Annotated in this window: 194 protein-coding genes, 3 tRNA genes, 2 pseudogenes and 2 riboswitches (2 of these 201 running past the window's edge); of the genes and pseudogenes, 110 read left to right on the top strand and 89 right to left on the bottom strand. The window is 62.4% G+C overall.

Features of this window, described 5'->3' with window-relative positions; genetic code table 11:
- The 7 genes from ACRCYW_RS11615 to queF all read right to left on the bottom strand — a co-directional run.
- Positions 1 to 5: the 5' portion of a hypothetical protein gene (locus tag ACRCYW_RS11615; protein ID WP_438550251.1), read on the bottom strand. Its footprint begins 439 nt before the window's first position; the window shows 5 of its 444 coding nt (coding positions 1-5); it begins with the start codon at positions 3 to 5; its stop codon lies beyond the left edge, outside the window.
- A gap of 118 nt (positions 6 to 123) precedes the next feature.
- On the bottom strand, positions 124 to 1,131 hold the full coding sequence (locus ACRCYW_RS11610) for an isocitrate dehydrogenase (RefSeq protein WP_438550250.1): 1,008 nt from the start codon (positions 1,129 to 1,131) through the stop codon (positions 124 to 126).
- Between the two features lie 150 nt (positions 1,132 to 1,281).
- Positions 1,282 to 2,097: a flap endonuclease Xni gene (gene xni, locus ACRCYW_RS11605; RefSeq protein ID WP_438550249.1), complete on the bottom strand. Its 816-nt coding sequence runs from the start codon at positions 2,095 to 2,097 to the stop codon at positions 1,282 to 1,284.
- A 135-nt stretch (positions 2,098 to 2,232) separates the two neighbouring features.
- Positions 2,233 to 3,588, bottom strand: coding sequence for a nucleotide 5'-monophosphate nucleosidase PpnN (ppnN, locus tag ACRCYW_RS11600; RefSeq protein ID WP_438550248.1), 1,356 nt, complete (start codon positions 3,586 to 3,588; stop codon positions 2,233 to 2,235).
- Between the two features lie 157 nt (positions 3,589 to 3,745).
- On the bottom strand, positions 3,746 to 5,347 hold the full coding sequence (locus ACRCYW_RS11595) for a diguanylate cyclase (RefSeq protein ID WP_438550247.1): 1,602 nt from the start codon (positions 5,345 to 5,347) through the stop codon (positions 3,746 to 3,748).
- A gap of 83 nt (positions 5,348 to 5,430) precedes the next feature.
- Positions 5,431 to 7,701, bottom strand: coding sequence for a hypothetical protein (locus tag ACRCYW_RS11590; protein WP_438550246.1), 2,271 nt, complete (start codon positions 7,699 to 7,701; stop codon positions 5,431 to 5,433).
- A gap of 115 nt (positions 7,702 to 7,816) precedes the next feature.
- Positions 7,817 to 8,668 carry an NADPH-dependent 7-cyano-7-deazaguanine reductase QueF gene (gene queF, locus ACRCYW_RS11585; protein ID WP_438550245.1) on the bottom strand — a complete coding sequence of 284 codons (852 nt, stop codon included), beginning with the start codon at positions 8,666 to 8,668 and terminating at the stop codon, positions 7,817 to 7,819.
- Positions 8,669 to 8,758: 90 nt separating this feature from the next.
- Here queF and syd point away from each other — a divergent pair, with 90 nt between their 5' ends.
- The gene (gene syd / locus ACRCYW_RS11580) at positions 8,759 to 9,307 is read left to right on the top strand and encodes a SecY-interacting protein (RefSeq protein ID WP_438550244.1); all 549 of its coding nucleotides are present in this window, start codon (positions 8,759 to 8,761) and stop codon (positions 9,305 to 9,307) included.
- 91 nt (positions 9,308 to 9,398) lie between these two features.
- Here syd and ACRCYW_RS11575 read toward each other — a convergent pair whose 3' ends face one another.
- The 5 genes from ACRCYW_RS11575 to ACRCYW_RS11555 form a co-directional block, all read right to left on the bottom strand.
- Positions 9,399 to 10,184 (bottom strand): Zn-ribbon-containing protein, encoded by a 786-nt coding sequence (locus tag ACRCYW_RS11575; protein WP_438550243.1) that lies wholly within the window; start codon positions 10,182 to 10,184, stop codon positions 9,399 to 9,401.
- Between the two features lie 5 nt (positions 10,185 to 10,189).
- Positions 10,190 to 10,480: a hypothetical protein gene (locus ACRCYW_RS11570; RefSeq protein WP_438550242.1), complete on the bottom strand. Its 291-nt coding sequence runs from the start codon at positions 10,478 to 10,480 to the stop codon at positions 10,190 to 10,192.
- 111 nt (positions 10,481 to 10,591) lie between these two features.
- Entirely contained in the window at positions 10,592 to 10,828 is a 237-nt protein-coding gene (locus tag ACRCYW_RS11565; protein WP_438550241.1) for a DUF2789 domain-containing protein, read from the bottom strand.
- A 69-nt stretch (positions 10,829 to 10,897) separates the two neighbouring features.
- Complete coding sequence (locus ACRCYW_RS11560; RefSeq protein ID WP_438550240.1) at positions 10,898 to 11,194, bottom strand: DUF3301 domain-containing protein; 297 nt, start codon at positions 11,192 to 11,194, stop codon at positions 10,898 to 10,900.
- Between the two features lie 112 nt (positions 11,195 to 11,306).
- Complete coding sequence (locus ACRCYW_RS11555; protein ID WP_438550239.1) at positions 11,307 to 12,344, bottom strand: DUF3549 family protein; 1,038 nt, start codon at positions 12,342 to 12,344, stop codon at positions 11,307 to 11,309.
- 201 nt (positions 12,345 to 12,545) lie between these two features.
- Between ACRCYW_RS11555 and ACRCYW_RS11550 the strand changes: the two genes are divergently transcribed.
- From ACRCYW_RS11550 to ptsG, 6 genes are all read left to right on the top strand, one after another.
- Positions 12,546 to 12,881: a YqcC family protein gene (locus ACRCYW_RS11550; RefSeq protein WP_438550238.1), complete on the top strand. Its 336-nt coding sequence runs from the start codon at positions 12,546 to 12,548 to the stop codon at positions 12,879 to 12,881.
- Positions 12,882 to 13,020: 139 nt separating this feature from the next.
- Positions 13,021 to 13,767 (top strand): tRNA pseudouridine(65) synthase TruC, encoded by a 747-nt coding sequence (gene truC / locus ACRCYW_RS11545; protein ID WP_438550237.1) that lies wholly within the window; start codon positions 13,021 to 13,023, stop codon positions 13,765 to 13,767.
- A gap of 184 nt (positions 13,768 to 13,951) precedes the next feature.
- Positions 13,952 to 14,392 (top strand): flavodoxin, encoded by a 441-nt coding sequence (locus tag ACRCYW_RS11540; RefSeq protein WP_438550236.1) that lies wholly within the window; start codon positions 13,952 to 13,954, stop codon positions 14,390 to 14,392.
- Between the two features lie 523 nt (positions 14,393 to 14,915).
- Positions 14,916 to 16,244, top strand: coding sequence for a maltoporin (locus ACRCYW_RS11535; protein WP_438550235.1), 1,329 nt, complete (start codon positions 14,916 to 14,918; stop codon positions 16,242 to 16,244).
- A 90-nt stretch (positions 16,245 to 16,334) separates the two neighbouring features.
- Complete coding sequence (locus ACRCYW_RS11530) at positions 16,335 to 17,312, top strand: MalM family protein (RefSeq protein ID WP_438550234.1); 978 nt, start codon at positions 16,335 to 16,337, stop codon at positions 17,310 to 17,312.
- Between the two features lie 427 nt (positions 17,313 to 17,739).
- Positions 17,740 to 19,173, top strand: a complete 1,434-nt coding sequence (gene ptsG / locus ACRCYW_RS11525) for a PTS glucose transporter subunit IIBC (protein ID WP_438550233.1) — start codon at positions 17,740 to 17,742, stop codon at positions 19,171 to 19,173.
- 251 nt (positions 19,174 to 19,424) lie between these two features.
- On the opposite strand, the gene ACRCYW_RS11520 is transcribed toward ptsG, so the two are convergent.
- The 4 genes from ACRCYW_RS11520 to map all read right to left on the bottom strand — a co-directional run bounded on the left by ACRCYW_RS11520 (position 19,425) and on the right by map (position 24,419).
- A complete protein-coding gene (locus ACRCYW_RS11520) occupies positions 19,425 to 19,808 on the bottom strand; it encodes a DUF3461 family protein (protein WP_438550232.1) in 384 nt (127 codons plus the stop codon).
- A 132-nt stretch (positions 19,809 to 19,940) separates the two neighbouring features.
- On the bottom strand, positions 19,941 to 20,768 hold the full coding sequence (dapD, locus tag ACRCYW_RS11515; RefSeq protein WP_438550231.1) for a 2,3,4,5-tetrahydropyridine-2,6-dicarboxylate N-succinyltransferase: 828 nt from the start codon (positions 20,766 to 20,768) through the stop codon (positions 19,941 to 19,943).
- Between the two features lie 135 nt (positions 20,769 to 20,903).
- Positions 20,904 to 23,579, bottom strand: a complete 2,676-nt coding sequence (gene glnD, locus ACRCYW_RS11510) for a bifunctional uridylyltransferase/uridylyl-removing protein GlnD (RefSeq protein WP_438550230.1) — start codon at positions 23,577 to 23,579, stop codon at positions 20,904 to 20,906.
- A gap of 51 nt (positions 23,580 to 23,630) precedes the next feature.
- Entirely contained in the window at positions 23,631 to 24,419 is a 789-nt protein-coding gene (gene map / locus ACRCYW_RS11505; RefSeq protein WP_438550229.1) for a type I methionyl aminopeptidase, read from the bottom strand.
- A gap of 358 nt (positions 24,420 to 24,777) precedes the next feature.
- Between map and rpsB the strand changes: the two genes are divergently transcribed.
- From rpsB to pdxY, 21 genes are all read left to right on the top strand, one after another.
- The gene (gene rpsB, locus ACRCYW_RS11500) at positions 24,778 to 25,506 is read left to right on the top strand and encodes a 30S ribosomal protein S2 (protein ID WP_005303470.1); all 729 of its coding nucleotides are present in this window, start codon (positions 24,778 to 24,780) and stop codon (positions 25,504 to 25,506) included.
- Between the two features lie 104 nt (positions 25,507 to 25,610).
- Positions 25,611 to 26,492, top strand: a complete 882-nt coding sequence (tsf, locus tag ACRCYW_RS11495; protein ID WP_438550228.1) for a translation elongation factor Ts — start codon at positions 25,611 to 25,613, stop codon at positions 26,490 to 26,492.
- A 71-nt stretch (positions 26,493 to 26,563) separates the two neighbouring features.
- Complete coding sequence (gene pyrH / locus ACRCYW_RS11490; protein ID WP_349921360.1) at positions 26,564 to 27,298, top strand: UMP kinase; 735 nt, start codon at positions 26,564 to 26,566, stop codon at positions 27,296 to 27,298.
- A gap of 187 nt (positions 27,299 to 27,485) precedes the next feature.
- Entirely contained in the window at positions 27,486 to 28,043 is a 558-nt protein-coding gene (gene frr / locus ACRCYW_RS11485; RefSeq protein WP_438550227.1) for a ribosome recycling factor, read from the top strand.
- A gap of 72 nt (positions 28,044 to 28,115) precedes the next feature.
- Complete coding sequence (gene uppS / locus ACRCYW_RS11480; RefSeq protein WP_438550226.1) at positions 28,116 to 28,892, top strand: polyprenyl diphosphate synthase; 777 nt, start codon at positions 28,116 to 28,118, stop codon at positions 28,890 to 28,892.
- A gap of 26 nt (positions 28,893 to 28,918) precedes the next feature.
- Positions 28,919 to 29,776 (top strand): phosphatidate cytidylyltransferase, encoded by an 858-nt coding sequence (locus ACRCYW_RS11475; RefSeq protein ID WP_438550225.1) that lies wholly within the window; start codon positions 28,919 to 28,921, stop codon positions 29,774 to 29,776.
- On the top strand, positions 29,776 to 30,972 hold the full coding sequence (ispC, locus tag ACRCYW_RS11470; RefSeq protein ID WP_438550224.1) for a 1-deoxy-D-xylulose-5-phosphate reductoisomerase: 1,197 nt from the start codon (positions 29,776 to 29,778) through the stop codon (positions 30,970 to 30,972). The genes ACRCYW_RS11475 and ispC overlap by 1 nt, the downstream gene beginning before the upstream one ends.
- 58 nt (positions 30,973 to 31,030) lie before the next feature.
- Positions 31,031 to 32,383: a sigma E protease regulator RseP gene (gene rseP / locus ACRCYW_RS11465; protein ID WP_438550223.1), complete on the top strand. Its 1,353-nt coding sequence runs from the start codon at positions 31,031 to 31,033 to the stop codon at positions 32,381 to 32,383.
- A gap of 34 nt (positions 32,384 to 32,417) precedes the next feature.
- Positions 32,418 to 34,841, top strand: a complete 2,424-nt coding sequence (bamA, locus tag ACRCYW_RS11460; protein ID WP_438550222.1) for an outer membrane protein assembly factor BamA — start codon at positions 32,418 to 32,420, stop codon at positions 34,839 to 34,841.
- A 150-nt stretch (positions 34,842 to 34,991) separates the two neighbouring features.
- Positions 34,992 to 35,504, top strand: coding sequence for an OmpH family outer membrane protein (locus ACRCYW_RS11455; protein WP_438550221.1), 513 nt, complete (start codon positions 34,992 to 34,994; stop codon positions 35,502 to 35,504).
- Between the two features lie 3 nt (positions 35,505 to 35,507).
- Positions 35,508 to 36,527 carry a UDP-3-O-(3-hydroxymyristoyl)glucosamine N-acyltransferase gene (gene lpxD / locus ACRCYW_RS11450; RefSeq protein ID WP_438550220.1) on the top strand — a complete coding sequence of 340 codons (1,020 nt, stop codon included), beginning with the start codon at positions 35,508 to 35,510 and terminating at the stop codon, positions 36,525 to 36,527.
- Positions 36,528 to 36,551: 24 nt separating this feature from the next.
- Positions 36,552 to 37,013 (top strand): 3-hydroxyacyl-ACP dehydratase FabZ, encoded by a 462-nt coding sequence (gene fabZ, locus ACRCYW_RS11445; protein WP_010673414.1) that lies wholly within the window; start codon positions 36,552 to 36,554, stop codon positions 37,011 to 37,013.
- 5 nt (positions 37,014 to 37,018) lie between these two features.
- Positions 37,019 to 37,810: an acyl-ACP--UDP-N-acetylglucosamine O-acyltransferase gene (gene lpxA, locus ACRCYW_RS11440; protein ID WP_438550219.1), complete on the top strand. Its 792-nt coding sequence runs from the start codon at positions 37,019 to 37,021 to the stop codon at positions 37,808 to 37,810.
- Positions 37,803 to 38,942, top strand: a complete 1,140-nt coding sequence (lpxB, locus tag ACRCYW_RS11435) for a lipid-A-disaccharide synthase (protein WP_438550218.1) — start codon at positions 37,803 to 37,805, stop codon at positions 38,940 to 38,942. Before lpxA ends, lpxB begins: the two co-directional genes overlap by 8 nt.
- Positions 38,943 to 39,017: 75 nt before the next feature.
- Positions 39,018 to 39,608 (top strand): ribonuclease HII, encoded by a 591-nt coding sequence (gene rnhB / locus ACRCYW_RS11430; protein WP_438550217.1) that lies wholly within the window; start codon positions 39,018 to 39,020, stop codon positions 39,606 to 39,608.
- A complete protein-coding gene (gene dnaE, locus ACRCYW_RS11425) occupies positions 39,609 to 43,088 on the top strand; it encodes a DNA polymerase III subunit alpha (protein WP_438550216.1) in 3,480 nt (1,159 codons plus the stop codon). It abuts the gene before it with no gap.
- A 16-nt stretch (positions 43,089 to 43,104) separates the two neighbouring features.
- A complete protein-coding gene (gene accA / locus ACRCYW_RS11420) occupies positions 43,105 to 44,055 on the top strand; it encodes an acetyl-CoA carboxylase carboxyl transferase subunit alpha (protein WP_438550215.1) in 951 nt (316 codons plus the stop codon).
- 369 nt (positions 44,056 to 44,424) lie between these two features.
- Positions 44,425 to 45,948 (top strand): lysine decarboxylation/transport transcriptional activator CadC, encoded by a 1,524-nt coding sequence (cadC, locus tag ACRCYW_RS11415; RefSeq protein WP_438550214.1) that lies wholly within the window; start codon positions 44,425 to 44,427, stop codon positions 45,946 to 45,948.
- An 836-nt stretch (positions 45,949 to 46,784) separates the two neighbouring features.
- Positions 46,785 to 48,119, top strand: a complete 1,335-nt coding sequence (gene cadB, locus ACRCYW_RS11410; protein WP_438550213.1) for a cadaverine/lysine antiporter — start codon at positions 46,785 to 46,787, stop codon at positions 48,117 to 48,119.
- Between the two features lie 76 nt (positions 48,120 to 48,195).
- Positions 48,196 to 50,328, top strand: coding sequence for a lysine decarboxylase CadA (locus tag ACRCYW_RS11405; protein ID WP_438550212.1), 2,133 nt, complete (start codon positions 48,196 to 48,198; stop codon positions 50,326 to 50,328).
- Positions 50,329 to 50,402: 74 nt separating this feature from the next.
- Positions 50,403 to 51,263 carry a pyridoxal kinase PdxY gene (pdxY, locus tag ACRCYW_RS11400; protein ID WP_438550211.1) on the top strand — a complete coding sequence of 287 codons (861 nt, stop codon included), beginning with the start codon at positions 50,403 to 50,405 and terminating at the stop codon, positions 51,261 to 51,263.
- A 21-nt stretch (positions 51,264 to 51,284) separates the two neighbouring features.
- On the opposite strand, the gene ACRCYW_RS11395 is transcribed toward pdxY, so the two are convergent.
- Positions 51,285 to 52,697 carry an MATE family efflux transporter gene (locus ACRCYW_RS11395; protein ID WP_438550210.1) on the bottom strand — a complete coding sequence of 471 codons (1,413 nt, stop codon included), beginning with the start codon at positions 52,695 to 52,697 and terminating at the stop codon, positions 51,285 to 51,287.
- A gap of 106 nt (positions 52,698 to 52,803) precedes the next feature.
- Positions 52,804 to 53,709: a LysR substrate-binding domain-containing protein gene (locus ACRCYW_RS11390; RefSeq protein ID WP_438550209.1), complete on the bottom strand. Its 906-nt coding sequence runs from the start codon at positions 53,707 to 53,709 to the stop codon at positions 52,804 to 52,806.
- 499 nt (positions 53,710 to 54,208) lie between these two features.
- Here ACRCYW_RS11390 and ACRCYW_RS11385 point away from each other — a divergent pair, with 499 nt between their 5' ends.
- Entirely contained in the window at positions 54,209 to 55,504 is a 1,296-nt protein-coding gene (locus tag ACRCYW_RS11385) for an HAAAP family serine/threonine permease (protein ID WP_438550208.1), read from the top strand.
- A gap of 128 nt (positions 55,505 to 55,632) precedes the next feature.
- Positions 55,633 to 56,910, top strand: coding sequence for an L-methionine/branched-chain amino acid transporter (yjeH, locus tag ACRCYW_RS11380; RefSeq protein WP_438550207.1), 1,278 nt, complete (start codon positions 55,633 to 55,635; stop codon positions 56,908 to 56,910).
- 46 nt (positions 56,911 to 56,956) lie between these two features.
- On the opposite strand, the gene ACRCYW_RS11375 is transcribed toward yjeH, so the two are convergent.
- From ACRCYW_RS11375 to ACRCYW_RS11360, 4 genes are all read right to left on the bottom strand, one after another.
- Positions 56,957 to 57,499, bottom strand: a complete 543-nt coding sequence (locus tag ACRCYW_RS11375; protein ID WP_438550206.1) for a GNAT family N-acetyltransferase — start codon at positions 57,497 to 57,499, stop codon at positions 56,957 to 56,959.
- A 58-nt stretch (positions 57,500 to 57,557) separates the two neighbouring features.
- Positions 57,558 to 59,288 carry an ABC-F family ATP-binding cassette domain-containing protein gene (locus ACRCYW_RS11370; RefSeq protein WP_438550205.1) on the bottom strand — a complete coding sequence of 577 codons (1,731 nt, stop codon included), beginning with the start codon at positions 59,286 to 59,288 and terminating at the stop codon, positions 57,558 to 57,560.
- A 374-nt stretch (positions 59,289 to 59,662) separates the two neighbouring features.
- The gene (locus ACRCYW_RS11365) at positions 59,663 to 60,100 is read right to left on the bottom strand and encodes a PliI family lysozyme inhibitor of I-type lysozyme (protein ID WP_438550204.1); all 438 of its coding nucleotides are present in this window, start codon (positions 60,098 to 60,100) and stop codon (positions 59,663 to 59,665) included.
- A 117-nt stretch (positions 60,101 to 60,217) separates the two neighbouring features.
- The gene (locus tag ACRCYW_RS11360) at positions 60,218 to 62,248 is read right to left on the bottom strand and encodes a M13 family metallopeptidase (RefSeq protein ID WP_438550203.1); all 2,031 of its coding nucleotides are present in this window, start codon (positions 62,246 to 62,248) and stop codon (positions 60,218 to 60,220) included.
- Positions 62,249 to 62,375: 127 nt separating this feature from the next.
- Between ACRCYW_RS11360 and tilS the strand changes: the two genes are divergently transcribed.
- Positions 62,376 to 63,725: a tRNA lysidine(34) synthetase TilS gene (gene tilS / locus ACRCYW_RS11355; protein ID WP_438550202.1), complete on the top strand. Its 1,350-nt coding sequence runs from the start codon at positions 62,376 to 62,378 to the stop codon at positions 63,723 to 63,725.
- Between the two features lie 338 nt (positions 63,726 to 64,063).
- Here the strand turns inward: tilS and ACRCYW_RS11350 are convergent, their stop codons facing one another.
- The gene (locus ACRCYW_RS11350; RefSeq protein ID WP_438550201.1) at positions 64,064 to 64,975 is read right to left on the bottom strand and encodes a GGDEF domain-containing protein; all 912 of its coding nucleotides are present in this window, start codon (positions 64,973 to 64,975) and stop codon (positions 64,064 to 64,066) included.
- A gap of 246 nt (positions 64,976 to 65,221) precedes the next feature.
- On the opposite strand from ACRCYW_RS11350, the gene ACRCYW_RS11345 reads away from it, so the two are divergent.
- Positions 65,222 to 67,153 (top strand): cation:proton antiporter domain-containing protein, encoded by a 1,932-nt coding sequence (locus ACRCYW_RS11345; RefSeq protein ID WP_438550200.1) that lies wholly within the window; start codon positions 65,222 to 65,224, stop codon positions 67,151 to 67,153.
- A 24-nt stretch (positions 67,154 to 67,177) separates the two neighbouring features.
- Here the strand turns inward: ACRCYW_RS11345 and ACRCYW_RS11340 are convergent, their stop codons facing one another.
- The 4 genes from ACRCYW_RS11340 to ACRCYW_RS11325 all read right to left on the bottom strand — a co-directional run bounded on the left by ACRCYW_RS11340 (position 67,178) and on the right by ACRCYW_RS11325 (position 70,691).
- Complete coding sequence (locus ACRCYW_RS11340) at positions 67,178 to 68,323, bottom strand: patatin-like phospholipase family protein (RefSeq protein ID WP_438550199.1); 1,146 nt, start codon at positions 68,321 to 68,323, stop codon at positions 67,178 to 67,180.
- Positions 68,324 to 68,443: 120 nt separating this feature from the next.
- Positions 68,444 to 69,301: an alpha/beta hydrolase gene (locus ACRCYW_RS11335; RefSeq protein WP_438550198.1), complete on the bottom strand. Its 858-nt coding sequence runs from the start codon at positions 69,299 to 69,301 to the stop codon at positions 68,444 to 68,446.
- Positions 69,302 to 69,358: 57 nt separating this feature from the next.
- Positions 69,359 to 69,940, bottom strand: a complete 582-nt coding sequence (locus ACRCYW_RS11330) for a TetR/AcrR family transcriptional regulator (protein ID WP_438550197.1) — start codon at positions 69,938 to 69,940, stop codon at positions 69,359 to 69,361.
- A 106-nt stretch (positions 69,941 to 70,046) separates the two neighbouring features.
- Positions 70,047 to 70,691, bottom strand: a complete 645-nt coding sequence (locus ACRCYW_RS11325) for a response regulator (protein WP_438550196.1) — start codon at positions 70,689 to 70,691, stop codon at positions 70,047 to 70,049.
- Positions 70,692 to 70,846: 155 nt separating this feature from the next.
- On the opposite strand from ACRCYW_RS11325, the gene ACRCYW_RS11320 reads away from it, so the two are divergent.
- Complete coding sequence (locus ACRCYW_RS11320; RefSeq protein WP_438550195.1) at positions 70,847 to 71,473, top strand: glutathione S-transferase; 627 nt, start codon at positions 70,847 to 70,849, stop codon at positions 71,471 to 71,473.
- A 59-nt stretch (positions 71,474 to 71,532) separates the two neighbouring features.
- Here the strand turns inward: ACRCYW_RS11320 and ACRCYW_RS11315 are convergent, their stop codons facing one another.
- From ACRCYW_RS11315 to ACRCYW_RS11295, 5 genes are all read right to left on the bottom strand, one after another.
- Positions 71,533 to 73,644 (bottom strand): alpha-amylase, encoded by a 2,112-nt coding sequence (locus ACRCYW_RS11315; protein WP_438550194.1) that lies wholly within the window; start codon positions 73,642 to 73,644, stop codon positions 71,533 to 71,535.
- A gap of 211 nt (positions 73,645 to 73,855) precedes the next feature.
- Positions 73,856 to 75,016, bottom strand: coding sequence for a hypothetical protein (locus ACRCYW_RS11310; protein WP_438550193.1), 1,161 nt, complete (start codon positions 75,014 to 75,016; stop codon positions 73,856 to 73,858).
- Complete coding sequence (locus ACRCYW_RS11305) at positions 75,016 to 75,387, bottom strand: GtrA family protein (RefSeq protein WP_438550192.1); 372 nt, start codon at positions 75,385 to 75,387, stop codon at positions 75,016 to 75,018. The genes ACRCYW_RS11310 and ACRCYW_RS11305 overlap by 1 nt, the downstream gene beginning before the upstream one ends.
- On the bottom strand, positions 75,384 to 76,409 hold the full coding sequence (locus tag ACRCYW_RS11300; protein ID WP_438550191.1) for a glycosyltransferase family 2 protein: 1,026 nt from the start codon (positions 76,407 to 76,409) through the stop codon (positions 75,384 to 75,386). The genes ACRCYW_RS11305 and ACRCYW_RS11300 overlap by 4 nt, the downstream gene beginning before the upstream one ends.
- Positions 76,410 to 76,464: 55 nt before the next feature.
- Positions 76,465 to 77,010 (bottom strand): hypothetical protein, encoded by a 546-nt coding sequence (locus ACRCYW_RS11295; protein ID WP_438550190.1) that lies wholly within the window; start codon positions 77,008 to 77,010, stop codon positions 76,465 to 76,467.
- A gap of 307 nt (positions 77,011 to 77,317) precedes the next feature.
- Here ACRCYW_RS11295 and ACRCYW_RS11290 point away from each other — a divergent pair, with 307 nt between their 5' ends.
- From ACRCYW_RS11290 to ACRCYW_RS11275, 4 genes are all read left to right on the top strand, one after another.
- The gene (locus tag ACRCYW_RS11290) at positions 77,318 to 78,088 is read left to right on the top strand and encodes a substrate-binding periplasmic protein (protein ID WP_438550189.1); all 771 of its coding nucleotides are present in this window, start codon (positions 77,318 to 77,320) and stop codon (positions 78,086 to 78,088) included.
- 100 nt (positions 78,089 to 78,188) lie between these two features.
- The gene (locus ACRCYW_RS11285; RefSeq protein WP_438550188.1) at positions 78,189 to 79,670 is read left to right on the top strand and encodes a L,D-transpeptidase family protein; all 1,482 of its coding nucleotides are present in this window, start codon (positions 78,189 to 78,191) and stop codon (positions 79,668 to 79,670) included.
- Positions 79,671 to 79,819: 149 nt separating this feature from the next.
- Positions 79,820 to 80,365 carry a DUF882 domain-containing protein gene (locus tag ACRCYW_RS11280; RefSeq protein ID WP_438550187.1) on the top strand — a complete coding sequence of 182 codons (546 nt, stop codon included), beginning with the start codon at positions 79,820 to 79,822 and terminating at the stop codon, positions 80,363 to 80,365.
- Positions 80,366 to 80,492: 127 nt separating this feature from the next.
- Positions 80,493 to 80,744: a DUF3862 domain-containing protein gene (locus tag ACRCYW_RS11275; RefSeq protein WP_438550186.1), complete on the top strand. Its 252-nt coding sequence runs from the start codon at positions 80,493 to 80,495 to the stop codon at positions 80,742 to 80,744.
- Between the two features lie 92 nt (positions 80,745 to 80,836).
- On the opposite strand, the gene ACRCYW_RS11270 is transcribed toward ACRCYW_RS11275, so the two are convergent.
- Both ACRCYW_RS11270 and cysZ read right to left on the bottom strand, forming a co-directional pair.
- Entirely contained in the window at positions 80,837 to 81,451 is a 615-nt protein-coding gene (locus ACRCYW_RS11270; RefSeq protein WP_042639652.1) for a trimeric intracellular cation channel family protein, read from the bottom strand.
- Positions 81,452 to 81,585: 134 nt separating this feature from the next.
- Positions 81,586 to 82,350: a sulfate transporter CysZ gene (gene cysZ, locus ACRCYW_RS11265; protein WP_349921404.1), complete on the bottom strand. Its 765-nt coding sequence runs from the start codon at positions 82,348 to 82,350 to the stop codon at positions 81,586 to 81,588.
- A gap of 109 nt (positions 82,351 to 82,459) precedes the next feature.
- Between cysZ and ACRCYW_RS11260 the strand changes: the two genes are divergently transcribed.
- The 3 genes from ACRCYW_RS11260 (at position 82,460) to ligA (ending at position 89,082) form a co-directional block, all read left to right on the top strand.
- On the top strand, positions 82,460 to 85,834 hold the full coding sequence (locus tag ACRCYW_RS11260; protein ID WP_438550185.1) for an AAA family ATPase: 3,375 nt from the start codon (positions 82,460 to 82,462) through the stop codon (positions 85,832 to 85,834).
- Positions 85,835 to 85,849: 15 nt separating this feature from the next.
- Positions 85,850 to 86,974, top strand: coding sequence for a cell division protein ZipA (gene zipA / locus ACRCYW_RS11255; RefSeq protein WP_438550184.1), 1,125 nt, complete (start codon positions 85,850 to 85,852; stop codon positions 86,972 to 86,974).
- A 101-nt stretch (positions 86,975 to 87,075) separates the two neighbouring features.
- Positions 87,076 to 89,082 (top strand): NAD-dependent DNA ligase LigA, encoded by a 2,007-nt coding sequence (gene ligA / locus ACRCYW_RS11250; protein ID WP_438550183.1) that lies wholly within the window; start codon positions 87,076 to 87,078, stop codon positions 89,080 to 89,082.
- A 75-nt stretch (positions 89,083 to 89,157) separates the two neighbouring features.
- On the opposite strand, the gene ACRCYW_RS11245 is transcribed toward ligA, so the two are convergent.
- Complete coding sequence (locus ACRCYW_RS11245; protein ID WP_438550182.1) at positions 89,158 to 90,162, bottom strand: ABC transporter substrate-binding protein; 1,005 nt, start codon at positions 90,160 to 90,162, stop codon at positions 89,158 to 89,160.
- Positions 90,163 to 90,565: 403 nt separating this feature from the next.
- On the opposite strand from ACRCYW_RS11245, the gene nrdD reads away from it, so the two are divergent.
- The 4 genes from nrdD to ACRCYW_RS11225 all read left to right on the top strand — a co-directional run bounded on the left by nrdD (position 90,566) and on the right by ACRCYW_RS11225 (position 94,076).
- Complete coding sequence (gene nrdD, locus ACRCYW_RS11240) at positions 90,566 to 92,683, top strand: anaerobic ribonucleoside-triphosphate reductase (RefSeq protein WP_438550181.1); 2,118 nt, start codon at positions 90,566 to 90,568, stop codon at positions 92,681 to 92,683.
- 90 nt (positions 92,684 to 92,773) lie between these two features.
- Positions 92,774 to 93,283, top strand: coding sequence for an anaerobic ribonucleoside-triphosphate reductase-activating protein (nrdG, locus tag ACRCYW_RS11235; RefSeq protein ID WP_438550180.1), 510 nt, complete (start codon positions 92,774 to 92,776; stop codon positions 93,281 to 93,283).
- A 56-nt stretch (positions 93,284 to 93,339) separates the two neighbouring features.
- Entirely contained in the window at positions 93,340 to 93,510 is a 171-nt protein-coding gene (locus tag ACRCYW_RS11230) for a YqaE/Pmp3 family membrane protein (RefSeq protein WP_041993510.1), read from the top strand.
- Between the two features lie 155 nt (positions 93,511 to 93,665).
- Positions 93,666 to 94,076 (top strand): energy transducer TonB, encoded by a 411-nt coding sequence (locus tag ACRCYW_RS11225; protein ID WP_438550179.1) that lies wholly within the window; start codon positions 93,666 to 93,668, stop codon positions 94,074 to 94,076.
- Between the two features lie 68 nt (positions 94,077 to 94,144).
- Here ACRCYW_RS11225 and ACRCYW_RS11220 read toward each other — a convergent pair whose 3' ends face one another.
- The 4 genes from ACRCYW_RS11220 to slyA all read right to left on the bottom strand — a co-directional run bounded on the left by ACRCYW_RS11220 (position 94,145) and on the right by slyA (position 97,252).
- Positions 94,145 to 94,504: an MliC family protein gene (locus ACRCYW_RS11220; protein WP_438550178.1), complete on the bottom strand. Its 360-nt coding sequence runs from the start codon at positions 94,502 to 94,504 to the stop codon at positions 94,145 to 94,147.
- A gap of 178 nt (positions 94,505 to 94,682) precedes the next feature.
- Positions 94,683 to 95,720: a DUF2955 domain-containing protein gene (locus ACRCYW_RS11215; RefSeq protein WP_438550177.1), complete on the bottom strand. Its 1,038-nt coding sequence runs from the start codon at positions 95,718 to 95,720 to the stop codon at positions 94,683 to 94,685.
- Position 95,721: 1 nt separating this feature from the next.
- A complete protein-coding gene (locus ACRCYW_RS11210; RefSeq protein ID WP_438550176.1) occupies positions 95,722 to 96,777 on the bottom strand; it encodes an HlyD family secretion protein in 1,056 nt (351 codons plus the stop codon).
- A 1-nt stretch (position 96,778) separates the two neighbouring features.
- On the bottom strand, positions 96,779 to 97,252 hold the full coding sequence (gene slyA / locus ACRCYW_RS11205; RefSeq protein ID WP_438550175.1) for a transcriptional regulator SlyA: 474 nt from the start codon (positions 97,250 to 97,252) through the stop codon (positions 96,779 to 96,781).
- A gap of 269 nt (positions 97,253 to 97,521) precedes the next feature.
- Between slyA and ACRCYW_RS11200 the strand changes: the two genes are divergently transcribed.
- The 4 genes from ACRCYW_RS11200 to ACRCYW_RS11185 are packed head-to-tail and all read left to right on the top strand — an operon-like array spanning position 97,522 to position 102,668.
- On the top strand, positions 97,522 to 98,832 hold the full coding sequence (locus ACRCYW_RS11200) for a 2-hydroxycarboxylate transporter family protein (protein ID WP_438550174.1): 1,311 nt from the start codon (positions 97,522 to 97,524) through the stop codon (positions 98,830 to 98,832).
- 10 nt (positions 98,833 to 98,842) lie between these two features.
- Positions 98,843 to 100,393, top strand: a complete 1,551-nt coding sequence (locus ACRCYW_RS11195; RefSeq protein WP_438550173.1) for an NAD-dependent malic enzyme — start codon at positions 98,843 to 98,845, stop codon at positions 100,391 to 100,393.
- Positions 100,394 to 100,409: 16 nt separating this feature from the next.
- A complete protein-coding gene (locus ACRCYW_RS11190) occupies positions 100,410 to 101,975 on the top strand; it encodes an ATP-binding protein (protein WP_438550172.1) in 1,566 nt (521 codons plus the stop codon).
- Positions 101,976 to 101,978: 3 nt separating this feature from the next.
- Positions 101,979 to 102,668: a response regulator gene (locus ACRCYW_RS11185; protein ID WP_438550171.1), complete on the top strand. Its 690-nt coding sequence runs from the start codon at positions 101,979 to 101,981 to the stop codon at positions 102,666 to 102,668.
- A gap of 207 nt (positions 102,669 to 102,875) precedes the next feature.
- On the opposite strand, the gene ACRCYW_RS11180 is transcribed toward ACRCYW_RS11185, so the two are convergent.
- Positions 102,876 to 103,775: a DMT family transporter gene (locus ACRCYW_RS11180; RefSeq protein ID WP_438550170.1), complete on the bottom strand. Its 900-nt coding sequence runs from the start codon at positions 103,773 to 103,775 to the stop codon at positions 102,876 to 102,878.
- 95 nt (positions 103,776 to 103,870) lie between these two features.
- Between ACRCYW_RS11180 and ACRCYW_RS11175 the strand changes: the two genes are divergently transcribed.
- Positions 103,871 to 104,662 carry an AraC family transcriptional regulator gene (locus tag ACRCYW_RS11175; protein ID WP_438550169.1) on the top strand — a complete coding sequence of 264 codons (792 nt, stop codon included), beginning with the start codon at positions 103,871 to 103,873 and terminating at the stop codon, positions 104,660 to 104,662.
- Between the two features lie 72 nt (positions 104,663 to 104,734).
- Here ACRCYW_RS11175 and exaC read toward each other — a convergent pair whose 3' ends face one another.
- Complete coding sequence (gene exaC, locus ACRCYW_RS11170; protein ID WP_438550168.1) at positions 104,735 to 106,252, bottom strand: acetaldehyde dehydrogenase ExaC; 1,518 nt, start codon at positions 106,250 to 106,252, stop codon at positions 104,735 to 104,737.
- Positions 106,253 to 106,481: 229 nt separating this feature from the next.
- On the opposite strand from exaC, the gene ACRCYW_RS11165 reads away from it, so the two are divergent.
- The 18 genes from ACRCYW_RS11165 (at position 106,482) to ACRCYW_RS11080 (ending at position 124,775) form a co-directional block, all read left to right on the top strand.
- Positions 106,482 to 108,122: a sigma-54-dependent Fis family transcriptional regulator gene (locus ACRCYW_RS11165; RefSeq protein ID WP_438550167.1), complete on the top strand. Its 1,641-nt coding sequence runs from the start codon at positions 106,482 to 106,484 to the stop codon at positions 108,120 to 108,122.
- 220 nt (positions 108,123 to 108,342) lie between these two features.
- Positions 108,343 to 109,623, top strand: coding sequence for a GGDEF domain-containing protein (locus ACRCYW_RS11160; protein ID WP_438550166.1), 1,281 nt, complete (start codon positions 108,343 to 108,345; stop codon positions 109,621 to 109,623).
- A gap of 90 nt (positions 109,624 to 109,713) precedes the next feature.
- On the top strand, positions 109,714 to 110,124 hold the full coding sequence (locus ACRCYW_RS11155) for a VOC family protein (RefSeq protein ID WP_438550165.1): 411 nt from the start codon (positions 109,714 to 109,716) through the stop codon (positions 110,122 to 110,124).
- 102 nt (positions 110,125 to 110,226) lie between these two features.
- Entirely contained in the window at positions 110,227 to 110,916 is a 690-nt protein-coding gene (gene phoB, locus ACRCYW_RS11150) for a phosphate regulon transcriptional regulator PhoB (RefSeq protein WP_041206225.1), read from the top strand.
- A 111-nt stretch (positions 110,917 to 111,027) separates the two neighbouring features.
- Positions 111,028 to 112,323 carry a phosphate regulon sensor histidine kinase PhoR gene (gene phoR, locus ACRCYW_RS11145; RefSeq protein WP_438550164.1) on the top strand — a complete coding sequence of 432 codons (1,296 nt, stop codon included), beginning with the start codon at positions 111,028 to 111,030 and terminating at the stop codon, positions 112,321 to 112,323.
- A gap of 288 nt (positions 112,324 to 112,611) precedes the next feature.
- Positions 112,612 to 113,586, top strand: coding sequence for a PstS family phosphate ABC transporter substrate-binding protein (locus tag ACRCYW_RS11140; RefSeq protein ID WP_438550163.1), 975 nt, complete (start codon positions 112,612 to 112,614; stop codon positions 113,584 to 113,586).
- Between the two features lie 158 nt (positions 113,587 to 113,744).
- Positions 113,745 to 114,554 (top strand): M48 family metallopeptidase, encoded by an 810-nt coding sequence (locus ACRCYW_RS11135; RefSeq protein WP_438550162.1) that lies wholly within the window; start codon positions 113,745 to 113,747, stop codon positions 114,552 to 114,554.
- Entirely contained in the window at positions 114,542 to 115,045 is a 504-nt protein-coding gene (locus tag ACRCYW_RS11130) for a GNAT family N-acetyltransferase (RefSeq protein WP_438550161.1), read from the top strand. The genes ACRCYW_RS11135 and ACRCYW_RS11130 overlap by 13 nt, the downstream gene beginning before the upstream one ends.
- 106 nt (positions 115,046 to 115,151) lie before the next feature.
- A complete protein-coding gene (locus tag ACRCYW_RS11125) occupies positions 115,152 to 116,054 on the top strand; it encodes an ROK family protein (protein ID WP_438550160.1) in 903 nt (300 codons plus the stop codon).
- 41 nt (positions 116,055 to 116,095) lie between these two features.
- On the top strand, positions 116,096 to 116,821 hold the full coding sequence (locus ACRCYW_RS11120; protein WP_438550159.1) for a copper homeostasis protein CutC: 726 nt from the start codon (positions 116,096 to 116,098) through the stop codon (positions 116,819 to 116,821).
- A gap of 220 nt (positions 116,822 to 117,041) precedes the next feature.
- Entirely contained in the window at positions 117,042 to 117,653 is a 612-nt protein-coding gene (locus ACRCYW_RS11115) for an FKBP-type peptidyl-prolyl cis-trans isomerase (protein WP_438550158.1), read from the top strand.
- Between the two features lie 138 nt (positions 117,654 to 117,791).
- Complete coding sequence (locus tag ACRCYW_RS11110; protein ID WP_438550157.1) at positions 117,792 to 118,673, top strand: ABC transporter ATP-binding protein; 882 nt, start codon at positions 117,792 to 117,794, stop codon at positions 118,671 to 118,673.
- The gene (locus ACRCYW_RS11105) at positions 118,670 to 119,683 is read left to right on the top strand and encodes an ABC transporter permease (protein ID WP_438550156.1); all 1,014 of its coding nucleotides are present in this window, start codon (positions 118,670 to 118,672) and stop codon (positions 119,681 to 119,683) included. Before ACRCYW_RS11110 ends, ACRCYW_RS11105 begins: the two co-directional genes overlap by 4 nt.
- Entirely contained in the window at positions 119,668 to 119,979 is a 312-nt protein-coding gene (locus tag ACRCYW_RS11100; protein ID WP_438550155.1) for a DUF2845 domain-containing protein, read from the top strand. The genes ACRCYW_RS11105 and ACRCYW_RS11100 overlap by 16 nt, the downstream gene beginning before the upstream one ends.
- Positions 119,980 to 120,485: 506 nt before the next feature.
- Entirely contained in the window at positions 120,486 to 121,505 is a 1,020-nt protein-coding gene (locus ACRCYW_RS11095; protein ID WP_438550154.1) for an amino acid ABC transporter substrate-binding protein, read from the top strand.
- A 68-nt stretch (positions 121,506 to 121,573) separates the two neighbouring features.
- A complete protein-coding gene (locus ACRCYW_RS11090; RefSeq protein ID WP_438550153.1) occupies positions 121,574 to 122,761 on the top strand; it encodes an amino acid ABC transporter permease in 1,188 nt (395 codons plus the stop codon).
- An 82-nt stretch (positions 122,762 to 122,843) separates the two neighbouring features.
- Positions 122,844 to 123,938: an amino acid ABC transporter permease gene (locus tag ACRCYW_RS11085; RefSeq protein WP_438550152.1), complete on the top strand. Its 1,095-nt coding sequence runs from the start codon at positions 122,844 to 122,846 to the stop codon at positions 123,936 to 123,938.
- A 93-nt stretch (positions 123,939 to 124,031) separates the two neighbouring features.
- On the top strand, positions 124,032 to 124,775 hold the full coding sequence (locus ACRCYW_RS11080; protein ID WP_438550151.1) for an amino acid ABC transporter ATP-binding protein: 744 nt from the start codon (positions 124,032 to 124,034) through the stop codon (positions 124,773 to 124,775).
- 86 nt (positions 124,776 to 124,861) lie between these two features.
- Here the strand turns inward: ACRCYW_RS11080 and ACRCYW_RS11075 are convergent, their stop codons facing one another.
- Positions 124,862 to 125,077: a DUF1107 family protein gene (locus ACRCYW_RS11075; RefSeq protein WP_438550150.1), complete on the bottom strand. Its 216-nt coding sequence runs from the start codon at positions 125,075 to 125,077 to the stop codon at positions 124,862 to 124,864.
- A 208-nt stretch (positions 125,078 to 125,285) separates the two neighbouring features.
- Between ACRCYW_RS11075 and yfcD the strand changes: the two genes are divergently transcribed.
- From yfcD to ACRCYW_RS11060, 3 genes are all read left to right on the top strand, one after another.
- Complete coding sequence (gene yfcD, locus ACRCYW_RS11070; protein ID WP_438550149.1) at positions 125,286 to 125,774, top strand: NUDIX hydrolase YfcD; 489 nt, start codon at positions 125,286 to 125,288, stop codon at positions 125,772 to 125,774.
- A 208-nt stretch (positions 125,775 to 125,982) separates the two neighbouring features.
- Complete coding sequence (locus ACRCYW_RS11065; protein ID WP_438550148.1) at positions 125,983 to 126,456, top strand: peroxiredoxin; 474 nt, start codon at positions 125,983 to 125,985, stop codon at positions 126,454 to 126,456.
- Positions 126,457 to 126,580: 124 nt separating this feature from the next.
- A complete protein-coding gene (locus ACRCYW_RS11060) occupies positions 126,581 to 127,549 on the top strand; it encodes a calcium/sodium antiporter (protein ID WP_438550147.1) in 969 nt (322 codons plus the stop codon).
- A gap of 66 nt (positions 127,550 to 127,615) precedes the next feature.
- On the opposite strand, the gene ACRCYW_RS11055 is transcribed toward ACRCYW_RS11060, so the two are convergent.
- Positions 127,616 to 128,764 (bottom strand): type III PLP-dependent enzyme, encoded by a 1,149-nt coding sequence (locus tag ACRCYW_RS11055; RefSeq protein ID WP_438550146.1) that lies wholly within the window; start codon positions 128,762 to 128,764, stop codon positions 127,616 to 127,618.
- A 508-nt stretch (positions 128,765 to 129,272) separates the two neighbouring features.
- A riboswitch (glycine riboswitch) is annotated at positions 129,273 to 129,383 on the top strand.
- Positions 129,384 to 129,490: 107 nt separating this feature from the next.
- Here ACRCYW_RS11055 and ACRCYW_RS11050 point away from each other — a divergent pair.
- The gene (locus ACRCYW_RS11050; RefSeq protein WP_438550145.1) at positions 129,491 to 130,873 is read left to right on the top strand and encodes an alanine/glycine:cation symporter family protein; all 1,383 of its coding nucleotides are present in this window, start codon (positions 129,491 to 129,493) and stop codon (positions 130,871 to 130,873) included.
- A gap of 90 nt (positions 130,874 to 130,963) precedes the next feature.
- Here ACRCYW_RS11050 and ACRCYW_RS11045 read toward each other — a convergent pair whose 3' ends face one another.
- Together ACRCYW_RS11045 and ACRCYW_RS11040 are read right to left on the bottom strand one after the other, a co-directional pair.
- Positions 130,964 to 131,692 (bottom strand): lipoyl protein ligase domain-containing protein, encoded by a 729-nt coding sequence (locus ACRCYW_RS11045; RefSeq protein ID WP_438550144.1) that lies wholly within the window; start codon positions 131,690 to 131,692, stop codon positions 130,964 to 130,966.
- 90 nt (positions 131,693 to 131,782) lie between these two features.
- The gene (locus ACRCYW_RS11040; protein ID WP_438550143.1) at positions 131,783 to 133,183 is read right to left on the bottom strand and encodes a nucleobase:cation symporter-2 family protein; all 1,401 of its coding nucleotides are present in this window, start codon (positions 133,181 to 133,183) and stop codon (positions 131,783 to 131,785) included.
- Positions 133,184 to 133,428: 245 nt separating this feature from the next.
- On the opposite strand from ACRCYW_RS11040, the gene ACRCYW_RS11035 reads away from it, so the two are divergent.
- Complete coding sequence (locus ACRCYW_RS11035) at positions 133,429 to 134,559, top strand: GGDEF domain-containing protein (protein ID WP_438550142.1); 1,131 nt, start codon at positions 133,429 to 133,431, stop codon at positions 134,557 to 134,559.
- A 225-nt stretch (positions 134,560 to 134,784) separates the two neighbouring features.
- Entirely contained in the window at positions 134,785 to 136,284 is a 1,500-nt protein-coding gene (locus tag ACRCYW_RS11030) for a methyl-accepting chemotaxis protein (RefSeq protein WP_438550141.1), read from the top strand.
- A gap of 80 nt (positions 136,285 to 136,364) precedes the next feature.
- Here the strand turns inward: ACRCYW_RS11030 and ACRCYW_RS11025 are convergent, their stop codons facing one another.
- Both ACRCYW_RS11025 and ACRCYW_RS11020 read right to left on the bottom strand, forming a co-directional pair.
- Positions 136,365 to 136,613, bottom strand: coding sequence for a DUF2498 family protein (locus ACRCYW_RS11025; RefSeq protein WP_438550140.1), 249 nt, complete (start codon positions 136,611 to 136,613; stop codon positions 136,365 to 136,367).
- A gap of 122 nt (positions 136,614 to 136,735) precedes the next feature.
- Positions 136,736 to 138,115, bottom strand: coding sequence for an MATE family efflux transporter (locus ACRCYW_RS11020; RefSeq protein WP_438550139.1), 1,380 nt, complete (start codon positions 138,113 to 138,115; stop codon positions 136,736 to 136,738).
- Between the two features lie 120 nt (positions 138,116 to 138,235).
- On the opposite strand from ACRCYW_RS11020, the gene ACRCYW_RS11015 reads away from it, so the two are divergent.
- Both ACRCYW_RS11015 and ACRCYW_RS11010 read left to right on the top strand, forming a co-directional pair.
- On the top strand, positions 138,236 to 139,093 hold the full coding sequence (locus ACRCYW_RS11015; protein WP_438550138.1) for a helix-turn-helix transcriptional regulator: 858 nt from the start codon (positions 138,236 to 138,238) through the stop codon (positions 139,091 to 139,093).
- Positions 139,094 to 139,148: 55 nt separating this feature from the next.
- Positions 139,149 to 140,843: an NAD-dependent malic enzyme gene (locus ACRCYW_RS11010; protein WP_438550137.1), complete on the top strand. Its 1,695-nt coding sequence runs from the start codon at positions 139,149 to 139,151 to the stop codon at positions 140,841 to 140,843.
- A gap of 83 nt (positions 140,844 to 140,926) precedes the next feature.
- Here ACRCYW_RS11010 and ACRCYW_RS11005 read toward each other — a convergent pair whose 3' ends face one another.
- From ACRCYW_RS11005 to ACRCYW_RS10990, 4 genes are all read right to left on the bottom strand, one after another.
- The gene (locus ACRCYW_RS11005; RefSeq protein WP_438550136.1) at positions 140,927 to 142,003 is read right to left on the bottom strand and encodes an OmpA family protein; all 1,077 of its coding nucleotides are present in this window, start codon (positions 142,001 to 142,003) and stop codon (positions 140,927 to 140,929) included.
- A 228-nt stretch (positions 142,004 to 142,231) separates the two neighbouring features.
- Entirely contained in the window at positions 142,232 to 143,233 is a 1,002-nt protein-coding gene (ompA, locus tag ACRCYW_RS11000; RefSeq protein WP_438550494.1) for a porin OmpA, read from the bottom strand.
- 444 nt (positions 143,234 to 143,677) lie between these two features.
- Positions 143,678 to 144,697: a porin OmpA gene (ompA, locus tag ACRCYW_RS10995; protein WP_438550135.1), complete on the bottom strand. Its 1,020-nt coding sequence runs from the start codon at positions 144,695 to 144,697 to the stop codon at positions 143,678 to 143,680.
- Positions 144,698 to 145,000: 303 nt separating this feature from the next.
- Complete coding sequence (locus ACRCYW_RS10990) at positions 145,001 to 145,594, bottom strand: hypothetical protein (RefSeq protein ID WP_438550134.1); 594 nt, start codon at positions 145,592 to 145,594, stop codon at positions 145,001 to 145,003.
- A 258-nt stretch (positions 145,595 to 145,852) separates the two neighbouring features.
- Here ACRCYW_RS10990 and ACRCYW_RS10985 point away from each other — a divergent pair, with 258 nt between their 5' ends.
- Together ACRCYW_RS10985 and ACRCYW_RS10980 are read left to right on the top strand one after the other, a co-directional pair.
- Positions 145,853 to 146,119 (top strand): helix-turn-helix domain-containing protein, encoded by a 267-nt coding sequence (locus tag ACRCYW_RS10985; RefSeq protein WP_026456659.1) that lies wholly within the window; start codon positions 145,853 to 145,855, stop codon positions 146,117 to 146,119.
- Positions 146,120 to 146,318: 199 nt separating this feature from the next.
- A complete protein-coding gene (locus ACRCYW_RS10980) occupies positions 146,319 to 147,680 on the top strand; it encodes a sodium-dependent transporter (protein WP_438550133.1) in 1,362 nt (453 codons plus the stop codon).
- 54 nt (positions 147,681 to 147,734) lie between these two features.
- On the opposite strand, the gene rssA is transcribed toward ACRCYW_RS10980, so the two are convergent.
- Both rssA and ACRCYW_RS10970 read right to left on the bottom strand, forming a co-directional pair.
- Positions 147,735 to 148,604, bottom strand: coding sequence for a patatin-like phospholipase RssA (gene rssA / locus ACRCYW_RS10975; RefSeq protein ID WP_438550132.1), 870 nt, complete (start codon positions 148,602 to 148,604; stop codon positions 147,735 to 147,737).
- Between the two features lie 33 nt (positions 148,605 to 148,637).
- The gene (locus ACRCYW_RS10970; RefSeq protein WP_438550131.1) at positions 148,638 to 150,194 is read right to left on the bottom strand and encodes a sensor domain-containing diguanylate cyclase; all 1,557 of its coding nucleotides are present in this window, start codon (positions 150,192 to 150,194) and stop codon (positions 148,638 to 148,640) included.
- 203 nt (positions 150,195 to 150,397) lie between these two features.
- On the opposite strand from ACRCYW_RS10970, the gene ACRCYW_RS10965 reads away from it, so the two are divergent.
- The 4 genes from ACRCYW_RS10965 to ACRCYW_RS10950 all read left to right on the top strand — a co-directional run bounded on the left by ACRCYW_RS10965 (position 150,398) and on the right by ACRCYW_RS10950 (position 157,699).
- Positions 150,398 to 151,450 (top strand): efflux RND transporter periplasmic adaptor subunit, encoded by a 1,053-nt coding sequence (locus ACRCYW_RS10965; RefSeq protein WP_438550130.1) that lies wholly within the window; start codon positions 150,398 to 150,400, stop codon positions 151,448 to 151,450.
- Positions 151,450 to 154,632 (top strand): efflux RND transporter permease subunit, encoded by a 3,183-nt coding sequence (locus tag ACRCYW_RS10960; RefSeq protein ID WP_438550129.1) that lies wholly within the window; start codon positions 151,450 to 151,452, stop codon positions 154,630 to 154,632. The genes ACRCYW_RS10965 and ACRCYW_RS10960 overlap by 1 nt, the downstream gene beginning before the upstream one ends.
- Positions 154,633 to 154,728: 96 nt before the next feature.
- Positions 154,729 to 155,094 (top strand): hypothetical protein, encoded by a 366-nt coding sequence (locus ACRCYW_RS10955; protein WP_438550128.1) that lies wholly within the window; start codon positions 154,729 to 154,731, stop codon positions 155,092 to 155,094.
- A gap of 151 nt (positions 155,095 to 155,245) precedes the next feature.
- Complete coding sequence (locus tag ACRCYW_RS10950; RefSeq protein ID WP_438550127.1) at positions 155,246 to 157,699, top strand: YgiQ family radical SAM protein; 2,454 nt, start codon at positions 155,246 to 155,248, stop codon at positions 157,697 to 157,699.
- Positions 157,700 to 157,811: 112 nt separating this feature from the next.
- On the opposite strand, the gene ACRCYW_RS10945 is transcribed toward ACRCYW_RS10950, so the two are convergent.
- The gene (locus ACRCYW_RS10945) at positions 157,812 to 158,510 is read right to left on the bottom strand and encodes a hypothetical protein (protein WP_438550126.1); all 699 of its coding nucleotides are present in this window, start codon (positions 158,508 to 158,510) and stop codon (positions 157,812 to 157,814) included.
- A gap of 252 nt (positions 158,511 to 158,762) precedes the next feature.
- Between ACRCYW_RS10945 and ACRCYW_RS10940 the strand changes: the two are divergent.
- Positions 158,763 to 159,272, top strand: a pseudogene (locus ACRCYW_RS10940) (DUF3362 domain-containing protein); the annotation flags it as partial.
- A 346-nt stretch (positions 159,273 to 159,618) separates the two neighbouring features.
- On the opposite strand, the gene ACRCYW_RS10935 reads toward ACRCYW_RS10940, so the two are convergent.
- Complete coding sequence (locus tag ACRCYW_RS10935) at positions 159,619 to 160,932, bottom strand: SIR2 family NAD-dependent protein deacylase (RefSeq protein ID WP_438550125.1); 1,314 nt, start codon at positions 160,930 to 160,932, stop codon at positions 159,619 to 159,621.
- Positions 160,933 to 161,338: 406 nt separating this feature from the next.
- Between ACRCYW_RS10935 and ACRCYW_RS10930 the strand changes: the two genes are divergently transcribed.
- On the top strand, positions 161,339 to 161,554 hold the full coding sequence (locus ACRCYW_RS10930) for a hypothetical protein (RefSeq protein ID WP_438550124.1): 216 nt from the start codon (positions 161,339 to 161,341) through the stop codon (positions 161,552 to 161,554).
- Positions 161,555 to 161,629: 75 nt separating this feature from the next.
- Here the strand turns inward: ACRCYW_RS10930 and ACRCYW_RS10925 are convergent, their stop codons facing one another.
- A complete protein-coding gene (locus tag ACRCYW_RS10925) occupies positions 161,630 to 162,064 on the bottom strand; it encodes a hypothetical protein (protein ID WP_438550123.1) in 435 nt (144 codons plus the stop codon).
- Positions 162,061 to 162,594, bottom strand: coding sequence for a DinB family protein (locus tag ACRCYW_RS10920; RefSeq protein ID WP_438550122.1), 534 nt, complete (start codon positions 162,592 to 162,594; stop codon positions 162,061 to 162,063). The genes ACRCYW_RS10925 and ACRCYW_RS10920 overlap by 4 nt, the downstream gene beginning before the upstream one ends.
- Positions 162,595 to 162,765: 171 nt before the next feature.
- Between ACRCYW_RS10920 and ACRCYW_RS10915 the strand changes: the two genes are divergently transcribed.
- From ACRCYW_RS10915 to aqpZ, 3 genes are all read left to right on the top strand, one after another.
- Positions 162,766 to 163,674 (top strand): Gfo/Idh/MocA family protein, encoded by a 909-nt coding sequence (locus ACRCYW_RS10915; RefSeq protein ID WP_438550121.1) that lies wholly within the window; start codon positions 162,766 to 162,768, stop codon positions 163,672 to 163,674.
- A 272-nt stretch (positions 163,675 to 163,946) separates the two neighbouring features.
- Positions 163,947 to 164,468, top strand: coding sequence for a crossover junction endodeoxyribonuclease RuvC (gene ruvC / locus ACRCYW_RS10910; protein WP_438550120.1), 522 nt, complete (start codon positions 163,947 to 163,949; stop codon positions 164,466 to 164,468).
- Positions 164,469 to 164,753: 285 nt separating this feature from the next.
- Positions 164,754 to 165,440, top strand: a complete 687-nt coding sequence (gene aqpZ, locus ACRCYW_RS10905) for an aquaporin Z (protein ID WP_438550119.1) — start codon at positions 164,754 to 164,756, stop codon at positions 165,438 to 165,440.
- A gap of 197 nt (positions 165,441 to 165,637) precedes the next feature.
- On the opposite strand, the gene ACRCYW_RS10900 is transcribed toward aqpZ, so the two are convergent.
- The 3 genes from ACRCYW_RS10900 to ACRCYW_RS10890 all read right to left on the bottom strand — a co-directional run bounded on the left by ACRCYW_RS10900 (position 165,638) and on the right by ACRCYW_RS10890 (position 169,290).
- The gene (locus tag ACRCYW_RS10900) at positions 165,638 to 166,399 is read right to left on the bottom strand and encodes a lytic transglycosylase domain-containing protein (protein ID WP_438550493.1); all 762 of its coding nucleotides are present in this window, start codon (positions 166,397 to 166,399) and stop codon (positions 165,638 to 165,640) included.
- A gap of 150 nt (positions 166,400 to 166,549) precedes the next feature.
- On the bottom strand, positions 166,550 to 167,947 hold the full coding sequence (locus tag ACRCYW_RS10895) for an alpha-amylase family protein (protein ID WP_438550118.1): 1,398 nt from the start codon (positions 167,945 to 167,947) through the stop codon (positions 166,550 to 166,552).
- A gap of 182 nt (positions 167,948 to 168,129) precedes the next feature.
- Positions 168,130 to 169,290: a M23 family metallopeptidase gene (locus tag ACRCYW_RS10890; RefSeq protein WP_438550117.1), complete on the bottom strand. Its 1,161-nt coding sequence runs from the start codon at positions 169,288 to 169,290 to the stop codon at positions 168,130 to 168,132.
- A 448-nt stretch (positions 169,291 to 169,738) separates the two neighbouring features.
- Here ACRCYW_RS10890 and ACRCYW_RS10885 point away from each other — a divergent pair, with 448 nt between their 5' ends.
- Entirely contained in the window at positions 169,739 to 170,179 is a 441-nt protein-coding gene (locus tag ACRCYW_RS10885; protein ID WP_438550492.1) for a GNAT family N-acetyltransferase, read from the top strand.
- Positions 170,180 to 170,182: 3 nt separating this feature from the next.
- On the opposite strand, the gene ACRCYW_RS10880 is transcribed toward ACRCYW_RS10885, so the two are convergent.
- Positions 170,183 to 170,725 (bottom strand): DUF1439 domain-containing protein, encoded by a 543-nt coding sequence (locus ACRCYW_RS10880; protein ID WP_438550116.1) that lies wholly within the window; start codon positions 170,723 to 170,725, stop codon positions 170,183 to 170,185.
- Positions 170,726 to 170,821: 96 nt separating this feature from the next.
- On the opposite strand from ACRCYW_RS10880, the gene cls reads away from it, so the two are divergent.
- Positions 170,822 to 172,303, top strand: a complete 1,482-nt coding sequence (gene cls, locus ACRCYW_RS10875; protein ID WP_438550115.1) for a cardiolipin synthase — start codon at positions 170,822 to 170,824, stop codon at positions 172,301 to 172,303.
- A 102-nt stretch (positions 172,304 to 172,405) separates the two neighbouring features.
- The gene (locus tag ACRCYW_RS10870; protein ID WP_438550114.1) at positions 172,406 to 173,674 is read left to right on the top strand and encodes a DUF945 family protein; all 1,269 of its coding nucleotides are present in this window, start codon (positions 172,406 to 172,408) and stop codon (positions 173,672 to 173,674) included.
- A 57-nt stretch (positions 173,675 to 173,731) separates the two neighbouring features.
- Here ACRCYW_RS10870 and purU read toward each other — a convergent pair whose 3' ends face one another.
- Entirely contained in the window at positions 173,732 to 174,571 is an 840-nt protein-coding gene (purU, locus tag ACRCYW_RS10865; RefSeq protein ID WP_438550113.1) for a formyltetrahydrofolate deformylase, read from the bottom strand.
- A 223-nt stretch (positions 174,572 to 174,794) separates the two neighbouring features.
- Positions 174,795 to 174,954, top strand: a riboswitch (FMN riboswitch).
- Between the two features lie 103 nt (positions 174,955 to 175,057).
- Between purU and ribB the strand changes: the two genes are divergently transcribed.
- Together ribB and ACRCYW_RS10855 are read left to right on the top strand one after the other, a co-directional pair.
- Positions 175,058 to 175,711 carry a 3,4-dihydroxy-2-butanone-4-phosphate synthase gene (gene ribB / locus ACRCYW_RS10860; protein ID WP_349921474.1) on the top strand — a complete coding sequence of 218 codons (654 nt, stop codon included), beginning with the start codon at positions 175,058 to 175,060 and terminating at the stop codon, positions 175,709 to 175,711.
- A 223-nt stretch (positions 175,712 to 175,934) separates the two neighbouring features.
- Complete coding sequence (locus tag ACRCYW_RS10855; RefSeq protein WP_010634682.1) at positions 175,935 to 176,177, top strand: Lpp/OprI family alanine-zipper lipoprotein; 243 nt, start codon at positions 175,935 to 175,937, stop codon at positions 176,175 to 176,177.
- 159 nt (positions 176,178 to 176,336) lie between these two features.
- Here the strand turns inward: ACRCYW_RS10855 and ACRCYW_RS10850 are convergent, their stop codons facing one another.
- Positions 176,337 to 177,185, bottom strand: coding sequence for a tetratricopeptide repeat protein (locus tag ACRCYW_RS10850; protein ID WP_438550112.1), 849 nt, complete (start codon positions 177,183 to 177,185; stop codon positions 176,337 to 176,339).
- The gene (locus ACRCYW_RS10845; protein WP_438550111.1) at positions 177,182 to 177,904 is read right to left on the bottom strand and encodes a 4'-phosphopantetheinyl transferase family protein; all 723 of its coding nucleotides are present in this window, start codon (positions 177,902 to 177,904) and stop codon (positions 177,182 to 177,184) included. The genes ACRCYW_RS10850 and ACRCYW_RS10845 overlap by 4 nt, the downstream gene beginning before the upstream one ends.
- Positions 177,905 to 178,181: 277 nt before the next feature.
- On the opposite strand from ACRCYW_RS10845, the gene ACRCYW_RS10840 reads away from it, so the two are divergent.
- The 3 genes from ACRCYW_RS10840 to ACRCYW_RS10830 all read left to right on the top strand — a co-directional run bounded on the left by ACRCYW_RS10840 (position 178,182) and on the right by ACRCYW_RS10830 (position 180,732).
- On the top strand, positions 178,182 to 178,670 hold the full coding sequence (locus ACRCYW_RS10840) for a C40 family peptidase (RefSeq protein ID WP_438550110.1): 489 nt from the start codon (positions 178,182 to 178,184) through the stop codon (positions 178,668 to 178,670).
- A 149-nt stretch (positions 178,671 to 178,819) separates the two neighbouring features.
- Positions 178,820 to 179,761 carry a 23S rRNA (adenine(1618)-N(6))-methyltransferase RlmF gene (gene rlmF / locus ACRCYW_RS10835; RefSeq protein ID WP_438550109.1) on the top strand — a complete coding sequence of 314 codons (942 nt, stop codon included), beginning with the start codon at positions 178,820 to 178,822 and terminating at the stop codon, positions 179,759 to 179,761.
- 251 nt (positions 179,762 to 180,012) lie between these two features.
- Positions 180,013 to 180,732, top strand: coding sequence for a MaoC family dehydratase (locus ACRCYW_RS10830; protein WP_438550108.1), 720 nt, complete (start codon positions 180,013 to 180,015; stop codon positions 180,730 to 180,732).
- Between the two features lie 82 nt (positions 180,733 to 180,814).
- Here the strand turns inward: ACRCYW_RS10830 and ACRCYW_RS10825 are convergent, their stop codons facing one another.
- Both ACRCYW_RS10825 and ACRCYW_RS10820 read right to left on the bottom strand, forming a co-directional pair.
- Positions 180,815 to 181,807: a DUF481 domain-containing protein gene (locus tag ACRCYW_RS10825; RefSeq protein ID WP_438550107.1), complete on the bottom strand. Its 993-nt coding sequence runs from the start codon at positions 181,805 to 181,807 to the stop codon at positions 180,815 to 180,817.
- A complete protein-coding gene (locus ACRCYW_RS10820; protein WP_438550106.1) occupies positions 181,804 to 182,739 on the bottom strand; it encodes a L,D-transpeptidase family protein in 936 nt (311 codons plus the stop codon). The genes ACRCYW_RS10825 and ACRCYW_RS10820 overlap by 4 nt, the downstream gene beginning before the upstream one ends.
- A 369-nt stretch (positions 182,740 to 183,108) precedes the next feature.
- Here ACRCYW_RS10820 and ACRCYW_RS10815 point away from each other — a divergent pair.
- Positions 183,109 to 183,198: transfer RNA gene (locus ACRCYW_RS10815), tRNA-Ser, on the top strand.
- A gap of 325 nt (positions 183,199 to 183,523) precedes the next feature.
- Here ACRCYW_RS10815 and ACRCYW_RS10810 read toward each other — a convergent pair.
- Genes ACRCYW_RS10810 through ACRCYW_RS10800 form a run of 3 tightly spaced genes read right to left on the bottom strand, consistent with a single transcriptional unit; the run spans position 183,524 to position 185,762 of the window.
- Entirely contained in the window at positions 183,524 to 183,808 is a 285-nt protein-coding gene (locus ACRCYW_RS10810; protein WP_438550105.1) for a hypothetical protein, read from the bottom strand.
- A gap of 57 nt (positions 183,809 to 183,865) precedes the next feature.
- On the bottom strand, positions 183,866 to 184,795 hold the full coding sequence (locus tag ACRCYW_RS10805) for an alpha/beta hydrolase (RefSeq protein WP_438550104.1): 930 nt from the start codon (positions 184,793 to 184,795) through the stop codon (positions 183,866 to 183,868).
- A gap of 49 nt (positions 184,796 to 184,844) precedes the next feature.
- On the bottom strand, positions 184,845 to 185,762 hold the full coding sequence (locus tag ACRCYW_RS10800; protein WP_438550103.1) for an alpha/beta hydrolase: 918 nt from the start codon (positions 185,760 to 185,762) through the stop codon (positions 184,845 to 184,847).
- A 123-nt stretch (positions 185,763 to 185,885) separates the two neighbouring features.
- Here ACRCYW_RS10800 and ACRCYW_RS10795 point away from each other — a divergent pair, with 123 nt between their 5' ends.
- The gene (locus tag ACRCYW_RS10795; RefSeq protein WP_438550102.1) at positions 185,886 to 186,809 is read left to right on the top strand and encodes a LysR family transcriptional regulator; all 924 of its coding nucleotides are present in this window, start codon (positions 185,886 to 185,888) and stop codon (positions 186,807 to 186,809) included.
- A 280-nt stretch (positions 186,810 to 187,089) separates the two neighbouring features.
- On the opposite strand, the gene ACRCYW_RS10790 is transcribed toward ACRCYW_RS10795, so the two are convergent.
- Entirely contained in the window at positions 187,090 to 188,034 is a 945-nt protein-coding gene (locus ACRCYW_RS10790) for a helix-turn-helix transcriptional regulator (protein ID WP_438550101.1), read from the bottom strand.
- A 178-nt stretch (positions 188,035 to 188,212) separates the two neighbouring features.
- On the opposite strand from ACRCYW_RS10790, the gene ACRCYW_RS10785 reads away from it, so the two are divergent.
- Entirely contained in the window at positions 188,213 to 190,336 is a 2,124-nt protein-coding gene (locus ACRCYW_RS10785; RefSeq protein ID WP_438550100.1) for a TonB-dependent siderophore receptor, read from the top strand.
- 101 nt (positions 190,337 to 190,437) lie between these two features.
- Positions 190,438 to 191,490, top strand: a complete 1,053-nt coding sequence (locus tag ACRCYW_RS10780; protein WP_438550099.1) for an alpha/beta hydrolase — start codon at positions 190,438 to 190,440, stop codon at positions 191,488 to 191,490.
- Between the two features lie 81 nt (positions 191,491 to 191,571).
- On the opposite strand, the gene ACRCYW_RS10775 is transcribed toward ACRCYW_RS10780, so the two are convergent.
- The gene (locus tag ACRCYW_RS10775; protein ID WP_438550098.1) at positions 191,572 to 195,009 is read right to left on the bottom strand and encodes an ATP-binding protein; all 3,438 of its coding nucleotides are present in this window, start codon (positions 195,007 to 195,009) and stop codon (positions 191,572 to 191,574) included.
- A gap of 248 nt (positions 195,010 to 195,257) precedes the next feature.
- On the opposite strand from ACRCYW_RS10775, the gene ACRCYW_RS10770 reads away from it, so the two are divergent.
- Both ACRCYW_RS10770 and ACRCYW_RS10765 read left to right on the top strand, forming a co-directional pair.
- A tRNA-Gly gene (locus tag ACRCYW_RS10770) sits at positions 195,258 to 195,333 on the top strand.
- A 56-nt stretch (positions 195,334 to 195,389) separates the two neighbouring features.
- A tRNA-Cys gene (locus tag ACRCYW_RS10765) sits at positions 195,390 to 195,463 on the top strand.
- A gap of 58 nt (positions 195,464 to 195,521) precedes the next feature.
- Here the strand turns inward: ACRCYW_RS10765 and ACRCYW_RS10760 are convergent.
- Positions 195,522 to 195,809 (bottom strand): hypothetical protein, encoded by a 288-nt coding sequence (locus ACRCYW_RS10760; RefSeq protein WP_438550097.1) that lies wholly within the window; start codon positions 195,807 to 195,809, stop codon positions 195,522 to 195,524.
- Positions 195,810 to 196,023: 214 nt separating this feature from the next.
- Between ACRCYW_RS10760 and ACRCYW_RS10755 the strand changes: the two genes are divergently transcribed.
- On the top strand, positions 196,024 to 196,224 hold the full coding sequence (locus tag ACRCYW_RS10755; RefSeq protein ID WP_438550096.1) for a YbfA family protein: 201 nt from the start codon (positions 196,024 to 196,026) through the stop codon (positions 196,222 to 196,224).
- Positions 196,225 to 196,298: 74 nt separating this feature from the next.
- Here the strand turns inward: ACRCYW_RS10755 and ACRCYW_RS10750 are convergent, their stop codons facing one another.
- The 4 genes from ACRCYW_RS10750 to ACRCYW_RS10735 form a co-directional block, all read right to left on the bottom strand.
- On the bottom strand, positions 196,299 to 199,511 hold the full coding sequence (locus ACRCYW_RS10750) for a response regulator (protein WP_438550095.1): 3,213 nt from the start codon (positions 199,509 to 199,511) through the stop codon (positions 196,299 to 196,301).
- A 180-nt stretch (positions 199,512 to 199,691) separates the two neighbouring features.
- Positions 199,692 to 200,459, bottom strand: a complete 768-nt coding sequence (locus ACRCYW_RS10745; protein ID WP_438550094.1) for a DODA-type extradiol aromatic ring-opening family dioxygenase — start codon at positions 200,457 to 200,459, stop codon at positions 199,692 to 199,694.
- Between the two features lie 331 nt (positions 200,460 to 200,790).
- Positions 200,791 to 201,261, bottom strand: coding sequence for an FKBP-type peptidyl-prolyl cis-trans isomerase (locus ACRCYW_RS10740; RefSeq protein WP_438550093.1), 471 nt, complete (start codon positions 201,259 to 201,261; stop codon positions 200,791 to 200,793).
- A 121-nt stretch (positions 201,262 to 201,382) separates the two neighbouring features.
- Positions 201,383 to 202,531, bottom strand: coding sequence for a Na/Pi symporter (locus tag ACRCYW_RS10735; protein ID WP_438550092.1), 1,149 nt, complete (start codon positions 202,529 to 202,531; stop codon positions 201,383 to 201,385).
- Positions 202,532 to 202,835: 304 nt separating this feature from the next.
- Between ACRCYW_RS10735 and ACRCYW_RS10730 the strand changes: the two genes are divergently transcribed.
- Positions 202,836 to 203,285, top strand: coding sequence for a hypothetical protein (locus ACRCYW_RS10730; RefSeq protein ID WP_438550091.1), 450 nt, complete (start codon positions 202,836 to 202,838; stop codon positions 203,283 to 203,285).
- Between the two features lie 101 nt (positions 203,286 to 203,386).
- Here the strand turns inward: ACRCYW_RS10730 and ACRCYW_RS10725 are convergent, their stop codons facing one another.
- The 5 genes from ACRCYW_RS10725 to ACRCYW_RS10705 form a co-directional block, all read right to left on the bottom strand.
- Positions 203,387 to 204,730, bottom strand: coding sequence for an APC family permease (locus tag ACRCYW_RS10725; RefSeq protein WP_438550090.1), 1,344 nt, complete (start codon positions 204,728 to 204,730; stop codon positions 203,387 to 203,389).
- A 505-nt stretch (positions 204,731 to 205,235) separates the two neighbouring features.
- Positions 205,236 to 206,579, bottom strand: a complete 1,344-nt coding sequence (locus ACRCYW_RS10720; protein ID WP_438550491.1) for an APC family permease — start codon at positions 206,577 to 206,579, stop codon at positions 205,236 to 205,238.
- Positions 206,579 to 206,716: a hypothetical protein gene (locus tag ACRCYW_RS10715; protein WP_438550089.1), complete on the bottom strand. Its 138-nt coding sequence runs from the start codon at positions 206,714 to 206,716 to the stop codon at positions 206,579 to 206,581. The genes ACRCYW_RS10720 and ACRCYW_RS10715 overlap by 1 nt, the downstream gene beginning before the upstream one ends.
- Positions 206,717 to 206,950: 234 nt before the next feature.
- Positions 206,951 to 208,228, bottom strand: coding sequence for a 4-aminobutyrate--2-oxoglutarate transaminase (gene gabT / locus ACRCYW_RS10710; RefSeq protein ID WP_438550088.1), 1,278 nt, complete (start codon positions 208,226 to 208,228; stop codon positions 206,951 to 206,953).
- Between the two features lie 147 nt (positions 208,229 to 208,375).
- A complete protein-coding gene (locus ACRCYW_RS10705; protein WP_438550087.1) occupies positions 208,376 to 209,839 on the bottom strand; it encodes an NAD-dependent succinate-semialdehyde dehydrogenase in 1,464 nt (487 codons plus the stop codon).
- Between the two features lie 303 nt (positions 209,840 to 210,142).
- On the opposite strand from ACRCYW_RS10705, the gene puuR reads away from it, so the two are divergent.
- Positions 210,143 to 210,790, top strand: coding sequence for an HTH-type transcriptional regulator PuuR (puuR, locus tag ACRCYW_RS10700; protein ID WP_438550086.1), 648 nt, complete (start codon positions 210,143 to 210,145; stop codon positions 210,788 to 210,790).
- A gap of 49 nt (positions 210,791 to 210,839) precedes the next feature.
- Positions 210,840 to 212,117: an NAD(P)/FAD-dependent oxidoreductase gene (locus ACRCYW_RS10695; protein ID WP_438550085.1), complete on the top strand. Its 1,278-nt coding sequence runs from the start codon at positions 210,840 to 210,842 to the stop codon at positions 212,115 to 212,117.
- 323 nt (positions 212,118 to 212,440) lie between these two features.
- Here the strand turns inward: ACRCYW_RS10695 and ACRCYW_RS10690 are convergent, their stop codons facing one another.
- From ACRCYW_RS10690 to ACRCYW_RS10670, 5 genes are all read right to left on the bottom strand, one after another.
- A complete protein-coding gene (locus ACRCYW_RS10690; protein ID WP_438550084.1) occupies positions 212,441 to 213,655 on the bottom strand; it encodes a transporter in 1,215 nt (404 codons plus the stop codon).
- A gap of 59 nt (positions 213,656 to 213,714) precedes the next feature.
- Positions 213,715 to 214,374, bottom strand: a complete 660-nt coding sequence (locus tag ACRCYW_RS10685) for a hypothetical protein (protein WP_438550083.1) — start codon at positions 214,372 to 214,374, stop codon at positions 213,715 to 213,717.
- Between the two features lie 7 nt (positions 214,375 to 214,381).
- Complete coding sequence (locus ACRCYW_RS10680; protein WP_438550082.1) at positions 214,382 to 215,059, bottom strand: C39 family peptidase; 678 nt, start codon at positions 215,057 to 215,059, stop codon at positions 214,382 to 214,384.
- Between the two features lie 55 nt (positions 215,060 to 215,114).
- Complete coding sequence (locus ACRCYW_RS10675; RefSeq protein ID WP_438550081.1) at positions 215,115 to 216,098, bottom strand: hypothetical protein; 984 nt, start codon at positions 216,096 to 216,098, stop codon at positions 215,115 to 215,117.
- 192 nt (positions 216,099 to 216,290) lie between these two features.
- Entirely contained in the window at positions 216,291 to 216,872 is a 582-nt protein-coding gene (locus ACRCYW_RS10670) for a hypothetical protein (protein ID WP_438550080.1), read from the bottom strand.
- A 369-nt stretch (positions 216,873 to 217,241) separates the two neighbouring features.
- Between ACRCYW_RS10670 and ACRCYW_RS10665 the strand changes: the two genes are divergently transcribed.
- Positions 217,242 to 218,543, top strand: coding sequence for a sigma-54-dependent transcriptional regulator (locus tag ACRCYW_RS10665; protein WP_438550079.1), 1,302 nt, complete (start codon positions 217,242 to 217,244; stop codon positions 218,541 to 218,543).
- A 106-nt stretch (positions 218,544 to 218,649) separates the two neighbouring features.
- Here ACRCYW_RS10665 and ybaL read toward each other — a convergent pair whose 3' ends face one another.
- Entirely contained in the window at positions 218,650 to 220,275 is a 1,626-nt protein-coding gene (gene ybaL / locus ACRCYW_RS10660; protein ID WP_438550078.1) for a YbaL family putative K(+) efflux transporter, read from the bottom strand.
- A 360-nt stretch (positions 220,276 to 220,635) separates the two neighbouring features.
- On the bottom strand, positions 220,636 to 222,435 hold the full coding sequence (locus ACRCYW_RS10655; protein ID WP_438550077.1) for a gamma-glutamyltransferase family protein: 1,800 nt from the start codon (positions 222,433 to 222,435) through the stop codon (positions 220,636 to 220,638).
- Positions 222,436 to 222,567: 132 nt separating this feature from the next.
- On the opposite strand from ACRCYW_RS10655, the gene ACRCYW_RS10650 reads away from it, so the two are divergent.
- The gene (locus ACRCYW_RS10650; RefSeq protein WP_438550076.1) at positions 222,568 to 223,164 is read left to right on the top strand and encodes a GDSL-type esterase/lipase family protein; all 597 of its coding nucleotides are present in this window, start codon (positions 222,568 to 222,570) and stop codon (positions 223,162 to 223,164) included.
- A gap of 76 nt (positions 223,165 to 223,240) precedes the next feature.
- Here ACRCYW_RS10650 and rdgC read toward each other — a convergent pair whose 3' ends face one another.
- Entirely contained in the window at positions 223,241 to 224,152 is a 912-nt protein-coding gene (gene rdgC, locus ACRCYW_RS10645; RefSeq protein WP_438550075.1) for a recombination-associated protein RdgC, read from the bottom strand.
- Between the two features lie 180 nt (positions 224,153 to 224,332).
- Here rdgC and ACRCYW_RS10640 point away from each other — a divergent pair, with 180 nt between their 5' ends.
- From ACRCYW_RS10640 to ACRCYW_RS10625, 4 genes and pseudogenes are all read left to right on the top strand, one after another.
- Positions 224,333 to 224,773, top strand: a complete 441-nt coding sequence (locus tag ACRCYW_RS10640) for a GNAT family N-acetyltransferase (protein WP_438550074.1) — start codon at positions 224,333 to 224,335, stop codon at positions 224,771 to 224,773.
- Positions 224,774 to 224,879: 106 nt separating this feature from the next.
- The gene (locus ACRCYW_RS10635; RefSeq protein ID WP_438550073.1) at positions 224,880 to 226,106 is read left to right on the top strand and encodes an exonuclease SbcCD subunit D C-terminal domain-containing protein; all 1,227 of its coding nucleotides are present in this window, start codon (positions 224,880 to 224,882) and stop codon (positions 226,104 to 226,106) included.
- Positions 226,103 to 226,240, top strand: a pseudogene (locus ACRCYW_RS10630) (AAA family ATPase); the annotation flags it as partial. The gene ACRCYW_RS10635 and the pseudogene ACRCYW_RS10630, both read left to right, overlap by 4 nt.
- Positions 226,241 to 226,275: 35 nt before the next feature.
- A protein-coding gene (locus ACRCYW_RS10625; protein ID WP_438550072.1) for an AAA family ATPase crosses the window boundary here: on the top strand, positions 226,276 to 227,494 show its beginning. The gene runs 2,534 nt beyond the window's last position; the window shows 1,219 of its 3,753 coding nt (coding positions 1-1,219); its start codon is at positions 226,276 to 226,278; its stop codon lies beyond the right edge, outside the window.

Genomic DNA, 227,494 nt, shown 5'->3' with positions numbered 1-227,494 from the left:
CGCATAGTGGATCTCCTTATCCTCCCTTTGAACATAGTATCCATCTGGTGAGGGGGGTAGGGGGATCCGGGATAAAACAAAGGGAGCCGAGGCTCCCTTTTTAAATCAATAAGTTGTGTTCGATTACAGGCGGTCGATGATGGCCTGGGTGAACTCGCTGGTAGAGGCTGTGCCGCCCAGATCCCGGGTGACGCGATCACCGGATTCGATAGTGGCTCGTACCGCCTCGCGGATACGCTCGGCCTTATCCTGCATGCCCAGGTACTCCAGCATCTGGATGGCGGCGAGGATCACCGAGGTGGGGTTCGCGATGTTCTTGCCCGCGATATCCGGCGCCGAGCCGTGTACCGCCTCGAAGATGGCCGCTCCTTCACCGATGTTGGCGCCGGGGGCCATGCCGAGGCCCCCCACCAAGCCGGCGCAGAGATCCGAGAGGATGTCGCCGAACAGGTTGGTGGTGACCATGACATCGAAGCGCTCCGGGTACATGACCAGATTCATGCAGGCGGCGTCGACTATCATCTCCTCGCTCTGGATGTCCGGGTAACGGGCGGCAATCTCACGGGCCACTTCCAGGAACAGGCCGGAGGTGGACTTGAGGATGTTGGCCTTGTGGATAATGGTGACCTTCTTACGCCCTTCCTGGCGCGCCAGCTCGAAGGCGAAGGTGACGATGCGCTCGGCCCCGTCACGGGTGATGATGCTCATCGCCTCGGCGCTCTGGTTGTCGCTGCTGCGCTTCTGCCCGGCGCCCGAGTACATGCCCTCGGTGTTTTCACGCACCGTGATGATGTCGATGTTGTCGTAACGGCTCTTGGTGCCCTTGAAGGAGATGACGGGGCGCACGTTGGCGTAGAGGTTGAACTTCTTGCGCAGGGAGACGTTGATGGAGGTGAAGCCACCGCCGACCGGGGTGGTGAGCGGGCCCTTCAGGCTGACCTTGTTCTTCTCGATCAGATCCAGCGTGGCCTGGGGCAGCAGCTCGCCGTGCTTCTCCAGGGCGACCAGGCCGGCGTCCGCGTAATCATAGTCAAAATCACAACCGGCGTGGTTGAGGATCTGGATGGCGGATTCGATGATGCTGGGGCCAATGCCGTCGCCCGGAATGACGGTAATTTTTCTTTTTGACATGAGGCGTATCCACTTCTAGGGGACAGAGGGGGAGGATTCGGCGGTTTTATACCATTTTTGCACCACTTTCTCCATGTTTCTTTACATATCTCCCACTTATATCAACAGTCCATCGGGCGTGGCTTGGGCGTTATGCTGTCCGGCCCCCACTCAGGATTCAGCGTCGATCTGCGGCGGGTAACGGATATCTTTCAGGTTGAAGCCAAGGGGGATGTCCCGTTTCAGCCGCACCAGGCGCTGGGCCAGCAGGGCCTCGTCTCTGTGCTGGCGCAGTTTGAGCAGCGCCTTGCCGGCAGCCTCCTGCTCGCAGGCGATGAGCAGGCTGGCGAGATCCCCGTGCGTTTGCAGCAATTGGGTGGCGGTCTTGGGGCCTATGCCGGGCACCCCCTTGATGTTGGAGCCAGCGATCCCGGTCAGGGCCCAGAAGTCCACCAACTGCTCGGGGGTCACCCCATATTGTTGCTGGACGAAGGCCGCATCCAGCCAGCGCTTGTTGAAATAGTCCCGCACCCGGATCTGCGGGCAGATGAGCTGGCAGAACCCCTTGTCGGTGGAGATGATGGTGGCCCTCGCCCCGTGCTGGGCGACGCCACTGGCCAGGGTGGCGACAAGATCGTCCGCCTCGTCGGTCTCGGAGAGCAGCGCATCGACGCCGCACTCCCAGAAGGCATCCTGCAGCTCGGCCAGCCCCTCCTTCAACTCGGCCGGCATGGAGGTTCGCCCCTCCTTGTAAGCCGGGTAGATCCCCTTGCGCCAGCTCTGCAGATCGCTCTCTCCATCGAAGACCGCGATGACGTGGGTCGGCTCGCTGCTGGCCAGCAGTTTCTTGCAGGTGTTGATGAGATTGGCTCGGGTGGCGAGCAGCGCCTGGGCCGGGGTGAGCCCCTGCTGGGCCTGCACCGCATGCAGGCGGCGGATGAGGTTGAGGGCATCGATGATGAGCAGGTGTGGCCTGGGCTGTGACATGGGGCTCTCTCGAAGGTCTGGGGTCCCATTGTAACAACTGAGGGGCATGATGCTAACCCTCTCTTGGCGCAAGGTCTTGATAATGAAAGAGGAGCCTTTGGGCTCCTCTTTGGACGGTCGCGTATTCCCGTTTGCCTATTTCACGATCTCGTAGCAGGGGATGTACTGGCTGCCTGGCAGCTTCATCCTCTGTTGCCTGACGAAGCTCTCCAGCAGCCTGTCCATCAGGTGCATCAGCTCCTTGTCCCCGTGGATCTTGAAGGGGCCCTTCTTTTCGATGGCGCGGATGCCCCCTTCCTTCACGTTGCCGGCGACTATGCCCGAGAAGGCGCGGCGCAGGTTCGCCGCCAGCAGCTGGGGCGGCTGGTTGCGGTGCAGATCCAGGCTCGCCATGTTGGCGTGATCCGGTTCGAACGGGAGCTGGAACTCGGGTTCGATCCGCAGGGACCAGTTGAAGGAGTAGGCATCCCCAACCGACTTGCGGTACTCGCGGATCTTGGGCATGGCCTCCTTCATCACTCTGGCGACCTCGGGGGCATCGCCGATGATGATGCGATAGAGGCTGGTGGCCGTCTCCCCCAGGGTAGCCTTGACGAAGTCGTCGATGGCGCGGAAGTAGTCGGCGCTCTCCTTGGGACCGGTCAGCACTATGGGGATGGGTTGGCGCTCGTTGGCCGGGTGCATCATGATGCCGAGCAGGTAGAGCAGCTCCTCGGCGGTGCCGACGCCCCCCGGGAAGATGATGATGCCGTGCCCCAGGCGCACGAAGGCCTCCAGCCGTTTCTCGATGTCCGGCAGGATCACCAGCTCGTTGACGATGGGGTTGGGGGGTTCGGCGGCGATGATGGAGGGCTCGGTCAGACCTATGTAGCGGCCGTTGCGGACCCGCTGCTTGGCGTGGCCGACGGCGGCCCCCTTCATGGGACCCTCCATGGCGCCAGGACCGCAGCCGGTGCAGATGTTGAGTTCCCGCAGCCCCAGTTCATTGCCCACCGCACGGGTGTACTGGTATTCCACCTCGTTGATGGAGTGGCCGCCCCAGCACACCACCATGTTGGGATCGGCGCCGGGCAGGATCGCCTTGGCGTTGCGCAGTATGGCGAATACCACGTTGGAGATATGGGTGGAGCTGGTCATGTTGACCTGGCGGTTGGATTCCAGCTGGGTGGTGACATAGAGGATGTCCCGCAGCACGGAGAAGAGGTGTTCCTGAATGCCGCGGATGATCTCGCCATCGACGAAGGCATGCTCGGGGGCATTGAACAGCTCGAGTTTGACCCCGCGCTCGCGCCGGATCACGTGGATATCGAAAGACTTGAAACGCTCCAGTATCTCCTTGGAGCTGTCGGTGTGGCTGCCCGAGTTGAGCACCGCCAGCGAACAGTTGCGAAACAGTTGATAGATATCGCTGGAGGCGGTCTGCTTGAGGCGATCCACCTCGAGTTGGGACAGCAAGTCCATGCTGCCGACTGGATTGATGTGGGTGATCATAATTTCCCCTTCACTCGCTTGTTATCGTTGTGTTTTCCCTGGGGAGAGAACGGGATGCAACAGCATCCCTCGTCTTCGATAGTAGAGGCAAGGAGTGGGGGAGGGGAATAGGGGACGAGTGCGTTTGTGCGCTTTTTGACCGCTGGTCAGGCCGGGTTCAGTCCAGATTGACCTGATCCCGTCCCGAGTGCTTGGAGCTGTAGAGCGCCTTGTCGGCCCGCTCGAAGGCGTCCGTGGCGTGATCCCCCGGGCGGAACAGGGTGGCACCGATGGAGATGGTGATCTCGACCCGGGTGTCCCTGAACCGGAACGGGATGTTCTTGACGGTCTGGCGCAGGTTCTCGAGGGGCTTGAAGTATTTGTCCGGGTTGATGTTGGGCAGCAGCACCACGAACTCCTCCCCCCCGAAACGGGCGATGAAGTCAGTGTCCCGCAGGGCCTTCTGCAGCGCCTTGGCGACCACTTTCAACGCCTTGTCACCGGCCATGTGGCCGTAGTTGTCATTGATGTTCTTGAAGTGATCGATGTCGATGATGGCCAGGCACAATGGGGTGCCGTAGCGCAGCCAGCGCTTGTATTCGAGCTCGATCCGCTCATCCAGCGCCGCCCTGTTGTGCACCTGGGTCAGGCTGTCCAGGAACAGCTTGTGCTTCTGGATGGTGAGCCGCTTCTTGTACTCGGCGGTCTCCTCCTTCATCAGCCGCAGCTTGGCTTCCATGTTGGAGAGGTGGGTGAGCAGGTGGCGCTCGCGCCCGGCCATGGCCTCCCTCTCCTGCTGCAGGCGGCGGATGGTATCCAGATGCTCGCCGATGGCGCCCTTGAGGGCCGCTGGCGAGTCATGGATGGTCAGGGTCTGATCGATGGCCGTCAGCTCCCGCTCCAGGGCCTGTCCGCTCAAGTGGGTCGCGTTTTGCAGCGCCCGCCCCTCGTCCAGGGTTTCGGTGAAGCCGAAGTGGACCGAGGAGAGGCTCTCGTTCAGGGTGCTGAGGAAGGTCTGGGAGGCCTTGCGCTCCTCCCGGGTGCCCTCGATGATGAGCTCGATGATCTGCAGGCAGATCTCGGCCAGCAGCTGCGGGGTGACGCCGTTTAGCAACTGGCGGCGAATGTCCGCCAGGCTCTCGCCGATGGCCCCGGCGAAGTCGAGTTCGGTGATGAGTCGCTGCAGCTCGTCGGCAATCTGGGCGTGAGCCTTCACATCGAAGGGATCGGACGCCTCGGGGGAGGAGAGTTCGGTGGCCATCTCCTGGGTGGGAGCGAGCAGCGGCTGGCGGGGCAGCAGCTGGATCTTGATGGCCTGCTGGTAGAACTCCAGCAAGCGGATCACCTTCCTCTGATGATCGCCGATGCCATACCCCTTGGGACTCGCCAAAAACTCCTTGAGGGAGCGGCGGCTCTCTTCCGGAAATCCCTTGAGTTGCTTGAGCTGCTTGCTGCCGAGCTCTATGGCGGACAGGGTCAGGCCGATGGACTCTTCCAGCGCGTTGCTGTGTTGTTGCAGCAGTTTCTCGATGAGCGCCAGGTCCCCATCGAGAGAGGATAGGGGGGGATTGCCGTCCAGTTTCTGTCTGAGCTTGGCGAGCCGATTGTCCAGCTCACGATCGTGACCGTGGCAGGCCTGCATCAGTTTGCCGATAAACTGGATGCTGCGGGTTCGTTCGGCATCGGAGAACGAGGCCATGCCATCGAGCTCCTGCTGTTTCTGCTGGAGGGATTCCCTGAGTCTTGCCAGTTGTCCTGTTACGGCAGCGATGTCATTCATTGTTCAGGTCGCCCTGTTGTCATTATCGTTTTTGTGTCGTCCAGCAACAGTAAGCCAATGAAAGACCCCGTTGAGTACCTTTTTTACGGGTTATCCAGCACTTTCGTCCGTGCGAGTGCTTGCCAATTAACCCATTGCTTTTCATGAGAAGAATTTACTTTTACCAGTCCCTTGTCAATCGCCATCAAGCAGCATTGCCACACATCGCCATTAAAGAATGCGGCCTGCTGGCAATCGATGGCGGCCAGCTCCAGCCAGACGCTCTGACGGTGTTTTTCGCTGAGTTGCATGGCCCCGGACAGCGCCAGATAGCAGAGGTCGAACAGGCCGTGATGATCGAGTGCGGTCGCCGCTTTGGGCAGGAAGGGGTGGCTGACGATGCCCAGGCTGATGTGCCTGTCGAGCTCATAGTCGCAGGGGAAGGCGGCGAGCTTTTCCAGCAGCTCCTGTGCCAGCTGGTGCAGCTGGGCCACATGGCGCTGCGGCACCACATAGAGCAGGTGACCCTCGCGCAGATCGTAGATGCGTCCGTCCCTGGGGGTCAGCTTGTTGACGTAGTCGCCGAAGGCCTGCTCTATCTCCCGGCTGACCTGGTAGCCGTGCAGTTCCTGGCTGCTGATCAGGAAGGGGACCCGGAACAGCAGGTAATGCAGCTTGTCGTCAAATTCGCTGCTGGCGCGATCGCTCAAGTACCAGCGTTCGGACTTCTGCTGGCGCTTGGCCATCTCCCGCGGCCAGCGGCTCATCAGCCGCTGCCAGTTGGCCAGACCGCTGCGCGGCTCGACCAGGAGGGCCTCCCCCAGCTGCTTGGCGTTGAGACGGGCGACCCTCAGCTTGAGCCAGAGAGTGAAGAACAGGTAGATGAAGAGCGCCAGCAAGAGGCCTGTGCTGACACTGGACCAGAGGTAGCGCTCCTGCTGATGCTCGCTGGCATCGAGCTTGTTTTCCAGCTCCTTGACCTGCTGCGCCCGCTCCACCTGGGCGTAGTTGTCGCGCACCGCTTCCTGCTCCAGATCCAGCTGCTGCTGGCGTACCAGCTCGCTGCGCTGGTGGAACTGCTTGTAGCTGTTCAGCGCCTGCTTGAGGTAGCCCTTCTGTTCATAGGCGATGGCCAGCAGGCGGAAGATCTCCAGCTGGCGCCGGATATCGCCGGTGCGGTTGGCGAGGCCAAGGGCATTCTCCAGCTGCAGGATGGCGATGCCCGCCTCCTGCTGTTTGAGATGCAGCTCACCGAGCAGCAGCAGGGTGTCGATGAGGGATGACTTGTCGTCCCCCATCTCGTGGGACTGGCGGGCGGCGTTGAGATAGTTGCGGGCCAGGGTCAGGTTGCCGGTCTGCAGATAGGTCTTGCCTATCTCGAACTTGAGGTGGGCGATGCGGGTGCGATCGTTGCCCTCGTCCAGCAGATCCAGCGCATTGAAGAAGTAGACCAGGGCCATGTTCATCTCACCCTGATCCCGGTTGAGGCTGGCCAGCACGATCAGGGCATCGCTCAGCAGGGAGGGGTTGCCGAGGGCATGGAAGTAGTTGGCGGCTTCATTGGCATATTGCAGTGCCTTCTGGGGTTCCTGCTCCTCCTGATAGAGCTGGACCATCTGGTTCGACAGCAGGCCGAAGAAGAGCGGATCCTGCAGTCCCCTGGCCTGCTGCTGGGCATCGATGTATTCACCGAGGGCGAGCTGGGGCTGCTTGAGGGCATGATAGAGGTCACCACCGACGGCACTGACCCAGGCCTGGGAGAGCGGATTCTTGGCCTCTCTGGCCCAGCGCCTGGCGTCGGCCAGCTGCTGCTTGGCGATGTCGAACCGCTGTCCCTCTATGCTGGCGTTGATGTGCAGCAGGCGGCTGTAGATCTGAAGCTGGCTCTCTTTGAGGCTTGGATTGGTCAGCAGCTTGTCCAGCTCATCGAGCAGGATGGCGCTGGCGTTGTGGGACCTCTGCTGCATGTTCTGGCTGCGGATCTTGAGGTAGAGGCCGTGGGCCTCCAGCTCGAACTGCTGCTCCTTCCTCGCGAGGGCGATGCCCCGGTCGAGGGACTCTTGTGCCTCTCTGGACTCGCCCAGCTGATCGAGACACTCCCCTTTCAGCAGGTGGGCACCGGTCGCCTGGGTGGCGGTGCCGTAATTCAGCATGGGCTCGCGGTAGCCGTACTCCTGGCGATTGCTGATGACCTGTTTGGGGTTATTGGCGGTGCGTTCGAGGAAGGAGGAGGCCAACTGGACGCATCTGGCGGGATCGGTCAGCACCAGGGTCTGGGCCTGCTGCAGATCGATCGATAACTGCTCCTTGGTCAGATCCAGATCCGGAGCCGACAGGGAGGTCATCATCATTGCCAGAAAAAACAGTTGATTCATTGGATTAAGAACGGCACAGGGGTGCAGGCATGTTATCCAAGCCGACCCCTGTGCGTCCACAATTTACTGAGGGATGGGAGGTATCAACCATCCCTTCCCATGTACGCAACCCGGCTCACTGACGGATGAGGCGCAGGTTCGCGGGAACCGGCTCCCAGTCGCTGCGGAAGGGGTTGATGTCCAGCCCGCCGCGGCGGGTGTAGCGGGCATAGACGGTCAACTGCTCAGGGCCGCAGAACTGCTTGAGATCCATGAAGATGCGCTCGATGCACTGCTCGTGGAACTCGTTGTGCTGGCGAAACGAGATGAGATAGTGCAGCAGCTTCTCCCGGTCCAGGCGCGGGCCGCGATAGCGGATCACCACAGAACCCCAGTCCGGCTGGCTGGTGACCAGACAGTTGGACTTGAGCAGGTGGCTGTGCAGGGTCTCCTCGACCTGCTCACTGCCCGCCGCCCCCTGCAACAGGGTCTGGTCGAACTCGTAATGGTCGACCTCGATGTCCTGCTCATCGATGCACTCACCGGGCAGGGTGGCGATCTTGTGGGGAGCCTGGTCCAGCGCAAACAGGGTGACCTGCACGGGGGCACCGGCGCAGGCGCTCAGGTCCCGGGTCAGCATAGCCTGCACCGCGTCCATGGAGTCGCAACGGGTCTGGTTGAAGGAGTTGAGGTAGAGCTTGAACGATTTGGACTCGATGAGGTTGGGGCTCCGGGCCGGCACGTATACCTCGCCGAGGGCCACCACGGGCTTGCCCCTGGCATTGAGCCAGGAGAGCTCGTACAGGGTCCAGACGTCGCAGCCCTCGAAGGGCAGGTTCGCATCCCCAAGGCCGAGATCGTCGCGGTTCAGGCTGCGGGGCACGGGTTGCAGCAGGCTAGGGGTGTACTGGCTGATGTAGGCCGCCTGCTGGCCCAGGCTCAGGCCCTGCAGCGCGCTGGCGCCCGCGTATCTCTCTTGTTTGCTCATGCTTGTCTGCCCAGGTGTTTGATGGTGCAATAGCCGGATTTTTCGGTCATTCAGAGCGGCTATTTGGGGTCGTTATTGTGGGGGATTTCGATGTCGGATCAAGTCTTGTCTGCCCTTGAGCAGTTTTTTTTACGCTGGCAGCACGATGGGGAGGCGAGGCGAGGGCTGCCTTTGTGCGAATGGGAGCCAAAGTGGCGCTCCCCCTGCGAGCTGGATGAGCCCAAGGAGGGCAAGGTGGCCTGGCGCCCGCATCAACGGCGCGAGCCGGCGGACTTCAGTGCCATGAACGGGGCCCTCGAGCTGACCCTGCATCCCGCCGCCACCGCCCTGTTCGGCCACTGGTTCAGCCGCCCCATCCCCTGCCTCTACAAGGGGCTGCGCATCGAGCTCATCCTGCCCTGGAACGAGGCGGACCTGGACTTGCTGAAGGAGAACCTCATCGGCCACCTGCTGATGCTGCGCAAACTCAAGCGCTCGCCGTCGCTTTTTATCGCCACCACCCGCAACGAGATGACCCTGGTGTCCCTTGACAACGAAACCGGCCAGGTGTGGCTGGAGTGGCTGGATTCCGGTCGCCGCCTGACCCTGGCCCCCTCGCTGCCGGCCTTCTTGGAACGGCTGGAAACCCTGCCCCAGTGAGCGGTCACTAATGACAAGGCCCTTGCCGTCTGGCAAGGGCCTTCTGCTTTGGGGCTTCGTCTTGGGAACCCATGGCGTCAGGGAGCGCCGACTAATCCTTGAAGTCCCAGGAGAGGTTGGACACCAGGCGGCAGGGATCGCACTTGAAGTCGAAGATCTCGTGCAGGGGGGCGCTGAGCGCCCAGTCGCCGCCGCAGCCCGGACAGGGGCGACGACGCTCCTCCTCGGCGCTGAGGCCACCGACCCGGTAGAGGTAGTAATAGGTCGGGATGCCGCTGAGGGCCTCCAGCCGCCTGACCAGGTCGCTGCCACGGCGATGCAGCCGGCTGCCCACCTCACCGATCTCGTGCAGGGCGGCGTGTTCGGCGATGGAGCCGTTCATCTGCAGCTGATCGCAGGCCTCCCAATCCTCCTGCCACTTGATGATCTGCTTGTGATCGCCGTTGGCGATGGGGGGCAGGCGGTAGAGCGGGATGGGGGCGAAGTGGTCGCCACAGCGCAGGGGAGAGCAACTGTGCAGGAAGCTGGTGTAGAGCAGCATCCAGCCGGGCCGCTCGCCACCGTGGCCACAAGGGTCCGTGCTGTCGGAGAGCAAGTCCATGCCCTGCAACTGCACCTTGGGGGCCAGCAGCCCGGCCTGGTGCAGACCCTGCTCGGCCAGGGCGACCTGCTCGCTCTGGTTGTCCGGATGCAGGCTGTCCTGCTCCGGGCAGACCACCCGGCTGATGAAGCAGCCCTCCTGCATGCTGGTGGGAAACTCCCGCCCCAGGATCTGGCCCTGATAGCGCAGCATGTCGAGGTAGTTGACGATGGCGCCCTCGGCCTCGCCGAGGGAGGTGTCGCGGTAGCACTCGAAGTGCAGCTCGAGTATGTACATGAGCCTTATTCCGCGCGCTGCAACAGCAGGGCGGTCAGGCGATCGACCTTCTGTTCGAGGCGGTTGAGCTGATCGCTCAGATCCTGCAGGTTGATCCCATCGGGTTGGGGCCGGTCCACCATGGGTTCGGCGGCAGGCTCGGTGGCGTGTGGCTGCTGCTTCCACTGGCTCAACACCTTGAGCAGCTCGGCCATGGGCACGGGCTGGCTGAGGCGCGCCTTGACCATGGCGGTGGAGGGGGTGATCCCCTTGGCACTCAGCTCGTTGGCAATTCGGATGATCTCTTGGGCTGACATCTGGGTTTCTCACTGCGACCGGCTGGGGTCGTCTTGCTGCTGGCGAAATAAGGAAGGGAGAGAGCTTAATCAAAGCCTGCCCGTCAGGAAAGCAGGCTCGATATCGCGGGGCTAATTGGGTTGGCGCAGCATCACATCCAGCTGGTCGATGGCTTCCGACCAGTCCGAGTCATGCCAGAGGGCATCGCGCAGGAAACCGGCCTGGGCCGGGCTCCAGAAACTGGCCTCCGGCAGCAGGGTCTGGTTGTCCAGGCTGTGCTCGCGGATGAAACGGTGCAGGCTCATCTCGTCATTGGCAAGGCCGAGCTGGGCGAAGAGGGCGGCCATGTCGTGGGTCAGCAGTTCCATTTCGTCTCTCCTTGGCGGGATTTTCGAAATTATAGCCCCGTGTGCCGGTACCGCCCTGCATGGGGAGGCTCAGGACGGCATGCGATGGGGTGGCAACTCGACCCCGGCCACATGCAGCCCCTGCATGCAGAGCTGGCCCTGATAGTGGCTCTCCCCGTCGCTGGAAAATTCGAACTGGTAATAGGTGAGCAGGCGCAGCGGCTTGTGTCCCAGCGCCCTGTGGGTGCGGGCCAGGGAGAGCAGCTGCAGATCATGATGCTGGCAGTAGCGTCTCATGTATTGCCAGGCGATCTCCGCCTGGCGGCGCTGCTGCCAGAAGGCGCCACCTGCGAGTAGCAGGATCAGGATTCCGAGCATTTCTCCCATCAGCGGGTTCCTTGTGCTGAATATCATCTGTGATGGCCTGTCGCCGGCTGGCCCGTTGGGGAGCCGCCAGGCGACAGGCCGCTAAATACCCTGCGTGCCAGGGCGAGGTGCACTAGGCCGAGGCGAACAGGCGGCCTATGGCCTGACCCAGGGCATCGCTGCGCTCGGGGTCACGCAGTCTGGCCAGCATATCACCCCGCAGGGCCGGCAGGGTCACCAGCTCGGCAAAGACCTGATTGAAGAACTGGGCAGGTTGCAGCGCGAGCTGCTCCAGGAACAGGCTGAGCAGCGCCGGGGTCGCCAGATCGGGCCAGAGCCGGCCGGCGATGGCGAGCAACAGGGCCGGGCTGGGCTGGGTCTGCAGCAGGGTCAGCAGCTTGTTGGTGCGCAGGCTGTTGCCATTGCAGGAGGCGAACGCCCGGCACAGGTAGGCCAGGGTCTCGGCATTGGGGGCCGCGCACTCCTGCTCCTTGCCGATCCGCTCGAGCAGCGCCCCTTGCAGCGCGGGGGGCAGGGGAGCGTTTTCCAGGCTCTGGCACAGGGCGTAGAGCGGGGCATCGGGCAGCCTGGGCAGCGCCTTACACACCAGCGCCAGGTTGCGCTCATCCTGCAGACGCTCCGCCAGATCGGCAAAGCCTTGCAGCCCCAGGGCCTGCCAGCCGTCCTGCCCCGGTGCCGCCAGATAGTGGCACAGGGCATCCAGGTAGGCGGACGGGGCCTGCTCCAACTGACGGGCCAGCTTGGCGTGCAGGCTGGCCATCTTGGCCTCGGCGGGGCGGAAGGTATAGGGGTTGTCCGCCAGGCGTTCGGCCTTCTCCTCGTCCAGCTCGCCAGTCAGCTTGTAGCCCAGGGTCTCGACCACCTGATCCATGAAGTGCTTGGGGCCTGCTGCGATGAGCAGGCCGCGCTCATCGAGGGCAAACTTGAGGAACCAGAGGTAGTGTCTGGCTTCATCCGGCTGGAAGAAGTGCACGGCGAGCCAGGCGTGCTGCTGCAAGGGCCAGGGGTAGGGCTCCTGCTGCTGCTCGATACGCGAGAAGTGATCGCTCGCCAGCGGCCGCACCTGGCGGCCCATGTCGAACAACTGGAACTGGGTATTGGCCTGGGTCAGGAATTCGGTCAGCGTGTTGATGCTGGGAGTGGCAGACATGAGGGGATCCGGCAGAGAGTGATGTCGGCGATTATAAGGAGGCGGCGCCAGATAGCCAATGGGGCGGCCCCTCGAGGCGAAAGTGACGGGGCCGTGGCAGCCGGGGGAGGGGCGGTGTATAGTAGCGCCCCTTTTTGATGGGCATGTTTGATGAGTGAGGCCCCAGCCCATGCTGGGTGGGCCCGCGATGAGGAGGTCGAGATGAGTCAATATCTGCTGGTAGCCGGTCTGTTGGGGGAACTCACCGCCGAGTTGCAGCGCCTGGAGCGCTGGCAAGCCGAACATCCGGGGGAGGAAGCCCTGGCCAGCGAGCTGCCGTTTTGCGTCGATACCCTGAGCTTCGATCAGTGGCTGCAGTTCGTGCTTATCCCGCGCATGGAGCAGCTGGTGATGCTGCAGGCACCGCTGCCGACCAGCATCTCCCTCTATCCCATGGCGAGCGAAGTCTATAAGGAAGAGCTGGCCGAGGTGGAAGGGCTGCTGCGCCTCATCGGGCGCTTCGATCTGCTGCTCTCCGGCAAGATAGTGGAGCAATGAGGTCGGCTGAGGGCTGAGGGCTGAGGGCTGAGGGCTGAGGGCGTAGCGGACATAACGCGCCGAGTATGGGCGACGAGATCCGCCCCCTGCGCTCCTGACAAACTAACGTACTAAGTCGTTGCCATTTGGTGGTGTTTTTATGAAGTTAACCCTGCTCTATCAGGATGACTGGCTGGTGGCGGTCAACAAGCCGTCCGGTCTGCTGGTGCATCGCAGCTGGCTCGACAAGGCCGAGACCCGGTTCGCCATGCAGATGACCCGGGATCTTATCGGCGGGCGCCATGTCTACCCGGTACACAGGCTGGACAGGCCCACCTCAGGGGTGCTGCTGTTTGCGCTGGATCCCGCGGTGGCGCGCACCCTGACCGAGTCCTTCGCCGAGCGCCGGGTGCAGAAGGAGTATCTAGCGCTGGTGCGCGGCTGGGCGCCGGAGCAGGGGCTCATCGACTACCCCCTCAAGGAGCAGTTGGACAAGATAGCCGACGCCATGAGCGATCCGGATCGTCCGGCTCAGGAGGCGGTGACGACGTTTCGCCGCCTGCACCAGGTGGAGCTGCCCTTCGCGGTTTCCAAGAAGCATGCCACCAGTCGCTACAGCCTGGTGCGGCTCTTCCCCAAGACGGGACGCAAGCATCAGCTGCGCCGCCACCTGGATCACCTGTTCCACCCCATCGTCGGGGACACCACCCACGGCGATGGCCGCCACAATCGCTTTTTCCGCGAGCACTATGGCTGCGATCGCCTGCTGCTGGTGGCTCACCGCTTGAGCTTCGAGCACCCCGTGCTCAAGGTACCGATGCGGATCCAGGCTCCGCTCGGGCCTGAAGTGCTGGGGCTGTTTGCCAAGCTGGGCTGGCCCGCCAGCGAGAGCGACTACGCCCTCTGACCCCTTTATCATCTGTTGCCTCTGGCCGGGCTGTGGCATGCTGTAAGCCACGTCAGTCAGAGGAACAGGTGATGATTCAACGAGATACCCCGCAAGTCGCCCCATGCCCCCGGCCTGTTTCTAAGGCCTGCCTTCCCAGTGCGCTCGCCCACCTGAGCCACCCTTCCCGCGGGGAGGTGTGCTGATGGCCGAGATAGATATCCTGGTCGGCACCGTTTATGGGTCGGCCATGCTGGTGGCCGAGACCCTGTGCGACCATCTGCAGGCCAATGGCCATGTCTGCCATATCCATGATGAGGCGGAGCTGACCGACATCGATGCCTCCCGCTTCTTCCTGGTGATCAGCGCCACCACGGGGCAGGGGGACATTCCCCCCAACCTGCAACCTTTTGCCAGCGCCCTGAGCGACAGCGCTCCCTATATGAAAGGGTGGCGCTATGCCCTGATCGCCATGGGGGACAGCAGCTACGAGCACTTCTGCGGGGCGGGTCGCAGGCTTGATGAACTGCTGCAGGAGCTGGCGGCCGAGGCCCTGGTTCCCAGGCTGGAGATCGATGCCACGGTAGAAGATGAACCCGAGGTCGCGGCCCTCGCCTGGCTGAAAACCTGGGAAAATAAGCTCTAATTTTTCCATCCCGATATTCGTAAATTATCCCCCGTGGGCCAGCCTCGGGGGTGCCTTATTTTGGGACTCACTCAACCTTCTTTTTAAATATATCCCTCAGTTTGTCTGGTTATTTTTCCTCTGCAAAACATCCAGCCTTATCCTCGTTATTAAGCGAAGCGGCGACAAAGCTAAAAATTAAAAGTTCCCCATTGAAAGCGATTTCAGTCATGTTTTTGCAATGGAATTGGCATTTGCTGACTTAATTGTCATCGAGAATTATTATTTGAAATCGCTTTCAGTGGTTGTGATGTGCTCTATATGGCTACTTTGTGGTGATTTATTGCTTATCTTGGTGATCTTTGAGGTTGTTTTTGCTGGTCGCTGGGTGCGCGTGCGATTTGTCATCGTTTTGTGAATCAGCTCATGTTTGTGGCGAAATTGGCTACTTATAATCGACCCCGGTTATCACCAAAACGTTTTTACGGTGATAAGAACTTGAATATTCAGGATCACACTCCCAGCGGGAATAAGGAAAATGAAAATGAAAGCAAAGTGGCTCCCGATTGCAGCAGCAGTGACCGCTGCCCTGGCTTCCCAAGCCGCCTTCGCCGTTGATTTCCACGGCTACTTCCGTTCAGGTGTCGGTGTTTCTACCGATGGCAGTATGCAGACTGGTTTATCTGCGAATGCTAAACAGAAAGTCGGCCGTTTGGGTAATGAGGCTGATACCTACGGTGAAATTCAATTAGGGTCTGAAGTCTTTAACAAAGATGGTAAGACCTTCTATGTTGACTCAATGGTTGCAATGACATCCAATGGCTCCAATGACTGGGAGTCTACAGAGTCTCGATTCCAGTGCACTGGTGCTAATGGCACTATCAGCGACTGTGAGAATAAAGAAGACGCAACCTTTGCCTTGCGTCAGTTCAACGTCCAGGCCAAGGGCCTGCTGGGTTTTGCACCGGAAGCCACCCTCTGGGCCGGTAAGCGTTACTACCAACGTCACGATATCCACATCTCCGACTTCTACTACTGGAACATCTCCGGTGCCGGCGCCGGTATCGAAGGTATCCAGGCCGGTCCTGGCAAACTATCTTTCGCCTGGGTTCGTAACGACCGTAGTGGCACCGATGATGGCTGGAGCTTCAATGATGAACTGAACGTCAACACTCTGGACCTGCGCTATGCAGGAATCCCATTGTGGCAAGATGGCTCATTGGAAGTTGGTGTGGATTACGCCATTGCTAATCCATCCGATGCTCAAAAAGATTCGTCCAATGCGCTGTATAAGAATGCCAAAGATGGCGTCATGCTGACTGCCGAGCTGACCCAAGGCATCTTCGGTGGCTTCAACAAGACCGTGCTGCAGTACGGTACCGAAGGCTACTCCAAGACCTTTGCTTTCTGGGGCGATGGGTCCTGGTACGGCGCTGAAGCCAAAGATGGTGCCGATGGCTTCCGTATCATCAACCATGGTGTGATCCCGATGGGTAATGCCTGGGAGATGGGCCACCAGTTGGTCTACGGGGTAGGTAACGACATGTGGGATGGTAACGACAAATGGGAAACCATGTCTGTTGTTGCTCGCCCGATGTACAAGTGGGATGACTTCAACAAGACCGTCTTCGAAGGCGGCTATTTCAAGGACAAGAACAAGTCTACCAATGGTTCTTCCCTTGAAGATTCTGGTTACAAGCTGACCTTGGCTCAAGCTTGGTCTGCTGGTTCCAGCTTCTGGGCCCGTCCGGAAATCCGTGTGTTTGCCTCCTACCTGGCCCAAGACAAGCAAGACATGAAGGGTAACGCATTCAACAACGGAACTGCTGACGACACTTGGAACTTTGGTGTACAAGCGGAAGCTTGGTGGTAAGCAGTATCTTCAGTTAAGTTAGTCACTGCCCCCTTATGGGGGCAGTTTTGTTTCGCCGGATTTGGCCATCGGGTTATGGAGATAAGAAGAATGAAACTGGTAAAGATGTCTATCGCGGCCGTGGTTACCGCGCTGTTGGCCGGTTGTTCCGGTAGCATGGTGGTGCCCGTTCAGGAGCACGCCTCCATCCTGAGTAATGCCGATGAGGCCAAGCAGGTGCTCGCCCAGGCGACCAGCTGCTGCAAGGGATTCAACGAATTCAACTATGTCGCCCTGCCAGAGGGAGACACGCTGCTGGCCATCGATGGCAAGCAGCCCAGTTATCAGTTTGACGAGGGCATGAGCTATTTCGCCGCCTATCGTCTGCCGACCAACACCGGCAACCTGGCCATCACGCTGGCCTCCCAGGTGAGCAAGACGGTGCTGATCCCCAAGGTGGTCATGCTGGATTCCCAGTTCAAGGTGACCCGCGTGCTGGGTGAGTCAGTCTTCACCTACCAGCCGGCCCACCTGCTCGACAACGACAGAATCGAAGGCAAGGTGTTCGTCGATCGCAGCATGCCGGGCAACCCGGCAGCCGAGACCTACATGGTGGTCTATGCCCCGGCCGATGAGCTTGCCGGCAGCACCACCATACTGCACCCGGCCAAGGCCTTCGCCCGCGCCAATCATACCGTCGAGCCGGATATCGCCGACCCCGTCATCCCGCACTCTCCCTGGGGCCTGGTGCAGATCAAAACCGTCGACATGGCCAAGGGCCAGGGCATCGAAGCCGTCTTCAAACCCGAGTATTCAGACAAGGTGGCGATGAGCCAGGCCAAGCCGGCAACCACCGCCGTGGCAGCGACGGCGGCAACCGCCACCACGGCCGCCGTGGTCGCCCCCAGCAAGCCGGCTCCAGCCATGCTGAGCGAGACCGAGGCCTTCTACAACAGCCAGATCGAGAAGGCGGTCAAGGCTGGCGATATCGACAAGGCGATGCAGCTGGTGAGCGAGGCCGAACGGGCCGGTTCGACCAAGGCGAAGTCGGTCTTTATCGATGCGGTGAAGCGTTCACAGAAGAACTAAATAACCGTGTTTTGTCAGACTAATATTTATTTGAGGCCTCCTTGTTGGAGGCCTTTTTAATCGGTAGACTAGATCATAGAAAATAGCAATGCGTTACACTTCGTTACGTTGAGTTTCTTTTTGTATTAATGAGATTCCCTAAAATACAATAGGAAACAGCACTCCATATTTATCCGTAATACTATAAAGATGCGGAATAATATTCTGAAAATCCGACAATACCCCTCCTCTGAATATCTTGTGATCTCTCCTCCAAATTCATTATTCCCTTCGGCCCGATGGAAGAAATTCCGATATTGCTGGGTTATATTCAGCTGGTCAAAATAAGCAAACCCGGTCGAATTCAGTACAAGGTCAGATGACGAAGGCTGCCATCTATAAATTGACTGGATCGTGTACGGAAAAAAATCCATTCAGGAGCGCACACATGTTAAAAAATGCTTTCTCTAATCTGCAAAAGGTCGGTAAGGCGCTGATGCTGCCCGTATCCGTCCTGCCTGTTGCAGGTATTCTGCTGGGGGTGGGTGCTGCCCACTTCAGCTGGTTGCCGGAAATTGTTTCCCAGTTGATGGAGCAAGCCGGTGGTTCCGTATTCGGTCAGATGGCCCTGCTGTTCGCCGTGGGTGTGGCCCTTGGCTTCACCAATAACGACGGTGTATCCGGTCTGTCCGCCATCGTGGGTTACGGCATCATGGTCGCCACCCTGAAGGTGATGGCGCCTGTCATGGGTGTCGAGAGCATCGATACCGGTGTACTGGGTGGTATCCTCGCCGGTGGCGTCGCCGCCTGGGCGTTCAACCGCTTCTACAAGATCCAGCTGCCCGAGTACCTGGGCTTCTTCGCCGGCAAGCGCGCCGTGCCCATCATCACCGGTTTTGTCTCCATCGGTCTGGGCGTGATCCTGTCCGTCATCTGGCCGCCGGTAGGTGGGGCCATCGGTGCCTTCTCCGACTGGGCCGCCAACCAGAACCCGGTACTGGCCTTCGGTATCTACGGCGTGGTTGAGCGCTCCCTGATCCCGTTCGGTCTGCACCACATCTGGAACGTACCCTTCTTCTATCAGGCGGGTACCTGTGTCAACGCGGCCGGTGAAACCGTTCACGGTATCATGACCTGCTTCCTGACCGCTGACGACGCCTCCCGCGCCGCCGGTAACGGCTTCGGTCAGCTGGCCGGTGGCTACCTGTTCAAGATGTTCGGTCTGCCTGCCGCCGCCTTTGCCATCGCGCACTGTGCCAAGCCGGAAAACCGCGCCAAGATCGTAGGTATCATGGCCTCTGCCGCCCTGACCTCCTTCCTGACCGGTATCACCGAGCCCATCGAATTCTCCTTCCTGTTCGTGGCGCCGGTACTGTACGCAATCCACGCTCTGCTGGCGGGTCTGGCCTATGTGCTGACCAACTCCCTCGGGATCGTACACGGTCACACCTTCTCCAACGGCTTCATCGACTTCGTGGTGCAATCGCCCCGTGCCGATCACATGCTGCTGCTGGTGGGTCTGGGCCTGGTCTACGCCGTCATCTACTACGTAGTCTTCACCGTGGTCATCCGTGCCATGAACCTGAAGACTCCGGGCCGTGAAGACGAAACCGCTCAGGAAGCCACCGCTGCCCAGAGCAAGGACGAGATGTCTGCCGCCCTGGTGACTGCCTTTGGTGGTAAAGAGAACATCGCCTCCCTGGACGCCTGCATCACCCGTCTGCGTGTCGGTGTGAAGGACGTGGCCAAGGTTGACCAGGCTGGTCTGAAGAAGCTGGGTGCCGCCGGTGTGGTGGTCGCAGGTTCCGGTGTTCAGGCCATCTTCGGTACCAAGTCCGATAACCTGAAAACCGAGATGGATATCTGGATGAAGAGCAACTAATCGTTGCCTGACATCGAGAGTTCCGAAGAGGGAGGCGCAAGCCTCCCTTTTTGTTGGGCGCTATCCGTGCCCGGAAAAGGGGGGAGGGGGAGATCCCGACATAACTACTCGGAGGCGCTGGGCCCGACGGGACATAAAGGCTCTAAGGTGGCAGAAAAAGCAGACTGCTGATGTTGAATGCGGTGGACGATTTCACTGCTTTTGACGCGAAAAAGACGCCCGATGGCGCCTTTTTTACGATGGGTGGGCGTTTACAGCTTCTCCAGATCCCGCTCTATCTCGCTGATCTTGTTCTGCACCACCTTCTCGAGGTGGCGAAGGTCCCGCAATATCTTCTGCTTGATGTCCTGATCGATCTCGACGTGCAACCCCTGGGTCAGGTTGTCCAGTTCATCCACCACGTACTTGAGGTTGGCGTTGATCTCGGTGACATCCTTGTACTCGTGGGTGCCCGAGTCGATCAGTATGGTCTTGCGCTGGCGCGGATACTTGAACTTGACACTCTTGGCGAAGAACTCGCCCTTCTGCTTCTTGAAGTAGATCTTGAGGATATCGTGGTTGGCCTCCTGGCGCAGGGTGTAGCTGTCCACGGAGGCGGGATCCTGGATCCCCAGGCTCTTCAGGTTCTCGTACATCGGGCTTCCTCGGTTTGAAACGTTCCTGACTCATCTATCTTAACCGAGTCGTCATGGCTTGCCTGTGACAGGGGCGCCAAAACAAAAAAGGCGCCATTGGGCGCCCTTCTTGCTTCAGCATTCAACCGCTGATTATTCGTCGATGGAACGCAGCAGGGCGTTGATACCGACCTTGGCACGGGTTTTGGCATCCACCTTCTTGACGATGACGGCGGCGTACAGGCTGTACTTGCCGCACTTGGAGGGCAGGGAGCCGGAAACGACCACGGAACCCGCCGGTACGCGGCCGTAGTGGATCTCGCCGGTCTCGCGATCATAGATGCGGGTGGACTGGCCGATGAAGACGCCCATGGAGATGACGGAGCCTTCCTCGACGATCACCCCTTCCACGACTTCGGAGCGAGCACCGATAAAGCAGTTGTCCTCGATGATGGTCGGGTTGGCCTGCAGCGGCTCCAGCACGCCGCCGATGCCGACGCCGCCGGAGAGGTGGACGTTCTTGCCGATCTGGGCGCAGGAGCCGACGGTGGCCCAGGTGTCGACCATGGTGCCCTCATCGACGAAGGCGCCGATGTTGACGTAGGAGGGCATCAGCACGGTATTGGGGGCGATGAAGGAGCCTTTGCGGGCAGTCGCCGGCGGCACCACACGCACGCCGGCAGCCTTGAACTGCTCGGCGCTGTAGTCGGAGAATTTGAGGGGAACCTTGTCGTAGTACTGGGCGTCGTCACCCTTGATGATGCCGTTGTCATTGATGCGGAAGTAGAGCAGTACCGCCTTCTTCAACCACTGGTGAACCACCCACTCGCCGGCGATCTTCTCGGCGACCCGGGCACGGCCTGCGTCCAGCAGCTCGATGGCCTCCAGGATGGCACTCTTGGTGGCGGCATCGACGGAGCCGGGAGTGATGGTGTCGCGGCGCTCGAAGGCCGCTTCTATGGTCTGTTGCAACTCGGTCATGACAGGTTTCCTTTAAAAAATTCCGTTTGTTGTATCACATTTTTCCAATTGTTTTTAAGGGCCCCGGCCGATTTCTTCGAAAGAGCGGCGTTTTATTGTCCGTTGTTCGTTCAAGGGCTTGTTCCGATTGATAAATCAGAACTCAATATGGCGCCTGCCGAGACCCTCATCCATCCCCTCATCCCCGTTCTCGGAAGGGTTGAGCTGATTGACCAGCCGCTCCTCCAGGGCCTGCTGCTCGGACTGGGTCAGGGGTTCCCCGGCCAGCGTGGTGAGGCTGAAGAAGTCCTCCACTCGCTCGCCTATGGTGGTGATCTTGGCCGCATGCAGGGACAGGCCACACTGCTGGAACACGGCGCCGATGCGGGCCAGCAGGCCCGGGGTATCGAGCGCCGTCAGCTCCAGCAAGGTGTGGCGGTTTTCCCCTTTGTGGGGCAGGAACACCACCCGGGTCGGCACGCTGAACTGGCGATGGCGCCGGGAGAGGGGCTTGCTGCGCAGCACCAGCTTGCCCGGCTCCTGTAGCGCCTTCTCCAGCGCCTTCTTGATGGTGGCGGTGCGGTTCGGGCTGATGGGATCCCCGGTCGGCTCCAGCACGATGAAGGTATCCAGCACGTAGTCGTTGTGGGAGCTCATGATCTGGGCGTCGTGGATGTTGAGATTCTTCTGATCCAGCGCCGAGGCCACGGTGGCGAACAGGTTCGGGGTGTCGCGGCAATAGATGAACACCTCGCTGCCCCCGCGGGTGGGCTGCTTGCCGATGGTGACAAGGGGGGCCGGGTTGTCGCCGTGCTCGATGATCTTGCGGCTGTGCCAGGCGATCTGCTCCGGGCTGTGGCGCAGGAAGTAGTCGGCCTTGAAGTCGCTCCAGAGGGCGTTGACGCTCTCCTCCGGTACCTCCCGCTGGGCCAGGAGCTGCCTGGCCTGGCGCTGGTTCTCGCGGATCTTGAGGCGCATGTCCGGCGGATTCTCGAGCCCCTGGCGCAGCGCCTTCTGGGTGGCGAAGTAGAGCTCCCGCAGCAGGGTACCCTTCCAGTCGTTCCAGAGGCTGTCGTTGGTGGCGCAGATGTCGGCCACGGTGAGGCAGTAGAGCAGGTCGAGGTGCAATTCGTCCCGCACCTTCTGGGCAAAATCGCTCACCACCTCGGGGTCGTAGATGTCCCGGCGCTGGGCGGTGACCGACATCAGCAGGTGGTGGCGCACCAGCCAGGCCACCAGGCGGCTCTCGTAGCGATCCAGCCCGTGCAGCTGGCAGAACTCCAGGGCATCGACGGCGCCGAGTTCGGAGTGATCCCCGCGCCGCCCCTTGGCGATGTCGTGGAACAGGGCGGCGATGCTGAGCAGCTCCGGCTTGCGCAATTGGGTGAACACCTCGTGGCAGAGCGGGTGGGTCTGGCGGCTGGCCGGGTTCGCGAAGCGGTGGATGTTCTGGAGCAGGCGATGGGTGTGCTCGTCCACCGTGTAGGCATGGAACATGTCGAACTGCATCTGGCCGACGATGAGGTTCCACTGGGGCAGATAGGCCGCGAGGATCCCGTACTTATGCATCAGGGTGAGCGGCTGGCCGATGCCGTTGGGGTGGCGCAGCAGCGCCATGAAGAGGCGTCGGCACTCCGGCAGATCCTGCAGCCAGCAGCTGAGGGTACGCCTGGCTTCCCGCAACTGGCGCAGGGTGGCGGAGTGGATGCCGGCGATGTCGGGGTGCTGGGCTATCTGGTAGAAGAGCCGCAGTATGGCGGCGGGATCCCGGCCGAACAGCTCGGAGTCCACGGCGTCGATGAGCCGGCCCCGCAGCTGGAACTCGTCGCTGATGCGGCGTACGTCCATGGCGGTGTTGCCGAGGATGGCCTCGTCAAACAGCTGCAGCAGCATCTCGTTGAGTTCCGCCACCCGCCGCACCGTCTGGTAGAAGCGCTTCATCATCTGCTCGACCGGGCCGTTGCCTTCCCCCTCGAAGCCCAGCATTTGGGCCACGGTGCGCTGGCGATCGAACAGCAGGCGGTTATCCCCCTTGTTGATGGCCATGTGCAGGGCGAAACGCACCTTCCACAGGAAGTTCTGGCAGTCCAGCAGCTCCCTGTATTCCGCCCGGTTGAGGAAACCGTGGCTGGTCATCTCGAACAAGGTGGTGGCGCCGAAGTGGCGGCGGGCGACCCAGGCCAGGGTCTGGATGTCGCGCAATCCCCCCGGGTTGCTCTTGAGGTCCGGCTCTAGCTTGTAGGCGGTGCCGAGGAACTGGCGGTGGCGCAGGGTCTGCTCCTCGCGCTTGGCGCGAAAGAACTCCTCGCTCGGCCAGAAGTGCTGAGGCTGGGTGGCGGCTTGCAGTTGCTCGAAGCCTGCCAGGCGCCCCGTGATGTAGCGCGCCTCGATGAGGTTGGTGGCGACCGTGATGTCGGCGCGACCCTGTTCGATACACTCGCTCACGTTGCGCACCGACTGCCCCACCTCCAGCTTGAGATCCCACAAGAGGGTGATGAACTCGCCGATGCGCAGCCCCAGCACCTCGTCGAGATCCGCCCCCTCGTAGAGAATGAGCAGGTCGATGTCGGAATGGGGGTGCAGTTCCCCACGGCCATAGCCCCCCACCGCGATCAGGGTGAGGGAGGTCTTGTCGAAGCCGAACTTGTGCCACAGTCGGGTCAGCAGCGCATCCATGTATTCGGAGCGGGTCGCCACCAGTTCGATGATGTTGTCACCGGCGTCGAAGCGCGCGTGCAGCCAGGCGAGGAAACGGCTCAGGTACTCCTTGCAGTTCTCACGGCTGAGCTGATCGTCGGGCAACAGGTGGGGGGAAAGCAGGCTGGCGTCCATGGCATCTCGTCGTCTTGAAAACACAAACCCCGGCATGGCCGGGGTTTGATGTTAACTGTGTTTGATGACGCGGTCGATAGTGTCATCGGGGCGCAGGGTCATCACCTCGCAGCCATCCTCGGTCACCAGCAGGGTGTGCTCCCACTGGGCGGAGTCGCCGCCATCCTTGGTGGTCACTGTCCAGCCATCCTTAGGGTTGATGCGGCAGTGATACTTCTTGCTGTTGACCATGGGCTCGATGGTGAAGCACATGCCGGCCTTCAGCTCCAGCTTGCCGCCGTTGCGGTAGTGCAGGATCTGCGGCTCCTCGTGGAACTCGGCACCGATGCCGTGGCCACAGTAGTCGCGTACCACGGAGAAACCGGCCTGCTCGACGATGGGCTGGATCACGGCGCCGATCTCGGTGATGCACATGCCGGGACGCACCCGCTTGATGGCGGCGTAGAGGCTCTCCTGCGCCACCTTGCACAGCTGACGGCGCAGCGGGGTGGTCTGGCCGACGATGAACATGGCGGAGGTGTCGCCGTGGTAGCCATCCTTGATGACGGTGATGTCGATGTTGAGGATATCCCCTTCCCGCAGTTTCTTGTGATTGGGGATGCCGTGACAGATCACATCGTTCACCGAGGTGCAGATGGACTTGGGGAAACCGTGGTAGTTCAGCGGAGCCGGGACGGCCTGTTGCACGTCGACGATGAAGTCGTGGCACAGGGTGTTCAGCTCGTCCGTGGTCACGCCGGCCTTTACATGGGGGGCGATCATGACCAGCACATCGGCTGCCAGCTGGCAGGCAACGCGCATTTTTTCGATCTCTTCGGGAGTCTTGATGGTGATGGACATGGATTCTCTCTTGCGGCCTGGCCTCTCATCGGAGGATGACCAACCAGGTAATGAAAAATAGATGCGTTTGCAATCAGGACAAAATTTTATCCCCAACCCCCGCTCACTTCCAGTGTGATCGTCATCTCAGCGTCAGCCAGCGGTCGCACCCCGGCTCGGGAGGGGGGATTTTTAGGCAGCCGGCCGGTGGTATCCGGGACAAACTTATGGTATAAAGCGCGCCGGAATGGGGAACTTGTTCCTCGCTCCATCACCCTTACTTAAACAACACACACACATCGACACCTGTACCGGGGTGCCCCTCTGGGGTCGGTTACATGGGATGTGTGGAGGCCTAACCCCAATACAGAGGTATAAAATGGCTAAAGTTTCTATGCGCGACATGCTGCAAGCCGGCGTCCACTTCGGTCACCAGACTCGTTACTGGAACCCGAAAATGAAGTCCTACATCTTCGGCGCCCGCAGCAAGGTTCACATCATCAACCTGGAAAAAACCGTTCCGATGTTTGACGATGCCATGAACTTCATCAGCTCCGTAGCTGCCAAGAAAGGCAAGGTACTGTTCGTAGGTACCAAGCGTGCCGCGTCTGAAGCCGTTAAAGAAGCCGCTGAGCGTTGCGACCAGTTCTATGTTAACCACCGCTGGCTGGGCGGCATGCTGACCAACTGGAAAACCGTTCGTCAGTCCATCAAGCGCCTGAAAGATCTGGAAACCCAGAGCCAAGACGGTACCTTCGACAAGCTGACCAAGAAAGAGGCGCTGATGCGTACTCGCGAAATGGAAAAGCTGGAGAAGAGCCTGGGTGGTATCAAGAACATGGGCGGTCTGCCTGACGTTCTGTTCGTTGTCGATGCCGACCACGAGCACATCGCTATCAAAGAAGCCAACAACCTGGGTATCCCGGTAGTTTCCATCGTTGATACCAACTCCAACCCGGACGGCGTTGATTACGTCATCCCGGGTAACGACGATGCTATCCGTGCCGTACAGCTGTACCTGAATGCTGCCGCTGACACCGTACTGGAAGCTCGCGCTCAGGACATCGTTGTTCAAGCCGAACAAGATGGCTTCGTTGAAGCTGAGTAATTGATAAGGACTGAAAAGCCCTTATTAACCAAGCTGATGTAATTGGTTAGCAGGGGCCCTTGTGGCCCCTGTTTCTTGTCAATTCAAGACCGAGGATACTGGACATGGCAAACATTACCGCCGCCCTGGTAAAAGAACTGCGCGAGCGTACCGCCGCTGGCATGATGGACTGCAAAAAAGCGCTGGAAGAGGCCGCTGGTGATATCGAGCTGGCCATCGAGAACATGCGTAAATCCGGTCAGGCCAAGGCCGCCAAGAAAGCTGGCCGTATCGCCGCTGAAGGCGTGATCTTCGCCCGTACCGAAGGCAACGTTGCCGTCATGATCGAGCTGAACTGCGAGACCGACTTCGTTTCCAAGGATGCCGGTTTCCTGGCCATGGGTCAGAAGATCGTCGAGATCGCTGCTACCCAGAAGATTGCCGACATCGACGCCCTGAAGGCTGCCGACTTCGGTAACGGTGAGTCCGTCGAACTGACCATCACCAACCTGATCGCCAAGATCGGTGAGAACATGAACCTGCGTCGCGTGATGCTGGTTGAAGGCGACAACCTGGGTACTTATGTACACGGTTCCCGCATCGGTGTTATCACCAAGCTGGCCGGTGGTTCCGACGAGCTGGCCAAAGATCTGGCCATGCACGTTGCTGCCAACAGCCCGCAATTCGTCAAGCCGGAAGACGTGTCTGCCGAAGTCGTTGCCAAAGAGCGCGAAATCCAGATCGACATCGCCATCAACTCCGGCAAGCCGAAAGACATCGCCGAGAAGATGGTTGAAGGCCGCATGAAGAAGTTCACCGGTGAGGTTTCCCTGACTGGTCAGCCGTTCGTGAAAGATCCTTCCATGACCGTTGCCGAGCTGCTGAAGAAAGAAGGCGCCGACGTTGTTTCCTTCACCCGTTTCGAAGTGGGCGAAGGCATCGAGAAGCAAGAGACCGACTTCGCTGCTGAAGTGGCAGCCCAGATCGCGGCCGCTCAGAAGGCCTAATCGAACCGGTTTTTCCGTTTCCCCAGACCGCGACTTATGTCGCGGTCTTTATATGACCAGGAATCAGTGACATGAGTACCAATCCCAAGCCTGCATACAGACGTGTTCTTCTGAAGTTGAGTGGTGAAGCCCTGCAAGGATCCGAGGGTTTCGGCATTGATCCGGCGGTGCTGGAGCGGATGGCCCAAGAGATCAAAGAGCTGGTTGAGCTGGGTGTTCAGGTTGGTCTGGTCATCGGTGGCGGCAACCTGTTCCGTGGCGCCGGTCTTGCCAAGGCGGGCATGAACCGCGTGGTGGGTGACCACATGGGCATGCTGGCGACCGTCATGAACGGCCTGGCCATGCGTGATGCCCTGCATCGTGCTTATGTGAATGCCCGCCTGATGTCGGCCATCTCCCTGCAAGGGGTCTGCGACTCCTACAGCTGGGCCGAGGCGATCAGCCAACTGCGTGCCGGCAAGGTGGTGATCTTCTCCGCCGGTACCGGCAACCCCTTCTTCACCACCGACTCTGCAGCCTGCCTGCGCGGCATCGAGATCGAAGCCGACGTGGTGCTCAAGGCTACCAAGGTCGATGGCGTGTTTACCGACGATCCGGTCAAGAATCCGGATGCCGTGCTGTATCACGAACTGAGTTATGATGAAGTTCTTGAAAAAGAACTCAAGGTAATGGATCTTGCTGCCTTTACCCTGGCCCGTGACCACGATCTGCCGATCCGGGTGTTCAACATGAACAAGCCGGGCGCCCTGCGCCGTGTCATCATGGGAGAGCCGGAAGGCACCCTGATCCATCAGGCAAGCAAATAAGATAGCGTCAGTCATCGGACATTCTTATCCCTGGCTGGCCAATCGGGTTAGAGTGGGCAACCATATGCACTGGCTCATGACGCCAGCTGACAAGATAACCTGGGTCATTAGGCGTGCTTATCCATTACGCCAGTCAATAAGATAGACACGAGCCGCGTGCCGGCTCGTTCGCCAAAAGGAAAACACTGTGATCAACGAGATTAAAAACGACGCCAAGGACCGTATGGCCAAGAGCGTGGAATCGCTCAAAACCCAGATGTCCAAGATCCGTACCGGCCGCGCTCATCCGAGCCTGCTCGACGGCATCCAGGTAGAGTATTACGGTGCCGCCACTCCTCTGAAACAGTTGGCCAACGTCGTGGCGGAAGATGCCCGCACGCTCTCCATCTCCATCTTCGATCGTTCCATGATCCAGGCGGTGGAAAAAGCCATCCTGACCTCCGATCTGGGCCTGAACCCCTCCAGCAACGGTCAGACCCTGCGCGTGCCCCTGCCGCCGCTGACCGAAGAGCGTCGCCGCGATCTGACCAAGATCGTCCGCGCCGAAGCGGAAGGTGCCCGGGTTGCGGTGCGCAACATCCGTCGTGATGCCAACGCCGACTTCAAGTCCCTGCTCAAGGACAAAGAGATCTCCGAAGACGACGACCGTCGTGCCCAAGAAGAGATCCAGAAGCTGACCGATTCCTTCATCAAGCTGGTAGACGAAGCGCTGGCTGCGAAGGAAAAGGAGCTAATGGAAATCTAAGCCTCCGACAGGTATATTACGAGCGCCGTGTAGTGCCCCTGCACGGCGCTTTTGTCTTTGTGGGAGAAATGAATGTCGCTTTTGGCAGCGCTGGGCGATAGCGCCAGCTCGTCCTTGCCTCGTCACGTTGCCATCATCATGGATGGTAACGGCCGCTGGGCTCAGAACCGTGGCAAGATGCGGGTATCGGGTCACAAGGCCGGCGTGAAGTCCGTCCGTGAAGCCGTGACCTTCGCCGCCCGCGCTCAGATGGAGGCGTTGACGCTGTTTGCGTTCTCCAGCGAGAACTGGCGCCGTCCGGAAGGGGAAGTGAATGCCCTGATGGAGCTGTTCATGACGGTGCTGGGCCGCGAGGTGAACAAGTTGCACAGCAACGGCATCCGGCTCAAGGTGATCGGTGATACTGCTCGATTCAGCGAACGGCTGCAGGCCAAGATCGCCAAGGCGGAGGCGTTGACCGCCGCCAATCAGGGGCTGACCCTGAACATCGCCGCCAACTACGGTGGCCAGTGGGACATCGCCCAGGCCGCTCGCAAGCTGGCCCGTGCCGTGGCGGCCGGCGAGCTGGACGCCGAGGCGATCGACGAGTGTGCGCTGGGCGGACAGGTTTGCATGGCCGATCTGCCGCCGGTGGATCTGCTCATTCGTACCGGTGGCGACCATCGCATCAGCAACTTTGTGCTGTGGCAGCTCGCCTATGCCGAGCTCTATTTTACCCCGGTATTGTGGCCCGATTTCAACGAGGCCGAGTTCAGTGAGGCGGTTGCCTCCTTCGTGGCCCGCGAGCGTCGCTTCGGGTGCACGGGTGAACAGATACGGGCATTGATCGCCGAGCACCAGACCGGCTAAATCCCGCTCCCAAGAGAGAGGTTCTTTTGCTAAAACAACGAATTATTACCGCATTGCTGCTAGTACCCCTGGTGTTGGGGGCACTGTTTTTTCTGCCATTGAAATTCTTCGCCCTGCTGGCCGCCCTGGTCTTCGTGCTGGCCAGCCGTGAATGGAGCGCCTTCGTCTCTGCCCAGCCGCAACAGTGGTTGCCGCTGGTATTCTGCCTGCTGCTGGGCGCCAGCCTGTACTGGGTGCCGGTGGAGCAACTCTGGATCCCGCACCTGCATCCCCTGCTGATGGGGGTACTCTGGACCGCGGTCAGCTGGTGGGTCCTGGGGCTGCTGCTGGTCCTGCGCTATCCCCAGAGCGCCAAGCTGTGGCAAAAGTCCATCTGGCTCAAATCCCTGTTCGGCCTGGTCACCCTGGTGCCCTTCTTCTGGTCCCTGGTGGCCATCCGTGGCTACAACTTCTATCACGACCCCATGATGGGGGCCTGGATCCTGCTGTTCGTCATGGGGCTGGTCTGGGCGGCAGATTCTGGCGCGTATTTTTTCGGCAAGGCATTCGGCAAACACAAGCTGGCGCCGGCGGTGAGCCCGGGTAAAACCATAGAGGGCATGCTGGGCGGCCTGTTTACCGCGAGCCTCTTGGCGGTCGGCGTGACCTGGTTCATGGGCTTCGTGCCCGCCAAGATGGGGGTGGTACTGCTCTGCTCCCTGCTGGCGGTGCTGGCCTCCGTGCTCGGTGATCTCACCGAGAGCATGTTCAAGCGCGAAGCCGGCATCAAGGATTCCGGCACCCTGCTGCCGGGCCACGGCGGCATCCTCGATCGTATCGACAGCCTGACGGCGGCGCTGCCGGTCTTCTTGCTCAGCTATCTGCTACTCAGTCAGGAGTTCTAATGTCCAACCTGGTGATCCTGGGAGCCTCCGGCTCCATCGGTCAGAGCACCCTCAAGGTACTGCGACAGAACCCGGGGCGCTGGCAGGTGCTGGCGCTGACGGCGGCTCGCAGCGTGGATGCCATGCTGCGGGACTGTCTCGAATTCTCCCCCCGTTTCGCCGTCATGGTGGATGAGGCCGCGGCGCACGAGCTGGCCGAACGGCTCAAGACCCACGGCAGCGCCACCCGGGTGCTGTCCGGTCAGGCTGCCCTGTGCGAGGTGGCTGCCCACCCCGAGGCTCACAGCGTCATGGCCGCCATCGTCGGCGCCGCCGGGCTGGCCCCCACCATGGCCGCCGTGCGGGCGGGCAAGCGTATCCTGCTGGCCAACAAGGAGGCACTGGTGATGTCCGGGGCCTTCTTCATGGAGGCGGTGCGCGACTTTGGTGCCACCCTGCTGCCCATCGACAGCGAACACAACGCCATCTTCCAGTGCCTGCCCGAGGCCATCCAGCGTCAGCCCGGCTTCTGCGATCTGGCGGGGACCGGCATCAGCAAGATACTGCTGACCGGCTCCGGCGGCCCCTTCCGCTATACCGACATCGCCGATCTGGAGCGGGTCACCCCGGCCCAGGCGGTGGCCCATCCGAACTGGTCCATGGGGGCCAAGATCTCGGTGGACTCCGCCACCATGATCAACAAGGGGCTCGAATACATAGAGGCGCGCTGGCTGTTCAACGCCGCCCCCGAGCAGATCCAGGTGGTGATCCACCCCCAGTCTGTCATCCACTCCATGGTGCAGTACAAGGATGGGTCCGTGCTGGCCCAGCTCGGCAACCCCGACATGTGCACCCCCATCGCCCATGCCCTGGCTTATCCGGCCAGGATTGAGTCCGGCGTGGAACCTTTGGACTTCTTCAGTGTCGGAGAGTTCAGCTTTATCCGTCCCGACTACGAGCGCTATCCCTGCCTGGCGTTGGCCATGGCCGCCTGTCAGCAGGGGCAGGGGGCGACGACCTCCCTCAACGCCGCCAATGAGGAGAGCGTCGCGGCTTTTCTTGCAGAGCGGATCGGATTTATGGATATTGCCAGAGTCAACGAGTCCGTCATGGGGGCGCTGGGTGACAGCACCGCCGCCTCCCTGGACGATCTGATTGCGCTGGACGCCGTGGCCCGTGTCCGTGCCCGGCAACTGATTAAGGAGCTTGCTCGATGAAAGGAGTGCAACAGCCGTTCGCGTCCCGTGGCGCCCATGATGTCGGGGTGCCGCACTGATGGGCGGGGTTCTCTGGAATATCGGGGCCTTTATCGTCGCCCTCGGGCTCTTGGTCGCCGTCCATGAATTCGGCCACTTCTGGGTGGCCCGTCGCTGCGGCGTCAAGGTCGAGCGCTTCTCCATCGGCTTTGGCAAGGCGATCTGGCGCCGTATCGGCAAGGATGGCACCGAGTATGTGCTGGCCCTGATCCCGCTTGGCGGCTATGTGAAGATGCTGGACGGCCGGGTCGATGAGCTCAAGCCCGGTGAAGAGCAGCAAGCCTTCAACCACAAGAGTGTCTGGGCGCGGATGGCCATAGTCGCGGCCGGCCCCATGGCGAACTTCGTGTTCGCCCTGTTCGCCTTCTGGCTGATGTTCATGATAGGGGTGCCGAGCGTCAAGCCTGTGGTCGGCGAGGTGCGCCCGGCGTCCATCGTGGCTGAGGCGGGCGTCCTGCCCGGCATGGAGATCGTCGGCGTGGGTGACGAGACGACCGGTGACTGGGAGTCGGTGACCTACGCCCTCATCAGCCATCTTGGCGACAAGTCCGTGCAGCTCAAGGTGAAGGCGGATGGCGCCAGCTACGCCGTCGACAAGACGCTGATGCTGGAGAGCTGGAGCTTCGATCCGGACAAGGAATCCCCCATCGGCAGCCTCGGCATAGTGCCCCTGGGCGGCAAGGTACTGCCCGTGGTCGAGGCCATAGTCCCCGACAGCGCCAGCGAGAAGGCGGGCCTGCAGATCGGGGATCGCATCAAGCGGGTCGGGGATGAAGAGATCACCGAATGGGCCCAGTTCGTCCAGCGGGTGCAGCACTCCCCCGAGCAGGCCTTGCAGGTGACGGTGGAGCGGGCGGGCAGCGATCTGACCCTGGCCCTGACCCCGGATGCGAAGAAGGTGAGAGGCGAGCTGGTCGGTTTCGTCGGCCTGTCGCCGCAACTGGTTCCATTACCGGATGAGTATCGAGTTCTGTTACAGTATGGGCCTTTGCAAGCCCTGTGGCATGGCCTCCAGAAGACCTGGAGCCTGATCACGCTGACCTTTGACATGATTGGCAAGCTGATCGGTGGCATTGTCTCGCTGGATAACCTGAGCGGCCCCATCTCCATTGCCAAGGGCGCCGGCAGCAGCGCCGATTACGGACTGGTCTATTTCCTCGGTTTCCTGGCGCTCATCAGCGTCAACCTGGGGATCATCAATCTGTTCCCCCTGCCGGTGCTGGATGGGGGCCATTTGGTCTACTTCCTCATCGAGGCAGTCACCGGCAAGCCGGTACCAGAAAAAATTCAGGAAGTTGGGTTCAGGATAGGCGCCGCCATTCTGATGTTACTGATGGGCATTGCGCTGTTTAATGATTTCGCTCGCCTCTGAGGCTAGAGCATCAACAAGGACACATAAGAACAAAATGGCTGTTAAAAAAGCATTGGTGTTGAGTTGCCTGCTGGGAGCCAGCTTCCTGGCTCAGGCGGCCCCTGCCTCTTTTGTGGTGCAAGACATTCAGGTGGAGGGTCTGCAGCGGGTGACCCTGGGCGCCGCCCTGTTGAATCTGCCGGTCCGGGTCGGTGACTCCGTCGATTCCGTGGCCCTGGCCAACGCCATCAAGCGGCTCTATGCCTCGGGCAACTTCGAGGACGTCAAGGTCTACCGTGACGGTCAGGTGCTGCAAGTCGTGGTGAAGGAACGCCCGACCATCTCCAGCATCGAATTCTCCGGCAACAAGGACATCAAGGAAGAGCAGCTGACCCAGAGCCTGGAGTCCTCCGGCATCCGGGTCGGGGATCCCCTGGATCGCACAGTGCTGAGCTCCCTCGAGAAGGGGCTTGAAGACTTCTACTATGGCGTGGGCAAGTACTCCGCCAGGGTCAAGGCCATCGTCACCCCGCTGCCCCGCAACCGGGTCGATCTGAAGTTCACCTTCGTGGAAGGGGAAGCAGCCAAGATCCAGCAGATCAACATCGTTGGCAACCAGGTGTTCCCGGAAGAGAAGCTGCTGGCCCAGCTCTCCCTCAAGGATGACGTGCCCTGGTGGAACTTCACCGGCGACCAGCGCTACCAGAAACAGAAGCTGGCGGGCGACATCGAGGTGCTGCGCTCCTACTACATGGACCGCGGCTATATCCGCTTCCAGCAGGAGTCCACCCAGGTCTCCATGACCCCGGACAAGAAGGGGGTCTACGTCACCCTGAACATCAAGGAAGGGGACCAGTACAAGGTCTCCGGGGTGCAGATCAAGGGCGATCTCATCGATCGCGGCGGCGAGATGAAGGGGCTGATCCCGATCGAGGCCGGCAGCGTCTACTCCGCGAGCCAGGTGACCCACACCGAAGAGGTGCTCTCCAAGTTCCTCGGTCGTTACGGCTACGCCTATCCCAAGGTGACCACCTTCCCCCAGGTCAATGACGCCACCAAAGAGGTCGAGCTCATCGTCAACGTGGAGCCGGGTCCCCGTGTCTACGTGCGCAACATCAACTTCACCGGCAACGTCACCACCAAGGACGAAGTGCTGCGCCGCGAGATGCGCCAGATGGAAGGCACCTGGCTCTCCTCCGACAACGTCGAGCAGTCCAAGACCCGTCTCAATCGTCTCGGCTTCTTCGAGAGTGCCGAAGTGGACACCAAGCGGGTGCCGGGCAGCGATGACCAGGTCGATCTGGACTTCAAGGTCAAGGAGCAACCGGCCGGTTCCATCAACGCCGGTATCGGCTACGGCACCGAATCGGGCCTGAGCCTGCAGGCGGGCCTGCAGCAGGACAACTTCATGGGTACCGGCAAGAAGATCGGTATCAACGCCAGCACCAACGACTACTCGAAGAACATCGATCTCAGCTATAACGATCCCTACTTCACCGTCGACGGTGTCAGCCTGGGCGGCCGCCTCTACTACAACAAGTTCAGCGCGGCCGACGCCAACATAGTCGACTACGAGAACACCACCATCGGCTTCCGTCTCTCCAGTGGTTTCCCGGTTAACGAGAACAACCGCCTCGACTTCAGCCTGGGCTACGAGAACAACAAGCTGTCCCAACCCAACCCCTATGTGCAGGTGGATGAGTTCTGGAAGGTGTACCAGTCCAACCTGGACGGCGACAACCGCATGGTGTTCAACACTGTCGACGTCACCGCCGGCTGGACCCGCTCCACCCTCAACAAGGGCCAGTTCCCGACCGCGGGTGATCGTCAGCGGGTCAACGCCAAGGTGACCGTACCGGGCATGGATCTGCAGTACTTCAAGCTCAACGCCGAAGACGCACACTATTTCCCGTTTGATGCGGATCACCAGTGGGTCATGCTGGCCAAGGCGCGTGCCTCCTATGGTAACGGCTATGGCAGCAACGGCGACTACGATCACGTGCTGCCGTTCTTCGAGAACTACTATGCCGGTGGCTTCGATACCCTGCGCGGCTTCAAGAGCAACACCGTCGGTCCGAAGGCGCTCTACTACTACAACCTGGGTGGTAACGACGTGATCCAGGGCACCGACAGCTCGGTGGGGGGCAACGCCCTGGCGGTCGCCTCCCTCGAGATGATAGTGCCGACGCCGTTCGCGTCCGAGAGCTATCAGCCCCAGCTGCGGACCAGCTTCTTCATCGATGCCGGTACCGTGTGGGACACCACCTTCGACTACAGCGATTACCAGAACCGCTGCTTCAGTGGCTGTAACTATCTGATGGACTATTCTGACCCCAGCAATATCCGGATGTCCGCCGGTCTGTCCCTGCAGTGGCTCTCTCCCATGGGCCCGCTGGTGTTCGTGCTGGCACAACCGCTCAAGAAGTACGAGGGGGACGATACCGAAGTCTTCTCCTTCAACATCGGTCGCACCTTCTAACAAGCTGCGCGGATGCTCCCCCACCCAGGTGGGGGTATTCAATGATGGGGCGTGCAACGGGCGTGCCTCACCAGGCAACAGGCGGTCTTGGGACTGCTTGCACAATCAGGTAAATCAGGTAGCCCTCTACCGAGGGACCAAGGAGTAAGTGTGAAGAAAGCGTTGAAAGTAGCTGGTTTGAGTCTTGCACTGATGGCTGCCGGTATGGGCTCCGCCTGGGCTGATACCAAGATCGCCGTGGTCGACATGAGCGAAGTCTTCCAGAAGCTGCCCCAGCGTGACGCCGTGGCCAAGAAGCTGAAGAGCGAGTTCGAGCCGCGCATGCGCGAGCTGCAGAAGCTCGAGTCTGACGGCCAGAAGCTGGTCGAGAAGTTCAAGAAGGATGAAGCCTTCATGAGCAACGATCAGAAGAAGCAGAACCAGGAGAAGCTGGCCAAGCTGCAGATGGAATTCAACCAGAAGCGCCAGGCCTTCGAGCAAGACAACGGCCGTCGTCAGGCGGAAGAGCGTAACAAGATCCTGACCAAGGTTCAGGCTGCCATCGATTCCATCGCCAAGAGCAATGGTTATGATCTGGTGCTGGAGCGCAATGCCGCCCCCTATGCCGCCAGCAAGATGGACATCTCTGCCCAGGTCATTTCTCAGGTAAGCAAGAGCAACTAATTGATGGCATTCACTCTCGCACAGCTGGCCCAGCAACTGGGGGCCCAGGTCCATGGGGATGGGACCCAGGAAATCCGCAAGGTAGCGACACTGGAAAAGGCCGGGGAGGGTGACATCACCTTCCTGTCCAACAAGAAGTACCGCCACTATCTGGAGCAGAGCAAGGCCACGGCCGTGCTCATCACAGAGGCGGACTTGCCCTTCTGTCCCACCAATGCCCTGGTGCTCAAGGACCCCTATGTGGGCTTTGCCCGGGTAGCCCAACTGCTGGACACCACACCGCAGCCGGCCACGGATATCCATCCGAGCGCCGTCATCGCGGCGGACGTGCAACTGGGCGAGAGAGTGGCCATCGGCGCCAATGCGGTCATCGAGTCCGGCGTCGTGCTGGGGGATGATGTGCGCATCGGCCCGGGTTGTTTCGTTGGCAAGAATACCCGACTGGGAGCACGCTCCCGGTTGTGGGCCAACGTTACCCTCTATCACAACGTGACCCTGGGCACGGACTGTCTGGTGCAAGCCGGCACCGTGATCGGGGCCGACGGTTTCGGTTATGCCAACGAGCGTGGCGAGTGGATCAAGATCCCCCAGCTCGGTGGCGTGACCATCGGCAATCGGGTCGAAATCGGGGCCTGTACCACCATTGACCGGGGGGCGCTGGAAGATACCCGCATCGCGGATAACGTCATCATCGACAACCAGTGCCAGATAGCTCACAACGTCGAGATCGGCTACGGCACCGCCGTGGCGGGCTCCACCGTGATGGCCGGTAGTCTCAAGGTCGGCAAATACTGTATCATTGGCGGCGCTTCCGTCTTTAACGGGCACATGGAGATCTGCGACCAGGCCACCGTCACCGGTATGGCCATGGTGATGCGACCCATTACCGAGCCCGGTGTCTACTCTTCCGGCATCCCCCTGCAGACCAATAAAGAGTGGCGCAAGACCGCCGCCCGGGTGATGCGTATCGAAGAGATGCACAAGCGGTTGAGCCGACTTGAGAAAAAGCTGGATCAAGAATAATCACGATTGGTATAGGGTACTGTTTTGACTACTGAAAAGAAGAGCCTGGGTATCCAGGAAATCATGGACTTGCTGCCCCACCGTTATCCCTTCCTGATGGTGGACAAGGTCGAGAACTACGAGATCAGCGATGAGCGCAAGACCCTGCGTGCCATCAAGAACGTCTCCTTCAACGAGCCGATCTTTCAAGGCCATTTCCCGGCCAAGCCGGTGTTCCCCGGTGTGCTGATCCTGGAAGCCATGGCGCAAGCCACCGGCATCCTGGCCTTTACCATGGTGGGCAAACCGTCCCCCAACGAACTCTATTACTTTGCCTCCATCGACAACGCTCGTTTCAAGCGCCCGGTCGGCCCCGGTGATCAGCTGGTGCTGGACGTGGAGTTCCTGAAAGAGCGTCGCGGCATTGCCAAGTTCACCGGTGTTGCTACCGTTGATGGTGAAGTTGTCTGCACCGCCGAGCTGATGTGCGCCAAACGCGAGGTTTAACGAACGTGATCGACCAGACTGCCATCATTCACGATACCGCCATCGTCCATGAGTCTGCAGTGATCGGCAAAGGGGTTGAAATCGGCCCCTTCTCCGTCATTGGTGCCGAGGTGGAAATCGGCGACAACACCTGGGTGGGTTCCCATGTGCTGATCAAGGGCCCGACCAAGATCGGTCGCGGCAACAAGGTCTTCCAGCACAGCTCCATCGGTGAGGATTGCCAGGACAAGAAGTACGCCGGCGAGCGTACCTTCCTCGAGATCGGCGACAACAACGTCTTTCGCGAAAACTGCACCGTGCACCGCGGTACCACCCAGGATCAATCCCTGACCAAGGTGGGCAGCGGCAACCTGTTCATGGTCAACGTGCACGTGGCCCACGACTGCATCATCGGTGACAACTGCATCTTCGCCAACAACGCGACCCTGGCGGGTCACGTGGTGATCGGCGACTTCGTCATCTTCGGTGGCCTCTCCGCCATCCATCAGTTCGGCCGTGTCGGTTCCCACGCCTTCGTCGGTGGCTGCGCCGCCCTCAACAAGGATGTGCCGCCCTACGTGATGGCCGCTGGCAACTATGCCAAGCCGTTCGGGGTCAATTCCGAAGGCCTGCGTCGTCGCGGTTACAGCCCGGAAGCGATTTCCGCGGTCAAACGCGCCTACAAGGAGATCTTCCGCTCCGGCAAGACCATCGAAGAGGTGCTGCCGGTACTGACGGAGATGGCGGCCAGCGAACCTGCCGTTCAGCTCTATGTGGATTTCCTCAAAGACAACGAGCGCGGGATCATCCGTGCCTGATCCCGTCCGCATCGGCATCGTCGCCGGAGAAACCTCCGGCGATATCCTGGCAGCCGGCCTGGTGCGCGAGCTCAAGGCCCGCTATCCCGATGCCAGCTTCGAGGGGATCGCCGGGCCGCGCATGCAGGCCCTCGGCGTCAAGGCCCTGTTCGAGATGGAGGAGCTCTCCGTCATGGGCATCAGCGAGGTGCTGGGGCGTCTTCCCCGCATCCTGCAGGTGCGCCGCGAACTGCTGCGCCACTTCATCGCCAATCCGCCCGATATCTTCATCGGCGTGGACGCACCGGATTTCAATATCGGGGTGGAGCTCAAGCTGCGCCGCGCCGGTATCAAGACGGTTCACTATGTCAGTCCCTCCGTCTGGGCCTGGCGTCAGAGCCGCATTCACAAGATCAAGGCCGCCACCGACATGGTGCTCGCCTTCCTGCCGTTCGAGAAGGCCTTCTACGACAAGTTCGATGCCCCCTGTCGCTTCGTCGGGCACACCATGGCCGATGCCATTCCGCTGGAGCCGGATCAGGCCGCGGTGCGCAAGGAGCTGGGCATAGACCCCTCCCGCCGCTGGCTGGCGGTGCTGCCGGGCAGTCGCAGCGCCGAGGTGGGCTTCATGGCCCCCGTCTTCCTCGAGGCGTGCAAGCAGCTGACCGTACATTGCCCGGATCTCGGTTTCATCGTGCCCTTGGTCAACGCAAGGCGACGCGAGCAGTTCCTCGCCATCAAGGCGGAGGTGGCGCCGGATCTCAACATGGTGTTCCTCGACGAGCAGGGCCGCGAGGCCATGATCGCCGCTGACGTGGTGATGCTGGCCTCGGGCACCGCGGCGCTGGAAGCCATGCTGGTGAAAAAACCCATGGTGGTGGGCTACAAGCTCAAGCCCTTCAGCTACTGGCTGGCCCAGTGGCTGGTGAAGACGGATTATGTCTCCCTGCCGAACCTCTTGGCGGACAAGATGCTGGTGCCCGAACTCATCCAACACGAGTGCACCCCCTGCAATCTGGTGCAGGAGGTCAACAAGCTGCTGGACAACGACAACCGCGAGCTCATCGCCACCTTCACCCGGCTGCACAAGCAGATCCGCTGCAATGCGGATGTGCAGGCAGCCGAGGCCGTGGCCGAGCTGCTGGGCAGATAGATTGGCGAGGCGCCACCGGCGTGATGTTGTGCTGATACTGGCCCTGCGGGGCCGGTTTTGATTCAAGGCTTTGATATGCAAATCGAGATTCCACAAGACAAGCGGGTGGCCGGGGTTGATGAAGTGGGCCGTGGCCCCCTGGTAGGGGACGTGGTCACCGCCGCGGTGATCCTGGATCCGGCGAACCCGATCGAAGGCCTCACCGACTCCAAGAAGCTCTCCGAGAAGAAGCGCCTCGCCTTGTACAGCGAAATCAAGGAGAAGGCCCTGGCCTTCTCCATCGGCCGCGCCAGCCCGGCGGAGATCGACGAGCTCAACATACTGCACGCCACCATGCTGGCGATGCAGCGCGCGGTGGCGGGGCTTAAGGTCACGCCGGAACTGGTATTCATCGATGGCAACCGCTGCCCGGCCCTGCCCATGGAGGCCCGCGCCGTGGTCAAGGGAGACAGCCTGGTGGCCGCCATCAGCGCCGCCTCCATCCTCGCCAAGGTGACTCGCGACGCCGAGATGACCGAGCTGGACAGCCGCCACCCGGAATACGGCTTCGCCCGCCACAAGGGCTACCCCACCGCCGAACACCTCGCCATCCTGGCCGAGCGCGGCCCCTTGCCGGAATACCGGCAGAGCTTCAAACCGGTGCGCCGCGCCCTGGGGATCGAATAAATGGCCGACCCTCGCTTCATCCACCTGAGGGTACATTCCGACTTCTCCATGGTGGACGGCCTGCAGAAGATAGGCCCCATAATCTCGGCGGCGGCGGCCAACGGCATGCCCGCCCTGGCCCTGACCGATCAGATGAACATGTGCGGCTTGGTGCGCTTCTATGGCTCCGCCCATGGCAAGGGGATCAAGCCCATCGTCGGGGCGGACTTCTGGGTGCAGAGCGATGAGCTCGGTGAGGAGCAGTTCCGTCTCACCCTGCTGGCCATGGACAACGACGGCTACCAGAACATCACCCTGCTCATCTCCCGCGGTTACCAACGCGGTCATGTGCAGGGTCGCCCGGTCATCGACAAGGCCTGGCTCGCCGAGCACGCCAAGGGGGTCATAGTGCTCTCGGGTGGGCGGGAAGGGGACGTGGGCAAGTTCCTGCTCAAGGGCAACCGCCAGATGGTGGAGCAGTGCCTCGCCTTCTACCAGACCCACTTCCCCGACGCCTACTATCTGGAGCTGCTGCGCACCGGCCGGCCCGATGAGGAGGTCTACCTCCACATGGCGGTCGGTCTCGCGACCGAGTTCAATGTGCCCGTGGTGGCCACCAACGAGGTGGTCTTCCTCAACGCCGACGACTTCGACGCCCACGAGATCCGGGTCGCCATCCACGACGGCTACACCCTGATGGACAAGCGCCGTCCGCGTCGCTACAGCCCCCAGCAGTACCTGCGCAGCCAGGAGGAGATGCTGGAGCTGTTCGCGGACATTCCCGAGGCGCTGGAGAACACGGTGGAGATCGCCAAGCGCTGCAACGTGACGGTGCGCCTCGGCGAGTACTTCCTGCCGAATTTCCCCACCGGCGACATGACCACGGAAGACTTCCTGGTGATGAAATCCAGGGAGGGTCTGGAGGAGCGCCTCGAGTTCCTGTTCCCGGATCCCGCGGTGCGGGCCGAGCGCCGCCCCGAATACGACGAGCGTCTCGAGATCGAGCTCAAGGTCATCAACCAGATGGGTTTCCCCGGCTACTTCCTCATCGTGATGGAGTTTATCCAGTGGTCCAAGGACAACGGCATTCCCGTCGGTCCTGGCCGGGGCTCGGGGGCGGGGTCGCTCGTGGCCTATGCCCTCAAGATCACCGATCTGGATCCCCTCGAATTCGACCTGCTGTTCGAACGCTTCCTGAACCCTGAGCGGGTCTCCATGCCCGACTTCGACGTCGACTTCTGCATGGACAGACGGGACGAGGTGATCGACCACGTCTCCGAGATGTACGGCCGGGAGGCGGTGTCCCAGATCATCACCTTCGGCAGCATGGCGGCCAAGGCGGTGGTGCGGGACGTGGGCCGGGTGCTGGGCCACGCCTATGGCTTCGTGGACCGCATCTCCAAGCTCATTCCGCCGGATCCCGGCATGACGCTCGCCAAGGCGTTCGAGGCCGAGCCCAAGCTGCCTGAGCTCTACGAGCAGGACGAGGAGGTGAAAGACCTCATCGACATGGCGCGCCGGCTGGAAGGGGTGGTGCGTAACGCCGGCAAGCACGCCGGTGGCGTGGTCATCGCCCCCACCAAGATCACCGACTTCGCGCCGCTTTATTGCGATGACGAAGGCCACCACCCGGTCACCCAGTTCGACAAGAACGACGTGGAGTACGCGGGCCTGGTGAAGTTCGACTTCCTGGGGCTGCGAACCCTGACCATCATCGACTGGGCGCTCGGCATGATAAACCCGCGGCTCGCCAAAGAGGGCAAGCCGCCGGTCGACATCGCCGCCATCCCCATCGACGACAAGAAGTCGTTCGCGCTGTTGCAGCGGTTCGAGACCACGGCGGTGTTCCAGCTCGAATCCCGCGGCATGAAGGACCTCATCAAGCGGCTGCAGCCCGACTGCTTCGAAGACATGATCGCCCTGGTGGCCCTGTTCCGACCGGGCCCTCTGCAGTCCGGCATGGTGGACAACTTCATCGAGCGAAAGCACGGTAAAGAAGCCATCTCCTACCCGGACGAGAAGTGGCAGCACGAGAGCCTCAAACCCATACTCGAGCCCACCTACGGCATCATCCTCTACCAGGAGCAGGTGATGCAGATCGCCCAGACCCTGGCGGGCTATACCCTGGGCGGCGCGGACATGCTGCGCCGGGCCATGGGCAAGAAGAAGCCTGAAGAGATGGCCAAGCAGCGGGCCGGTTTCGAGGAAGGGGCGGTCAAGAACGGCGTCGACGGCGAGCTGGCGATGAAGATCTTCGATCTGGTGGAGAAGTTTGCGGGCTACGGCTTCAACAAATCCCACTCCGCCGCCTATGCGCTGGTCTCCTACCAGACCCTCTGGCTCAAGACCCACTTCCCGGCGGAGTTCATGGCGGCGGTGATGACCGCCGACATGGACAACACCGACAAGATAGTGACCCTGGTGGACGAGTGCCAGCGCATGGGGCTCACCGTGATACCGCCGGACGTGAACACCGGCCGCTATCGCTTCTCAGTGAACGAGGACGGCCATATCGTCTACGGCATCGGGGCGGTGAAGGGGGTGGGGGAAGGCCCTATCGAGGCCATCCTCAGCGCCCGGGATCAGGACGGCCCCTTCCGGGATCTGTTCGACTTCTGCAACCGGGTCGACATCAAGAAGCTCAACAAGCGGGTGATGGAGAAGCTCATCCTCTCCGGTGCCATGGACCGGCTCGGTCCGCACCGGGCCGCCCTGATGGCGACCCTGGAGGAGGCGATGCGCGCCGCCGAGCAGCACGCCAAGGCCCAGGCCGTGGGCCAGGTGGACATGTTCGGGGTGCTCACCGAGGAGATAGACGACGTCAAGAAGGCGTTCGCCAACGTCCCCCACTGGCCTGACAAGGTGTGGCTGGAGGGGGAGCGGGAGACCTTGGGTCTCTACCTCACCGGTCACCCCATCAACCAGTACAGCGGCGAACTGCGTCGCTACACCTCGGGGCGGCTGTGCGATCTGCATCCCACCTCCCGGGATACCGTGACCACGGCGGCTGGCCTGGTGATCGCGGCCCGCAGCATGGTGACCAAGCGTGGCAACAAGATGGGGATCTTCACCCTGGACGACAAATCCGGCCGTCTGGATGTGACCCTGTTCAGTGAAGCGCTGGAAAAATATGAAGAATTGATGCAAAAAGACCGTATTTTGGTGGTTTCTGGACAGGTCAGCTTTGATGACTTCTCCGGTGGCCTTAAAATGTCGGCCCGCGAATTGCTGGATATCAACGATGCGAGGGAGCGTTTCGCCAGGGCGATCCGGATTTCCCTCGATGAACAACGCATTGACGAGCGCTTTTTCCCGCGTTTGTGCGAGATTTTGGAACCCGCCCGTGCCGGAGTCTGCCCGGTTCAGGTAAACTATCGTCGGCCCGGCTCCCGGGCGCGATTGACGCTCGGTACCGAGTGGCGGGTGACGCCCACCGATCAACTGATAGACGACTTGCGACTCCTGCTTGGACGAGAGCGGGTTGAATTGGTTTTTGATTAGAGGATCTATTGTCCCTATGAGTCTTTTTCTGGATTTTGAACAGCCGATCGCCGAACTGCAGGCACAGATCGATGAACTTCGCCATGTGAGCGAGCATAACAATGCCGTGGATCTCAGCGAGGACATTCGCCGGCTGGAGAAGAAAAACGAAGAGCTGACCAAGAAGATCTTCGGCGATCTGGGGGCCTGGCAGGTATCCCAGATGGCGCGTCATCCCCAGCGCCCCTACACCCTCGACTACATCGAGCAGATCTTCACCGACTTCGACGAGCTGGCCGGGGATCGCGCCTACGCCGATGACAAGGCCATCGTCGGCGGCATCGCCCGCCTCGACGGCGAGCCCGTGATGATCATCGGTCACCAGAAGGGTCGCGAGACCAAGGAGAAGATCAAGCGCAACTTCGGCATGCCGCGCCCGGAAGGGTACCGCAAGGCCCTGCGCCTGATGGAGATGGCCGAGCGCTTCAAGATGCCGATCATCACCTTCATCGACACCCCGGGCGCCTACCCTGGCGTGGGTGCCGAGGAGCGTGGCCAGTCCGAGGCCATCGCCCGCAACCTGAAAGTCATGGCCGGCCTGACCGTGCCCGTGGTCTGCACCGTGATCGGTGAAGGCGGCTCCGGCGGCGCGCTCGCCATCGGCGTGGGCGATCGGGTCAACATGCTGCAGTACTCTACCTACTCCGTCATCTCGCCGGAAGGGTGCGCCTCCATCCTGTGGAAGAGCGCCGACAAGGCGCCGGTTGCCGCCGATGCCATGGGCATCACGGCCCAGCGTCTGAAGGAGCTGAAACTCATCGACAACATCGTCCAGGAGCCCCTCGGTGGCGCCCACCGGGATGTGGAGAAGATGGCTCAGAGCCTCAAGGCCCGCATCAAGCAGGATCTGGACGCCCTGCGCCCCCTGGACAGCGAACAACTGCTGGAGCAGCGCTACCAGCGCCTGCTGGGCTACGGCTACTGCTAAGCCCCCTTGCCAGAGACTGGAAGCCCCCGCACTGCCGGGGGCTTTTTTTTATGCTGCAATAAGCTCATATTTTGGTCAATCCTATGCCGTTTGTCGCAAGTGGCAGCGCAAACCCCCTGTGTGATCAAACCTAGGCCAATTAATCGGCGAAAAAAGTGGGATCTGGCTCCCGTTTTGCTTACAGTGATCCTCTCCCGTGCCCCGGCCGGGATCCTGCAAGGATGCTCTTCGGACGCAGGCAGGCCTCACCAGACTGACTCCCAGGAATCGCCATCGCCAGACGGCCCCCATTCCTCTCGCTGTACCCGGTCAGTCGCCCCTGTCGCGTCACTCTCATCGTGCATAGCCTCCATCTGCAGTGAGTGAATCATGAGCGAATCGGTTTTTGAGATCCATGACTGGACCCTGAGGGTCGACGACAACATGCTGTGCCGCCCCGAGCGGGAGGTCTACCTCGAGCCCAGGCTGGTCAATCTGTTGCGGTTTCTGGCGAGCCACGCCGGCACCGTGTTCTGCCGCGACGCCCTGATCAACGAGGTGTGGGCCGGCGCCGAGGTGACCGATCAGGTGGTCACCCAATCCATCTTCGAGTTGCGCAAGATCCTGAAAGACGGTCGCAACGACGCCGCCGACTACATAGTCACCGTCCCCAAGCGCGGCTACAAGCTGGTGGCGCCGGTGCGCCCGCTGCAGGTGGTCTCTGTGGTGATGGCGGAGCCCGAGCGGGAGGCGTGTCCCGAGATCACCTCGACGGCTGCCGATCCCAGCCCCCCCGCCGATGAACAGACCCTGACGCCTTTCCCTGCCGGTCCCCTGACCCGCGCCATCTCGACCCACGCCAGAGACGGCCGTAGCCGCCGCCGCATGCTGGGGTTCGATCTCTTCGTGGTGGCCCTGCTGGTCACCGTCGTCAGCCTGCTCAGCTACCAGCATGCGGCCCCCCAGGTGCACTCCATGCTGGATCCCGATCTGCTGGTGTTTCGCTTCCACACCGGCATGGACGGCACCAACGAGAACGTGCGCATCGCCGACGGCATCACCCGCGCCCTGATGGGGGAGGTGGCCGCTGCCACCCCGCTGCGGGTGCAATACGGTGCCACCGCCCTGATGGGGGGGATCCGCCCCGGCAAGGAGCTGAGCGTGCGGGTCTCCCGCCAGCCGGGGGGCACCTACCTGGATCTGGAGTATCGGAACCTCAACACCAATCGGGTGCTGTTCAGCCATCAGTACCAGCTCAGCCGCCACAACGTGCACGAAGTGCTGCAGGCGAGCAGCCAGGATCTCTTGCGGGTGCTGGAGCGGCCCGATGCCTCCCCCGGTGCGGGCTGGCCCACGGATGACGGGGCCCTGATGGCCTTGATGGAGGCCCATTACTACACCAACAAGCAGGATCTGGTGGCCCTCAAGCGAGGCGTCGAGCTGCTCGACGCCTCCCTGGTGTTGCAACCGGATCAGCCGCTGCTGCTGGCGGAGCGCTATCTGGCGGGGGAGGCGTTGGCCACCCTGGCTGGTCAGCCCCAGAGCGAGCGGCTGCAGCAGATAGGGGCTCACCTGGCGAACGTGGCGCAGGGGGACGCCGTCTTGCCGGCGCGGGTGTGGGAGGCGCTGACCCTGCAGGCCATACTGGCCGGCCAGCAGGAGGAGGCGAACCGGCTGCTGGCCCAGGCCGCCAGCCGCGGCCGCACCGTGCTCTATCACATACTGCGGGGCAAGCTGGCGGAGCTGGACGGTCGCCCCGATGTGGCGGGGGATGCCTACAGCCAGGCCTTCCTGATGGAGGCGACGGAGCAGACCTACCTGCTCTGCCAGCGCCTCGGTTTCTACAGCAACATGGAGACGCTGGCGCCCGTGCTGTTCAACACCCTGGGTCAGAGCAAGGTGAAGCTGTTCTGAGGGGGTGACCCAGGCTCCCTCTTATCGATCCAGGCCGTCTGCGGGCGGCCTGGATCATGGGGCCCTCCGGTGTCGCCCAAGCCCTGTTCTTCGCTCGTTTCCCCCTATCCACTCTTTCGCTCTCTCCCATACCCCACTCACATCCCACTCATCCCCGCACTCTGATCCGACCCCATTCTCGCTCTCACTGCCCACTCAGTCGCTAGCTGACTCCACACTCAGCCCCCGGGGGCTCACGGCTGCTCATGACCTCGCTCCCATGACTGACTTATCGTCCCACTCAGGAGGCGATGACCCTATGTATCCCATTTCCCGGGGCAACCGACTCTGCCATTGCCATATCGATGGCAGAACCTGATGCCACTTCTTCATCGTTTGTATGCTGATGAGCCCTGTTTTGCGCACCTATTGTGTCGTTTGATGCGGGCCGCCCCCGGGCTTGACGAGCGGGTCGGCAGGGTATTGACGGGGGTTGTCTGGTCAAGCTGTGGTCGGGAGCCGGGATGGAAGGGGTCAGATGGCGCGCATTTCCCCATCAAGGGCTCGGGAGAAATATCAAGGTCGCCTCATGGGGGCTCGTCAGGGGGATCAAGAGGGCGGCGGCGTTATCAAGGTTTTATCAAGGTGGCTAGTGATTTATGTGTCAAGATACTGTTTTTAAATGAGTTTTATGATTATCAGGGGAGGAGGCAAAAAAGTTCACTCATGGTTTTATCCCTTAGCGGGTCCTTATGTTTTCCGGGGCGAGGAGGCCTAGTCTGTGGCCATTCGTTGGTGGCACAGCCTCAAACCCGTGCCAGACGACCGACTTTTTTATCGACCTGGAGTGCTTCTCAATGTCCCTAGATACGAGCAAGAAGATCGGCCTCATCGCCTGTACAGGTGTAGTGGCCGGCAACATGATGGGGAGCGGTATCGCACTGCTGCCTTCCGCCCTGGCCACGATCGGTTCAATTTCCGTGTTCAGCTGGGCCATCTGCCTGGTGGGCGCCATGGGGTTGGCCTTCGTGTTCGCCCGCCTCGCCACCAAGAACCCGCAGGAGGGGGGCCCCATCGCCTATGCCGGCGAGATCTCCCCGGTGTTCGGCTTCCAGACCGGTGTGCTCTACTACCACGCGAACTGGATAGGCAACCTGGCCATCGCCATCACAGGCGTCTCCTACCTCTCCGTCTTCTTCCCCATCCTCAACGACCCCATCCCGGCGGCCGTGGCCACCATAGCGGCAGTCTGGATCTTCACCTTCGTCAACCTGCTCGGCGGCAGCTGGGTGAGTCGGCTCTGTACCCTGGGCCTGGTGCTGATCCTGCTGCCGGTCGTGGGTACCGCCGTGTTCGGTTGGGATCACTTCGACGTGAGCGTCTATCGCCAGAACTGGAACACCACCAGTGGCTCCGACACCCACGCGGTCATCAGCGCCGTGCTGATCTGCCTCTGGTCCTTCGTGGGCGTCGAATCCGCCGCCGTCTCCTCCGGCATGGTGAAGAACCCCAAGCGCACCGTGCCGCTCGCCACCATGCTGGGCACAGGCCTCGCCGGCATCATCTACATCCTCTCCACCCAGGTGATCGGCGGCATGTTCCCGGCCGGTGAAGTAGCTGCCTCCGGTGCGCCCTTCGCCATGGCCTCGTCCGCCATCTTCGGCAACTGGTCCGCGCCGTTCGTCTCCGCCTTCACCGCCCTGGCCTGCTTCACCTCCCTGGGCTCCTGGATGATGCTGGTGGGCGAGGCGGGCAAGCGCGCCGCTCACGATGGCAACTTCCCGAAGATCTACGGCGAAGTGGACAAGAACGGTGTCGCGAGAAAGGGGCTGATCCTGGCGTCCCTGATGATGACGGCGCTGATGGTGGTGCTGACCGCCTTCACCTCCCAGTCCGCCCACGCCGCCGACCTGTTCAACGTGCTGACGACCGACGCTGTGCTGCTGACCATGCTGCCTTACTTCTACTCCAGCATTAACCTCATCCGCTTCGAGGGCATGACCTCCCGCAACCTGGGTGCCATGATCTTCTCCGGTGTCGCCTGCGTCTTCTGCCTGGTGGCGCTGATGGGAGCCAAGGGCTCCAACCTCACGGCCACCTTCGTGGTGTCGCTCATCATCCTGATGTTCTACGCCAAAAAACAGGGTCTGCGTCAGCACGACTCCCTGCTCAAAGAGCAGACCAGCCACTAATTCCGTTTCCCTTTTCCGAGCGCTCTCCACTCACCATCTCTGATGGAGAGCGCCCCATCACGTGTGGAGCATCAAGATGAATATCATTGCCATCCTCAACCACCTCGGCGTGTTCTTCAAAGAAGAGCCCATCCGCCAGCTGCAAGCCTCCCTCGAGCGCAAGGGCTTCGAGGTCGTCTACCCGGTCGACGTGGCCGATCTGCTGAAGCTCATCGAGAAGAACCCCCGTGTCTGCGGCGCCATCTTCGACTGGGACAAGTATTCCCTGGGCCTGTGCAAGGAGATCCACGATCGCAACGAGAAGCTGCCGATCTTCGCCTTCGCCAATGACCAGTCCACCCTGGACATTCACCTGACCGACCTGCGCCTGAACGTGCACTTCTTCGAGTACCGCCTCGGCATGGCGGACGACATCTGCCTCAAGATGGCCCAGGCCACCGACGAGTATCAGGATGCCATCCTGCCTCCCTTCACCAAGGCGCTGTTCAAGTACGTGGAAGAGGGTAAGTACACCTTCTGTACCCCGGGGCACATGGGGGGCACTGCATTCCAGATGAGCCCGGCCGGCAGCATCTTCTATGACTTCTACGGCCCCAACGCCTTCAAGGCGGACGTCTCCATCTCCATGCCGGAGCTCGGCTCCCTGCTGGATCACTCCGGTCCCCACAAGGAGGCCGAGGAGTACATCGCCCGCACCTTCAACGCGGATCGCTCCTACATAGTCACCAACGGCACCTCCACCGCCAACAAGATCGTCGGCATGTTCTCGGCGCCGGCGGGCAGCACAGTGCTGGTGGACCGCAACTGTCACAAGTCCCTCACCCATCTGATGATGATGAACGACGTGACCCCCATCTACTTCCGTCCGACCCGCAACGCCTACGGCATTCTGGGGGGCATTCCCCAGAGCGAGTTCAGCCGCGAGACCATCGCCGCTAAAGTTGCCGCCACCCCGGGTGCCAAGGCGCCGCGCTACGCCGTGGTGACCAACTCCACCTACGACGGCCTGCTCTACAATACCGGTTTCATCAAAGAGACCCTGGACACCCCCTATATCCACTTCGACAGCGCCTGGGTGCCCTACACCAACTTCAGCCCCATCTATGAAGGCAAGTGCGGCATGAGCGGCGACGCCATCCCGGGCAAGGTGGTCTACGAGACCCAGTCCACCCACAAGCTGCTGGCGGCCTTCTCCCAGGCCTCGATGATCCACATCAAGGGTGACGTGGAGGAGGAGACCTTCAACGAAGCCTTCATGATGCACACCTCCACCTCGCCGCAATACGGCATAGTGGCCTCCACCGAGATCTCCGCCGCCATGATGCGGGGCAACACCGGCAAGCGCCTGATAAAGGACTCCATCGATCGCGCCATCTCCTTCCGCAAGGAGATCAAGCGACTGCGTACCGAGAGCGAGGGCTGGTTCTTCGACGTCTGGCAGCCGGATCACATCGACGGCGCCGAGTGCTGGAAGCTGGATCCGAAGGATGACTGGCACGGCTTCAAGGTCATCGACGACGACCACATGTACCTGGATCCCATCAAGGTCACCCTGCTGACCCCGGGCATGGGCCGCGATGGTCAGCTGCTCGAGAGCGGCATCCCGGCCTCCCTGGTGGCCAAGTTCCTGGACGAGCGCGGCATAGTGGTGGAGAAGACAGGTCCCTACAACCTGCTGTTCCTGTTCTCCATCGGCATCGATCAGTCCAAGGCGATGCAGTTGCTGCGCGCCCTGACCGAGTTCAAGCGCGGCTATGATCTCAACCTCACCATCAAGAGCATGCTGCCGGAGCTCTATCGCGAGGATCCCGCCTTCTACGAGGGAATGCGCATCCAGGGCCTGGCCCAGGCCATCCACGAGCTGACCCGCAAGTACCGTCTGCCGGAGCTGATGTTCAAGGCGTTCGACGTGCTGCCGGAGATGAAGATGACCCCGCACCTGGCCTGGCAGCAGGAGCTGGCCGGCAACGTGGAGGAGGTGCCGCTGCGTGACATGGTGGATCGCATCAGTGCCAACATGATACTGCCCTACCCGCCGGGAGTGCCGCTGGTACTGCCGGGTGAGATGGTGACCGCCGCCTCCCGCCCCGTGCTGGAGTTCCTGGAGATGCTGTGCGAGATCGGGGCTCACTACCCGGGCTTCGAGACCGACATCCACGGTCTCTATCGCCAGACCGATGGCAGCTACACTGTCAAGGTGCTGCGTTAATAAGAGTGACGACAACGGGCCGAGAGGCCCGTTTTTTTCCCGCAAAATTGACTCCTTGTTACGAGTGCGCTGACATGAAACGAGTGTTATCCATCCAGTCCCACGTGGTGTTCGGCTGTGCCGGCAACAGTGCCGCCGTCTTCCCCATGCGGCGAATGGGCATAGAGGTATGGCCCATCAACACGGTGCAATTTTCCAATCACACCCAGTACAGGGAGGGGTGGCAGGGGATGCGGATGCCGGATGGCCACATCGGCGAGCTGATGACGGGCCTCGCCGACATCGGTGTCCTGAGGCAGTGCGACGGCATATTGAGCGGCTACCTCGGCTCGGCCGAGCAGGGAGAGGAGATACTGGCGGCGGTGGCGCACCTCAAGGCGCTCAACCCCCGAGCCCTCTATTTCTGCGATCCCGTCATGGGCCATCCGGACAAGGGGTGCATCGTCGCCCCCGGGGTCTCGGCATTCTTCAGGACACGGGCCCTGGCCGCGGCCGACATGCTGGCCCCCAACCTGCTGGAACTGGAGCAGCTCACCGGCCGGACCATCGACAACCTCGCCGAGGTGCTGGCAGCCTGCGAACAGTTGCGAGCCCAGGGACCCAGGCTGGTGATGGTCAAGCATCTGGGGCGGGCGGCCTTCAGCCTGGACCGGTTCGAGATGGTGCTGGTGTGCGCGCAGGGAGCCTTTCATATCTCCCGCCCCCTCTATGCCTTCCGGCGCCAACCCATTGGGGTGGGGGACCTGCTGAGTGCCACCATGCTGGCCAATCTGCTGGCGGGTTGCGATCCCGTGACCGCGTTCGAGCTCACCAACGCCAGCGTGGATGCGGTGCTGGCCCGCACCTGGCTGGAGCGGGCATCTGAGCTGCAGCTGGTGGCCGCCCAGGAGGCGCTGGCCGAGCCCCACATTCGCACCCGCGCCACCCGCTTATAACCCGCTAGCGTTCGTGTCTCGCTAGCTAACGCGGCGGGCCAGCAGCGCCGCCGAGGGACGGGCGCGGCGGCCTTGCACTAGGGGGGCGCAGGCCTGTGCCAGGTGTTTCCACTCCCGCCACAACAGCCAGCACAGGGGGGGAGCCAGCAGCAGCACCGTGGTGGGCTGGGCCAGCAGCACGCCATCCCGGCCCCACCAGAGCGGCAGCAGGAAGATGAGCGGCAGCAGCAGCAGGGTCTTGGCGATGGAGATGAGCAGGGCCTGGCGGGTGCGGGCCATGGCCTGCAGCAGCACTATGCCGAACATGATGATCCCCTCCAGCGGAATGGCGCCGAGGTTCAGGGTCAGGCTGCCCATGGCGGCGGCCAGCAGCTCGGGATCCTGATCGCCGGTATAGAGCATGGCTACCTGGCGGGGCAGCAGCTGGATCAGCAGCCAGACCAGCATGCCGTAGACGAGTGTGATCTTGAGCCCCATCTCCATCAGGAACTTGAGGTCGCGATGGCGTTTGGCCCCCGCCGCCTGGCTGACCAGGGGCTGGATGCCGAACGCCAGCCCCTGCAGCACCACGATGAACACCGCCTCCGTGTAGCCGGCCACGGTGAAGCCCGCCAGATCCTTGACCGAGCCGTACACCATCAGCTGGCTGTTGTGCAGCATCAGCAGGAGCCCGAGGTTGAACTGGGCGATGAGGCTCGGCAGGCCGGTGAACAGCAGGTTCGGCATGGCCGGCAAGGCGGGCAACAGCTGGCGCCAGGAGAGGCGCAGCCGGGCATAAGGGGTGAAGAAGTAGCCGAGCCCCAACAGGCAGACCACCCCCTCGGCCATCAGGGTCGCCTGGGCCGTGCCCGTCAGCCCGAGCCCGAGCCGGCCGACCATGATGTAGTTGAGCAGGATGTTGAGCACGGCGCCGCCGCTGACCAGTACCATGGCGAGGCGAGGGCGGCCGTCGTTGCGCAGCAGGTAGGGGACGGCGAGGTTGCCGGCGAGCAGCAGGGTGCCACCCCCTATCCAGGTCAGGTAGTCGCTGGCCTGCTGCCAGGTCTCGCTGCCCTGTTCTATCCCGAGCAGCAGCAGGATATCGATGTGCCAGCGGTGCAGCAGCAGCGGGGCCAGCACCCCGAGCAGCACCAGCAGCCAGAGGGCGTTGACCAGCCCCTGGCGTGCCAGCGCCATGTTCCTGGCCCCCTGCTGGAAGGAGATGAGGGTGGCCGCCCCCATGGCGATCATGGCGGCGAGGCCGATGAGCACCATGATGACGGGGTAGACCAGGTTGATGCCGGCGAGACCAGCGGCCCCCACATAGTGGCCGACGAAGATGCCATCCACCAGGTAATAGGCGCCGGAGACCAGCATGGCGAGGATGGAGGGGAGGGCGTAGCCCCAGAAGCGGCGGGTCATGGCCCGTTGGCGCAGGCTGAAGTAGGCGGACATATCTGTTCTCGAGATGTGTTCAATATTCGAGCAGACAGTCTAGATTAATATCATTTCGTGGATAATCCGGATTGCATTTGATGGATTGATGAATATGACTCATTAATCAACGCAATCTGTGGTGTTCCTTCAGCATGTCGATCAGGGCTCGCAGGCCGCTGCCCAGCTGATGCCGGCTGGGATACACGAGATTGAAGCCGGCAAAGCTCGGGCTCCAGTCGTCCAGCACGCTCTGCAACCTGCCCGCCGCCAGCGCCTCGCTCACCTCCTCCTCCAGACAGTAGGCCAGCCCCAGCCCCGCCTCGGCCGCCCCCAGGTAGAGGGCCGGGGTGCTGGTGGTCAGCGGCCCGCTCACCTCTATCTCCAGCAGTTTGTCGTCGGCGGCGAAGGCCCAGCGATAGTGGTGGTGCGGGGTGAGCCGATAGCCGATGCAGTCGTGCTGGCTCAGCTCGCTCGGATGCAGGGGGATGCCGCGGGCCGCCAGATAGGCGGGTGAGCCCACCACCAGGTAGCGCTGCTGGGCGCCGAGGGGCACGGCGATCATCTCCTTGGGCAGCAGATCCCCGTAGAAGAGGGCGGCATCAAACCCATCCTCGATGAGGCGGGGCACCAGCTCCTGCTCCACCACCTCCACCTGCATGCGCGGGTAGCGCTCCAGATAGTCGATGAGCACCGGGGTCAGCAGCTCCTGAATGGCTGCCCTGGGCCCGCAGATCTTGAGGCGCCCGACGGGCTCGTCGCTGTGGCGAGCCAGCTCCTGGAGCGCCCCCTCCAGCTGGTTCAGGGTCGGCAACAGCTGGGCCAGCAGCCGCTCTCCCGCATCGGTCGGCACCACGGCCCGGGTGCTGCGATTGAGCAGCCGGGTTCCCAGGCGGTGCTCCAGTCCCTTCAGGCTGTGGCTGATCGCCGAGGCGGAGACCCCGAGTTCGAGGGCGGCCTTGCTGAAACTGCGGTGGCGGGCGACGGCGGCAAACACCGCCAATTCCGCGAGATCGGTGCGGGTGATAGTCATATGGCTCGGTGAAAAAAGGGCGAGCACCAAGGGTACGCCAAGGGCGAGGTGGGCACAATCGGGGGGCTGAACCGAGGATGTAACGAATTTGTATCTGCCACTAAGTATTGGAATCTATTGAAACAAATTTGAATTGTTAAAAAATACTAACATTTTGGGACTCAAAATGTGAGCTGGCGCGTCCGAAAGGCGACCATAGTCAAACTTTGGTTGATTAATTCAAAAAAACGCTGTGATTAATAGGGGTGTTTATTTAGAGTCGGCTCATCGGATGAGGTGCGCGTTGCCAGGTTGTTACGGCAGGCGGGCGCCGCAATCAGGTTCAGGATGTCATGCCGCAAGATGTTGCAATTTGGTTGTCACAGGGAGTGGTGGCCAGGTCAGCACGGCATGAAGAGATGATGACAGGGATGAACAGCAGCAGTTCCAGGGATGTGGAACCGGCCAGGTGGCCAATAAACAACGAGATCCCACTTTCCTTGATGACAGGAATATCCCTATGTCTGACATGAACATTGCAGTAGAAGGCAGCTTAGCCAGTAACGCGTCTTCCCGTGGCATCAACAAGGCCGATGTGGTCTGGATGCTGGGCCTGTACGGTACCGCCATCGGTGCCGGTGTCCTCTTCCTGCCGATCAACGCCGGTGTCGGTGGCCTCTGGCCGCTGGTGGCCATGTTGATCCTGGCCCTGCCGCTCACCTTCTTCGCACACCGCGGCCTGACCCGCTTCGTGCTGTCCGGCTCCACCCGCGACGGTGACATTACCGAGGTGGTGGAAGAGCACTTCGGCAAGACCGCAGGCAAGTTCATCACCCTGCTCTACTTCTTCGCCATCTACCCGATCCTGCTGATGTACTCGGTCGCCATCACCAACACGGTGGAGAGCCTGATGGTGCACCAGCTGGGCATGACCGCGCCCCCCCGTGCTATCCTGTCGCTGGTGCTGATCCTGGGCCTGATGGCGATCGTTCGCCTCGGCGGCCAGGTCATCGTCAAGGCGATGAGCGTGCTGGTGTTCCCCTTCGTGATCACCCTGATGGGCCTGGCGCTCTACCTGATCCCGCACTGGAACGGTGCCATCATCACCGAAGCCCCGGCGCTGTCCGACGCCTTCAACGGTGACTTCATCAAGACCCTGTGGCTGGCGATCCCGGTGATGGTGTTCTCCTTCAACCACTCCCCGATCATCTCCTCCTTCGCGGTGGACAACAAGGGTCGCTACGGTGAAGGCGCCGAGAAGAAGTGCAGCAACATCCTGCTGGGCGCTCACGTCATGATGGTCATGACCGTCATGTTCTTCGTGTTCAGCTGCGTGCTGAGCCTCTCCCCGGCTGACCTGGCGGCGGCCAAGGAGCAGAACATCTCCATCCTGTCCTACCTGGCGAACCACTTCGACAACCCGGTGATCGCCACCGTGGCTCCGCTGATCGCCATGGTCGCCATCAGCAAGTCCTTCCTGGGTCACTACCTGGGTGCACAAGAGGGCATGAACGGCCTGATGGCCAAGTCCCTGCGTGAGAAGGGCAAGAACGTCGACGTCAAGCAGCTGAACAAGGTGACCGCGGTCTTCATGATCCTGACCACCTGGGCCATCGCCACCATCAACCCGAGCATCCTCGGCATGATCGAAGATCTGGGCGGCCCCATCATCGCCATGCTGCTGTTCCTGATGCCGATGTACGCCATCACCAAGGTGCCCGCCATGCGCAAATACGCCGGCAACCTCAGCAACGGCTTCGTGACCATCATCGGCCTGATCGCCATGTCCGGTATCATCTACAAGCTGATTGCCTGATAACAAGGGTTCATCCCCGCGAAAAGGCCGCCTCAATCGAGGCGGCCTTTTTTATATGCACGAATGCTTAACAAAGCCGCGACAGGGGCCTACCATGGTGGGCGGTTTTTCACTTCGGACAAAGGGACATGTCGACGTTAAAGCAAGAGTTGGGGCTCTGGCAGGGGATGGGGCTGCTCGCCACCTCCCTGCTCGGAACAGGGATCTTCGTGGTACCGGCGACGGCTGCCTCGCTGGCGGGAGGGGCGTCGCTCTGGGCCTGGGTGCTGCTCATCGTGCTGGTGCTGCCCATCGCCTTCACCTTCGCCCGCCTCGGGCGCCGCTATCCCCATGCGGGGGGCGCCCCCCACCTCATCGGGCTGGCCTTTGGCAACGGCGCCGAGCGCTTCTCCGCCTTCCTGTTCCTGGCGGTGCTGCCGGTGGGTCTGCCCGCGGCCCTCACCATAGCCGCCGGCTTCTGGCACTCCCTGTTTGAACTAGGAGAGTGGACCCTCTGGGCCATCCAGCTGCTGACCCTGCTCGGGGTCTTCCTGCTCGGCCTGAGGGGGGCGCGCTCCTCCGGCAACCTGCAACTGCTGATCGCCCTGGCCATACTGGGGCTGACCCTGCTCATCGGCGTCAAGGGGGAGATCAGCTGGCGCGACGCGGCCCAGCCGCTGCCAGCGGCGAGCGAATGGCCCGCCATGGGCACGGCGCTGGCGGTGATGTTCTGGTGCTTCGTGGGGCTCGAGGCCTTCGCTCACATGGGGGAGGAGTTCAAGCGGCCGGAGCGGGACTATCCCATCGCCCTGCTCGGCGGCGTGCTGCTGGCTGGGCTCATCTACTGGATCCACTCCCTGGTGGTGCTCAAATACGGCCTCTACGGGGATGAGGCGAAGAATGCTACCGCCATCCCGGCCCTGCTCTCCCTGCTGTTCGGCCCCACCGCCAAGTGGCTGGTGGCCATACTCGGCTACCTCTCCTGCTTCGCCAGCATCAACATCTACCTGCAAGGGTTTGCACGTCTCATCTGGAGCATGGCACGGGAGGGCAAGCTGCCCGCCTCCCTCTCCAGACTGTCCGCCAGGGGCGCCCCCCTGAACGCCCTGTGCTGGGTGCTCGCCATCTGCCTCGTCTCCATCACCTTGATCCTCTGGCTCAGGCTGCCGCTGGATGCCCTCATCCGCTACGCGAACGGCAACTTCGTGTTGGTCTATCTGCTCTGCATGGCGGCGGGCTGGCGCCTGCTCGGTGGCGCGGGCAAGGGGCTGGCGGGGCTGAGCGTGTTGCTCTGTGCCCTGGTGCTGGTGGCGCTCGCCTCCGAGGTGCTCTATGCGGTGCTGCTGAGCGCCCTCTATGGCGGCTTTTCCCTGTGGCGCCGCCATCGTCGTCGCGTCTCCGGCGGCGATCCCTGCGCCATCAAATAAGCCTGCCTCTGAATTAAGAAAAGCCCCGCATATGCGGGGCTTTTTGCTAGTCGACGGAGAGGGCGAGATCGCTGCGCAAGAGGGCGTAGTGGTGCAGGGAGATGAAGCCATCCCCCTTGCGCTCGCATTCGCGCGCCATGCCCTCGTAGCGAAAGCCGGCCCGCTCGAGCAGGCGGGCGGAGCGGCTGTTCGGCTCCTCCACCACCGCCAACAGCCGATGCAGGTCCGTGGTGCCATAGACGAGGGGGATCCATAGCCCGAGTGCCGCGCTCATCACTCCCTTGCCCCAATGCTCGGGGTAGAGCCAGTAACCGAGCTCGGCCCGTTTGTGCGCCGGGTCGACACCGTTGTAGCCGATGGCTCCCAGCGGTTCCCCCGTGCGTCGGCAGCGAATGAGGTGCCAGGCGCCGCTTCCGGTGCGGATCAGGTCGGCGTACCAGGCCATCTGGGCCTGACAGGCCGCCAGGCTGTCATAGCTGACGCTGTAATACTTGATGACCACGGAATCCGACAGGCCGCGATAGATGTGAGGCAGATCGGCATCGGCGACGGGATCGAGCCTGACCTCAGGCCCTGTTGGTACAGTCATGGGATGCTCCTTGCGGCCAGCCTTGGCTGGCCGCTGAAGGGGTGGATAAGAACCGGGTTCATGTCCCGGAGAGTCCCAACAGGCCGGTCAGCCTTGCCAGCTCGTCGCGCCAGCTCTGCTGCAGGCGCGGAGTCTGGTGCCTGGGCTTGCGGGCCAGATCGGCGGCGAGCAGGGCCTCCAGTTCGTACCAGCGCGCCAGTTGCGTTTCCTCGTCATCGGCGTTGGCTTGCTGCCGGGCCGGGCTCGCGGTCACAGGGTCTGCCCCCGGGATGGGTGGCTCATCGCCGAGCAGCTCGGCATAGGCCCGCTCGGCGCTGTGGGCCTCGACAATCCACCCCTCCTTGATGAGCCAGAAGCGGTTGCAGCTGCGCTCGATGAGCTCCCGGTCGTGGGAGACTAGCAGCACGCCCCCCGGGAAGGCGGCAATGGCCTCTGCCAGATCCTCCTTGCCCGCCAGATCCAGGTGGTTGGTGGGTTCGTCGAGCCAGAGCATGTGGTGGCTGCCCAGCGACAGGGCGAGAAACAGCAGTCGTGCCCGCTCGCCCCCGCTCAGGGTGGCCACCTTCTGGCCATGGCGGCCGTAGGGGAAGCCCGCCCGGATCAGCGCCTGGCGCAGCGTCACCTCCGGCAGGGGGGCCAGGGGGTAGAGGGCGTCGCTCAGGGTGGCGTCCCCGTCCAGCTGCTGCAGGGACTGATCGTAATAGGCGATGCTGGCGCCGGGATGGCAGTACCAGCCCGCCTCCGGGGTCTGGGAGGCCAGATCGCGCCAGCACTGGCGCAGCAGGGAGGACTTGCCGGTGCCGTTGGCGCCGAGCAGGGCGACCCTGTCACCGGCGCGCAGCCAGAGCGCCTCGGCCCGCAGCAGGGGCGGCAAACCGGGGGCCGGGCAGATGTCCAGGGCCGTCAACCGCAGCAGGGTGTCGGCGGGCAGGCTCAGCCCGTGCAGCTCGAGGCGCCAGGGGGAGAGGGTGGCGACCCGGCTCTGCTCCTCCTGCAGCCTGGCTATCCGCTTCTCCATGGACTTGGCCTGGCGCACCAGCTTCTCGTTGTCATGCTCCCGTCCCCAGATGGCGAGGCGCTTGCTGCTGGCGCTCAGGCGGTCTATCTCCTTCTGCTCGTCGGCCCGGCGCAGGCGTGCCTGCTCATCCTCGGCGGCCAGGGCCGCCCTGGCCCGGCTGCAGGGGAGGGCGAAGCGATGGATCGCTCCATCTCGCAGGATCAGGGTCTCGCTGGTGACCCTGTCCAGCAGGCGACCGTCGTGGGAAACCAGCACGAAGGCGCCGCGCCAACCCAGCAGGAACTGCTCCAGCCAGAGCAGGGCAGGGAGATCCAGGTGGTTGCTGGGTTCGTCGAGCAGCAGCAGATTGGGCTGGCGCAGCAGGGCGCGGCCTATCTGCAGCCGACTGTGCTGGCCACCGCTCAGGGTGCTGACCGGCAGCTCGGCCTGCTCGCCGAGCTGCAGCTCGGTCAGCATCTTGTCTACCTGCCACTCGGCGGTGAGGTCGTTCGCCAGCGCGTCGAACAAGACGGCGCGGGTACTGAGTGCGGCCAGTCTTGCGGGTAGTTGCTGGGCCACGAATTCGCAGCGGCAGGGGGCTGCCTGCTGAACCCGGCCGGACTGGGGGGAACGCGTGCCGGCCAGCAGCGCCAACAGGGTGCTCTTGCCACAGCCATTGGCGCCGACAAGGCCAAGCCTGTCGCCGGTGCGGATGCTGAGATCCAGGTTGTCAAATAATGGAAGGTGCCCGGCACTCATCTGCAGGGAATGGGTACTCATCAGGGTTGTCATGCTCTTGCTCTCTTAAATCGCGGGATCGAGGATCCCTGTCATCAGGAGCGCTGGCGACAACGGTCGAGAAAGGTCTCGGTGAGGAAGGAGTCGGCTTTGCTCGAACCCGCTATCGCAGCGCGATGGTATGCAGGCAAGAGCACTCGAATGTGCCGAACAGGCGAGCCGAGAACATCGGACACGCTTGGATAACCATTTTTTACCTCCTTGTGTTTCGTTATGGCACCGTGCGGCGATTATAGGCGCAGAAAAAATAGCCGTCTATCGGAAGGAGAAGGCGATGGCAGCCTCATCGAGGCACGGCGGGCACAGGGTGGTGGTGGCAGCAAAAACGCCCCGCGGTGCGGGGCGTTTAAAGCAAAGCGGGATGAGGGTCAGTCGCGGGGGGTCTTGAGGGCCTGGATCACGTCCTCGTTGGGGGCCAGCCCCTCCACGTGATTGAAGCTGTCGAGCCCCTGTTGCGGATTGATGGTGAAGGCATCGGCGCTGTGATAGCTGCCGCTGCCGGCACTCTCCACGATGACGATGAGCTCGGGCTGCTTGTCACCGTTGAGATCCAGCAGTTTCAGCTCCTTGATGCTGCCATCGCGAGGCAGCACCTTGCCGTCGATGAACTGGTCCAGGGGAAATTGGGGATTGGCACCGGAATAGAGGCGCACGTCGTAGCTGCCGGTGGAGGCGGGCTCGCCGCGCCCCTCACTGACGATGAGCAGCTGACCCGTTGGCAGTGTCAGCTGCTGAAAGAATCCCTCTGCCGCCTGGCTGGTCAGGGGCAGGGCGAGCAGTCCGAGAGTAATAAATAAGGCTTTCATGGATGTGACCCTTGTTGCTGCTTGTCTGGCTGTGTCTGTGGGCAGGGGGCGAGCCCCCCGCCAGGGTGGGGAGGGAGTCCGGCTACAGGGGCAGCCAGTCCTCCTTCCCCCTGTGATTTACCATATCTTGACCCGTTTGGCCGGGTCCAGATAGAGCTTGTCACCGGGTTGGATGTTGAACGCCTCGTAGAAGGCGGGGATGTTCGGCACTACGCCGTTGACCCGATACTCGGGCGGGGAGTGGGGATCCGAGGCGAGCAGCATCTGCATCAGCTCGGGGCGATACATGCCCTTCCACACCTGGGCCCAGCCGAGGAAGAAGCGCTGCTCCCCGGTGAAGCCGTCAAGCACGGGAGCCTCCTTGCCATCCAGGGACAGCAGATAGGCCTTGTGGGCTATGGTGAGGCCGCCGAGATCGCCGATGTTCTCCCCCAGGGTGAACTGGCCGTTGACGTACTGGCCCTTGATGGGTTCGAAGCGGTTGTACTGGGCCACCAGGCGGCTGGTACGGAAGCGGAACTCCTTGAGATCGGTCGGCGTCCACCAGTCGCGCATCACGCCGTCCCCGTCGGATTTCGCCCCCTGATCGTCGAAGCCGTGGCCCATCTCGTGGCCGATGACCCCGCCGATGGCGCCGTAGTTCACCGCATCGTCCGCCTGCATGTCGAAGAAGGGGGGTTGCAGTATGGCGGCCGGGAAGACGATCTCGTTGTTGCTCGGGTTGTAGTAGGCGTTCACCGTCTGGGGTGACATGTGCCACTCGTTTCTGTCCACCGGCTTGCCGAGGCGCGCCAGGTTGTCGGCATACTCGAAGGCTTGGGCACGCTGAAGGTTGCCGACCAGATCGTCGGCACGGATGCTGATGGCGCTGTAATCCTTCCACCTGTCCGGGTAGCCGATCTTGGGTCTGAACTTGGCGAGCTTCTCCTTGGCCTGGGCCTTGGTGGCCGGGGACATCCAGTCCAGCTCCTCGATGCTCTGGCCGTAGGCGGTGCGCAGGTTCTCCACCAACTGCTCCATGCGCTCCTTGGCTGCAGGCGGGAAGTAGTGCTTCACATAGAGCTCGCCGACCGCCTCACCCAGGTGATCGTCCAGCACCCCGAGGGCGCGCTCCCAGGGTGCGCGCTGCTTGGGTGTACCGCTGAGGGTGGTGCCGAAGAAGGCGAAGTTCTGGGCATCGGTCTGGCTGTCGAGGTAGGGGGCGTAATCGGTGATGAGGTGCCACTTGAGATAAGCCTGCCAGTCCGCCAGCGGGGTCTGGCGCATCAGGCCGTCGAGGGCCGCGAGATAGCTCGGCTGGCCGATGACCAGGCTCTGCTGGCCGGCGAGGCCGGCTTCACCGAGGTAGGCCTCCCAGGGGATGCTGGGGGCGAGGCGCCCCAGTTCACTCACCGGCCCCTTGTTGTAGTTCTTCTCCCTGTCCCGCAGGGCCACGTTGTCCCACTGGATCCTGGCGATCCGGGTCTCGAGGGCCAGCACCCGCTTGGCCTTGGCGGCGGCATCCGGCTCGCCGAAGCGACTCAGCATGGTGGCGATGTGCTGCTCGTATTTCTTGAGCAGTGCCTGGCTCGCGGCATCCGTCTTGAGGTAGTAGTCCCGATCCGGCAGGCTGAGGCCGGATTGGTAGAAATAGACGGCATAGCTGTCCGGCGCCTTGGCGTCGGCGTCTATCCAGAAACCGAAGGGAGCGCTGCCGCCGCTGCGACCACTCTGGGCGAAGGCGCGGGTCAGGCTCTGCTGGTCGCTGATCCTGTCGATGTCGGCGAGCAGGGGCAGCAGGGGGGCCGTGCCCTTGGCATCCCGGGTCGCCTGATCCAGATAGCTGTGGTAGAGATCGCGGATCTGCTGGGCCGTCGAACCGGCGGGGGCCTTGGCATCCAGCCCCTCCACCAGCACCCGCACATCGGCGAGGGACTTGTCCCGGAGCATGTAGAAGGCGCCGTCGGCGGGCCTGTCGTCCGGGATCTTGGCGGTGCCGAGCCAGTGACCGTTCACGTAGCGGAAGAAGTCGTCGCCGGGTTTGACCGAGGTATCCATGTTGGCCAGCGCGAGGCCGGAGTGCTTGTCGCTGGTATCCGGCGCCTGACTGCAGCCTGCCAGCAGTGCCAGCCCGATGAGGCCGGCGAGTATGCTTTTCTTATTGTTCATTTTTTGATTCCAATTCGGGTTATTCAGCTTCCCTGCCCAGATCGGGAGGAATCTCACTCTAGCAGTCGGGTTAGCGCTTGATAAGCCTGACTCTGCTAAGATCGGCCCGACCATTTTGGGGAAGCCAATGATTTCTCGTATTTATTCTCGCTTTTGTCAGACCCTGCCTTCGCCCGAAGGTTCCAGCGGTTTGTTGGTGGCCTTCAGCGGCGGGCTCGACTCCACCGTGCTCCTGGTGCTGGCGGCGCGCTATGCCAGGGAACAGGGGCTCGGACTGCGGGCCCTGCACGTCCATCACGGCCTGAGTCCTCATGCGGATGAGTGGGTCGCCCATTGCGAGGGGGTGTGCCGGCAACTGGCGGTGCCGCTGCTGGTCGAGCGGGTGCAACTGGCCAGGGGCAACGGCGAGAGCCTGGAGGCCCAGGCGCGCACGGCGCGCTACGGTCGCCTCGCCGCCCGCCTGGCAAAGGGGGAGTGGCTGCTCAGCGCCCATCATCAGGACGATCAGCTGGAGACCCTGCTGCTGGCCCTCAAGCGTGGCGCCGGTCTGCGGGGGCTGGCGGGCATGGTGCCGAGCCAGCCCTTTGCGAGTGGGCTCCTGCTGCGCCCCCTGCTGGAGGTGAGCCGGGCCGAGCTGGCGGCGTGTGCCGCCACCCTGCCCTATGGTTGGGTTGAGGATGAGAGCAATCAGGACACGGAATACGATCGCAACTTCCTGCGCCAGCGGCTTATCCCCCAACTGAAGGCGCGCTGGCCCGCCATGGCCCAGACTGCGGCGCGCAGCATGGCCATCTGCGCCGAGCAGGAGGCGCTCGTCGACGAGCTGGCACAGGCGGACTGGCAACAGGCGGCAGAGGGGGAGGGGTTGCGTATCGCGCAGCTGCTGGGGTTGTCCCAGGCCAGGCGCAATAACCTGCTGCGCTACTGGATCCGCCGCCTGGGGGGGGATATGCCGGCGCGGGATCAGCTCGCCCTGCTCTGGCAGGAGGTGGCGCTGGCGCGGGAGGATGCCAACCCGCGCCTCTCCCTCAAGTCCCTGGAGTGTCGCCGCTATCAGGGGGCCCTCCATCTGGTGAGGCCCGACCTGGCTCCCCGCCACGAGACGCTGCCCATCGCCGTCGGTGAGCCCCTTCCCCTGCCGGATGGGCTGGGGCTCTGCAGCCTGCAACCCTGTGGCGCCACTGGCCGAGAGGGCGGAAGATTGCGGGCGCCGCGGGCGGACGAGCCCCTGTCGGTGCGCTTCCAGGTGGCGGCGGGCAGCATGCTCAAGCCGGTGGGGCGAGGAGGCAGCCGGCGCCTGAAGAAGTTGTTGCAGGAGTACGGGGTGCCCTCCTGGCAGCGGGGTCGCATTCCCATCCTCTACTACGGCGAGCAGGTGGCGGCTGTGGGGGATCTCTTCGTCTGCGACGGTTTTCTGGCACAGGAGGGAGGCATGGCCTGGCACTGGCAACCCAGAACCCTGCCCGATAGCGAATAAAGGGCTGTGTCGGTTTGAAGATGGACGGAGACATCCGCCTCAATCAAATCAGTCGGTGATGCCAGCCCTCTTGCGGGCGTGAAGAAGGGCACCCGTCTCAATCAAGTCAGTCTGTGATGCCAGCCTTCTTGCGAGCATGGAGAGGGGCATCCGCCTCAATCAAATCAGTCGGTGATGCCAGTCTTCTTGCGGGCGTGGAGAAGGGCCCCCGCCTCAATCAACTCAGTTTGTGATGCCAGCCTTCTTGCGAGCGTGGAGAAGGGCACCCGCCTCAATCAAGTCAGTCTGTGATGCCAGCCTTCTTGCTGGCGTGGTGAAGGGCACCCGCCTCAATCAAATCAGTCGGTGATGCCAGCCTTCTTGCGAGCATAGAGGTGGGCATCCGCCGCCTCATACAGGCTCTGCACATCCAGCCCCGCATGCCAGCTGGCGGCCCCCAGGCTGCAGCCCACCGCGAAGGCGGTGAGCTCCTTGTGGCTGTGCAGCACATGCTGCAAACGCAGCCAGACCGGGCGCCAGGCTTCGGGGTCGGCGGGTTGCAGCAAGAGGGCGAACTCGTCACCCCCGAGGCGAAACGCCTGATCCGTGCTGCGAATGCAGCCCTGCAGCAGCTGGGCGAAGCGGCTCAGCACCAGATCTCCCACCGGATGACCCCAGGTGTCGTTGATCAACTTGAAGCGATCGAGATCCAGCAGCACCAGCACCAGGCCGTGGGGCTCGCGGCAGTGTTGCTCCACCGCACGCCCTATCACCTCGTCGAAGTAGGAGCGATTGCCGAGCCCGGTCAGATGATCGAGCCGAACCTGTTGCTCCAGGGTGTCGAGTCGCAGATAGAGCGGCAAGGGGAGGGAGAGCAGCTGGTGACACTGGCGCAGCAGCCGCTGCTGCTCGCCGGTCAGGGGACGTTCCAGCTCGTATTGCAGCAGGCAGAGGCGCTGCTCGTGCTGGCCGCGCAGCTCGAAGCGATAGCTGTGCAGCGTCTGGTCGGCTCGCGGGGGACGGGAGATGAGGGCGCGAGGCTGGCCCGCGTCCACATGCAGGCTGTGGATGGGGACAAGGGTTGCCGCCCGCTCGGCAAAAACTGTCAGCAGGGCGTCAAGATCCCGTTGCGCCAGCAACAGTTCGAGCAGCTGCTGGCGATCCACTCCTGAGGGGGGCTTGAGCCGCTCCAGCTGCTGCACCCACTGCTCGACGCCCTGTCCGAACCCATTCAATGACGATGTGTTTTCCACGCTGCAACCCTTGAACATCCCACTTCCATACTCTTCTCTAGCAATCCTTGTGCCCAAAATATGTCCGATGGGAAAAAGCCCGCTGGCTAGGCTTAACGAAATAGAGCGGGAGGAAAAATATAGGGGCAGGGCCCTGTCTGGCGGCGGGATCCTTGGGTATGGGGCCGATGGCCCGGATCCCGCTGGCGTCAAGGCCGCCAGCCCGCCTGGGAGATGGGATAGGGTGTTGGTTGAGTCAATCTGGTAGCTGAGGTTGGAGGTAGGGTGTACGCCGATCTGTTGATCCTGCTGGTTGCCGCCGTCCTGCTGGTGGCGCTGTTTCGGCGTCTCGGCCAGCCGGTGATCCTCGCCTATCTGTTTGCCGGCATGCTGCTCGGTCCCCATGGCGCCGCCATCATCACGGGTCAGGCCATGATGCAGACCATAGGGGAGCTCGGCATCGTCTTTCTGATGTTCTCCCTCGGCCTCGAGTTTTCACTGCCCAAGCTGCTCGCCATGCGCAAGCTGGTGCTCGGGGTCGGCGGCCTGCAGGTGCTGCTCACGACGACGCTCTTCTTCGCGCTGGCCTGGTGGTGGGGGCTGAGCCTGCCCCAGGCGCTGGTGGTGGCGGGCACTTTGGCGCTCTCCTCCACCGCCGTGGTGATCAAGCAGCTCGGGGAGCTCAAACAGCTGCACACCCGGCGTGCCCAGCTCGGGGTGAGCGTGCTGCTGTTCCAGGATCTCGCCGTGGTGCCGCTGCTCGTGATGATCCCCATTCTGGCCCAGCCCGAGGTGCAAGGCAGCGCCCTGCTGGCGGAGATAGCCTGGGCCTCGCTGAAGGGGCTGCTGGCCCTCTTCACCCTGCTGGCCGTGGGCAAGTGGCTGTTGCCATTGGTGTTTCACGAGGTGGCGCGGGCCCGCTCCGACGAGCTGTTCGTGCTCTGCGCCCTGCTGGTGGCGCTCTTGGCCGCGTCCCTCACCCAGTGGATGGGGCTCTCCATGGCCCTCGGCGCCTTCCTCGCGGGCATGATGCTGGGGGAGTCCCACTACCGCCATCAGCTGGAGGTGGACATCAAGCCGTTTCGGGACGTGCTGATGGGGCTCTTCTTCATCACCATCGGCATGACCATGGACTGGCAGCTGGTGGCCTTGAGCGTGCTCGGCCTCATCCTGTTCAAGTCCCTGCTGGTCTTGCTGGCTGGCCGGCTGATGGGGGAGCGCAAGCGCGACGCCATGGCGGCGGGCATCATGCTGAGCCAGGTGGGGGAGTTCGGCTTCGTGCTGCTGGCGCTGGCCAGCCACCACGGCCTGCTGGGCCATCAGCAGGTCTCCCTGCTCATCGGCATCGGGGTGTGCTCCATCGCCCTGACCCCCTGGCTGGTGCAGAAGGCCCAGGGGCTGGCCCACAGCTTCACCGATGCGGTCTTGCTCTCCCGCGCCGAGGTGGCCATGTCGGGCCTTGGCAAGCACCAGCACGTCATCATCGCCGGGTTTGGCCGCACCGGCCAGACCTGCGCCCGCTTCCTGAAACTCGAGGAACTGCCCTTTCTCGCGCTGGATCTCGACCCCGAGCGGGTGAGCGAGGCCAAGCTCGCGGGGGAGCAGGTGGCGTTTGGGGATGCCAGCCGACGGGACATACTGCTGGCCGCCGGGTTGGTGCGGGCGCGACTGGTGATCATCACCTTCGACGATCGCAAGCGGGTGGATGCCATGCTGACCCTGATCCGGGAACTGGCGAGCGGGGTCAAGGTGCTGGTGCGTACCCGGGACGACAGCTTCCTCGAGCACTACAAGCAGGCGGGAGCCTTCGAGGTGATCCCGGAGTCCCAGGAGGGGGCCCTGATGCTGGTCTCCCACCTGCTGGTCAACTGCGACATCCCCATAGGCCGGGTGATCCGGCGCATGGAGCATGAGCGCAACAGCCAGTATCGCTTCCTGCACGGCTTCTATTGGGGGGATCAGAGCGCCGGCAACCTGGAGACGGATCAGCGGCTCGAGCGTCTGCATCCCGTGCTGCTGCACGATCAGGCCTGGGCGGTGGGACGCAGGGTGGGGGAGCTATCCCTCGGGGAGGTAAGGGTCAAGGCCATCCATCGGGGGGAGCAGAGTCTGGAGCCCAGAGCCGAGCTGCGGCTGGCGGCCGGGGACAGGCTGGTGCTGTTTGGCAATGCGGTGGCCATGGAGCAGGCGGAGCAGCGGCTGCTGGAGGGGCATTAGACCTCAGACCCTAGCCCCTAGCTCTCAGGCCTCCTCCCGCGCCAGCTCTTCGATATCCAGAAATGCCTCGATCCGCTGGCGTTCGTTCAGGGCATCCCGATAGCCAAGCTGGATCAACTGCTGGCAATAACCCGGATAGAACATCAGGAAGCTGGCCAGACTGCTGCTCTCGTGGCCGTTCACCCCGAGCACCCGCAGCAGCCGGCGCAGCTGGGTCGGCAATTTGTGCAGATAGTCGAGGGCGATAAGGTCAAGGTCCTGGCTGGGCCGGATGACGCAGGTCTCCACCTGGCGCAGCTTGAGGCGGTTTCGCTCCCGTTCCGGGATGAGGGAGAGGGTCTGGTTGATGCGCCCGAGCCGCTCCAGATCCGAGTTGAGGGTGTCGGAGAAGACGGTGTTGAGCAGGTGTCCGGCGATGTTGGAGCTGGTCAGGTGGCCCTGGCGGGGTGCCTGATTGCCCTGAGCCGGGCTGTCCAGGGTCACCAGCAGGATCCGCTCCGCCCCCAGGTGGATGGCGGGGCTCAAGGGGCTCAGCTGGTGGATAGAGCCATCCCCGTAGAAATGCTCGCCGATGCGGGTGGCCGGGAAGACGAAGGGCAGGGCGGCGGAGGCCATCAAGTGATCCGAGGTGAGCAGGGTGCGCAGGCCGCGCCGCCGCGCCCGCTCCCAGGGCAGGTGTTCGGCCCGCCCCTGGAAGAAGGTGGTGGAGAGGCCGTCGTCGTAGTCGGAGGCGGTGATAGCGATGGCCTCCAGGCTGCCGTAGAGGATGTTGTCGTCGATGCGGTGATAGTCGATGAGCTGATCCAGCAGGCGGCGCAAAGGGGCGTTGTCGAACAGGTGGAAGGCGCGGTTGCTGTCCGCGCTGATGAGGCCGGCCGAGCCCTGGTAGAGGGTGCGCCACAGCAGCCGGCAGGGATGAAAGTCGAAGATGTGGTGGGTCTCGAAGCGGCGCCAGACCCACTCCAGCTTGCGCACCCCCAGATGAAAACAGGAGGCGTAACAGGCCAGCGCCGTCACGTTGAGGGCGCCGGCTGAGGTGCCGCACAGTATGGGGAAGGGGATGCCGAGGTTGCGGGGGTAGAGCTCGGCCACCGCCTTGAGGACGCCCACTTGGTAGGCGGCGCGAGCACCGCCACCGGTCAACAGGAGAGCTGTGTTGGGTCTGGCCATGGGATTGCGCCTTATCGTTGCCACCGCACGATTTAACTATAAGACGCTGTATCGAATATAAAAATGGGCTGCCACATCATTTTTTATGGCGGCGATTGGCAAGGGAACATCCGGGCGGGATCAGGCTCTGGCATGGGGCTGGCTCAGCTCGTCAAAGGCCGCAAACACCGGGGGGCTGGCGAGGATGCGGCCATGACCGAGCCCCCGGGTGCTCACCAGGCGGCAGTGCCCATCCTGGGCCGCGCGCAGCGAATCCTGATGGGGGGCGAACCTGTCCTCCTCGTCGTGAACGATGAGAGAGGCTCCGTCGCGATCGGCCAGCCTGCCCATGGGATCCACGGTACTGAGGGGATGCTGGTACTCCTGCTCTATCTCCTTGACCACGGCATCGAACAGCCGGATGGAGTAGCCGGAGCGGGCCACCATGCCGTAGAGCTGGGGCACGTAGTCGAGCACCGGGGAGATGAGCAGCAGGGGCAGGGGGTCGAGGGCGGGATGGCGGCTCGCCAGGGTGACGGCGCCCCCCATGCTGTGGGTGATGATCCCCTCGACGGGGCCGAGGCGCTCCAGCAGCTCGTCGAAGGCTCGCACGAAGCGGGGCAGATGACCGGTGTGGCCCTCGCTCTGGCCGTGGGCGGGGTGATCGTAGGCCAGTGCTGTGAAGCCCTGGGCCGCGATATGGCTCATCAGGGGGTAGAACTGGCTGGCACTGCCGGACCAGCCGTGCATCAGCAGCCAGATCGGGCCCTGGCCGAGGCGGTAGCTCATCAGGGTGCCTTCGGTGGTGTGCACGGCTTGCTGCACCAGGCCATCTGGGGTCGCCACGTCCCGGCTCGCCCGCTGCGGGGTGAGCAGCAGCTTGCTGGCGGTACGGCGGGCGTGGGCGGGGGCGAGCACATGGTGCAAGCGGGTACCGAGTCCCAGCAACAGCTTGCTCGGGCTGAAGCGGCGGGTGTTGAAGTAGATTTTGCTGCTCATGATCATCCTGTGTTTTTTATGTGCGAACGGTCGTGCTTTTTTATGGGTTTTTAAAAACTAGCGCCAGCTCATCAGCAGATTTTCCACCTCGGGCCAGAAGTGGCTGGCGGGATCCTGACACAGATCCAGGGCATTGAACACCTGATCCCCGAGATAGAGGCCATAGAGCCGGTAGACGGCGCGCCAGGGATCGAGCTCCTTGCGCCACTCGCCGCTGGCCTGACCCTGCGCCACCTGGCGGGCCAGGTAATCGAGCCAGAAGCGTACCAGCTGGCGGGCCGCCTGCTGTACTTCCCCCTCCTGGGCCGAGGTCCAGGCGTCGAGGAACATGCAGCGTCCGGCGAAGCTCTGGTTCCAGGCGAGCCAGGCCTGCAGCAGGGCGACCAGCTTGCTCTGCTGAGTCGGGTGCTGCTGCTGGCGCACCGGCTGGATCACCCGTTCCCTGAATACCTCGGCGGAGTAGGTCAGCACGGCGATCTGCAGGTTGTCCCTGGACTGGAAGTGGGCGAACAGGCCGCTCTTGGACATCTCGCAGGCGCAGGCAAGCGACCCTATGGTCAGGCTCTCCAGTCCTTGCTGGCTGGCCTGCTCGAAGGCGGTCTGCAAGATGGTTTCACGGGTCAGTCGGCCCTTGCTCATGGTTTCTCCTCAATGCCGCCAGCAGCATAAAGTACGATCGTACTATTTGTCGAGCCGATGCTCTCCATGGTGGTCGAAACCTAAGGCATGAATCCTTAAATACGGCTCAGTCGTCCTTGATGCCCATCTGCTGCAGTGCAATCACCGCCTGGGTGCGGTTTTTGACCCCAAGCTTGCGGAAGATGGCGGTGATATGGGCCTTGATGGTGGCCTCGGAGACGTTGAGCTCCCAGGCGATCTGCTTGTTGAGGCTGCCGTCTCGCAGCATGATCAGCACCTTGTATTGCTGGGGAGTGAGGCTCGCCAGCTTGCTGGCGAGATCGGAGCCCTCGACGGACTCGGGCTGCAGGGAGATCCCCTCCGGCACCCAGTTATCGCCACCGATCACCGTATTGAGAGCGCTGACCAGCTCCTTCATGGGCACGGACTTGGGGATGAAGCCCAGGGCGCCGAGGCGCAGCACCTGGTTGATGATGGCGGGATCCTCGGAGGCGGAGACCACGACCACGGGCAGATCCGGATAATGACCGCGCAGGTAGGCGAGTCCCTCGAAGCCATTGGCTCCCGGCATCTTGAGATCGAGCAGCAGCAGGTCCACCTCGGGGTGATCCCCCAGCAGGTGGGTCAGGCTGTCGATGGAGTCGGCTTCCAGCAGTTGGGCATCGTCGATGGCCAGGTGCACCGCTTGATAGAGTGCGCCCCGAAACAGGGGGTGGTCATCCGCGATGACGATGGTAAATTGGCTGTCCATTGCTCACATTATGGCTAACTGTTTGTTTTGAAAAATCAAACTAGCACCCTGCCCATATGGGGTCAAACCCGCATGCGTGCAAATGTGAGACGACCATGAGATGTCGTGCCCACGGGGCAAAACGAGCTCATCCATAACCCAAGCAGGAGGCAATAATGGGATCCCTGGTTTTGACGGTAGGCACGGGCTCCACCTGGTCGATGCGCGCGTCCCTGGTGCTCGCGCTGAGCGGACTGGCGTGGCAGGAACAGGTGTTCGATCTGGAGGATGCCAAGGCGGTGGCCCGGCTGAAGCGAGTCTCGCCGACCGGGCTGGTACCCTGGCTCGATGACGGCGAGCTGCGCATTCACGACTCCCTCGCCATTGCCGAGTACCTGCACGAGCTCTGCCCGGGGCGCCACTTCTACCCGGAGAACAGGACAGAGCGGGCTTTGGCACGCAGCCTGTGCGCCGAGCTGCACTCGGGCTTTGGCCAGATCCGCAGCCTGTTGCCCTTCTTTTTGGGGGCGCCGACTCAGGGCGAGCCACCGGTGGAGACCCTCACCGAGTTGGCCAGGTTGCAGACGCTCTGGTCCCAGGCGAGAGGAGACTTCTATTTCGGCGAGGCGGGGATCATCGACGCCTTCTATGCGGTGATGGCTTATCGGCTGGCGAGCTACGGCATAGCGCTGCCCGGTCAGGCCGGTGCCTATCAGCAGGCCCTGCTGGCCTGGCCCCTGTGGCAGGAGACGCTGGTCAGGGCAAGGTTGCAGTGGCCTGCAAAATCCCGCCAACCAGTATGAACGCAGCATAAAAGAGGGGAGCCGATGGCTCCCCTCATACTGATCAGGTCAAGGGGCGGTCATTTGGCCCGACCGGCGAACACCACCACCACCTTGTCGGCCCCTTTCTCGCGTACGAAGCTGTAGGGGGCATCGGAGAGCTTCTGGTGGCTGCCCGCCGCCACCGCCGGGTGGGCGGCCCTGAACTGGCCGAGGCGCTGCCAGTGTTTCACCAGCTCAGCCTTGTCGCCACTCGCCAGCTCCTGCCAGTTCATATCGGAGCGCAGGGCCTGATCGAACACGCCCCCGTCCTTGGCCAGCCCGCGGCCTGACTCATCCCCGTAGTAGAGCTGGATGCCGCCCGGCAACAGCATGAAACTGCTGGCCACCCGCCGCTGCAGTGGCACGTCCTGATAGTCGCCGAAGAACAGCTTGGTGTCGTGGGAGCTGATATAACTCAGCACGTTGAACTCCGGATCCTGATTGATGCGGCTGGCGTAGCTGGCATAGGTGGGTTCGGCAACCGCCATGCACTGGGCTTGGGGCAGGGCGAACTCGCGCTGATAGTCGAAGTTGATGAGGGAATCGAAGCCGTTCTGGTACCAGAAGTCCTTGGCCACCCCGTGATCCCACACCTCGCCCACCATGTAGAAGGGCAAATCGTCGAGGGCCTTGGTGGGATTGGCCGCCTTCCACTCCTTGAGGGCCGCCGTTCCCTCCTGCTTGAGGCTGGCCCAGACCGCGGGCTCCAGGTGCTTGACGGTGTCGGCCCGGAAGCCGTCTATGCCAAAGCGGCGCACCCAGTCGGTGTGCCAGGCGATGAGGTAGTCGCTCACGCTGGCATCGGGCAGCGGTTTGGCCCGGGTGTCTTGCTTCGCCGCGAGCAGGGGGGGCAGCCCCACCGCTTTGCTGGACTCGGTCAGGAAGTCCGGCAGGCCAGCCACCGAGCCAGTCACGTCGTCGGTGCCGGGTTGGGGGTAGCCGGGCAGACCGGCCCGCACCCAGTCCGGCCCCCACCACTTGCCCCAGTCGCTCGACTGATAGTCGATAAACTGGTTGTAGCCATGCCAGTTGAGGCCGCCACTCGGGCGCCAGTCATTCCAGTGGGCGGGGAGTTTGCCCGTATTCTGGGCCAGGCTCTCGAGGCCGAGATCCTGCAAGTCCGCCAGGGTGGCGTAGCCGGCGTGGTTCATCACCACGTCGAGTATGATGCGCATGCCGCGCTTGTGGGCCTCGTCCACTAGCGTCTTGAGGCTCTCCTCATCGCCGTAGTTGGGATCGATCTTGGTGAAGTCCAGCGCCCAGTAGCCGTGATAGGCGTAGAAGGGGAAGTTGCCCTGCTCGCCGCCGCCAATGAAGCCGTGCACCTGCTCCACCATGGGGGTGATCCAGATGGCATTCATGCCCAGCGACTTGATGTAGTCGAGCTTCTCGGTCAGCCCCTTGAAGTCGCCACCGTGCCAGGTGGCGACCTCGTCCTGGCCATCCTTCTGGCGGCCGAAGCTGTGATCGTTGGTCGGGTCGCCGTTGTGGAAGCGGTCGGTCAAGAGGAAATAGACGCTCGCCTGATCCCAGCCGAAGGGTTCAACCTTGGCTGCCGCGACCGGTTCGAGCAGCAGCAGACCGCCGCTCTCGGGGCTGGGGGTCAGCGTCAGCTTACCTTCCTTGACCAGGGCCTCCTGTTTTGAGTAGGCGTCCCGCAGCCTTGTGCCGTCCGGCCAGACCTCTTTCAGCGAGACGGTGACCGGGCCGCCGTCCCAGGCGATACAGGGCTCCTCCGGGGGCTGGCGCTTGAACTCGCTCTTCTTGGTGGCCCGCAGGACCTTGAGGCTGGGGGTATCCGGGTTGAAGGTGAACTCATAGTCCCCCGCCAGCATCACTCGCAGGGTGAAGCTGCTCTCCTTGGCGCATTTGTCCATGGGCTGGGCCGTGCCGAACGGCAGCGGCTTGGTTTCGCTCGGCCCGAAGCTGGTGCCGCAGCTGTTGGCGGCATCGCCGATGCGGATCTGGTGGCTGCCCTTACTCAAGGTATGGATCAGGCTGACGGTTCCCTTGTCCAGCGCCAGCTCACCGGCTACCGGCTTGCCATCCACATAGAGTTGCACCCGAGGAGATGCCACTGCCTGGCCGGCAAACAGGGGGGCAGCCAGCAGGGCGAGCCAGAGGGGAGAGGGACGGGGGAGGAGACGCATAAGCCATTCCTTGAGCAAAGTGAGCGGGTCGGATTCCGTTGAGGAACTCATTCTAGGGGGCCGAAGGGAGGGGCAGGATCGGGAAAATCCCGATTTGTGAGGTGAGTTCAAATGGTTACGTTTTCAAACTCGGGAAACTGTGATGCCTGTCCAAAGAGGGCGGCCATAAAAAATGCCGGTCCATGGACCGGCATTTTTTGGGGGGGGATCGTCAGACGGTGAAGAACTTGAAGTTGACGAAGGCCACCGCGATGAAGGAGGCTACCATGCCGCTGACGCACAGCACGGCCGGGCGCAGGGCGGGCCAGCGATGGGTCAGCAGTATGATGGCCAGCAGGGTCGGGTAGAGGCCGAACATGTAGCGCGGCATGGCGTTGAGCCCCGTCATCAGCGGTATGGTGCAGCAGATGAACATCAGGGTCGCCTCGGCCCAGCGCTTCTGGCTGAACAGATAGAGGTTCAGACACCAGCCGAAGATCACCATGATGGAGAGGTAGGCCTTGCGACCGCCGAGCTCAAACCCGCTCAGCCACCAGTCCAGCGGGCTGTCCATGTAACGGCCCCAGGCCACCTGGATGTGCTTGAAGGCGAACGCATCCCCGGTGAGGTGATACAGATAGACCATGTAGGAGAACAGACCGAGCGGGATGAGCCAGATGCTGAACACCACCTTGAAGGCCCGTTCGGTGAAACGGAAGAATTCGCGCCAGCCATAGGCCTGCAGCGCCAGGATCAGCACAGGGAACACCATCATGACCCCGAGGTTTCGGGTGCCGGAGATGAAGATGCCGATGAACCCGACCAGCAGCCACTGCTCACGGTAGGCAAACAGGAACATGAGCAGCATGAAGAGCATGAACATGGACTCGCCGTAACCGGAGACGAAGTAGGCGGAGAAGGGGGAGAAGGCCAGCAGCCAGACCCCGAAACGGGCGCTGTCCTCACCCAGCTTGAGCTGACGCAGCACCAGCAGCATGGCCGGCAGGGAGAAGAAGAAGGCGATGTTGGTCACCAGCATCAGGCCGATCAGACTCTCCACGTTGAGCAGGCTGGAGAGGCCGCCGGAGAGCATGGGGTAGAGGGGCATGAAGGCCCAGTTCGCCGCATTGCCCTTGCTGAGCCAGCGGGGATAGAGGTCATAGCCGTTTTCGATGATGCGCTGGAACCAGACGCAGTCGAACTGGCAATAGGCCTGCAGCGGGCCTATGCCGGGGGTGCCGTAGAGCTGGACGCCGAAGTAACCCATGCCGTAGAGGGCGAGGCGACTCAGGGCGAAGGCGGCGATGATGATCAGCCAGTCACGGCCGCTGATGGCCAGGGACGGGCGATAGGGCCCCGCGGCGGCGGGAGGGGAAGTTGTCATGTCATTCATCAGGCAAATACCCAGACGCGAGAGAGAAGGTAGGTGAGTATGGTCACGGCCAGGGTGGCGATGACCACGGGCAGCAGGCCGGAGAGCCCCGCCAGCAACAAGCCGGAGAGCAGAAGGTTGCGCACCGCCAGGGAGAAGAGCGCCACCAGCAGGAACTTGCTGGCTGCTCCCTGCTTCTGGAAGGTGATGTAGCGATGGCCGAAGAAGGAGAACCAGAAGGCCACCCCGAAGGCGAGGGTGGTCACCAGGTGCTCGGAGATATCCGGCCAGTTGTGAAACAGCGCGAACGAGGTGCCAAGGTCGACGAGGGTAGCCCCCCCGCCGACGAAACCGAAGCGAACCAGACGCCAGAATTCCTCGCGGGAGATCATTGGGGCGTCGGCTCCTGCTCATCCTGCTGCTTGTCGGCAGGCTGCGGCTTGCCCGCATCCGCCTGCTTGTCCTTGGCGTACTGGCCGTAGACCCCTTCGATGAGGTAGACAGGGCGCTGCTTCACCTCGACGAACATGCGGCCTATGTACTCGCCGATGATGCCAAGAGACAACAACTGGATGCCACCGAGGAACAGCATCACCGACATCAGGGACGCATAGCCCGGCACGTCGATGCCGAAGAAGAGCACCTGGGTGATGATCTTGAGGATATAGAGGAAGGCGACGAAGGAGACCCCGACCCCGACATAGCTCCACACCCGCAGCGGCCAGCTGGAGAAGCTCATCAGGCCGTCGAGGGCAAAGTTCCACAGCTTCCAGTAGTTGAACTTGGTCTCGCCGGCGTGACGGGCGGGACGCTCGTAGGGTACGCCCACGGCGCGGAAACCGGCCCAGGCAAACAACCCCTTCATGAAGCGGTTGCGCTCCGGCAGCAGCTTGAGGGCCTCCACCACCTTGCGGTCGATCAGGCGGAAGTCACCGGCGTTCTCCGGCAGCTTGGTGCTGGTGGAGAGCGCGTTGAAGAAGCGGTAGAAGCCTCCCGCGGTCAGGCGCTTCATCGGGGTGTCGGCGCTGCGATCCACCCGGATGCCGTAGACGGTGTCATAGCCGCCGGTCTGCCACAGCTTGACGAACTCCAGGATGAGGGCGGGGGGATCTTGCAGATCCACGTCCATGGGCACGATGGCATCGCCCTTGGCCTCATGCAGGCCGGCGGTCATGGCCGCCTCCTTGCCGAAGTTGCGGGCCAGGTTGACCAGGGTGACACGGGGGTCGCGAGCGATGGCCTGCTCGACCACCTCGCGGGTACGATCGCGGCTGCCATCGTTGACGAAGACAATTTCAAGCTGGTCTTTGAGGGGGGCCAGTTCGTCATCTATCGCGCTGATGAAGGCGTCTATGCTCTCTTCCTCGTTATAAACGGGCACGACCAGAGAGAGTCGAAAATCGGCATGCGACATGGGAACTTCCTTATTAGAAAATCACGTTTAAAGGCTGATTTTTAGATTTTTATCTTCACTGTGCAACTGTCAGGCGCACAGACTGCACGTTGAGTGGCGTCGGGGCGGACAGGGCCAGGAAGTTGGGGCGCTTGGGGTCGGCGGTCAGGGAGTCCCCCGGCAGGTTGAGCCGGATCTCGTTGATGCCCGCCTTGGCCAGCTTGACCGTGGTGGTGAAGTCATGACCCAGGGCGACCTTCAGCAAGGCACCGGCTTCCGGGCTGTTGATCCTGGCCTGGATGGTGAGCTGCTCCGGCTGGGCCTGCTGCTTGGGCAGGACGAAGTAGAGACCGCCCTGACCGCTGAGCTCGGTGCCCTCGGCGCTCGGCTTCTTGGCCCAGCCTTCGCTGGAGAGGAAGCGGCTCGGCTTGGTCAGGTTGAGTTCGTTGCCCGGCTGGTAGGTCATGCTGGAGTTGTGTTCCCAGAAGCGGGTCTTGCCTTCCAGGTAATAGAGCTTGTAAGCCAGGCTCACGTTGGGGTGAGCGGCCAGATAGAGGGTGTAGAGATAAAAACCACTCAGTGCCATGATGGCGGCCAGAAAACCGAACTTTTTGTAGGTCATATTACTCACTCGACGCCTGACGGATGGGTAGGCAGATTTCGCGCATATGCTAATCCAATTGCAAAAAAAGCATAGTGGATCACAAAAATATATTTGCTCACATATTAACCCCGATATCCCTGCTCGCCAAATGGCTTTGGGGCTCACATGAGGTTCATTTTGTCGACCCTGTCCATACCGGGCGGGCGCCGCGATTGCTCAGGGATGATCAGTCAAACGACTGATATTGCTCACCGCTGTGGCAGGAACTGTCGCCAATTCGCCGCCGCAGATCTAAGATGGCGGGCCCCGATGTCAAGGATGACCCATGAGACTGCCACTCCTCTGTTGTCTGCTCTGCTGCCTGCCGGTGTCCTCCCAGTGGGCGCAGTCCCTCTGCCCGTCTCCCCTGCGGGTCGGTTTCGACGACTGGCCGCCTTACCACTATTACCAGCGAGAGGGGAACAGGCGGCAGTTGAGCGGGTTTGCGGTGGAGTACCTCAATGCCATCGCCGCCCGGCTGGGGTGTCGCCTGATCTATGTGGAGCGCCCCTGGAAGCGGGTGTTGCAGGATGTGGAGCAGGGCCGGCTGGACATTGCCATGGAGGCCTATTTTTATGACGACAGGGCTGGCTATGCCTGGTTCTCTCATGCCTACAACCCTGGCAGCACCCAGCTCTGGGTGCGTGGCAGCGATACCGGTGACGCGCCGGACCTGGCGAGCTGGCTCGCACAGGGGCATCAACTCGGGGTGACCAAGGAGTACTACTACGGGGCCGAGATCACCGCCTTGCTGCGGGATCATGCGCATCAGGTGAGCGCAGTCAATGACGCACAAAACTATCGCAAGCTGCGTCTCGGGCGGATAGACGGTTTTCTCGGGGATAGTTTGGCCACCCCCTGGGGTCTGAAGAGAGAGGGGCTGGCCGAGGGCATAGTCTCCCACGGGATGCAGATCTATGAGACGCCGACCTACTTCATGCTGAGCAAGCAGACCCTGTCGGAGGACTTCGTGGGGAGATTCAATCAGGCGCTGGACGCCGTCAGCCAGAGCAAAGAGCATGCCCGTATCTGGCGCCGCTACGCCCTGGCCCGCTAGCGCCGGGTGGCCACCCGCTGGCAAAGTCACCGTCATTCACGCATCATGGGCTCCTGACCGCGGCGCCTGACAGGCCAAATTGAACCGATTTGAGGTAAGCATGGGGAAGAAGCATTGGCTGGCATTGGCAAATCTTATCTGGCTCGGCTGCTGGCCGGCGGGGATGGCCTATGCCAACACGGAGCAGATGGTGGTGGCCAGCCCCAGTGTTCAGCACGACTGGTATCAGGATAGCGAGGCCGAGCAGGCGCGCCAGGAGCTGGAGAGCCAGCTGCAGGAGGCGGTGCTCGCCCAGCTGCACCCGGATTTCTATCGGCTCTGGCAGCAGTTGCAGAAGACCCCGGGCGACAAGCGTGGCGCCCTCTATGACGAGGCCTTCGCCAAGCTGGCTCGCTTCCAGCATGCCTGGCGCGCCATGGACCTGGTCGCCCGTGAGCAGATGCAGACCCAGAAGCTCGACTTGAACAAGCCCCTGACAGAGTCACCCCGGGGTGACAACCTGCTGGAGCAGGTCAAACAGCTCAGGCCCCAGGTTGCCGAGTACGAGGCGGTGCGTGAAGAGGTGCGCAAGCTGCTGGCCATGCCCATGGCCAGGCAGTGGCCGAGCCTCGACATGCCGACCCTGCGGGCCGGGGAGAGCTCGACCGAGCTTGGCCGGATCCGCGCCATCCTCAATGCGCTGGGAGACGGTGCCCCGAGCGATGATGAGGTCATCTACGATGGCGAGACCGAGGCCGCCATCAAGCAGTTCCAGCGTCGCCACGGTCTGACCGCGGATGGCATCATAGGCCGTCAGACCCGCTCCTGGCTCAATACAGGACCACAGGTTCGTGCCAGCCTGCTGCTGCGCAATCTCTGGCGTCGGGATCTGGTGGATCATCTCGCCAATCGCTACGTGCTGGTCAATATCCCGGATTACCGCCTGAGCGTGGTGGAGTCCGGCAACGAGGTGTTCACCAGCCGGGTCATCGTCGGCAAGGAGCAGCGGGCCACCCCCATACTCGCGAGCGAGATCCGCTCCATCGTCCTCAACCCCGCCTGGCACGTGCCGCGCTCCATCCTGAGCAAGGACATATTGCCGAAACTCGGGCGTGACCCCGCCTATCTGGATCGGGAGCAGTTCGAGGTGATAGACGGCGAGGGCAACCCGGTGCAGTTCAGCGAAGATGGCTGGCACCATGCGCTGGCCTCCGGTTTCCCCTACCGCTTGCGGCAAAAACCCGGGGATCACAACGCCCTCGGCCGCTACAAGTTCTATCTGCCGAACAACGAAGCCATCTACCTCCACTCGACCCCGCGCAAGTCCCTGTTCGAGCAGGGGGCGCGTGCCTTCAGCTCGGGCTGCATCCGGGTGGAGCATGCGGACGATCTGGCCGAGTTGCTGCTGACGGACTCCCGCTATCAGCCGGACAAGGTCGCCAGCATCCTGAAGGACACCCAGACCAAGTGGCTGCCCCTGACCACCCCGATCCCGGTGTTTACCGTCTACTGGAGCAGCTGGATCGACGATGAGGGACGTCAGCAACTGCGCAACGACATCTACGGATTTGATCGAGTCAGTTTCCAGAGCCGTCTGCTGTGATCCCAGCCACAGAGTGAGAAGCCCGGCCGGTGCCGGGCTTTTTCATGGCCGATAGTGGTTTGACATGGGGGAGGGGGCTGAGTAATTTCAGGCGTCAAGACCAAGATTACTCATCAAATCCACTTAAATATGCGATGGACGGACCACGGATGCTGGAACAAGAGATAAGCCGACGCCGTCTGCTGCTGGGAGCCGGTTGCCTGATGGGCACCAGCCTGCTGTCGTTTCCGGCCATGGCGAGCCGCAGCACCTCGGGGCGTGAGCTGAGCTTCTTCAACCTCAATACCGGCGAGCGGGTGCAGGCAAGCTATTGGGAGAATGGTCACTATCTGAGGGATGGCCTGGCGGAGCTCAACCATATCTTCCGCGATTACCGCAGAAATGAAGTGTTCAACATCGACAAGAAGCTGTTTGATCAACTGTTTCTGCTGCAGCACAAGCTGGGGCGCAAGGGGGAGATCCAGCTCATCTCAGGTTACCGCTCCCCCCAGACGAACAACCAGAAGCGCCGCAAGAGCCGGGGCGTGGCCAAGCACAGCTACCACACCCTGGGCCAGGCGGTGGACGTGCGCATCCCCGGAGTACAGCTGGCCCACCTGCGCAAGGCGGCCCTGCACCTCAAGGTGGGCGGGGTCGGTTACTACCCTTCCGATAATTTCGTGCATCTGGATACCGGCCCGGTTCGCAGCTGGTGAGGCAGGCCGGGCAAGAGGCTTCCGATCCCGAGATGGCCAGGTGGCCGGGTTCGCTCGGAACTGGTCGGTGCTGGCAATCAGGGGGGGCCAGCTGCTAGGCTCTGGTCACTAGCCAGAGGAGAAACAGATGAAGCAGATCCTGATCGGGGGGATGATCGCCCTGTTGTTGACCGGTTGCAGCAAGCTGAACCGGGAGAACTACGACAAGTTGAAGATGGGCATGAGCTATGCCGAGGCCAGCACCATACTCGGCAAGGCGGAGCGCTGCGACGATGCGCTCGGCACCACCAGTTGCATCTGGGGCAAGGATGGCAAGAACATCCAGGTGCGTTTCATCGCCGACAAGGCCACCTTCTTCAGTTCGGAAGGGATCAACTGACCCGAGCCCGTGCCCAGCCCTCAATAAAAAAGCGCCAGAAGGCGCTTTTTTATTGCTCGTTATCCAGCCATTCAAGCCAGAAACTGGCGTGCTCAGTGGGTGGCGTACTGGTAATTGAAGGTGGGCAGTCCCCACTTGAAACGCACCGCCAGCAGCCGCATCACGAAGCCGATCCCCAGGGCGCCGAAGGCGGCCCAATCATTGGGCAGCCCCTGATCCAGCGCGAGGCAATAGAGCCCGGCCGTGACCAGGGAGACGGCGGCATAGAGCTCGCGCCGAAACACCAGGGGGATGCGCTGGCACAGGAGATCACGCAGCACGCCGCCGAAAACCCCGGTCACCACCGCCATGATGCAGGCGATGCCGGCCCCGTGCCCCATCTCCAGCGCCCTGGCCGCCCCGAAGATGGAGAAGACCACTAGCCCCAGGGCATCCAGCGCCATGAACAGCTTGCCGAGGTAGCGCATCAGGGGGGCAGAGATGACCCCGACCATGGCGGCGCCCGCCACCAGTAGCACATATTCGGGGTGCTCCACCCAGAGCAGGGGGTAGTGCCCCAGCAGCACATCCCGGATGGTGCCGCCACCTATGGCGGTCGCCGAGGCGATGATCACCACGCCAAACAGATCCATCCGCCGCCGACCCGCCGCCAGCGCGCCAGTCATCCCTTCGGCCACCAGGCCGAGCAAGAAGAGTGCATGTAACATGAGTAATACCAGGGAACGAGAAAGGACCGCATCCTAGCAATCCAGTGTTGGCGGGGCAAGCACAGTCAAACATGCATTAGATTAAGTAATGAAAAGGGGGCTTTCGCCCCCGTTTTTGGTTATGTCAGCCCGCTTTAGCGCCGCAATTGCTCGGCTCGGTATTGATCCACCCACATGGCGGTGGCGCCGCAGATGGCGACCGGCATCACGAACAGGTTCACCACAGGAATGGCGGAGAAGAGGGTGACCAGGGCACCGAAGCTCAGGCATTTGCCGCGGCGCTGCTTGAGGGCATCGCGCATGGTGGTGAAGTCGATCTTGTGGTTGTCGAACGGGTAATCCACGTACTGGATCGCCATCATCCAGGCGCTGAACAGGAACCAGAGCACAGGGGCCAGCGTCTGGCCCACCACGGGGATGAGGAAGAGGATGAGGCAGCCGATGGCCTTGGGCAGGTAGTACTTCAGCTTGGTCCACTCGCGGCCGAAGGTGCGCGGCACATCCTTGACCACGTCCAGCATGCCGGTGTCGCTCATGGTCTCGCCGGTGAGGATCTGCTCCACCTTCTCCGCCAGCAGGCCGTTGAAGGGGGCGGCGATCCAGTTGGTCACCGAGCTGAAGATGAAGGAGAAGACCACCAGTATGGTGATGAGGGCGATGGGCCAGAGCAGGTAGTCGAGCCAGCTGAGCCAGGACGGGATCTGCTGATGCAGCCAGGCAAACAGACCGTCCAGTTGCAGCAGGAGCGCGTAGAAGGCACCGGCGAACAGCACCACGTTGACCAGCAGGGGGATCATCACGAAGGTGCGGATCCCGGGCTGGCGGATGAGGGAAAAGCCGCGCAGGAAGTAGTCAGCGCCGCTGACCGAGTCTTTGACCATCTTGGGGGATTGGCTCATCTGAGCTCCATCTGTTAACGGGAAACTGCCTGCATATTACAAACAAGCTTTTGATTTGGTAAAGTCGCCTGCCCGCCTCTTCGATATTTCGTTACCCAGATAGGCCCTCATGCGTCTGAAATTGATCAAACTCGCCGGTTTCAAGTCGTTTGTCGAGCCGACCCGCATCGAACTCAGCGCCGACATGACCGCCGTGGTCGGGCCCAACGGCTGCGGCAAGTCCAACGTCATCGACGCGGTGCGCTGGGTACTGGGGGAGAGCTCGGCCCGCCATCTGCGGGGCGAAAACATGACGGACGTCATCTTCAACGGCTCCATCAACCGCAGCGCCCATGGCCGCGCCTCGGTGGAGCTGGTCTTCGACAACCCCCATAACCGGGTCCCCGGTGAATTCGGCCGCTTCAGCGAGATCTCGGTGCGCCGCGAGGTGCTGCGCGACGGCTCCAACCATTACCAGATCAACGGCCAGAAGTGCCGCCGCAAGGATGTGACCGACCTCTTCCTCGGCACCGGCCTCGGCCCCCGCAGTTACGCCATCATAGAGCAGGGCACCGTCAGCCGGCTGGTGGAGTCCCGCCCCGCCGATCTCAAACTGTTCATGGAGGAGGCGGCCGGTGTCTCCCGTTACAAGGAACGGCGTCGGGAGACCGAGCAGCGCATCCGCCATACCCAGGAGAACCTGGAGCGGCTCGGCGATATCCGTGGCGAGCTGGGCTCCCGCCTCGAGCACCTCAAGGCCCAGGCCGAGACTGCCGAGCGTTACAAGCAGCTCAAGCATCGCAGCCGCGCCGCCCGGGCCGAGCTCATCGGCTCCGAGCTCTGGGCGCTGGAGACCCGCCTCGGCGAGGCCAAGAGCGAGCTGGCCCAGGCCGAGCAGGCACTGGCGGCCCTGGATGCCAAGCGCACCGCCGATGAAGGGCGCCACGTCAGCCTGTCGGTGGCCCGCCAGGAGGCCCAGGCCGAGCAGGCGAGCCGCCAGCAGCAGATCTTCCTCGGTGGCCAGGCCATCGCCCGCCTCGAGCAGCAGCAGCTTCACCAGACCGAGCTGGGCCGTGACTGGCAACTGAGGCGTCAGGCCCTGACCACCCGTATCGGTGAGCTCAAGACCCAGCTGGCGAGCCAGCAGGCGGAGCTCACCGAAGGAGTCCTGAAGGGGGAGCTGGCGTCGGCCCGTCTCGAGCAGTGTGAGCAGTTGCTCACCGACCAGCAGGGGCTGCGGCTGGCCGCCGGCGAGGGGTTGGAGCAGGCCCGCCAGCAACAGCAGCAGTGGCAGCAGCGTATCGGCGAGTCGCAGGGGCGGCTCAACCAGACCCGCGCCGAATTGGGCGGCCTGCAGGAGTTGCAGGCCAAGACCCGGCTGGCCCGGCTCAAGTTGGAGGATGAGCAGGGCGGCCCCCTCGGCGGGGAGGACGAGACGCTGCAGCCCAGGCTGGATGCGCTTGCCGCCGAGCTGGAGATGAGCCAGGCGCGCTGCGCAGAGCAGGAGGGGCAGTGGCAGGAGGCCGTCGCCCACCACGAGGAGTGCAAGTCCCGGCAGAGTCAGCAACATGGCCAGCTACGGGAACTGGAGGCGCGTCTCACGACCCTCGGCCAGATCCTGGGGGAGCAGATGCAGGGGGATACCCTGGCGGATCGGCTGCAGGTCGCTCCCGACTGGGCCCAGGCCCTGGACAAGGTGCTCGGCCGCTGGCTCACCGCCCAGCCGGCGGATCTGTGCAACCTGGAACAGGGTGGGCTCTGGATCGGCCCGGCTCAAGCCCCGGTGCCTGGTACCCTGGCGGCCCAGATCGGAGGGGATCATATTCCCGCCTTCCTCAACGCCATCTGGCTGGTGGCCAGCAGGGAGGAGGCGCTGACCCGCCGGCCAGCGCTCGCGGCCGGTGAGTCCGTGCTCACCCGGGAGGGTGACTGGTTTGGTCCTAACTGGGCCGATCTCGGTCAGGGGGGGGCCCTCGGCACCCTGGCGCTGCTCGGGGAGCGTGAGCGGTTACATACCGAATTGAATGCGGGCCGCCAGGGGCTGGCCAGTCTGAATGAGCAACTGAGCGTGGCCGATACCGCGCGCGCCAGCTTGCAGGCCGCCCTCGAGCAGAGCCAGCGCGAGCTGCGTGAACTGGAATCCCAGTGGCAGAGGCTGCGGGAAGCCTGGAGCCTGCAGGAGGGCCAGCGTCAGGCGCGCCTGCAGCGTCTCGGCCAGCTTGGCGAGGAGTTGCTGCGACTGGACAAGGAGCAAGCCGAGGAGGCGCAGCGCGCCGCCATCCTGTCCCAGCGCCTCGAACTGGAGGAGGCGCAGCTGGCCGAACTGCAGGAGCAGGGCGAGCCCCTGGCGGTATCCCTGCAACTTGCCCAGGAGCGGGTCAGCAGTGCGGAGCGGGGGCAGGAGGAGGCGCGCATGCGCCGGGAGCAGCAGCAGGCCGATTGCCAGCGCCTGCAACTGGAGCAGCAAAACCTGTCGCAGCTCATCGCCCTGCGTGAGCAGGAGCTGGCCCGTCTCGGGCTGGAGCTGGCTGAGCTCAAGGGGCCGGATGCGCAGGCGGTGCAGGATCTCTCCCCCTTGCTTGCCGAGCAGCAACGGCTCGAGGCGCAGCAGCTGGCCTGTCATCAGCGGCTCAACGAGCTGGAGCGGCAACTGAAAGAGCTGGATCAGGCCCGCAGCGCCGATCACAAGCAGCTCGTACAGCTACAAGAGAAGCTGGCCCAGCTTCGGCTGGAGCGGGAGCGCAACCTGACCCGCCGTCAGGGGTTGCACGAGCAGTTCGAGGAGCTCGGGATCCGGTTGGTGGATCTCGATCAGGCGGTGCTGATCGCCGCCGATCGCGGCAAGCTGCGCCAGGAGATCCAGACCCTGGAGGCGCAGGTGGAGGCGCTTGGGGCCATCAACCTGGCAGCCCTCGAGGAGTACGAGGAGGCGAAGACCCGTTCAAGCTACCTCGAAAACCAGTGCCAGGATCTCGAGCAGGCCCTGGAGACCCTGAGCCAAGCCATTAAAAGAATTGATAAAGAAACACAAATACGCTTCCGCGACACTTTCGATAAGGTCAACGAAGATTTAAAATCCCTGTTTCCAAAAGTGTTCGGGGGGGGCAGTGCCTGGCTCGAGCTGACCTCTGATGATCTTTTGGAGGCCGGAGTGAGCATCATGGCAAGACCTCCGGGCAAGAAGAATGCTACCATTGCCCTGCTTTCCGGGGGGGAGAAGGCGTTGACGGCCCTTGCGCTGGTCTTTGCCATCTTCAGGCTCAATCCAGCGCCCTTCTGTCTGCTGGATGAGGTGGATGCACCGCTCGACGAAGTGAACGTGGGTCGCTTCTGTTCTCTTGTCAAAGAGATGTCGAGCACAGTACAGTTCGTTTACATCAGTCATAATAAGGTCTCCATGGAGATGGCTGAGCAACTGATAGGCGTCACTATGCAAGAGCCCGGGGTTTCTCGCATAGTGTCGGTCGACATCGGTGAAGCCGTCGCTTTGGCTGAGCAAAACTAGAAAGAGAAGCAGCTAATGCAGGAATTGCGTTACATCTTGGTTGCCCTGGGCGGAATTGCCATCGCGGCATTGCTCATTCACGGGTTGTGGAGCAACAGAAAGAACCGTCAGGCACCGATCAAGGAGAAACCCCTCGGTCGGATGGAATCCAAGTCGCGGGAACGTGACAGCGATGCGTTTGACAGCGATGGCATCGGTCAGGTACGTGTGGTCAGTGGTGGCCGTCGTGCCGAGCCCAAGCTGCGTGGCGACGAGGCCCGCCAGCCTGAAGCCAGCCGCCGTGCTCCCGTCCCCGATTTCGACGACGAGGATGATGACGCCGATCTGCCGCCCCCCGTGGTTCGCAAGCCTGCTCCCCGTCCGGTCGCACCCGCTCCTGCTCCCGTCTATGAGGAAGAGGAGTATGACGAGCCGAGCCCAGAACCCGTCGAGGAGGCCCCGGCCGCGCCTGTGCGCAAACCCGCTCAGGTGATTCGCCGCACCCCGGTACATAGATCCCGTCCCCAGCGTGAGCCCATGATGCAGCCGCTGGACGAAGAGCCGCTGGTGGAGCCGGCCTACGCCCAGGCGCCGACCTTCGGTGCCCGCGCTGCTGCCCCCGAGCCTCAGCCCCGTCAGGTCGCCCCCGCTCCTGTCTATGAAGAGCCGGAGTACGACGACGAGCCTGCCTACGAAGAAGAGGCGCAACCCGCCCCCCTGCGGGAGCCGGTCGAGAAGATCTGGCAGGATGTCTATGTCATCAACCTGATGGCACGCCCCGGTCAGGATCTGCAAGGGGCGACCCTGCTCTCCTCCCTGCTGGCGCTCGGCTTCAAGTTTGGCGAGATGGATATCTTCCACCGCCACGAGGATCTGGGTGGCAAGGGGGAAGTGCTCTTCTCCATGATCAACATGGTCAAGCCGGGCACCTTCAACCCCTATCGCATGGAGCAGTTCAGCACCCCGGGTGTGTCCCTCTTCATGCAGTTGCCCCTGCGCAGCAATGCCGCCTTCGCGTTCGAGCACATGTTGCAGGCCGCCGACCAGTTGGCGAGCGACCTCGACGCCATGCTGACCGATGCCAGCCGCAGCCCGCTCAGCGACGACGACATCACCCGTTATCGTCAGGAGCTGGCGGCCTACGAGGCCAGCCGCGACTAAGGCGTCCTCCGGGTCAATGAGATTAAAAATGCGGTACCTGGGTGCCGCATTTTTGTTTGTATGGCTACCTTCTTATTTCAACCACAGTCCGAGACTTCTCCATGAGCGACATCCTCTCCCGCCACCGTCAACTGTGTGAGCTGCTGACCGAATACGGCCATCAGTACTATGTGCTGGACAACCCCACTGTGCCGGACGCCGAATACGATCGCCTGATGCGCGAGCTGATCGCGCTGGAGGCCGAGCATCCCGAGCTGAAGACCCCGACCTCGCCGAGTGCCCGGGTCGGCGGCCAGCCGCTCTCGGCCTTCCGCCAGGTGCGCCACGAGATCCCCATGCTGAGCCTGGACAACGTGTTCAGCGACGAGGAGCTGATGGCGTTCGAGCAGCGCATGCGGGATCGCCTCAAGCGCGAGATAAGCTTCCAGTTCTGCTGCGAACCCAAGCTCGACGGCCTGGCTGTCAGCCTGCTCTATGTGGATGGCCAGCTGGTGCAGGCCGCCACCCGCGGCGATGGCACCACGGGGGAGGAGATCACGGAGAACGTGCGTACCATCAAGGCCATTCCGCTCGCCTTGCGTGGCAGCGGCTGGCCAGCCCGGCTGGAGGTGAGGGGGGAGGTCTTCATGCCCAAGGCTGGCTTCGAGGCGATGAATACCAAGGCGCTGGCCGCCGGCGAGAAGGTGTTCGTCAATCCGCGCAACGCGGCGGCGGGCAGCCTGCGCCAGCTCGATTCCCGCATCACCGCGAGCCGCCCCCTGAGCTTCTACGCCTACGGGGTCGGGGTCGGGGGGGATGAACTTGGCAATTCCCACTTCGGTCGCCTGAATCGGCTCAAAGAGTGGGGCCTGCCGCTGAGTCCCGAAGTGAAGCTCAAGCAAGGGGCGACCGGTTGCCAGGCGTTCCACGACGACATCCTGGCCCGCCGCGGGGATCTGCCCTACGAGATCGACGGCGTGGTCTACAAGGTGGACGACATAGTGCTGCAACTGGAGCTCGGCTTCGTGGCCCGGGCCCCGCGTTGGGCCACGGCCCACAAGTTCCCGGCAGAAGAGGAGATGACCCTGATCGAGAACGTCGAGTTCCAGGTCGGCCGCACCGGCGCCGTGACCCCGGTCGCCAAGTTGAAACCCGTCTTCGTCGGCGGCGTCACCGTCTCCAACGCCACCCTGCACAACGCGGACGAGATCGAGCGCCTCGGCGTCATGATCGGCGATACCGTGATCGTGCGCCGGGCGGGGGACGTGATCCCGCAGATCGTGGCCGTGGTGGAAGCCCAGCGTCCGATCGACGCACGCGCGATCCTCTTCCCCACCCAGTGCCCGGTCTGTGGCTCGGCGGTGGAGCGGCTGGAGGGGGAGGCGGTGACCCGCTGCTCCGGCGGCCTCTTCTGCGAGGCCCAGCGCAAGGAGGCGATCAAGCACTTCGCCGCCCGCCGTGCCATGGACGTGGACGGGCTCGGTGACAAGATAGTGGAGCAGCTGGTGGACAAGGGACTGGTGAAGACACCGGCGGATCTGTTCGGCCTCAATGCCATCCAGCTCGCCGATCTCGAACGGATGGGGCCCAAATCCGCCCTCAACCTGGTGGCGGCCATCGACAAGGCACGCAGCACCACCTTGCCCCGCTTCCTGTTTGCGCTCGGCATTCGCGAGGTGGGTGAGGCGACCGCCCTGAACCTCGCGAACCACTTCCTGACCCTGGAGGCCCTGCGCGCCGCCAGCGTGGAGCAATTGCTGGCGGTGGCGGACGTGGGGGAGGTGGTGGCCAAGCACGTCTACTACTTCCTGCGCCAGCCCCACAACATCGAGGTGCTGGAGGCCCTGCAGGCCGCCGGCATTCACTGGCCCGCCATCGAGAAGAAGGAGGCAAGCGAGCAGCCATTTGCCGGCAAGACCTTCGTGCTGACCGGCACCCTCACCCAACTGTCACGCAACGATGCCAAGGCGGCGCTGCAGGCCCTCGGAGCCAAGGTGGCGGGATCCGTCTCCGCCAAGACCGATGTGCTGGTGGCCGGTGAGGCGGCGGGCTCCAAGCTGGCGAAGGCGCAGGAGCTCGGCATCGCCATCTGGACTGAGGCAGAACTGCAGGCGGCGCTTCAGCCCTGAAGCCTGCTCTTGCCCTGAGAAACAAACCCGGCCCCATGGCCGGGTTTGTCGTTCAAGGGGTTGTCTTTTAAAGGTTCACTCGTGCCATTGGGCCTTGGACTGCCACTTGGGGGGTAACTCGAGTTGCCAGCGGGCCAGCTCGCCCCGGCTGAACACGTACTCCCCGCGCAGGGCGGCGCGGGGTGACAGGGCGCCCGGGGAGGTGCCCGCCAGGATGGCGTTGGCCAGTTCGGCGGCTCGCTCCCCCTGGGCATGGCCGTTGAGCACCAGGCCGCCGATGGCCCGTCCCTTGCCTACCGAAAACTCCCAGAAGGAGAAGAGAGGGACCGGGCTGTGCTGGCTGGTCCATTCGATCACTTGCTGCTCGCTCACATGCTCGCCCCGCTCATCCACCAGGGTGTGATACAGGCCGATGAAGAGGGCCCCATAGCCCCGCTGCCGGCTGGAGAGCACCGCCTCCTGCCAGCGCCGGTAGTCATCGAGTTGCTGGTTGTCGACCCGGGTAGTCCCCACACGGGGTTCGCGCTGATCGCTGAACTCATCCGCAATGGCGGTACGGGAGACCTCGCTGCGATCAAAGAGCACCAGCGCCTTGTCGAGCCCTCCCATCAGCTGGCTCATCTCGCTGATGTTGCGCTTGAGCAGGGGCCGCTCCAGCACGCCGGTGATCCTGGGATGACCCACCAGCCCCTTGTGGCGGGGGTTCTCGTTCATGCCGAGGAAGACAACAGGGGTGCCTTCGGTGGCGATGCGCCGGGCGAGGGCGTTGATGGCGTTGTCGTCCCCCAGCACCACCAGATCCGGCTTGTGCTGCCGGTAGTACTCCATGGCTCTGTCGGCGATCCGGGAGAGCTCCTGGCGGGGCTGGCGCTTGGTGTCCATGTAGAAATGGCTGATGTGGTGAGCCCCCTTCAGGTGTTCCCTGAGACTGGCGCTGTAGCTCTGATCCCACAGGTTGGCGGGATGATAGCTGCTGATCACCAGGATCTCGGCCGCCCGAAGCGGCAGCGGCAACAACAGCGCGAGCAGTAGCATCACCTTGATCACATGGATTTCCCCCTGGCAGGACACTGCACCCATTATGTGCGCTTTGCCCGGCGGATGCCTCGGTCAATTGTTGTCGGATGGTGCCATCTCTTCGTCCGTCACCGGATCCGGCGCCAGCCCGCACCCCGTCTGGAGTTGGCTTTGAAGGGGTCTTTTGACGCTGGTCGTGAACTGTGCCACTCCTTCCAAAACCTGACATGGATCAAGAAACAGGGTGTCGCTTTGGTGCCTAATAGACACCACATATAGGGCTGCATTAGTGTTTTTATCCCTACATGTTGTGTTATCAAGCTGTGCATAAGTCGTTTTCTCCCCAGTGTCAGCCCAGGCGCCAAGCCTCGGCTGCCTTTATTTGCGCCGAGGACAGAGCGTGGGGGAGGGAACCTAACAGGGTGAGCCAAGGGCGATAGCCAGGCCTTTAATGCGGGGAAGAGAGATGAAACCGGTTGTGATAAAACGTGATGGATGTCGCGCACCATTCAATGCCCAACTGATCGCCGAGGCGGTGAGCCGGGCGGCGGCCGCGGTCAGTCAGGCCAACCCGGCCCTAGGGGAGCGGGTTGCCAGCGCCGTCAGCCTGGAGCTGGAGGGGCGGGCCGAGGTGGACATCCACGAGATCCAGAACCGGGTCGAGAATCATCTGATGGCCTCCGACGACAAGGCCATCGCCCGCGCCTACATCGAATATCGCCATGACCGGGATCTGGCTCGCGAGGCCCGCGGCCGTCTGGCTCAGGATATCCGTGGCCTGGTGGAGCAGACCAACGCGGCCCTGCTCAACGAGAACGCGAACAAGGACTCCAAGGTGATCCCGACCCAGCGGGATCTGCTGGCGGGCATAGTCGCCAAGCATTACGCTACCAGCAACATGCTGCCCCGTGAGGTGGTGCAGGCCCACGAGAGCGGCGATCTGCACTTCCACGATCTCGACTATTCCCCCTTCTTCCCCATGTTCAACTGCATGCTGATCGACCTGCAGGGCATGCTGACCCACGGCTTCAAGATGGGCAACGCGGAGATCGACACCCCGAAATCCATCAGCACCGCCACCGCGGTGACCGCCCAGATCATCGCCCAGGTGGCGAGCCACATCTATGGCGGCACCACCATCAACCGCATCGACGAGGTGCTGGCCCCCTATGTGACCATCAGCTGGCAGAAGCACAGGGAAGTGGCCGAGGAGTGGGGCATTGCGGACGTGGACGCCTACGCCATGGCCCGCACCGAGAAGGAGTGTCACGACGCCTTCCAGTCTCTGGAATACGAGGTGAACACCCTGCACACCGCCAACGGCCAGACCCCCTTCGTCACCTTCGGCTTCGGCCTGGGTGACAGCTGGGAATCCCGCCTCATTCAGCGCGCTATCCTCGGCAACCGCATCGCGGGCCTCGGCAAGAACAAGAAGACCGCCGTGTTCCCGAAACTGGTGTTCGCCATCAAGGACGGCCTGAACCACAAGGCCGGGGATCCCAACTACGACATCAAGCAGCTGGCGCTGGAGTGTGCCTCCAAGCGGATGTACCCGGACATCCTGAACTACGACCAGGTGGTCAAGGTGACCGGCTCTTTCAAGACCCCCATGGGCTGCCGCTCCTTCCTCGGCGCCTACGAGGAGAACGGCGAGCTCATCCATGAGGGGCGCAACAATATCGGGGTGGTGAGCCTGAACCTGCCGCGCATCGCCCTGAAATCCCGGGATGAGGCAGATTTCTGGGACCGGCTGGACGCCGCCCTGCGGGTCGCCAAGACGGCGCTCATGTATCGCATCAAGCGCCTCGACGGCGTCAAGGCGCGGGTCGCCCCCATCCTCTACATGGAAGGGGCCTGCGGGGTGCGCTTGAAGGCCGATGACAACGTCAGCGAGATCTTCAAGCACGGCCGCGCCTCCATCTCCCTCGGTTACATAGGGGTACACGAGACCATCAACGCCCTGTTTGGCACCCAGACCCACCTGTTCGACAGCGATGCGCTGCGTGAGAAGGCCGTTGCCATCATAGCCCGGCTGCGGGCCGCGACCGACGAGTGGAAGGAAGAGACCGGCTACGGCTTCAGCCTCTACTCCACCCCGAGCGAGAACCTCTGCACCCGCTTCTGCCGCATCGATGCCAAGGAGTTCGGCGTGGTGGCCGGGGTGACTGACAAGGGTTACTACACCAACAGCTTCCACCTCGACGTGGAGAAGCAGGTGAACCCCTATGACAAGCTGGACTTCGAGGCGGCCTATCCGCCCATCGCCAACGGCGGCTTCATCTGCTACGGCGAGTACCCCAACATCCAGCACAACCTGGAGGCGCTGGAGAACGTCTGGGACTACAGCTACGACAAGGTGCCCTACTACGGTACCAACACCCCCATCGATGAGTGCTACGACTGTGGCTTCACTGGCGAGTTCGCCTGTACCTCCAAGGGCTTCACCTGCCCGCGCTGTGGTAACCATGACCCCGCCAAGGTGTCGGTGACCCGCCGGGTGTGCGGCTACCTCGGTAGCCCGGATGCGCGCCCCTTCAACGCGGGCAAGCAGGAAGAGGTCAAGCGCCGGGTCAAACATATGTAAGCCAGGCGGCTAAGCGTGAGATGGCTCCTGATGATGAGGGAGCCATTTTTATTGGCGGACCGAGTGCCCGTGATGGGGTGAGGAGAGAAGATGCATTATCACCAGTATTACCCGGTCGATGTGATCAATGGCCCGGGCACCCGTGCCACCCTGTTCGTGTCGGGCTGCGAGCACCAGTGCCCCGGTTGCTACAACCAGAGCACCTGGCGCCTCGATGGCGGCAAGCCGTTCGACCAGATCATGAGCGATCGCATCATCAGGGATCTCAACGACACACGCATCAAGCGGCGCGGACTGTCGCTCTCGGGTGGCGATCCGCTGTATCCCACCAACGTGCCTTTTGTGCTGGCACTGGTGAAACGGGTGCGGGCCGAATGCCCTGGCAAGGACATCTGGTGTTGGACCGGCTATCTGCTCGGTGAGCTCAGTCCGGCCCAGCGGGAGCTGGTGGCCTTGCTGGACGTGCTGGTGGACGGCAAGTTCGAGAAGAAGCTGGCGGATCCGGGTCTGCTCTGGCGTGGCAGCAGCAATCAGCAGATCCATGACCTCAACGGCTGGCGAAAAACCGGGGAGCGGATCCCCTGTCTGGTTTGCAGTTGAGGCCAAGGCTGTTTATGGTTAGGCCAAGCCCGAACCATCTTTGACGAGGAACCTCGATGAACAATCTGCTCAAGATCCTGCTGGCCATCTTCCTGCCCCCGGTCTGCGCCTTTATCCAGGTCGGTTTCAGCCTGCATTTTCTGATCAACATAGTGCTGACCCTGCTCGGCGGTCTGCCCGGCATGGTGCACGCACTCTGGCTGGTGGTGACCGACAAGCGCGCCTGATTGAGCCTCCGCCATGAACACAGGCCAACCCCAGGGTTGGCCTTTTTGTTGCCCGCCAGATGGGTGCTTCCCGAACGGGGCTCTCTGTCTCACAATCCCGACCGGGATAGACGGCCGTTCAAGGATCCGGGCGGTCATAACACAAGGAGGGTGGAATGCGTTTGTATCTCTTGTTGCTGGGGGCCGTGCTCGGCCTGCTGGGGGGTTGTGCCAGCCCCGGCCCCGCCGTGAAGCTGAACCAGCCGCCGCGGGATGTCTCCATGGATGAGCTTTGCCTCTACTGGGTTCAGGAGGAGGAGGTGACGACATTCAGGGTCCCCACCAAGGGGAGAATGACCGAGCCGGTGGAAGGCTATGTGGATATTCGCTACCTCATCGATTCCAACGGCAATCTGTTCAGCCCACAGATCCTGGCGGCAGAGCCCGCCGGCGTGCTGGAGATAGCGGCCCTGACGGCTCTGTCGAAGGTGCGTTATCGGGTAGCGGAGCAGAACCCGGATGCCATCCCGGTACAGGTGGTGAGGCGCTTCAGCCTCAAGGCCGAGGCATCCTGGGAAATGCGATAAGAAGCGCAATGACAAACACCCCGGCCTGGCCGGGGTGTTCTGTTTGGGGAGACCGGGATGGGCGGGCCTCACTGCTCCTTGCAGTCGTTGTAGCGGCTCTGCCACTCGCCGGCCTGATCCCGCATCTCCACGAAGCCTTCCTTGCCCTTGTTCCACCAGACCACCTCGTGATCGTCGGTATAGCGGGCGCCGGAGGCGGAGACTGCCTGGGGCAGGGTGTAATCCTTGCCATCCGGCAGGGCCAGCTTGACGAAGTTCAGGCTCTCGTCCGAGAGGGAGAAGTAGCGAACCTGAATTTTTTGATTCTGCTCGCACAGATAGGTGACGGTGTCGCCGCCGGTGACGCCCAGTTTGCCGGCACTGAATTCGCAGCCGCTGAGCAGGGTCAGTGACCCCATGGCCAGCAGGCCGAGTTTGGCGTATTTCATCCTGGATCCTTAATCGGTTTCATATGGCCTTGAGCCTAACAGACTGGGGGTTGACTGCAACCCTTCAGTGACGGGGTGCGTCGGGATGCGTCAGCCCGAGGCGGGCCGGGAGGGAAAAGAAACGCCCCGGTAGGCATAGCGGGGCGAAAAGGCGCACATCCTTGCGCTGCAGAAAGGGTCAATGGCCGAAACGGGTCGCCTCGAAGTGGTTCAGCAGACGATGGATCAGATAACAGGTCAGCAGGGTGGCGACGATGGCAAACAAGATGCTGCTCACCCGGTAGAGGGCACTGAACACCAGATCGTTGCCCGGGGTCAGGTACTGGCCAAACAGGATGCCGAGGGTGGTGAGGGCGCCGAAGCCGACGCCGGAGCCGCTGGCCTCCTTCACATGGGCGTGGCTGAACAGCATGGCGCCGAGCCAGAGCAGTGGGGTCACCAGCAGCAGTTGACCGGACCAGGCATAGAGCAGCAGCTGGCCGATGAGCCCGAAGCTCACCCCCAGCAGGGTGCCCATGGCCCGCTTGCGGGCGTAGTCGAGGGCGCCGTTCCAGTGCATGGGAAACAGCAGCAAGAGCGTGGTGGCCTGGGCGGACATGGAGTCGCGCAGGTCGAAGAGCTGGAACACCATGAACGACAGGGTGGCGATGCTGGCGCCGAGCAGGGCCTCGTGGCGCATCCGGTGTGGCGCCTTGGGGGAGGCGGTCGGCTTGGGGCGCGGCTCCACATCCGGCAGCAGGGCCGTCATCAGATAGGCGATGAGCACGGAGAGCACGCTGGCCCAGAGGTTGCTGAAGATAAGATCGTTCAGATCCGTCTGCGGGTAGCTGGCGAAGTGCAGCATGATACTGAGGCTGAGCACGCCGTTGGCGCCGAACAGGAACAGGCTGCCCCTCGACATGGCGGCGAAGCGATAGAGAAACAGCAGGAAGACGATGGGCAGCATCAGGCCGGGGTGGCTGCCGAACAGGCCGCCCAGCAGCCCCACCTCCAGGCCGCACATCACGGCGGCGGCGATGAGCTGGCGGGCGGCGTGGCCGTTCATTACCGGCACCATGCCTAGCAGCAGCATGGGGGTGACGGTGAAGAAGACCCCATAATTCCAGCCGAAAGTCTTGCAGAGTAAGAAACCCAGGGTGCTGCCGAAGGCGATGCGCAGGCACTGGCGCAGCTCGTTGGTGGTGAGGGGCCTGTGCCAGAGGTTGGTGGTCGCCATATCAGTAGATGTAGTGCAGCAGGCTGAGCAGGCGGATCTGGCCGCGGGCGAACAGGGCGCTCAGTGCGTTGTCCGGCAGCAGCTGGACGGTGGCGCGGGCGCCGGCCGGCAGGTGGGCGGGCAACTGCTCCAGGGCCAGGTGCAGGCGCAGACGCTGGGCATCGCGCACCCAGCGATCCGATTCGACGGGGTTGGCCAAGAGGCCGTTGGCGTCGAACTGGCCGGCGCTGACCCCGGCATCCAGGCTGGAGACGCGGGCGGGGTAGAGGCGACCCGGTTCGCCATCGAAGGCGATGAGCGCCTGGCTGCCTGGGCCTATGTGGCGCAGGCTCTTCTCGCGAAAATCGGCGATGACGTCCACCTGCTCCGAGACCAGGGCCAGCAGGGGGGCACCCGCCGTGGCCACGCTGCCCGGCTTGAGCTGCAGGTTGGTGATGATGCCATCCTGGCTCGCATGAACCTGGCTGTAGGTGAGATTCAGCTCGGCCTGGGCGAGGCGGTTGCGGGCCTGGCGCAGCAGCAGGTTGTCATCGCCGGGCAGCCCCCGGTTGACGCGAGCCTGCTCCATGCGGGCCTGGCTCGCCAGCAGGTTGGCCTGGGCGGTGCGGGCGGCGCTGTCTGCGTCATCCTTTTGCTGCTCGGAGACCATGCGGCGACCATAGAGGGCATCGATGCGGGCGGCTTCCCGTTGCTTCTGGGCGGTCTGGGTCTGCAGGGAGCTGTATTCGGCGCTGGCGGCACTCAGGGTCGCGTCCAGCTGGCGGTTCTGTTGCTGGGCCTGATCCAGGGCGAGGCGAGCCTGCTCCACGGCGAGCTGGAAGGGAACGGGATCCAGGGTGAACAGCAGGTCCCCCTGCTTGACGTGCTGGTTGTTGGTGACCGCCACCTCGACCACCTTGCCGCTGACCTGGGGCGCCATCTTGGTGACGACCCGGGTGGCCATGGCTTGCGGTGTCAGCGGCATCTTGATATCGGCCAGCAGGAAGTAGCCAAATACCAGCACGAAGCAGGCGCTGGCCCATTTGATCCAGCGCTTGAATTGTTGATCCGGGGTCATCTTATTCTCTCTCTTCGTTCTGGGTGGCTATCTTGTCGAGGGCGTTGGCGCTGATGCGGTGCACTATGTCTTCAAACTGCGCCAGCTCCTGCTGGCTGATGCCGGCGAGCAGCTCCCGGCGGATCACCATGATGCGATCCTCTATCTGGTCCAGCAGCGCCTTGCCGGCCGGCGTCAGGGTGACGATGCGGGCCCGCTTGTCCTGGCTGCAGCAGTGACGCTCGACCAGCCCCTGCTCCTCCAGCTGACCCAGGGTGCGCATCAGGGAGGGCAGTTCTATCTCGAGGGCTTCCGCCAGCGCCTTCTGGCCGAGGTGGCCACCGCGCTGACAGAGCTTCCACAGGGCGGTCCAGCGAGGGTGGGTCAGGCCGAGGGGGGCGAGTTCGAGATCGGCCACGGTGCGCCACAGCCGGTGCAGCCGCCCCAATCGTTCGGCGAGCGACAACTCCCGCAGCATCTCCAGATCGTTTTCCATTTCTTGTCCCTCACTTACTTAGCCTGCTAAGCATTATATTTATTTCGCAGGCTAAGTAAATAGTGTGATACAGGTCACGTTAAGGTTCTCGTCGGCAAAACGTGTTAGGCGTGCCTATGGGAGGGGGCGGGATGGCTGCGATGAGGGGGTATCGGCACCCAATGGTGCTTAAGGTTTCAATGTTTTTATATGGCTTTGTAAGCCCGCTAACCGACAGGGGAGGGAGGGATCATTAGAGTGGCGCCACACCACAATGCTGGAGCATAACAATGAAAAACCTCTCTACTCCTCAACTGCAAGCGAAGGCGGCCTGGAGCGATCAGCAGATTGCCGGCATGCCCATGATGATCTTCCTCGGGCTCGCCACCTGCGTCCTGTTCTCGGGCTGGAACGGCTCATTGCCGCTCGGCATGGTCGGCGCCCTGGCCCTGATGTTCGTGCTCGGCACCCTGCTGACCGAGCTCGGCGAACGCATTCCCCCCATCCGTGAATACCTGGGGGGCGGCACCATACTCGCCATCTTCGGCGGCGCCGCCCTGTTCGAATACGGGGTCATGCCGGCGGCGGCGGGCCAGGTCATCACGAACTTCATGAAGGAGGGGGGCTTCCTGAACTTCTTCATCGCGAGCCTGGTGACCGGCTCTGTGTTCGGCATGAGCGGCACCTTGCTCAAGAATGCCGCCATGCGCTACCTGCCGGTGATCCTGGGTGGGGTGGTGCTGGCGCTGGTCAGCGTCGGCCTGGTGGGCACCCTGTTGGGCTACGGCTTCAAGAACGCCGTGCTGCTCATCGGACTGCCCATCATGGGCGGTGGCATGGGCGCCGGCGCCGTGCCCCTGGTGGAGATCCTCTCCGGCCCCCTGCAGATGTCGAGCGCGGATCTGCTGTCGCGCATGGTCCCCGCCGTGGTGATCGCCAACACCCTGGCCATACTGGTGGGCTCCCTGCTGGCGCGCATCGGTCGCCGCTATCCCACCCTCACCGGCAACGGCAAGCTGATGATCAAAGAAGGTGCTGAGAGCGTGGCGGAGGAGAAGGTCCAGGCCCCGACCCTGGAGAGCCTGGGGCTCGGCCTCTTCATCAGCTCCAGCATGTTTGTGCTGGGCTCCTTGCTCGGCAACTTCATCCCCATGCACCCCTTCGCCCTGATGATACTGGCGGTGGCCATCATCAAGGTGAGCGGCCTGCTGCCGCGCCGCTATGAGCAGGCGGCCGCGGACTGGTACCAGTTCGTGGTGAGCAACCTCACCCCCTCCCTGCTGGTGGGCATCGGCGTCGCCTACACCAGCATCCCGGAGCTCATCGGCGCCTTCTCCGTCAACTACTTCATCATGGTGCTGACCACAGTAGTGGGAGGCGCCCTGGGGGCGGCCATCGTCGGGCGGATGATCGGCTTCTATCCCATCGAGGCGGCCCTCACCGGCGGCCTGTGCATGGCCAACATGGGGGGCACCGGCGACGTGGCCGTGCTGTCGGCGGCCCAGCGCATGAAGCTGATGCCCTTCGCCCAGATCTCTTCCCGTCTCGGGGGCGCCTTCATGTTGATCCTGGCCACCCTCATCATCTCCCTGCTGGCATAAGGAACAAGACATGAATGACATCATGATGGGCACCAGCTTGCCCTATGCGGAGCGCAAGCGTCAGGGCCTGATGGGGCGCATGCCCCACAAGGAGGAGTCCCTCTCCCAGCAGCGTCGCCGCATCTACCGATTGGTCAGCGCCATGCAGAGCCCCTTCGATCAGCATCTGCTGCTGCGCCAGTTGCAGGAGGACAACCCCGTACTCTTCTACGATCTCGTGCGCCACCACCTGCCGGAGCTCTTGCCCATCATCTATACCCCTGTGGTGGGGGAGGCGTGCCAGCGTCACAGCGATCTCTACCTGCGCAGTCACGGCCTCTACCTCTCCTGGCACGACAGGGACGAGCTGGACGACATCTTCGCGGCGGTGGAGCAGGAGGTGGACGTCATCGTCATCTCCGATGGGGAGCGGGTGCTGGGGCTCGGGGATCTCGGCATCGGCGGCATGGGGATCTGCATCGGCAAGTTGGCGCTCTATAGCGCAGCCGGTGGCATCAACCCGGCGCGCACCCTGCCCCTGTGCGTGGACGTGGGCACCAACAACCCTGAGCTGCTGGAGGATGACTCCTACCTCGGCTGGCAGGCCCCCCGAGTGGACGGGGAGGCCTACTACAACTTCATGGACAAGGTGGTGGCCGCCATTCGCAAGCGCTGGCCCGAGGTGGTGCTGCAATTCGAGGACTTCGCCGGCAAGCACGCCGCGAACCTGCTGGCCCGCTACCGGGATGAGCTCTGCATGTTCAACGACGACATCCAGGGCACGGCGGCGGTGGCCTCGGCCTGCGTGCTGGCGGGGCTGCAGCAGGCGGGCAGCCTGCTTGCCGAGACCCCTGTGCTGATCGTCGGCGCTGGCTCGGCGGGCTGCGGCATCGCCGCCATGCTGGCCCAGCTCGCGGGCAGTCCGGAGCGGATCTGGCTGTACGATCAGCACGGCCTGGTGTGCCGGGATCGCGCCGGCCTGACCCTCACCCAGCAGCCCTTCGCCCGCGCGCCGGCAGAGGCCTGTGGCTCCCTGCCCGAGTTGATCCGCCAGCTCAGGCCCGGGGTGCTCATCGGGGTGAGCGGCCAGGGGGGCCTGTTCACCGACGAGATGCTGGCGGCCATGGGGGAGGTGTGCGAGCGGCCGGTGATCCTGCCGCTCTCCAACCCGACTCGCAGCGCCGAGGCGACGCCGGAGCAAGTGTGGCAGGCCACCGGTGGGCGCGCCCTGCTCGCCACCGGCAGCCCCTTCCCGCCTGTGGTGGTGCAAGGGGAGGCGAGGATCGTCTCCCAGTGCAACAACGTCTACGTGTTCCCCGGCATCGGCCTCGGCGCCTGCGCCGTCAAGGCGCGGCGGATCAGCGACGGCATGCTGCAGGCGGCGGTGCGGGCGGTAGGAGCCTATCCACTCACTCCAGGCCGCTTGCTGCCTCCCATCGAGCAGGTGGGGGAGGTGGCTCGCGCCGTGGCGAAGGCCGTGGCGCTCTGTGCCCGCGAGGAGGGGCTGGCAGATTTCGAGGGCGATCCCGCGCCTTTGATTGACCAGACCTGGTGGCGCCCGCACTATTGGTCCGCCTCCTGAGCTTCAAGGTAACTAGATGAAACTGCGCCACCAATTCGTCGCCCTCTCCCTCGGCCTGTCGTTGCTGCTGATCCTGATCCTGGGAGGGCTGCTCGCCCTCTTCATCCGCCACCTGCTGGAGAATACCCTGGAGGAGAAGGGGGGGGATCTGGCGCGGGTGCTGGCGGCGGACACCCGGGTGGTGCAGGCCCTGCAACTGGGGCGGGATCCCGGCCTGCGGGACTATGTGGAAGGGGTGCGGCTGCGCACCGATGCCGCCTACATGGTGGTGACGGACGAGCACGCCAGGCGCCTGAGCCACCCTTCCCCCGAACTCATCGGCCAGATCTTCCGCGGGGAGGATATCTGGCCGGCCATCCGGGAGCTGCAGAGCTACTGCTCCAAGGATGTGGGCACCCTGGGGCCGGCCATCCGCTGCTTCTCCCCCGTGGTCGGCTCCGATGGGCGCGCCCTCGGCGCCGTGGCGGTGGGTTACCTGATGCAGACGGTGGAGAGCATCTATCTGGAGCGCATCGCCCTGCTCATCAGCGCCATCGGTGCCGTGCTGGGTTGCGGCCTGCTGTTGGCGTTCTGGCTGCAACACCTGCTAAGGCGCACCCTGCTGGATCTGGAGCCTGAGACCATAGTCAACCGCTTTGCCCAGCAGGATCTGGTGCTGGAGGGGATCTCCGAGGGCATAGTGGCCCTGGATGGTCAGTTCAGGATCAAGATGCTCAACAGCGCCGCGTTTTATCAGCTGCGGCTGCCGGGCACCGGTCGTCACGCCCTGCTGGGGCAGTCCCTCGCCGAGCTGGCACCGACCATGCTGCCGGCCCTGAGCCAGCAGGGGAGCGTGCAGTTCACCGTGCAGGGGGAGGACTTCGTCGGCCACTGGCAGGAGCTCAATGGCCGGGAGCCAGGGCGCATGCTCATCTTCAGCAGGCCTGACGGCACCGGCAGTCTGGGGGTACAGGTGACCCATTTGCGCCAGTACGCCGAGATGCTGCGGATCCAGACCCACGAGTTCGCCAACAAGCTCAGCAGCCTGTCAGGCCTGCTGCAGCTCGGCCACGTGGAGCAGGCGGTGGAGCTCATCCAGCAGGAGAACGAGGCGTGCCAGAACATGCTGCAGGATCTGCTGCGGGCGGTGGAGAACAAGCCGGTGGCCGGTCTCATCCTCGGCAAGTTCAGCCGGGCGCGGGAGCTGGGGGTCGAACTGGTGCTGGACTCCGGCTCGGCCCTCGGGGAGTACCCGGCGGAGGTGTCGGCGGATCTCATCACCTGCATCGGCAACCTGCTGGACAACGGCATTCGCGCCGCCTGGGCCAATCGCCAGCAGCGGGAACCCAGGGTGCTCCTCTCCCTCGATGACTTCGGCCGGCGGCTGGTGATCGAGGTGGAGGACAGCGGTGAGGGGGTGGACGAGGCGCTGGCGGATCACCTGTTCGACTACGGGGTGAGCCGGCAGACCGGAGATCATGGCGTAGGTCTCTTTCTGGTCAAGAAGACCGTGGCTCGTCGTGGGGGTGTGATAGAATGGCGACGCACCGCCGAACAGACCACATTGTTTGGTATCTATTTGAATAAAAACCAATTGGTGTGAGTCATGAAGCCAATCTTCACGCTTATTATCGAGGACGACGAGCGGATCGGCGCCATCCTTGGCGAGCTGGTCGGATCGACCGCGGGTTACTCCTTGCTGGGGCGGGCCGAGAGCCTGGCCCAGGCCGATCTCATGCTGCGGGCCACCGAGCCTCAACTGCTGATCGTCGACATCTCCCTGCCCGATGGCTCCGGGCTGGAGTGGGTCAACCGGTTGCGCAACCACAACCGGGAGGTCTTCGTGGTCATGGTCACCGCCTCCTGCGACGTGGAGACCATACAGCAGGCCCTGAACCTGGGGGTACAGGACTACATCATCAAGCCGCTGCGGCTGTTCCGCATCCAGCAGAGCCTGGACGAGATCCTCACCCTGCATCGCCGCCTGTGCGAGCGCGGCCTGCTGGAGCAGAGCGATCTGGACCGGCTGATGGGCAAGCGGGTCCCGCCGAGGGAGATGCGCGACACTCCCAAGGGCATAGACGCCATCACCCTGCGCCAGGTGCTGGAGCTGCTGGCGGGGGAGCCGGATACCTCCTTCTCCACCGATGCGGTGGCCCTGCGCCTGTCCCTCAGCCGCACCACGGCGCGCCGCTATCTGGAGTTTCTGGAGTCCGAAGACAAGCTGGACGTGGATCTCAACTACGGTCAGCGCGGCCGGCCGGAGCGCCGCTATCACTGGCGCCGTGCCGGTTAGGAGCATAGAGAAAACACGGGAGTTGGGAGACAAGCTGGACGTGGATCTCAGCTATTACAGCCAGCGCGGCCGGCCGGAGCGGCGTTATCACTGGCGCCGGGTGAGCTAGCCGCTTTGGAAGTAAAGAAACAACAAGGGGGCCTAGGCTCCCTTGTTGTTTTGGCATCTTGCACTGCCTTGAATTATCCCGGTGGCGGATATCACTGCCTAGGCTTCTTCCAACAGGGGAGTGCGTCTGCGCGCCTTGATCTGGGAGCACATGACTCCGCCGAGGATGAGGCCGCCACCGAGCAGGTGGTAGCCGTGAATGGGTTCCCCCAGGCTGGTGACGGCGATCATGGCGGTGAACAGCGGGATCAGGTTCATGAACACCGAGGTGCGCTCGGCCCCGAGGCAGGCCAGGCCGCGCATCCAGCAGTAGGCCGCCAGCAGGGAGGAGGCGATGCCGGCAAACAGCACCATGCTCCAGCCCTCCCGCGGCACCACCAGGGAGTCGGCGGACAGGGCGACCGGGATGAGAAGCAGCACCGCCAGCAGGATCTGCACATAGAGGTTGAGCCAGGGGCCGAACGGCAACTGCCAGCGGCGGATCAGCAGGCCATAGAGCGCATAGCTGGCGGCCCCCAGCAGCATCATGCCATCCCCCGGGTTGATGCCGTTGTGGAGCAGCGCCAGGGGCTGGCCCTGGCTCAGCAGCCAGAACACCCCGAACAGGGAGACGCTCATGCCGGCGACCGCCTGTTTGCCGGGCTTCTGCCCGAAGAAGCAGGCGCCGATCAGCAGGGTCAGCAGCGGCAGCAATGAGCCGATGACCCCCATGTTGGTGGCCGAGGTGCTGTGGGCGGCGTAATAGGCCAAGCACTGATAGAGCACCATGCCGAGCAGGGAGAGCACCAGCAGCTTGCCGAGCCAGGGGCGGAACTCGGCGCGGCGGCGCCAGAGCTGGGGCAGGCAGAACGGCGACAGGGCCAGGGCGGCCAGCACCCAACGGTAGAACGAGATGGCGGCGGGATCGACCACCCCGGCGGCGGCCTTGGAGACCACGGTATTGGTGGCCCAGATCAGCACCGCCATCAGGGGGAAGAGGAGGGGGGAGAAGAGTCGCATGGAAGGCTCCTTGTTATCAGGTGCCCAGTCTACCCTTGTCTTTCTATCCTCAAGTAACGTAAAACTGACAATCTATCCCGCAGAAAGGACAACCCATGACCCTGCCTCCTTATCAGCGTCAGGATGCGGCTCTGGCCGAACCCAATCCCCTCTACCTGCGTTATCAGCAGATCCAGGCCGACAGCGCCTGCGCCTCCCACAGCCATCCCTGGGGCCAGCTCAGCATGATAAGCCTCGGCGTAATGGAGATAGTGCTGGACGACCAGCGGCTGGTGGCGCCGGCGGACTACCTCATCTGGGTGCCCGCCGATCTGGAGCACGCCTCCTACAACCAGCAGGCGCTGGCCTACACCTCCATCTATGTGAACCAGCCCCTGGCCGCCCGCCTGCCCGCCGAACCCAGGCTGCTGGAGATGACGCCGCTCATCCGCGCCCTGCTGGCGGATTTTTGCGAGCGCAAACTGGGCCACATGGAGAACGACTGGGACAGGCGTCAGGCCGAGCTGCTCATCGAGAAGCTGGCCCACACCCGCTGCCAGGAGAGCTATCTGCCCATGAGCCAGGACAAGCTGCTGGCCCCCATGCTGGCGGCCCTGCGCAGCGACCCGGCCGACGCGCGTACCCTGGCCCAGTGGGCCGAGCAGTTGCACAGCACAGAGCGCACCCTGGCCCGGCGCTGCGTGCGGGAGCTTGGCATGAACTTCGGCCAGTGGCGGGGGCGGCTGCGGCTGTTGAAGGCCCTGGCCTGGCTCAAGGGGGAGCTCTCCATCCAGGAGATAGGCTGGCGCCTCGGTTACGGCTCCACCTCCGCCTTCATCGCCATGTTCAACCGGGAGCTGGGCTGCTCCCCCCAGCGCTATCGCCAGCAACTGGGTATGGAACGTTAGGGCATAGAGCGGCCAGGAGTGGCTGAGATCAAAAAGGGCGCCAACAGGCGCCCTTGTTCTATCAGACCCCCATCAGAAGAAGCCGAGGGGGTTGATATCGTGGCTTATCAGCAGGTTCTTGGTGTTCTGGTAGTGATCCAGCATCATCTTGTGGGTCTCGCGGCCAATGCCGGACTTCTTGTAACCGCCGAAGGCCGCGTGAGCGGGGTAGGCGTGATAGCAGTTGATCCAGACCCGGCCTGCCTGGATGCCGCGGCCCATGCGCCAGGCCAGGTTGTTGTCCCGGGTCCACAGACCCGCTCCCAGTCCGTACTGGGTGTCGTTCGCGATGGCCAGGGCCTCCGCCTCGTCCTTGAAGGTGGTGACCCCGAGGGCCGGGCCGAAGATCTCCTCCTGGAACACCCGCATCCTGTTCTGGCCGTGGAAGATGGTGGGCTGGATGTAGAAACCCCCCTCCAGCCCGCTCACCCGGGCGGCGTTGCCGCCGATCAGCATTTTCGCCCCCTCGCCGCGGCCTATCTCCATGTAGCTCAGGATCTTGTCGTACTGCTCGCGGGAGACCTGGGCCCCCACCTGGGTCGAGGTGTCGAGGGGGTTGCCCTGCACTATGGTGCGGGCACGGGCCAGCACGCGGTCCATAAAGTCATCATAAATACTTTCTTGCACCAGGGCGCGGGAGGGGCAGGTGCACACCTCCCCCTGGTTGAAGAAGGTCATCAGCATGCCCTCCACCGCCTTGTCGATGTACTGGCTCTCGTGCTGCATCACGTCGGCGAAGTAGATGTTGGGGGACTTGCCGCCGAGCTCCACGGTGGAGGGGATCAACTTCTCGGCGGCGCAGCGCAGTATATGGGCGCCAATTTCGGTCGAACCGGTGAAGGCGAGCTTCTGGATCCGGTCGCTGGTGGCCAGAGCCTGCCCGGCCTCGTTGCCATAACCGTTGACCACGTTGACCACGCCGGGGGGCAGCAGATCCTGGATGAGATCCATCAGCATCATGATGGTGACCGGGGTCTGCTCGGCGGGTTTGAGCACGCTGCAACAGCCCGCCGCCAGCACGGGGGCCAGCTTCCAGGCCGCCATCAGCAGGGGGAAGTTCCAGGGGATGATCTGGCCGACCACGCCGATGGGCTCCTTGAAGTGGTAGCTGACGGTATTCTGATCCAGCTCGGCGGCGGAGCCCTCCTGGGCGCGGATGCAGCCGGCGAAGTAGCGGAAGTGATCCACCACCAGGGGGAGATCGGCGGCCAGGGTCTCGCGCACCGCCTTGCCGTTCTCCCAGGTCTCGGCGACGGCGAGGCGCTCTATGTTCTGCTCGATGCGATCGGCGATGCGCAGCAGCAGGTTGCTGCGCTCGGTGACGCTGGTCTTGCTCCAGGCGGGGAACGCCTTGTGGGCTGCATCCAGGGCGAGTTCGATGTCGGCGGCATCGGAGCGGGCCACCTCGCAGAACACCCGGCCATCCACGGGGGAGACATTCTCGAAGTAGCGCCCGGCGCGGGGGGCCACCCAGTCGCCACCGATGAAGTTGTCGTAACGGGACTTGAAGTTGACCAGGGCGCCTGCCTGGCCGGGAGCTGTGTAGATCATCGCATTATCCTTGTGTGGTCCTGGCCGGTCCAACGGGGAGCCGGTTGCCTGCTGGCTATCGCAAGGGCCGTGCCACTGGGTCTGACCAGAGGTGAAAAGTTACAAAAACGTTATCAAACAGGGCGCAGCGGCGTATCTTGATTAACCGGAAAACTCGAACTTGCCGGGGAACTGTGCCGTTTCTGGACAGTTGACCTCGCCACCGTATCGTTTGTGAACAGGAGGCCAGATGCGCGAATCCCCCATGTCCAGCCCCATTCAACGCTCCTGGCAGCGTTGCCTGCACCAGGGGCTCAGCCGCCAGCAGAGCGCCGAGCTGGATCTCCTGCCCCAGGGGGAGCTGTCGGCCCGGCTGGAGGCGAGCCGTGAGCTCATCGCCTGTTTCCAGCGCTTCGTGCTGCCCCTGTTTGCCCAGCTGCTGGCGGGACGTCCCTGTCGGTTGCTGCTGTGCGACGGCGAGGGGGCCATACTGGCCGCCAGCGGGGATGAGGGGTTCGCTCGCCACGCCGAGCGCATCTTCCTGCGCAGCGGCGCCTGCTGGGGGGAGGCGAGCAAGGGCACCAACGCCATCGGCACCGCCCTGGCCGAGCGGAGCGAGGTGCAGGTGCTGGGGGCCCAGCACTTCTTCGCCCAGCACAGCGGCCTCAGTTGCAGCGCCTGCCCCCTGCTCGGGCCGGACGGTTCCCTGCTCGGGGTGCTCGACATCTCCACCGATGCGGCCCACCACGACGGCGACATGCTGGGGACGGTGCGACTGCTGGCCATGACCCTGGAGAATGCCCTGCTGGTGCGCAAGGGGGGCTGGCTGGTGGATCTCGAGCCCCAGAGCCTCTGGTCGGCCCGCCTGCTGCTGGGGGAGTCGGGGGAGTTGCTCGGTGCCAACCGGGCGGGGCGGCTCTGGCTCGGCCAGCACCCCTTCGATGGCTGGCAGTTGCTGCGGGAGGGGCGCGGGCTGCGGCTGGAGGCGCCGGTCGAACCCCTCGATGTCGCCATCCCCCCTGTCGACGCCGTGCCCCTCAAGATGCTGGAGCGGGGCATCCCCCTGCTCGTCGAGGGGGAGACCGGCAGCGGCAAGGAGCATCTGGTGCGCGCGCTCCATCGCCAGTCGAGCCGCAAGGACAAGCCCCTGGTGTGCGTCAACTGCGGCGCCCTGCCGGCGGATCTGGTGGAGGCCGAGCTGTTCGGCTACGTGGGTGGCGCCTTCAGCGGTGCCCGCAGCCAGGGCCGTCAGGGTTACCTGCGGGCGGCCCATGGCGGCCTGCTGATGCTGGACGAGATAGGCGAGCTGCCCCTGCCCGCCCAGACCCGGCTGCTGCGAGTGTTGCAGGAGCGAACCGTCACCCCCCTTGGCAGCCACAGGCCGGAAGCGGTGGATTTCTGGCTGGTGAGCGCGAGCCACCGGGATCTGGCGGCCATGGTGCAGGCCGGGGACTTTCGGGAGGATCTCTATTACCGCATCAGTGGCTGGCGCCAATGGGTGGCGCCGCTGCGCGAGCGCCCCCATGCCGAGCGCTGCGCCCTGATGGGGCGGCTGATCGGCGAGATGGATGCCTCCCTGCGCCTGGATGATGCGGCGCTTCGGCTATTGCTGGCCCACCCGTTGCCTGGCAACGTGCGTCAGCTCAAGCAGGTGCTGGAGGTGGCCTGCGTGCTGGCGGAGGGGCAGGGCGTGATCACCCCGGCCCACCTGCATCTGCCCGAGGCGGCGCCGGGCGCCGGGGTCATGGCGCCGAAGACCAGTCTGCGCAGCCAGAGCCGGCGACAGGCGCAGCAGACCCTGGCGGCCTGCGGGGGCAATCTGAGCGAGGCGGCGCGCCGTCTCGGGATCAGTCGCACCACCCTCTACCGGTTGTTGAAAGAGGGGGGATGAGGGCGTTGTCAGTCAGGGTGAGGCTTGTGTAGACTGGTCGCCAAGATAGCAATTTTGCTTTATTTTTCCATGACATGGAGTGCATATGGCAAGCATGCGACCAGTTCGGCAGTAGCAGTGTCATCCTGCGCCTGTTTCGGGCGCGTGTAATAACCCTGGGTGCCGGTGACGGCCGGATCCCAAGGTGTAGCCTCAAGGTTCCCGTTTAGGTGTGATGCCGATGATCCCTTCCTATCCTCGCGCGACCAATCTGCTGTTCTGGTGCTTGCTGGCCATCAGCCTGGTGGCGATCCTGCTGTTTGAGTTCGGGCCTGAGCAGAGGTTGAACATCCTGACCGATGCCAAGATGTCCATCAGTACGCAGGACGATCGTGTCCACGGCGGACGCTCGGTGACGACCCTGATCGCCGATACCCCCAAACCCACCCTGGATTGCCGGCTGCGCGGGGGCTACGACTACCCCTTCTGCGAGCTGATCCTGACCCTGACCGAGCCCGGCGCCGGGATAGATCTCTCCCGCTTCGAGGGCATACGGGTCCAGCTGAACGTCGAGGGGCAGGGCATCCAGGCCTGGCGCCTCTATCTGCGCAACTACGACCCCGTCTATTCGACGCCGGGGGACGAATCCTCCCACAAATTCAACGAGGTACTCTTCAGTGCCGACGATCTAGGCATGCCGCAGGACGTGCGGATGGACGTGTTCGCCCCCAGCTCCTGGTGGGTGCAGCGGTACAGCATCCCGCTCTCCCAGCAGGGGCCGGATCTGCGGCATGTCTACGCCATCGAGCTCGCCTCCGACGACAAGATGCAGCCGGGGGCCTACCGGCTGACCCTGGAACGCATGGAGTTCTATGGCCGCTGGGGCAAGCCGGGGGACTTCTACCGTTATCTGCTGATGAGCTGGCTGGCTTACGGGGTCCTGCTGTTCCTGATAGAGCACCTGCTCATCGGGGACAAGCTGCGCAAGGCCAGGGCGGCCAAGCTGGCGGCGGAGGCGCTCAGCCAGAGCCTCAGCGAGCAGAACCGGCGCACCGAGGAGGAGGCCCGCTACGACCCCCTGACCGGGGCCCTCAACCGCCTCGGCGGCGAGAAGCTGCTCGGCGAGCTCGGCGAGATGCCCCTCTCACTGATCTACATCGACATCGATCACTTCAAAGGGGTCAACGACACCCACGGCCACCCCATGGGGGACGAGGTGCTCAAGCACATGGTGAGCGAGGTGCTGCGCCACTGTGACAGCCTGTGCCGGCTGGTACGCTGGGGCGGGGAGGAGTTCGTGCTGGTCTGCCTGCACTACGAGCAGGGGAGGGCCGAGGCGCTGGCCGAGCGGATCCGGGGGGCGCTGGAGGCCTATCCGGCCTGGCCCCTTGGGCTCAGGATCACCGCCTCCTTCGGGGTGGCGGAGCGGCGGGGCGATCCCCTTGAGCGGACGCTGAAGCGGGCCGACGAGGCGCTCTACCAGGCCAAGAAGCGGGGCCGCAACCGGGTCGAGGTGGAGTGAGCCGAGGCCGATGGCCGCTGGTACTGCGGGGGGGAAAACCGCTATGCTGCGCGCCTCGGGTGCCTGCACCCATCTGATGAGGAGATCCACATGCCACAACACCTCGGTGCCCTGACCCTGCTGGTGGCCGATTACGACCAGGCCATCGCCTTCTTCACCCAGGGGCTGGGTTTTGCCCTGCTGGAGGACAGCCAACTGGACGAGCCGGGCAAACCGGGCAAGCGCTGGGTGCGTGTCGCCCCCAAGGGCGCCCCCGGCTCGGCCCTGCTGCTGGCCCGCGCCGCCAACTCCGAGCAAGAGGCCGCCATCGGCCGGCAGGGCGGTGGCCGTGTCTTCCTGTTCCTCGAGACCGACGACTTCTGGGGCGACTATCACCGCATGCAGGCCCATGGCGTCCATTTCTGTGAAGAGCCCCGCATCGAGCCTTATGGCACCGTGGTGGTGTTCGAGGACATCAGCGGCAATCGCTGGGACCTGCTGCAACGGACCGCTGCCACCTGAATCTGAAAACGTTTATCATCCCGCCTGTCATAAAGTCATAAAAGTGTCACAGAAAGTTCTAATAATTGGCGCACCCATCTTCACAGAGGAGAGAGAAGGGATATGGCTAAGCGAATTCTGGTGGTCGAGGACGAGGCACCAATCCGCGAAATGCTCTGCTTCGTGCTCGAGCAGAAAGGATATGAGACCGTTGAGGCGGAAGATTATGCCGATGGACTGGCGAAGGTGCGCGAACCCTACCCCGAACTCATCGTGCTGGACTGGATGATGCCAGGTGGCAGCGGTATCCAGTTCATCAAGCAGCTCAAGCAGGATGAGGTGACTCGCCAGATCCCGGTGGTGATGCTGACCGCCCGCGGTGAGGAGGAGGACAAGGTGCGTGGCCTGGAGGCGGGCGCCGACGACTACATCACCAAGCCGTTCTCCCCCAAGGAGCTGACCGCCCGCCTGCATGCGGTGATGCGCCGGGTCTCCCCCACCTCGGTGGACGAGGTGATCGAGGTGCAGGGCCTCAAACTGGATCCGGTCTCCCACCGGGTCAGCGCCGAGGAGAAGGCGCTGGACATGGGGCCGACCGAATTCAAGCTGCTGCACTTCTTCATGACGCACCCGGAGCGGGTCTACAGCCGCGAGCAGTTGCTCAACAACGTCTGGGGGACCAATGTGTATGTGGAGGACAGGACGGTGGACGTGCACATCCGCCGCCTGCGCAAGGCCATCGAAGAGACGGGACACGACAGACTGATCCAGACGGTACGCGGAGCCGGATACCGCTTCTCTACCCGTCTCTAGGGACCCGATGTTGCAATCTCATTCGCCCGGCTGTCTTGGGGAGGGGAAGAGGTTGCAACACTGCGCCTGCTGGCGTGGCCCCTTGCTCTTTGCTGTCTCTAGGAGATCTTAATGTTGCAACCTTACGCCTGGCGGCGACAGTTGTGGCGAATGGCGTTCTTCTACGCCCCCTTCGTCTTGGTAGGTTGGTTAATCGATCATCTCGCACTCTGCCTGCTGGTGGCCACAGTGCTGCATCTGGGGTGGCACTACCGCTTCCAGAAGCGGCTGTCGGACTGGCTGTGGCACGATCGCAGCCTGGTGCCGCCCCATGGCAGCGGCAGCTGGGAGTACATCTTCAACGGCATCTACAAGTTGCAGCAGCGTCACCGGGCCCGGCGCCGGGAGCTGGCGGGTCTCATCCGCCGCTTCCGGGAGGGGGCCGAGGCGCTGCCCGATGCGGCCGTGGTGTTTCGCACCGACGGCAGCATCCTCTGGTGCAACCGGCTGGCGGAGCAGTTGCTCGGCTTTCGCTGGCCAGAGGATGCGGGTCAGCACATCGGCAACCTCATCCGCCATCCCGCCTTCGTCGCCTACCTCGGCAAGGGGCAGTATGACGAACCCTTCGAGATGCACTCCCCCATCAACGAGGAGAAGTTTCTCGAATTCCGGATCATGCCCTACGCCGAGGATCAGGCCATGCTGGTGGTGCGGGACGTGACCCGGCTGCGCAGCCTGGAGAAGACCCGCAAGCACTTCGTCTCCAACGTCTCCCACGAGCTGCGCACCCCGCTCACCGTGCTCAAGGGCTATCTGGAGATGACCGAGGAGCCGCCGCCCCCCGCCATGTGGGCCAAGGCTCACAGGGTGATGATGGAGCAGACTATCCGCATGGACAACCTGGTCAATCAGCTGCTCACCCTGTCCCGCATCGAGGCGGCGCCGAGCGTGGATCTCTCCCATTTGGTGGACATGCCCGCCATGCTGGGGCTGTTGGAGCAGGAGGCGAGGGCGCTCTCGGGGGAGAGTGCCCACCAGATCACCTTCAAGGTGCAGCCGGATCTGTTCCTGCGCGGCGATCGGGATCAACTGCGCAGCGCCGTCTCCAATCTGGTCTACAACGCCATCCACTACACCCCGGCGGGGCGCAGGATCAGCGTGGAGTGGCGCAAGCAGGGGGCCATGGCGCTGTTCGTGGTCGAGGACGAGGGGGAGGGCATAGCCCCCGAGCACCTGACGCGGCTGACCGAGCGCTTCTATCGGGTCGACAAGGCGCGCTCCCGTCACACCGGCGGCTCCGGGCTCGGCCTCGCCATCGTCAAGCACGCCCTGAGCCATCACGATGCCCAGCTCGAGATAGAGAGCCGGGTTGGCAAGGGCAGCCGCTTCAGCTTCCTCATCCCCGCTCGCATGGTGGTGGTGAAATAAGCTTGTCTGGCAATGGGTTAGCGCTTACGGAAGGGCCCTGTTCAGGGCCCTTTTTTCATGCAATAAAATCCTTTTCATGTCATCAAAGTGTCACATTAAATCCATAAATTTGTCATTGCCAGCCCAGATACTGGCGCCGTCTTAAGAGCGGACCTTCTGCAACCTTGAAGAGGAGGGGACGGATTTAAACTCAACAATCTGACTGATGCAGTCGGATTGACCACGGCAAGACAGTGTTAATCGGCGCCAAGTATTGGCAATAGCCTTCTGTAATTTTGGAGAGATTGGATGAAACTCAACAAACTGGCTGGTGTAATCGGATTCACCGCAGCAACCCTGTTTTCTGTCAGCGCCCTGGCTGCCGGTGTGGATAAGGATCTGCCGGATTACGCCCCGACCAGCGGCATCTCGGGCAACCTGTCCTCTGTCGGCTCGGACACCCTGGCCAACATGATGACCCTGTGGGCCGAAGAATTTAAGCGCATGTACCCCAACGTCAACGTGCAGATCCAGGCTGCCGGCTCCTCCACGGCCCCGACCGCCCTGACCGAGGGTGTCGCCCAGTTTGGCCCCATGAGCCGCGCCATGAAGGCCGGTGAAGAGGAGGCCTTCGAGAAGCGTTACGGCTACAAGCCGACCGCCATCCGGGTCGCCGTCGATGCCCTGGCCGTGTTCGTCAACAAGGACAACCCCATCAAGGGGCTGACCATGCCGCAGATCGATGCCATCTTCTCCAGCACCCTCAAGTGCGGTGAAGCCAAGGCCGCCACCAAGTGGGCCGACCTGGGTCTGGATGGCAGCTGGTCCTCCAAGGATCTGCAACTGTTCGGTCGCAACTCCGTCTCCGGCACCTACGGCTACTTCAAGGAGCACGCCCTGTGTAACGGCGACTTCAAGAGTGGCGTGAATGAGCAGCCGGGCTCTGCCTCCGTGGTGCAGTCCGTCTCCTCCTCCCTGAACGGCATCGGCTACTCCGGCATCGGCTACGTCACCTCCGGCGTGCGTGCCGTGCCGCTCTCCAAGGATGGCAAGACCTTCATCGAAGCCACCTCGGACAACGCCATCACCGGCAAGTACCCGCTGTCACGCTTCCTGTACGTGTACGTGAACAAGCACCCGAACAAGCCCCTTGCCCCGATGGAGCAAGAGTTCGTGAAGATGATGCTCTCCAAGGCGGGTCAGACCATAGTGGCGAAGGACGGTTATGTGCCGGTTCCCGCCAAGGTGGTCCAGGCCGACCTGAAGAAGCTGGGTATCATGTAATCCCCCTCTTCGACCTTGCAGATAAACGAGCCCCAGGTGGGCTCGTTTTTATTTTGGGGCCTGGGGATATTTTTGGTCGCAACGGATGGCGGCCAGACTTGCACCCTGAGGCGGCATTTCCGAGAATAGGGACAACTTCATGGTTCAAGGATCCCTTCATGCGTGCTTCTCCCCTGTACCCGTTTGGCCTGGTGGCCCTGTGCGGCGCCCTGTTGGCCGGTTGTGCCCAGTCGCCGACCGGTCGCAGCCAGATGCTGCTCTTCTCCCCCCAGCAGATGAATCAGCTGGGAGCCGACTCCTTCGAGCAGATGAAGAAGCAGGAGAAGGTGAGCACGGATGCCAGGATGAATGCCTATGTCTCCTGCGTGGCCAAGGCGGTCACCGCCCAGGTGCCCGCCAGCTATGGCATCACCAGCTGGGAAGTAGTGGTGTTCGACTCCAAGGAGGTGAACGCCTTCGCCCTGCCCGGCGGCAAGATCGGGGTCTACAGCGGACTGCTGAAGGTGGCCAAGAATCAGGATCAGCTCGCCACCGTCATCGGCCACGAGCTGACCCACGTGCTGGCCCAGCACTCCAACGAGCGTCTCTCCCGGGATCAGCTGACCGGCATCGGGTTGGCGGTGGCCGACGCGGCCATCGGCAGCAGTCAGGGGGGCGGTGCCACCATGGCGGCCCTCGGACTCGGGGTCCAGGTGGGTATCACCCTGCCTTATGGCCGCGAGCAGGAGAGCGAGGCGGACAGGCTGGGTCTGGCGCTGATGGCTCGCGCCGGCTTCGATCCGGCGCAGGCCATCCCCCTGTGGCAAAACATGAGTGCCGCCTCCGGTGGCAAGGCGCCGCCCCAGCTGCTCTCCACTCACCCGAGTGACGAGAGCCGCATCGCCGAGCTGCAGGCCCAGCAGGCCGAGGTGCAGCCCCTGTATCAGCAGGCGAAAGCCTCCGGCCTGGTTCCCCAGTGCAAGGCATAAGCCTGCGACTCGCCCGGCCCGCCGATGCCGCCGCCATGACGGTGATGCAGCGGGCCAGCTGGCTGGCGGCCTATGGCGAGATGCTGGGGGAGGATGTGCTGGCCCAGCTGGCGGTCACCGATCATCTGCAGATCTGGCAGCGTCGGCTGGCCGAACCCGGTCCCCTGCCCATGCTGATCTGCCAGAACGAGGTGGTCATCGGCCTGCTCTACTGGCAGCCCGTTCAGGAGGCGATGATGACAGCCCGCATCTGCGCCCTCTACCTGCATCCCGCCCATTGGCGCCGGGGTTATGGCAAGCGGCTGTGGCAGGCGGTGGCGATGCAGATGCGCCGGGCCGGCTGCGAATGCGTCAGATTGTGGCTGCTCGACGGCAACCGGATAGGCGAGGGCTTCTATCAGCGCCGTGGCTTCGTGTTCGACGGGCAGGAGCGCACCCTCACCAGCCTGGGGCAGCCCTGCCTGCAGCGACAAATGTTCCGTTTGCTTTGAGCTGGCTCCCGTTTTTGACCTCCCGTTGCTTTATTTTTTCTGCGAATTAATACAATGTTCCCCCTCTGGAATCACTGTTCCGGTTAGTCGGCAAGGGAGTGTGGGCATGTATTACGGTTTTGATATTGGTGGCACCAAGGTCGCCTTTGCGGTGTATGACGGCGACTTGAACCTCTGCCACGAGGAGCGCATGAGCACCCCGGGGGATGACTATCCGGGGCTGCAGCAACTCATTCGCAGTCGGGTGCTGGAGGCGGATGCCCGCTTCGGCGCCGTGGGGGCGGTCGGGATCGGCTTTCCCGGCATCCTCAACCGGGACGACAAGAGCATAGTGGCGGCGAACCTGCCCGCCATCCATGGCCGTCACCTGGGGGCGGATCTGACCGCATTGCTGGGGCGCACCGTCAGGGTGGACAACGATGCCAACTGCTTCCTCTGGTCCGAAGTGCACCAGGGGGCGGCGGCCGAGGCGCAGAGCGCCCTGGGGGTGACCATAGGCACCGGCATAGGTGGCGCCGTCTATCTGGCCGGGCAACTGATCCAGGGCCGCAACTGGCTGGCAGGGGAGATAGGCCACTATCCGCTGCCCGCCACCATATTGATGAAGTATCCCGACTTGCCGCGCCCCCGCTGTGGCTGTGGCCGCCTGGTATGTTTCGAAACCTATGCCTCCGGCACCGGTCTGGAGCGGCTCTATCACCACTTCCATGGGGAGCGGGCCAGCGGTCACCAGATAGTCGCCCGCTACGAGGCGCACGAAGCCAGCGCCCTGACCACCCTAGACTGCTGGCTGGAGATCCTGGCCGCAGGCCTCGCCACCGCCATCTCTGTGCTCGACCCCGAGGTGGTGGTGCTGGGCGGGGGCCTCAGCGGCCTGCCGGCCCTGTATGAAGAGCTGCCCAAGCGCCTGCCCGGCCACCTGTTGCCCGGGGTCGCCCTGCCGGCCATCCGCCAGGCCCGTTTCGGCGGTGCGGGTGGTGTGCGCGGCGCGGCTTTGCTCAATTTATGAGATCAGGCACAGGGTCTGATCTCCCTGAACAAGGAGTCATCATGACCCGTCTTGAAATCTGTATCGACAATCTGGAATCCCTGTTTACCGCCCAAGAGGCCGGCGCGGATCGCATCGAGCTCTGCTCTGCGCTGGGCCTGGGTGGCCTGACGCCTTCCTACGGCTTCATGCAACAGGTGGCGCGCCACGCGACCATCCCCGTCTACGCCATGATCCGCCCCCGTGCCGGGGACTTCTGCTTCAGTGCCGCCGAGTTCGACATCATGCTGCAGGACATCGCCGCCGCCCGCACCGCCGGTTTGCAGGGGGTCGTGGTCGGCCTGCTGGATGAAACGGGGCGGGTGCCCGCAACCCTGCTCAAGCGGCTGGTGGAGGCTGCCGGCCCCCTCGGCGTGACCTTCCATCGCGCCATCGATCTCAGCTCCGACTGGCGCGCGGATCTCGAGACCATAGTGGCGGCGGGCTGTGAGCGGATCCTGAGCTCGGGTCACGCGCCCACCGCCCTGGCGGGGCTCGAGACCCTGCAAGCCATGCAGCAGACCCTGGCCGGTCGTGCCAGCCTGATGCCGGGGGCCGGCGTCAATGAAGGCAACGTACGCACCATCCTGGAGTTCACCGGCGTGAGCGAGGTGCACATGTCCGGCATGGGCTGGCGCGGGGGCATGGTGCCCCACGGGGTCAACATGGGTACCTCGGACGATGGCAGGGTCAATATCACGGACGGCGCCAAGGTGGCGGCGGTGCGGGCTCTGCTGGACCAAGCCTGAGCAAAGGCGTGGCGCTGTGGGCCCTGCTGGACCACGCCTGGGGAAAGGGGCGCGGCTGTGTTGCTCTCCCTTTTCCCCTCGCTGGAGAAGGGCAGGGGATGAAGGGCGACTGTGAAGTGCCTCCCATGGAGGGTAAATCCATGGCCGGTCGGCAGCACCCCGGGAAAAAGTCTGATATCATCCCGTCTCTTTTATTTCCAAGATCTGGAGCCATATCTCAATGTCCCAATACGACTCTATCGAACAGAAGGCCAGCTACGGCATCGGCCGCAACATGGGTGATCAACTGGCGCAGCAAGCCTTCGCCGGTCTGGATATCCCGGCCCTGCAGCAAGGTCTGGCCGATGCCCTGAATGGCCTGGAGTTCGCGGTCAGCCGTGACGATATCAACGATGCCTTCCAGGTCATCACCACCCGCATGCAAGCCGAGCAGGAAGCCGCCGCCAAGGCTGCCGCAGCCGATGGCGAGGCCTTCCTGGCCGACAACGCCAAGCGCGCCGAAGTGAAAGTGACCGACTCCGGTCTGCAGTACGAAGTCATGGTCGAAGGCAATGGCGCCGTGCCGGTTGCCGGCCAGTCCGTGCGTGTGCACTACCACGGTACTTTCACCCACGGTGGCGTGTTCGACAGCTCCGTTGCTCGTGGCGAGCCGGCCGAATTCCCGGTGACTGGCGTGATCGCCGGTTGGGTTGAAGCGCTGCAGCTGATGCCGGTTGGCTCCAAGTGGAAGCTCTACATTCCGCAGGATCTGGCCTACGGTGCTCGCGGTGCCGGCTCCATCCCGCCGTACTCCGCCCTGGTATTCGAAGTGGAGCTGCTGGACATCCTGTGATCCGGTCACTCTGCACCGACAAACGGCGACCTCAGGGTCGCCGTTTGCTTTTGTGCACTTCTGACCCCGGCGCAGAGAGGGACATGGGCAGTGCGGGGCGTTTTGGATATAGTCAGAGCGTCTGCAGGGAGATCCCCCATGGCTGCCATCATCGAAGTCGTCGACCTCATCAAGCACTTCCCCGGCGTCAAGGCGGTGGACGGGCTCAGCTTTGCCATTCCTGCCGGCAGCTGTTTCGGCCTGCTCGGGCCGAACGGGGCGGGCAAGACCACCACCATAGAGCTGCTGGAGGGGATCCTCACCCCGGACAGCGGCCAGATCCTGTTTCACGGCGCCCCCCGTGGCCCCGATTACCGCTCCCGCATCGGCATCCAGTTTCAGCACACGGCCCTGCAGGATTTTCTGACGGTGCGCGACACCCTGCGCCTGTTCGCCAACCTCTATCCCAGCCCCTTGCCGCGGGATCTCCTCATCGAGCTGTGCGCCCTCGGGGAGTTCATCGACAGGGACAGCCGCAAGCTCTCCGGCGGTCAGCGTCAGCGCCTGCTGCTGGCCCTGGCCCTGCTCGGCGATCCCGAGCTGCTGTTTCTCGATGAACCCACCACAGGGCTGGATCCCCAGGCGCGCCACCACTTCTGGCAGCGCATCGAGGCCATCAAGGCTCAGGGCAAGACGGTGGTGCTCACCACCCACTACATGGACGAGGCGCAGCAGCTGTGCGATCGCATCGCCATCGTGGATCACGGTCATCTGCTCAGCCTGGATACCCCGGCGGCGCTGCTGGCCCGCCACTTCGACGGCGTGCTGGTGCGTCTCGCGGATCATCCGGCCCTGGCGCACTTGGGACACCCGTTGCAGCGGCGCGGGGATCAGGTGGAGCTGACCTGCCCCGATGTGGCGCTCCTGCTGCCCCATCTGCTGAGGCTGGGGGTGCCGCTGACCGGCATGCAGGTGCGCTCCCCCAATCTGGAGGATCTCTTCTTGCTGCTGACCGGCCATAGCCTGAGGAGCGGCGCATGAGCGGATCCCTGAGGCGCATCGGGGCGCTGCTCCATGCCCGCAACCTCGAGTTCGTGCGCGATCGGGCGGCCCTCGTCTGGAATCTGGTGTTCCCCTTGCTGCTGGTCATCGGCTTCTCCCTCATCTTCTCCGGCCCCCCCAAGCCCCTGGTACAGATAGGGGTGCTGGGAGAGCTGCCTGCCGCCTATCAGCCCCTGCAAGTCATTCCACTGCTGAAGCTGATCCCCTATGAGGACGCAGAGAAGGGGCTGCTCAAGGTGCGCCACCATCAGCTGGATCTGCTGCTCTCGCCCACCCATGGCCACTATTGGGTCAATCCGGATGCGCCTCAGGGGGCCATGGCGGAGTATTTGCTGCGCCAGGCGATCGGGCTGCCGCTGCAAAAGGAGGTGCTGCAAGGGCGGGCCATCCGCTACGGTGACTGGCTGCTGCCCGGGGTGATCGGCATGAACCTGATGTTCTCCGGCCTGTTCGGGGTCGGCTTCGTCATCGTCCGCTACCGCAAGAACGGGGTGCTCAAGCGACTGAGGGCCACCCCCTTGTCGGCGGCCGAATTTCTCGGTGCCCAGTTGCTGTCGCGAGTGCTGATCACCCTGGTGGTGAGTCTGCTGGTGTTTCTGGTGGCCTACTGGCTGCTGGAGGTGCCCCTGCTGGGGTCGGGCTGGCTGCTGCTGCTGATAGCCCTGGTCGGTGGCACCGCCATGGCCTCCCTCGGCCTGCTCATCGCGGCTCGACTCCAGAACGAGGAGCTGGCGAGCGGCTTGCTCAATCTCATCAGCCTGCCCATGATGTTTCTATCCGGTGTCTGGTTTTCCCTGGAAGGTTCTCCCCCCTGGCTACAGGCCATCGGAGCCCGCCTTCCCTTAAGCCAGATCATCGAGGCGGCCCGCGCCGTGATGCTGGAGGGGGCGGGCTGGCAAGCAGTCGCCGGCGCCTTGGCCCAGGTCGCGTTGTTTGCCTTGGTGTGCCTCTCCTTGGGGGCCCTGCTGTTTAAATGGAGCGCAAAATGAAGCTTGTCTGCGCCTTGTTGTTGATTGCCGCCCTGCCGGTGAGCGCCGGCACCCTGCGCTGCAAGAGCGCGCTGCTGACCGAGGGGGATACCACGGCCGAGCTATTGATCCGCTGCGGTCAGCCCATGCTCAAGGAAGACCTGACCCGATATGAGGAGAACGGCTTCGGCGCCCGCATGACGGTGAAATACGCCGAGCGATGGACCTACAACTTCGGCAAGAACCAGTTCATGCAGTTTGTGACCGTCGAGAACGGCGTCATCACCCAGATTGAAGACGGCCCACGGGGCGGCTGAGCCGCTGGCTCATGCCCCCAATGACCATGGTTAGGTCTTGCTCACCTGAGGGCCATATCCTCTGCTGCGGTATCGTTTTCTGACCCTCCCTGGCGATGGGGATATTGATCATCCCTCCCTTCCGGTTTCCTCGCAATCCCTGCTACCCACCCTGTGTCCTGTCCTCCCCCCATTGGGGCGAGCCAGCAGAAAACCGAGCCTAATGAGTCAGTTGGTCGCAGTTCTTGCTGCCCTATTCCGGTGCGCCCCGATTTTTTTGCAAAAATAATCCTCATGGTATGAAAGGGTTCCGGCAGCAGGCTATTTTGGAAATAAGGGTCTATTTTTTATTCATAAGGTGTTTAGCCACCCACTCAGACATTTTGTGCTGCTGCACCAGAATTGGGCTCGGTTGCACCGATTGACAGGTTTTTTGAGGGCTGGATAAGCTGCGAACCGCAGGGAAAAGGATGGCATCTTGCGAGATTTTTGATGCCAACTCGGATCAAACCACAGGGAAGAGTGACATGAAGCAGATACACAAGGCAGGTATGGTGATAGTGCTGTCGCTGGCGGCAGCCAATGTTTGGGCAGATGGCACCCTGGATGCGGTCAAGAAGAAGGGGTTCGTGCAGTGCGGGGTCGGCGATGGCCTGCCCGGCTTCTCCAACCCGGATGCCAAGGGAACCTGGACCGGCCTCGACGTTGACGTGTGCCGCGCCGTCGCCGCCGCCGTGTTCGGGGATGCCGGCAAGGTCAAATATGTCTCCCTCACCGCCAAGGAGCGCTTCACCGCCCTGCAGTCCGGGGAAGTGGATCTGCTGTCCCGCAACACCACCTGGACCCTGACCCGGGATGGCTCGCTCGGCCTGACCTTTGCCGGGGTGAACTACTACGACGGCCAGGGCTTCCTGGTCAAACAGTCCCTCGGGGTCAAGAGCGCCAAGGAGCTGGATGGGGCTGCAGTCTGCATCCAGTCCGGTACCACAACCGAGCTCAACCTTGCGGATTACTTCCGCGCCAATGGCGGCATGAAATACACCCCTGTGGTGTTCGACACCTCGGATCAGACAGTGAAAGGGTTCGAGGCCGGTCGCTGTGACGTGCTGACCTCGGATCAGTCCCAGCTCTACTCCCTCAAGATCAAGCTGACCAAGCCGGAAGAAGCCCTGGTATTGCCTGAAGTCATCTCCAAGGAGCCCCTGGGCCCGGCGGTGCGTCAGGGAGACGATCAATGGTTCAAGGTGGTGCGCTGGAGTCTCTACGCCATGCTCAACGCCGAAGAGGCCGGCGTGACCAGCGCCAACGTGGACGAGATGCTCAAGTCCACCAACCCGGACATCCGCCGCCTGCTGGGGCTGGAAGAGCCCAAGGGCACAGTGCTGGGGCTGGATGACAAGTGGGCCTACAACATCGTCAAACAGGTTGGCAACTACGGCGAGTCGTTCGATCGCAACGTGGGTGCCGGTTCTCCTCTCAAGATTGACCGCGGCATCAATGCGCTCTGGAACAAGGGCGGCTTGATGTACGCGCCGCCCATCCGCTGAGTCGATGAACCATAGGGGGGCCTGGCCCCCCGTTTTCTCCATGCCTTGGCTTTGTCGGAGTCATCCTTATGGCGTCACATGCATCAAACCATAGGAAGGAACAGGGCCGCTGGTGGTACGACGCCAAGGTGCGGGCGCTGGTGTTCCAGTGTCTGGCCATCGCCGCCGTTCTCGCGTTTCTGTTCTACATCATCAACAACGCCCTGACCAATCTGGCCACCCGTGGCATCACCACCGGCTTCGATTTTCTGGGCAATTCCGCCGGATTCGGCATCCTGCAGAGCCTGATCCCTTACGACGAAACCTACACCTTTGGCCGAACCTTCGTCGTGGGCCTGCTCAATACCCTGCTGGTCTCCGTGCTCGGCATCCTGTTCGCGACCGTGCTCGGCTTCGTGCTCGGGGTGGCCCGGCTCTCCAGCAACTGGCTGGTGGCCAAGATAGCCACCGTCTATATCGAGACCTTCCGCAACATACCGCTGTTGCTGCAGATCTTCTTCTGGTACTTCTCGGTGTTGCGCACCCTGCCATCCCCGCGCCAGAGCGTGGAGCTGGGAGAGCTCGCCTTTCTCAATGTGCGGGGGCTCTATCTGCCCAAGCCGCTGTTTGAAGAGGGCTTCGGTTATGTGCTTTGGGCCCTGTTGCTGGCGTTGATCATCAGCTGGGGCCTGCGCCGCTGGGCCGCTCGTCGCCAGGAGCTGACCGGCAAAGCCTTCCCGATCTGGAGCAGCACCATAGGACTTATCATATTGCTGCCCTTCGTCACCTTCCTGCTGGTGGGGAGCCCCCTAGGCTGGAGCATCCCGACCCTGCAAGGCTTCAACTTCCGGGGCGGGCTGACGGTCTTGCCGGAACTCGCGGCGCTGCTGGTGGCGCTCACCATCTACACGGCGGCCTTCATCGCCGAGATAGTGCGCTCCGGTATCCTGGCCATCAGCAAGGGCCAGACGGAGGCGGCCTCCGCACTGGGGTTGTCCCCCACCAAGACGCTCAGACTGGTGATTATCCCCCAGGCGATGCGGGTCATCATACCGCCCCTCACCAGCCAGTATCTCAACCTCACCAAGAACTCGTCCCTGGCCACCGCCATCGGTTACCCGGATCTGGTCTCGGTGTTCATGGGGACCACCCTCAACCAGACCGGGCAGGCGATCGAGGTGATCGCCATGACCATGGGGGTCTATCTCCTCATCAGCCTCAGCACCTCGGTCCTGATGAATATCTACAACCGCAAGATGGCGCTGGTCGAGCGCTAGGGGGTCTTATGTCGATGAAACAACGAGGGACAAAGGCCTGTCAGCGCGCTTCTCTTCATCCCGATAGCCATGGGGAGGTCGTATGCATGTGAACGAATTGCAAGAGGCGCTGCCCCCCCCGGACAACCGGCGTGGCGCGCTGGCCTGGCTGCGGCAGAATCTGTTTCCCAACTGGTGGAGCAGCCTGCTGACCCTGGTATTGGCCTATCTGCTGCTGCCGCTGCTCTGGTCGGCGCTGGACTGGGCACTCTTCTCCGCCACCTGGCAGGGCAGCGGCCGCGCCGACTGTGCCCAGGGGGGGGCCTGCTGGATCTTCATTGAGAGCCGGCTCGGGCAATACCTCTACGGCTTCTATCCGGTGGATCAGTATTGGCGTATCAATGTGGCCTTCGTGGGTCTGGCGGTGCTGCTGGCGCTGCTCATCTGGCCGCGTACCCCCCGCAAGGGCTGGCTCGCGCTCTTTACCCTGCTGGTGTTCCCCGTCATCGCCTTCCTGCTGATCCACGGTGGCGCCGGCCTCGCGGTGGTGGAGACCAATCGCTGGGGCGGGTTGATGCTGACCCTGGTGCTGGCGGTCGTGGGGATAGTGGCGGCGCTGCCCCTCGGGATCCTGTTGGCCCTGGGACGGCGATCCCACATGCCGGTCATCTCCAGCCTCTCCACCGTCTACATCGAGTTCTGGCGAGCGGTGCCGCTCATCACAGTGTTGTTCATGGCGTCCGTCATGTTGCCGCTCTTCATGACCAGCGAGGTGGAGCTCGACAAGCTGCTGCGGGCCCTCATCGGCATCATCTTGTTCCAGTCTGCCTATGTGGCCGAGGTGGTCCGTGGCGGTCTGCAGGCGATCCCCAAGGGACAATTCGAGGCGGGGGAGGCCCTGGGGCTCTCCTACTGGAAGGTGATGGGGCTCATCGTCATGCCCCAGGCTCTCAAGATCACCATCCCCTCCCTGGTGAACACCTTCATCTCGCTGTTCAAGGACACCAGCCTGGTGTTGATCATCGGCCTGTTCGACCTGCTCGCCATCTCCAAGGTGGCCCTGGCGGATCCGGCCTGGCTCGGCTTCTCTACCGAGGCCTATGTGTTCATCGCCATGATCTTCTGGATGTTCTGTTTTGGCATGTCCCGCTACTCCATCTATCTGGAGCACAAACTCAATACGGGTCACAAGCATTAGGAGTGGTTTTAACATGACGAAGGACGCGGGGATTGCCCTCAATGGCTTCAATCACACAGCGCAAGACGTGCAGGTATCAGGAGTAGTTTCAAAATGACAACAGAGACCGTGGTCGCGCTCAAGGACGTCAACAAATGGTATGGCGAGTTTCATGTGCTTCGAAACATAAACCTGCAGGTGGGCAAGGGGGAGAAGATCGTCATCTGCGGGCCATCGGGTTCCGGCAAGTCCACCATGATCCGATGCATCAACCGGCTGGAGGAGCACCAGAGCGGTGACATCCTGGTGAAAGGCACTGCGCTCACCTCGGATCTCAAGAACATCGAGACGGTGCGCCGGGAGGTGGGCATGGTGTTCCAGCATTTCAACCTCTTCCCCCACCTGACGGTGCTGGAGAACTGCTGCCTGGCCCCCATCTGGGTCAAACAGATGCCGCGCAAGCAGGCCGAGGAGATCGCCATGACGTTCCTGCGTCGGGTCCGGATCCCGGAGCAGGCCCTCAAGTATCCGGGCCAGCTCTCCGGCGGCCAGCAGCAGCGGGTGGCCATCGCCCGCAGCCTCTGCATGAACCCCCAGGTGATGCTGTTCGACGAGCCGACCTCGGCACTGGATCCCGAGATGGTGCGCGAGGTGCTGGATGTGATGGTGGAGCTGGCCCACGAGGGGATGACCATGCTCTGCGTCACCCACGAGATGGGCTTCGCCAAGCAGGTGGCGGATCGGGTGATCTTCATGGACAGGGGCCAGATCATCGAGGAGAACGTGCCGGATCAGTTCTTCGACCATCCCCAGTCGGATCGCACTAAGCTGTTCCTCTCCCAGATCCTGCAGCATTGAGCCCCGCCATGAAAACGGCCCGTACGCTCGGTGAGCGACGGGCCAAAAATGTACATGGAAGCAGACTACAGACGGAAAGGAGTACGTCAGCCAGGCAACAGGGCCGTGGTGCGAAGATCCCGCACCGCCAGGTTGATCTGCCTGGCCAGCCGCAAGGCCTGATGGCAGCTCAACGTCTTCAAATCGATGACTCCACCGCTAAACTCGAATCGCCCCAGTGCCTCTACCATGAAGCTACCGTGATGGAAGCTCTTGATATGGCGGGCAATCTGGCGAGGAGACAACTGCTTGAACACCTTCATGGCAAAACACCCCGTTGCTTGGACAGGGCACACTATGCCCCCATCCCGTGACACTAATGTGACATTTGGTGAAGGTTTGTATGAATCCTTATTTGGCGGCATAACCCTCGGGTGGGATGGCTATCGACGACGTGAAAAAAGTCTGCCGCAGCAGGGTCTGGCCCCGATATACTGCGGCTCACTGGATGATTGCAACAAGGTGCCTCGCGTGGAGTGGGTGGACGTAGTAGATGAGCAAGACCGCGTGATCGGCGTCGCCGAGCGGGCACGGGTACGGCGGGAGAACCTGCGCCACCGCGCCAGCTATATCCTGGTGCTGGATGATGAGGGTCGTATCCTGGTGCAGCGCCGGACCCTTGGTAAAGACTTTTGCCCCGGCATGCTGGATGCCTGCGCCGGCGGCGTGGTGACCCAGGGTGAGGTGATGGAGCCTAGTGCCCGGCGCGAGCTGGCGGAGGAGCTGGGCATTCACGATGTGCTCCTGCAAGATTTCGGTACCTTCTACGCCGAAGGGGAGGGGTACAGGGTCTGGGGTGGCCTGTTCAGCTGCCGCTATCAGGGCCCCTTGCAGTTGCAGGCGGAGGAGGTGAGCGCCGTCTACTGGATGAGCCTGGCGGAGATAGCTGCACGGGCCGCCGAATTTACGCCGGACTCTCTATTGGCCATTTCAACCTGGCAGGCTCGCCGGCAAGGCTGAGACTCGCGGCGCGAGTGACCCATCCCCCGCCCTCTGCGGGCTATTTCAATTGGGCAGCCTCACCGGCAGGACAAACCGTTCGGTGCGGGGTGTCCGACGCACTTTCCATGGCTCCCGATAGGTCATCGCCAATAGGCCAGATCAATGTCCCCCTCTTGCGGGTTGGAGTAGACTGGGGCTCCTTCCCTCCACTTAAGGACGAGAGATCATGATCGCAGTCGGCCAATCCCTGCCCGCAGGGGAATTCACCTTCATCACTCAGGACGGCAAGCAGGTGCAGGACACCCAGGCCCTGTTCGCGGGCAAGAAGGTGGTGCTGTTCGCGGTGCCCGGCGCCTTCACCCCCACCTGTTCCAACGCCCACCTGCCCGGTTATGTGGTGCTGGCGGACGAGTTTCAGGCCAAGGGCGTCGATGCCATCTATTGCCTGTCGGTGAACGATGCCTTTGTGATGAAGGCCTGGCAGGCGGCCCAGAACGCCTCTGCCATCACCATGCTGGCGGACGGGGACGGCAGCTGGACCCAGGCCCTGGGCCTTGCCAAGGAGACTGGCGCCTTCGGTGGCCTGCGCGCCCAACGCTTCGCCCTGATAGCCGTGGATGGGGTGGTGCAGCAGCTGTTCGTGGAGGCGCCCGGCAAGTTCGAGGTGTCCGATGCAGAGACTCTGCTGGCGGCCCTGTGAAATGTTAATCGTTGTTTGATTATCCCTTGAAATAGCGAATCGGCTCGCTACACTGGGCCCGTTTTTGGATGGAGCCAGGCACGATGCCTGGCTCTCGTATTTGCAGCCGATGAGATAGAAGAATATGACCCTGGCTTTTGTTGCCCTGATTGCCGGACTGGCGCTGCTGGTCTGGAGTGCGGATAAATTTGTGGACGGCGCCGCCGCGACCGCCCGTTACGCCGGCATGCCGCCCTTGCTCATCGGCATGGTGATCATCGGCTTTGGCACCTCGGCCCCCGAGATGGTGGTCTCCGCCTTGGCGGCCTCCCAGGGCAACCCGGGCCTGGCGCTCGGCAACGCCTATGGCTCCAACATCACCAACATCGCCCTGATCCTGGGGTTGACCGCGCTGATCAGCCCCATCGCCGTCTCTTCACAGGTGGTGCGCAAGGAGATCCCCATACTGCTCGGCATCACCTTGCTCTCCGGCGCCCTGCTGATGGACGGTCATCTGGGCGGCATGGATGCCCTGATCCTTGGAGCCGTCTTCTTAGGTCTAATGGGCTGGTCCATCTGGGCCGGCATGCGCGGCAAGGGGGATGCCCTGGATGCGGACAGCGAGGACGACATCAGTAGCGAGGGCATGTCGCTGAAAAGCGCCATCTTCTGGCTGGTGCTCGGGCTGGTGCTGCTGATCGTCGCCTCCCGCCTGCTGGTGTGGGGGGCGGTGACTATCGCCCAGGCGCTCGGCATCAGCGATCTGGTGATTGGCCTGACGATCGTCGCCGTGGGTACCTCGTTGCCTGAGCTTGCCTCCTCCCTCATCGCCATTCGCAAGAAGGAGCACGACCTGGCCCTCGGCAACGTGCTCGGCTCCAACCTGTTCAACACCCTGGTGGTGGTCGGTATCGCCGCCGGCATAGCGCCGCTGGATGTGGATGCCATGGTGCTCTCCCGCGACTGGTCCGTGATGATGGGTCTGACCCTGCTGCTGCTGGTGATGTGTCTGGGCCGCAAGGGGCAGGGGCGGATCAACCGAGTGGAAGGGGGATTGCTGCTCGCCATCTTCGTGGCCTATACCGCCTGGCTGCTGGGTAGTCAGTTCGTCTGACGCCTTGGGGTCAAAAAAAGAGGGGGAAGCCTAGGCTTTCCCCTCTTTTTTGGTGTGTTCGTCAGATCAGGCCACGGCCACCAGTTTCTGTTTCTGGGCGCTGTCCAGGATGAGGATGCTCGCCTTGGGGAAGAAGTTGAAGGTGGAGGCGGAGGCCCAGGTGTAGGCTCCCATGACCCGGCCGATCACCAGCTCGCCTATCTCCAGATCCGGCAGCATGATGCCGTCCCGGATCACGTCCACGCTGTCGCAGGTGGGGCCGGAGAGTACGGCGTTGTGCAGCGCACCGCTGGCATAGGGGGTGCTCACCGGGTAGGTGACGTGGTCATAGAGCTGGCCGTTGTAGCTGCCGTAGAGGCCGTCATCCAGGTAGTACCAGATCTTGTCGCCGCGGTGGGCCTTGCCCATGACGCTGGCCACCGAGGTCATGGCCGGCGCGCTGATGAAGCGGCCCGGCTCGGCAATCTTCTGCACGGTGGCGGGCAGCTTGGCGAGCGCCTCGCGGATGGGGGCGCAGAAGCCGTCGATATCGAACTCGCCGCCCTCATAATCCACCGGGAAACCACCGCCGATGTCCAGCACCCAGGGCTTGAGGCCGAGATCCCAGGCCTGCTCCATAATCTCGCGGCAGGCGTCGATGGCCTGCACGTGGCGGCGGGCGTGGGGCACCTGGGAGCCGACGTGGAAGGAGAGCCCCATCACCTTGATGCCCTTGGCCTGGGCCAGTTGCAGCAGCGGCAGCGCCTGCTCCGGGGTGCAGCCGAATTTCTTGGAGAGATCGACCTTGGTCTCCGGGTTCGGGAAGCTGACCCGCAGCAGCAGTTTCACCTCGTCCTTGTAGGGCAGGAACTTCTCCAGCTCCAGCGGGTTGTCATAGACGAACACGGTGCAGCCGAACTCCAGCGCATAGCGGATGTCGCTGTCGCGCTTGATGGGATGGGTGTGGATGCAGCGGCCCGGGCGAACCCCTTGGCTGCGCACCAGATCAACTTCGCCATTGGTGGCCAGATCGAAACAGGCCCCCTCTTCCTTCAAGACAGAGACCACAGCCTCGTGGGGCAGGGGCTTGAGTGCATAGTGCAAACGCACGTCGGGCAGGGCGGCGGCCAGGGCCCGGTACTGTTTGCGGACGGCTGCCTTGTCGAGCAGCAGCAGGGGAGAGCCAAATTGTTCAACCAGCGAGCGGTAATCTTGTGCGACCAGGGTCTCGTTCATTCTCTTTTGAAAGTCCTTAGGGGGCGTGAAATGCCCAAGCCATATGCGATTGAACCGGCGACGGCCGGCTCAGGCGAGTGGTCCGGAGGGACCAACTAGACACGATGCATAACTTGAATGCAAAGTGCTTAGTTATGCGCGGAATTATCAGGCAATCGAGTTTATGTGCAAGCATTTTGATTGGATATGTTGGCAAGTTTTTCTGGTCGAGACGAAAGGTGCTATCGATATAAAACCCCCTGTCGAGCGCCAGTGGGAGCCGGGTCCGGTGCCGGGATATAACCTGTTGATAGTTAACAAACATGCATCATTTTTCCCAGCCAGGGGGGAGAGGGGAAAAAAGCCCCTATGCCGGGGCAGGAGTGCGAGACAGCTCACAGTTTTTGGATTACCATGCCCGCTTCCTAATCCAAACTAGTTCGGATGAAGGTAGCAGGAGAGCGATGGGGGACCATCCACCGAAGAAGTGAATCTTTCAGGTACCGGGCAACCGGTGTGGACTGCTACTGGACGATACTCTGGAGAGACCCGTTAGATCGGGCGCCGAAGGAGCAAGGCACCAGGATTGCATCGCAATCTGGCGCCGGAAACTCTCAGGCAAAAGGACAGAGGGGATGGGATGGTTGTACCTGGGCTTGGCCCGCATCCGATCGCCTCTGGCCGATCGCGACACCTATGGGAAGATCATCCTTCTCCTCCTTAATCGTTGTTTTTTAAGGAGGATGCATGTCATCAATTCAATCGGCGCTCGCCGCCATCGATAGCTTTGTCTGGGGTCCGCCCCTGCTGATCCTGCTGGTCGGGACCGGTATCTACCTCACCCTGCGACTGGGTCTGCTTCAGGTCGTGCGTCTGCCCCTCGCCCTGCGACTGGTATTTGGTCGCGATCAGGGCCATGGCAAGCAGGGGGACGTCTCCAGTTTCGGTGCCCTCTGCACCGCGCTCTCCGCCACCATAGGCACCGGCAACATCGTCGGGGTTGCCACCGCCATCAAGCTCGGCGGCCCGGGTGCCCTGTTCTGGATGTGGATGGCGGCCCTGTTCGGCATGGCCACCAAGTACGCCGAGTGCCTGCTCGCGGTGAAGTATCGCCAGCAGGATGCCAACGGCCAGATGGCGGGCGGCCCCATGTACTACCTGGAGAAGGGGCTGGGCTCCAAGCCGCTCGCCAAGCTGTTCGCCCTGTTCGGCATAGGTGTCGCCTTCTTCGGCATCGGCACCTTCCCCCAGGTCAACGCCATCTCGGATGCCATGAGCCTCTCCTTCTCGGTGCCCCGTGAGGCAACCGCCGTGGTGCTGACCCTGATCGTCGCCCTGGTGACCCTGGGGGGCATTCAGTCCATCTCCAGCGTGTCGAGCAAGGTGGTGCCCTTTATGGCCATCTTCTATATCCTGGCCTGCGCCGGGGTGCTGGTGAACAACGCCGGTGCCCTGCCGGATGCGGTACTGCTGGTCATCAACAGCGCCTTCACCGGCCATGCAGCCACCGGCGGCTTCGTCGGCGCCGGCATCATGCTGGCGATCCAGTCCGGGGTGGCGCGGGGGGTCTTCTCCAACGAGTCGGGTCTGGGCTCGGCCCCCATAGCGGCGGCAGCGGCCAAGACGGACTCTTGCGTGGAGCAGGGGCTGGTCTCCATGACGGGCACCTTCATCGACACCCTGATCATCTGCACCATGACCGGCCTGACCCTGGTGGTGACCGGGGTCTGGAGCGGGGACTTGAGCGGCGCCGCCATGACCAGCCAGGCCTTCGCCCAGGGACTGGATGCCCAGGTCGGCCAGTACCTGGTGAGCATAGGCCTGCTGTTCTTCGCCTTCACTACCATCCTCGGCTGGAACTACTACGGTGAGCGCTGCACCGAGTACCTGTTCGGGGTCAAGGCCATCAAGCCCTACCGCCTCGTCTACCTGGTGCTGGTGGCGAGCGGCGCCTTCCTCCATCTGGACATGATTTGGCTGCTGGCGGACATCGTCAACGGCCTGATGGCGGTGCCGAACCTTATCGGCCTTATCGGTCTGCGCCACGTGGTGATCGCCGAGACCCGCGCCTACTTCAGTCGGGACCGGGACAGCGATACGGAATCCGAGCCCGAGCCTCAGACCGCCTGAGTCTGACTGACCCGACGCCAAGAAAAAGCCACGACCCAGGTCGTGGCCTTTTTTATGGACGCTGTATTTGCAAGGAGGGACCTTCCCGCTCTATGCGGAAAGAGTCAGGGGGGGGAGTTGCCCTTCAGTCAGCAGGTTCTCCAATCGCGCTCGCACCTTGTTTACCAGCTCGGTCCCGCTACCCTGCCAGCAGATAGCGTGCGCGAGCGTGGTGGAGGTGCCGGGCAGGAAGCGCAGTTCACCCCCCGCCAGCTCGTAGAAGCGGCTCGCCATCCGGGTGCCCTCATCCACATCGCCCACCACCAACAGCATGGCCTGGGCCAGCACGGCCCCTTGATGATCCTGACCCGGCGCCAGCCAGCGCTGGGCGGTGCCGGTGACCTTGCGGCCCCCGATCACCAGATTGAACTGACCGTCGCAGAAGGAGCCGGGCACAAAGTCGTAGCTCCCGGCTAGGCCGTACTCCCCGAGCAGGGTCAGCAGCGGCGCCCCCAGCAGCCGGTAGTAATGAGCGAGATCCGTTGTGGTGCGAGGCAGGATAAGCGACAGATTGAGGATACCGGCGCCGTGGGGCACGGCGGTGCCGCCGCTGTCACGCACATACACGGGCCAACCCTCGGCGGCGAGGTGCGCGCAGGCCGCCTGATAGCGGGGCAGGCGCACGTCCTTGCGGGTGACGATGAGGCACTGGGGCCCTTGCCAGAGGTGGGCGCGGGGTTGGCCGTCATGGGCGCACTCCCGCAGCCACTGCTGCTCCCTGGCCAATATCTGGTCAGGGGGCTGGCTGGCGGGCGGGGAAGGCAGCAGGGTATAGGGCATGAAGGGATCCTGAGGCAGAGGCTGCCCAGCACAGTACCCGTGGCGGTCGGGGAGGTAAAGCCCCGCATGGCGGGGCTTCGTTGGAACCGATCAGGTGTGGGCCTGGCCGCGCTTGGGCAGCAGCAGGTTCAAGATGATGGCGGTGAGGCCGCCGGTGGCGACGCCGTAGGAGAGCACGCTCTTGGCGAGCTCCGGCAGGTGCTGCAGCACCCCGGGCACCTGGGCTACACCGAGGCCCATGGCGAGGGAAACCGCCAAGATCATCAGGGCGCGGCGATCCAGCTCCTCCCGAGAGATGATGCGCACCCCGGCGGCGGCGATGGTGCCGAACATGACGATGGTCGCGCCACCGAGCACGGGCTCGGGGATCTGCTGCACCAGGCTCGCCACCGCCGGGAACAGGCCGAGCAGGGCCAGCATGGCGGCGATGAAGAGGCCGACGTGGCGGCTGGCCACTCCGGTCAGCTGGATGACGCCGTTGTTCTGGGCGAAGGTGGACATGGGGAAGGTGGAGAAGACCGCCGCCAGCATGGAGTTGGCCCCGTCGGCCAGCACGCCCCCCTTGATCCGCGCCATGTAGACGGGCCCTTCCAGCGGCTCGCCGGAGATGTCCGAGGTCGCCGTCATGTCGCCGATGGCTTCGAGCGCCGTCACCACGAAGATGATGGCCAGCGGCACGAACAGGTGCCAGTCAAAGCCGAGGCCATAGTGCAGCGGGATGGGCACCATCACCAGGGGGCCCTCGAAGGTGGGGGCATTCACCTTGCCCAGCATCAGCGCCACGGCGTAGCCCACCAGCATGGCGATCATGATGGCGGAGAGGCGCAGCCAGGGGTTGCGACTGCGCTGCAGCAGCACGATGAGGCCGAGCACCAACAGGGAGAGGAAGAGGTTGGTGTGGCTCGCGAAGCTGCCATCGGCGAGGGCTCCGTAGCCGCCCCCCATGCTGATGAGGCCGACCTTGATCAGGGTCAGGCCGATGAGCAGCACTACGATGCCGGTCACCAGCGGGGTGATGATGCGCTTCACCAGATGCAGGAAGCGGCTCATCACCACGATTGTGAGGGCCGCCGCCAGCATGGTGCCGAACAGGGTGCCCAGCAGATCCTCGGTGGGCATGGCCGCCTGCTTGAGGGCGAGGCCGGAGGCGATGATGGGGCCGAGGAAGTTGAAGCTGGTGCCCTGCACCGACAGCAGACCGGAGCCGAGGGGGCCGAAGCGACGGGTCTGGATGAAGGAGGCGATGCCGGACATGACCAGGGACATGGAGACGATGTAGCGGGTGTCGACGGCGGGGAGACCGAGGGCGTTGGCGATGATGAGGGGCGGGGTGATGATGGCGACAAACATGGCGAGCATATGCTGCAGGGCGGCGAACAGGGTCTGGGGCAGGGGCGGGACCTCCTCTATGCCGTAGACCAGCTCGCTGTGGGGGCGCCTGGGGGGATGGGGTTCGGCGACGGGGGCGCGCGAAACGGCTGCCTGTTCCATAGATACCTCAAATTTTGTGGGGGAGAGGGAGAAAAATTGGGCGCTATTGTAGTGATTGAACTGAGGCTTTCCAGCGTTAATTGAGCGGGAAAAGGTTTATTTTTCGATGGGTTGAAACGTTTGCGTGCGGTGATTATGATCTGCCGGTTTGCATGATGCTCCCCGACGGATAAATCAGGTCCCCGTGATGTATCCGTGTGAGGACGGTGTAGAATGAGCGCTCAGTTGTCATGTGGAGACTCTGGATGCTGAAGTTGTCGGAGTTTTGGAGCGCAAAGGCGCATTCTGAAGATTTTACCCTGACCCGGATGGGCTTCATGACGGTCCGTTTGCGGCTGCTGACCTGCCTGCTGATGGTCGGGCTCCCCACCTGGTCCCTGGTGGATTGGCTGACCCTGGCCCCGGCCCAGTTCGAGGCCCTGCTCCAGGCGCGCGTCTTCTGTCTGCTGGCGCTCTCACCGCTCATCCCCTTCTCCTATCTCATCCACTTCAAGCGCACCAGGATGAAGCTGGCACTGGGTTACCTGATGGCGGTGATGATGCTGTTCTCCCTCATCTGCCTGCGCACCTTCGGGTCCGAGCAGGAGTTGCAGGCGGGCTACATGGCTTTCCCCTATCTGCTCATCAGCCTGTTCGCCATCTTCCCCATACCCCTCTCCCTCAGCCTGCAACTGGCGGGGTGCATCCTGGTCACCATGCTGGCGGGCAACTGGTGGCTGGTGGATCAACCCCTGTTGGGCCTGCAGACCCTCAACCAGATCTGGTTGCTGGCGCTCTTTACCCTGGCGAGCGCCTGGGTGCAGTGCGGCCAGCTCAACATGTTGCTGCAGCTCTATCGGGAGTCCACCACGGATGAGCTGACCGGCATGATGAACCGGCGGCTGCTGATGAAGCAGATCGAGCAGGCCAGGGCGGCCTTGCTCAGCAAGGAGAAGCCCTTCGCCGTCTTGCTGCTGGACCTGGATCGCTTCAAGCGGATCAACGACACCTACGGCCACCTGGCGGGGGATGCGGTGCTCAAGGAGGTGGCGGCGACCCTGAGTGAGCAGCTGGAGCCCGACATGGTGCTCGGCCGCTACGGCGGCGAGGAGTTCTCCATCCTGCTGAGCGGCTGCGGCGATCTGGTGCAGGCGAAGCGGGTGGCCGAGCGGCTGCGGGTGGCGGTGGAGGCGCGCCTGGTGAAGAGCCCCACCTCCGACGAGCTGCTGGAGGTGACGGTGAGCATAGGCCTGACCCTGGCCCGGCGCGGAGAGGGCATAGAAGCCCTGCTCAACCGGGCGGACGAGTGCCTCTATCTGGCCAAGATGGCGGGGCGCAACTGCGTGATCAGCGAAAGCGCCTTGCTGAACAAGCCCTTCAACGCCAGCGTGGCCTGAGGGGCTCGGTCCCTTCTGCCACTTCTGCTCCTTTCTGAGGATCCTGCTCCTTCCAGACGCCCCTGTGGCGTCTGGCCACGGATCCCGACCGGCCATGCCATCCCTGGCCGGTCACAGGCTTCCCCTCCCGCACCTTCAAGATTATTCACTGTTTCATCATCGGCTCTCCGGGTGGCTTCTATCCTGTTACAGGATGAAATTGCCGACATCTCAAGGAGATAGCCCATGACGGCCACCACCGATTTTAGCGACCATTATCGCAGTAGCGACAGGATCATGCTGGGTTTGCTCTGGTTTACACTGCTTTGTTCTGGCGGATTGGCCTTTTGGCACCAGACCTGGCTGCAGACGGCCCTGATCGGGGCGCCGGTCTGCCTGCTCCTGACGGCGCTCTATCGGGGGATAGGGGGCACCCGGCTGATGCGCTGTCTCATCGGGGTCGGGCTGATGGTGATGGCGGCGCTGCATATCAATCAGGCGCGGGGGGTCATCGAGATCCATTTCGGCATCTTCGTGCTGCTGGCGGTGCTCACCTTCTATCGGGACTGGCTCCCCATCGTCGTCTCGGCGGCTGTGATAGCGGTGCACCACGTGCTGTTTCATGTGCTGCAACACGCCGGTTTCCCCGTCTATGTGATGGCGACCCACGGCGGCTGGGGGATGATCTTCCTGCACGCCTTCTACGTGGTGATAGAGAGCGGGATCCTCATCTACCTGGCGCGGCTCAGCCTGGCGGATGCCACCGAGAATCAGGAGGTGCTCGGCAAGGTGCTGATGGCTGCCAACCAGCTGAACAAGGGGGCCGGGGCCCAGGCCGGTGAGGAGGGGCTCAGGCTCTCCTCCGGGCAGCGCTTCGACCGCTTCCTCGACCAGGTGTCCAACCTGGTGGATGGCGTGGTGCGCGACAGCCGCAATCTGGGGGGGCTGAGCCAGGAGCTGGCCCGAACGGGTTCGACCCTGGAGGAGGGGGCCAGGCATCAGCTGGATGAGGTGACGCGCATGAGCGGCGACATGGCGCTCATGCTCTCGGCCATGACGGAGATCGCCGCTCAGGTTGAGCACACCCTGCGGTGTGCCGATGAGGCCAGCGATCAGGTGGGCAAGGGGCGGGCCAGCGTGGTGCAGACCGGGCAGGACATCGAGGCGCTGGCGCTTTGCATGGATGAGACCGACAAGACGGTGGCCTCCCTGGCACGGCAGACCAGCCAGATAGGCAAGGTGCTGGAGGTTATTCACGACATCGCCCAGCAGACCAACCTGCTGGCGCTCAATGCCGCCATCGAGGCGGCCCGGGCGGGGGAGCAGGGGCGGGGCTTTGCGGTGGTGGCCGACGAGGTGCGCCACCTCTCCGAGAAGACCTCCGTCTCCACCCGCGAGATTCAGCAGATCATCGAGGGGCTCCAGCAGGGGAGCCGTCAGGCGGCCGGCGCCATGCAGAGCAGTCGGGAGGGGGTCAGTCGTTGCGTCCTCGCCAGCCAGTCGGCGGTGGCGATGCTGCAGGTGGTGGCCGACGACATCGATAACATCAACCGTTTCAATGGCCAGATAGCGGCCACCACCCAGGCGCAGTCCAGGGTCTCGGCGGAGATAGGGGAGTGTCTTGGACGGGTCCAGCAGATTGCCGAGTGCAACGCCGGCAACATAGCGGCCCTGACCCGCAGCAGCCAATGCCTGCCTCCCCTGGCCGCCCGGCTGGAGAACCTCGGTCGGGCCTTTCACGAATGACAGTATCCCCCGGCGCGGATGCCGGGCCAGAAATGCAAAATGCCACCCTGGGGTGGCATTTTCACGAGCGCAGCGGGCGCTTACACCAGACGGTATTTGCCCGATAGCAGCTGGGCCAGCAGCTTGAACATGTTGAACACCGCCATGGTCTTGCCGGTCGGGGTGCCATCCTCGCCGAGGAAGAACTCCCCCTTGAACACCAGGATCTCCCCCTTCTGCTCCACCGAATCGGCGCGCATGCCGTGGATGAAGTCCTCGTGGTTCTTGATGATGCCGTTGGCCATCTCCAGCAGGGCAGTCTCGGTGATCAGCTCTTTTTCTGGTTGCATGCTCGTCTCCTTAAACGACTACTGACAGGGCAGGGGTGCCCCGTCGCTGATTGAAGAGGGCCCAAGCATACTGCAAAGAGGGTTTTTCTGTCATTGATGTGACCCCGCATTTTGCCCGCTCATCAGCCCATCACCAGGTTTTTGAGCCAGCGCCGCTGGCGAATGCGGCGCTGCACCAGCAGCACCTTGGAGAGCTCCTCCAGCAGCACCACGGCCACCACCCAGGCGAGGGGCCAGCCGAGCAGGCTGACCGCCACCCAGGCCAGCGGCAGGCCGATGCACCACATGCCGACCACGTCGATGAAGATGCTGTAATTCACATCGCCGCCGGAGCGCAGCACCCCGACGATGCCCACCATGTTGAACACCTTGAGCAGCATGCCGATGCAGAGGATGCCGAGCACCTGACCCGCCTCTCCCATCAGCTCGGCGGGCAGGTTGCCCACCCACTGCAGCAGGTTGGTCTGCACCATCCAGACCGCCATCCCGACCAGCAGGGCCCCCACCGGTGCGAGCAGCAGGAACAGCTGGGAGTGCTGCCAGGCGGCGTCATACTCTTCTGCCCCGAGCCGGTGACCGAGCAGGGTGGAACAGGCCACCGCCAGCCCGAAGAAGAGGGAGATGAGGATGCTTTCCAGCGTCCCCAGCGTGGTCATGATGGCGAGGGAGTCCGTGCCGAGATGGGCATAGAGGAAGCCGTAGAGCAGCATGCCGAAGGCCCAGAGCCCGTCGTGCAGCAGCAGCGGCAGGGCGATCAGGGTGAAGCGCACCACCTCCCTGCGCTGGAAGGCGGCGAGCCAGTCCGTCAGGCGCGGCACCAGCCTGGGCTCCTTGCGCAGCACATAGGCCAGCAAGAGTGCTGTTTGCAGCAGACGGGAGATGGTCGTGCCCCAGGCCGAGCCCGCGACGCCCATGGCCTCGAAGCCGAAATTACCGAAGATGAGGGCGTAGTTGAGGATGACGTTGGCGATGATGGCGATGATGCCGATGCGGGTCGGCGCCGCCGCGTTGCCCACCGAGCGCAGGGCCGCCTCCAGGGGCACCACCACGGCGGTGCAGAGGATGGTGGCCCCGGTGATCATCAGGAACTCGTCCGCCAGGGGACGCAGCACGGGATCCTGGCTGGCGAAGCCCAGCACGCTGCCCGGCGCGATCACGTAGACGAGCGCAAAGGGCAGGCTCACCAGCAGGGCACCCACCAGCGCCAGCGCCAGGGAGCGACGCACCCCCGCCAGATCCCCGCGACCGTAATATTGTGCCGCCAACACCGAGACCCCGCCGGAGAGCCCCGCTATCACCAGCAGGTTGAAGAAGAAGACCCGGTTACCCAAGCCGACGGCCGCCACGGCCGTGGTGCCAAGCTGGCTCACCATCATGATGTCGATGAGGCCGAGCAGGGAGAACATCATGGATTGCAGCGAGACCGGCAGGGCCAGCCGCCACAATCGGGTCATGAACTCGCGGTCGGTGGTTTGTTTTAAAATCGCTTGCCAATAATTCATATCTGTTAACCGGGTTGGTAAAAGATGATATTCATCGGAGGTATGATAGGGGGAGTTGCGAGGGTTCCCACTGTGAGCGACTCTCGGCTTTCTTGTGCAAAACTATCTTGTTGAGGTGCCATGAGCTTTGCGAGCGAGTGCCTGGAAATCGCACCGGGCTGTGACGAGCGGATGCTGGGGCGCGAGGGGCTGCCCCTGCTCGGGGAGGCGGGCATCTTCCTGACCGGTCTCTCCCACATCCGGGATCACTACCTGATCCGCCGCAATCGCCCCGAGTTTCACATCCTGATGGTGAGCCACGGGGAGGGGGGCATGCTGCTCACCGAGGCGGGTGAGCAACCCATACCGGCCGGGGCCCTGGTGTTCCTGCCCGCCGCCGTGCCGGGGGGGCTGCGTCTCGCGGGGGAGCAGTGGCAGACCAGCTGGATCCTGCTGGACGACGTGCCGCGCTGGCGCCACCTGCACCGGCTCGGCCACCGCATCTGGCTGGGGGAGGAGGGGGATCAGCTCTATCATCTGCTCAGCCTGATGCAGGGGGAGGGGGTGAGATCCCCCCTGCAGCCCCAGCTGCTCAGCCTGTTGCTGGCCCTGCTGGACAGAGCCTTGCAGGGGGAGGTGCGGGGTACCCCGGAGCTGCGGCTGCAGGCGCTGTTTCGGCGGGTGGAGGCACGTCTCGACGAGCCCTGGAGCGTGGCCCTGCTGGCGAGCGAGATGGCCTGCTCCGTGCCTCACCTGCACAGGCTCTGCCAGCAGGCGTTCGGCATGGGTCCCATGGCCTGGCTGACCCAGCTTCGGATGAACAAGGCGCGCCAGCTGCTGCTCTACACCAACTGGCCTTTGAGTGAACTCGCCAGCCGGGTCGGTTACAGCGATGGGGCCAACTTTTCGAACCGCTTTCGCCGCCTCACTGGTCAGACCCCCGGGGCCTTTCGTCGCCTGGGTCGCAAACCTTTTGCAACGGATGTGCAAACTCTTTGAAATTAGTGGCGCAAGCCCATAGGATCGGCGGGCCACACAGTCAAGGTACAGATCCATGTTTGAAGATAATAATCAGAAACGTCCTCTCTACATCCCCTACGCCGGCCCGGCCCTGCTGGAGACCCCATTGCTCAACAAGGGCAGCGCCTTCACCAGCGAGGAGCGCAGCAGCTTCAACCTGGAAGGGCTGTTGCCCCAGAACATCGAGACCATCGAAGAGCAGGCGGTGCGCGCCTATCGCCAGTTCATGGCGTTTGGCAACGACATGGACAAGCACATCTACTTGCGCAACATTCAAGACACCAACGAGACCCTGTTCTACCGCCTGCTGACCAACCACCTGCCCGAGATGCTGCCGGTCATCTATACCCCGACCGTGGGCAAGGCGTGCGAGGAGTTCTCCAACATCTATCGCCGCGCCCGCGGCCTCTTCATCTCCTATCCGGACAAGGACAGGATCGATGACATGCTGCAAAACGCCACCAAGCAGAACGTCAAGGTCATAGTCGTGACCGACGGCGAGCGGATCCTGGGTCTCGGGGATCAGGGCATCGGCGGCATGGGCATTCCCATCGGCAAGCTCTCTCTCTACACCGCCTGTGGCGGCATCTCCCCGGCCTACTGCCTGCCGGTGGTGCTGGATGTGGGCACCAACAACCAGCAGCTGCTCAGCGATCCCTTCTACATGGGCTGGCGCAACCCGCGCATCTCGGGGGAGGAGTACGACGAGTTCGTCGACGCCTTCATCCAGGCGGTCAAACGCCGCTGGCCCGATATCCTGCTGCAGTTCGAGGACTTCGCCCAGGGCAACGCCACCCCCCTGCTCAACCGCTACAAGGATGAGCTCTGCTGCTTCAACGACGACATCCAGGGTACCGCAGCAGTGACGCTGGGCAGCCTTATCGCCGCCTGCAAGGCCTCCGGCGCCAAGCTCTCCGAGAAGCGGGTCGCCTTCCTCGGCGCCGGCAGCGCGGGTTGCGGCATCGCCGAGCAGATCGTGGCGCAGATGAAGGCCGAGGGGCTGACGGACGCTGAGGCCCGTGGCCGGGTCTTCATGGTGGACCGTTTCGGCCTCATCACCGACAAGATCCCGAACCAGCTCGCGTTCCAGCGCAAGCTCTCCCAGCCGGTGGAGCGCATCGCCGACTGGCCGGTGGGGGACAACATCTCCCTGCTGGAGGTGATGGAGCACGGTCGCCCGGACATCCTGATCGGCGTCTCCGGTCAGCCGGGTCTGTTCACCGAAGAGGTGGTCAAGACCATGCACAAGCACTGTGCCCGCCCCATCATCTTCCCCCTCTCCAACCCCACCTCCCGGGTGGAGGCGACACCGGCGGATCTCATTCGCTGGACCGACGGCCAGGTGCTGGTAGCGACCGGCAGCCCGTTCGCACCGGTGGAGCACAAGGGTAAGCGCTATGTGATCGCCCAGTGCAACAACTCCTTCATCTTCCCGGGCATAGGCCTTGGGGTCATCGCCTCCGGCGCCAACCGGGTGACCGACGCCATGCTGATGTCGGCCAGCCGGGCGCTCGCCGAGTGCTCCCCCATGGTGAAGGGGGAAGAGGGCTCCTTGCTGCCGGATCTGGCGGACATCCATCAGGTCTCCCGCCACATCGCCAGGATGGTGGCCAAGACCGCCATGCTGCAGGGCAAGGCGGTGCAGACCCCGGACGAGGTGATAGACCAGGCCATAGAGGCGAACTTCTGGCGCCCTGAATACCGTCGCTATCGCCGCACCTCCTTCTGAGGAAGGGCGGGACAACGAAAAGCAGAAGGGATGCATCAGCATCCCTTTTTTGTGCACGGTTGCGGTGAAGGAAAGGTGCGGGATTACTGGGCCGGTTGCTCGGCTGCCGGCTCTGCGGCGGCGGGCTCGCTGGCGGCGGGGGCAGACTGCACGCCGGTCACCCGTACCTCGACCCGGCGATCCGGGGCCAGGCAGTCGATGAGGGCGGCCCTTGCCTTGACCGCATCACACTGGGTGCCGGTAACCGGGTTGCTCTCCCCGTGTCCTTCGATGCTGACCTTGTCGGCGGGCAACCCCTTGCCGATGAGGAAGTTCGCGACCGTGCTGGCACGGGCCTCTGACAATGCCTGGTTGTTGGCATCCGAGCCGATGCGGTCGGTGTAACCCATGACCACGGCATTGCCGTCCTTGGGTTTGACGTCGGCGATCTGCTGATACAGATCCTCCAGGGCGGCCATGCCCTCGGGTTTGAGCTCCGCCTTGCCAAAGGCGAACAGCACGTCCGAGCTCAGGTTGAAGGTCTGATCCACGGGCTCGGGGGGCGGCGGCGGGGGGACCACCAGGGGGGCGGCTACCGGCACGGCGGCCACGGTGCGGTTCGGGTGCAGCACCAGCTCTATGGTGGCCGTGCTGATGTCGCTGACCCAGCGCTGGGTGCCGCTGCCGAGCTTGTCGTTGTCCGGATCGTCGCCAACCCGCACCATATAGCGATAGCGTGCCTGGATGTCGACCCAGTCGTGCAGTCTGGCCGTCAGCCCGAGGCCCGCCAGGGGGGCCAGGTTGTCGTCACCGCCGTTGACGGATTTGACGTGATAGATGTAGCCGCCGCCCTCGGCGAACACCGAGAAGATGTCTCCGAGGGGCAGTCTGCCTATCACCGACAGGGTGGCCCCCTGGCTGCTGAAGTCGTTCCCTGCGATGTCCCAGTCACCGGTCGACAAGTAGCCGAGCTCGGCCCCCAGGTTTTCGGTGAAGTTGTAGCCACCGAAGGCGGTGATGGCGGTCGCGTCCTTGCTGACGTCGTTGCTGAAGTCGTCGAGATCATGGGCGATGGCCCAGCCAGCCCCCGCCCCCAGATACCAGTCGTGAACGGGTGCCGCCTGGGCCGCTCCCGTCGCCAATGCCAATGCAATCCACACGGGTTTCAGTCTTATGTTCATCGCGTTTCCTCGTCGATGTTGGGTGTTATAGGGCTCCCAGCCCTTTGTTATATAAACCACCATTATGTATAGGCGATAACCGCGCTTTGACCACTTAAGTGGCGCATCTGTATGGAAAATTTGTGAGGAGGCAGGCAAGTATGAGTGGGCGTCCGGCGATGGGTGCAGGAAACGGAGGCAAATAAAAAGGGGCCGAGTGGCCCCTTTTTTCGGATGCGATGATATCGCTTATTGCTGGACTTCCTGCACGCCGGTGACGCGCACTTCCACGCGACGGTCCGGCGCCAGGCAGGAGATCAGCTGGTTCTTGCCCTTGACCCCGTCGCACTGGTTGCCAGTGACCGGGTTGGCTTCGCCACGACCCTCGATGGAGACCTTGCCGGCTGGCAGGCCCTTGCCGACCAGGAAGTCAGCCACGGTGCGGGCACGGGCTTCGGACAGCTTCTGGTTGTAGGCGTCGGAGCCGATGCGGTCGGTGTAACCGACGACCACGGCACTGCCATCCTTGGGTTGAACCTCGACGATCTGCTGATACAGGGTGTTGAGGGCGGCAGCCCCTTCCGGCTTCAGGGTGGATTTGCCAAAGGCAAACAGCACGTCTGAGCTCAGGGAGAAGCTCTTGTCGACGACCACGGGCTCGGGAGCGGGTTCCGGCGCCGGTGCGGCTACGGGGGCAACATAGGCCTTGCGGTCAGGGTGCATCACCAGTTCCAGGGTGGCGACGCTCATGTCGGTCTGCCAGGTCTTCTGATCGTCACCCAGGTCCCAGATGTAGCGGTAGCGAGCCTGCAGATCGAGCAGGTCGGTCAGCTTGGCGCTGACACCCAGGCCGGCCAGCGGGGAGGTGCCGTTGTCGCTGTCACCGTTGCCGTTGACGTGGTTGAAGTAGGCACCGCCTTCGGCGAAGACGGAGAAGATGTCACCCATGGGCAGACGAGCGATGCCGGAGAGGGTCCCGCCTTGGGTCTTGAAGTCGACACCATCCACACCGGCCTTGCCGGCATAGAGGTAGCCGAGTTCGGCCGCGAAGTTCTCGGTGAAGTTGTAGCCACCGAACAGGGACAGGGCGGTGGCGTCCTTGTCCGCATCCAGGCCGAAGTCGTCCAGCTCGTGGCCATAAGCCCAACCTGCACCCATACCAAGGTACCAGTCGTCGGCCGCCTGGGCGGTGGAAGTTCCCATGGCTGCGATAGCCAGAGCAATCAGGGTTGGTGCCATTTTCATTTTCATCATTTTATCCTCGTTGAGTTGCCGTGCTACGGGCGTACTGCGCACTCTTTTGTTATACCGATCGCAAATGACACTTCATGTGCGACTCCGTGAATGGATCACGGACGGCCTGAATAAAAAATGGATGGTAACCAGGATTCTCATGAAGCCTTCACTCCATGGACAACTAACCGGGCATTGAGCACTTTTAATAGTTCATCCAATGTCTTACAAGCCGGATAACTGTATTCTTTTGACTCGGTATGATCAAGTTTCTGAACAGATAAGCAACAATGAGGGGCGGTGCGAGGGAGTCAGAAGCAGGGGGGAGGATGGCGAGGTAACGGGGGAAAGAATGCCGGTGATGGGCTAAGACAGAAACTGACGCCAGGGCGGGGTCAGCGACAGGCAAGCAAAAGGGGATGCAGTGGCATCCCCTTTTCGCATTATCTGAACGAAATCAGATTATTGCTGAACTTCTTGAACGCCGGAGATGCGAACTTCTACGCGACGGTCCGGAGCCAGGCAGGAGATCAGCTGAGCCTTGGCCTTGACGCCGTTGCACTGGGTGCCGGTGACAGGGTTGGCTTCGCCACGACCTTCGATGGCAACCTTGCTGGCAGCCATACCCTTGCTGACCAGGAAGTTGGCAACGGTGCGGGCACGCGCTTCAGACAGCTTCTGGTTGTAAGCGTCGGAACCGATGCGGTCGGTGTAGCCAACAACAACGGCGCTGCCGTCTTTCGGCTGGAACTCAACGATCTGCTGGTACAGAGCGTTCAGGGCATCTTGACCTTCAGGCTTCAGGGTGTCTTTGCCGAAGGCAAACAGCACGTCGGAGTTCAGGGCGAAGTTCTTCTCGACAACTTGCGGAGCCGGAGCCGGAGCTTCTTCAACTACCGGAGCCGGAGCCGGCGCTACGTAGGAAGAACGGAACGGGTGGTATACGGCTTCCAGGGTAGCGATGCTTTGGTTAGCTTTGTAGCTCACGCCACCCGCTTCCAGAGCAGCCACATCCCACATGTAACGGTAGCGAGCTTGCAGATCCAGCGCGTCGTTAACCTTGTAGGTCACACCGGCGCCAGCCAGCGGGGATACCTTGGTATCGCTGGTGCCCATACCGTCGGTGTGGCCCCAGTAGGCGCCGCCTTCAGCGAACAGGGAGAAGTCGTTGCCCAGCGGCAGACGAGCGATACCGGACAGGGTGGCACCCTGGCTCTCGTAACGGTTGCCATCGGTGTTACCACGGCCGGTGTACTGGTAGCCCAGCTCGGAACCGAAGTACTCGTTGAAGTTGTAACCGGTGAATACGTTGACGGCAGTCGCGTCTTCTTCGCCGTTGGTCACGCCTTCGATCTTGTTCAGACCGTTGAAGTGGGTAGCACCAACGCCGGCACCGAAGTAGAAATCATCAGCGGCGTGCGCTGCGGTTGCACCCATGGTAGCCATAGCGATGGCGATCAGGGAAGGAGCCATTTTCATCATAAAATTATCCTCGTTGAGATGGCACGTATGACGTGCTTCGCACTTTTTAATTTATGTAAGCTGCTGGCTCTGCCGATTAACGATGGTTGAATCGGGCAGGGATCCCGGTTCCTTCCAGGAGGCACGCATCTGGGTGCACATGTGAATGGTTCGCATTGTCACCAATGAGCGCTCCACCACAAACAGCCGTGTCATTCCGATGACGTGGCGCACTCTAAGCCCATTTCAAAACATGATCAAGCTCACAGATAACTCATTGGGCAGATTGTGTCGTGTGGATAACTGGCTGTTTATCCAAATTTATTAGTGATCCAAGTAGGCGCGGTGCAGCTTTTTTTCAAGCTTCAAATAGGCCTGAACCCAGCCATTCTGCGAGGTCGCGCTCGATCCCCTCGCCGCGAATACCGCGAGATAATCGGCCTCAGTTGCTTCGCACAGCAAGGGTGTGAAACTGAGCAAAAAATGACGGGCCAGGTAGGGGTCGAGGGGCCAGATATTGAGGATGGCCCGCGCCACTGGCTGAACGGCGGCTGAACAGATGAAATGTAGGTGCCCCGTCTCCAGCCAGGCGGTCATCTCGCCAAGGGCCTGTTCGGGGACGATTCCCCCGTCTCCCTGCTCGCATGCAAGCTTCATGCGGTGACCATTGCCAAGCAGCAGGCTGCCATCTTCCTGCAAGACTCCATCGTGACCACGCAGGGACACGGCCGTGGGCTGCTCCAGATAGAGGCTGCACCTGTCCGACAAGGCCGCCAGCACAGACTCCGCCTCGCTTTGCAAAGAGGCGGGCAGCCAGAATGCCTCGGCCCGGGCTTGCTGGCTCTGGCTGAGTTGGAGGGGAAGGGATGCGGGATCCGAATCCGGATGGAGACGGGAAATGATGCCGGGGAAAGCCATGCTGATTACTCTTTAAGGGATAACTGGCGGATTATACGGGGGATGACCATGGCGACCATAAAGGTTTCTCTTCGAGACTGTTTACCTGAGGCGACGCAGCGATTACCATCCCCGATGTTTGTTAGGGTTGTCGTCGAAAGACGCTGATTAAAGATAGAGGCTCGACCATAACGAGTCCGTTCAAAACTGATACACTTGACTACGAGTCGTCGCGAAAAATAAAGGTGGAATCAATCCGCCGAACGGAGTAAGGAACACATGAATTCAAATATCGTAACTGTTGGCAAGAAGATCCGTCAGATCCGCGAAGCGGTTGGCCTGAGCCGTCCCAAGTTTGCCGATCTGCTGGGTGTCCCCCCGACCACCCTGAAAAACTACGAACTGGGTTATCGTGAAGTTGGTGGCGCCTTCCTGGTCGCCCTGGCTCACCACCCGGAACTGCACAAGTTCACCCTCTGGCTGCTGGCCGACAAGAAAGTCGCCGAAATCGGTCAGATCGGTCCGGACGACCTTGCCAAGGCTTGAGTGATCGAGCCGAGATAAAAGTGCCGCCTACGGGGCGGCATTTTTTTATCCATCACTTCCTATATTGGCTTAATTAAATATTGTTTACTGTGCTCTGGGCAGTGATTTCAACCAAAACTCCTTGGCAAGCTGGCGTGATCCCCAGAGAATTCCGACCCTTTGATCGGGGCCTTCCCGGGATGCGCACAGCGAGACAAGCATGAGTCACACCACCCACAAAGCCAGAGATGGCTTCACCAGCACCTTCGGCGTCCTGGCCGCCACCCTGGGCTCGGCCGTCGGCCTTGGCAACATCTGGAAGTTTCCCTACCTGACCGGCGAGAATGGCGGCGCCGGCTTCCTGCTGGTCTATGTGATCGCCACCCTGCTGGTGGGCTTGCCGGTGATGATCTCGGAGATCATGCTGGGCCGTCAGGCGAAATCAGATGCGGTGACGGGTCTCATCAAGCTGGCCCCCAAGGGGCAACCCTGGTGGCTGATCGCGGCCATGGGGGTGACGGCGGCCTTCCTCATCATGTCCTTTTATTCCGAGGTGGCGGCCTGGGTGTTCGCCTACATCTTCAAGGCGATCGACGGCTCCATCCTCTCCACGGATCCCGAGGTGACCGGGGCGGCCTTCGGGGCGCTGATCGCCAACCCGCTGCAGAGCCTGCTGTGGCAGTGGCTGGTGCTGGCGCTGATGGGGGGCATATTGCTGATGGGGGTCGCCAAGGGGATAGAGGCGGTGACCAAGCGCTTGATGCCCGTGCTCTTCATTCTCTTGCTGATCATCGGGTTGCGCAGCCTGACCCTGCCGGGGGCGAGTGAAGGGCTGCACTTCCTGTTTTCCCCTGATTTCTCCAAGATCACCGCCGGCGTGGTGCTGACGGCCATGGGGCTGGCGTTTTTCAAGCTCTCTATCGGTATGGGCTGCATGATGACCTACGGCAGCTACTTCCGGGATGACCAGCACATCCCCCTGACCACGGTGCGGGTCATGTGCGCGGATCTCTTCGTCTCCATGCTGGCGGGGATCGCCATCTTCCCGGCGGTGTTCGCCTTCGGCTTCGAGCCCTCGGCTGGCCCCTCCCTGCTGTTCATCACCATACCGGCGGTGTTTGCCAGCATACCGTTCGGTCACCTCTTCATGGTGCTGTTCTTCGTGCTCTCCGCCATCGCCGCCACGGGCGCCATGCTCTCCATCCTGGAGGTGCCTGTCTCCGTGCTGTCGGAGCGCTTCCACATGAGCCGCAAGAGGGCCACCCTGATCAACTTGCTGGTGCTGGGGGCGGTCGGCTCGACCTGCGCCCTCTCCAACAGCACCCTGGCGGACGTGCAGATCGCCGGCAAGACCTTCTTCGACCTGTTCGACTTCATCTCCTCCAACGTGCTCATGCCCCTTGGCGGCATACTGCTCTGCCTGTTCGTCGGCTGGGTATGGGGCTTCGAGCGCATGGAGGCCGCCCTGACCAACGGTGGCCAGCTGGAGATCCGGATCCTCAAGCCGCTGTTCTTCATCATCCGCTACGTCTCGCCCCTGTTGATCCTGGTGGTGATGCTCAAGGGATTGGGGCTGTTCTGAGGCTGACGGAGCATGAAAAAGAGCGCCTCGATGGCGCTCTTTTTTGTGGAGGGGCTAGATGACCCTGAGGCGGGAGAGCTCTTCTTTGAGTTGCTCCAGGTTGCGCTCGACGCAGGCCTCCCCTTCGTTGATGGCGTCGCTCGCCCGGTGGAAGTCCATGATGGAGAAGCTGCCAAGGCGCGGGCAGAGCTGGATCTCGGGGGGATCGCCCGCCATACGGGCGCGGGTGATGCGCTCCTGCATGATGTTGATGGAGCCCGTCATCACGCTCCACATGCCTGGGGTGCTGGGTTCGCGTTCCCCTCGGTTCAGCCACTGGCTGAGCAATCCGCCCTGAGCGGGTTCGTCAGAGTCATCGGCCCAGGGCTGGTGCATGTCGGCGTTGAGGTTGACGGCGATCACCACCTCGGCCCCCATGGCGCGGGCGAGGGAGATGGGCACAGGGTTGACCACGGCGCCATCCACCAGCCACTGCTCGTCGACCCGGGTCGGGGTCAACACGCCGGGCATGCCGCAGGAGGCGCGCACGCACTGGCGTAGCGGCCCCTCTTGCAGCCAGATCTCGCGCCCGGTGTTGAGCTCGGTGGCGACGCAGGCGAAGGGGAGCGGCAGGCTCTCTATGGGGGGATCGCCGAGGTGGTTGGCGGCGATGCCAAACACCTTGTCGCCGCGAAACAGGCCGCCGGAGAGGGCGGGATCGAGCAGGCTCATCACCTGCAAGCGGCTGAAGCCGCGCACCCAGGACTCCAGCTTGTCCAGCTCACCGGCGGCGTAGGCGGCACCCACGAAGCTGCCGATGGAGCAGCCGGCCACCAGATCCGGTTTGACACCGAGCCGCTCCAGCGCCCGTATGATACCTATGTGCGCCCAGCCCCGGGCAGCACCGCTACCCAGAGCCAGTCCCAGACGGGGTTTTCGTGACACTGTGCGTCTCCTTGGATGAATGAAGGTTCCAGCTTACTCCGGCTGTACCTCGCCGTCATCCTGCCAGGCCTCGCTGCGATTGCGACCGTTGGCCTTGGCACGGTACAGGGCGACATCCGCCCGGCGTATGGTCTCGTGCAGGCTGATGTCCGCGCTCTGGCGATGATGGCCGAGGCTGACCGTCACCCCGAGCCCAGTGGCTATCTCTTCCCAGGGATGATCGGCGATGGCCCGCCGCAACTGTTCGGCCAGTTCGGCGAGGGAGGCCGCCTCATCGACCACCAGCAGCAGAAACTCTTCGCCGCCCCAGCGGATCAGCAGGTTTCCTCTGGTGAGGAGTGGCTGGCACAGTCGCACCAGCTGGATCAGTACCTCATCACCGACCCCGTGACCGAAGGTGTCGTTGACCCGCTTGAAGTGATCGCAGTCGAACATGATGGCGCCTGTGGTGTGGGCGCCGCCCTGGGCCTGCTTCTGCTCGAAGGCGACGAAGTGGTGGCGATTGAAGGCGCCGGTGAGGGCGTCGTGGCGGGAGAGATAATTCAGGCGCTGGTTGAGACGGCGGGATCTCAGGCTGGAGAGGGTGGCGACCACCAGACAGAGCAGGGTGACGAGGGCGGTCACCGATTGCCAGAACAGCGCCTCCAGCAGGGCGATGAGCGGGATGCGGTGAATAAGCGTCAGCGGAGTATCCGGGATGGCATGAACCAGCTGGAAGGCCCCCTGCTGCCAGCGGTAGCGATCCTGCTCCCGGTCGTGGCGCAGCGGCGGGGCCGTGCCGGGCTGGCTGCGAGCCAGCACCTGGCGATGCTGATTGATCAGAAACAGGGTGCCCACCTGGGGCGCCGGTTGTTGCAGGGCCCGCTCCAGGTTGGCGAGCAAGATGTCGATGCTGAGCAGTCCGACGACCTTCTGAGCCTTGGTGATGGGCTGGGACAGGGTGATCATCTGCCCCCGTCCGGCGAAGTCCTGATAGGGGCGCGACAGGCTGGCCCGCCGGGCCGGGGGCTGCTGGGCCAGCATGTCCTGCCAGTAGGACTTGGTGTAGATGGCCGGGTCGAAGTGAAACTGGCTGGAGGGCACCCAGGGGTAGAGGTAGATGAAGTTGTCGGAGCCGGTGAAGTAGATCCAGGCCACGTCCTCGTCCAGCAGCTTGCTGGCGGTGGAGAGCAGGGGGGAGAGGCTTAGGGCCAGGTGAATCGTCTCTTCTCGCTCGCTGACGGGGGCGGGCAGGGGGCCCAGCCCCGTCAGGTTGCCGATGAGGGCGGGGGGCAGATCGGCGGGCACCCGGTCCAGAGTGATCAGATTGCTTCTGTCCACCCGCAACGCCTGATAGAGGTGGCGGGAGAGGATGGACTCCGGGTTGCTGCGCAGGCGCTCCTCGGCCTGGCCCCGCATGGACTCCAGAAAGGCCTCCATCTCCTGGAACTGGGATCTCAGCTCCCCCGCCATGGCGATGGTGTCCCGCTTGTTCAGATCGGTGATATGGCGAAAGGCGTGTTGCAGGGAGAGGACCAATAGCAGGGAGCTCAGGCCAAACAGTAGCCACTGCAGGGGATATCTGACGAAGGCGTGGCTCAATCTGGACATAAATACACCGGAAACTACTGAGTTTTGGCTCATCAGTGTAAGGCACAAAGCCCATACCGTCTTTGCCGGATATCATTTTGATGATCTTTCGTCGCCGCTGTTACGATTTGTCACATTTCTACATAGTCGCGGCATAGTCAGGGGGTAACATGGTGCCATCATTGATGAAGTCTCCTCTTTTCTCTTAATTCATGGATCGTTTGATGAAAATGCGCATCTGGCTGTGGTTCTTTCCCCTTCTCCTGCTGCTGGCGGCAGCGGCCTGGTATCTGCGACAACCCGAGCCGGTCAGCGCGCACCAGCCAAAAGCGCTCAACATCAGGGCCGAGACGGTGAAACAGAGCCTGGCCGAACCCACCATCAAGCTGGTCAGCAAGCTCGTGGCCAACCGCTCCGTGGTGGTGAGCCCGGAGGTGACCGGCCGCATCATCAATATCGCGGTGCGCTCCGGCCAGCAGGTGGAGCAGGGGCAGACCCTGATCGCCCTGGACGCGGGCAAGCAGCAGGCCGAGCTCGCCGAACAGAGCGCCAGCGTGCGCGACGAGAGCCGCAAGCTACGGGACATGCGCAAGCTGGTGGCCCGCGGCGCCATCACCACCTCCGAGCTGGAGGGGCAGGAGGCCATAGTCGCCCAGGCCCAGGCCCGGGTCGATGCGGCCCGCTACGAACTCTCATTGCGCACCCTGACGGCCCCCTTCGATGGCACCGTCAGCCTCATCGACTTGAGCGAGGGGGCCCTGGTCAACAGCGGGGACGTCTTGCTGCACCTGGACGAGCTCGCCAAGCTGCGTCTCGACTTGGCGGTGCCCGAGCGCTACCTGGCCCTGCTCAAACCCGGCATGACGGTGACGGCCACCAGCTCCGCCTGGCCGGATCAATCCTTCTCCGGCGTGCTGGAAACCCTCGACAGCCGTATCTCCAGCGAGACCCAGAACATCAAGGCCCGGGTCATACTGCCCAATCCCAGTGGCCAGTTGAGGCCCGGCATGCTGATGAACGTGGAGCTCGAACTGCCCGCCCAGAAGATGACCCTGATCCCGGCCCAGTCGGTGGAGTACGCCGGTGAGCTGCGCTACGTCTACCGCCTGGAGGCGGACGGCCGGGTCAAGCGCATCCCGGTGGAGCTCGGCGACACCCACGGTGAAGAGGTGTGGGTGCTCAAGGGGCTCAACGTCGGGGATCGCATCGCGGTGGAGGGGCTGGTCAACCTGCGTGACGGTGCCCTGGTACAGGATCTGGCTGAGGTGAAAGGCTGATGTGGCTCTCCGATATCTCAGTACGCCGCCCCCTGGTGGCCGTGGTCATCAGCGCCCTGCTCACCGTCTTCGGTCTGGTCGCCTTCAGCAAGCTGACGGTGCGGGAGATGCCGGACGTGCAGACCCCGTCCGTCTCCATCACCACCACCTATGACGGGGCCGCCCCCGAGGTGATGGAGAGCCAGGTCACCAAGCCCATCGAGGATCAGCTCTCCGGCATCAGCGGCATCAAGAACATCAACTCGGTGACCCGCAAGGGGCGCTCCATGATCACCGTGGAGTTCAAGCTCGGCTGGAACATGCTGGAGGGCACCTCGGACGTGCGGGATGCCATCTCCCGCGCCCGGCCCAAGCTGCCGGACGAGGTGGACGAGCCCATGGTCACCAAGGACAACGGCAACGGGGACGTGGCCATCTGGCTGAACTTCAGCAGCACCCAGATGGACCGCACCGCCATGACCGACTATGCGAACCGCATGCTGGTGGACTCCCTGAGCCTGGTGGACGGGGTGAGCGAGGTCTCCCTCTCCGGGGATCTGAGCCAGGTGATGTATGTGCGGCTGCGCCCTGCCGACATGGCGGCCCGCGGCATCACGGTGGCGGATGTGCAGGACGCTCTCAAGCGGGAGAACATCGAGCTGCCGGGCGGCGAAATTCGCAACAACAGCATGACCATGGCGGTGCAGATCGCCCGTCTCTACCACAGCGCCGAGGATTTCCGCTCCCTGCCGGTGACGACCGCCGCCAACGGTCAGAGCATCTATCTGGCGGACATCGCCGACGTGGAGGTGGGGGCCAAGAACGAAGACAGCGCCTATCAGCGCAACGGCCGCGAGAGCTTAGGGATAGGCATCGTCGCCCAGTCCACCGCGAACCCGCTGGCGGTGGCCCAGGGGATCGAGCAGAAGATGACACAAATGCAGCGTTTTCTGCCGGAAGGGGCCAGCCTGGAGGTGGATTATGACTCCACCATCTTTATCAAGCAGGCGATCCACGAGGTGTACGAGACCCTCGCCATCTGCGCCGTGCTGGTGGTGGCCGTGCTCTATCTATTCCTGGGGCAGGGGCGCACCACCCTGATCCCGGCGATTACAGTGCCGGTGTCGCTTATCTCCGCCTTCATCGGCGCCTGGTATCTCGGTTTCTCCATCAACCTCATCACCCTGCTGGCGCTCATTCTCGCCATCGGCCTGGTGGTGGATGACGCCATCGTCGTGGTGGAGAACATCCACCACCACCTGCAGCGCGGGGAACCGCCCCTGATGGCGGCCTGGCACGGCACCCGGGAGGTTGGCTTCGCGGTCATCGCCACCACGGCGGTGCTGGTGATGGTGTTCGTCCCCATCGCCTTCATGGAGGGCATGGTGGGGCGGCTCTTTACCGAGTTTGCGATCCTGCTATCGCTGGCCGTGCTCTTCTCCTCCCTGGTGGCCCTGACCCTGACCCCGGCCATGGGCTCCTGGCTGATGCGCGCCGTGGACAAGCCTAATCGCCTGACCGCCAGTCTGGACAAGGGCCTCGGCTGGGTTGAGATGCACTATCGGCGCCTGCTGGGCTGGGTGCTGCGCCGCTCCGTCTGGATGCCCCTGGTGCTGCTGCTCTGTCTCGGCGGCATCGGCGCCCTCTTTGGCAAGCTGCCGGCGAGCCTGACTCCCACCGAGGACAGGGGCGTGCTCTATGTGTTCGTGAAGGGGGCCGAGGGCACCAGTATCGAGCGGATGAAACGCAATATGGAGCAGGTGGAGGCCGCCATCATGCCCCTGCTCGGTAAGGGGGTGGTGCAGGCCATGAGTTTCAGCACCCCGGCCTTCGGGCGCGGCGGCGATCAGACCGGTCTCGCCATCATACAGCTTACCGACTGGGCGGCCCGGGGCGAGACCGCCACCGAGTTCGGTCGTTCCCTGAGCGGTCGTCTCGCCGGCATCCCGGACGTGATGATCCGCACCTTCCAGCCGGGCTTCCGGGGCGGCTCCACCGCTGCCGTGCAGTTCGTGCTGCAGGGCTCGGATTACGCGGAGATCTACCAGCAGGGGCAGGCCCTGCAACAGGCGGCGAGCCAGAGCGGCCTGATGCTGGCGCCGGATCTCGACTACGCCGAGAAGACCCCGGAGCTGCAGGTGACCATAGAGCGAGACAGAGCCAGCCAGCTCGGCATCCCGGTCTCCACAGTGGCGAGTTCACTGCAGGCCCTGCTCGGCGGGGTCAGCCAGACCACCTATGTGGACAGGGGGGAGGAGTATGACGTCTACCTGCGGGCGAACCAGAACGACTTCAACGGCATCTCCGACATCAGCCGCATCTATCTGAAGGCGGCGAGCGGCGAGATGGTGAGCCTCTCGACCCTGGCTACCATCAAGCAGGTGGCGAGCCCCCAGCGCCTCAACCACTACCAGCGCCAGAAGGCCATCACCCTGACCGCAGATCTGGCCCCCGGTCACACCCTGGGAGAGGCGCTCGACTTCCTCGACGGCTGGGCCGCAGAACATCTGCCCACCGGCATGTCGGTGGATTACGCCGGTGAGTCCAAGGACTATCGCGACAACCAGGGGGAGATGGCGCTGGTGTTCGGCCTGGCCCTGCTGGTGGTCTACCTGGTGCTGGTGGCCCAGTTCGAGAGCCTGATGACCCCGACCGTGGTGATGGTGACCGTGCCGCTCGGTATCTTCGGCGGCCTGCTGGGGCTCTGGCTGACGGGGCAGGAGCTCAGCATCTACAGCCAGATCGGCATGATCATGCTGATCGGCATGGTGACCAAGAACGGCATCCTGATCGTGGAGTTCATCAACCAGTTGCGTCAGCGGGGGGAATCTTTCGAGGAGGCCATCATAGCCGGCTCGGTGCGCCGCCTGCGCCCCATACTGATGACCTCCCTCACCGCCATCATAGGTGCCGTGCCCCTGATGATCTCCATGGGAGCCGGTTACGAGAGCCGGATGGCCGTGGGGACTGTGGTGTTCTTCGGCCTCTCCTTGGCGACCCTGGTGACCCTGCTGATGGTGCCCGCCATCTATCACCTGCTGGCGAAGCGGGCTGGCATGACGGGGGCTCGGGATCGGCTGGTGGACGAGGCGCTGGCTGCGGATGCCGCCATCACGGCACCTGTACCTGAAATCGCTCCGGCGCCCGAGGCCCATCCGGCGTCAGAGCCCGGCCCACAGCCGCGAGACAAGCCGGCCGCCTAGTGCGGCCCCCCATCTGGGAAAAGGGATGCAAAAGAGGATGGCTGGCAGGGTGGCGCTGGTTATTATGTGGCCAGTGCAACCCTGAGAGCCTCCACCATGCTGCCATCCGCTATCTATGAACCGCTGCCCTTTGTCTATCTGGGGGGCGGTTTATCCTTGTTGGGGCTAGCCGATCGGCCGGCTCTGCTGCTGGCCGGTCTGGCCCTGTATCTCGCCGGCTCCCTCATCTGGTTTAGGCGCGGCCATCACAGGCGTCAGGACAAGCAGCGTCAGCCTCATCAGCGGGATTGGCCACACTGGCTCTACGAGAGCCGCCCCTTCGCTTTGATCCTGCTCGGTGTGCTGATGCTGCGTCTCTCGACCCACCCGGTGTTCCTCATCCCCGCGCTCATCTGGTGCCTGCTGGGTGCCCGCCAACTGCTGCAGCGCCATCTTCACCGTTTCCTGCTGGCTCCCCGCTGAGCCAGCGCTTCTCGCCCTGATGAGTCAACAAACCTGAGCGGGGGCCCCTTGTCCCCGCGCTTATCACTGCGAACAGTGGGGCCAAAAAGCCATCGCCCCCGCTCTGCTCTGCCGGTATAATGCGCGACCCGAATTGTTCCAGGTGTTCAAAATGCAGCCGGTTACCCCTCTCTTCTCCTATCCCCGCTACTGGGCCGAGTGCTACGGCACCGCGCCCTTCCTGCCCATGTCCCGCAAGGAGATGGACAAGCTCGGCTGGGACAGCTGCGATATCGTGCTGGTGACCGGCGACGCCTACGTGGATCACCCGAGTTTCGGCATGGCGGTCATCGGCCGCATGCTGGAATCCCAGGGTTTTCGGGTCGGCATCATCGCCCAGCCGGACTGGTCATCCAAGGATGACTTCATGCGCCTGGGCAAGCCGAACCTCTTCTACGGGGTGACTGCGGGCAATATGGACTCCATGATCAACCGCTACACCTCCGACAAGAAGCTGCGCCACGACGACGCCTACACCCCGGGGGACGTGGGCGGCAAGCGGCCGGACAGAGCCACCCTGGTCTACACCCAGCGCTGCAAAGAGGCCTATAAAGAGGTCCCGGTAGTCATCGGCGGAATTGAGGCGTCACTTCGCCGCATCGCTCACTACGACTACTGGTCCGAGACCATACGCCGCTCGATCCTTATCGACGCCAAGGCCGACATCCTCATCTACGGCAACGCCGAGCGGCCGCTGATCGAGGTGGCGCACCGCATCGCCAACGGCGAGACCATGGAGACCATGCAGGACATCCGCGGCACCGCCGTCATCCGCAAGGAGCCGCTGCCGGAGTGGCGCGGGGTGGATTCCAGCAAGCTGGACCAGATCGGCCGCATCGATCCCATCATGAACCCCTACATGGAAGGGGCGCCTTGCTCGGACGACGAAGGCTCGGCGCCGGCGGAGCAGGAGGCCAAGCCAGTGTTGGTGCAGCCGCCCAAGCAGAAGCCGTGGGAGAAAACCTATGTGAAGCTGCCGGCGTTCGAGCGGGTGAAGGAAGACAAGGTGCTCTACGCCCACGCGTCCCGCATCCTGCACCACGAGACGAACCCCGGCTGCGCCCGCGCCCTGGCCCAGGCCCACGGCGATCGCATCATCTGGGTCAACCCGCCCGCCTTCCCGCTCGAGACCGACGAGATGGACGGGGTGTTTGGCCTGCCATACCAGCGGGTGCCGCACCCGGCCTACGGCAACGAGAAGATCCCGGCCTACGAGATGATCAAGACCTCGGTCAACATCATGCGTGGCTGCTTCGGCGGCTGCTCCTTCTGCTCCATCACTGAGCACGAGGGGCGCATCATCCAGAGCCGCTCGGAAGAGTCGATCATCAAAGAGATCGAAGAGATCCGCGACAAGGTGCCGGGCTTCACCGGTGTCATCTCGGATCTCGGCGGCCCCACCGCCAACATGTACAAGCTGCGCTGCAAGAGCCCCAAGGCCGAGCAGACCTGTCGCCGCGCCTCCTGTGTCTGGCCCACCATCTGCCCGCACATGGACACCGACCATACCCCGACCATCGATCTCTATCGCAAGGCGCGGGATGTGAAGGGCATCAAGAAGATCCTGATCGCCTCCGGGGTGCGCTACGACATCGCGGTAGAAGATCCGCGCTACATCAAGGAGCTGGCCAAGTACCACGTCGGCGGCTACCTCAAGATCGCGCCGGAGCACACCGAGGAGGGCCCGCTCTCCAAGATGATGAAGCCGGGCATGGGCAGCTACTACAGCTTCAAGGAACTGTTCGACAAGTATTCCAAAGAGGCGGGCAAGCAGCAGTACCTGATCCCCTACTTCATCTCGGCCCACCCGGGCACGACCGATGAAGACATGGTGAATATGGCGCTGTGGGTAAAAACGAACCGCTTCAAGCTGGATCAGGTGCAGAACTTCTACCCGTCGCCGCTCGCGAACGCCACCACCATGTATTACACCGAGAAAAACCCCCTCAACAAGGTGAGCCGCCAGGGCGGGGACGTGTTCGTGGTGAAAGGGGAGCGTCGCCGTCGCCTGCACAAGGCGCTGCTGCGCTATCACGATCCGGCCGGCTGGCCCATGATCCGCGAGGCACTGCAGGAGATGGGCAAGGGCCACCTCATCGGCAACGGCCCCGACTGCCTGGTGCCGCCGGAAGGGCGCGGCGAAGCCAAGGCCGAACGCAGCCGCAACAAGGGCCTCAAGCCTGCGTTGACCCGTCATAGCAATATCGTGCATCAACGCGGTAATGGCGCAGGTAACAAGGCGGCTGGCGGCCAGAGCAACGGGCGTGGTAACAGCACTGCCCGCAGCGAGGCCGGTGCAACCAATACCCCGACGGCCAGCAGGAATGGCGGCAAGGCGGGCAATGGCAAACCGGTGGGATCCCAGTTGCAGAAAGGGGCTGGCAACGGCAAGCCCGCGGCGCAAGGTGCTGGGCAGGGCGCAGCTCAGGGTAAACCGGCCGGCAAATCCGCTCACAAGGGCAAGGCTCCGACCCGCGCAGGCTCTGCCAAGCCGGGTGCCAACCCTGCCACTCAGGGCGGCAAGCCTGCGGCCAAAGGCAATGGTGCCAAGCGACCGGCGCGGTGAGTTTTTCTGATTGGGAAGCGATTTAAATAAAAAGGCGACCGGATGGTCGCCTTTTTAAGAGAGTAATAATGGATAAGCATATGCTCAATATGCCAGTAATATTATTACTATGTTAGTAGGAGTAATAAAAATAGAGGTAAGGGGGGATTTTATATTCCTTCCCATCGTAGACTAGTGTGTCGACTCGCCGATCTGTTTCAAATTCCTCATTAATACAATCCACACTTCTTCCATTAAATTTCTCGGTCGACTTGGTGTTAGTGGATATACTGGTCAGAATAATATCTTTGTAAGCAGATGATGAGTCATTTTTTCGGACATGAAGCAATGATTTTCTGACGGCATATTCAGAATCACACATTTGATTACTTTTGCTAAGTCGATAGTGAGAGTCAACAATCAACCCTTTTATAACCAAGGCAAGCGACCCATTATCTTTCGGCTGGAAAAGATTCAAGGTAGTAACGAGATGGCCCTTTGTATCCCAGTTAATTCTTAAACCAAACGCAAGATGTGAAGAGTTCAACTGATATGGTGCGGTATCAATAAACATGTCACCATCGGAATAATCCTCATGTTCGAGGAGGTCGTGACGCACTGTTCTATATTTTATACCCATATCATTGCTATCAATGACTACAATATCCAGGCTGGAGTACATCATTTGGCCATGAGCGCGCAATGGAATAGCAATGATCACCATATTGTCATGCGCAGGCCATGTCTTGCACGTATAATTCTGTGTTGATCCCTGATACTTCTTTCCATCATGTACTATCTCGACATGGTCATTGAATGCTGCCGCCGCCAAAAGTGACCTCATGTATTGGTAGCATGGGTCGGCAGATGCGTTGGTACTAGCAAAAATAAAGAATAAAAATAGCAACCTAGATATCATATCTCTTACCATTTAACCCATCTAAAAATAGAACGAATATATAACTTACACCACAATGTTTACTTTTATTATTCCAGCTATATCTGATTCATGGCTGTACAAAATATTTATATCTTAAATGCTATGAAATAATTAACCAAGGATAAATGGATACCCAGCTTTTTGTTGCTGCGTTATCACGACCCAGCCGGCTGGCTGGTGATCCGCTAAGCCCTGCTGGAGATGGGCAAGGGCCACCTGATCGGCAACGGCCCCGACTGCCTGGTGCCGCCGGAAGGCCGTGGCAAAGCCAAGGCTGAGCGCAGCCGCAGCAAGGGGCTGAAACCTGCCTTGACCCGCCACAGTGCCATCACCCATCAGCGCAGCAACGGGGCGGGCAACAAGGCTGCCCGCAGCGAGGCTGGCGCAGGGAATGCCCCGGCAGCCAGCAGAAATGGCGGCAAGGCGGGCAATGGCAAACCGGTGGGCTCCCAGCTCCAGAAAGGCTCGGGTAACGGCAAGTCTGCCGCGCAGGGCGCAGGGCAGGGCACTGGTCAGGGTAAACCGGCCGGCAAACCCGCCCACAAAGGTAAAACCCCGACCCGCGCCGGCTCTGCCAAGCCGGGCGCCAAACCCGCCACTCAAGGCGGCAAGCCTGCGGCCAAAGGAAATGGCGCCAAGCGACCGGCACGGTGAGTCTGCTGATCGGTTAAGTGCTAAAAGTAAAAAGGCGACCGGAGGGGCGCCTTTTTATTAAAGGTAATCGTACCTGTAAATTTATTAAAAATGCTTACTCACAAGGTTTTTCATTACTTATTTTTGTAACTACCAAGTCGGAGTAAACAGATGAGCGAGATATGCTTGAGTCATCGTGTTGGAAAAGGCCGTTTCATCCGTGCCTTGTGCATCAGCTGCGCCTAAGTGGATGGAGATGGTGAAATCTATTGCAAAGTAAGCTAGTGCGCGCATTTTAGATGCCGAACGACCACATTTTCGGCTAGTTTGGAGCTCAGTGGAAAACCAGTCCGACAATATGCACTTGTTATGACTCAATGCTGTTTACAAGCGCTAAAGCATCCGACCAGCTGGTATTATCTTCAATGTGCCTTTTTATCAATGCGCGATTGGATGCAACAACTGCTGGCCAACGCTTTTTCCAAGCCTTGTAAGCATGCCAAGAATATCCAATGTAATATTCTTTTCGCATCGTAGTCATTGACCGAAGAGTTGCTTCCAAAAACTGGTCCTCAATTGAAGTCCCTTGAATCTCCATTATTGATGCAAGGTACACCAACCAACCTGCAAGGTGCTCGTATTGTTCCCAAGCGTTATGTTCTAAAGTTAGCTCTCTCTTTGACTCAATAACTTCACCCAGCATGTTGACAACTCTTGCATCATTGAGGCTCAACCCTTCAGCCGATAGCGAAGAAATTATTCTGTAGAATGAGTCATCTAACTTTAAAAAGGCTTCTTTAAAGTGAAAGCCGTCATGTACAACTTTCCTTATGCTCCTCAGTGAACGCTCTGTGATTCCAGCTACTTTCGGTATCTTATTATTTAACTTTCGAAAAAAACTCTCTGTATTAATTCTATCAATAACGCGAATGCCATAGCAGTGTGAATAGTAATCTTTTACGTGTTGATCTACAGCAGACCTAGAAACTAGAAAGATATTGGAACCAATTACATGGCTCTTAGAGAAACCTTTGTAATCACTAATTATTGCCTTTAAATTAGTATCACCAAGTGAGTAGCCCAAAATCACTACCGTATTTTCATGTAGTATCGTACTCAACTTTCTTGAAAAATAAGAGTCGCTGTTTATAAACCTGAAATAATCTTCAGATGTTACCACCATATTCTCAGGGGAATCGACTGAACCATGCACATGGTACACCTTTACATTAGCAGAGGATCTAGGTATAGGCCTTCCAGGTGTAATCGATTGACAGCTATTCTCACCTGTCAGCTTTTCAGCCAGCTTGTCATAATTAGTAGTGATAACCCTAAAGGACCTATTAGAGAAAAACTCTTCTATTTCTTCTATTTCATCACCAAGGTCTACTTCCCCTATTAATTCGGCTATCTCTTCATGGATGTTTTTACCAACAGAAGAAAGCTTGATTGATATGACCTGAGCAGCCTCTTCTAAACTAAGTTGCGCTGGTCTATTTTCAGGAAATAGGGATTCCTTGATTTCTTCTGGATTCGGCAATAGGTCACATAGCTCTTCCAATAACCCCTGCCAACTTGGAGCTTCATTATCAGAAATAGCTTTAGAAAAACCAGTACCAGTAAACAGGCACAATTTATTTGTTGCGGCTGCATATGCGATTTCGAAGTACTCGCTCAACATGTTCTCCTTTAGTCATAACGCCGAGCTAAGCGGCGGTAGGAAGCTGGGAAACCCACCTTTCTGTGTGAGGCGTAACACCACCAAATCCTATGCTACCGCCCGTGGATTACAGCTTCCAATATGCTCCCTTGACCCGCGCTGGCAGCAACCCATCGCAGTTCAACAGGTTCTGAATGGCTATGGTAAGCCAAACGAAACTACCTGGGCGAGCCTTAAAGTGATGTAACCATCAGAATTGCATCATTTTTTGAACTGGATCAGCAAATGGATTTGAAAGGGGTATATGTGGCTATTCTCATCCCCTAAAAAGATGGCTGTCCCTATCGGGGGAGGCTTTGTTATCTTGCCTGGGATGTCGGCAGGGGCGATAAGTGCCCCTTTATCTCACTCCAACAGGAGCAATCAGATGGCGTTAAAGGCGCGATCCCGCAGGGAGAAGGTGGGCAGCGGCCTTGGGCTGCTGCTCGGGATCATCGGCTTCAATCTGCTGGTGCCCTTTTTCTTTGAAAAGCAGGCGGGTTTTGATGGCAGCCAGATGCTCTGGGCCGCCGTAACTGCGCTGCTCTGCGCCGAGCTGGGGGCCAGAGTGGGCAAGTGGCTGGATCGCAGAGAGCAATCTTAACGGGATTTCGCTAGTTACCCGGCAAACGGCTGTCACCTGGCCAGGGGGCAGCAAAGCGTTCAGCTTTATAGCCCCTTATTGCCAGACTTCCTGCCCCTTGTCATTGAGTAGGGTGTGAAACAGATAGTGATCGTCCCGATCGTAATAGACGGTGAGGGTGTGCTGCTCGGTGTAATCCGCCGCCACGCCAGCCACCGTCATCGGCACCAGGATCAGCTCCCCCAGCCCCATAGTCACGGCGCTCGCCGTGGCCTGGCCATTGCCGTCACCGCGCTTGTGGATCTTGCCAAGCACGGTAAAGCGATCGCAGCCCTGCACCTTATCCTCGGTCAGAAAGGTGGCCTGCTGGCAGAGCTGGGGGTCACCCAGCTCGGCACGAATGGTCGTGCGGGTCTCCCCCGATACCAGGGTGTTGCTAAAGCGCCCCGAGTAGTGATCGATGGCGGCGGCGCAGCCGCTTAGCAGCCCGATCAGCAGCAGCGGTGTGAGCTGCAAACAGGCACGTTTCATGGTCGTGCCCCGCCATCTGCCAGGGGGGTATTACCTCGCCGCCCGGGTTCGCTGCGATGCAGGAATGCGGTCAGGGTATCCCGTGGCGGCGTGATGCCGCACTGCACCAGAAGCCGCCCTATGGCCCCCCTGTGATAGCCGCCGTGGGTCACCAGATGCAGCAGCATCTCCTCGCGGCTCATCTGCCCCTTGTCTCCATCCACAAAGTTGAACGAGAGTTCGGCCTCGGCATCTGGTTGGCTCAGCTTGGCTACGTAATCCAGATACCAGGTGTCCAGCGTGCCGATAGCGGTGCGAAGCATCGCCAGGGTCGGCGTCTGTGGGGTATTGGTGGCACTGAAACCGTGGGGCTCCCCCAGCAGATTGCCCTTGAAGATGGCATCGACCACATGGATATGGTTGAAGATGCGAAGGGCATTGTGGTGCGCCTCCTCATATTGCTGTGGATCCAGGGTGGCGAGGGCATCCAGCAGTTCGCTGTCGGCCCAAGCCTTGTAGCGAAACAGAGAGTGAAGGGTCGAGGTGCTCATGGTCTTCCTTGATGGGGTATCGCGTGAAGTAGGCATCTTATCCAGATGGAGCCAGTAAGGAAACTCCCTCACCTGACGGGGCCGGTGACTGGCCAGCGTGCAGTCCATCGGATGTGCCCGGTGCGAGCGAGATGTTACCCTGTGCTACAGCATCCATAACAAGGAGTTCCCATGCGCATTGCCCTGATCGGCCTCGGTGATATCGCCCAGAAGGCTTATCTGCCGCTGCTCGCGAGCGACGAACTAGTCACTCCGCTGCTCTGTACCCGGAGCCCAGAGGTGCTCGGAAAATTGGCCCGTCAGTACCGCATCGCCGAGTGCTTTACCGAGGTGGAGGCGCTGCTCGCGAGCCACCCTGACGCCGTGATGATCCACGCCGCCACCTCGGTGCACTTCGCGCTGGCCCGCCAATGCCTGCAGGCGGGCATCCCCACCTTCGTGGACAAGCCGCTCTGCTTTGATTACGCCGGGGTGGAGGCGCTCGCCAATCTCGCCATCGCGCAGGATTGCCCGCTGTTTGTGGGTTTCAACCGCCGCTATCTGCCTGCCATGGGGGCTGCCCGTGCCGAGCCGCTTACCGATATCCACTGGCAGAAACACAGGCACGCCCTGCCTGGGTTGCCGCGCCAGTTCCTGTTCGACGACTGTATCCATGTGCTCGACAGCCTCTGCTTCTATGGCGGCGCGCCGGATGGAGATCTCCATGCGGTGCTGCGGCGCAGCAGCCAGCAGCCCGAGCTGCTGGCCGGGGTGAGCGTCGCCTGGCAGAGCGGGCAGGCGGCGGTGAGCGGCAGCATGAACCGCAGCGCCGGCATCACCGAGGAGCGCATCGACGCCTATGGCGACAACCTCTCCCTGCATATCGAGAATTGCACCCGCGGCACCTTGGCGCGGGACAAGACCCTGCAGACCCTGGCTCCGGATGACTGGCAGCCGGTTCTGGCCCAACGGGGCTTCGTGGCGATGCTCGCGCACTGGTATGGGCAGATTGAGGCGGGCCGCGCCGATGGGGCGCTGATTGAGAGCTATCTGCAGAGCCATCACTTGGCTGAGCGGTTGGTGGCCTTGGCGGGGGAATAAGCCCGGTCTGGAGTCTGCCGCGCCTGTTGCTGCGAGCCGGATAGGCGAAGGAATGGCCAGAGCACTGTATAGGATGACGGATCCCTGCGCAGTCGGCAGGGGAGGGGGCTCACCGTGCGAGCCAAGCGCCGGCTTGTTTGCTATCTTGGCGGCAGTCACAGCGTCAAGCACAGCAGCGAGTCTATGAGCATTATTTTGGGCATCCATCCGGGCTCCCGGATCACCGGGGGTGACGGCGTGAGCCGCCTCCCGCCGAGTCAGGCGGAGCCGACATGAGCATTATTCTGGGGATAGATCCGGGTTCGCGGATCACCGGCTACGGCGTCATCCGCATCGTCTCCGGCAAGGCGGAGTACCTGGGCTCGGGCTGCATCCGCACCGATCTGGGCGAGCTGCCGTCACGCCTCAAGCAAGTCTACGACGGGGTGAGCGAGATCATCACCCAGTTCAAACCGGACGAGTTCGCCATCGAGCGGGTCTTTATGGCCCGTAATGCGGATTCGGCCCTGAAGCTCGGCCAGGCCCGCGGCAGCGCCATCGTCGCTGCGGTCAACGCCCTGCTGCCGGTGAGCGAATACTCGGCGACCCAGATCAAGCAGGCTGTGGTGGGAACCGGCGGCGCCGCCAAGGAGCAGGTGCAGCATATGGTGACCCATCTGCTCAAGCTCTCGGCTACCCCCCAGGCGGATGCGGCGGATGCCCTCGGGGTGGCGCTCTGCCACTTCCATACCCAGCAGAGCCTGATCAGGATGGCGGGACGGGCGACGGGGTCGGTTCGCGGCCGCTACCGCTAAGCCCGATGTCGCGGGAGGGGCTGCCCTCCCGTGGCGTCGCCCAAGTGCCATCCCCCCATAGAGTCACTATCTGTCGCACCCTGTTCAGAATCTCTTTGCGAACAAGGGCTTGGATTGGCGGTATTCATTCCCATTAATCAATCACTTGTGACTCATGTCACATTTTTTGACCGCTCAGGTTCCCTTCGACTTCCCATTCTCCGCTCCCATAATGGTGCCCCCTGCTGAAAAGCAGTGTCCGTATGAGCCTGTGCTCATGTCCTGTCATCATCGGAGATTTGTGAAGTGAAACCTTTTGCAGCTGAGTTTATGGGCACCTTCTGGCTGGTGCTGGGGGGCTGTGGCAGCGCCGTGCTGGCCGCCGCCTTCCCGAACGTGGGGATTGGTCTGCTGGGCGTGGCCCTGGCCTTCGGCCTGACCGTGCTGACCATGGCCTATGCCATCGGCCATATTTCAGGTTGCCACCTGAACCCGGCCGTCACAGTCGGTCTGTGGGCCGGTGGCCGCTTCCCGGCCTCCAACGTGCTGCCCTACATCGTCTCCCAGGTGCTGGGCGGTATAGCGGCGGCAGGCGTGCTCTATGTGATCGCGAGCGGCCAGGCCGGTTTCGATCTGAGCGCAGGTTTTGCCTCCAACGGCTATGGTGAGCACTCCCCAGGTGGTTACAGCCTGCTGGCGGCCCTGGTGTGTGAAGTGGTGATGACCGGCTTCTTCTTGTTCGTCATCATGGGCGCCACCGACAGCCGTGCCCCCGCCGGTTTTGCCCCCATCGCCATCGGCCTGTGCCTGACCCTGATCCACCTCATCAGCATCCCGGTGACCAATACCTCGGTCAACCCGGCGCGCAGCACAGGGGTTGCCCTGTTTGTCGGCGACTGGGCCATCGGCCAGCTGTGGTTGTTCTGGGTGGCTCCGATTGTCGGTGGCATTCTGGGTGCTTTGGCCTATCGCGTGGTCGCCACGAAGGAATAAGCCGTTGCGCAGTCAACGTGTGCTATCGACACGCCCTCGGGCGTGTTTTGTTTTTTCTGGGGCAGTGAAAACAAGATCGCGGGCAGGCCGTGACAGACCACGGAGAGCACAGACGGTACGGGGCTGTCAGGGTGCCCGCTCATATAGACGCGGATCTTCCCAGGATGGGGGGGACGGCACCGTGCCTGATGAGGCTCTTACAGACCCCGAGCGCGCAGCATATCCCGGTAGCGCTGGTGCAGCAGCTTGACCCGCTCCACATAGGCGCGGGTCTCGGCGTAGGGGGGGATGCCACCGTGTTTTTGCACGGCGCCGGCGCCGGCGTTGTAGGCGGCGGTGGCCAGGGCGACGTTGCCGTCGTACTGCTTGAGCAGGCCCGCCAGGTATTTTACCCCGCCGAAGATGTTCTGCTCCGCCAGCAGGGCGTTGCCGACCCCGAGTTCGCGGGCGGTGGCCGGCATCAGCTGGGTCAGCCCCATGGCCCCCTTGCGGGACACGGCGAGGGGGTTGAAGGCGGATTCTGCGTGAATAAGCGCCCGGATCAGGGCCGGTTCCACGCTATACGTTTTGGCGGCGGCCTGTATGGTGCTGGCGTAGTCATAGAGGAAGAGGCCTGTGGTACGCCAGTTGACCTTGGAAGCGGGATCGCAGGCGTAGCAGTCGTTGAACAGCAGCAGCTCGTAGTGGCCCTGATCCGGCATGATGTCGGAGTAGCGGATGACGCCGTTCTTCTGCACCGACTTGTAGACCTGGATCTGGCGTGAGGACGGTGTGGAAGCCTTGGCCACCTCTATGGAAGGCTCGGGCCTGGGGGCGGTAACGGGCGCCGCCTTGGCCGTTGCGGCGGGGGGGACATGGATGGTGGCGGGCCGCTCCGCCGTCAGGATCACCACCTCGGCTGGCGCGGGTGCTTGGCTCCATGCGGATATTGATACGAGGGGAAGGGCTCCCAGCAAGATCCATGCTTTCAACGGCTTGCTCCTTAAGCCTTGGACGCCCGTTGAGTAAAGCATCAGGGGCTGGGCAGAACAAGTCCGCCGTGCGCGCGGCGCGCGAAAAGCCAAAAGAAGAGGCCGCACTCTGGCGGCCTCGGGCAGGCACTGGCGGGCTTATTCCTGCAGCCAGAGGCGGGCGCTGCGGGCCGGTATGGCGACCCGTACCCACTGGCTCTGCACATTGATGACGGCGTTTTGATCCAGCACGTCCCTGTAGTTGCGATACCAGTTCAGCTCGAACCTGGCGGTGTCGAGCCAGTACTCCTGCTCGTAGTCACACTTGTTGACCCCGACCAGACCCTGCTTGCCGCGCTTGAACAGCACGAAGCAGTCGCCGCTGCCGATGAGCTGCATGGGCTGACCCTGCACGGCATTGTGGAAGCGGATCATTCCCTTGAGATCGCTGCGCAGGTAGTAGTCCTGCCAGCGCAGGTCATCCTTGTCCTGGGTCTCGCCGTGATCCGAATAGACCAGGGGGGAGCCCCCATCGCGGCCGAGCAGATAGGCATAGGCCAGCTTCTCGTCGGTCTGGTTCAGGATCTGGTAGCGGAAACCGTCGTTGGTGGGGATGTCGTGGGTGATGGCGAAGGTGACCGCCCGGTTGCCCGGCAGGGCCTGGCCGTAGGCGCCAGGATCCGCCAGCTGGTTCATGCTGCCGCCATAGCCGAGCGCCCCGCGCAGGGAGGCGAACAGCGGGAAGTCATAGGCCCCCTGACCGCTGTTGTCGAGATAGGGCTTGAGGAAGCGCTCGTAATCCGTGCTGCCGGCGCCCCCCGTGGTGATGACCTCCCCAAACACGTGCATGCCCTGCTTGATCTCGGGGGTGAAGACCGCGTTGATCTGGTAATCGCTCATGTGCTTGACCGCATCGACCCGAAAGCCCTTGATCCCCATCCCCTTGAGCGCCTTGAGATAGGCCTGCTGCTGGCTCACCACCCAGTTGTTGGGGTCGAGATCCGGCAGCCCCTTGTCGCCGGCGCCGCCACACAGGCGCCAGTACTGGACATGACCGGGATCGCTCCAGTCGGTGATGCAGCCCTCGGGGTGGAAGTCGGAGGCCGACAGCAAGTTCTGCCCCAGATCGCCGAACAGCTTTTGCCGCTCGAAGTAGGCGGGGTTGGCGGCATAGGTTTGCAACAGCTCGCTGCCGGGGTAGTTGAGGTCGCTGCGCTTCCAGCTCTCGTTGGCCATGTGGTTGAGCACCACGTCCGCATAGACGGCGATGCCGCGGGCCTGCATGGCGGCGATGAGCTGCTCGAGATCCTGCTTGTTGCCCAGCGGGCTGTCGACGAGCCGCAGATCCTGGGGCTGGTAACGGGCCCACCACTCGTTGCCGGAGGACTTGAGGGGGGGCGAGATGAGCACCTGCTTGTAGCCCGCCCCCTTGATGAGGTCGGCCTTGGCGGTGACCTCGCTGTATTTCCAGTTGAAGGCGTGCAGTATGACGTCGGCTTGCGCCAGTGGGGCGATCAGCATGCCTGCGATCACCCAGATTCCCGCTGTGTTTTTCATTATTGTCTGTCCTTGATTGGGTGCCCGAATGGGCACCCAGAGCCTCCCATCACGACCGGGTGGCGGCAATCGCCTCATGGTCGTTTTGTGAGCAGAATCAAGGCGGACTCTCGGGAGTTGTGACGGCTTGCAAAAAACCGTCAGGGCCCCGGTATTACTGTGTTTACTGTCATTCTGGCGGGTTAATCCAGGCCATTGTTGTAGACCGGCTGCCAGGCGCAGAGTCGCTGCCCGTTGCGGCTGTTTTGCAGCCAGAAGCGGTTGCAGTTGTCGTCGTAGTTGCTGCTGCCCACGTTGATCCCGTAGCTGCTCAGGCGCTGCCCCTGCAGGGACTGGAAGACCCCGTTATAGAGCAGGGAGAAGTGCAGGTGCGGGCCGGTGGAGGAGCCCCCCTCGCACAGCGCATCGTTGCGGTTGCTGGCATAGGTGCCGATGGGGCTGTCTGCCGTCACGTAGTCGCCGCTGCGCACCGAAATGCCGCTCATGTGGTAGTAGTTGGTGGCCCAGCCATTGAGGGCGGTGATCCTGAGCTGGCAGCGGGAGAAGACGGTGACGGTGCCGCTGTTGGCGGCGGTCACCGTGTAGGTGGCGCCCCCCCAGCCCGGCCAGTCGTAGGAGACGTCGATGGAGGAGTAGGGGTAGCCGGAGCCGCTGTGGGAGTGGGCGCCGTTGACCTTCCAGCTGTAGCCCTGTCGCCAGGGCAGCTGGAACTGACCGGCTGCCAGCCGGGCGGGGGCAGCGGCAACCGATGTGCTGGCGCGGCTCAGGGCCTGGTCGCCAAACAGGGTCTGCCACTGCTCGCTGAGTTGCTGCCGCTCCTTCGAGTCGAGCAGGCTGGTGAGGGCGAGGCGATGGGCATCCCCAGGGGGCAGGGCGGGGGCGCTCTGCCTGCTCTGCTGCAGCCGGGTCCTGGCCTGATAGAAGCGATCCGAGAGCTGACGCGTCATCTGCTCCAGCTGTTCATCGAACCCCTTCCCCTGAACCAGCTTGGCGAAGGGGGCCGCCATGGCCTCTTTGGAGGGGGCCGAGACGAGCCGACTGCTCGCCTCCATCAGGGCCAGCAGCAGTTGGGGGTTGAGGCTGGTGATGCCGCTCCAGTGCAAAATCACCTCCTCCTTTGGCAGCAAGTGAGGGGCCTGCTGCAACAGGAAGTCGTGCAGATCGAAGGCCATGGCCGCCTCGCCGTAGACGAAGTGGGCCTCGTCCAGCGGCACATCCGCCCTGTCTATCGCCCCGAGCTGCTGCTGGCTGAAGGCATGGGGGGCGAGGGGGGCGTGGATGTCGCCGGCCCAGGCGAGAGCGGGGAGCATCAACATCACTAAGGGGGAGCGGGTCTTGAGCATGGCATTCTCCTTGTTGCTCGCGTTGAGGTGCGCCTTGGGAGCCCGAACGGCGGATGGCTGGCTCTGTTCAGGTCCATCCACTCACCCTAGGGGGAAATGCACGAAATGCTACTCAAGTGGAGCTTTATTTTGAGGCCAGGATTGGCGGGAGATGTTAATGAATATTTACATCGATAGTTTCCCTTTTCAGATCAGCATGTTGTGATCTGGCTTATGGCATGCTGCCGTAAAGGGAGTAGGATCGGCTGGCCGTCGAGCCAACCGGATCCTGAGTCCGGCGGGCGGAGAGAAAGGGCCTGTGACCACAGGGCTATTGGCTTCTTTGTAAGTTAAAGGCGTGTTATCTTGCTGTTGCTCTGGTCTGATCTGTTGGCCGGAGCGGAACTGTGAATGGAAGGAGAGGGCCCGGGGGGCCAAGGGTGACATGGGTGTGATCAGCAAGCGAGCGATGGAGCTCAGCTTCGAAGAGTACTGTGATGCGGATCTTTCCCTCATCAGGGACTACTACGAGACGACATTTTCCCACTATGTGCCGGACCTGGCCGAGCGGATCTTCGTGGTGCGCGACGCTCACTGGCTGGTGGGGGCCGTGCGCCTGCGCGATGAGCAGGAGTACTACCACCTGTGCGGCTTCCGGCTGTTGCCCCACTATCAGTCGCTGGGGCTGGGTTCCCGCCTGCTGCAACTGGCCTGCTCGGATCTGCAGGACAAGCCGGTGATCTGCCATGCCCTGCCGTTCGAGAAGCCCTTCTACCTCAAGGCGGGCTTTGCCCACCTGCCTCTGCACGAGTTGGAGGGCCCCCTTCATACCCATTATCACCAGCAGCGCGAGCAGGGTTACCAGATCGATCTGCTGGTGCGTCAGGCCATTCCCACTATCTACAACTGAGGGTCATGGGGTCTTGGTCAGCAGGTGGATCTTGCCCGGTGACAGCTCCAGCCCCAGCAGGTTGTCCTTGAGCCAGGCCTGATTGGGATCCTTGTCGTCCAGCTTGTAGACGGGCTGGGTCTCCAGCCGTTTCTCCATGCTCTGCAGCAGCATCCTCAGCATGAAGCCGAACTTCTGCTCCGCAGCCGCCGGCTCCAGCTTGTAGTCGATCAGCTTCATGTTGTCGAGAAAGAGCGCGCTCTGGGCTTTGTCGTAGCGGGGCCTGGCCTCATAGGTCATGTTCAGCAGCGCATCGTATTCGGTGTTGTCCGGCAGGGCTATCTTCAGCTTGCCCTTGCCAAATACCCGGGCCGTGTCCGGCGCCTGGCGCCCTATCTGCACATCGCTCTGCTCGAGCTTGACATGCGCCTTGATGATGCCGGGCAGTTCCAGCTGTTTATCCACTTGCACCTGGGACTGCAGGTATTGATTTATTTGCTGCTCACTGATGTCATATGAGCCTTGACCCATGAGGGCCAGACTCAGCAGCATTGATTGCAGGATCATGCTAACGACCTGATAGAATGGGTTTGTTCTACAGCATACCATTCTGGCCCCGTGGGATCTGCCCACCGCCTTTGCTCATGACATCGAGGTCTCGCCTTGTTCGACGGTCTGGAATACGACATTCATCTGCTGTTCTCCCGCTTTCTCGGCTGGTTGCTGCTGTTCTTTCACACCGTGATCGTGGCCGGGGTGTCGCTGCGGGTGGTGATGAAGCGCCGCCCCATCGGTGTCTCCCTGGCCTGGCTCGCGCTCATCTACGCCATCCCCTTCGCCGGGGTCGGCTTCTACGTGTTGTTCGGGGAGATCAGGCTGGGCCGCAAGCGGGCCGAGCGGGCCCAGGCCATGTACCGCCCTTACGCCATCTGGATCCGCCAGCTGGCTCGCCTCTTCCCCCAGCACTGCTGCGAGGTGAGCAGCAAGGCGCGGCCGCTGCACGATCTCATCCAGGGACGGCTGGCCATGCCCATGCTCTCCGGCAACCGGATGACGCTGCTGCACAAGCCGGACGCCATCTTGCAGGAGATAGTGCACGACATCCTCGGCTCCTCCCAATCCTGCTACCTGGAGTTCTACATCTGGCAGCCTGGTGGGGATGCGGACGCCGTGTGCGAGGCCCTGATCGAGGTGGCGCAGCGCGGCGTGGATTGTCGCGTCTTGCTCGACTCCGTCGGCAGCAAGGACTTCTTCCGCTCTCCTTGGCCGAAACGGCTGCGCAAGGCCGGGGTCAAGCTGGTAGAGGTGTTGCCGGTCGGCGCCTGGCGCATCCCGTTCCAGCGCCAGGACTTGCGCATGCACCGCAAGCTGGTGGTGATCGATGACAAGGTCGGCTACACCGGCTCCATGAACATGGTGGATCCCCGTTTCTTCAAACAGAATGCGGGGGTCGGCCAGTGGGTGGACATCATGATCCGGGTGCAGGGCCCAGTGGTGCCCCTGATGTGGTCCACCTTCGTCTCGGACTGGGAGATGGAAACCGGCGAGCGGCTGCTCGACAGCCTGCTGCACGAACCAGAGGCCTGGCCCCAGACCGATTATCGCGCCCAGCTGATCCCGTCCGGCCCCTTCGTCGGCGGCGACTGTATCCAGCAGAGCCTGCTGCTGGCCATCTATCAGGCCCGGCATCATCTGGTACTGACCACCCCCTATTTCGTGCCGGACGATCCCCTGGCGGCGGCGCTCTCCTCGGCGGCGGCCCGTGGCGTGCTGGTCCAGCTGGTGCTGCCGGCGCGCAATGACTCCCTGATGGCCAACCACGCCTGCAACGCCTTCATGGAGGAGCTGCTCGAGGCGGGGGTCGAGATCTATCGCTACGACGCCGGCCTGCTGCACACCAAGAGCGTGCTGGTGGACGACGATTTCGCCCTGGTGGGGACGGTGAACCTCGACAGGCGCAGCCTCTGGCTCAACTTCGAGATCACCCTGCTCATCGACAATCCTGCCTTCGTGGCCGAGATGACTCATCTGGTGCAAGGCTATATGGAAGAGGCTACCCCCATGTCGCTCACCCAGTGGCGGGCCCGCCCCTGGTACAAGAAGCTGCTGGAGAATATCTTCTATCTGTTCAGCCCCTTGCTCTGAATCTGTGCCAGCAAATAATGGACGTTGGCCGGGAAGACCCTTGCCTCTTGCCCCGTCCGCCCCGTAGAGTGCGCCCATGCGCCTTTGGAGAATGAAACCGAGATGAAGAAGACAGTGGCCCTGGCCGTGGGTGCGGCAGTGGTGGCGGGTGGGCTGGGTGCCTGCTGGTATACCGGACAGACCTTCGACCGCATGCTGGCCGAGGAGATCGCCAAGGTGACCCAGGAGACCGGGATCGAGCTGAGCTGGATGCCAACCAGCGAGAACCTGTTCACCCGTGACGGCGTGCTGAAAGTGGTGGTGACGCCGGAGGCACTGGCAACCCTCGACCCCCAGTTGGCGGGGAGCGAGCCCATCGAGATGCAGCTCAACTTCGATAACCGCATCTTGCCGCTCTACATCAAGAGCAACCTGCTGTTCGATACCGCCAAGGGGACCCTGGCCCCCGTCTTCACTGCCCTCGGCATGCAGCAGTGGCAACTGGGGGCGGAGTCTGCCAGCAGCCTGTGGACCATGAGCAACAGCAGCCGCTTCTGGATCGGAGACTTCAAGGTGAAGGAGGGGCTCAACGAGCTCAGCGTCCTGCCCCTCAATGGCACCTACAGCGGCGATCTGGAGGGCAATGGCCACATGACCTTCCAGTGGCAGGGAATGACCTTCCACGAAGCCCAGAGCAAGATGGACATGGTGTTGGCGGATCTCAAGGGCAGCGCCGATGTGGCCGAGATCCAGGGGCTCTGGCTCTCCCCCCGCAGCGATGCGACCCTGTCCGCCTTCACGTTATCCATGCCGGAGAGCGTCAAGATCAGCCTGCAGGGGCTGACCACGGCGACTCAGATTGCCGGGGACGATGCCCAGACCCTGTCCAGCAACTATCAGATGCAGGTGGCGACCCTCAATCTGGAGAACGAGAGCGACAGCCTGGCACTGACCGAGGGCAAGCTGGATCTGGACTTGAAAGGCCTGGATCTGGAAGGGTATCAGGCGCTGCAGGCCGTGAGCGGGCAGCGAGTGGATGAAGCCGCCATCGAGCAGGCCCTCGACAAGCTGTTGCAGCGGGGGGCCACCCTGCAACTGACCGATCTCAGCGCCAAGCTGAACGGGGAGCCCGTCACCGTGCAGGGGGAGGCCAAGTTGGCGTCGACCTCCTTGCAGCAACTGATGGAGAGCGAAGCGGGGATGCACGCCCTCTCCGGCCAACTGCAGGCCAGGCTCAGCGACAAGCTCGGCAAGGCCGTCCCGCAACTGGCGCCCATGCTGGCCCAGTTCACCGGCGTCGGCTATCTGAAGGCGGACAAGGCTAACTTGACCGCCGAACTCAGGCTCGACAAGGGGATGATGACCATCAACGGTCTACCGCTGCAGCAGTGAATTGCACCCTGACGAAAAAGGCTCCCTCGGGAGCCTTTTTGTTGCCTGGGGTAGGGCTTATGACTTGAACACCACCGTCTTGTTGCCGTAGACGAACACTCGCTCGTCCAGCACCAGCTCCAGTGCCCGGCTCAGCACGGATTTCTCCACGTCTCGCCCCGCCTTGGCCATGTCGTCGGCACTGAAGGTGTGGCCGACGTGGATCACGTCCTGCTCTATGATGGGGCCTTCATCCAGATCGTCGGTGACGAAGTGAGCGGTGGCACCGATGAGCTTGACCCCCCGATCGAACGCCTGGCGATAGGGGCGGGCGCCGATGAAGGCGGGCAGGAAGGAGTGGTGGATGTTGATGATCTTGCGCGGATAGGCCTCGACGAAGCTCGGCGTCAGTACCCGCATGTATTTTGCCAGGATCACGTAGTCCGGCTGGTAGCCGTCGATGAGGGCACGCACCTGCTCTTCGTGCTCGGTACGGCTCAGATCATCGTGGCTGACGGTGTGGAAGGGGATACCAAACTTGCCAGTCAGCTCGGCCAGGGTGTCGTAGTTGCCGATGACCGCCACTATGTCCATGTCCAGGGCGCCGGCGTAGTTCTTCATCAGGATGTCGCCGAGGCAGTGGGTCTCCTTGGTCACCAGGATGACGATGCGCTTCTTGCCCGCCTTGACCAGACGGCGCTGGGCGCCTGCCGGCAGGGCATCGTCGAGATCCGCCAGTAGGGTTTCGTCGTTGAAGCGACCCTCCAGCTCGGTGCGCATGAAGAAGCGGCCGTTCTCGTGATCCACGAACTCATCGTTCTTGTTGATGTTGAGCTGATGCTTGTAGCAGATGTTGGTGATCTTGGCGATGAGCCCCTTGGCGTCGGGGCAGTCGGTCAGCAGTATTTTCTTTTCCATCTCTGTCATGATTCCGTTTGTGGTGTTGGCGCCCGAGTCTGCGCAGGCGGCACGTTTTTAGGCACAGTTTTTCTCGGCAATATGCCACAAAGGAAATTGGAAAGGACAGCGCGTCGTGCACGCCTGGCGCAACTTGTTGCAAACGAGAGGCTCTGGCATGCCTCCTTTGTCTTTGATGGGTTTTTGGCTGGCATCTCGCGCTTTTTTTCTTTACGCTGTCTGCGCTTATTCTCAGGGCGGGGTGAAATTCCCCACCGGCGGTATCCCGATCCGACTCGGGGAGCCCGCGAGCGCCCGACCCAGGTTTCACACCAGGGTCGGGGTCAGCAGATCCGGTGAGATGCCGGAGCCGACGGTCACAGTCCGGATGAAAGAGGATAAGACAGATATTGCCGGTCAGGCCCGCTGGGCTGGCCGCCGCATGCCTATCTCTGTCTGCCTTTCCATGCCCTGATTCTGGTCCTTGTCTTATTTAGGAGTCTTACCATGAATCAGTCTCTACTCAGTGAATTTGGTGGTCCCATCGATCGTGTCGAAGCGGCGCTCGCCGCCCTGCGTGCCGGACGCGGCGTGCTGGTGGCCGATGACGAAGATCGGGAGAACGAAGGGGATCTCATCTTCGCCGCCGAGTCCATGACCAACGAACAGATGGCCATGATGATCCGCGAGTGTTCCGGCATCGTCTGCCTCTGCCTGACCGACGAGCGAGTGCGCCAGCTCGAGCTGCCCATGATGGTGGAGGCGAACTCCAGCCACTACCAGACCGCCTTCACCGTGACCATAGAAGCGGCGCAAGGGGTGACCACGGGAGTCTCCGCCGCCGATCGGATCACTACCATACGTGCCGCCATCGCCGACGGTGCCCGTCCCTCCGATCTGCACCGCCCGGGTCACGTCTTCCCCCTGCGTGCCCGCACCGGTGGCGTGCTGACCCGCCGCGGTCACACCGAAGCCACCGTGGATCTGATGCAGCTTGCCGGACTCAAACCGTTCGGTGTGCTGTGCGAGCTGACCAAGGCCGATGGTTCCATGGCCAGGCTGCCGGATCTGGTGGAATTCGGCCGTCTGCACCAGATGCCGGTACTGACCATAGAGGATCTGGTGCAATACCGTCAGTTATTGGCCGAGCGTTCGGCTTGAGCTTCATACGAAATTGAAATAAGTACATTTTTTGGTTACGCTTTGTCCGAACCTCATCCAGGGCACTCATTTTTGACTTAAATTTGCGCAAAAAGTGTACGTTTAAAAAAAAATGAGGGTTTTAATGTATTTATCTGTGATGAGGCCTATCCAAACTCTGATTTTTTTATGCCATAATCACGCCGCTTGCTAAACGTCTGGCGAGTTAAAGGGAGCTTTAAAAATGAAAAAAATGTTGTTGGTAGGTGTTGTTGGTCTGTCCGCTCTGCTGGGCGGTTGTGCAAACACCAGCGAACTGGAAACTTCCGTTCAGAATCTGTCTAACAAAGTTGACCAACTGGCTCAAGATGTTAGCGCTGTTCGTGCTGATCAGTCCAAGATCGCTGCTGATGTTGCAGAAGCCAAGCAAGAAGCTATGCGTGCTAACCAGCGCATCGACAACATGGCTACTTCCTACAAGAAGTAATCCATGCGAAAAAATGGCGCATTTTAATGCGCCATTTTTTTTGCCTGAAATTCGTATTTTCCCCGCTTTTTCCATGTCTTTCGGCCGCTCAGGCCAGATCTTTCCCCTGTTGAGCAGGCAATGCCGATGGCTCGGCATCACCTTTATTGCTGTCAGATCTCAATAAAGCAGGCTGTAGAGCTTGCGACGGTATTGCTGTGCCGCCGGATGGGTGCCCATGGTGGTCAGGATATCGAGATACGTCTTCTTGGCATCGCCATAGGCCATGTCGCGTTTGAGGATATCGAACAGCAGCGCCAGGGCTTCTTCCTGCCGACCGACCTGGCTGTAGAGCACCGCCAGCTCCTGGCTGAGGGCATCATCCCCCGGATTCTCACTGTGGCGCAGCTCCAGAGCGCGCAGCTCAGGGCTGTCGTTGGCTTGCTGCGCCAGCGCCAGACGGGAAGATAGGGTCTGGAAGTGATCGTCCTGAGCCGCCATGGGGATGGTCGCGAGCAACGCCTGCGCCTCTTCCAGCAGATTCAGATCCAGCGCGGCCTGTGCCAGCCACAGGCTGATGTCGTGGCGACCGGGGGCGAGCAGATGGGCCTTGTTCAGCTGGGTGTGGGCGACACTGGCCTGCCCCTCGGCCAGGGCCTGCTTGGCTTGCTCCAGCAGCAGCTCCTCTTCCTTGGGGGCGAAGGCGGCGAAGTACTGGCGCAGGGTGGCCTCATCCTGCGGACCTTCCAGAATAGCCTGCTCGTCCGGCCGGCCCTGATGGAACAGCACCAGTGCGGGCAGGGCCCGCAGGCCGAGCTGGCTGGCCAGGGGTTGCAGCTGGGGATCGTTCATGTCGACCTTGGCCAGGGTGACCTGGGCATTGGCCGGGCCGACCAGGGACTCGATCAGCGGGGTCATGCCCTGGCACTCTGGCATCTGAGGGGCGTGGAAATAGATGACGACCGGCTTCTTCATGGACGCATCGATCAGCTCGGCGTGGAAGTTCTGGGGATTGATGTCGACGATCATGAGGCTGACTCTCGGAAAATGGTGTGAGTTAACATGGGGTTCAGTGGTGTGGATTTCAAGCGCTCATCCAGCAGGCAGGCACTGACCTCCTGGGTAGGGGCGGCGAGACTGAGCCAGCCGCCGTCGAGGGACCAATCCTGCACCTGATAGGCGTTGTCATCGAGCCGGTTGTCGAGGCGCCATGCCTCCTCTGGCAGGAAGCATACCTTGTCGAGCCCGGCGGCGATGCCGCCGCCCTGGGCTTTCAGCACCGCCTCCTTGCGCGACCAGAGCCGATAGAAGGCCGATTCTCGCTCGCTCTGTGGCAGGGCAAGCAGCCATTCGTACTCGCTCCTTGCGTAGAAGCGCTCCGCCAGGGGCAAAATGGCACGCCGGCGCTGACCCATCTCTATATCCACCCCGAGCGGCCCCTGCTCGCAGAGGGCCAGCACCAGCCATTCACCGCTGTGGCTGAGATTGAACTGCCACGGCTGGCCGAGCAGGGCGGGCTTGCCCTGGGCATGGGTGACGAATTGCAGCGCATCGGCCCGGCATCCCAGTCGCTCTGCCAGCAGGCGGCGCAGCAGTGCCCGGCCGAGCAGATACTCCCGTTGACGTCCGGGCAGCCGGATCCCCTGCCAGTGCAGCGCCTCCTCCGGGGAGAGATCGCCCTGCAGAGTATTCAATGGCTCGGGGTCGACGAGGGCAGGTTTTAACAAGTAGAGATCCACAGAGAGCATAATTTTTCACTTAAAAAAGGGGGCGAAGCAGCGATAAAAGTCAGTTTTCCATGGCACCCAGAGGCCCTTTCGGGATTGTATATTGTTTGGCCATGATCACATTAATTATGAAAAACAGTGCATTTACTTGCAAAAATGTGAGGTCGATTAGGATTTTCGCTTGCCTCGATAGGATTCTTGGATATAGTCGGGTGCTGTTGCCTTATAAATTACCGTCCACGGTCGAATTTTAACAATGTTCTTTACTTTTTGTGGGGATAAGGGATTGCGCCACCTGATGCTACTGCTGGTCGCGCTCGGAATGGTGGGATGTGCGTCGGCACCCCAGCCCGAGGTCGCGAGCAAGATTGAAGTTTCCATGATGGAACCCGTGGTTGAGCCGGAACCTTCGCAAACACCGGACGTCAACGAAATTCTCACCGTATACAAAGAGTGGCGTGGTGTACCCTACCGCATGGGGGGCAGCAGCCAGCGTGGCATCGACTGTTCCGCGTTCGCCCGCGAGGTGTTCCGCAACGCAGTGGGCATAGAGCTGCCGCGAGATACCCGCTCCCAGGTCCACGAAGGCACGCGCGTCGCCAAGCGGGATCTGATGGAAGGGGACCTGGTCTTCTTCAAGATCAGCAAACGCCTGAATCATGTCGGCATCTATGTGGGCAACGGTGAATTCATCCATGCCTCCACCCGTGCCGGGGTAACCCGCTCCAAGCTGGACAGCTCCTACTGGCGCGGCAAGTTCTGGCAAGCACGCCGGATCGAGATCTGAGTCAGGCTGGACAAACGGCTCGCAGTACGGACTGTTTTTCCAACCTCACTTGAACCGGGCTCCGAGAGCCCGGTTTTTTATGGCCGTCGTTTAGACTTTCGGCGGCCGAATCTCTATAGTGTGGCCCCCTTGATCCTCGGTGGCCCAGCATGAAGACCCAGCACAAGAGCGGACTGCATCCGCGCAATCGCCATCAGGCGCCTTACGACTTCGATGCGCTCTGCCAGCGCACCCCGGCACTGCTTCCCTTCGTGTTCGTCAACGAGCATGGCAACCAGACCCTGGATTTTGCGGATCCCGCCGCCGTCAAGGAACTCAACCGGGCCCTGCTGGCCCTGCACTACGGCATCCATCACTGGGATCTGCCCCCTGGCTATCTCTGTCCCCCCATCCCCGGACGGGTGGATTACCTGCACCGGGTGGCGGATCTGCTGGCGGAGAGCGCGGGGGAGCCGCCAACCGGGAAAAAGGTGCGGGTGCTGGACATCGGCGTCGGCGCGAACTGCATCTATCCCCTGCTGGGGGCCCGTGAATATGGCTGGCGTTTCGTGGGGTCGGACATAGACCCGGTGTCGGTCAAGGCGGCGACCCTGCTGGCGGCCAGCAATGGTCTCGGCAACCAGATAGAGTGCCGGCATCAGCCGGATGCCAGGCAGATATTTCGCGGCATCCTGGGTCCCAGGGAGCGCTTCGCCCTGACCCTGTGCAATCCCCCCTTCCATGCCTCTCTCGCCGAGGCGAGCAAGGGGACGGAGCGCAAGCTGCGCAACCTCGGCAAGGCACAGGCGGGGGCACCCGTGCTCAATTTCGGTGGCCAGAAGGCCGAGCTCTGGTGTGAAGGGGGGGAGGCTGCGTTTCTGGCGACCATGATCGCCCAGAGTCAGGCCTTCGGGGCCCAATGCCTCTGGTTCAGCTCCCTGGTCTCCAAGAAAGAGAATCTGCCGGCCGCCAGCAAGGCGCTGGCCAGGGTGGGGGCGCAGGAGGTACGGGTGCTCGAGATGATGCAAGGGAACAAGACGAGCCGGATCCTGGCCTGGAGCTTCCTCGATGAGGCGAGTCGGGCGGCCTGGTGGTCTGCTCCCGGCCGCTAGGTAAAAACGGGGTGCTGACGAGAAAAACCGGTCAAGTGACGCCCTTTTGTCACTCTGCGTCTCGTCTGCCATTGCCGTCATGCCAATCGTTTTCTCACCCGATCCCGGCGAGATTTTCGGCACAAGTTAGTGAACACTCTCGGCGTCGGTACAGTTGTACGCCGAGATTTTTTTGCACTTACGGGTGAAACTTTCATAAAATAGGACTGGTTAGACCTCTTCACAGGCATTGAATCGAATAGGGATCGCACATGAAAGTTGTCGATTTTCTGAAGCACAAGCGCGAAATTCTGGCGCAACACCCCTTTGAGCTCAAGGATTGGCTCTCTCCGGCGATCCGCGACTATTGGCGTGAGTTTCAGCAAAAGGCACACCTGCATCCCCTGCTGGGACGGGTGCTCGACTTTCAGGCTGACCAACAGCTGTTGCAGCAACAGGCCGCCAGCCAGGCCCAGGCCGTCAATAGCCAGCCGGTTCTCAAAGAGAACGCCGTCGAGCTGAGCGGCGAGGCGGCGGCGCTCTATGTGGCGTTGCAGAGCAAGATCGGGGAAGAGACCCATGTGGGCGAGTGGCTGCAAGTCAGCCAGCCGCTGATCGATCAGTTTGCGGCAGTTACCGGCGATCACCAGTGGATCCACACCGATCCCGAGCGGGCGGCGGCGGAGTCGCCGTTCAAGACCACCATAGCCCACGGCTTCCTGACCCTGGCGCTGCTACCTCAGCTGACCGGCTCGGTGGATGAGGCGACCCCTGAGTTCCCGAGCGCCCGCATGGTGGTGAACTTCGGGTTGGAGCAGGTGCGCTTCCCCTATCCCATCAAGGTGGACAGCAACATCCGCGCCCGCACCAGGCTGGCCAGGGTGACCCCCATCAAGGGTGGCCTCGAGCTGCTCAAAGAGATCAAGATAGAGATCGAAGGGATCCGCCGCCCCGGCTGCGTCATCGAGTCCCTCACCCGCATCTATTTCTGATCCCCCTTCGCTTGATGCGAATATGAACAGGCCCACCTCGGTGGGCCTGTTTCGTTTTGGGCACTCATGGACAAGAGACGCGCTAGAAGCTGGCCCCCAGGGTGACGGTATGGCGCCACTCCTTGTCTCCCAGGCTCTCCCGCCCGCCGCCATAATCGAGCCAGCTGTCGTCCCAGCTCAGTTCACTCGACCAGGAGAGGCGCAGGTGATCGTTGAAGTAATACCTCAGCCCCAGGTTGCCGTTGACGGTCTGGTTGCGGGTGAGATAGGGGGAGGGCTGATCGATGAACTTCTCGTAGCTGCCCTTGCTGAACAGCTCGAAACGCTGCTGCCAGAGGGAGAGGGGCTGGCGATAGTCCCATCCCAGGTTGACCACGGGGTAGTTGATGATGCGCTCGTCGAACAAGTCTGAATACTCCCACTCATCCGGGGTGAAGTAGGCCTGCTGCAGGCCGAGCTGGGCGATCAGCTCCAATCGCCGTCGCTTGTCATTCCAGAAGCGATAGCCGGGCCCGGTGGCATAGCTCAGGTTCAGATAGTTGGTATCGAGCATGTCATACTCGGCCTCGACGGAGGATCGCAGGAACCAGTTGGCATCGAAGAAGAAGTCCAGCTTGGGGCTGAGCCTGTACTCGTGGCTGTCGGTGACGCTGTTCGAGGTCTCGTAGATGTACTCCCCATCCAGGGTGTAACGCCAATCCAGGTTGGCCACCTCGGTGGAGGCCTTGAGATTGATGTTGTTGGTCTTCTTGGTGCTCTCCTTCAACTTGACGTTCAGATCCGCCGTGCCGGTCCAGAGCCAGGCGTTCACCTCGTCCGGCGAGTCCAGCAGGGGGATCCCCGTCTTGGTCAGGGGCTTGGGTTGCTCCTGCTTGTCCAGGCGCCAGCGTTTGATGGCATCACGACGCACCGTCAGGGTCTGGCTATAGGGCAGCTTGATGGTTACCTCGTCGTCGCCTATCTCCTCTATGGTGCCGGTCAGGCGATCGCCGTTGTGCATCCAGAGGATGTCCGCGCGTGCCTGTGAGGTGACGAGCAGGACAAGCAGACAGAGCCCGTATTGGGTCACCCTCATATGGACGTCAGCACTTCGCCGCCGACGGGCTGGGGCAGCCCGTTCTTGTCATCGAGCAAGGTCATCACCCGCACGCTATCCACCTCGGGGGCGGCGATGAACTGCTCGGCCTCGGCGGAGAGGATCAGGGGGGCGCCATCGTTGAGCTCCTGCTCGGTGCGCGAGAGCGGGGAGTGCACCTCCATCCAGCGCCGTCCATCCGGCTCCACCGCCATCTTGACCGGCTGGTTGATCACTCTAACCGGGGTGCCGACAGGCACTAGCTCGAACAGGGTCTCGATGTCGTCGGGACGCAGGCGAATGCAGCCCGCACTGACCCTCAGGCCCACCCCGAAGTCCTTGTTGGTGCCGTGGATGAGGTAATCCTTGTTGCCATAGCCGAGGCGCATGGCGAACTTGCCGAGGGGGTTGTCCGGGCCAGGGGGCACCACGGCGGGCAGATCGATGCCTTTCTGCTCCAGCCAGGACTTGCGCACCATGGGGCCGGGCACCCAGGTCGGGTTCGGATTCTTGGCGATGACTGTGGTCGTCATCTCCGGCGTCTCTCGGCCGATGTCACCGATGCCGATGGGCAGCACCATCACCTCCTGCTTGCCCTTGGGGAAGTAGTAGAGGCGCAGCTCCGGCAGGTTGATGACTATGCCCTCCCGGGGCACGTCGGGCAGCAGCATCTGGGTCGGCAGGGTCAACCGGGTACCCGGGGTGGGCAGATAGGGGTCTATCCCGGGATTTGCCTCGAGCAGCGCCAAGAAGCCTATCTGGGTGTGCTTGCCAATGAGCTCCAGATGGTCGCCCTCTTGCACTATGTAATCTTCCAGCTCGCCGATGAGGCGGCTGTCAGCCGGTGGGAGAGGATAGGTTTTGGACCAGACCGGCGCGGCCCAGAGGCTGGCAGCCACCAGCAACAGTGAGGCGATACGTGTGTACAACATGGTTTTTCCTATCTGTATCTCTTGAGGGACATGTCCCTCCCCAAAAATGAGCGGGAATTGTTAACCAATCATCCGGGGATTACCAGCCTTGCCGCCGAGGGTGGATCAGGGGCTGCGGCCTGCTCCCGGCATCCTATCCCTCTCATCTCCCTGTTATCGGAGGGCGGGCCCTTCCCGCCACCCTGCTCGAGAGAGGGGGGGTCAAAGAGGGTGACGAGGGGGTGAGAAGACAACACCTGGCAAAGCCAGGCGTGATGGGCACATTGGACGGGGTGAAGGCGTCGCTGCCTGTTTAATCGCCAGTTGTCTGATCTGCAACGATATTTACGTTGATTTCCCGCATCGGGTTGGGCCAATATGAGGGCCCGTGGAGAGATGCCGGAGTGGCCGAACGGGATTGACTCGAAATCAATTGTGGCAGCAATGCCACCCAGGGTTCGAATCCCTGTCTCTCCGCCATTTATTCCCTTCAAACCCGCGTCCGTCGCGGGTTTGTCATTTCCAGCCCATACCAGCCCATACCTGTGTCGCCCTTCCTCTCGACCCCTGGTTGAGAGAAGAGTGACTGCGTCGATTGGGGAGGTGGTGGGGCCAAGTCGCCAATCCCTTGTCGCGATGTCACTACCGCCATGAGTCCACGGTGGGACCGCATCCGGTTGTCAGCGACGGCGATCGAGGCTTGTTCTCGGGCAGCCACCCATCGATGGCCTCCGGCATCTGCCCGGATGTGGGTTGTCGGGTCATGCGCCTCCGCAGCACATGGCGATGGGTGAAGGACCAGGTGTCACGGGTCATCACCTTGTCCCTCAGGGCCACGATATGCTCCTCGCCGAAGTGGCTGTTGTAGGTGTTGAACAGCACCACCTCTGTGCCATCGAAGCTGTTGTGCTCGACGAAGGCCCTCCAGCACGCTGCCGATCACGACACTGGCATTGGCAGGCTCTGTCCCGCTCGACTTACTGGGATCGAGCAGCAGCAGGGTCTGGCGGATGTCGCCCTGCCCGGCGAGCCCCTTGACCACCCACTGGGCTATCTGGCCGCTGGCGCCAAGGATCAGCATGTTTCGCATATCGGTTTACCTTCTTGCTTATCGCTTGAAGGGGTGGGGGATACTCCCACCGCGGGATCACAGGGTGCGCTGGAAGAAGGGCACCACGCTTGCGATGGTGATGGCCACCGGCTCGGGTTGGTCGTAGAGGTCGTAATGGGACCAGCCTTTGGCCACGACTATGTGCTTGTCGCTGGAGGCGGCGCGGCCGTAGATCTCCCAACCGTCCCGATAGGCGCCAAAGCCCCCTGCCTTGTCGCCGATGACCACCATCAGCGGCTGGGTCAGCAGCACCTCCGCGTGGAGGAAGGCATCCCATCCCATGGCGGCGCCGGTGAAGGCCATCAGCTGGCGAGTCGCGCCGTGAGGCTGCTGGCCGCGTGCCGTCTTGTAGTACTCGGTGGCCTCCAGCACGTCGATGTCGGTGATGCCTGCCGCCTTGACCGCCGCCACCGACTCCGGCAGCAGATCGGCGGGCTCAGTGGCGCCCCCTTGTGCCTGCGCCGTGCGCATCCGGGCGATGCCCTGGGCCAGCTCAAGAGGTTTGAACTGGGCGAAGCCTTCGCGGATCAGGCGGCCATAGTTGACCCCTGTGATGGAGACCAGCGCCTTGAGGCGATGATCCGTGATGCCCGCATGTATGGTGTAGGCGCCGCCACCGCACACGCCGATGGCGCCGATGCGATCGCTATCCACATAAGGCAGGGATTGCAGGTAGTCCACCGCGAAGCGGATGTCGGAGACCCGAATGGCCGGATCCTCGATAAAGCGCGGCTCACCGCCGCTGACGCCCTGGAAGCTGGCGTCGTGGACCAGTACCACGAACCCCGCCGCGGCCAACCCCTTGGCGTAGACATTGCCAGCGGTCTGCTCCTTGCAACTGCCGATGGGGTGGGTGCTGACGATGGCCGGGTATCGCCTTTGCTCGTCGAAATCGGGCGGCAGGTAGAGGTCGGCCGCCGTCTGCCAGCCCAGGTTCTGATAGGTCAGGTTCAATACATGGCTCATGATGATGCTCCTCGATGAACGAGAGGGGCTTCCCCCTCTCGTGGGCCGATTAGTTCAGGGTTCGCAGGAAGAAGGGGGCCAGCTGGGCGACGGCCTCGTCGACATAGCGGGGCACATCGTAGAGGGACATGTGGTTGGCCCCCTCCACGACATGCAGGGTCTTGTCACGGCTGGCGGCGCGGGCCAGCAGGTCGTCGCTCATCCACTTGCTGCCGGCCTGGCTGCCAGCCACCGCCATAATGGGCTGGGTCAGGAAGGCCTCCGCCTTGTGATAGGCGTCGTAGGTGATGATCTGGTTCAGGTTGCGGGTCAGGGCAAAGCCCGGTGCGTTGGGGTGCTCGCAACGCGGGGTGTGGTAGTACTCCCAGGCTTCGCGCAGCTCCTCGTTAGGGGCATCCTCTTCACGCAGCGGGGCGAGCGGTATGGTGGCGTAGCCGGCACCGGCCGCATCTGCGGTGCGGGCCTGGGAGCCGAACTCCAGATACCCCATGGCATCGGCATCCTTGACGCTGTTGTCCCAGCCATTGCGGAACATCTGGCCGATGTTGACCGCGCTGACCATGCCGAGGGCCTTGATGCGGCGATCCTGGATGGCGGCATTGGCGCTGTAGCCGGCACCGGCGCAGATGCCCATGGCCCCGATCCTGTTCTGATCGACATAGGGCAGCGTGGTCAGGTAGTCCACCACGGCGCTGACATCCTCGGTGCTGACATGGGGATTCTCCAGCTGACGCGGTTCCCCCGAGCTCTCGCCCTGATAGGAGCGGTCAAAGGCGATGGCGATAAGCCCCTGCTCGGCCAGCTTGCTGGCGTACAGACCCGCAGTCTGCTCCTTCACGCCGCCGCCGGGGTGGGAGACCACGACCGCCGGGTACTGCTTGCGCTCATCGAAGTGCGGCGGGAAGTGAAGGATGGCGGCCATAGTGATGCCTTGGCTGTTGCGATTGGGGAGGGTGACATGGGACATGGTCGGGCTCTCCGTTAGGTTCAGGGGCGTCATGCTTGACGCGAGTTCGAGCTAATAGTAATGAGTCTATTGAGCTAGATATACGCACCTATCCAGACATGACTGATTAGCCAGGCTAAACAAATGCCCATAGAACCCTCACTCGTCGCGTCACTGACGTGGTTTGCCCACATCGCTCGCCATCGCAGCTTCACCAAGGCCGCCACCGAGATGGGGGTGACCCGCGCCGCCCTCTCCCTGCACCTGAAGGGGTTGGAGCAGCACTTGAACGTGCGGCTGCTCAACCGCACCACCCGCGACATGTCGCTGACGGAGGAAGGTCGGCGCCTGCTGGACGTGCTGCAGCCCTCGCTCACGGCCATTGAGCGGGTGGTGAGCGAGCTCAATGACTCCCAGCTCGAACCCTCGGGCCTTATTCGCATCAACACTTCGCGCATCGCCGCACGGCTGCTGATCGAGCCGCATATGGGGGCGTTTCTGGCGCGCTATCCGAAATTGCGGCTGGAGCTGGTGATGGCGGACGGTTTTTCCAACATCATCGCCGACGGGATGGATGCCGGCATTCGCCTGGGGGAGAGCCTGGATGAACACGTGGTGGCGGTGCCCATCACCCCACCTTTGACCATGGCCATCGTCGGCGCCCCCGACTATTTCAGGCAGCATGGCATGCCGCAGACCCCGAGCGATCTCACCCGGCACAACTGCCTGGCCTACCGCTTCACCTCCAGCAACACCATAGACCGCTGGTCGTTCACTTCCCCCGATGAGGATCGGCACACCCAGATTTTCGATCCCCAGGGCAATGCCGTATTCAATGACGACGACAGCATGTTGCAGGCCGCCTTGCAGGGAGTTGGTCTGGTCAAGCATCTGGACCTGCGGGTACGTCAACACCTGAGTGACGGGTCACTGGTACGGGTGCTCGCTCCCTGGTGCCAGCCTTTTCCGGGGTTCTACCTCTACGTGCCGTCGCGAGCCCAGATGCCCGCCAAGATCCGTGCCCTGATGGACTTTCTGGTGGAAAAGCGCGAGTCGATCGCCAAATAGCCTGCACCGAGTACTCGGCGTTAGGTGGAGACATCGACTCGAGGTTGCCCGGGGCGATGAGACAGTGCGCAGTATGGGATCTGGCAAGCAAGGGATGCGGCCGCCTGTTGCAAGGGCTGCCCAGACAGGGTAGCGCCGAGTACATCAGATACACATGGGCAGGGCCCGGGCAGACCTGGGTAATGTTTCACTCAGGCTGCCAACCTCCACCACCGCGTTCTGCCAAGGCGGCAACGATATCGAGAGGTCCCTGGTGGCCATGATGCCCCTGGGGTTCCAGCTAGTGATCGGACGTTGTCGCCCCCTGGGGGCCGTCTCCCCGGGCTTGGCGGACGAGCTGCTTTGGCGAGAAGCCAAACAGCTTGCGAAATGCGGTGATGAAGTTGGCGAAATGGGTGTATCCCGCGAGCTCGGCGGCCTCTTGCAGGGAGAGGCCATGCTCCTCGAGCTTCACCTTGGCCTCCTGCAACTTGCGCTCGCGCAGGTAGCGCTGCAGGCTCATGCCCAGCTCCTTCTTGGCCGCCCGCTGCAGGGTGGAGACGCTCATGCCGAGGGCATCGGCGATGTCGGCGAGGGCCATCTCGTCCACCCTCTCATCCATCAGCAACATCTTCAGCCGGGTCGGCTGCTCGCTATGCCTGAGGCCCGAGACTTGGGCCGTCTGCCGGAGGTTGGCCATCAGGCTCTCCCAGAGGGTGAGGGCGAACGCCTCCCGCATCAGCATCTCGGGGGTATTCTGGCTGCTGGTGAGGTTCAGGGCCTCCGCGATCTGGCCAAGATGAGGGGGCAGGGACCAGTCGAAACGGCTCAGATGGTGGTTGAAGATGCGATCGAACGCGGCGCGCTGTCTGCCATCCAAATGCTGCTCCAGCCAGGACAGGCTGAGGGAGAGCACTATGCTGCGGCTGCGCACATGGGCCTTGGCCGCCCCCTGCACCCTGTCGGGCTGGCGATAGAGGATGGCGGTGGCAAGGATGGGGTCGGACTTGTGAAAGCGACAGCCCCGCAGGCGATGGGTGGCGCCGTAGGTCATCAGCGCCTTGCTCTCGAGGGGGAGGGCGATGATCAGCTGGGGCGGCAGTTCCCGCTCGGTGGCAAAGTCGGCCTTGTGCACTATGTCCTTGTTGTGAAACAGGATGCCGTCCTGGATCATCAGGTTCTCCACCCTGCCGGTAAACAGCCCCCGTTTACGAACCTTGGTGTCTCTCACCACTGAGTCAGTCATGTTGACGTCGACCATCTGAAACTTTGACCATTACGAAGTATTAAATGACCAGACCGCAAAACTACTGCGGTGCCTTGGATGCTATATTAGCCCCCTAAAAATCAAATGAAAATCATTATCATCTATGTTCGGGGTCACTCTCACTATGGTCGTCTTTAAGGATAAAGCGCCAAGCCCGTTGGCTTTGGCCGTCTCTGCCGCTCTGGCTGTCACCGTCGCTTCCCCCGCCTGGGCGGAGACTGCGAATATCAAGGCGGATGAAACCGTCGTCGTCTACGGCAACCCGCTCTACGGGATGGCGCCATCGGAGGAGACCGGGGGCTACAGCGTCGACTCGGCCACGGTCGGGACCAAGACCCCGGCGGCCCTCAAGGACATTCCCCAGTCGATTACCGTGCTGACCAACGACTACATCGAGGAGCGCAACTTCGTCGCGGTGGATGATCTGGCCAAATACACCCCGGGCCTGCGCACCATGGTCAACGACAGCGGCCGCTCCTCCATCTTCTCCCGCGGCTATGAGTACGACGAGGTGAACCTCAACGGCCTGCCGTCCCCCATGCAGAGCAAGTTCGGCACCCTGCCGTCCCTGGCCGCCGTGGACCGGGTGGAGATCATGCGCGGCCCCTCCGGCCTGTTCAACAGCACCAGCGAGCTGGGAGGCGTCATCAACATGGTGCTCAAGCGTCCGACCGACGAATTCAAGGGCTCGGTCACCGCCCGTTACGGCAGCTGGGACAGGCACTACCTGGAGGCGGATCTGGGGGGCGCGCTGAACGAGGAGGGGTCGGTTCGTGGTCGCGCCGTGGTGGCCAACGCCGACATCAAGAACCAGGTCGACTACAACAACAACGACAACGGTACCTACTACGGGACCCTGGAGTTCGATCTCTCGGATCGCACCCTACTCTCCGTCTACGCCCTGCATCAGACCAAGGACATACTGCCCACCAACGGCCTGCCGGCCTATAAAGACGGCACCATGCTCGACATCGGCCGCAGCACCTACCTGGGGTCGGATGAAGACTTCTTCGACGCCGACACCACGGATGTGGGCGCCAACCTGCAGCATGCCTTCGCCAACGGTGGTGTGGGCCAGATCTCGGCTCGTTACATGGACCACGACATGCGCCTGGAGCAGACCTTCACCAACGGTCCCGTGGACGCGGCGGGCAATACCGGGCTGATGTTCAATGGCCAGGCGAACCAGCAGAAAAACATGGCGTTTGATGCCAACTACAGCCAGATGTTTGGCTTGCTCGGCCACAAGAGCGAGTTCGTGCTGGGTTCCGACTACAAGCGCTATGAGTCCGACATCCAGACCTACACCAACCGCAACATCGGCAAGATCAATGTCTTCAACTTCGATCCGACCACGGTCGCCAAGCCGACCTACAGCTACACCAAGAATGACCACGAGGAGCAATCCGAGCTCGGCCTCTACGGCAAGGTGACCTGGCGTCTGCTGGAGCCTCTCGCGGTGATCACCGGGGCCCGCGTCTCCTGGTACGATCTGGAGACCGTCAGCACCACCCTGAGCTCCGGCGCTCAGAGCAGCGAGTCCGGTGAGTTCAACGGCAAGTTCACCCCCTATGCCGGGGCCGTCTATGACCTGACCGACGAGCATGCGCTCTACGCCAGCTACTCCAAGGTGTTCAAGCCCCAGACCAGCCAGGACGAGAGCGGCAACATGCTCAAGCCGCGGGAGGGCAGCCAGTGGGAGACCGGCATCAAGTCCTCCTTGCAGGATGGCCTGCTCAACACCCGGGCGACCGTCTTCCTGATGAAGGACAGCAACATCGCCGCCCAGGCCTATGACGATCAGGGCATCGCCATCACCAACACCTATTGGGCCACCGGCAAGGTGGATACCCAGGGGGGGGAGCTGGAGGCGACCGGTTACCTCAGCCAGAACTGGATGGTGATGACGGGTTATACCTTCACCGACATCGAGGAGAAGTCCGGGGATCATAACCCGAAATTCGATGCCATCCCGCGCCACTCCCTCTCCTTGTGGACCGACTACCACCTGGCGGACTGGGTGCAAGGACTGCATCTGGGGGCGGGGATGACGGCGGTGAGCGACTACTCCTTCAACCAGAAGGGGGTAGAGACCCATCAGGGGGGCTATGCCCTGTTCGATGCGGCGGTGCGCTATGACATCAACGACAGGATGCAGGCGACCCTGAACGTCTACAACCTCTTCGATCGGGAGTACTTCTATCGGGTCGGCTCGACCAGCACCTTCAACATGTATGGCGAACCGGCCAACCTGATGGCAGGTTTCACCTACAAGCTGTAACGACAGACAACAACAGGGTCCGCCGGCCCTGTTGTTGTTTCCCGTGCCATCCATACAAGGCGCCAGCGGTACATCCTTGCCGCCAGGCAGTGACTCACCTTATGCACAGACTCATCGCGATACTCATCACCATGCTCAGTCTCTCTTCTGCCCAGGCAGACCTGCTCCACTACGCCGAGGGCTTCAGCCATCACTCGGCACTGCTCAACGAAACCCGGCAATACAGCGTCTACCTGCCGGACGGTTATGATAAGCAGCCGGACCAGGATTTCCCGGTGCTCTATCTCCTGGACGGGGAGAAGTTCCTGCTGGAGGTCGCCGGCATCACCCAGGCGCTGCGGGCCGGGCTGAATCGGGCGATCCCGCCCCTCATCATAGTGGCGGTGCACAACACGGACCGGATGCGTGACTATACCCCGAGCCATACCATGGCACTACCCAACGGGGCGCCGGCGGGCCCCGGCTACGCCAAGACTGGGGGAGGCCCTGCCTTCATGCAGTACCTGACGAAGGAGCTGCGCCCCCTCATCGAGGGCCGCTATCGCACCGCCTCACCGGCCCTGCTGGTGGGCCACTCACTCGGGGGCCTGCTGACCCTGGACACGGTGGCAAGAGACGAAGGCCAGTTTCAGGGCTATCTCTCGGTCGATGCCAGCCTCTGGTTTGACTACCCCCACAACTACCAGCGCATCGAGCGGGCCCTGACCCGGCCTCTAAAGCACGCCTCTTCCCTGTTTATCGCGGTGGCCAACAACCCCTACACGCCGGGCTTCGGGCGCTCCGAGTTTCATCGGGATCACCTGCGCCAGTTTGCCCAGGGCGTGACGGCGCGGCCCGGCCAGAACCTGCATGTCACCAACCGTTACTTCGAGGAGGAGGATCACCACAGCGTCTACCATCTGGCGGTCTATCAGGGGCTGCAGTGGTTGTTTTTGGGCTACCGGCTGGATCTCTCCCCTGACCACTTCAGCCGGCAGGCGGCCATCGCCCGCTACGATGCCCTGAACCGCCGGCTCGGCAGTGCACTGCGCCCCGAGAAGGGGGGGCTGGAGGATATCCGGGACAAGGCCACTCGCTGGCCGCAGATGGAAATCTCACCGGCAGAGGCCAGCGCCCTGCTCGAGCACTACTATGGTCAGCAAGAAGGTCACTGAGAGGGCAGGGGATCAGATTGAAGGAAGCGCGCCCAGACAGGCGCGCTTTTTTTTATGGGATGAGCCGGGCAAGATTGGGGATCACCCCTTGCGGCCCGCGAGCTGGCGCAGCAGCTGGGTGCTCTGGTGCAGGCTCTGGCGCTGGGTCTCGTTCAGGGGGCACTGCTTGAGCACGTACTCGGCGCTCGCCACCACAGTCTTCCAGCGCGGCGCCTTGGGCAGGGTATCCAGGCTCAGGTATTTGTCGAGGGTGCGGGTCTGGGGGCTGGATCTGTCCATGTAGACGCGCCACAGCTTGCTCTTCTCCGCCAGCACTATCTTGCCCTTGCCGGTGCTCTGCTGCCAGGCGTCCAGGGTGAGGTGCATGGTGTCCACCAGGGCCCGGCGTAGGGGCTCGTCATCCTGCTGGCGGATGAGGTTGTCGGCCAGGGATCTGAATTCACCGCCGAGCCGGCTGAGCTCACCCAGCAGTTGGCCGTCTTCGATGATGGCCTGGCGGGAGAGGCTCTTGAGGGCGTTTTCCAGCGCCATCACCCTGTTGTCGTCCGGGCTCGCATCCAGGCTCAGGGTGAGGGCGTAGGCGCTCTGACCGCCGAGGCTGATGGGCAGGGCGCGAGCGTTGAGCTCATCTTTCTGCCCGGCCACCAGGAAGTTCAGGGTCTGCTCCCGTTGCCCATCCAGATCAGGCCATTGGCGGGCCAGAGGGGCGGCCAGCCACTCATCCAGCGGCAGCCCCTCCATGGCTTCCGGCTCCTGGCCGAGCAGCCGCGCCAGCACCCGGGAGGCGAACAGCACCGTGCCCTGGGGATCGATGAAGACCATGGGATCGGCTCCCTCCCCTAGCAGGGCCAGCAGCCGTTCCTGATCCTGGTGCAACTGCCCCTGCAGGCGCAGGCGATGCTCTATTTCCTGCTTGAGCAGGCGGTTCTCCACCAGGGAGGCGCGGCCGGCGCTCGCCTCCAGCAGGGCCTTGACCCGGGCAAACAGCTCCTCCTTGCAGAACGGCTTGACCAGATAGTCGTTGGCCCCGGCGTTGAAGCCCTCCTCGATATCCTTCGGCTGGTTGAGGGCGGTGAGCAGCAGCACCGGCAGCTGATCCTTGGGGTGTTGCTCCCGCAGGCGGCGGCAGACGTCGAAGCCGGACAGGGTCGGCATCATCACATCCAGCAGGATGAGGGCGACCGGCTCCTGGGCCAGCTTGGCGAGGGCGTCGTGACCGTCGCTGCTCGGCAGGATGCGATAGCCGCAGGGCTGCAGCAGGTGGCGCAAGATGTGCAGGTTGATGGGCTCGTCGTCCACCACCAGGATAAGGGGCGCATCGGCGGGGGGGATAGGCAGATCGTCGCTCTCCCAGTCCGGCAGGATCAGCGGCTGCTGGCGCACCAGCTGATGCTCTATCTGGCGGCTGTCCAGGGTCAGGTTGCCCGCCTTGCCGCTGGCGAGCGGCAGGGTGAAGGCGAAGGTGGAGCCGACGCTGGGCTCGCTCTCCACGCTGAGCTCCCCCCCCATGAGGTGCACCAGCTGGCGGGTGATGGAGAGGCCGAGACCCGCCCCCTGCTTGCCAAGCTCGGGGTTCATCTGCACCAGAGGCTCGAAGATGTGTTCCAGATGCTCCCGAGGGATGCCGATGCCGGTGTCCGTCACCTTGATACGCAGGAAGTGGCCATCCACCTGGGCACTCAGCACCACCTTGCCCTGGGGGGTGTACTTGATGGCGTTGCCCACCAGGTTGTAGAGCACCTGTTCGAGCCGCTGCTCGTCCGCCAGCACGGGGGGCAGCTCGGCCGGGCTGATGTCCACCAGGGTGAGGGGCTTGGCCTGCACCAGGTGCTGGCAGAGATCCAGCACCAGCCGGATGACCCCCTTGGAGGAGACGGGCTGGGGGTGGATCTCCAACTGGCCGTAGCGCATCTGGTGGTAGTCGAGCAGATCGTCCACCAGCCGGGCCAGGCCGTCGGCGCTCTTGATGATGAGGCCGAGCTGCTTCTGCTGCCCCTCTGTCAGGCTCTGCTGGCTGGCGAGCATGGACTCCGCCATCCCCTTGATGCCGTGGATGGGGGTGCGCAGCTCGTGGGAGGTGTTGGCGAGCAGCTCATCCTTGAGTTTATCCGCCTGTTGCAGGCTCTGGTTCTGCCTGTGGGTCAGCTTGACCTGCTGTTGCAGCTCCTGGGTCTGGCGCTCGATGAGCTCTATCTTGTCCTTCACCGAGCGCTGCATGTGACGAAACGCCTGGGCCAGTCGGTCTATGTCGTCGTCGGTGCGGGGGATCTGGATGGGATGATCCAGGGCGCCATCGGCCACCTGCTCGGCGGCGGCGGTGAGGGATCGCAGGGGCGCCGTGATGGAGTGGGAGAGCCAGCGGGAGAACAGGATCAGCAGCAGCAGGGAGGCGGCTCCCAGCAGGATCACCAGGGTTTCCAGCTGGCGAATGGGGGAGTAGGCCTCGCTGGTGGAGATCTCGGCGATGAAGGCCCACTCGGTGTCAAACACCTTGACCTGGGTATAGGCGGCCAGTACCTCGTCATCGTGGTAGGAGAGGAAGGGGCCCACCCCCTGCTCGCCGGAGAGCGCCTTGAGGATGAGGGGGGTCTGCAATGGCCTGAAGTTCGGGCTGAAGCTGTTCTCCACGCTGAATTCCGGGGCCAGCCAGGCATCGGCCCGCATCCGCTTGTCCGGGCCGATGAGGATGGTCTCACCGGTTTTCCCGAGCCCCTCCCGCTCCGCCATGATCTGGTTCAGCTTGTCCGGCAGCAGCTCGAAGATGACCACGCCGCGCACGTCGTCGTACTGCATGACGGGGGCGGCCAGGTAGGCGACCACCTGGCCGGTCAGCTCATTGCGGCCAAAGTCGGTGAACTCGAAGATCTGGCGCGGTTTCTGGCCGCCGTCGAGGCGGCGCTTGACCTTGGCGAAGGTGTTGCCGAGTCCGCTCGCCTGATAGGGGCCGGAGAGCAGGTTGGTGGCAAAGTTGGGTTGCTTGGTGACGGAATAGACCACGTCCCCGTTGAGATCCACCAGGAAGATGTCGCTGTAGTTGCTCTTGCGCACCATGTCGGCATAGCCGCGGTGGAAGCGCTGGTGGACCCGGCCATACATCTCGTCCGCCAGGATGAGAGCGCTGATGGAGGGCTCGATGACCAGCTGGCTGTCCGGTTGCTGGAGCTTGTCCCAGGAGCCCGGCACATAGCGGGCCTGGGCACGGGCACGGGCGCTCTGGGGGGTGGTGCCGAGCTTCTCGAAGGCGCCGGTAAAGCCGTAGAAGCGGCCGATGCTGTCGCCGGCGAAGTCTTGCTGGGAGAAGTTGGTGATCTGCTCCTGCAGGTTGCCGAAGTAGTCCTCCAGCTGGCTCTTCTTGATGTTGCGCACCGAGACCAGATGGTTGGAGGTCTGGGTGGTGAGATCCTTGCCGTGGCTATAGAGGAAGAAGAGGGTAATGACCAGAAAGGGCACCATGGCCAGCATGAAAAACGCCAGCATCAGCTGCGGTCTGAGCCCACGAGGCCTGAAGGTCCATTTCATTTTGTGTTTTTCAATTGAGAATCCAGTTACTAAGCGAGTCGAGTTTCTGATTAAAGGCTAATTATTTCAATGACTTTATCCTGGATTCGCCTGCCAGATCACAAGGATTGGAGGGATTTTCGAGCAAGCCGTTTAAAGCCTGAGCAAACAGTCGGCAAAAGCGCTGAAACTCACAAAAAAGGGTTGTGCCCAGGCTCGGGGTACGTATAATGCGCCTCGTTGTCAGGCAACTGACATCAGGCAATAAAGCGGGAATAGCTCAGTTGGTAGAGCACGACCTTGCCAAGGTCGGGGTCGCGAGTTCGAGTCTCGTTTCCCGCTCCAATTTCTCATGTTCACCAAGCATGAGCATCACACTCAAGACGCTTGTCTTGCAGCATGGCGCGTTAGCAAAGCGGTTATGCAGCGGATTGCAAATCCGTTTAGTCCGGTTCGACTCCGGAACGTGCCTCCATCTTCTCGTTACTCTTATCTCCTTATCCAGACCATATGGTCTCTGCTCATCGCAGCCATCACTGATCCGTGATCAACTGATCGCACCCCTGTAGCCGCCACTCCTTTTGCAGATAACGCTCCAGATCGGCGAGGGCCTGACCGCGAAACTGGTACTGCATCTCGGCCGAATGCTCGCTCAACTGCCCCATCTTCTGCTTCAGCTGGCCGCATTGCCACAGGCTGACATTGGGGGCGCCATGATAGGCGAGTTCGATGGTGTCATTGCGATTGAGTTCCCACTCCTGCCACTGGGCCCAGATCAGCAGACCCAGCACCCCCAGGATCGCCACTTCTGCCAGTTTCATACCCTGTCCCCTTTGCCTTTGCTCTCATCCCTTAACTCTGATCCAGGCCCGGTCTTTTGCCACTCTTGTTGTATTTAGGTTAATGAATGTAACCGACTTTCATTTATCACTGGAAAGGTCACTTTTTCACAAAAAAATGGGCATCATGGTGTAGTAATCCTACAATTTGTGGAGTAATCTTTGCTCAGTGGTCTTACCAGTGAGGTGCCGTATCATGTTTCATCCCTTCTCTCTGACTCAGATAATCCTTCGTCGCATCCTGGTGTTGCTGGTGGGCGTGCTGGCCTTCCCGGTGATGCTGTTTCGCAGCGATCGCGCTCGCTTCTACAGCTACCTGCACCGCATCTGGAACAAGACCAGCACCAAACCGGTGTGGCTCAAGATGAGCGAGAAGGCGGATCGGATCTTCTACTGATCTCCGCCGCGAATAAAAAAAGAGAGCCTAGGCTCTCTTTTTTTATGGTTTTTTTCCGCCGAGGAGGCGGGTACTCAGGCGGCCGGCGGTTTGAGCCCGGCCAGCGCCATTCGCAGGCGTGCCAGCCCGATGGGTTTGAACAGACACTCGTCCATGCCGGCGGCGAGGCAGAGCTCCCGCTCCTTCGGCTGGGCGTGGGCGGTGAAGCCCCAGATGGGCAGCTCATGGCCGTAGGCCCGCAGCCGGCGAGCCAGCTCGAAGCCGTCCATCACCGGCATCTGGCAGTCGGTGATGACGAGATCGAACTGCTTGCCACGGATGGCTCTGAGCGCCTCGGCGCCGTTGCCGCGCACGCTCACCTCGTGGCCAAGGTGCTTGAGCTGCTGGCGCAGCAGGGTCTGGTTGGTGTGATTGTCATCCACCACCAGAATGCGCAGGGGGCGCTGACCGGCCGGGGCGGGCTCCGCAGGCCGCGGATGTGCGGAGTGCGCGGGAGCCTGCGCCAGTTGCAGGGGAAGGATGACCTCGAGCCGGGTGCCCACGCCGATGTCGCTCTCGACCCGGATCTCCCCTCCCATCATCTGGCACAGGATGCGGGAGATATTGAGACCCAGCCCGCTCCCCTCCTGAGGCTGGGCGCCGCGGCCGCGATAGAAGGGGGTAAACAGCCTCGGCAGCTGGTCGGCGGCAATGCCCACCCCGCTGTCATGGATGGCGAGATGGAGCACGGGGTTCATGCCCTGCTCGTCCAGCCTCGCCTGCACCGTCACCTCCCCCTGATGGGTGAACTTGATGGCGTTGCCGAGCAGGTTGAAGAGGATCTGGCGCATGCGCAGGGGATCGATGACCACCTGGGGCAGGGGGTCGGTGGCGATGTCGATGCGATAGCCGAGCCCCTTGTGCTCGGCCATGCCCTGAAATGCTCGGCAGACCGAATAGAGCAGGGGCGTGAGGGCGCAGGGGACAGGATGCAGCGTCATCTGGCCCGCCTCTATGCTGGAGATATCCAGCACATCCCCGATGAGATCCAGCAGCCCGTGGGCCGACTCCGAGGCTATGTTCAGTTGCTCTGCGCTGCGACGGCCCAGGGCCGGATCCTGGCTGACGAGCTCCAGCATACCGAGAATGGCGTTCATGGGAGTGCGGATCTCGTGGCTCATGGTGGCGAGGAAGTCGCTCTTGGCCCGGCTCGCCCGGTCCGCCTGCTCCTTGGCCAGCCGCAGATCCTCTTCCAGGGTCTTGCGATCCGTGATGTCTATCCAGCCATCGATCACCCCGCTGACGGCTCCCCCAGCATCGAAGTAGGGCACCATCCAGTGATAGATGACGGAGCAGTGCTCCCCCTGATGGAACAGGCGATCCGCGAAGATAGGTTCGGCCGTCTCCAGTATCTGGGCAAAGTCCTGCTCCAGCACGGCGATGTCCTCGCTGTTGACCCGACCAGCGAGCCCGTCGGCGAAGGTCTGGCCCAGCACCCGATCCTGCCGGGTGCCCAGCTGCGTCAGATACTTGCTGTTGCACATCAATACCCGACCATCCTTGTTTCGCACCACCATGGGGTGGGGCAGGCTCTCCCCCAACGCCTCGATGAAGCGGACGTGGGCCTCGAGCTGCTGGCGTGAATGCTGCTCGGATTGGGCCAGCCGCTTGAGCATGCGGTTGCGGTAGAGCAGCAGCAGGGCCACCCCGAACAGGACGGCAAACAGCAGGTAGACGTAATGGGCATGGCGATTGATGAAGCTGGGGGCAGGCAGCGTCCGGTTGCGCCACTCGTAGCTCATCATGGCCAGCTCGCTCGGGGAGATGGAGAGTATGGTCTTGTCGAGGATCTCCATCAGCATGGTGTTGTCTGGCGTGCTGGCAAAACCCATCTGGATGGGATCATCGCTGGCGGGGCCGGCGATACGCAGCTGGCCGTCGCCGCTGCCCACCATGTGCTGGGCGAAGTAGAGCGGCACTATGGCGGCGTCGAGGCGCTTCAATTTGAGGGCCCGCATCGCCTCGGCCGCGCTGTCCGTGAGGGTGAGCCGGCTGCTGTCAAGCTGGCTGGCGACGGGGTTGTGGCGGGTCATGCCCACCTGCCTGCCCGCCAGATCCGTCAGGGCATGGATGCTGTTATCTTCCTGCCGGGCCAGGATCACGTAGATGTCGTCGGTGGCATAGGGGGAGGATGGCAGCAGGCCATAATGCCTGGCGACGGGGTGGGAGATGGCCCCGATGAGATCCACGTCCCCGCTGCGGACCGCCTCGCTCAGCTGCTGCTCCGAATGGTATGTCACGAAGCTGAAGTGCAGGCCGGTGCGTCTGCTCACCTTGGCCAGCATGGCGACCGCCATGCCGGTCAGCTGATCGTCATAGTCCTTGACCCCATAGGGGTAAAGGTTATCCATCAGCCAGACCTTGATGGTGGGGGCCTGGCGCAGCCAGGCCAGCTCGTCGGCATCATAGAGGCTGGCCGGGCCGTCTACCGAATCCCGGATGGGGCCGCTCCACTGGCTGAAGATGAAGTAACGGGTCAGGTCGCTGAGATCCTGCAAGGTGGTGTTGATGAGGCTCAGCAACTGGGGGGCATGGCGGGAGACCGCGAAGCGAAACGCGCCCGGGGCCAGCTCGGGCTGGGCTTCGCCACGCAGCCTGAGCTGGTCGAAGCGCTCGCCGTTGAGGTAGCGCATGGCGTAGGCATCGCTCAGCAGGACCTCCTGATGACCGAAGAAGACCGCATCGAAGGCGGCCTTGTTGGAGGGATAGGTCACCAGATTGAGGGTGGGGTAGTAGCGCCTGAACTGGGCCGCATCCGTGTAGCCGGCGACCGTCGCCACGCTCTGTCCCGGGGTCAGCAGGGGGCCGTGGTGCTGCCTGAGCGCGGAGAAGACGGGGGTGCTGCTGAAATAGGAACGGCTCAGGCGGATGCCGGTCTCCCCTTCGTCCAGGGTCAGGTTGCCGATATTGGCGATGTCTATCTCTCCCCTGCGCAGGGCCGACAACATGGCGTCTTTATCTGCATAGGGCGTGAGTGACAGGTTCTTCTTCAGGGATTTCCCGATGATGTCGAGATAATCGGCAGATACCCCCTCGAAGCGGTTATCCGGGATGAGGATGCTGAAGGGGGGATAGTCGTGGAGCAGTATGCCGACTCGCAGGAGCGGAGTCCGTTGAAGCCACTGATCTTCCGCCGGCTGTCTGGGGGAGTAGACAGGCTGAAAATCGTGGCGGCTGTGCAGGATGAGCGCCTGCACGGGCAGGGTGAACAGCAGGCAGAGCAGGATCAGTGATCGAAGAAGGTTCATCATGCCACCCGGAACGCGACAGCCATCCTTGCCGGTCAAGATTATCCGAAAGCGGCCATTCTACCGGAACTCGGGCACGATGAGTCCCTTGTTTAGGCATTTATCGACATAAACGACACACATTAATGGCGGGCCTGGCCCGCCATGGAGGCAGATTGTTAGCGGCCCATTACCGTGGCGTTAACCGAAGCGGTAGGCCCCCATGTAGAGGCTGCCGTAATCCCAGCTGTCGTGCAGCTTCACCGGCTTGTCCGCCCCCGCCGCCCCCAGGGCCACGAACAGGGGGCGCAGATGATCGTCATGGGGGTGGGACTGCTCCGCCCCCGGGGCCCGGGCCCGGTAATCTTCCAGCGCGGGGCGATCCGCCGCCGCCATGGCCTGCTCCAGCCAGCGGGCAAAGTCGCTGGCCCAGCCGGGGACGGGGGAGCCATCCGGCCCGAGCGCCCTCAGGTTGTGGGTGATGGCGCCGGAGGCGAGGATGCCGATCCCCTGTTCGCGCAGGGCCTGCAGGGCCTCACCCAGTCGCCACAGCTCGGCCGGGCTGAAGCTGGCGGGGATGGAGAGCTGCACCAGGGGGATCTCGCTCGCCGGATCCATCAGGGAGAGGGGGGACCAGACGCCGTGGTCCAGCTCGCGCTTGACCGGGGTGGCGGGCAGACCCGCCAGCAGCAGCTGATCGCTCACCGCCTCCTGCAGCCAGGCCGGGCTCCTGGCGGGCCAGCGGATGCGGTAGAGCGGCTCCGGGAAGCCGTAGAAGTCATACATCAGCGCCGGGCTCGGCTCGACATTGAGCTGCGGCTCGGTGCGGCTGAACCAGTGGGCAGAGATCACCACCAGCCCCTTGACGCCTTCGAGGCGCAGGCCCCTGAGAAACTGGGTCGCCGGTTGATCCCGCAAGACCAGATCCGGGGCGCCGTGGGAGATGAACCAGACGGGAGCGATAGCCATGATGAGACTCCTTGTTGGCGGCGTGGGCACAGCCGGCCGCCACCGCATGACATGGGATCAGGGCAAGATGCCACTGACATTGAGGTCATTATCCTCCCCGGTTTTAAGGTTAACAATCAGGCTATATGTATAATCACTGTTCACTCATACTTGATAGTCAGAGGCATCTTGCGGGGAGCGCTGGCGCAAGGGAGGGATAAAAAAACCAGGCCAGCGGGTTGCGCTGGCCTGGTGGAGAGCCGTGGGATCTTGCCGAGGCGAATTACTGAATGCCCAGCAGTTCCACATCGAAGATAAGCACGGGTGCTCAGTGGGATCTTGCCGAAGCCGGTTACTGAATGCCCAGCAGCTCCACGTCGAAGATAAGTACAGAGCCCGGCGGGATCTTGCCGGCGGCACGATCGCCATAGGCCAGGTTGGCGGGGATATAGAAGCGGGTCTTCTCCCCTTCCACCATCAGTTGTACCCCTTCGGTCCAGCCGGGGATCACCTGGTTGAGGCCAAATTCGATGGGCTCTCCGCGGGCGACCGAGCTGTCGAAGACGGTGCCGTCCAGCAGCTTGCCCTCGTAGTGCACCTTCACCTTGCTGGTGGCGGTGGGATGAACCGTGCCCGTGCCCGGGGTCAGCACCTCGTATTGCAGGCCGGAGGCCGTGGTGGTCACCAGGGGCTTGTCCTTGTTGCTGGCGAGGAATTCGGCTCCCAGGCGGACGTTCTCGGCCGCCACCTTCTTGTTATTGGCGCTGGAGTAGAAGTAGTAGGCAACCCCGGCAACCAGCAGTGCTATCAGAATGAATTTCATCGGTTTTCCTATTCCCTGAAATGCAAAGAGTGCAATGAGACTGGCATCTTATCTCAGCGAGCGGGAGGGGGCGAGTCATCTGCGCGGCGCTGTGGCCGGCCCATGGACGGCCCCGTCCCGATCACTTGGAGGCGACCATCATCAGGGCGGGCAGGGCGAAGAAGAGCCCGGCCACATAACCCAGCGCCAGCAGCTTGTTCTCGCTGCCGACCCGGGCCAGGGTCTCGGCGGCCTTGATGGGCAGCTCACGCAGGAAGGGCACGCCATAGATGAGCGCCACGGCGAAGACGTTGAACAGCACGTGCACGAAGGCGATGGTCAGTGCCAGCTGGGCACCGGCGCCGCTGATGGCGGTGGCCGCCAGCAGGGCCGTGATGGTGGTCCCTATGTTGGCCCCCAGGGTGAAGGGGTAGAGCTGGCGGGTGTTGAATACGCCGCCACCGGCCAGGGGGATCATCAGGCTGGTGGTGGTGGAGGAGGACTGCACCATGACGGTGACCAGGGTGCCGGAGGCGATGCCGGTCAGGGGGCCACGGCCCAGGGCCTTGTGCAGCAGCTCCTTGGCACGGCCCACCATGACTCGTTGCAGCACCTTGCCGAGGGCGGTGACGCAGCCGAGGATCAGCAGGATGCCGATGACTATGGTGGCGATGGCGGGGCCCTTGCCCGGAAGGAAGGCGACGGCGCTGTCGATGAGATCCAGGGAGGGGGAGATGATGGGCTTCATGAAGTCCATGCCCTTCATGGACATGTCGGCGGAGCCCATCAGCAGACCGGATAGCCACTCGGCACTCTTTTGCAGCAGGCCGAACATCAGCTCAAGCGGCAGGAAGATGAAGACCGCCAGCAGGTTGAAGAAGTCGTGCACAGTGGCGGCGGCGAAGGCGCGGCGGAACTCGCTCCTGTCCCGGATATGGCCGAGGGAGACGATGGTGTTGGTGATGGTGGTGCCGAGGTTGGCCCCCATCACCATGGGGATGGCCATGCCCATGGGCAGGCCGCCCGCCACCAGGCCGACGATGACCGAGGTGACGGTGCTGGAGGATTGCACCAGGGCGGTGGCCAGGATGCCGAGCAGCAGGGCGACGAAGGGGTTGTTCGCGAAGGCGAAGATCTGGGCCGCACCCTCGGCGCCGCCGGAGAAGCCTTTGAAACCGTGGGAGACGGCCCCGACGGCGACCAGGATCAGGTAGACAAAGGTGATCACCGCTAGCCAGTTGAACAGGGGGCCGGTAGCGCGGGTCTGCGGGGACGACGGTATGCTTTGCATGGTGCCTCTTGGGACGTCTGCGTTGAATTGGACGGGCGCATTACAGCAGCGCTCTATGACAGAAATATGACAACGTGACACTTTGATGATGTTTTGATGACAGCCGTCTCATTGCCAGCCATCGGTACTATCACCGCGACATATAATGTCGACATGGTGTTGTTTATTGGTGCATTTGACCATCACTATCGATGGATGCGTTAGAAACTGACGGAGGCGGTGCGAAACATAGGGCAAGCCGGTAACGTCTCTTGCCCCCAGGGGGTAGACTGACCCGTCTGTTATCTGCAATTGCGAGTCTGTCATGAAACATTGGTCTCTTCTGCTCCTTCCGCTGGCCCTGGCCTCCCTCCCTGCTCACGCCGGCATCGTCTCATCGGGTTGCGACGCCAGAGACGTGGCGATCGGCTCGGCCGTCAACAGCGCGACCGGGGTCAACAGCCGCTGCTCGGCCCAGAGTGCCAAGCAACGGGTAGACAATGCGGTCAATGACCCCGCTGGCTACGCCAAGCGCAAGGCGGCCCAGGCCACCGGCGTGGACGAAGCCTACAACAAGGCGAAGAACACCCAGCAGCGGGTGGAGAACGCGGTGGACAATCCGGCCGACTACGCCAAGCGCAAGGCGGCCCAGGCCACCGGGGTGGACGAGGCCTACAACAAGGCGAAGAACACCCAGCAGAGGGTCGAGAACGCGGTGGACAACCCTGCCCAGGCGGCGGGCCGCGCCGTGCTGCGCAAGACGGGCGCCTACTGAGGGCTGCCAGCTGGCGGTGTGCCGTGCAAATGAGAGAGGGGAGCCCGCGGGCTCCCCTCTTTGCATCATATGGATGGTTTGTTGGGCATCATACAGTTGGCTTATTGGCCGTCGGCCGCTTCCTCGTACTGGCGGAAGGGGATGCGGAATACCGCGAGGCGCAGGAACAGGTAGGTCACCCCCAGCCCTGCCCAGATGAGGCCAAGCTCCAGGGAGCTGCGCTCCAGGTTGATCCAGAGCGCCCCTATGGTGGCGGCCCCCAGCAGCGGCAGCACCAGGAACAGCAGGTGATCCTTCAACGTCTTGTTGCGCTTCTCGCGCACCCAGAACTGGCCGATGACCGAGAGGTTGACGAAGGTGAAGGCCACCAGGGCGCCGAAGTTCACCAGGGCCAGCGCCATGTCCAGATCAAACGACACGGCGGAGAGGGCCAGGGCCCCCACCAGCAGCACGTTGATGGCCGGGGTGCGCCAGGTGGGGTGAATGTAGCCAAACACCCGTTCCGGGATCATGCGATCGCGCCCCATCACGTAGAGAATGCGGGAGACGCCCGCGTGGGCCGCCATGCCGGAGGCGAGCACCGCCACCGTGGTGCACACCAGCACCACGCTCTGGAACAGGGTGCCACCGACGTAGAGGGCGATCTCCGGCAGCACGGCGTCCGGCTCCTTGAAGCGGGCCAGATCCGGGAAGAACAGCTGCAGGCTGTAGGAGACGGTCACGAAGATGATGCCGCCGATGAGCGCCGTCAGCACGATGGCGCGGGGGATCACCTTGCCGGCGTTCGGAGTCTCTTCCGACAGGGAACTCAGGCCGTCGAAGCCGAGGAAGGAGAAGCAGAGGATGGTGGCGCCGGTGAACAGCGGCAGCATGCTGGCAGATTCCACATGGAAGGGACGGCTGCTCAGCAGGGTCGCGGCCCCTTCACCCTGGGTCAGGCCCCAGCCGATGAGGCCGAGGAAGGTGAGGATGATGGCGACCTGGATGAAGACGATGACGCCGTTGAAGTTCGCCACCAGCTTGATGCCGCGCAGGTTCAGGAAGGTCATCACGGTCACCAGACCGAAGATGAAGATCCAGGGCTCGACGTTCGGGAACATGGCGGTCAGGTAGATCTTGGCCAGCAGGATGTTGATCATCGGCATGAACATGTAGTCCAGCAGGGAAGACCAGCCCACCATGAAGCCGATGTAGGGGTTGAACACCTTCTGGGCATAGGTGTAGGCAGAGCCCGCCGAGGGGAAGCGGCGCACCAGATGGCCGTAGCTGAAGGCTGTGAGCAGAATGCCGCCGAGGGCCAGTAGGTAGGCGGTGGCCACGCGGCCATCGGTGATTTCGCCGACGATGGCGAAGGTATCGAACACCGCCATGGGAGTGAGGTAAGCCAGACCCATCACCACCACCTGGAACAGGGTCAGCGTCTTGAGCAGCTTGGCACCGGCCATCACGCTTTCTCCTCTGCGAACGCCTGGGTGGCGAAGGGGGACGGGATCAGGGACGCGGCAACGCGTACCTGGACACAGGGTGCGCCAGTCTGGGCGACAGACGGGTGGCACATGCCGGTGGGGACCGGCAGGAAAGCAGTGAAAAGCCCCATGTATTTCCTCACAACGTCGGGAGATTGCTCTGCAATCTCGATATCAATTCCGGCGCAAAGTCCGGCCTCTTGGTGAATGGTGGTGTGCCCCTAAAAAGCAAAGAACCGATGCTGCAAAAACATCGGCTCTCAAGGGGCGGCGTATTGTGCCCCCAGAGGGGGGGGGTGACAAGCAAAAAAGGCCGCTATTGGGCATTTTGTTGATTGGGGTCAGGGTTGTACTTCTGCCGGTCTCGAACGCCTCGGGAGCGGGGCGTAGAAAGGGCTGAAAGGGAGTGGTCGATGGCGCCGGTTCGGGTGGGTGCTATCAAAAGAAGAGCCCGCGCTGGGCGGGCTCTGCAGGGACATCCTGATTAAGAGACGTCCGTCTCCGGCTGGCGCAACTGGACCCGGAATACGGTGAGGCGCAGCAGCAGATAGAGGGCGCCGAGGGCGGCCCAGATCAGCCCCAGCTCGAAGGAGGTGGGTTCCAAGTTGAGCCAGAGCACCCCGATGCAGGCGGCGCCGCACAGGGGCAGCACCAGGAACAGCAGGTGATCCCGCAGGCTCTTGTTGTGACCGAGCTTGATATAGAAGTGGGCGATCACCGCCAGGTTGACGAAGGTGAAGGCCACCAGGGCGCCGAAGTTGATGAGCGCCAGCGCCATCTCCAGATCGAACGACACGGCCGAGAGGGCCAGGGCCCCCACCAGCATCACGTTCAGGGCCGGGGTCTGCCACTTGGGGTGTACGTAGGCGAAGAAGCGGCTCGGCAGGGCCCGATCCCGCCCCATTACGTAGAGCAGGCGCGAGACCCCGGCGTGGGAGGCGAGCCCGGAGGCGAGCACCGCCACGGTCGTGCACACCAGTACCACCGCCTGGAACAGCTTGCCGCCGACGTAGAGGGCTATCTCCGGCAGCACCGCATCGGGCTGCTGGAAGCGGGAGATGTCCGGGAAGAACAGCTGCAAGAAGTAGGAGACCGAGATGAAGAGCACGCCGCCGATGAGGGCCGTCAGCAGGATGGCGCGGGGGATCACCCGATCCGCATTGGGGGTCTCCTCGCACAAGGTGCTGATGGCGTCGAAGCCCAGGAACGACAGGCAGAGGATGGAGGCCCCGGTGAACAGGGGCACCAGGTGCATGTGTTCGGAGAAGAAGGGGCGGCTGCTCTGGAGGGTGCCTAGCCCCTCGCCGTGATAGACGCCCCAGGCGATGAGGCCGATGAAGACGGCGATAATGCTGAACTGCATCATGACGATCAGGCTGTTGAAGTTCGCCACCAGCTTGATGCCGCGCAGGTTCAGGAAGGTCATCACCGCGGTCAGGGCCAGGATGTAGGTCCAGGGCTCCACCTCCGGGAACAGGGCCTCCATGTAGATCTTGGCCAGCAGCATGTTGATCATTGGCATGAACATGTAGTCGAGCAGGGAGACCCAGCCCACCATGAAGCCCACATAGGGGTGGAACACCTTCTGGGCATAGGTGTAGGCGGAGCCCGCCGAGGGGAACTTGCGCACCAGGTGGCCGTAGCTCATGGCGGTGAACAGCATGCCGATGAGGGCGAACAGGTAGGCGGTCGGCACATGGCCTTCGGTGATCTCGGTGACGATGCCGAAGGTGTCAAACACGGCCATGGGGGTCAGATAGGCCAGACCCATGATGACCACGTGCCACAGCTTGAGGCTCTTTTTCAGACCGGTAGGGTGAGCATTCATCATGCTTTCTCCCCTGTCTTGGCCGAGGGGATCAGGGTGACGCATCTGTCATCCTGGTTCTTGGGGGCGCCAATGTGTTGCACAGACGGCAGGCGCAGACCGGCGAAGGCCGGCAGGAAAGCGGTGAAATACCCCATGGTGTTCCTCACTTGAGAAGCGGGTGTCGTGAGATGGCTATCCATCTCGCTATCATTTCCGGTCGGTTCCGGCCTCGTTATGGATTTGGTTGCCGCAAAAAAAGACCGGGCTGCGATGAGCGGGCGGTCCTTGAAAGCGGAGGCGCATTGTGCATTCGTGATGCCCCCCTGACAAGCATATCAAGGGGGAAAAAACGCATTTTTTAGCACAAATGCGAGGCGCTGGTGAGCACCTTAGGGTCTGGCGGCTGCCAGCGCCTGTTCGAGCAGGGTCAACCCCTCGTCGACGATGGCCGCCGAGGCGGTCAGGGGAGCGAGGAAGCGGATCACGTTGGCCCGTACCCCGCAGGCCAGCAGCACCAGGCCGCGCTTGCCGGCCTCGGCCACCAGGCGCTTGGTGAGATCCGGGTCGGGCTGGCCGGCATCGCCTCCCTTGACCAGCTCCATGGCCACCATGGCGCCCGGGCCGCGGATGTCACCGATGCAGTCGAAGCGCTCCGCGAGCTTGTGCAGGCGCGCCTTGATCTGCTCACCCTGGGCCAGCGCCTTCTGGTTGAGCTTCTCCTCCTCGATCACTTCCAGTACCGCCAGGGCGGCGGCGCAGGCGATGGGGGAGCCGGCATAGGTGCCGCCCAGACCGCCCGGCTTGGCGGCGTTCATGATCTCGCTCTTGCCCACCACGGCGGACAACGGGAAGCCCCCCGCCAGGCTTTTCGCGAGCGTCATGATGTCCGGTTCGACGCCGCTGTACTCGGTGGCGAAGGTCTTGCCGGTGCGACAGAATCCGGTCTGGATCTCGTCGCAGATGAGGACGATGCCGTGCTGGTCGCAGATCTTGCGAAGAGCCTGCAGGAAGCTCGGGCTGGCGACATAGAAGCCACCCTCACCTTGCACGGGTTCGAGGATGATGGCCGCGACCCGGGCCGGCTCTATGTCGGCACTGAAGCAGAGATCCAGCGCCGCCAGTGCCTCGGACTCGCTCACCCCCAGGTAGTCGGCGGGGAAGGGCAGGTGATAGACCTCCCCCGGGAAGGGGCCGAAGCCAGTCTTGTAGGGCACCACCTTGCCGGTGAGCGCCATGCCCATCATGGTGCGGCCGTGGAAGCCCCCCTTGAAGGCGATGGTGCCGCTGCGACCCGTGTGGGCGCGGGCTATCTTGATGGCGTTTTCCACCGCCTCGGCGCCGGTGGAGAGGAAGAGGGTGCGCTTGGGAGTCGGACCCGGCACCAGGGCATTCAGTTTCTCCGCCAGCTCGATATAGCCGGGATAGGGGGTGACCTGGAAGCAGGTGTGGCTGAATTTCTCGAGCTGCTCGCGCACGGCGGCGATCACCTTGGGATGGTTGTGGCCCGTGTTGAGCACCGCGATGCCGGAGGCGAAATCGATGTAGCGATGGCCCTCCACGTCCCACAGCTCGGCGTTTTGCGCCCTGTCGATAAAGACCGGCAGCAGGGTGCCGACGCCCTGTACCACGGCCGCTTCACGGCGGGACTGCCAGGATTGGTTACTCATCTCTATTCTCCCTCTGGGGCTTGCCCCTCAATTCACTGTGATGGGCCGGCAACTTGGCTGCAGGCCCTCTCCTTGTGGTGAGTCATGGGGTGGACGACTCTAAACACCCCGATCACTAAAGAATTAATAATTACAATAGATGTATTTTTATGCAATCGAGCCGAAGCAGAGATATTTGGTCTCGAGGTACTCCTCCAGCCCCTCGGCGGCCCCTTCCCGGCCGAGCCCAGACTCCTTGATGCCGCCAAAGGGGGCCAGCTCGGTGGAGATGAGCCCCTCGTTGATACCCACCATGCCGTATTCCAGCCGCTCGGCTACCCGCCATACCCGGGCGATGTCCCGGCCATAGAAGTAGGCGGCCAGCCCATAGGGGGTGTCGTTGGCCAGCGCGATGGCCTCGGCCTCGGTCTCGAAGCGCACCAGGGGGGCGACCGGCCCGAAGATCTCCTCATCCAGGATGGGGTTACCCTTGGCCACCCCGGTCAGGATGGTGGGGCTGTAGAAGAGCGGGCCGGCGGGGTGGGGCTCGCCCCCCACCAGCACCTTGGCGCCGGCGGCCTCGGCCTGCTTGACCAGGCTCGCCACCTTGTCGGCGGCAGCCGGGTTGATCAGCGGACCGATCTGGGTGCCCTCACTCAAGCCATCCCCTACCTTGAAGGCACTCACGGCGGCGGCCAGCTTCTCGGCGAAGGCGTCATAGACGCTGGATTGCACCAGGATGCGGTTGGCACAGACGCAGGTCTGGCCCGCGTTGCGGTACTTGGAGGCCAGCGCCCCGGTGATGGCGGCGTCGAGATCCGCGTCGTCAAACACGATGAAGGGGGCGTTGCCGCCGAGCTCGAGGGAGAGGCGCTTCATGGTGTCGGCACACTGGCGCATCAGCAGCTTGCCGATGCGAGTGGAGCCGGTGAAGGAGAGCTTGCGCACCTTGGGGTTGGCGCACAACTCGTTGCCCACGGCGGAGGCCTGGTGGGAGGTGACGATGTTGATGACGCCGGCCGGGATCCCCGCCTGCTCGGCCAGGGCCGCCAGGGCCAGGGCGCAGAGGGGGGTCTCGGTGGCGGGCTTGATGACTATGGTGCAACCGGCCGCCAGCGCCGGCCCCGCCTTACGGGTGATCATGGCGATGGGGAAGTTCCAGGGGGTGATGGCGGCGACCACGCCCACCGGTTGCTTGATGGTGGCCAGCCGCCTGTCCCCGGAGAAGCCCGGAATGGTGCGGCCATAGGCGCGCTTGCCCTCTTCCGCGAACCACTGGATGAAGCTGGCACCGTAGGCGACCTCGCCCTTGGCTTCGGCCAGCGGCTTGCCCTGCTCGGCGGTCATGATGCGGGCGAGTTCGTCCTGGTTGGCCATGATGAGTTCGAACCAGGCCTGGAGCCGACTGGCACGCTCCTTGGCGGTGAGCGCCGCCCAGGCAGGCTGGGCCTGGTGGGCGGCTTCGATGGCGTCTCGAGTGTCTGCCTCGTTCATGTCAGGCACCCGGGTGATGAGCTGGCCATTGGCCGGGTTCAGCACCTCGAACTGGCGGCCGCCCTGGGCCTCGCACCAGCGGCCACCTATATAGGCAAGAGACTTGAGCAAGGAGTGAAGGGGTTGTGATGCTGACATAAGAAGCCTCGATTGTGGGTTCAGGTGGCCGACTCGTCCCAGGTGCCACCGTATAGAATAATAAGCACGTAACGACCATAAATTGAGCCGAAATGTTTTTCAAGTGTTAAATATATTTGAGTAAACCGGACGACACATGCTAGAAATGGAGCTGTCAGGACGATTCTACCGGTTTTTATCGGAACGGGTGTGCAAAATAATGAACAGTTGAGGCTGTGAAGGATAACGAACACCGGAACGGGATTGAGCCACTATTTTAACCAGACACACAGCGTCTTCGAATGGCACACAGGGAGGTGGGCGATGCAGCAATCACAGGGCGAGGTCAGGTGGCAGGCCATGACGGACAATCCCCAGGATCAGCAAGAGGCGGAGCCTGGGCCCCACAAAGGGGTCGATGAGGGGAGCGAGCGCAGCATGGGGGAGCGGCTCGCCGCTACCCGTCGCCGGCTCGGGCTCTCCCAGCGGCGGGCCGCCGAGCTGAGCGGGCTGACCCACGGCGCCATCTGCATGATAGAGCAGAACAAGGTGAGCCCATCGGTCGCCTCCCTGCAGAAGCTGCTGAGCGTCTATGAGCTGCCCCTGTCGCGCTTCTTCGCCGAAGAGGAGGGGCGGGCACCGAGCGTGGTGATCAAGCCTGATCAGCTCATCGAACTGGGCAGCCAGGGGGTCTCCATGAAGCTGGTACACAACGGCAACAACCGGCGCCAGCTTGGCTTCATGCTGGAGACCTATGCCCCGGGCACCGACACCGGCGGCCAGGTCAAGCACTTGGGGGAGGAGGTGGGTACCGTGCTGGAAGGGTCCGTGCTGCTGACTCTGGCCGGGCAGACCTATCAGCTCAGCGCCGGGGACAGCTACGTCATCGACACCGGCGAGCCCCACAGTTTCAGCAACCCGTCCGGGGAGACCTGCCGCATCGTCAGCGCCCATACCCCGGCCAGTTTTTAATGTTTTGACACCTTTGATTTGGAAAAGAACCGGTAAGGAAGCAAGGATCATGACCGAACATGTAAACAGTTACTACGCCGCCAGTGCCAATCAACACGCGCCCTATCCGACCCTGACCGAGCAACTGGAGTGCGACGTCTGCGTGATAGGTGCGGGTTATACCGGCCTCTCCAGCGCCCTACATCTGGTGGAGAAGGGCTATTCCGTGGTGGTGCTGGAAGCCGCCCGCATCGGCTTTGGCGCCAGCGGCCGCAACGGCGGCCAGATAGTGAACTCCTACAGCCGCGACATCGACACCATAGAAGCGAACTGCCCGCCGGATCAGGCCAGGCTGCTCGGCTCCATGTTGTTTGAGGGGGGCGACATCATCCGCGAGCGGATCAAGCGCTACAACATCCAGTGCGATCTGCAGCAGGGGGGGGTCTTCGTCGCCGAGACCGAGAAGCAGCTGCACGAACTCAAGGCCCAGCGTGATCGCTGGCAGAAGTGGGGCAACGAGGAACTGACGCTGCTCGACGCCGACGGGGTGCGCGAGGTGGTAGCGAGCGATCGCTACGTCGGCGGCCTGCTCGACAAGCGGGGCGGCCACATTCATCCCCTCAACCTGGCGCTGGGGGAGGCGGAGGCCATCCGCATGCAGGGGGGCAAGATCTTCGAGCAATCCGCCGTGACTTCCATCACCCCGGGCCAGCCCGCCCTGGTGAAGACCGCCAAGGGGGCGGTGAAGGCGCGCTTCGTGGTGGTGGCCGGCAACGCCTACCTCGGCAACCTGGTGCCCGAGCTAGCGGGCAAGAGCATGCCCTGCGGCACTCAGGTGATCGCCACCGAGGTGCTGGGGGAGGAGCGGGCCCGATCTCTGCTGCCGCAAAACTACTGCCTGGAGGATTGCAACTACCTGCTCGACTACTACCGCACCACCGGGGATCACCGCCTGCTCTACGGCGGCGGCGTCGTCTACGGGGCGCGGGATCCGGCGGACATCGAGCGGCTGATCATTCCCAAGATGCTCAAGACCTTCCCGCAGCTCGCGGACGTCAAGGTGGAGTACACCTGGACCGGCAACTTCCTGCTGACCCTGTCGCGCCTGCCGCAGTTTGGCCGGATCGGCCACAACATCTACTACATGCAGGGCTACAGCGGCCACGGCGTCACCTGTACCCATCTGGCGGGCAAGCTGCTCTCCGAGGTGCTGAGTGGTCAGGCGGAGCGCTTCGATGCCTTCGCCAGGCTGCCGCACTACCCCTTCCCGGGGGGGCGTCTGCTGCGCATCCCCTTCACCGCCGCCGGTGCCGCCTGGTATACCCTGCGGGATCGGCTGGGGGTCTAAGTCAGAAAGGAATATATGGTTGCCTATCCCGCGCGCTGGGCTTTATGGCCAATGGCCCTGTGACGGCTGGTGCCGATAGCAGAGTGGGCAAGTCCCCTTTTTACAGGCCACTGACCCTGAATGGGCAGGTGCGGGGACGTGCCAGCTGGCTTGCTTATGAGGTGGATAGACCTTGCCGGCAGACCGACATTTAGATAGACAGAGGGAGGCGCTATGCCTCCCTCTTTATTGGATCCAAATCCCCCGCTTGTTGAGCATCGATGGTCGATGTCGGCTCGCTCAACCGTATCGGTCGCGGAAGAGATACCGATTGGGATATCCCATCAGAAGCGATAAGGGAAGCGGAGCCCTATGCTGTAGTCCGGTGCGTCCGTGGTGAGGCCGGCAGACCAGTTCACCGCCATGGAGAGATTGTCGGTGATGGCCCAGGTCGACCCCATGCCGAAGCTGGCGGCGTTGGCATCCGTACCGGTGACCTTCTCCATGTCGAAGCCTTCCGCCCCTTGTTCGGATTCGAGGGTGATGCGCTGGTTGATGTTGAAGGAGAGGCTGAAGCGCTCGTTCAGGGCAAACGCGACCCCGAGCCCGTACTCATACCAGTCGCCGAGCTGGATGCTGCCAGGCTGATTTCCCGGTTGGTAAGAGACGTCGTCGAAGTCCTGCTTGAGGCTATGGCCATAGTTGAGGTTGGCAAACAGGATGGCGGGATCCAGGGTCTTGACCAGGGAGAAGCCGGTGGATAGCTGCCAGAGCCCGTTGCCGGTGGCGAGCTCCTTGGGAACCATCAGGTTGCCGGATTCTGACGACTCTATCTCTATGCCGTAGGGATCCTTGCCGGTGGGGGCCTTGGCGCGCAGGTTCCACACCAGATCCGGCCAGCTTTCATCCTCTGCGAGGACACGGTAGTAGATGGCCATGCTGATGTCACCGATCCCGCCATCGCTGACGCTCTGCTCTTCAAAGTCCCGGCTGGAGTTCTCCTTGCCGGTGCTCTGATAGTTGGTGTTGCGATACAGATAGGGGACGGCCAGCTCCGCCTGCCAGCGGTCGTTGAAGGTGTAACGGGCTACCATGTCCGCTGTCCACTGATCGGATCTCACCCTGTCCAGATTGATCTCCCCGAGGAAGATGGCATCCAGCGCCAGGAAGCCGCGCAGGGCGAGATCCTTGCGATTGTAGTGTTGATAAGAGAGGCCGAAGTCCAGGGTCAAAGCCCGGTCGAAGACGTTGTGCTGCTCCAGCATCAGGTCTTCGGTACTGCGCCCTGCCTCGGGGGTACGGCGGGTGGTCGTTTCTTGCTGGGAGCTGGCTGCGGCAGCAGTGGCACCGGCGGCTGCCCCTGTGGCTGCGGCTGTGGTACTTGCCCCGGCGGCCTTGACCGCTTCCAGCCGGGCCTGTAACTGATGGAGAGCCTGATTCTGCTGGATCAGTTGCTGACGCAGTTGATCCAGCTGTTGTTGTAGGGCTTCTTCCTCTGCGGTCGCCCCCCAGCAGGTGAGCGGGGTCAGCGCAAGCAACAGCACGGTAGACTGTTTCATCGAGCCATATCCTTGTTGTTTATTGTCCCTCTACTGCGCACTCCACTGGGAGATCCGATTCAATGGGAGAACCAGATCCTGGTCTGATTCAGGGTCTGGAAGCCATCCCCCCTGACCCGGTTGAGTTGCAGCAGACCTCGACTGAAGTCCGCCCCCCTCAGACTCTGTTCCAATTGGACGCGTCCATCGGAAGAGTTTAGCTGCAGCCCTGCATAATTGCCGGAAACCCGATAACTGGCGGTTCCCAGGTCTCCCTGACTCTCATAATTGCCGGCTGTCACGGTTTGTCCCGTTATCGCAGGTGCTGTCAGTGCAATGCCCGCCTGATTGACCGAGCTGTTGCCGGTCCCCTCAAGCTGCATGACCTGCACCAGCCCGGATCCCTGAATGGGGGCGCTCTCGGGTGTGCTGGCCGTTGTCTTGACGTTATCCTCGATCCGGATGTCGAGCTTGGGCTGGCTCTGCGCCACGCTCAGCGCCAGGTTCATGGCTGCCGTTTGCTGGGCCTGGGCCGTTGTCAGGGTTGAAATGAATTCGATGCCAAAATAGCTGATCCCGCGGGAGCTGACGTAGCGCCCCCGCATGTTGGCCAGCTCGCCGTCAGCCATCTCGGGCGCAAATTGATCTGACAGCAGTGCCAGGGGATCCGAGGCGGCCAAGAGTGGACAGGCAACACCACCTAGGCTGCAGATGAGGCAGAGAGCGGGTCGGGTGTTCATGATGACCTCACATTAACTCTTTGGACTGGAAGCCGAATTCCAGCAAGGATGTTTCATTGACGGGGGCAAAGAGTCCATCTTTGCCTCTGACGGATAGCGGTGGGGCGGGGTTGGCCAATGGGGCATCCGCCCGGTAACCGGAACCGATGACGGCCAGCAGGATCCCGTTCCAGCTATCCTTGAACTCTTTGAACGTGATGACACGATTGCCCAAGGCAGGATCTGCCAGATAGACACGGTCGTGTCGGTCGATGGCTCTCAGCACGGCGAAGTGCTGGTAGCCGCGAATATTGAGCAGCACTATGGTGGGCACCCTCACCTGGCGCAGTTTCTCATCGCTCAGGCGGTAACCCCGGGCTCGCATGCCGAGCATCTGTACGTACTGCTTCATGTCGAGCATGGAAAAGCCGTAGCGTTTGACCAGTTCAGGGTTGGCCATGGCCATCATGCCATCCATGACCCAGCGCTCATTGGTCACCTGGCCGTAGGCATAGCGCAATATGGTGGCGACGGCGGCGGCCCCGCAGCTGAAGTCCGTATGCTGACGTTCGATATTGGCGTATTTTCGCTCCAGAAGACTCTGCACCGGCTTGTTGAGATCCCCCAATCCCGAGAGATGTTCCCCCATGGGCAGAGTGGCACTCCAAGTCATCGGGCAAAACAGCAACAGCAGTAGCCAGCGCATCTGTGTCTCCTTGTCCCTGGAAAAAAGGGGGCCTGAAAACAGGCCCCCGACTGGATTATTTGGCGAATCCAGCAGCCAGCGAGAGGTTGTTGGCTTGCAGGTTGTTGCTACCCGAAGCCACGTTCACCCCGATATTGCCGACGGCACCGTTGAAGGAGCCGCCATCGATGGTGGCGTGATTGAAGGTCTCACGACTGGTGTAGGTGTTGACCACAGGGATATAGCCGGTGGCATAACCACTGAGCTTGATATCCCCCTCTTCCTTGAACTCGAACTTGCCGTCGTTTTTACCTTCATTGTCGTAGTCGATATGACCCCACATGTCCCCACCATTCGGGTGGTCTCCGTCTTTCCAGATTTCCGGATAGACGTTGTTGGACTGCTTGCTGGTCCCCTCGTACTCGCCATTGGCCTTGAGCTTGAGGAAGATGGGGTTGTAGTCGACCGTCTTGGTGGCACTCAGGCTCTTGTTCTCGGTCATGTTATGGGAGACGCTCTGGCTGTTGGCCACGGTCGCGACCGCCATGTTGCCGGTGGATACGGAAGCCGCCATGTTGTTGGCCTGCACGTTACCCGAGCCGGACACCACGTTGGCCCCTATGTTGCCCGCAGCCTCTTCGAAGGCCCCATCACCCACGCTGGCCTTGTTCTGATGGCCCTGATTGCTGGTCATGTTGTGGCTGGCGCTCTGATCGGAGAAGATCTCTGCATCCGAGGAACCACCCGGGGTGCCTTGTTGTTGGCCCCGTCCCATGACAAATTCGGCATCGACTTCGTCATAGGCGGCCAAGGCCCCGCTGTTGCCCTGGACGTTGGAGTCCCCGGCCGCGACGTTGGCGCCGACGTTACCGGATGCACCCTGGAACGAGCCATCGATCTTGCTCGTGTTATCGGTTCTGGTATTGGAAGTGCCGATCATGGAAGTGGATTGCTGGTTGTCCACCACCGCCATGCCGAGCTTGTTGACATTGATGTAGCCGCCGACCCTCACGTCGCCTTCATACTCTACATCGACCTCTGCCTTGACCTTCTTGGTCAAGGTTGCCCCTGTCTCATCCCTGTCACCGCGATAATCGGCGGATGCGGTGCCCGACATTGCCATGACGACCGCGGCGGCTAATGAGCTATAAATAAGTCCACGCATAATGAGTCTCTCCATTGAGCTTTCTGTGGAAGCCTTGTCCATCGACTTAACAGATGCCTCCAGACTTGGCTTCCGATCCCTGCGGCATCATGGTGATGCCGTTACTGCGCCTGCCAGAGGCAGGGACACCAGGTTGACGGCCTGGTTTCCTTGCCCCGTGACCTGGTTCACCTGAATGACCCCTTTGCTGCCCGTCAGGGCGGAGTCATCCATATAGATGCTGGTCGTCGTGGTCGCGGGTACTTTGCCCGACGGTGTCTTTGCGACGCTGGTACTGAGATTGATATCTGTCACCACCCCCATGCCGCTGCTGTCATCCAGTGACAAGGCGAAGGCATTGAGCTGCTGATTGGCCTCACCCGCCCCCTGATTGATGCCCACCAGCCCCTGATTGTTGCTAAGCGCCGACCCCAGAATGGCGACACTCTGGTTGCCTCTGAGATTGGTAGCAGATTGATTTTGTTGGCTGAACTGAATGACGGCGGGGCCGGAGACGGCGATGGCGGCAAGGTTGCCTTGCTGGTTGTTATTACCGGCAACCATATTGACACCCATGGTGCCCCGGATATTGCTGAGCGCCTGTGAGCCCAAATCCACGCGATTCTCCGCTCTGGGTTGGCTCGTTAATATCGAAAGGGAACAAATTGCCAGTGCAATATATATATTCATGCTCTTTCTCCATTTGCCACTTGGGCCAATCAGAGAGAGCAATGGATATGCCAAATCATAATGAAATGATTTCTAAGGCATTTTTAATTGTTGTTATTGTCATTAAGTCTCGGTATTGAGACGGAAATTTATTTAAATTTATAACGCACTGTTTGCAAAGGATTTTGTTCGTTCTCAGTCATAAAATGACGTTCTCAGTATTGTGGTGCCATTGGTCTATAAATGAGATGCATTATAGTTAACAGCGTCTGGCGGTTGAATATTGGCGTCATTTGAAAACTTAAATGTTCTCCAAGAATGAAAAGAGTGAATCTGGACGCACTAGGGTCTGGTTCTCTCTTTTTTAAGGTACCTCGTGGAGGCTCTTATATGACCGAAACGGCATTATTACTCATCAATTCATGTGCCGTGCTGGAAAGCCTGCTGGTGGAAGGGGAGTGGCGAATAGAGCAGGCGAATTCCTTGGCGGTGGCAGAACGAAAACTGAAGGAACAGGACTATCCGCTGGTGCTGGTGGCGATAGAGCCTGATCAGCATGAGGCGCTGCACGGCTTGATTGCCGGGCATGCCAATAGCCTGTGGGTTGGTTTGATCCAGCGGGAGAGTCTGGCGAGCGAGACGCTGCGCAATCTGCTTGCCGCCTGTTTCCATGACTTTCACACCTTCCCCCTCGATCCGGACAGGCTATCCCACAGCCTGGGGCATGCTCTGGGGATGGCGCGGCTCATCCGGCGTCACAGGCCCAAGCTGCCGGCCCAGTTGCGCTTCATTCAAGGGGAGAGCATCCCCATCCGGCAGCTTAGGGATCAGATCATGCGCTTGCAGCACTGTCGACTGCCAGTGCTGGTGACGGGCCCGAGCGGTACCGGCAAGGAGCTGGTGGCCAGAGAGCTGCATTACAGCACCTTCGGGGAGGAGAGTCCCTTCGTGGCCGTCAACTGCGGAGCCATGTCCCATCAGCTGATCCAGTCCGAGCTGTTTGGTCATGTGAAGGGGGCCTTCACCGGTGCCCAGAGTCGCAAGATAGGCAAGATAGAGGCGGCCGACGGGGGGACGCTGTTCCTGGACGAGATCGGTGAATTGCCGCTGGAGGATCAGGCCACCCTGCTGCGCTTCTTGCAGGAGCAGAGCATAGAGGCGGTGGGCAGCCATCTGTCCCGCAGCGTCGACGTCAGGGTCATCGCCGCCACCAATATCGATGTGGAGCAGGCGGTGGCCAACGGCGGCTTTCGCATGGATCTCTACTACCGGCTCAACGTGGTGAGGCTGCGCACCCCCTCCTTGCGCGAGCGAACCGAAGACATTCAACTGCTGGCGGACGATATTCTGGCGGAGGTGCGCGGCGGGCGGGTGCTCAACTTCACCCACAAGGCGCGCCAGGCCATGCAGTCCTACGGCTGGCCGGGCAACGTGAGGGAGCTGCGCAACCGGGTGCAGAGAGCGGCGGTCATGTGTTCGGGCCCCTATATCGAGGCCCACGACATGGAGCTGACCAACATGGACTCCCTGCTGCTGGATGGCTCCCTCAAGGCGGTGCGAGAGGCGGCAGAGCGTCAGGCACTGCAGCAAACACTTGCCCGCTTCCCGGATCAGTTGGAGGAGGTCGCCCGTCAGCTCGATATCTCCCGAGCCACCCTCTACCGGCTGCTGGACAAGCACGATCTGCTGTAACCCCATGGGGATGAGCCTGTCACCATGTGAAACGCCCGGGTCATTGGCCCGGGCGTCTGTATTTATGGCTCAATGTCATACCGGCATAGGCTGGTATAGAGAGGGATCAGGCTGGCTGAGTCGCCAGCTGACAGAGGCGGCGCGCCGCCTCCTCTTCCCGCAGCACGACCTGGTGCACCCCGCGTACTCGCAGATGATGCACCTCTTCGGCTTGCTGGCCACAGGCGGCGATGCGCAACAAGCCGCCCTGTTCCCGCGCGGCGGCGGCGATTTCACCCGCCAGCAGGCTGTCATCCAGGGTGATCAGCAGCCAGCTGGCATCGGGCAGGGCCACCGACAGCAGATCCTGCTGGATTGGATGGCCGGTGAGGCAGGTGATCCCCAGCGCGCGCCAGGGCTCCAGCAGGCGATCCTCCGTGTCGATCACCACCATCTCCCGCCCCTGCTCGTGCAACTGTCGAATGAGATGGCTGCCGATGGCCTCGGCCCCCACCACCACGACATGCCCATGCAGAGCGCACTGGGGAGGTACCTCGTGTGGCTCAGGGCTGCGCCTCAGCCAGCGCTCGGCCTGGTTGAATACCAGGGGGTTGAGCATGATGGAGAAGCAGGCCCCGACCAGCACCAGATCGCGGGCGACGCCCGGTACCAGCTCCAGCATGACCCCCAGCCCCATCAGGATGAAGGAGAACTCCCCCACCTGGGCCAGGCTGGCTGAGATGGTCAGGGCGGTGCGCTGGCTGTGGCCGAACAGCCGCACTATGGCGAAGGCCGCCACCGACTTGCCGATGACGATGACGAAGATGGTCGCCAACACTGCCAAGGGCTCGCGCAGCAAGATGGTGGGGTCGAACAGCATGCCCACGGAGACGAAGAAGAGCACGGCGAAGGCATCCTGCAGGGGCAGGGTATCGTTGGCGGCCTTGTGGCTGAGGTGGGAGCTGTTCATCACCACCCCGGCGAAGAAGGCGCCGAGGGCGAAGGAGACCCCGAACAGCTTGACCGCACCGAAGGCGATGCCGAGGGAACAGGAGAGCACGGCTAGGGTGAACAGCTCGCGGGAGCCGGTGGCGGCGGTACGGGCCAGCAGCCAGGGGATGAGGCGGCGACCACCGATGGCCATCAGTGCGATGAAGGCGGCCACCTTGGCCAGGGTAAGGCCGATATCCCGTAGTACATGACCCAGGGTCAGGCTCTCATCCCCCTGCTGCAGGTTCGCGAGGATGGGGAGCAGCACCAGGGCCAGCACCATCACCAGATCCTCGACGATGAGCCAGCCGATGGCGATACGTCCCTCGTTGGTATCGACCTGGCCCCGGCTCTCCAGAGCCCGCAGCAGCACTACTGTACTGGCGGTGGAGAGGGCAAGGCCGAACACCACCCCGGCGGTGATGCTCCAGCCGAGCAGCTGGGAGAGGCCGAGGCCGAGCAGGGTCGCGAGAGTGATCTGGACGATGGCACCCGGGATGGCGATGTGCTTGACGGAGAGCAGATCTTTCACGGAAAAGTGCAGGCCGACTCCGAACATCAGCAAGATGACCCCGATCTCCGCGAGCTCGGGCGCGAGCTGCAGATCGGCGACATAACCCGGTGTGAAGGGGCCACATATGACCCCGGCGGCAAGATAGCCCACCATGGGGGAGATGCGCAGGCGCTGGGCCAGCATGCCGAAGATATAGGCCAGCACCAGGCCGCCAACCAGGGTCGTGATAAGGGGGAGTGAGTGGTCCATGTCGTCACCTCGCTAATGGCAGTCAGGGGCTACCAGATCGCGCGGCGGCGAAGAGGGCAGCTGTCAATGAGCAGGGGGCGAAAGAGACAGTGTTGGCCGCAGTAAGCAGGGAATTGGGGGACAACAGTTGCCGTTTCTATTGAAAAATAATGTATTTATCCATTCAGAACAACACTTATCCAAGTTTAAGTCATTATTTGAGATTAAAGGCGCATAAATGCAATTTTAAAGGAGAGGCCGTGTGCCTTTTCTCCCGTTATTGGCAGATAAAATCAATCTTTGATGAGTTGTCGTCAATGAATGCGAAGGCGGCTCCGGGCCGCCTTCGCTGTACTTGTGGAACTCAGTGCCAGCAAGTCGTTACTCGCCCCTGGCGATCCCCTCACGCCTGGGGTCGGCGGCGCCAAACCAGCCGCCGGCGTTGCGCTCCACCCCTTGCAGGCCCGAGGTCTGTTCATTGAGCAGTACCTCGTGGCCTCTGGCCTTGAGCCCCTCGACCACAGTCGGCGGCGTGCGTCCCTGCTCCAGCTCGGTGGGGCCATTGCGGCTGCCAAAGTTCGGCAGATCGATGGCCTGTTGCAGATTGAGCCCCCAGTCCTGAGTGCCCAGCAGTGCCTTGCCCACGTAGTTGATGATGGCGGAGCCCCCCGGCGATCCCAGGCTCATCTCGAGCTGCCCGCTCTGCTTGTCAAACACCAGCAGGGGGGACATGGAGGAGCGAGGCCGCTTGCCGGGTTCCACCCGGTTCGCCACCGGCAGGCCGGCCGCATCCACCGAGGTGAAGGAGAAGTCGGTGAGCTGGTTGTTCAAGAGGTAACCGTTGACCATCAGCCTGGCACCGAAGCCATCCTCGATGGAGCTGGTCATGGAGACCGCCATGCCCTCTCTATCGACGATGGAGACCTGGCTGGTGGAGGGGAGTTCGGGGGTGGCATCCTTGCCCATGGCGAGCGCACTTGGCGGGTTGCCGGGTTTGGCCACGCCCATGGATCTCGGGCCTATGAGGCTGCCCCGCTCATTGAGATAGCCCTTGTCCAGCATGCCCGCCACCGGCACGGAGACGAAGTCGCCGTCGGCCACATACTGGTTGCGGTCGGCAAAGGCGAGGCGCGCCGCCTCGCTGTAGAGGTGGATGGCATCGGCGGAGGCCGCGAGTTTTCCGTCCGGTCCTTTCACCGGTTTGAGGGCCGCCATGTCCCGGCTCTCCAGCATGCCGAAGATCTGGCCGAGGGCCAGGGTGCCGGAGGAGGGGGTGGGGAAGCCGCAGATCTCGCTCTGGCGGTAGTCAAAACAGAGGCCGCCCCGTAGCTTGGCGCTGTAACTGGCGAGATCCGCCGCCGCCAGCACGCCGGGATTGGTGGGGTGCTGGCGCACCTTGGTCACCATGGCGTCGGCGAGCGGCCCCCGATAGAAGGCGTCGGCCCCCTCTTGGGCCAGGGTTCTCAGCACCTTGGCCAGGGCCGGGTTGGTGAGCTTGCTGCCGGCCGCTTTGGGCGTACCGTCCGGCTGATAGAAGTAGGCGCGGGCCTCGGGGTCTCTGGCGAGGTAGGGATCCTTGGCGATCAGGGTGGCCAGCCGCGGACTTATCACAAAGCCCTGTTCCGCAAGCGCGATGGCGGGTTCGAACAGGCTGGCCCAGGGCAGCTTGCCATAGCGGTGATGGGCCAGCGCCAGAGCGCGCACCGTGCCGGGCGCCCCGACGGAGCGACCCCCCACCACCCCGTCGTAGAAGGCCAGGGGCTTGCCATCCTTCATGAACAGCTGACTCGTGGCAGCCGCCGGCGCCGTCTCCCGGCCATCCACCGCCGTGACTTTCTGGCCATCCCACACCAGCAGCAGGGAGCCGCCCCCGATGCCGGAGGATTGCGGCTCCACCAGGGTCAGCACCAGCTGCACCGCGATGGCGGCATCCACGGCGCTGCCACCAGCCTTGACGATCTGGTAGCCCGCATCCACCGCCAGCGGGTTGGCGGCGGCCACCATGAAGTCGCGGCCCTGCCAGCCTGGCTTGTCCGTCCAGCCGCTGGCCGCCTCGGGGGCGATCAGGGTCTGGGGTGGGGGCACATAGTGAAAGGCGCTCTGGGGGGCACAGCCTGCGAGCAGGCCCAGGGGACCCAGTAGGCTGAGGGTGACCAGTAGGCCGAGGGGTTTGAGGGACATGACACTCTCCTTGTCGATTTATTGTGCAACTCCAGAAATCTGTCACAATTGAGGCTCAATTGAAAGATTGTCTTTCTACTCATATGGTTACAAATCTATCAACGATTGAACCCAGGGTTGAGGGGGGAAGGGATGAGAGGTGTCGTGATGGGCCTGCTCTGTCTGCTGCTGGCCGGGTGTGGCGAGCCCGAATTCAGACCCCTGGGAACGGGGGAGACCATACTGGCCTTCGGCGACAGCCTGACGGAGGGGCGCGGGGTTGGCCCGGCCCAGAGCTACCCCAGCGTGCTGGCGGAGCTGAGCGGCCACCCCGTCATCAATGCCGGGGTCTCGGGGGAGCTCAGTGAGGCGGGCAGGACCAGGCTACCGGCCCTGCTGGCCGAGCACAGGCCGGCACTGGTGATCCTGCTGGAGGGGGGCAACGACATCCTGCGGGGCAGCGGGGAGGGGGCGCTCAAGGGCAATCTCGCCGCCATGATAGAGGCGGTGCAAGGCAGCGGAGCCCAGCTGTTGCTGGTGGGCGTGCCCCGCAAATCCCTGTTCGCCGATGGGGCTCCCCTCTACGAAGAGCTGGCGGATCAGTACCGGCTGGTGCTGGACAACGACAGCATCGGCGAGCTGCTGCGCAGCCCGGGCCTCAAGTCCGATACGGTGCACCTCAACGAGCAGGGCTATCGCACCCTGGCGGAGCGGCTGCACGGGCTGTTGCAGCAGCGCGGTGCCCTCTGAGCCGGGGGATGGCCATGAAAAAACCGCCAGTTGGCGGTTTTTTTACGCTAAATCCTGTCGCCAGCGGGGCCGGACATCAGATGGACTGCTCTTCCCCACCCAGAGCGGCGAACAGTGCCGGGATGAACTGGGCCAGCTCGGCGGTCACCAGGGCGAAGTCGGCGTCCAGACGGGCGGCGGGATCCTCGCTGGTCACGTCGTCGTTCTGCTCGCGCAGCTCTTCGCTGAACTTGAGACGCTTGATGGAGAGATCGTCTCCCAGCACGAAGCTCAGGGTCTCGCCCCAGTTCAGGGCCAGCTTGGTCACCAGCTTGTCGTTGGCCAGGTGATTCTTGATCTCCTCGCTCATCAGATCCTGTTGCTTGCAGCGGATGATGCCGCCGTGCTCCATGGCGCTGCGCAGCTCCGCCTCGTCTTCCAGGGTGAAGCTGGCGGGCAGGTTGCCCTCGTTTAGCCACTCGGTCATGGTGATCTCGGGCGGGTTCTTGAGGGCCACCGGCACCACCGGCAGGGTGCCAATGGATTTGCGCAGCAGGGCCAGCAGATCGTCCGCCTTCTTGGCGGAGCCCGCATCCACCACCATCAGGTTGTCGGCGGGGTTGATCCAGGCGAAGGTCTGGCTGGTGCGGCTGAAGGCGCGGGGCAGCAGGGTATGCATGATCTCCTCCTTCAGCGCCTCCTTCTCCTTCTTCTTGAGGGCACGGCCCTGCTCGAATTCGATCGCCTCAACCTTCTCCGCCAGCATCTCCTTGACCACTGTACCCGGCAGCATCTTCTCTTCCTTGCGGGCACAGATGAGCAGGTGGCCTGCGGCCGCGTGAGTCAGGGTAGAACCGAATTTGCCGAGGGGCTTGACCCAGCCGAAGCGAGAGATGTCCTGGCTGCCACAGGGGGTGAAGGCGCAGGCCTCGAGCTGGGTTTCCAGCTGCTCTGCGGTCAGCTCGAAGGGGCGGGTAAAGCGATAAATCTGCAGGTTTTTAAACCACATGGCGTCCTCGGTCTCATAGATTGTCCGGCCGGCATTGTACTAGAGAGGCGCTTTGTGATCAGCCAATCATTCTCGCTAAATAAAGGATGATCATGCTCACAGGGCACCATCTTGCTCCCCAAAATCAGCAGGAAACTCCCCTAGACTGCATGTGTTCAGCTTGTTAACAAGGATAAAAAAATGTTGAGAATGAGTCGGCCGGAAGACATGGAAGAGATCGTCGAGATCTGGCTGCTGGCCTCCCTGCAGGCCCATGATTTCGTCGACGCTTCCTGCTGGTGGCAGGCTCAGGAGGACTTGCGCACCCGCTACCTCGACCACGCCCGCATCTGGGTGTTCGAGGAACGGGGCGACCTGCTCGGCTTCACGGCCCTGGTAGAGGATTTTCTGGCCGCGCTCTTCGTGCGCCCCGACCGGCAGGGGCGTGGGGTGGGTCATGCCCTGCTGCAGGAGGTGAAGGCGCAGGGCAAGGCGTTGCACACCCGGGTGTTCGTGGAAAACGAGCCGGCGGTGCGCTTCTATCGCCGCCACGGTTTCGTCATCGGGGGGGAGGTGGCGGATCCCCTGACCGGTCATCTTCAGTACAAGATGTCCTGCCCGGCTATCAGAATACCAGGCTAGTGCCCTGATTTGGCAGGCTATCTTGCTTGAAAAAAGGGAGCGCTGTCCGCATCCTGTCTGCACAGGGTAGCGCGACTACCTCCCTCTTTATCCGAGCCGCTTTCTCATGAAGATCCTGCACACAGCCGACTGGCACCTTGGCCATCAACTCCATGGCCACGAGCGCCGTTTCGAACACGACACCTTCCTCGACTGGCTGGCCGATACCATCAAGGGGCGGCAGATAGACGCCCTGCTGGTGGCCGGCGATCTGTTCGACACCGCCAATCCCCCCGCCAGCGCCTGGCAACAGCTCTATCGCTTCCTGGCCAGGCTGCGCGCCGAGCTGCCTCACCTCAACATGGTGCTGATCGGTGGCAACCACGACTCCCCCTCCAAGCTGGACGCCCCCCACGAGCTGCTGCGGGCCTTCGATCTGCACCTGGTGGGCAGTATAAGCCGGGACGCCGAGGGGCGACTCGAGACGGATCGTCTGCTGGTACCGTTGCAAGACAAGACGGGCAAGGTGGCCGCCTGGTGCGCCGCCGTGCCGTTCCTGCGCAGCAGCGATCTCAGAGTCGAACAGTTGGAGGAGGGGCAGGACAGACTGATCGAAGGGGTTCGCCAGATCTATTCCACCGTGCTGGATGCCGGCCGCGCGCGCTGCGAGCCCGATCAGGCCCTCATCGCCATGGGGCACGCCTACCTGGCGGCGGGACAGCTGTCGGAGCTCTCCGAGCGGCGGGTGCTCGGCGGCAATCAACACGCCCTGCCCGCCGACATCTTCGCAAAGGCGGACTATACGGCCCTCGGCCATCTCCACCTGGCCCAGAGCCCGGCGCCCGGGGTGCACTACAGCGGCTCGCCGCTGCCGCTCTCCCTGGCCGAGGCGAACTACAACCATCAGGTGCTGGAGGTGACGCTGGAACACGGCAAGCTGGTGGGGCTGGAGCGGATCCCCGTGCCCCGCGCGGTGGAGATGATCCGGCTGCCGGAGAGTGCCCTCGATGAGGCGCTCAACGCCATCGCGGCGCTCGAGGTGCCTCCATTGCCCACGGAGGCTCAACCCTTCCTCGAGGTGCGGCTGCTGTTGCCGAGGCCCGAGGCCCGCATCCGTGAGCGGGTGCTGGCGGCCATGGCGGACAAGCCGGTGCGTCTCGCCCGCATCAGCACCCGTTATCAGGGCTCGGGTCAGGGGCTCGCCGATGGGGCGAGCCGGCGCAGGCTGGACGAGATCTCCCCGACCGAGGTGTTCAGGCTCTGCTACCAGCGTCAGTTCGAGGGAGAGCCAGCCCCCGAACTGGTCGCCTCGTTTGAAGAGATCCTGGTGCAGGTGAAGGAGTCGGAAGCATGAAGATCCTCTCTCTCTCTGGCGAGAACCTCGCCAGCCTGACCGGCCAGTTCACCATCGACTTCAACCGGGGGGCCCTGGGGGCCGCCGGCCTGTTCGCCATCACCGGCAACACGGGGGCGGGCAAGAGCACGCTCGACATCGGGTCGGTATGGATGGAGGCGTGGAACGCATGAAGATCCTTTCTCTCTCTGGCGAGAACCTCGCCAGCCTGACCGGCCAGTTCACCATCGACTTCAACCGGGGGGCTCTGGGGGCCGCCGGCCTGTTCGCCATCACCGGCAACACGGGGGCGGGCAAGAGCACCCTGCTCGACGCCATCTGCCTCGCGCTCTATGACGAGATGCCGCGCTTTATCGCCAACCGCAAGAACGTGGCCGAGGTGGGGCGCCTCGATGACGAGGAGAAGCTCAAGGCCAACGACGTGCGCGGCATCTTGAGTCGCGGCCATGCCAGCGGCTCTGCCGAGGTGCAGTTTCGCGGCTGTGACGGCCGCATTTATCTGGCTCGCTGGGCGGTACGCCGGGCCCGCAATCGCTCGGAGGGACGCTTTCAGGCCCAGGAGCGCAGCCTGACCGACGTCGAGAGCGGTCAAGTCTTCTCCGGCAGCAAGCGGGAGCTGCAGGATCGTATCGACGAACTGGTGGGTCTCTCCTGGGAGCAGTTCCGCCGGGCGGTGATCCTGCCTCAGGGGGAGTTCGCCGCCTTCCTCAAATCCAGCGCCGACGAGCGCTCGGCGCTGCTGGAGCGGATGACGGGTACCGAGCTCTATTCCGCCATCTCTATTCAGACCCATGAGCGGGCCAGGGCGGAGCAGCAGACCCTGGCCACCCTGACCCAACGCCTCGGCGACATTCCCCTGATGAACGAGGAGGCCCGGGAGGAGTGGGTTGGTCGTCAGCAGAGCCTCGCAACCCAGCTCAAGCACGAGCGCCAGCAGCAGCAGTTGCTGCAGGATTTTCGCGATCTCAATGAGCGTATCGCGGCACTGAGCCAGGCCTGTCAGGCCGGGCAGGTTGAACTCGCCGCCGCCGAGCAGGCCCATGGCGAGGCTGCCCCCCTTAGGGAGGAGTTCCTCCGTGCCGAGCAGGCCCAGGTGGCCCGTGCCGATCACGACGAGCTGGCCCGCCTCGAGCATGAGCTGCAGCAGCAAACGCTGATGATAGGCCAGCTGGGTCCTGAGTTGAGCCAGGTCGAGCTCGATCAGCAGCAGGCTGCGCTCAATGAGCAACACCTGATAGCACAGAAGAGTGCGGCCGAGCGGGAGTGGGGGGCCTTGCAGCCCGAGCTGAAACGGGCCCAGGAACTCGACACCCGGATCAGGGAAAAAGCCAGCTTGTTGCAGGAGATCAAGCAGCAGGGCACCCAGGCCCGGGCCCTGCAAGTGACGC

The sequence above is a fragment of the Aeromonas sp. genome (assembly GCF_051657805.1).
GTDB lineage: Bacteria > Pseudomonadota > Gammaproteobacteria > Enterobacterales > Aeromonadaceae > Aeromonas.
The sequence above is the reverse complement of the archived record's forward strand: the minus strand, read 5'-3'. Positions and strand labels throughout refer to the sequence as shown.

Excerpts from the sequence above, each read along its gene's own strand:
- ACRCYW_RS11370 (WP_438550205.1), bottom strand. The coding sequence starts at position 59,288 with ATGACAACCCTGATGAGTACCCATTCCCTGCAGATGAGTGCCGGGCAC.
- ACRCYW_RS10810 (WP_438550105.1), bottom strand. The coding sequence starts at position 183,808 with ATGCGAAACATGCTGATCCTTGGCGCCAGCGGCCAGATAGCCCAGTGG.
- ACRCYW_RS11535 (WP_438550235.1), top strand. The coding sequence starts at position 14,916 with ATGAAAGCAAAGTGGCTCCCGATTGCAGCAGCAGTGACCGCTGCCCTG.
- ACRCYW_RS11200 (WP_438550174.1), top strand. The coding sequence starts at position 97,522 with ATGAAAAACCTCTCTACTCCTCAACTGCAAGCGAAGGCGGCCTGGAGC.
- ACRCYW_RS11270 (WP_042639652.1), bottom strand. The coding sequence starts at position 81,451 with ATGTTACATGCACTCTTCTTGCTCGGCCTGGTGGCCGAAGGGATGACT.
- ACRCYW_RS11275 (WP_438550186.1), top strand. The coding sequence starts at position 80,493 with ATGAAGCAGATCCTGATCGGGGGGATGATCGCCCTGTTGTTGACCGGT.
- ACRCYW_RS11290 (WP_438550189.1), top strand. The coding sequence starts at position 77,318 with ATGAGACTGCCACTCCTCTGTTGTCTGCTCTGCTGCCTGCCGGTGTCC.
- ACRCYW_RS10760 (WP_438550097.1), bottom strand. The coding sequence starts at position 195,809 with ATGAAACTGGCAGAAGTGGCGATCCTGGGGGTGCTGGGTCTGCTGATC.
- exaC (WP_438550168.1), bottom strand. The coding sequence starts at position 106,252 with ATGATCTACACAGCTCCCGGCCAGGCAGGCGCCCTGGTCAACTTCAAG.
- ACRCYW_RS11220 (WP_438550178.1), bottom strand. The coding sequence starts at position 94,504 with ATGAAATACGCCAAACTCGGCCTGCTGGCCATGGGGTCACTGACCCTG.
- ACRCYW_RS10980 (WP_438550133.1), top strand. The coding sequence starts at position 146,319 with ATGAGTCACACCACCCACAAAGCCAGAGATGGCTTCACCAGCACCTTC.
- ACRCYW_RS11350 (WP_438550201.1), bottom strand. The coding sequence starts at position 64,975 with ATGTTCAAGGGTTGCAGCGTGGAAAACACATCGTCATTGAATGGGTTC.
- ACRCYW_RS11125 (WP_438550160.1), top strand. The coding sequence starts at position 115,152 with ATGTATTACGGTTTTGATATTGGTGGCACCAAGGTCGCCTTTGCGGTG.
- ACRCYW_RS10740 (WP_438550093.1), bottom strand. The coding sequence starts at position 201,261 with ATGAAATTCATTCTGATAGCACTGCTGGTTGCCGGGGTTGCCTACTAC.
- accA (WP_438550215.1), top strand. The coding sequence starts at position 43,105 with ATGAGTCTTTTTCTGGATTTTGAACAGCCGATCGCCGAACTGCAGGCA.
- ACRCYW_RS10830 (WP_438550108.1), top strand. The coding sequence starts at position 180,013 with ATGAAAGTTGTCGATTTTCTGAAGCACAAGCGCGAAATTCTGGCGCAA.
- ACRCYW_RS11260 (WP_438550185.1), top strand. The coding sequence starts at position 82,460 with ATGCGTCTGAAATTGATCAAACTCGCCGGTTTCAAGTCGTTTGTCGAG.
- ACRCYW_RS10775 (WP_438550098.1), bottom strand. The coding sequence starts at position 195,009 with ATGAAATGGACCTTCAGGCCTCGTGGGCTCAGACCGCAGCTGATGCTG.
- ACRCYW_RS11575 (WP_438550243.1), bottom strand. The coding sequence starts at position 10,184 with ATGTACATACTCGAGCTGCACTTCGAGTGCTACCGCGACACCTCCCTC.
- rdgC (WP_438550075.1), bottom strand. The coding sequence starts at position 224,152 with ATGTGGTTTAAAAACCTGCAGATTTATCGCTTTACCCGCCCCTTCGAG.
- xni (WP_438550249.1), bottom strand. The coding sequence starts at position 2,097 with ATGTCACAGCCCAGGCCACACCTGCTCATCATCGATGCCCTCAACCTC.
- ACRCYW_RS10920 (WP_438550122.1), bottom strand. The coding sequence starts at position 162,594 with ATGAGCACCTCGACCCTTCACTCTCTGTTTCGCTACAAGGCTTGGGCC.
- lpxD (WP_438550220.1), top strand. The coding sequence starts at position 35,508 with ATGGCATTCACTCTCGCACAGCTGGCCCAGCAACTGGGGGCCCAGGTC.
- ACRCYW_RS10965 (WP_438550130.1), top strand. The coding sequence starts at position 150,398 with ATGAAAATGCGCATCTGGCTGTGGTTCTTTCCCCTTCTCCTGCTGCTG.
- ACRCYW_RS10655 (WP_438550077.1), bottom strand. The coding sequence starts at position 222,435 with ATGTCCCTCAAACCCCTCGGCCTACTGGTCACCCTCAGCCTACTGGGT.
- ACRCYW_RS11610 (WP_438550250.1), bottom strand. The coding sequence starts at position 1,131 with ATGTCAAAAAGAAAAATTACCGTCATTCCGGGCGACGGCATTGGCCCC.
- ACRCYW_RS10970 (WP_438550131.1), bottom strand. The coding sequence starts at position 150,194 with ATGTCCAGATTGAGCCACGCCTTCGTCAGATATCCCCTGCAGTGGCTA.
- ACRCYW_RS11550 (WP_438550238.1), top strand. The coding sequence starts at position 12,546 with ATGAGTCAATATCTGCTGGTAGCCGGTCTGTTGGGGGAACTCACCGCC.
- ACRCYW_RS10895 (WP_438550118.1), bottom strand. The coding sequence starts at position 167,947 with ATGAAAAACACAGCGGGAATCTGGGTGATCGCAGGCATGCTGATCGCC.
- ACRCYW_RS10935 (WP_438550125.1), bottom strand. The coding sequence starts at position 160,932 with ATGTTGAGCGAGTACTTCGAAATCGCATATGCAGCCGCAACAAATAAA.
- ACRCYW_RS11315 (WP_438550194.1), bottom strand. The coding sequence starts at position 73,644 with ATGCGTCTCCTCCCCCGTCCCTCTCCCCTCTGGCTCGCCCTGCTGGCT.
- slyA (WP_438550175.1), bottom strand. The coding sequence starts at position 97,252 with ATGGAAAACGATCTGGAGATGCTGCGGGAGTTGTCGCTCGCCGAACGA.
- ACRCYW_RS10635 (WP_438550073.1), top strand. The coding sequence starts at position 224,880 with ATGAAGATCCTGCACACAGCCGACTGGCACCTTGGCCATCAACTCCAT.
- ACRCYW_RS11360 (WP_438550203.1), bottom strand. The coding sequence starts at position 62,248 with ATGAACAATAAGAAAAGCATACTCGCCGGCCTCATCGGGCTGGCACTG.
- ACRCYW_RS10795 (WP_438550102.1), top strand. The coding sequence starts at position 185,886 with ATGCCCATAGAACCCTCACTCGTCGCGTCACTGACGTGGTTTGCCCAC.
- ACRCYW_RS10925 (WP_438550123.1), bottom strand. The coding sequence starts at position 162,064 with ATGAAACGTGCCTGTTTGCAGCTCACACCGCTGCTGCTGATCGGGCTG.
- ACRCYW_RS11330 (WP_438550197.1), bottom strand. The coding sequence starts at position 69,940 with ATGAGCAAGGGCCGACTGACCCGTGAAACCATCTTGCAGACCGCCTTC.
- map (WP_438550229.1), bottom strand. The coding sequence starts at position 24,419 with ATGTCCATCACCATCAAGACTCCCGAAGAGATCGAAAAAATGCGCGTT.
- ACRCYW_RS11110 (WP_438550157.1), top strand. The coding sequence starts at position 117,792 with ATGGCTGCCATCATCGAAGTCGTCGACCTCATCAAGCACTTCCCCGGC.
- ACRCYW_RS11365 (WP_438550204.1), bottom strand. The coding sequence starts at position 60,100 with ATGAAAGCCTTATTTATTACTCTCGGACTGCTCGCCCTGCCCCTGACC.
- ACRCYW_RS11005 (WP_438550136.1), bottom strand. The coding sequence starts at position 142,003 with ATGAACATAAGACTGAAACCCGTGTGGATTGCATTGGCATTGGCGACG.
- ACRCYW_RS10680 (WP_438550082.1), bottom strand. The coding sequence starts at position 215,059 with ATGCGCTGGCTACTGCTGTTGCTGTTTTGCCCGATGACTTGGAGTGCC.
- ribB (WP_349921474.1), top strand. The coding sequence starts at position 175,058 with ATGAATCAGTCTCTACTCAGTGAATTTGGTGGTCCCATCGATCGTGTC.
- tilS (WP_438550202.1), top strand. The coding sequence starts at position 62,376 with ATGATTTCTCGTATTTATTCTCGCTTTTGTCAGACCCTGCCTTCGCCC.
- ACRCYW_RS10850 (WP_438550112.1), bottom strand. The coding sequence starts at position 177,185 with ATGATCGTCGACATCAATCCCCAGAACTTCCACGCCGAGCTGATCGAT.
- ACRCYW_RS11075 (WP_438550150.1), bottom strand. The coding sequence starts at position 125,077 with ATGAAGGTGTTCAAGCAGTTGTCTCCTCGCCAGATTGCCCGCCATATC.
- ACRCYW_RS11165 (WP_438550167.1), top strand. The coding sequence starts at position 106,482 with ATGCGCGAATCCCCCATGTCCAGCCCCATTCAACGCTCCTGGCAGCGT.
- ACRCYW_RS10955 (WP_438550128.1), top strand. The coding sequence starts at position 154,729 with ATGCTGCCATCCGCTATCTATGAACCGCTGCCCTTTGTCTATCTGGGG.
- cysZ (WP_349921404.1), bottom strand. The coding sequence starts at position 82,350 with ATGAGCCAATCCCCCAAGATGGTCAAAGACTCGGTCAGCGGCGCTGAC.
- ACRCYW_RS10730 (WP_438550091.1), top strand. The coding sequence starts at position 202,836 with ATGAAACATTGGTCTCTTCTGCTCCTTCCGCTGGCCCTGGCCTCCCTC.
- ACRCYW_RS10790 (WP_438550101.1), bottom strand. The coding sequence starts at position 188,034 with ATGACTGACTCAGTGGTGAGAGACACCAAGGTTCGTAAACGGGGGCTG.
- dapD (WP_438550231.1), bottom strand. The coding sequence starts at position 20,768 with ATGACCGAGTTGCAACAGACCATAGAAGCGGCCTTCGAGCGCCGCGAC.
- syd (WP_438550244.1), top strand. The coding sequence starts at position 8,759 with ATGTCGGATCAAGTCTTGTCTGCCCTTGAGCAGTTTTTTTTACGCTGG.
- yjeH (WP_438550207.1), top strand. The coding sequence starts at position 55,633 with ATGTCGACGTTAAAGCAAGAGTTGGGGCTCTGGCAGGGGATGGGGCTG.
- ruvC (WP_438550120.1), top strand. The coding sequence starts at position 163,947 with ATGAGCATTATTCTGGGGATAGATCCGGGTTCGCGGATCACCGGCTAC.
- ACRCYW_RS10985 (WP_026456659.1), top strand. The coding sequence starts at position 145,853 with ATGAATTCAAATATCGTAACTGTTGGCAAGAAGATCCGTCAGATCCGC.
- ACRCYW_RS10670 (WP_438550080.1), bottom strand. The coding sequence starts at position 216,872 with ATGAATATATATATTGCACTGGCAATTTGTTCCCTTTCGATATTAACG.
- glnD (WP_438550230.1), bottom strand. The coding sequence starts at position 23,579 with ATGGACGCCAGCCTGCTTTCCCCCCACCTGTTGCCCGACGATCAGCTC.
- ACRCYW_RS10845 (WP_438550111.1), bottom strand. The coding sequence starts at position 177,904 with ATGCTCTCTGTGGATCTCTACTTGTTAAAACCTGCCCTCGTCGACCCC.
- truC (WP_438550237.1), top strand. The coding sequence starts at position 13,021 with ATGAAGTTAACCCTGCTCTATCAGGATGACTGGCTGGTGGCGGTCAAC.
- ACRCYW_RS11280 (WP_438550187.1), top strand. The coding sequence starts at position 79,820 with ATGCTGGAACAAGAGATAAGCCGACGCCGTCTGCTGCTGGGAGCCGGT.
- pdxY (WP_438550211.1), top strand. The coding sequence starts at position 50,403 with ATGAAACGAGTGTTATCCATCCAGTCCCACGTGGTGTTCGGCTGTGCC.
- ACRCYW_RS10650 (WP_438550076.1), top strand. The coding sequence starts at position 222,568 with ATGAGAGGTGTCGTGATGGGCCTGCTCTGTCTGCTGCTGGCCGGGTGT.
- ACRCYW_RS10820 (WP_438550106.1), bottom strand. The coding sequence starts at position 182,739 with ATGTTGTACACACGTATCGCCTCACTGTTGCTGGTGGCTGCCAGCCTC.
- nrdD (WP_438550181.1), top strand. The coding sequence starts at position 90,566 with ATGAAACCGGTTGTGATAAAACGTGATGGATGTCGCGCACCATTCAAT.
- ACRCYW_RS10890 (WP_438550117.1), bottom strand. The coding sequence starts at position 169,290 with ATGCTCAAGACCCGCTCCCCCTTAGTGATGTTGATGCTCCCCGCTCTC.
- ompA (WP_438550494.1), bottom strand. The coding sequence starts at position 143,233 with ATGAAAATGAAAATGGCACCAACCCTGATTGCTCTGGCTATCGCAGCC.
- ACRCYW_RS11020 (WP_438550139.1), bottom strand. The coding sequence starts at position 138,115 with ATGAATTATTGGCAAGCGATTTTAAAACAAACCACCGACCGCGAGTTC.
- ACRCYW_RS11030 (WP_438550141.1), top strand. The coding sequence starts at position 134,785 with ATGACGGCCACCACCGATTTTAGCGACCATTATCGCAGTAGCGACAGG.
- ACRCYW_RS11140 (WP_438550163.1), top strand. The coding sequence starts at position 112,612 with ATGAAACTCAACAAACTGGCTGGTGTAATCGGATTCACCGCAGCAACC.
- cadC (WP_438550214.1), top strand. The coding sequence starts at position 44,425 with ATGAGCGAATCGGTTTTTGAGATCCATGACTGGACCCTGAGGGTCGAC.
- cadB (WP_438550213.1), top strand. The coding sequence starts at position 46,785 with ATGTCCCTAGATACGAGCAAGAAGATCGGCCTCATCGCCTGTACAGGT.
- ACRCYW_RS10885 (WP_438550492.1), top strand. The coding sequence starts at position 169,739 with ATGGAGCTCAGCTTCGAAGAGTACTGTGATGCGGATCTTTCCCTCATC.
- ACRCYW_RS10800 (WP_438550103.1), bottom strand. The coding sequence starts at position 185,762 with ATGTCCCATGTCACCCTCCCCAATCGCAACAGCCAAGGCATCACTATG.
- ACRCYW_RS11340 (WP_438550199.1), bottom strand. The coding sequence starts at position 68,323 with ATGGCCAGACCCAACACAGCTCTCCTGTTGACCGGTGGCGGTGCTCGC.
- ACRCYW_RS11385 (WP_438550208.1), top strand. The coding sequence starts at position 54,209 with ATGTCTGACATGAACATTGCAGTAGAAGGCAGCTTAGCCAGTAACGCG.
- ACRCYW_RS11405 (WP_438550212.1), top strand. The coding sequence starts at position 48,196 with ATGAATATCATTGCCATCCTCAACCACCTCGGCGTGTTCTTCAAAGAA.
- ACRCYW_RS11035 (WP_438550142.1), top strand. The coding sequence starts at position 133,429 with ATGCTGAAGTTGTCGGAGTTTTGGAGCGCAAAGGCGCATTCTGAAGAT.
- ACRCYW_RS11230 (WP_041993510.1), top strand. The coding sequence starts at position 93,340 with ATGAACAATCTGCTCAAGATCCTGCTGGCCATCTTCCTGCCCCCGGTC.
- ACRCYW_RS11555 (WP_438550239.1), bottom strand. The coding sequence starts at position 12,344 with ATGTCTGCCACTCCCAGCATCAACACGCTGACCGAATTCCTGACCCAG.
- queF (WP_438550245.1), bottom strand. The coding sequence starts at position 8,668 with ATGAGCAAACAAGAGAGATACGCGGGCGCCAGCGCGCTGCAGGGCCTG.
- ACRCYW_RS11210 (WP_438550176.1), bottom strand. The coding sequence starts at position 96,777 with ATGACCCCGGATCAACAATTCAAGCGCTGGATCAAATGGGCCAGCGCC.
- ACRCYW_RS11565 (WP_438550241.1), bottom strand. The coding sequence starts at position 10,828 with ATGGAACTGCTGACCCACGACATGGCCGCCCTCTTCGCCCAGCTCGGC.
- ACRCYW_RS10870 (WP_438550114.1), top strand. The coding sequence starts at position 172,406 with ATGAAGAAGACAGTGGCCCTGGCCGTGGGTGCGGCAGTGGTGGCGGGT.
- ACRCYW_RS10665 (WP_438550079.1), top strand. The coding sequence starts at position 217,242 with ATGACCGAAACGGCATTATTACTCATCAATTCATGTGCCGTGCTGGAA.
- ACRCYW_RS10990 (WP_438550134.1), bottom strand. The coding sequence starts at position 145,594 with ATGGCTTTCCCCGGCATCATTTCCCGTCTCCATCCGGATTCGGATCCC.
- ACRCYW_RS11085 (WP_438550152.1), top strand. The coding sequence starts at position 122,844 with ATGCATGTGAACGAATTGCAAGAGGCGCTGCCCCCCCCGGACAACCGG.
- ACRCYW_RS11310 (WP_438550193.1), bottom strand. The coding sequence starts at position 75,016 with ATGAATGACATGACAACTTCCCCTCCCGCCGCCGCGGGGCCCTATCGC.
- ACRCYW_RS11065 (WP_438550148.1), top strand. The coding sequence starts at position 125,983 with ATGATCGCAGTCGGCCAATCCCTGCCCGCAGGGGAATTCACCTTCATC.
- ACRCYW_RS11540 (WP_438550236.1), top strand. The coding sequence starts at position 13,952 with ATGGCCGAGATAGATATCCTGGTCGGCACCGTTTATGGGTCGGCCATG.
- ACRCYW_RS11095 (WP_438550154.1), top strand. The coding sequence starts at position 120,486 with ATGAAGCAGATACACAAGGCAGGTATGGTGATAGTGCTGTCGCTGGCG.
- ACRCYW_RS11155 (WP_438550165.1), top strand. The coding sequence starts at position 109,714 with ATGCCACAACACCTCGGTGCCCTGACCCTGCTGGTGGCCGATTACGAC.
- ACRCYW_RS11175 (WP_438550169.1), top strand. The coding sequence starts at position 103,871 with ATGACCCTGCCTCCTTATCAGCGTCAGGATGCGGCTCTGGCCGAACCC.
- ACRCYW_RS11115 (WP_438550158.1), top strand. The coding sequence starts at position 117,042 with ATGTCCCAATACGACTCTATCGAACAGAAGGCCAGCTACGGCATCGGC.
- ACRCYW_RS10755 (WP_438550096.1), top strand. The coding sequence starts at position 196,024 with ATGTTTCATCCCTTCTCTCTGACTCAGATAATCCTTCGTCGCATCCTG.
- uppS (WP_438550226.1), top strand. The coding sequence starts at position 28,116 with ATGTCGCTTTTGGCAGCGCTGGGCGATAGCGCCAGCTCGTCCTTGCCT.
- ACRCYW_RS11060 (WP_438550147.1), top strand. The coding sequence starts at position 126,581 with ATGACCCTGGCTTTTGTTGCCCTGATTGCCGGACTGGCGCTGCTGGTC.
- ACRCYW_RS11225 (WP_438550179.1), top strand. The coding sequence starts at position 93,666 with ATGCGTTTGTATCTCTTGTTGCTGGGGGCCGTGCTCGGCCTGCTGGGG.
- ACRCYW_RS10695 (WP_438550085.1), top strand. The coding sequence starts at position 210,840 with ATGACCGAACATGTAAACAGTTACTACGCCGCCAGTGCCAATCAACAC.
- ACRCYW_RS10745 (WP_438550094.1), bottom strand. The coding sequence starts at position 200,459 with ATGGCTATCGCTCCCGTCTGGTTCATCTCCCACGGCGCCCCGGATCTG.
- ACRCYW_RS10690 (WP_438550084.1), bottom strand. The coding sequence starts at position 213,655 with ATGAAACAGTCTACCGTGCTGTTGCTTGCGCTGACCCCGCTCACCTGC.
- ACRCYW_RS11040 (WP_438550143.1), bottom strand. The coding sequence starts at position 133,183 with ATGGAACAGGCAGCCGTTTCGCGCGCCCCCGTCGCCGAACCCCATCCC.
- ACRCYW_RS10780 (WP_438550099.1), top strand. The coding sequence starts at position 190,438 with ATGCACAGACTCATCGCGATACTCATCACCATGCTCAGTCTCTCTTCT.
- ACRCYW_RS11050 (WP_438550145.1), top strand. The coding sequence starts at position 129,491 with ATGTCATCAATTCAATCGGCGCTCGCCGCCATCGATAGCTTTGTCTGG.
- ACRCYW_RS11185 (WP_438550171.1), top strand. The coding sequence starts at position 101,979 with ATGAAGCCAATCTTCACGCTTATTATCGAGGACGACGAGCGGATCGGC.
- ACRCYW_RS10915 (WP_438550121.1), top strand. The coding sequence starts at position 162,766 with ATGCGCATTGCCCTGATCGGCCTCGGTGATATCGCCCAGAAGGCTTAT.
- rseP (WP_438550223.1), top strand. The coding sequence starts at position 31,031 with ATGGGCGGGGTTCTCTGGAATATCGGGGCCTTTATCGTCGCCCTCGGG.
- ACRCYW_RS10950 (WP_438550127.1), top strand. The coding sequence starts at position 155,246 with ATGCAGCCGGTTACCCCTCTCTTCTCCTATCCCCGCTACTGGGCCGAG.
- rpsB (WP_005303470.1), top strand. The coding sequence starts at position 24,778 with ATGGCTAAAGTTTCTATGCGCGACATGCTGCAAGCCGGCGTCCACTTC.
- ACRCYW_RS10735 (WP_438550092.1), bottom strand. The coding sequence starts at position 202,531 with ATGCAAAGCATACCGTCGTCCCCGCAGACCCGCGCTACCGGCCCCCTG.
- rlmF (WP_438550109.1), top strand. The coding sequence starts at position 178,820 with ATGAAGACCCAGCACAAGAGCGGACTGCATCCGCGCAATCGCCATCAG.
- bamA (WP_438550222.1), top strand. The coding sequence starts at position 32,418 with ATGGCTGTTAAAAAAGCATTGGTGTTGAGTTGCCTGCTGGGAGCCAGC.
- ACRCYW_RS11215 (WP_438550177.1), bottom strand. The coding sequence starts at position 95,720 with ATGGCGACCACCAACCTCTGGCACAGGCCCCTCACCACCAACGAGCTG.
- ACRCYW_RS11590 (WP_438550246.1), bottom strand. The coding sequence starts at position 7,701 with ATGAATCAACTGTTTTTTCTGGCAATGATGATGACCTCCCTGTCGGCT.
- ppnN (WP_438550248.1), bottom strand. The coding sequence starts at position 3,588 with ATGATCACCCACATCAATCCAGTCGGCAGCATGGACTTGCTGTCCCAA.
- pyrH (WP_349921360.1), top strand. The coding sequence starts at position 26,564 with ATGAGTACCAATCCCAAGCCTGCATACAGACGTGTTCTTCTGAAGTTG.
- ACRCYW_RS11180 (WP_438550170.1), bottom strand. The coding sequence starts at position 103,775 with ATGCGACTCTTCTCCCCCCTCCTCTTCCCCCTGATGGCGGTGCTGATC.
- ACRCYW_RS10715 (WP_438550089.1), bottom strand. The coding sequence starts at position 206,716 with ATGGGGTATTTCACCGCTTTCCTGCCGGCCTTCGCCGGTCTGCGCCTG.
- ACRCYW_RS11335 (WP_438550198.1), bottom strand. The coding sequence starts at position 69,301 with ATGAGCAGCAAAATCTACTTCAACACCCGCCGCTTCAGCCCGAGCAAG.
- ACRCYW_RS10805 (WP_438550104.1), bottom strand. The coding sequence starts at position 184,795 with ATGAGCCATGTATTGAACCTGACCTATCAGAACCTGGGCTGGCAGACG.
- ACRCYW_RS10930 (WP_438550124.1), top strand. The coding sequence starts at position 161,339 with ATGGCGTTAAAGGCGCGATCCCGCAGGGAGAAGGTGGGCAGCGGCCTT.
- puuR (WP_438550086.1), top strand. The coding sequence starts at position 210,143 with ATGCAGCAATCACAGGGCGAGGTCAGGTGGCAGGCCATGACGGACAAT.
- ACRCYW_RS11015 (WP_438550138.1), top strand. The coding sequence starts at position 138,236 with ATGAGCTTTGCGAGCGAGTGCCTGGAAATCGCACCGGGCTGTGACGAG.
- phoB (WP_041206225.1), top strand. The coding sequence starts at position 110,227 with ATGGCTAAGCGAATTCTGGTGGTCGAGGACGAGGCACCAATCCGCGAA.
- ACRCYW_RS11045 (WP_438550144.1), bottom strand. The coding sequence starts at position 131,692 with ATGCCCTATACCCTGCTGCCTTCCCCGCCCGCCAGCCAGCCCCCTGAC.
- ACRCYW_RS10855 (WP_010634682.1), top strand. The coding sequence starts at position 175,935 with ATGAAAAAAATGTTGTTGGTAGGTGTTGTTGGTCTGTCCGCTCTGCTG.
- ACRCYW_RS10840 (WP_438550110.1), top strand. The coding sequence starts at position 178,182 with ATGCTACTGCTGGTCGCGCTCGGAATGGTGGGATGTGCGTCGGCACCC.
- ACRCYW_RS10685 (WP_438550083.1), bottom strand. The coding sequence starts at position 214,374 with ATGAACACCCGACCCGCTCTCTGCCTCATCTGCAGCCTAGGTGGTGTT.
- ACRCYW_RS10825 (WP_438550107.1), bottom strand. The coding sequence starts at position 181,807 with ATGAGGGTGACCCAATACGGGCTCTGTCTGCTTGTCCTGCTCGTCACC.
- ybaL (WP_438550078.1), bottom strand. The coding sequence starts at position 220,275 with ATGGACCACTCACTCCCCCTTATCACGACCCTGGTTGGCGGCCTGGTG.
- ptsG (WP_438550233.1), top strand. The coding sequence starts at position 17,740 with ATGTTAAAAAATGCTTTCTCTAATCTGCAAAAGGTCGGTAAGGCGCTG.
- ACRCYW_RS11190 (WP_438550172.1), top strand. The coding sequence starts at position 100,410 with ATGAAACTGCGCCACCAATTCGTCGCCCTCTCCCTCGGCCTGTCGTTG.
- ACRCYW_RS11090 (WP_438550153.1), top strand. The coding sequence starts at position 121,574 with ATGGCGTCACATGCATCAAACCATAGGAAGGAACAGGGCCGCTGGTGG.
- ACRCYW_RS11055 (WP_438550146.1), bottom strand. The coding sequence starts at position 128,764 with ATGAACGAGACCCTGGTCGCACAAGATTACCGCTCGCTGGTTGAACAA.
- phoR (WP_438550164.1), top strand. The coding sequence starts at position 111,028 with ATGTTGCAACCTTACGCCTGGCGGCGACAGTTGTGGCGAATGGCGTTC.
- ACRCYW_RS11295 (WP_438550190.1), bottom strand. The coding sequence starts at position 77,010 with ATGACCTACAAAAAGTTCGGTTTTCTGGCCGCCATCATGGCACTGAGT.
- ACRCYW_RS11195 (WP_438550173.1), top strand. The coding sequence starts at position 98,843 with ATGAATGACATCATGATGGGCACCAGCTTGCCCTATGCGGAGCGCAAG.
- ACRCYW_RS10960 (WP_438550129.1), top strand. The coding sequence starts at position 151,450 with ATGTGGCTCTCCGATATCTCAGTACGCCGCCCCCTGGTGGCCGTGGTC.
- nrdG (WP_438550180.1), top strand. The coding sequence starts at position 92,774 with ATGCATTATCACCAGTATTACCCGGTCGATGTGATCAATGGCCCGGGC.
- ACRCYW_RS11245 (WP_438550182.1), bottom strand. The coding sequence starts at position 90,162 with ATGGGTGCAGTGTCCTGCCAGGGGGAAATCCATGTGATCAAGGTGATG.
- ACRCYW_RS10705 (WP_438550087.1), bottom strand. The coding sequence starts at position 209,839 with ATGTCAGCATCACAACCCCTTCACTCCTTGCTCAAGTCTCTTGCCTAT.
- ACRCYW_RS10640 (WP_438550074.1), top strand. The coding sequence starts at position 224,333 with ATGTTGAGAATGAGTCGGCCGGAAGACATGGAAGAGATCGTCGAGATC.
- ompA (WP_438550135.1), bottom strand. The coding sequence starts at position 144,697 with ATGATGAAAATGGCTCCTTCCCTGATCGCCATCGCTATGGCTACCATG.
- ACRCYW_RS11025 (WP_438550140.1), bottom strand. The coding sequence starts at position 136,613 with ATGCAACCAGAAAAAGAGCTGATCACCGAGACTGCCCTGCTGGAGATG.
- ACRCYW_RS11120 (WP_438550159.1), top strand. The coding sequence starts at position 116,096 with ATGACCCGTCTTGAAATCTGTATCGACAATCTGGAATCCCTGTTTACC.
- tsf (WP_438550228.1), top strand. The coding sequence starts at position 25,611 with ATGGCAAACATTACCGCCGCCCTGGTAAAAGAACTGCGCGAGCGTACC.
- ACRCYW_RS11325 (WP_438550196.1), bottom strand. The coding sequence starts at position 70,691 with ATGGACAGCCAATTTACCATCGTCATCGCGGATGACCACCCCCTGTTT.
- ACRCYW_RS11305 (WP_438550192.1), bottom strand. The coding sequence starts at position 75,387 with ATGATCTCCCGCGAGGAATTCTGGCGTCTGGTTCGCTTCGGTTTCGTC.
- ACRCYW_RS11010 (WP_438550137.1), top strand. The coding sequence starts at position 139,149 with ATGTTTGAAGATAATAATCAGAAACGTCCTCTCTACATCCCCTACGCC.
- rnhB (WP_438550217.1), top strand. The coding sequence starts at position 39,018 with ATGCAAATCGAGATTCCACAAGACAAGCGGGTGGCCGGGGTTGATGAA.
- ACRCYW_RS10880 (WP_438550116.1), bottom strand. The coding sequence starts at position 170,725 with ATGATCCTGCAATCAATGCTGCTGAGTCTGGCCCTCATGGGTCAAGGC.
- purU (WP_438550113.1), bottom strand. The coding sequence starts at position 174,571 with ATGGAAAAGAAAATACTGCTGACCGACTGCCCCGACGCCAAGGGGCTC.
- ACRCYW_RS10720 (WP_438550491.1), bottom strand. The coding sequence starts at position 206,579 with ATGAATGCTCACCCTACCGGTCTGAAAAAGAGCCTCAAGCTGTGGCAC.
- gabT (WP_438550088.1), bottom strand. The coding sequence starts at position 208,228 with ATGAGTAACCAATCCTGGCAGTCCCGCCGTGAAGCGGCCGTGGTACAG.
- dnaE (WP_438550216.1), top strand. The coding sequence starts at position 39,609 with ATGGCCGACCCTCGCTTCATCCACCTGAGGGTACATTCCGACTTCTCC.
- ACRCYW_RS11300 (WP_438550191.1), bottom strand. The coding sequence starts at position 76,409 with ATGTCGCATGCCGATTTTCGACTCTCTCTGGTCGTGCCCGTTTATAAC.
- ACRCYW_RS11570 (WP_438550242.1), bottom strand. The coding sequence starts at position 10,480 with ATGTCAGCCCAAGAGATCATCCGAATTGCCAACGAGCTGAGTGCCAAG.
- ACRCYW_RS11160 (WP_438550166.1), top strand. The coding sequence starts at position 108,343 with ATGATCCCTTCCTATCCTCGCGCGACCAATCTGCTGTTCTGGTGCTTG.
- ACRCYW_RS11080 (WP_438550151.1), top strand. The coding sequence starts at position 124,032 with ATGACAACAGAGACCGTGGTCGCGCTCAAGGACGTCAACAAATGGTAT.
- ispC (WP_438550224.1), top strand. The coding sequence starts at position 29,776 with ATGTCCAACCTGGTGATCCTGGGAGCCTCCGGCTCCATCGGTCAGAGC.
- ACRCYW_RS11520 (WP_438550232.1), bottom strand. The coding sequence starts at position 19,808 with ATGTACGAGAACCTGAAGAGCCTGGGGATCCAGGATCCCGCCTCCGTG.
- ACRCYW_RS11285 (WP_438550188.1), top strand. The coding sequence starts at position 78,189 with ATGGGGAAGAAGCATTGGCTGGCATTGGCAAATCTTATCTGGCTCGGC.
- ACRCYW_RS11390 (WP_438550209.1), bottom strand. The coding sequence starts at position 53,709 with ATGACTATCACCCGCACCGATCTCGCGGAATTGGCGGTGTTTGCCGCC.
- ACRCYW_RS11395 (WP_438550210.1), bottom strand. The coding sequence starts at position 52,697 with ATGTCCGCCTACTTCAGCCTGCGCCAACGGGCCATGACCCGCCGCTTC.
- ACRCYW_RS11560 (WP_438550240.1), bottom strand. The coding sequence starts at position 11,194 with ATGGGAGAAATGCTCGGAATCCTGATCCTGCTACTCGCAGGTGGCGCC.
- ligA (WP_438550183.1), top strand. The coding sequence starts at position 87,076 with ATGAGCGACATCCTCTCCCGCCACCGTCAACTGTGTGAGCTGCTGACC.
- ACRCYW_RS11135 (WP_438550162.1), top strand. The coding sequence starts at position 113,745 with ATGCGTGCTTCTCCCCTGTACCCGTTTGGCCTGGTGGCCCTGTGCGGC.
- ACRCYW_RS10750 (WP_438550095.1), bottom strand. The coding sequence starts at position 199,511 with ATGAACCTTCTTCGATCACTGATCCTGCTCTGCCTGCTGTTCACCCTG.
- ACRCYW_RS10725 (WP_438550090.1), bottom strand. The coding sequence starts at position 204,730 with ATGGCCGGTGCCAAGCTGCTCAAGACGCTGACCCTGTTCCAGGTGGTG.
- zipA (WP_438550184.1), top strand. The coding sequence starts at position 85,850 with ATGCAGGAATTGCGTTACATCTTGGTTGCCCTGGGCGGAATTGCCATC.
- ACRCYW_RS11595 (WP_438550247.1), bottom strand. The coding sequence starts at position 5,347 with ATGAATGACATCGCTGCCGTAACAGGACAACTGGCAAGACTCAGGGAA.
- ACRCYW_RS11530 (WP_438550234.1), top strand. The coding sequence starts at position 16,335 with ATGAAACTGGTAAAGATGTCTATCGCGGCCGTGGTTACCGCGCTGTTG.
- ACRCYW_RS11375 (WP_438550206.1), bottom strand. The coding sequence starts at position 57,499 with ATGACTGTACCAACAGGGCCTGAGGTCAGGCTCGATCCCGTCGCCGAT.
- ACRCYW_RS11105 (WP_438550156.1), top strand. The coding sequence starts at position 118,670 with ATGAGCGGATCCCTGAGGCGCATCGGGGCGCTGCTCCATGCCCGCAAC.
- ACRCYW_RS11320 (WP_438550195.1), top strand. The coding sequence starts at position 70,847 with ATGGGATCCCTGGTTTTGACGGTAGGCACGGGCTCCACCTGGTCGATG.
- ACRCYW_RS11100 (WP_438550155.1), top strand. The coding sequence starts at position 119,668 with ATGGAGCGCAAAATGAAGCTTGTCTGCGCCTTGTTGTTGATTGCCGCC.